The sequence below is a fragment of the Pseudomonas sp. S04 genome, assembly GCF_009834545.1.
Classification (GTDB): domain Bacteria; phylum Pseudomonadota; class Gammaproteobacteria; order Pseudomonadales; family Pseudomonadaceae; genus Aquipseudomonas.
The window spans coordinates 4,735,301-4,963,871 of sequence record NZ_CP019427.1; the positions used below are offsets into that span (position 1 = coordinate 4,735,301).

Below are 228,571 nucleotides of genomic sequence, written 5' to 3' on the forward strand. Positions count from 1 at the left end.
TCCACGGCTTTGCGCACCGATGGCCTCTTTCATGCCCCACACCCAGTACACACAGCTAGATGACGCGCTGTGGCCCTTGATGAACAAGTTCTACCGCCGTCATCAGTCATCGATGAAAGCGGTACGGGATGCACAATTGTGGGTCGGTAAACGTGATGAGATAGTCGCCGGCCTGTGTCTGCGACCCATGGCCGAAGGGTTATGGCTGACGGGCCTGCTGGTTGCTCCGGCCTGTCGCGGCCAGGGCGTGGCAGCGGCATTGATGGCCGAGGCGCTGGCAACGGTCACCCAGCCGGTGTGGCTGTTGTGCCACCCGGACCTGCGTGAGTTCTATCAGGGCAACGGCTTCAGCGCCGGCCCGCAACTGCCCTATGCGTTGGCCGAGCGCCTGCTGCGCTACAGCCGCAGCAAGCCGATGATTGCCATGGGGCGTAACTGATCGGGATCAGTCGTCCGCCGCTGGGTCGAGTTCGGGGAACATCACCTCGGTAAAGCCGAACTTGGCAAAGTCGCTGATCCGCGACGGGTACAGACGGCCGATCAGGTGATCACATTCGTGTTGCACCACGCGGGCATGAAACCCCGAGGCCATACGCACGATCGGCTCGCCCTTGGGATCGACGCCCTCATAACGAATGTGCTGGTAGCGCTGCACCGCACCCCGTAACCCGGGCACTGACAGGCAACCTTCGAAGCCCTCCTCCAGGGTGGGCTCCAGCGGGGTGATCAGCGGGTTGATCAGGATGGTCTGCGGCACGGCTTCCGCGTCGGGGTATCGCTCGCTGTGTTCAAAGCCGAAGATCACCAGTTGCAGGTCGACGCCAATCTGCGGCGCGGCCAGGCCGACCCCACCGACGCTTTCCATGGTCTGGAACATGTCGTCGATCAACTGCCACAACTCAGGGCTGTCGAACATCTGCGCCGGAACCGGCGGGGCAATACGCAGCAGGCGCGGATCGCCCATTTTGAGAATTTCACGGATCATGGTCAGGCTTCGTCAGTGGTCGGTTTGAGCGAGTGGTCCCGTCCCAGTCCCGAAACGTGGTGTTTATGTGCGTGGTCGTGCTCGCCCGGAACCTTTTCGCCAGGGTCCTTGCCTTCGCTCGACATGTGTTCGATCACCGCATTCATCTCCGCCCCCAGTAACAGCACCGCAGCGGAGATATAGAAGTACAGCAACAGCACGATGATCGCGCCGATACTGCCATACATGGCGTTGTAGTTGGCGAAGGTTTTCACGTAGAAACCAAAGCCCAGGGAAGCGATGATCCACACCACCACCGCCAGCACCGAACCTGGGGTGATGAAGCGAAACTCCTGCTTTACGTCGGGCATCACGTAGTAGATCAAGGCCACCGCGATCATCAGCAGAATCACGATCACCGGCCAGCGCAGAATGGTCCAGACCGTGACGATGAATTCCTGCATGCCAATCTGCGATGCGATCCATTCCATCACCTGCGGGCCAAGCACCATCAAGGCTGCGGCCACCAGCAGCATGCCGGCGATACCGACGGTGTAGAAAATCGACAGCGGGAAGCGCTTCCAGATCGGCCGTCCTTCGACCACGTCGTAGGCGGCATTCATCGCGCTCATCATCAGCCGCACACCGGCCGAGGCGGTCCACAGGGCGATGACGATACCCACCGAGAGCAACCCGCCTTTGGATTGCTGCAACTGGTCAATCACCGGGTTCACTTGTTCCAGGGCCTGGGGCGGCAACACCAATTCCGATTGCAGGCGCAGCCAGGAGAAGAAGTCCGGCAAGTGCAGGAACCCGATCAGGGCGATCAGGAACAGGATGAAAGGAAACAGCGAGAACAGCATCTGATAGGCCAGCGCCGAGGCATAGGTCGACATCTCGTCGTCGACGAACTCGGTGACCGTGCGCATCATCACGCGATGCAGGGGCAAGCCTTTCAAATCCGGGAAAATCATAGCGTCTCCTTTCGCCGCAATCAGGTTGTAGTCGGGGGCGACTCAGGGGCCGTTTTCTACAACAAGGTAACCTGTTTGGCGACCTTGAAACAATTTCCACGCGTTGCTTAACCTTAGTCGACAAAAAAACGGCCACCCGCGGATGGCCGTTGCCCTGCCTTGCGGCTATCAGGCCTTGTCGACTGTTTTCTTGACTGCGTCCTTGGCGTCGCCGAGCGCTTGCTGGGCCTCACCTTTCTTTTCCTGGATCTTGCCTTCGGTCTGCAGCTTGGGATTATCGGTGGCTTTACCGACACCCTGCTTGATGTTGCCGATCGCTTCGTTGGCCAAACCTTTCGCTTTATCGCCAGTGCTGCTCATGGTCTTGCTCCTGTGAACATTCAAAGGTCAGTGTCGTTACGTAGAGGTTGACCGGCGGGCGTCAGGCGGAGTTTCATTTATTTTCACTGCGTCATTTCATCGCCAGATGCAGGTTGGGCTTTATGTTTTTGGGCTTTGCCGGGAGAATGCGCAACGTATTCAGGCCTTGGCGCTGAACGTCCAATCCCGTAGGAACGTTATGAAACTCGATAAAAAGCAGGCCATTGCCCGCAGAAACCAGGAACTGGGTGGTGCCGTGCTTGGCGTCAACAACTGCCACTTCACTGAACTGAACCGCAACCGCAACATCTGGTGGTTCGATATCCCGGTGGCTCGCCTGGCCGTGGGTCAGTACGAGTGGATTCACCTGCTGATGCACACCCCGGACACCGACCAGTTGCTGCACTTGAAAGTGCCAACCGTGTTCCTGCGGGAAAAACTCGAAGGCCTGGTAGTGCGCAACGAAGGCAAGCGCAAGGCTGCCCTGAGCCTGGAACTGAGTGCCGACAAGGACTCGTACCTGCAGGACATGCGTCCGGCCGGCACCAATGTGAATTTCGCGCAGTTCCAGCAGTAACGTTCCACCCACAAAAAACCCCGCATCGGCGGGGTTTTTTATGGGTCAGGCGCTGACCTTCTTCAAACCGAGCTTCTTCAGCTCTTCGTCCCGCAGTTCGCGACGCAGGATCTTGCCGACGTTGGTGGTCGGCAGCGCATCGCGGAACTCGACAGCCTTGGGCACCTTGTAACCCGTGACGTTGGCACGCATGTGCGTCATCACCTGTTCCTTGGTCAGGGTCACGCCAGGTTTGGCAACGATGAAAATCTTGATCGCCTCGCCCGACTTGTCGTCCGGCACGCCGATGGCTGCGCACTGCAGGACGCCTGGCAGAGTCGCCAGCACGTCTTCCAGTTCATTCGGATAGACGTTGAAACCGGAGACCAGAATCATGTCTTTCTTGCGATCGACAATGCGCATGTAGCCATCCGGCTGGATCAGCGCGATGTCACCGGTCTTCAACCAGCCTTCGCTGTCGAGCATTTCATCGGTGGCGTCCTGGCGCTGCCAGTAGCCCTTCATCACCTGCGGCCCCTTCACGCAAAGTTCGCCGATTTCGCCCAGCGGCTGCTCGACGCCCTCGTCGTTGATGACCTTGCACAACGTCGAAGGAACCGGAATCCCGATGGTACCGATCTGGATGTTCTGGATCGGGTTGACCGTGGCCACCGGGCTGGTCTCGGTCATGCCGTAGCCTTCGCAGATCGGGCAGCCGGTGACTTCTTTCCAGCGTTCGGCGGCGGCCAGTTGCAAGGCCATGCCACCGGACAGGGTGACCTTGAGCGCCGAGAAGTCCAGCTTGCGGAAGGCTTCGTTGTTGCACAGCGCGACAAACAAAGTGTTCAAGCCGACAAACCCGCTGAACTTCCACTTCGACAGTTCCTTGACCATCGCCGGCAGGTCGCGCGGGTTGCTGATCAGGATGTTGTGATTGCCGATCAGCATCATTGCCATGCAATGAAAGGTGAAGGCATAGATGTGGTACAGCGGCAGCGGGGTAATCAGGATCTCGCAGCCTTCGTGCAGGTTCGAGCCCATCAACGCCTTGCACTGCAACATGTTCGCCACCAGGTTGCGGTGGGTCAGCATTGCGCCCTTGGCCACGCCGGTGGTGCCGCCGGTGTATTGCAGTACGGCGACGTCGCTGCTGGCCGGGTTGGCCTCGGTCACGGGTTGCCCCTGGCCTTTGCTCAGCACGTCATTGAACTTGATGGCCTTGGGCAGGTTGAACGCCGGCACCATCTTCTTCACGTACTTGATCACGCTGTTGATCAACAGGCGCTTGAGTGGCGGCAGCAGGTCCGCCACTTCGGTGACGATCACATGCTTGACGCCGGTCTTGGGTACCACGGCCTCGGCCAGGTGCGCCATGTTCGCCAGGCAGACCAGGGCCTTGGCCCCGGAATCGTTGAACTGGTGTTCCATTTCCCGCGCGGTGTACAGCGGGTTGGTGTTGACCACGATCAAGCCGGCGCGGATGGCACCAAACACGGCGATCGGGTATTGCAACAGGTTAGGCAACTGTACGGCGATTCGATCACCGGGCTGCAAATCGGTATGCTGTTGCAGATAAGCGGCAAATGCCCCGGACAGTTCGTACAGCTCACCGTAGGTGAGTGTCTTGCCGAGGTTGCTAAAAGCCGGTTTGTTGGCGAAGCGTTGGCAGGATTGCTTCAACACTGCCTGAATATTCGGATACTCGTCTGGATTGATGTCGGCAGCAATCCCAGCTGGGTACTTATCCTTCCAAAAGTCTTCGATCATGGAAGCCCACTCCTCAGCAACGCGAATTCTTCACCGCATTTGATGCGATTATTATTGGTGTGTGTTTTTTGGTGAATCTGGCTTTTACTCAAGGCCGAGAAGTCACAAAGCGCGCCGAGAGTAGCAGCTTTGCCAAGGGCCTACTAGAGCCAAACGAAGGCTCTACGGTCACGATAATGACTCAAGACCAATCAATGGTCATTTTTAGAGTAAAAATTCTATATGCCGTGAAAGCCCCGTTCTACAGGGCTCCGCGCGATTTTACTGGGACAAAAAAAGGGGCGCTCCAACTCGAGCGCCCCTTCTTGCTGCTGCATCGCTAACAATTCATTACGCGATATCGCGCAACTCCCGCCGCAGGATCTTGCCCACGGGGGTCATCGGCAACGAATCTCGCAGCACGATGTGCTTGGGCACCTTGTAGGCGGTGAAGTTCTCTTTGCAGTAGGCCTTGAGCTCTTCCAGGCTGACCCCGGCTTCACGCGCCACCACGAACAGCTTCACCGCTTCCCCGGAACGCTCGTCCGGCACACCGATTACCGCGCAATTGGCAACGTTGGGGTGGGCCATGACCACGTCTTCGATCTCGTTGGGGTACACGTTGAAACCCGAGACGATGATCATGTCTTTCTTGCGATCGACGATGCGCACAAAACCATCCGGATCGATCACCGCAATGTCACCCGACTTGAACCAACCCTCGGCATCCAGCACCTCCTCGGTGGCCTCGGGTTTCTGCCAGTAGCCCTTCATGATCTGCGGGCCCTTGATGCACAACTCGCCGCGCTCGCCCATGGCTTGCTCGACGCCATCGTCGTTGATCACCTTCAGCGTGGTGCCTGGTACCGGCATGCCCACGGTGCCGATGCGCGACAGGTCGCCATAGGGGTTGGTGCAGGCCACCGGCGACGTCTCGGTCAGGCCGTAGCCTTCGGTAATCCGGCAACCGGTGAGCTTTTCCCAGCGCTCGGCGGTGGCCTTGACCAGTGCCGTGCCGCCGGAGTTGGTCAGCTTCAGGCTGGAGAAATCCAGGGTCTTGAAGTCCGGGTGATCCATCAACGCGACGAACAGGGTGTTGAGCCCAAGCAAGGCCGAGAAGCGCCAGTTCTTCAGTTCCTTGATAAAGCCGGCGATGTCCCGTGGATTGGTGATCAGCACGTTATGGTTGCCAGTCACCATCATGCACATGCAGTTCGCCGTGAAGGCATAGATGTGGTACAGCGGCAGCGGCGCGATCATCACTTCCTGGCCTTCGCGCAACAGCGGTTGTCCGTCGCGACCGAACTGGCCCAGGCAGGCACGGGCCTGCTGCATGTTGGCGACCAGGTTGCCGTGGGTCAGCATCGCGCCCTTGGCCAGACCCGTGGTGCCGCCGGTGTATTGCAGCACGGCGACGTCATCGAGACCGACCTGAAGTGGCTTGATGCTCTGCCCACGGCCCATGCGCAAGGCACTTTTGAAGGAGATCGCCTGGGGCAGATTGTAAGCCGGGACCATCTTCTTGACCTTGTCCACCAGGGTATTGACCAGCCAGCCCTTGGCGGTAGGCATCAGGTCACCCATCTTCGCTTCGATCAGGTACTGGATCTCGGTGTCGGGCAGCACTTCCTGGACTTTCTGCCCGAACATGTTCAGGTACACCAGCGCCCGGGCACCGGAGTCCTTGAACTGGTGGCGCATCTCGCGCGCGGTGTACAGCGGGTTGGTGTTGACCACGATCAGGCCGGCGCGCATGGCACCAAACACGGCAATCGGGTAATGCAGGACGTTGGGCATCTGCACCGCGATGCGATCGCCGGGCACCAAGTCAGTCTGGCTTTGCAGGAAGCCGGCGAACGCCGCGCTGTAGCGTTCGAGGTCAGCGTAGGTCAGGGTCACGCCCATGTTGCTGAACGCGGGACGATCAGCGAATTTCTTGCAGGAACGTTCGAACACCTCGATCACCGACTTGTAGGCACCCAGGTCGATATCGATGGGTACGCCGGCCGGGCGTTTATCATTCCAGAAATCAGCTTGCATTATTATTGTCCTCTATACCTGAGCCAATCCGGGCCGCCTGAGCGGAGCTTCTGGGACACTAGCAGTTATGGTGAATCAGGCAAATATCAGCACCGGCGTCATTGATCGCGTGAATCTTGCTGCCGCGGGCTTTGCGCATTACCCGTCCCCGGGTTGTTGCGCTATACAATGCTGCGACCCCGCGCAAAGGAATCGCCATGATCCACGATACGTTCTGGTTGACCGCGAACGACCACAGCCAACTGTTCGTCAACCAATGGTTGCCGGAGGGTACGCTCAAGGCCGTGATCCTGGTGTCCCATGGAATGGCGGAACATAGCGCACGCTACGCACGCCTGGCCGAACAATTGTGTAACCAGGGGTACGGCGTGTATGCCCTGGACCAGCGCGGACACGGCCAGACCGCCACCAACGGGGTCCTGGGGCACTACGCCGACGCCGACGGCTGGTGCAAAGTGGTGGGTGACCTGGCCAGCCTCAACCAGCACATCGGCCAACAGCATCCGGGCGTGCCCATAGTGCTGCTGGGCCACAGCATGGGTAGCTACATCGCCCAGGCGTACCTGCTGCACCACAGCGCCAGCCTGCATGGCGCGGTCCTCAGCGGTTCGAATTTCCAGCCGGTGGCGCTGTACCGCGCAGCGCGCCTGATCGCCCGTTTCGAACGCTGGCGCCAGGGCCCTACCGGGCGCAGTGCGTTGCTGGAGTGGTTATCGTTCGGTTCATTCAACAAGGCGTTCAAGCCCAATCGCACCGCATTCGACTGGCTCAGCCGCGATCCCGACGAAGTCGACAAGTACGTCCGCGACCCGCTCTGCGGCTTTCGCTGCAGCAATCAGCTGTGGATCGACATGCTGGGCGGCTTGCAGCAGATCAGCAAAGCGTCCAATCTCGCCCAGATCGATCCGGGCCTGCCGTTGCTGGTGATCGGCGGTGAATGTGATCCGGTGAGTGAGGGCAAGCGTCTCACCTCTTTGGCCGAGGCGCTACGCCGCGCCGGCAGCCAGGGTCTGGAACTGAAGATCTACCCCCAGGCCCGGCACGAACTGTTCAATGAGAGCAACCGCGATGAAGTGACTGCGGACCTGCTCACCTGGCTGGCCGGGGCCTTGAGCCATCGTCGTCCTGCCAGGACCGAATGACCTTCGGTTTTTTTCACTTAACTCGTCACAGGATCCAAGACACATGACCCAGGTTACCAACACGCCGTACGAAGCCCTCGAAGTCGGCCAGACCGCCAGCTACAGCAAGACCGTGGAAGAGCGCGATATCCAGCTGTTCGCGGCGATGTCCGGCGACCACAACCCGGTGCACCTGGACCCTGAATTCGCGGCCGCCAGCATGTTCAAGGAACGTATCGCCCACGGCATGTTCAGCGGTGCGCTGATCAGCGCGGCAGTCGCCTGCGAACTACCTGGGCCGGGCACCATCTACCTCGGTCAACAAATGAGTTTCCAGAAGCCGGTGAAGATCGGCGACACCCTGACCGTGCGCCTGGAAATCCTCGAAAAACTGCCAAAGTTCCGCGTACGCATCGCCACTCGAGTGTTCAACCAGCGTGATGAACTGGTGGTCGATGGCGAAGCCGAGATCCTCGCCCCGCGCAAGCAGCAGACCGTGACCCTGCCAACCCTGCCCGCGATCAGCATCGGCTGATTCGCCCTCGCACCAGGCCCTGACACCCACAAAGGTGTCCGCCTGAGCGCAATGCGGTCCGCGTTGATAGATCCGCGCAGCCAAGAAAAATCCGCAGCCCGATAAGGCCTGCGGATTTTTTATGTGCATGAGATTAATTCAGGCCAACCGCTAGCTCGCGCCTACCTGTACATCGCCACTTCTTAAAACAACCTTACATCCATGACAGCCCCGTCCGACTGCCCATGACACTGGCTCGACTACGCCACTGCGATGCCACGGATTGAAGGTGAAAAAGTCGTCTGGCTGTGGACCGGATTTAATCCAATCTGATTGCAGTGGCTGGGCCAAAAAAAACGCCGCCGTCCATGGCTGGACAAGCGGCGTTTTTACACAGGTACAAGCTTACGAGCGAGCACGCGCCTGGTTGCGCAGGGCTTTGACCTGATCGTGATTGCGTTGCACGCCGTGGTACTGACGTTCAACCAGGTCACGAATGTTCACCAGGTTGTGTTTGTTGATTTTCTCCAGCGCTTCTTTGTAAGCCTTCAGGGCATGATCTTCGCCGCGCTCGGCTTCGTTAAGTACCGCCTCTTCGTCCTTGCCGGTCACCAGCGACTTGAGGTCGACCCAGCGACGGTGCAGGTCACCGCTAACGCTGGTGGAGGTTTCCGGATCGCCACCCATCGAACGCACGGTGCTCTGCAGTTCCGCGGCGGCGGTGGCGCAGTCGGTAGAACGTTTGACAAACAGCGCCTTGAGTTCAGGATGCTTGATGTCTTCGGCGCAGGTCTTGAACCCTTCCTGGCCGTCCTTGCTGGTCTCGATCAAGTCGTTGAGGACTGAAATCGCTTCTTTATTAATGTCGGTCATTTTTCAAATTCCTTGCGGGTTGAGAGAGTTGCATAAGGAGTTGCAGCTCGTGTGCCAGCTTTTGAATTGATAAATTTCCGTTATTTTTCAATGAGTTAGAATTTTAGATGGAATCTGTATCCACGCTATTTGCATGATCTGTCAATTGGCCTGCATGCAGAATGCCTGTATTTTCCAAAGTGTCTGAACCAGGACCGCTGACCGATGAACCCTGAAAAGCTCGAATTACTGATCACCCGCGAAATGCCCTTTGGCAAATACAAGGGACGCATCATCGCCGACCTGCCTGGCCCCTACCTCAACTGGTTCGCCCGCGAGGGTTTCCCCCACGGTGAACTGGGCGGCCTGCTGGCATTGATGCAGGAAATCGACCACAACGGGTTGTCCGATCTGCTGGACCCATTGCGGGCCAAACACGGCAAACCCAAACCTCGTCACTGAGCCACTGAACCCGCACCGAGTCGCCCCATGCCCGATAACACGCTACGCGCCCGTGATGAAGCTTTCTGGCAAACCTTCGCTGATCGCTACGATGTCCAGCCAGGTCCGATCAACTTGGAAAACGGCTATTTCGGCCGTATGTCGCGTACGGTGATCGACGAGTACCAGCGCAATATCGAACTGATCAACCGCAGTAACTCGGTGCATGTGCGCCAGCGCTTCGAACAGTTCGAGAGCGTGACCGTGCGCGAGCATCTGGCCGACTTGCTGCGGGTACCCGCCGAGGCGGTCGCCTTCACCCGCTGCGCGTCCGATGGGTTGCAAGCGCTGATTCGCAATTACAACGGCCTGCAACCGGGCGACCAGGTACTGCTCTGCGACCTGGAATACGACACGGTAAAAAGTGCGATGCACTGGCTGGCCCGCCATCGTGGCGTGGAAGTGATTGAAATCCAGCATGACCACCCGGCGAGTTTCGAGACCCTGCTGGCGAGCTATCGCGCGGCATTCGAGCAGTACCCACGTCTCAAGCTAATGGCCCTGACCCACGTCACCCACCGCACCGGCCTGGTGCTGCCGGTCCAGGCCATTGCCAGCGCTGCCCGAGAACACGGGATCGACGTAATCCTCGACGGCGCCCACGCTCTCGGCCAGATCGAGTTCGACCTGGATGAACTGGGCATCGAGTTTGCCGGCTACAACCTGCACAAATGGATCGGCGGCCCGTTGACCCTGGGGTTCATCTACATCGCGCCGCAGCGCCTGGGCGCGATCGATCCGGACATGGGCGAGTTCCATTTCCCCACGAGCGACATCCGCTGCCGCACGCCCTACAGCACCCCGAACATTCCAGCCCTGCTGACCCTGCCCCTGGTGTTCGAAGAGCATCGAGCCATGGGCGGCGCCGCAGCCAAAGGCGCGCGCCTCAACTACCTGCGCAACCTGTGGGTCAGCGCCGTGCGCAAGGTACCGGGGATTGAAGTCATGACCCCGGATGACCCGCGCCTGTACTGCGCGATCAGCTCCGTACGGTTTACCCACCAGGCGGATCAGCAACCGATGGTCGAGCGCCTGCTCAAGGACTACAACCTATTCACCGTGGCCCGCAGCGGCTCGGCCTGCGGCCTGTGCATCCGCATCACCCCGGGCCTGACCAGCACCGCACGGGACATGCGGCTGCTGACACAGGCGTTGATCGAATTGAGCTGAGACGCCAACGAGAACAAAAAAAAGGCGCACCGACCAAGTGCGCCAAATAGCCGTAAAACACAGAACAACTACAACGATCCTGCAAAAACCATCAATCCAACAGAGCCAGCGCCTCAGCCGTACACTCCTGAATACGCGCCCAGTCACCGTTCTTGATCCACTCCGGATCCAGCATCCAGCTCCCGCCCACACACATCACGTTCTTCAACGCCATGTAGCTCTTGATGTTCCCCGGACCCACCCCACCCGTCGGGCAGAACTTCACTTCACCGAACGGACCGCCCAGGGCCTTGATGGCCGCGACACCGCCGCTGACCTCGGCCGGGAACAACTTGAAGCGCCGATAACCCAAGGCATAACCCTCCATGATCCCCGAGGCATTGCTGATCCCCGGCAACAACGGAATCGAGCTGGCCACGCTGGCTTCCAGCAGCTCACGGGTAATCCCCGGAGTGACGATAAACTGCGAACCCGCAGCTTCAGCGGCAGCCAGCGTGGTGCGATCCAGCACCGTGCCGGCACCGGTGACCAGCTCCGGACGCTGCTCACGCAGGATCTGGATCGCCTTGAGGCCGAACTGCGAGCGCAAGGTCACTTCCAGGGCGGTCAGACCACCAGCCGCCAGGGCGTCAGCCAGAGGCAGGACATCCTGCTCGCGGGCAATGGTAATCACCGGCAGGATCCGCGCCTTGGCGCAGAGGCTGTCGATCAGGGCAACTTTGTCCGCCATGGAAACGGTCGGGGATGGGTTTTTCATAGCGGCTGATCCTTGGCTCATGGGCACCAGTAAATCTCTAACGTAGGTTGCAGAAAGGCACGAATCGGCATTGCGGCGACATCGTCACCGGCCAGTGCGTCACTCAGGGTGGCCAGCTTGGACTGACCGGAAATCGAAAGAACCGTGACCTGCGCCGACGCCAGCAACGCACGACTCATGGTCAGGCGCTGATGAGGTACGGTCGGCGCCAGCATCGGCCAGCACCGGCGCGTGCCGTCGACCTGCAGGGCCTCGGCCAGGTGCGGACTGTTGGGGAACAACGAAGCGGTATGCCCGTCGTCACCCATGCCCAGCACCAGTACATCAATCTTCGGCAGCTCGGCGAGCAGGCGGTCGGCCTGTTCGGCGGCTTGCTCAAGGTTCGCGCTGGCGCTGTACAGGCTGAGGAACTGCGCCTTGGCGGCCGGCCCCTGCAGCAGATAACGCTTGAGCAGGCCGGCATTGCTGTCGGCGTGTTCGACCGGCACCCAGCGTTCGTCAGCCAGGCTGACCACGACGTTGGCCCAGTCGAGTTTCTGCTTGGCCAGATGCTGGAAAAACGCCACCGGACTGCGCCCACCGGAGACCACCAGGGTCGCCGTGCCCCGGGCTTCGATGGCGTCGCCCAGTTGCCGGGCCACTGCCAGCGCCAGGCTCTCGGCCAGCAGCACCGGGCTTTTGAATGCATGGGCGCTGACGCCCTCGGGCAGTTTTAATTCAGATATCGCCATACCACGACCTCCCGTCCCGCGTGATCAGTGCAATGGAGCTCATCGGCCCCCAGGACCCCGCCGCGTACGGCTTGGGGGCATCTCCGGATTTTTTCCATCCGGCGATCAACTGGTCGCACCACTTCCACGCGGCTTCGATTTCATCTTTACGGACAAACAGGTTCTGATTGCCGCGCATCACTTCCAGCAACAACCGCTCGTAGGCATCGGGAATCCGCGCACTGCGATAGGTATCGGAAAAATTCAGCTGCAGCGGTCCGCTGCGTAGCTGCATGCCCTTGTCCAGGCCTTGTTCCTTGGTCATCACGCGCAAGGAAATACCTTCGTCTGGCTGCAGGCGGATGATCAGCTTGTTGCTGATCTGCAAGCGCTGCTCGGGGGCGAAGATGTAGTGCGACGGTTCCTTGAAGTGAATGACGATCTGCGACAGTTTGTCCGGCATACGCTTGCCGGTACGCAGGTAGAACGGCACGCCGGCCCAACGCCAGTTACGAATATCGGCCCGCAGCGCAACGAAGGTTTCGGTATCGCTCTGGGTGTTGGAGTTCTCTTCTTCCAGGTAACCCGGCACCGGCTTGCCCGCGCTGTAGCCCGCGATGTACTGGCCGCGCACCACCTGGGTAGTCAGGCCTTCCGGGCTGATCGGCGCCAGCGCCTTGAGCACCTTGACCTTCTCGTCACGGATGCTGTCGGCGGACAGGTCGGCCGGCGGGTCCATGGCGATCAGGCAGAGCAGCTGCAACAGATGATTCTGGATCATGTCGCGCAGTTGGCCGGCCTTGTCGAAGTAGCCCCAGCGACCTTCGATCCCGACTTTCTCGGCGACCGTGATTTCCACGTGGGAAATGTAGTTCTGGTTCCACTGGGTTTCGAACAGGCTGTTGGCGAAACGCAGGGCGATCAGGTTCTGTACCGTCTCTTTGCCCAGGTAGTGGTCGATGCGATAGGTACGGTTTTCCGGGAAGTACCGCGCCACGGCATCGTTGACCTTGCGCGAGGACTCCAGGTCCGAACCGATGGGCTTTTCCAGCACCACCCGGGTGTTTTCCGTCAGGCCCACTTGCGCCAGGTTCTCGCAGATAGCGCCGTACACCGCCGCCGGGGTAGCGAAGTAGGCAATCATCCGCTGCGCGGTGCCCGCCAGTTCGGCCAGGGCGACATAGTCGTCCGCCTTGAGGAAGTCGACGTGCAGGTACGTCAGGCGTGCCAGGAAGCGCTCGACCACGGCTTCGTCAAGCTCCTTGGCCTCTACATAGCGCCGCAGTTCCCGGGCGATGAAAGCCAGGTGCTCCTGCTCCGTGCCCGCTTCACGGGCCAGTGCGATAATGCGCGTGTCCTCATGCAGCAGGCCCGCGCCATCAAGTTGATACAAGGCAGGAAACAGCTTGCGCAGGGCCAGATCGCCGAGGGCGCCGAACAAGGCAAAGGTGCACGGTTCAACCGTAATCGAAGGCATGATGTTTGTTCTTTTATCAAGTTAAGCTACAAATACCTTTTTTCAAGGCATCGCTCAAGGAAAAATGTAGTAATAACCACAACATTTTTCCAAAATACAGATTCCGAGTGGTGGTCAGTCGGGGCCATCAGTAGGATAGGCCACCGTTATGGGCACGATCAAAGTCTCAATTGGCATAGCCAAGCCCCCTCTTTGCAGAGCTGAACCAAGGAATTTCATATGGACCGCGTGCGGAACTTACTGGAACAGATCCAGAATCGCCTTGCCGACCTGAACAAGGCCGAGCGCAAGGTCGCCGAAGTGATCCTGCTCAACCCACAGCAGGCCACTCGCTTCAGCATCGCCGCCCTCGCCCAGGCCGCCTCGGTCAGTGAGCCGACGGTCAACCGTTTCTGCCGTTCATTCGGGGTCAGCGGCTACCCGGAGCTCAAGCTGCAACTGGCGCAGAGCCTGGCCAGCGGCGCGGCCTACGTCAGCCGCGCGGTGGAGGCCGATGACAATCCCGAAGCCTACACCCAGAAAATCTTCGGCAGCGCCATCGCCTCCCTCGACAGCGCCTGCCAGGCACTGGACCCGAACCTGATCAGCCGCGCCGTCGACCTGTTGATCCAGGCCCGGCAGATCCACTTCTTCGGCCTCGGTGCTTCCGCCCCTGTGGCCCTGGACGCCCAGCACAAGTTCTTCCGCTTCAACCTGGCGGTCACCGCCCACGCCGACGTACTGATGCAGCGGATGATTGCCTCAGTGGCCCACACCGGCGAGTTGTTCGTGATCATTTCCTACACCGGACGCACCCGTGAACTGGTGGAAGTGGCGCGCATCGCTCGGGAAAATGGCGCTTCGGTCCTCGGCCTGACCGCCGAGGGCTCGCCACTGGCCAAGGCCAGCACCCTGAGCCTGAACATCCCGTTGCCGGAAGACACCGACATCTACATGCCGATGACCTCGCGGATCATTCAACTGACCGTGCTCGACGTCCTCGCCACCGGCATGACCCTGCGCCGCGGCGTCGACTTCCAGCCACATTTGCGCAAGATCAAAGAAAGCTTGAACGCCAGCCGCTATCCGGTGGGGGATGAGTTCAACTGATCCAACAGCTTCATTGCCCGCTCAGACCTCATCGCGGGCAAGCCCGCTCCCACAGGTTCAATGGCAGCCGCACGTTTTGTGCTCGACGTGGACACTGTGGGAGCGGGCTTGCCCGCGAAGGGGCCAGTCCAGACACCGCAATTTCTTAAACTAAGCCGCCGCCCACGCCTGCAGGCTCAAATGCGCCCGCTCCCCCGGCGCCAGGCACAAGCTGTCGGTGCCGCCACTGGCGGCTTCGACACAGACAAACTCGGAAATCTCGTTCCAGCTCACCCCCAGCAACGGCCGTGAGCCGGGATGCCAGACCACCGTGTCAGCGCTGGCACCGGTGTCGATGCACAACTGGCGCTGCCAGGCGTGGTCCTTGAGCTGCAGTTCCCCCTCGTGCTGGAACACCCGCTGACAGCCGCCCTCGACCCGCAACTCGCCCTGCTGCTGGCAATTTTCCCGCTTGAGCTGGTCATAACCCTGGGCGCCATCGAGCCCAGACAGCGCTACCTCACCGACGTCACCAATACGCCAGTAAGCGTGCAAAGCATGGCTCAACTGGCACGGCAGGCTGTCCTGGTGCTCAGTGCTCAGGCGCAATTCCATGCGCTCGCCCAGGTGCGCGTGCAGGTCCACTTGCCAGTCACACAGCTGCAACTGCCAGTGCAGGCGTACGCCGTCGGCATCGCTGCTGCTGTCGATCAGCTTCCAGTCGATCAGCCGCGCCCAACCATGGGACGGCCAGGCGTTTTCGCTCGGGTGGCGGCCATACCACGGCCAGCACACCGGCACGCCGCCACGGATGGCGCCGACCTGTGGCCACTTCGCCGCACACCACAACCAGGGCTTGTGCCCCGAGGGCTGGAAATGCAGCAACTGCGCGCCCTGGCGACTGAACACCGCCTGGCACAGCGGATGATCGATCACCAACACATCGCGCTTCTGATAGCGCTCCCACGCAAACACCGGACGTTCGCGCAAGGATTTGAAGAAACGTTGTAGCGGATGCTCTTGCATGTGCCACGGTCCTGAAAATCAGCGGTAACCAGAGGGCGCGCGACCCCAAAAAAAAGCGGACAGCCTGGGCTGTCCGCAAAAATGCGCACATGGAGAAGAGCTTATCGCAACCGCGTTAGAACACCGACTGAATTTTCAGGCCGGCCACCAGCGCGTTGTCGACTTCATCGACACCGCCCGGGTGGGTGACGTATTGCAGGTTAGGACGCACCGTCAGCCAGTTGGTGACGTGGAAACCGTAGTTGATCTCGTAGTTGTACTCGGTGGTCCGCAGTGGCGAGAACAGCGGATCGGCATAGTCGCTGACGCCATTGGCCGCGTTGACCAGCTCGGCGTTTTTCTTCACGTCTTCGTTGACGTGGATACGGGCGAAGCCGATGCCGACGTCATCTTTTGGCCGTGCATCGAACGGGCCCTTGTACACGAACATCAGCGACTGATAGTTGTCGACGACGTTGGTGTCCTTGTCGTGGAAGGTCGCGTTGGCCGCGATGTTCAAGCCGCGGGAAGCGTCGCCGTTGTGGCTGGTCAGTTGCTGCTGGGCGACGAACCAGTAACCGTGCTTGCTGCTGTGCTCGCGGTAGCTGTCACCGCTGGTTGCGGCATCCTGGCCGTTGTCGTCCTCGCGCACGTCATTGGCTGCGGCCGTGCTCTTGTAGTAGCCCACACGGTATTCACCCGGCAGGTTGTTGACCTTCGGCGACCAGACCAACTCTACCGGCAACACGGTGCCCTGGGTGCCGCTGCCGCTGAGCTTGAAGCCGTTGCCGTGCTCCAGTTGCGACGGGTTCTGGTTGTAGGCACCGATCTGCGCGAAGAACTCTGGCGTGATGTTGTACTTCACGCGGATCGCCGCCTGGCTGACCGGCCAGTTGTACCAGATGTTGGTGGCCCAGTTACCCACCTGGGAACCACAGAACGCCAGGTTCTGGAACTCGCACGGGAAGGTATTGAAGTCCTCGCCCTCGCCGAAGTAACCGGCCTTGACGTCGAGCTTGTTGTCGAGGAACTGATGCTGGATCCACAACTGGGTCAGACGCACCATATGGCCGCGACCGTAGACTTCCTGGGAGGAACTCAAGGTGCCCGCGCGCGGGTCGCCGATACGGTCGTTGGAGATGTTTTCGCCATTGCGGTTGGTCAGCTGGATCTTGGCCTGGGTGTTGTCCCAGCCCCAGAGTTTCTGCAGGTCCAGCGCCACGCCGAGGCCAAACTGGTCGGCATAGCGCGCGGTCTTGTCGTCGTTGTAGCCACCGTTGAGGTTGCCACCGACTTCACCCACGTAGTCGGCCTTGATGTCGATGCCTTGCTCGATCAGCCGGGTACGCTCGCCGCCCCAATCGCCGGTCATCCACTTGGAGTCAGCGCTGAACGCGTCAGCGGCAAGCGCGTTGGCTGCCAGGCACATTGCTGCGACCGCCGACAGCTGGCAGATGAGTTGAGCGTTGTTCTTGATCTTCATCCCTACTTCCTCGTTTTATTGTTATTAACTGGCATCCCCTGTGGGAGCGAGCGCCCGCTTGCGGCTTGATCGCGATGGTCTCAACTGCACCGCGTTCATTCAGACGGGTGCAGGCCATCGTTCACGTCCATCGCGAGCAAGCTCGCTCCTACAATCCCCTGTGGGAGCGAGCTTGCTCGCGATGGTCTCAACTACACCGCGGTCATTCAGGCTGTGCAGGCCATCGTTCACGCCCATCGCGAGCAAGCCGCAAGCGGGCGCTCGCTCCTACAGTCTTGTGTTTCAGCGGCCTTTGAATTGGGTCACGTTGGCGCTGTGTGCCTCAATCCTTGGCAAACCCGCCGTCCCCAGGCGTTCACCGGTCTTGGCATCGAACAGCAGCACCTTGGCCGGATCGAATTGCAGGGTCAGGGTCTCACCCACGGCGGGAGCCACATCCGGCGCCAGGCGGCAGCAGACCTTGGTTTGATTCAGGTTGACGAACACCAGCGTGTCCGGCCCGGTCGGCTCGGTGACCTGGACCTCGGCCCGGATCGTCGGCAAACCGTTGGTTTCGCCAGACGCCAGCACAATCTGCTCAGGACGCATGCCGAGGATCACTTCGCGATCCTCGAGGCCAGCGTCCTGCATGCTCAATGGCAGCTCGACGCGCGCCTGACCACTGTCGAGCAGGGCCAGCAGGCGGCCGTCCTTGCGCTGCAGGCGCAGGGGGATGAAGTTCATCGGCGGCGAACCAATGAAGCTCGCGACGAACAGGTTGGCCGGGTCGTTGTAGATCTGCTTCGGCGTGCCGAACTGCTGGATGATCCCGTCCTTCATCACCGCCACCTTGTCCCCCAGGGTCATGGCTTCGATCTGGTCGTGGGTGACGTAGACCGTGGTGGTTTTCAGGCGCTGGTGCATCAGCTTCATTTCGGTACGCATCTCGACCCGCAGCTTGGCGTCGAGGTTGGACAGCGGTTCGTCGAACAGATAGATCTTCGGCCGCCGCGCCAACGCCCGGCCCATCGCCACGCGCTGTTGCTGGCCGCCGGAAAGCTGGCCCGGCTTGCGCCCGAGCAGGTGTTCGATCTGCAGCAGCTTGGACACCCGCGCCACTTCCTCATCGATTTCGGCGGTCGGCATTTTGCGAATCTTCAGGCCGAAGGCGATGTTGTCGCGCACGCTCATGGTCGGGTACAGCGCGTAGGACTGGAACACCATGGCGATGTCTCGGTCCTTGGGGCTCATGCCGCTGATGTCGGCGTCGTCCACCAGGATCGCCCCGCCGCTGATGTTCTCAAGGCCGGCGATGCAGTTCATCAGGGTCGACTTGCCGCACCCGGACGGGCCGACCAGGATCAGGAACTCACCGTCGTCGATCTTCAGCTCGATGTTTTTCAAGGTGTCCGGCAAGCCGGCGCCATAGGTCTTGTTGACGTTGCGTAATTCGAGAGTTGCCATGTTCTACCCCTTGACCGCGCCGGACGTCAGCCCACGCAGGAAATACTTGCCAGCGAATATGTAGACCAGCAGTGTCGGCAACCCGGCGATCATCGCCGCCGCCATATCAACGTTGTATTCCTTGGCCCCGGTGCTGGTGTTGACCAGGTTGTTCAAGGCCACGGTGATCGGTTGCGCGTCGCCACTGGCGAAGACCACGCCAAACAGGAAGTCATTCCAGATCTGGGTGAACTGCCAGATCAGGCAGACCATCACGATCGGGATCGACATCGGCAGCAGGATCTTCCAGAAAATCGTGAAGAAGCCCGCGCCGTCCAGGCGTGCCGCCTTGACCAGGGCATCGGGAATGCTCACGTAGTAGTTACGGAAGAACAGCGTGGTGAACGCCAGCCCGTAGACGATGTGCACCAGCACCAGCCCGGTGGTGGTGTTGGCCAGGCCGAGCTTGCCGATGGTGAACGAAGCTGGCAGCAGCACGGTCTGGAACGGCAGGAAGCAGCCGAACAGCAGCAGGCCGAAGAACAGCTGCGAGCCACGGAAGCGCCACATCGACAGTACGTAGCCGTTCATCGCGCCAATAAAGGTCGAGATCAGTACCGCCGGCACGGTGATTTTCACCGAGTTCCAGAAGTACCCTCCTACGCTGTCCCAGGCCTTGAGCCAGCCGATGCCGTCGATCACTTGCGGCCAGCTCAGCAGGTTGCCGGTACGGATGTCTTCCGGCGACTTGAAGCTGGTCAACAACATCACCACCAACGGGATCAGGTACACCGCTGCGGCCAGCAGCAGGGTCGCGTAGATGGCGATCCGGCTGACGCTCAGGCGCGGGGTGGCAAGCGAGTTATTCATGGCGTTTGCCCCGCAGTTCGGAGTACAGGTACGGCACCAGGATCGCCAGGATCGCGCCGAGCATCATCATTGCGCTGGCGGAACCGATGCCCATCTGGCCACGGCTGAAAGTGAAGGAATACATGAACATCGCCGGCAGGTCGGAGGAGTACCCCGGGCCGCCCGCGGTCATGGCCGCGACCAGGTCGAAGCTCTTGATCGCGATGTGCGCGAGGATCATGAAGGCGCTGAAAAACACCGGGCGCAGGCTCGGCAGGACGATCTTCAGGTAGATGGTCGGCAGGCTTGCACCATCGACCTGAGCGGCGCGGATGATCGACTGGTCGACCCCGCGCAGACCGGCGAGGAACATCGCCATGACAAAACCCGAGGCTTGCCACACGGCGGCGATCACCAGGCAGTACACCACGCGATCCTGATCCACCAGCCAGTCCAGGCGAAAGCCTTCCCAGCCCCAGTCACGCAGCATCTTGTCCAGGCCCAGGCCCGGGTTTAGCAGCCACTTCCAAGCGGTACCGGTGACGATCATCGACAGCGCCATCGGGTACAGGTAGATGGTGCGGATGAAGCCTTCCTTGCGAATGCGCTGGTCCAGCAGCACCGCGAGGAACACCCCCAGCACCAGGCTGATGCCGATGAACAGGCCGCCGAACAGCGCGAGGTTCTTGCTCGCCACCCACCAGCGATCGTTGTCCAGCAGGCGGGTGTATTGCTGCAGGCCGACCCACTTGTAGCTCGGCATGAAACTGGAATTGGTGAAGGACAGAACGAATGTCCAGATGATGTAACCGTAGAAGCCGACCAGAACGATCAGCATGCTGGGCGCCAAAACCAGTTTGGGCAGCCAGCGCTGCAGTGCATCGAACGGTGAGGCTTTGCTGAAAACCGCCACAGAGCTCATCGGGATTATCCAAGTGAAAGGAGTAAGAGTCGGAGTCGAGGAGAACCCTTGTGGGAGCGGGCTTGCCCGCGATAGCGATGCAACAGTCGACACTGCTGTTGAATGTCAGTCAGCTATCGCGGGCAAGCCCGCTCCCACAGGGTTACTCAGGGTCCAGGATTACTGCGCGGCTTTGACCGCCGAGGCCAACTGGGCGCTGGCCTTGGCCGGGTCGGCGTCCTTGTCGTTCATGAAGTTGGTGACGACGTCGAAGATCGCCCCCTGCACCGCCAGCGAAGTGGCCATGTTGTGGGCCATGCTCGGTTGCAGGCCGCCGGACTTGTCGTCCGCCAGGAAGTCCTTGGCCGAGGCCTGGGCACAGGAATCGAAGCCCAGCGCGCTCATGTCGTTGAGCATGTCGGTGCGCACCGGGATCGAGCCCTTGTTGATGCTGAAGACCTTCTGGAAGTCCTTGCCCAGCGCGACCTTGGCCAGGTCCTGCTGTGCGGCGATGTCACCCTTGCGATCGGCTTTCAACTTGAACACCGCCAGGGAGTCGATGTTGTAGGTGAAGGCGTTTTCAGTGCCTGGGAACGGCACGCACTGGTAATCCTTGCCGGCGACTTTGTTCGCCGCGGTCCACTCGCTCTTGGCCCAGTCACCCATCATCTGCATGCCAGCCTTGCCGTTGATCACGTCGGCGGCAGCGATGTTCCAGTCACGGCCCGCGCGGTTGGGGTCCATGTAGCCGATGAGTTTTTTCAGCACGGTGAAGGACTTGACCATCTCGGGGCCGGAGAGGGTTTTCTGGTCCAGGTCGACCAGGGCTTTCTTGTAGCCTTCAGCGCCCATGACCGAGAGCACCACGTCCTCGAACACGGTGCTGTCCTGCCAAGGTTGGCCGCCGTGGGCCAGGGCAATGAAGCCGGCCGCCTTGAGCTTGTCGGCAGCGACGTAGAATTCTTCGAGGGTGGTCGGGGCCTTGTCGATCCCGGCTTTCTTGAACACTTCCGGGTTGATCCACAGCCAGTTGACGCGGTGGATGTTCACCGGTACTGCGACGTAGTCACCTTCGTATTTGACGGTGTCAGAGACTTTTTTCGACAGCAGGCCGTCCCAGTTTTCCGCCTTGGCTACCTCGGTCAGCGCGTCGGTGCTGAGCAGGCCGGTGCTGCCCCACTCCTGGATATCCGGGCCCTTGATCTGGGCCACGCCCGGTGGGTTGCCGGCCACGGCGCGGCTCTTGAGTACGGTCATGGCCGTTGCGCCACCGCCGCCTGCCACCGCACCGTCCTTCCAGGTAAAGCCGTCTTTTTCAACCTGGGCCTTGAGTACGTCGACCGCTGCTTTTTCACCACCCGAGGTCCACCAGTGCACAACCTCCACGGAACCTTTGGGGTCGGCGGCCAGGGCGCTGAGGGGGAACATGGAGGCGAGGGAAATGACTGTGGCGAGGCGAGAAATCGCATTCATCTGAAGTACCTTTCTTGTTGTTATGCATGCAAGTCTGGTGCTTGCGCTGCAAACGAGTTTAAACAGGCTGGGATCCGCCGCAGGTAACGAAGCGACGGCGAAATGTCACCGCATGGTTACATAACCCGTGACCCAGAGCCCTGCGCCAACGCCGTGGCCATGCTCGGGGCCAACGGCAGCCGCGGAATCAGCACCGCCTGCCAGGCGTGATAGAGGTCCGGCTTGCCACCCCAGATCTGCGCACTCGGGCGATTGTCGGCGTCCAGTTCATGGTGCCAACTGCCATGGACGAGGTCGATCAGGTACTGCTCGCTGTACTCCCAAAGCCGCCGATACCAGGTTTCGTATTGGCCCTCGCCGGTGCGCTGGAGCAAGGCACTGGCCGCCGCGCTCGCTTCGCAGTGCACCCAATGCAAACGCTGACGCACCACTGGGCGACGGTCCCAGTCGAGGGTGTAGACCATGCCCGGCGCACCATCGACCTGCCAGGCGTGCTGGCAGTTGTTGGCGAACAGCTGCTGCGCATCGCGCAGCAGCCAGCCGGGGGTGAGCATGCCGGCCTGGACCCGCGCCGCCTCCAGGTGCAACAGCAGCCGCGCCCATTCAAACCCGTGGCCCGGGGTGGTGCCAAAGGGGCGGAAACCATCGGCCGGATTGGCCTGATTGTAGGCGTGCAGCGGCTGCCACTGACGGTCGAAATGCTCGACCACCAGGTACTGATTGGCGGCGCCGTGGCCGTGGATCAGTCGCTCGGCAATGCGCAAGGCGCGGTTCAGCCAGCGGCTGTCCTGGGTGACGTCAGCCAGGGCGAGAAAGGCTTCGGTGGCGTGCATGTTGCTGTTCGCGCCGCGATAGGCTTCCTCGACGCTCCAGTCGCGATTGAACGACTCGCGTATCGCGCCCTCCTCCTCGCACCAGAAATGCCGGTCGATGATCTCGATCGCATCGTCAAGCAACGCCTGGGCACCAGGGCGCCGAGCGACCCGCGCGGAACTCGCGGCCAATGCCACGAACGCATGCAGGTAAGCGGCTTTACCGGTATTGCCGTCGCGGTGCTCGGGCGAGGCGAACCAGCCGCCGTGTTCGGCGTCACGCAGCGGCCCAGTGAGGGCCTGGATACCGTGATCCACCAGCTCGGCAAACCCTGGCAAGCCCTGGATATGGGCCAGGGCGAAGCTGTGGGTCATGCGCGCGGTGTTCATGGTTTCAGCTTGCGCGTCCGGCGGTAGGTGGCCGCGCTGGTCGAGATTGCCGAAACCTGTGGGCAGCCTGGAAGCCTTGGCGAACGCCAACAGGCGCAAGCCCTCGGCAGCCAGCCATTGTTGGTGGGCAGGTGAGTGCATGGTGGACCTTTTTTTGTTGTTATGACTGCCAGCAGTCTAAACAACAGGTCGTGGCGGCCAGGTAACGAAGGCGCCGAGTTATGTCACCAGGCTGTGACATTGGCTTCGGGTGCCATCGCAGGCAAGCCCGCTCCCACAGGAAATCCACCATCCGTCCCTGTGGGAGCGGGCTTGCCCGCGATCAACGATTACGCGGTCCCTGATTAATCCACACTGCGCGGCAACTGCAACGTCACCCGCAACCCACCCTCGCGCAAATTCTGCAAACTCACTTCGCCGCCATGGCTATGGGCGATGTTGCGCGCAATCCCCAATCCCAGGCCATACCCCTGCTGCTTCCCGGCCAGGCGAAAGTGTGGCTCGAACACTTGCTCCAGGCGCTGCTCCGGCACACCCGGGCCCTCGTCGTCGACATGCAGGATAAACGCGCTGTCATCGTCATCGATGTGCAGGTGGGCGGTCTGTCCGTACTTCAGCGCATTGTCGATCAGGTTGCCGATGCAGCGCTTGAGCGCCAGCGGTTTGCCCGGATACGCCGTGAGCGCCCGCCCCTGCTGGGTCACGCGGCCGTTGCCGTTGGGCGCCAGGTAAGGTTCGACCAGGCATTCGAGCACGTGATTGAGGTCCACCGGCTCGATGTTCTCGTGAATGTCGGTGTCCTTGACGCATTGCAGCGCGCCCTTGACCAGCAGCTCCAGCTCGTCCAGGTCGCGGCCGAACTTGGCCTGCAACTGCTCGTCGTCCAGCAGTTCGACCCGCAGCCGCAAGCGCGTGATCGGCGTACGCAGGTCATGGGAAATCGCGCTGAACAACTGGCTGCGCTCGGTCAGGTAGCGGCTGATGCGTTCGCGCATCGCATTGAATGCACGGCCCACTTCGACCACTTCGCTGCCGCCGCCCTCGGCCACCGGCAGCACGTCGGCGCCCAGGGACATGTCCCGCGCTGCCCGCGCCAGGCGCTTGAGCGGCCGGCTTTGCCAGTGCACCAGCAGCCCGATGAACAGCAGCAGGAAGCCGCTGGTGAGGACGATGAACCACACCTGCTGCGACGGCAGGCCCTGTTCTTCAAGGCTGGTGTAGGGCTCGGGCAACAGGGAGGCGATGTACAGCCACTCGCCCTTGGCCAGTTTGATCTGGGTCACCAGCACCGGCGGGTTGACCGGCTCCAGCGTCAGCGCGTAGTGCGCCCAGGAGCGCGGCAATTCATCGAGCTTCAAGCCGCCATTGAAGATCCGCAGATCATCCGGGCTGACAAACTGCACGGAAATATCGGTGTCGGCCCCCAGCGAAGTGCGCAGCACCTCGTCCACCGCGGCCAGCACCGCCTGCTTGCGCGGGGTAGCGGGCAGCAGTTGCATGTCCAGGGGTTTGTCGTTGAGGGTCACTACAAATCGGGTGCCGCCCATGCTGCGTAATTGGTCCAGCACCAGCGGCCGATAGGCCACCGGCAACGAGCGGAAGTAACTGACGCTGGCGTTCATTGAATGGGCCAGGCTGCGGGCGGCGGTCACCAACCCTTCGAGCTGGGTGGCGCGCAACTGCGAGACCCAGATCACGCTCGACAGGGCTTGGGCGAACAGTACCGCCAGCAACGTCAGCAGCAGCATCCGCCCCAGCAGCGAGCGCGGCACCGGGACCTTGCGCAGCAGCCGGGCGAAGAACTCAGTGACCATTGCTGGCGACCACGCTGGCCGCCAGTTGGTAACCGCTGCCGCGCACGGTGCGGATCAGCCGTGGCGGCTTTTCGGTGTCGCGCAGGCGCTGGCGCAAGCGGCTGACCGCCATGTCGACAATCCGGTCCAGGGGCATCAGGTCGCGGCCCCGGGTGGCGTTGCCGATGGTGTCGCGGTCGAGGATGGCCTGGGGGTTATCGAGGAACAGTTTCAGCAAGGCAAAATCGGCGCCGGAGAGAATCACCTCCTCGCCGTCGGTGTGAAACAGCCGGTGGCTGACCATGTCCAGCCGCCACTCGTCGAAAGCCAGCACTTCGCCGCCCGAACGCTCCTGGCCGAACTGGGCCCGGCGCAGCAGGGCCTTGATCCGAGCCTGCAATTCACGGGGACTGAAGGGTTTGCCCAGGTAGTCGTCGGCGCCCAGTTCCAGGCCAATGACCCGGTCGGCCTCGTCGGAACTGGCGGTGAGCATGATGATCGGCACATGGGCCTGGCGTGGGTGCTGGCGCACCCAGCGACACAGGCTGAAGCCGTCTTCGTCGGGCAGCATCACGTCGAGGATCACCAGGTCGCAAGGCGCGTCGTTCAGCGCCTGGCGAAACCCCGCGCCATCAGGCGTGGTACGCACCTGAAAGCCGGCACGACTGAGGTACGTGTCCAGCAACTCGCGTATTTCCTGATCGTCATCGACCAACAAAATCGACTTGTTGACTGAGCTCACGGGCGGTTTCCTTATTGTTATGAAGGGGGCGGATTATGCTTGCTCGAGCGCCACACCCGCGCCCACCAGGCCGGAATACGGGGCTGTCACCAGCCACACCGGTATGCCCTTGAAGTAATCGCTCATGCAGCCCTTGTCGGCAAAACAACGGGCGAAGCCACTTTCCAGGAAAAAATCGGCAAACCGCGGGATCACCCCACCGACAATGTAGACCCCGCCACGGGCACCGGTGGTCAGCACGTTGTTGCCCGCCACCCGACCCAGCCAGCAGCTGAACTGCTCAAGTACTTCGCGGGCAATCGGGTCGCCGGCCAGGCCAGCGGCGGTGATGGCTTGCGGGGTGTCGAGTGTTGGCGCGTGCCCGTCCACCGCGCAGATCGCCCGGTACAGCCGTGGCAAACCACCGCCGCTGAGCACGCTTTCTGCGCTGACATGGCCAATTTCGTTATGCAGGTGCTGCCACAACTGGGTTTCCCGCACGCTGCTCAACGGCAGGTCGACATGCCCGCCCTCACCCGGCAGGGCCGCCCAACGCCCCTGCCCCTGATCGAGCAAGGTGCCGACACCCAGGCCCGTGCCCGGGCCGATCACCACCGCCGGGCGCAGCGGCTCGGGGGTGCCGGCGCAGACCAGGCGAAACTCCCCCGGCTGCAGGCGCGTCATGCCCAGGGCCATGGCCGAGAAATCATTCACCAGCAACAGTTGCTCCAGTTGCAAGGCCTGGCAGAACGCCTTGCGACTCAGGCGCCAGTGGTTGTTGGTGAAACGAAACTCATCGCCACTGACCGGGCCGGCCACCGACAGGCAGACCGCACCGATCGCTCCGGGCGCCAGGCCCAGACCCTGGAGATAGGCACCAATGGCATCTTGCGGACAGGCAAAGTCGGCTGTCGCCAGCACCTGGACCGACTCCAGTTGCTGGTCTTTCCACAAGGCAAAACGTGCATTGGTACCGCCAATGTCACCGACCAGCGCTAGTTTCACTTAAGGGTCTCCAGGGCAGAGGTAAAGGCGCTGGCGCCCTGCTCTGCCGAGCTGAAGGCCATGCGCATGAAACCGAACAGTTCGCGCCCGCAACCAATGCCGTTATCCAGCAGACCAGTGGCCGGGGTACGCGCGTCAAATTCAGCGGCGTCCACCAGCACTTGCAAAGTGCCTTTGACGCCATCGACGCGGATGATATCGCCCTCTTGCACGCGGGCCAAAGCGCCACCGACAAAAGCTTCAGGGCTGACGTGAATGGCCGCCGGGATTTTCCCCGACGCGCCGGACATCCGCCCGTCCGTGACCAGTGCCACTTTGAAGCCGCGATCCTGCAGCACGCCAAGGAACGGGGTCATCTTGTGCAGTTCCGGCATGCCATTGGAACGCGGGCCCTGGAAGCGCATCACGGCAACAAAATCCTTCTCCAACAGGCCAGCCTTGAACGCATCGGCCAGGTCCTGCTGATCCTGGAACACCATGGCCGGAGCCTCGACCACCTGATGTTCCGGGGCTACCGCCGAGACTTTCATCACACCGCGCCCCAGGTTGCCTTCCATCACCCGCAGGCCGCCTTCGGCCGAGAACGCCCGGGCCACCGGCCGCAGGATGTTTTCATCGAGGCTTTCGCTCGGGCCTTCGCGCCATACCAACTGACCGTCCTCGAGGAACGGCTCCTGGGTGTAGCGGCTCAGGCCGTGGCCGGCCACGGTGTTGACGTTTTCATGCAGCAGGCCGGCCGCCAGCAGTTCACGAATCAGGAACGACATGCCGCCAGCCGCCTGGAAGTGGTTGATGTCGGCCTTGCCGTTCGGGTAGACGTGGCTCAGGGTCGGCACCACCTCGGAGAGGTCGGCCATGTCCTGCCAGGTCAGTTGGATGCCTGCCGCCATGGCAATCGCCGGCATGTGCAGGGTGTGGTTGGTCGAGCCGCCGGTGGCGTGCAGGGCCACGATCGAGTTGACCAGCGAGCGTTCGTCGACGATTTCGCCGATCGGCATGAAGTTGCCGCTCTGCTTGGTCAGGCGCGTGATCTGGAACGCCGCCTCGCGGGTCAGGGCATCACGCAACGGGGTGTTCGGGTTGACGAACGAAGCACCCGGCAGGTGCAGGCCCATGACTTCCATCAGCAACTGGTTGGTATTGGCAGTGCCGTAGAAGGTGCACGTGCCAGGGCTGTGGTAGGACTTCATTTCCGACTCCAGCAGCTCTTCGCGGCTGGCCTTGCCTTCGGCGTAACGCTGGCGAACGTCGGCTTTTTCCTTGTTGGAAATCCCCGAGACCATCGGGCCGCCCGGGACGAAGATGGTCGGCAGATGACCAAAACGCAGCGAGCCCATCATCAGGCCCGGGACGATCTTGTCGCAGATGCCCAGCATCATCGCCGCGTCGAACATGTTGTGCGACAGCGCCACGGCGGTCGACAGGGCGATCACTTCACGGCTGGCAATCCCCAGCTCCATGCCCGGCTCGCCCTGGGTCACGCCGTCACACATTGCCGGGACACCGCCGGCGAACTGGCCGACCGAGCCGATCTCGCGCAGCGCCTGCTTGATCTGTTCCGGGTAGGTCTCGTAGGGCTGGTGCGCCGAGAGCATGTCGTTATATGACGAAACAATTGCCACGTTGGCCGCGTTCATCATCCGCAGGCTTTGCTTGTCTTCGGTGCCACATCCGGCCACACCGTGGGCGAAGTTGGCACATTGCAGCTTGCCGCGCATCGGGCCATCACTGGCGGCGCCGCGAATCAATGCAAGGTAAGCCTCACGGGTAGCGCGGCTACGGGTGATAAGCCGTTCGGTGACCTCAAGTACGCGGGGATGCATGTGTAGAACTCCAGGCTAACGGATATGGCGACCTGTTCGTGTCTATGCTGATCAAGAGGCGTCCACGCGGGCAGCGTTTGACGGTTTTCTTGACCAATCGGACCAGTTGATTCAGGTCACTCGTTGTAGATAGAACAAAATATTGCCACTAAAAAGGCTTGTTTTCTATTTTTATGCGAATAATCTTGTAATTCCAACAACAAAACGACGGCGGCGCTGTTCAAATGACTCTTCGAATCGCAATCAATGGTTTTGGCCGTATCGGCCGCAACGTCCTGCGGGCACTGTATACCCAAGGCTACCGTCAGGATTTGCAGATCGTCGCCATCAACGATCTGGGCGACAGTTCGATGAACGCTCACCTGCTCAAGTACGACACCGTGCACGGCACGTTTGATGCCCAGGTGGAACACGACCAGGAGAGCCTGACGGTCAACGGCGACCGCATTGCGGTCAGCGCCATTCGCAACCCGGCCGAACTGCCATGGGCTGCAGAAAAGATCGACGTAGTGTTCGAATGCACCGGTCTGTTCACCGACCGGGCCAAAGCCGCCGCGCATATTAGCGCCGGCGCGCGCAAAGTGATCATCTCGGCACCGGCCAAGGGCGCGGATGCCACCGTGGTCTACGGGGTCAACCACGACATCCTGCGCCAGTCACACCAGATCATCTCCAACGCCTCGTGCACCACCAACTGCCTGGCCCCGGTGGCCCAGGTGCTGCACCGCGAACTGGGCATCGAGAGTGGCCTGATGACCACCATCCATGCCTACACCAACGACCAGAACCTGACGGACGTCTACCACAGCGACCCGTACCGCGCCCGCTCCGCCACCCAGAACATGATCCCGAGCAAGACCGGCGCCGCGGAAGCGGTGGGCCTGGTGCTGCCAGAGCTGGCCGGCAAGCTGACCGGCATGGCCGTGCGTGTGCCGGTGATCAACGTCTCCCTGGTGGACCTGACCGTGCAGCTCAAGCGCGACGCCACGGCCGATGAGGTCAACGCGCTGCTGCGCGAAGCCAGCCAGCACTCGAAAATCCTCGGCTACAACACCCTGCCCCTGGTTTCCAGCGACTTCAACCACAACCCGCTGTCGTCGATTTTCGACGCCAACCACACCAAAGTCAGCGGCAAGCTGCTCAAGGTGCTGGCCTGGTACGACAACGAATGGGGGTTCTCCAACCGCATGCTGGATAACTGCCTGGCGCTGTGCAACGCCGAATAAGCAATGCGGGAGCTGCCACCGGCAGCTCCCCTCTGGTTTTGTTGGAGCCCCCCGATGATCGGCATCACCTTCACCGAAAAAACCATGGCGGCGCGCAAGCGCATCGCCCTGGTCGCCCATGACCACTGCAAGGTGTTCCTGCTCGACTGGGCCGAGCGCCAGAAGCACAAGCTCGCCCAACACCAACTGGTCGCCACCGGCACCACCGGCCTGTTGCTCAGCCAACGCCTGGACCTGCCAGTGGAAAGCATGATCAGCGGCCCACTGGGTGGCGATCAGCAGCTCGGGGCGCAAATCGCCGAGCAACGCGTAGACCTGCTGGTGTTCTTCTGGGATCCCTTCGAACCACAACCCCACGACCCGGACATCAAGGCACTGCTGCGAGTAGCGGCCGTCTGGAACATTCCAGTGGCCTGCAACGAATGCAGCGCCGACTACCTGCTCAGCAGCCCGCTGCTGGATCAGCCACACGCCCATCGGATCCCTGATTACCCGGCCTACCTACAAGGTCGCCGATAATTCCTACAGAAAGAAGCGCTTGACCTTTGACATAGATGATAAGCATTATCATTCGCTTGAAATCGATCAGGTCCTACTGTGAGTCAAGCGCACTTCAACCACGTCTTCCTCGCTCAGCGCGTCTCGCTGCTGCGCACATTGGAGCGGATGGTCAATAACCACAGCACCGCCGAGGACCTGTTGCAGGAAACCTACCTGCGCGTGACCCGGGCGTTGAGTGAGCGGGCCATCGACCACCTGGAACCCTTCGTCTTTCAAACTGCCCGCAACCTGGCGCTGGACCACCTGCGCGCCCGCCGTATCCAGTCACGCACGATGCTCGAGGACGTACCGCTGGAGGTAGTGCAGAACGTTGCCGCGCCGCTGAGCAGTGCCGAGGACGCCGCCCATGCCGAACAGATGCTCGAACGCTTGAACATCAGCCTCAACCAACTGACCCCACGCCAACAACAGATTTTCATCCTCAGCCGTCTGCACGGCCACAGCTACCTGGAGATCGCCGAGAAGCTCAGCGTGTCCCTGAGCACCGTGCAAAAGGACCTGAAGCTGATCATGGCGATCTGTGTCGGTGTCGCCGATCGTCTCAACGGCCGTTGAGTCGCTCGGTCCATTGTTTTGCACACCTGCGTCAGGGCGTCGGCTTTGTTACCCTTAGCCGAGGTTTGTAGCACTCTTATCCAAAACCAGCCGCGCGCAGACGTGGCCGAGGAACACCCGTGACGGACAGCCACCACTCCCACCCGCCAACCCCGGCGCGGGATTCAGCCAGCACCTCGGCGATGGATCAAGCCCTGGACTGGCTGATCGTGCTGGACAGTCCGAGCGAGGAGCAAAGCCGTGAATTTCACGCCTGGCTCGCCGCCGACCCGCGCAACGCCGAAGCCTTCGCCATGGCCCAGGCCGTCTGGGACGGCCCGCAAGTGGCACAGTGCGCGCAGACCCTGGACAGCGCCAAGCGCAAGGTCAGCGTGCTCGGGCGCTTGCGCCCACACTGGAAACCCCTGGCCAGCGCGGCAGTGCTGCTGCTCGGCCTGTTCAGTTTCAGCAACCTGCCCATGCGCCTGCAGGCCGATCACCTGACCGTGGTCGGCGAGCGCCAGCGCCTGCAACTGGAGGACGGCTCGAAAGTCCTGCTCAACACCAACTCGGCCTTCTCCAGCACCATCAATGATCAACAACGCGTGGCTCGCCTGTTCCAGGGCGAAGCCTATTTCGAGGTAGCCGCCAATCGTGGCCTGCCCCTGGAAATCGATGCCGGGCCGGTCACCGCCAGCGTGCGCGATACCTCCTTCGCCGTGCGTTACCTGGACGGCGTCGCCCAGGTGCGGGTGCAGCGCGGCGATGTCGACCTGCGCAGCGCCCACAGCGATGCACGGGTGCGCTTGAGCGCAGGCGAAAGTATCCGTATCGGGCCCAATGGTTTCGATCAACCGGCCCGTCTCGATCCGGCGACAGACCTGGCGTGGGTCCAGGGCCGCCTGGTGTTCGAAAACTGCCCGCTGAGCCAGGTCCTGGCCGAGTTGCGCCGCTACTACCCGGGCTGGATCATCAACAACAACGAACAGTTGGCCAACGTTTCGGTCACCGGTAACTACCGCCTCGACCAGCCGCTGGACGTGGTCCGGTCGCTGGCTCACATCACCTCCGCCAAGCTCCAGGAGTTCCCGGCGCTGGTGATTTTGAACTGAATGAGAATTATTTTTACTCGATAGTCATTCGCCGTACGTCTCGTTATAGCCAATGCAATTGATTCGCATCCTTGATGCCAATCTGCACCTATAAGATTCGTGCGACACGGAGCGCTATCGATGTCCTCTCGCCTTACCCGCCAGTCCTCTTCACCATCCGCCCGCGTGCACAACTGCACGCTGTCCTTGCTGACCGCCGCCATGCTGCTGGCCGGCACCCAGGCTGCGCCTGTGATGGCCGCCACCCCGGCCCAGCAGCCAAGCCGCCAGATGGGCGACTACAGCTTCGCCATTGCCCAGCAGCCACTGGTCTCGGCGCTCAACGAGTTCACCGCCGTCACCGGATGGCAGGTCGGCTTGCCGGCAGAACTGGCAGAAGGCGTGGCCTCGCCAGGCGTGCACGGCGCACTGAGCCCGGAAAAAGCCCTGGATCGCCTGTTGGTGGGGACCAACCTGAGCTATCGCAAGCTGGGCAGCAACAACATTGCGCTGGAAAAACGCACCGCCGGCGGCACCCTCGCACTGCAGCAGATGACCATCAGCGCCACGCGCCAGGAGCAGAGCGTCGACAGCGTGCCCAGCACCGTGACCGTGCACACCCGCGAAGAGCTGGATCGCAACAACGTCAACACCATCAAGGACCTGGTGCGCTATGAGCCAGGCGTATCGGTCGGCGGTACCGGCACCCGGGGCGGCATCAGCGGCTACAACATTCGCGGCATCGACGGCGACCGGATCCTGACCCAGGTCGATGGCGTCGAGATTCCCAACGGCTTCTTCAACGGCCCGTATGCCAAGACCCAACGCAACTACGTTGACCCGGAAATCGTCAAGCGCGTGGAAATCCTCCGCGGCCCGGCCTCGGTGCTGTACGGCAGCAACGCTATCGGCGGCGCGGTGAGCTACTTCACCCTTGACCCGGAAGACATCATCAAGCCCGGCCAGGATGTCGGCGCCCGCCTGAAAACCGGTTACAGCTCCGCCGATGACAGCTGGCTGAAATCCGCCACCGTCGCCGGACGCGCCGATCAGTTCGATGGCTTGCTGCACTTCAGCCAGCGCGACGGTCACGAAACCGAATCCTACGGCCAAAACAACGGCACCGGCCTGGATCGCACCGCGGCCAACCCGGAAGACGTGCGCACCACTAACGTGCTGGCCAAGGCTGGCTGGAACTACGCCGAAGACGCCCGCCTGGGCCTGACCTACGAGAAGTACAAGGACCACCGCGACGCCGACCTGCAAAGCGCCGTCGGCGGCCCGTTCAACAATGGCCAGCCCCTGGGCATGTACCGCTCGCGCACCGGTGAAGAGACCGTCAGCCGCGAACGTTTTGGCCTGGAAAACAGCTTCGCCGTCGATGCCCTGCTGGTGGACAACCTGAAGTGGAGCCTGAACTACCAGATCGCCAAGACTGGCCAATCCACCCTGGAAAACTACTTCCCGTTCAGCCGCAACGTGATGCGCTCGCGCGAAACCCTCTACGAGGAAAAGCAGTGGGTGTTCGACGCACAACTGGACAAGGCATTCGCCATCGGCGAGACCGGCCATGTGCTGACCTACGGCACCACCATCAAACACCAGAAAGTCACCGGCTCGCGCACCGGCAGCGGCACCTGCCTGGCGGTAGGTCGTGGTTGCAGCGCCGTGGGTGCCATCAGCCCCAGCGATGTGCTGAAAAAATCCAGCGACTTCCCGGACCCGACCATCGACACCTACAGCCTGTTCGCCCAGGACCAGATCACCTGGAACGACTGGACCTTCATCCCGGGCCTGCGCTACGACTACACCAAGCTCAAGCCCCATGTCACCCAGGAGTTCCTCAACACCGTAGCGCCTGATGGCCTGGGTACGGTCAGCGACGAGAACAAGACCTGGCATCGGCTCTCGCCCAAGTTCGGCCTGACCTACGCCCTGGACGACAACTACACCTGGTTCGGCCAGTACGGCGAAGGTTTCCGGACGCCGACCGCCAAGGCCTTGTACGGTCGTTTCGAAAACGTCAACCCGGGCTACAGCGTGGCGCCGAACCCGGACCTGGAACCGGAAAAAAGCAAAACCTACGAGACTGGCCTGCGCGGCAACTTCGAGGCGGGCAACTTCGACATGGTGGTGTTCTATAACAAGTACCGCGACTTCATCAACGAAGACGCCGTGACCCCCGGCTACAACGAGCTGACATTCCAGAGCAACAACATCAAGCACGCCACCATCAAAGGCGTGGAGCTCAAGGGTCGCCTGAACCTCGATACCTTCGGCGCACCACAGGGCCTCTACACCAGGGGCTCGATCGCCTACGCCCACGGTCGCAACAATGACACTGGCGAGCCACTCAACTCGATCAACCCGCTGACCGGCGTGTTCGGCCTGGGCTATGACCAGGACAGCTACGGCGCCTTGCTCAGCTGGACCCTGGTGCAAAAGAAAAACCTGGTGGACGACAGCAGCTTCAAGTCGCCGGACGGCGTCAGCAGCCAGTTCAAGACCCCAGGCTATGGCGTGCTCGACCTGGCCGGTTTCTACAAGGTCAGCGACGACGTGACCCTCAGCGCCGGCGTGTACAACCTGGCGGACAAGAAATACTGGCAGTGGGACAACGTGCGCGGTTACGACAGCGTCGGCGAGGCCGCCGTGCTCAGCCCGGCCAACCTCGATCGCCTGACCGAGCCAGGCCGCAACTTCGCGATCAACCTGATCTGGGATATCTGATCGTTACCCGCTAATGGAAATCTCGTTGCGCCTTTTTCCCAGGCGCAGCGAGGATTTTTTACTGTGCTGCGCCTGCTGGTTCGTCTAGTTACCAAGCGCATCTCATTCTCAAGGACTTCTTCATGACCGCTGCCGATCCTACTCAACGCCCGAGCCTGCGTTCCCAACGCCTGAACCAGATCACCCACGAGCCCCATGCCAAGCTCGACGCCCTGGTCAAGGCCCATGCGCCGTTTGAAACCCAGGCCAACTTCGCCCGTTTTGTGGTGGCCCAGTACCTGTTCCAGTCGGAACTGGTGTCGCTGTACAACGATCCCAAGCTGATCGCCATCGTCCCCGACCTGGCAGAGCGCTGCCGCGCCGAAGCCGCCAAGGCCGACCTGGCTGACCTCGACACCCAGGTCCCGGCCCCGGTGGCAGGTGCCGTGCAACAGCCGAGCAAGGCCGAAGCCCTGGGCTGGCTGTTCGTTTCCGAAGGCTCGAAACTCGGTGCCGCGTTCCTGATCAAGCGCGCCGTAGGCCTGGGCCTGAGCGAAACCTTCGGTGCCCGCCACCTGGGCGAGCCGGCCGGTGGTCGCGCCGAAGGCTGGAAAAACTTCGTCAGGACCCTCGACGGCCTGGCATTCAGCGCCGAAGAAGAAGCCGCGGTCGATAAAGGCGCCATCGACGCCTTCAACCGCTTCACCGTATTGCTGGAGCAGGCTTACGCCACCGAACCTGAACTGGCCTGATTGAACCCCTGCCCTCCTGTAGGAGCCGAGCTTGCTCGCGATGACGGACTGACATTCACCATAGATGTCGCCTGATACACCGTTATCGCGAGCAAGCTCGGCTCCTACAGTTGGGCAGGGCAAACCTGTAGCCTTGCGATCCAACCTCGCGGTCAACCTCTGAATAATCCATGTCTCGCCTCGCTTCCTCCAAACTCGCGCGCATCCTCTTCGGCCTGCTGGCCTACGTCAGCCTGGGCATTGGCCTGATCGCCATTGTCGTGCCGGGGTTGCCGACCACCGAATTCATCCTGTTGGCCGCCTGGGCGGCGACCAAGAGTTCGCCGCGCCTGAGTGCCTGGCTGGAAAACCATCGGCTGTTCGGGCCGATCCTGAAAAACTGGCGCAACGGCAAGATTGTCGCGCGAAGAGCCAAGATCAGCGCCACCGCGAGCATGCTGCTGTGTGCCGGCCTGATGCTGGTGATGCTCGACCACGGCTGGCCGATCTACCTCGCCATCGCCGGCATGAGCCTGGGCAACCTGTGGATCTGGTCGCGCCCGGAGTCCCTGCCTCAAGCCTCCTGATATCTCCAGTCCCTGCCGCGCCAGCGACCGTTCGTCGGCTGTCGCTCATGCCCAGCTCTTGTAAGCCGATGTGTCACACATGGCGCTGAATGGATTTGGCGAGCGGGTCGCTCATGACCCTCAGCCCACCAGTCATCCCTTCGCGAGATCGCCCCATGTTCGACTCTCTTTCCATCCGCCTGAAAATCGTGCTGTTGTCCGGACTGTGCCTGTTGGGCGTGGTGGGCCTGATCGTCGGCATGAACATCTACCAGACCAATCAGAACGATCAACTGGTCAGCGCCTCCAGCACCCGGATGCTCACGGCCAGCGTCGAGAACCTGCTGCAGGCCAAGGCTGCCGAGCAGGCGGTGCGGGTGCAGAAGACCTTCGGCGAAAGCCTGCTGGTAGTGACCGCCCTGGCCGACCAGATCGCTGATCTGCGTCGTCTGGCCGGCAAGCGCGCCCTGGATCCCGGCGCGCTGCGCGAGGAGTTGAACCAGAGCCTGAAAAGCGCTTTCGAGCGCAACACCGGGGTCCTGGGAATCTGGCTGGCATTCGAACCCAATGGCCTGGACGGCCAGGACCAGGGCTTCGTCGACGACGCCGCTCGCCTGTCCAACGAAGCCGGGCGATTCGCCAGTTACTGGAGCCGAGCCGGGGGGACCGGGGAAAACACCATCATGACCGAAGAGGACATGACCAAGACCACCCTCAATCTCAGTGGCACCCCGTACAACAGCTGGTACACCTGCCCCCGCGACAGCAAGCGTACCTGCCTGCTCGACCCCTATGCCGACACCGTCGCCGGCAAGGAAATGCTGATGACCAGTATTTCCGTGCCGTTGCTGGTCAATGGCAAGGCCATCGGCGTGGTCGGTATCGACATTTCCCTCGACGCCCTGCAAGCGGCCGCCCTCAGCTCCCAGCGGGACTTGTTCAACGGTGCCGGGCACATGCTGATCGTGTCTGGCAGCGGTGCGCTGGCCGGCTACAGCGTCGACGCCAGCAAACTGGGGAAAAACCTGGTCGAGGCCCTGGGCAACGATGGCAAGGAAGTGCTGCAACTGATCAACGCCAACACGGCGAAAATTCTCCAGCACGGCGACCTGATCCGCGCGGTGCTGCCGGTCAGCCCGATTGCCGACACCAAGCCTTGGGGGGTAGTGATCGACCTGCCCCGGCAAGTGCTGCTGGCCGACTCGCTGAAACTGCAAACGGTGCTCGATGAGGCGCAGGACCTTGGCACCTACAAGACTCTGGCCGTGGCCATCGGCGCCGGCCTGCTGGGCCTGCTGCTGATGTGGTTGACTGCCTCCGGCGTGACCCGGCCAATCAACAGCGTGGCGACCATGCTCAAGGCGATTGCCAGCGGCGACGGCGACCTGACCCAGCGCCTGAACTACAGCAAGCAAGACGAGTTGGGCGAGCTGGTGAGCTGGTTCAACCGCTTCCTCGACAAACTGCAGCCGACCATCGCACAGATCAAGCAAAGCATCACCGACGCCCGTGGCACCGCCGACCAATCCTCGGCAATCGCCCGCCAGACCAGCGAAGGCATGCAGGTGCAGTTCCGCGAAATCGACCAGGTCGCCACCGCCTCCAACGAAATGAGCGCCACCGCCCATGACGTCGCCAACAGCGCCTCGAATGCCGCCAGCGCCGCCAGGGGCGCGGACCAATCGGCGCGGGACGGGATGTCGATCATCGAACGCAGCACCCGCGACATCAATCAACTGGCCGAAGAAGTCAGCAAGGCAGTGACCGAAGTCGAAGCGCTGGCCGTCAACAGCGAGCAGATCGGCTCGGTGCTGGAAGTGATCCGTAGCATCGCCGAACAGACCAACCTGCTGGCCCTCAACGCCGCGATCGAGGCGGCTCGCGCCGGCGAAAGCGGACGCGGCTTTGCGGTGGTCGCCGATGAAGTGCGCAACCTGGCCAAGCGTACCCAGGATTCGGTCGAGGAGATCCGCCTGGTGATCGAGCGGATCCAGACCGGCACCCGCGGCGTGGTCGCCACCATGCATTCGAGCCAGACCCAGGCGCACAACAACGCCGGGCAGATCCAGCAAGCAGTGCAGGCCCTGGGCAAGATCAGCGAGGCAGTCACGGTGATCAGCGACATGAACCTGCAGATCGCCAGTGCCGCCGAGCAGCAGAGCGCCGTGGCCGAAGAGGTCAACCGCAACGTTTCGGCGATCCGCACGGTCACCGAGACCCTGACCGAGCAAGCCACCGAGTCGGCGCAGATCAGTAGCCAGCTCAACTCCCTGGCCACCCACCAGATGAAACTGATGGACCAGTTCCGGGTTTAGGCCCTCCACCACAGCGCTTTTGTTCTATGCTCGAGCCCTCTTTCGGAGGGCTCTCGATGACCACTTTGCTGACTGCCCTGCAAGCCGCATTGGGCTTGCAGAAAACTGCCATCCGGTTCACTGCCGAGGGCGCCCTGCCCTCGGCGTTTGCCGTCACCGAGCTGGCCAGCGCCAGTATTGCGGTGGCCGGCCAGGCCCTCAGCGAACTGCTGCAGCAACAGACCGGCCGTTTACCGACCCTCGAAGTTGATCGCCGACTTGCCTCCTTCTGGTTCGCCACCTCCTTGCGCCCGCTGGGCTGGAAGGTGCCGCCGATGTGGGATCCGCTCGCCGGTGACTATGCCACGGGCGATGGCTGGATCCGCCTGCATACCAATGCTGCCCATCATCGGCGCGCCGCCGAAAAAGTACTGGGTGCCAGCAGCGACCGCAGCGCGATGGCCGCCAAGGTTGCGCCGTGGGCCAAGGAGGATCTGGAACAGGCGGTGGTCGACGCCGGGGGCTGCGCGGCGGTCATGCGCTCCTGGCAGCAATGGCAGGTCCATCCCCAGGGGCTGGCGGTCAATGCCGAGCCGCTGGTGCACTTGGCGCCCCTTGAGGATCAACGCCGGCAGGCCTGGTCGGGATCAGTCGCGAGGCCGCTGGCGGGGCTCAGGGTGCTGGACCTGACCCGGGTCCTTGCCGGCCCCGCAGCCAGTCGTTTTCTCGCCGGCCTGGGCGCCGATGTGCTGCGCATCGACCCACCCCACTGGCACGAGCCGGGCGTGGTCGCGGAAATGACCCTGGGCAAACGCTGCGCCCACCTTGACCTGCACCAACGCAGCGACCGCCAGGTGTTTGAAGCCCTGCTCAAGGACGCCGACATCCTGCTCCACGGCTACCGCGCCGACGCCCTGGAAAACCTCGGCTACGGCACCCGTGCACGCCAGGCGCTGGCGCCGGGGCTGATCGACGTCAGCCTCAATGCCTATGGCTGGAGCGGTCCCTGGCAGAATCGCCGGGGCTTCGACAGCCTGGTGCAGATGAGCACCGGCATCGCCGAAGCCGGCATGGCCTGGCAGCACAGCGACCAACCGACGCCCCTGCCGGTGCAGGCCCTGGACCACGCCACCGGGTACCTGATGGCGGCCAGCTGTCTCAAGCTGTTGACCGAGCGCCTGGGCAGCGGCTGCGGCGGATCCGCCCGCCTGTCATTGGCGCGCACGGCGAAGCTGCTGCTGCAACAGCCCGCCACACCACAACCGGCGCTGCGTGCCGAAGAGGCCAGCGATCAGGGACTCGTGCTGGAACAAACAACCTGGGGACCGGCCAATCGACTGCAGGTGCCACTAACCATCAGCGGCACGCCCCTGCAGTGGTCACTGCCGGCCGGGGAACTGGGCGCCCATCGGGCACGGTGGTGAACAGGCAGCGATGGTGCCCGCAAAATCTGCTGGCAGCCAAAAATCCTGTGGGAGCGGGCTTGCCCGCTCCCACACAATCCTGCGAAGCCGGTCTTTGCTACACCTCAATCCCCCCGACTCAAGGACGTCCACAACACTTGCGCCGCATAACCCCGGTATGGTCGCCAGCTTTCTGCCCGGGCCAACAGGTGCTGGGCGCTGACTGGCTGGCCTTCGAGGGCGGCCAGCGCCTTGAGCAGCCCCACATCCCCCGGCGGGAACGCGTCCGCCTCGCGCATCTGGCGCAAGGCAATGTACTGGGCCGTCCAGTCACCCACGCCCCATAACGCCAGCAACGGCGCCACGGACGCCGGCAGGTGCTCGCGCGCCTCGAACAGCCCAGGGTTCTCCAGCAACGCCTGGGCCACACCCGACAAAGTGCGCCCACGGCTGCGGGGCATGCCCAGCGTGGCCAGATCCGCCGAAGCCAACACCTGCGCCTCGGGAAACACCTGCCTCAGGCCCGGCAACCACGGCTCGGACCCCACCAGCGGCGCGCCGTATTGCGCCACCAGCTTACCCGCCAGCCTGATCGCCGCCGCCACACTGATCTGCTGCCCCAGCACCGCCCGCATCGCCAACTCCAGGCCGTCCCAGGTGCCCGGCACACGCAAGCCCGGGCTCCGGGCAATCAACGGCGCCAGCAGCGGGTCTGTGGCCAGGTGCCGGTGGATGGCCGGCAAGTCTGCATCCAGGTCGAACATCCGCCGCAAGCGCGCCACGATCTGCGGCAACGCCGCCGAATCGGCATAGGCCAGCTCTACCGCCAGGCCGTGACCCGGCGCCTGGCTGATGACAAACGTGCCCTGCAAACCGTGCAGGCAGAAGCTGCGGGCGTACGACCCGGAGCGAACCACCTCGAGCCCATCGATGGCCCGCGCCGCCAGGAAGTCGAGCATCGCCGGCCAATCGTAGGCCCCCTGATAGTCGAGCGTCAGCCTCACAAACTCAGCACGCCGCTGTACAAGCCATAGGCCGCCACCAACGCACCGACAACCACGCAGGCGAAAATGCCTTTTTCGATGTGGGTGAACAACGGCTGGCCCTGCTCATGCTTGGCCTTGGCGAACAGAATCACCCCCGGTGCATACAGCAGCGCCGACAGCAGCAGGTACTTGACCCCACCGGCATACAGCAGCCAGACCGCATAAACCAGGGCGATCGCGCCAATCAGCAAATCCTTGGTGCGCTCGCCCGAGGCGTTTTCATAGGTTTCACCGCGCCCGCTCAACAGCACCGCGTAAGCCGCCGACCACAAGTAAGGCACCAGGATCATCGACGAGGCGAGGTAGATCAGGCTGGTGTAGGTACCAGCAGAAAACAGGGTGATCAGCAGAAACAGCTGGATCATCGCGTTGGTCAGCCACAGCGCGTTGACCGGTACATGGTTGGCGTTTTCCTTTTTCAGGAACGCCGGCATGGTCTTGTCTCGGGCCGTGGCAAACAGGATTTCGGCGCACAGCAGCGCCCACGACAGCAATGCCCCAAGCAACGAAATGGCCAGGCCGACGCTGATCAGCAAAGCGCCCCACGGCCCGACAATGTGCTCCAGCACCGCCGCCAGTGAAGGGTTCTGCAGGTTGGCCAGCTCCGGCTGACTCATGATCCCCAGTGACAGCACGTTCACCAGCACCAACAGCGCCAGCACCCCGATAAAGCCGATGACGGTGGCCCGGCCCACGTCGGAGCGTTTTTCCGCGCGGGCCGAATACACACTTGCACCTTCGATGCCGATAAACACGAATACCGTGACCAGCATCATGTTGCGCACCTGGTCCATCACGCTGCCGAAGTTCGGGTTGCTGCGACCCCAGATATCCCGGGTAAAGATGTCAGCCTTGAACGCCACGGCGGCAATCACGATGAACATCACCAGCGGCACGATCTTGGCCACCGTGGTCACCTGGTTGATGAACGCCGCCTCCTTGATCCCGCGCATCACCAGGAAATGCACCGCCCACAGCAGCACCGAGGCGCAGCCGATGGCAATCGGCGTATTGCCCTGGCCAAACACCGGAAAGAAGTAACCCAGGGTGCTGAACAGCAGCACGAAATAGCCAACGTTGCCCAGCCAGGCACTGATCCAGTAGCCCCAGGCCGAGGAGAACCCCATGTAGTCGCCAAACCCGGCCTTGGCATAGGCGTACACCCCCGAGTCCAGTTCAGGCTTGCGGTTGGCCAGGGTCTGGAACACAAAGGCCAGGGTCAACATGCCCACGGCGGTGATGGCCCAGCCGATCAACACGGCCCCGGCATCGGCCCGGGCGGCCATGTTCTGCGGCAAGGAAAAGATCCCGCCGCCAATCATCGAGCCGACCACCAAGGCGATCAAGGCACTGAGTCGGAGCTTTTGCGCCGGTTGCGACATCGTTACCTCTCAAATCGACGTTTTGTCATGTTTGCGAACCATAACAAGTGTTCACTCAATTAAATATCCAGCGCAGCCACACGTTTATCAGTAAAGGATAAAAATCAGACTTCGCTTAGAACTGTCTCATCTATGCCGCCGGGGGATTTTGCCAGTTTTGTGAAGCATTTCCGATAAATCCATTCTGTACTGAGAACCGCCGGTAAAAATTTGCACATTCTGAAAAACCAACTAGCTTCATACCTTGCTGCAATACGATACATTCCCTTTAGTTTCACCTGGAAGCCTCTAGGAGAGGCCTCTCAGCGCGTTAACAAACCGACGAAAGTCATTCATCAACAATGGAATGTGGCAATGAACTGATCTAAGTCAGCTGTTTGAAACGTCAGCGGATTTACTCTGCGAACTCACTTCTCCTGCATTGGAGTCATGCAATGTCAGAATCTCCCGGAAAACTACGACTAGGTGCCCTGGTCGCGCTTGTGGTCGGCTCCATGATTGGCGGCGGGATCTTTTCCTTGCCCCAGAACATGGCCGCCAGTGCCGATGTCGGCGCTGTTTTGATCGGCTGGGCCATCACCGCTGTCGGTATGTTGACCCTGGCCTTTGTCTTCCAGACCCTGGCCAATCGCAAGCCGAATCTGGATGGCGGGGTCTACGCCTATGCCAAGGCTGGTTTCGGCGACTACATGGGTTTCTCTTCGGCCTGGGGCTACTGGATCAGTGCCTGGTTGGGGAACGTCGGTTACTTCGTATTGCTGTTCAGCACCCTGGGTTACTTCTTCCCGATTTTCGGCGAAGGCAACACCGTCGCCGCCGTCATCGGTGCGTCTGTGCTGTTGTGGGCGGTGCACTTCCTGGTCCTGCGCGGGATCAAGGAAGCAGCGTTCATCAACCTGGTGACCACGGTGGCCAAGGTTGTACCGCTGCTGCTGTTTGTCCTGATCGCCATTTTCGCCTTCAAACTGGACATCTTCACTGCCGATATCTGGGGGATCAAGAACCCGGACCTGGGCAGCGTGATGGACCAGGTGCGCAACATGATGCTGGTCACCGTCTGGGTATTCATCGGTATCGAGGGCGCGAGCATCTTCTCCTCCCGTGCGGAAAAACGCTCGGACGTGGGTAAAGCCACGGTGATCGGCTTCATTACCGTGCTGCTGTTCCTGGTGCTGGTGAACGTCCTGTCGCTGGGGATCATGACTCAACCGGAACTGGCCAAGCTGCAGAACCCGTCGATGGCCGCCGTGCTTGAGCACGTGGTGGGTCACTGGGGTGCGGTGCTGATCAGTGTTGGCTTGATCATCTCCCTGCTGGGCGCCCTGCTGTCGTGGGTCCTGCTGTGTGCGGAGATCATGTTCGCCGCCGCCAAAGACCACACCATGCCGGAGTTCCTGCGCAAGGAAAACGAGAACCACGTACCGGTCAACGCCCTGTGGCTGACCAACGCCATGGTGCAGATCTTCCTGATCATCACCCTGTTCTCGGCCAGTACCTACCTGTCGCTGATCTACCTCGCGACCTCGATGATCCTGGTGCCTTACCTCTGGTCGGCGGCCTACGCCCTGCTGTTGGCAGTGCGCGGCGAGACTTACGAGAACGCCCTGGCCGAACGCAAGAAAGACCTGTTCATCGGCGCCGTAGCCCTGATCTATGCGGTCTGGCTGATTTACGCCGGCGGCCTGAAGTACCTGCTGCTCTCTGCCCTGCTCTATGCCCCAGGCGTGATCCTGTTCGCCAAGGCCAAGCGCGAGTTGGGCAAACCGATTTTCACCAACGTCGAGAAGCTGATTTTCGCCGCGGTAGTCATAGGTGCGCTGGTAGCGGCCTATGGGCTCTACGACGGCTTCCTGACCCTGTAACACTCAAGTTTGTATTGTCATCTGGAGGATCACTGTAATGACCACGGAAAAAGTTAAGTACGGCGTACATTCCGAAGCCGGCAAACTGCGCAAAGTCATGGTTTGCTCCCCCGGCCTGGCCCACCAGCGGCTGACCCCGAACAACTGTGACGAACTGCTTTTCGATGATGTGCTGTGGGTTGCCCAAGCCAAGCGTGACCATTTCGACTTCGTTACCAAGATGCGCGAACGCGGGATCGACGTGCTGGAAATGCACAACCTGCTGACCGACATCGTTGCCATCCCCGAAGCGCTGGACTGGATCCTGGAACGCAAGGTCACCGCCGACTCGGTGGGCCTGGGCCTGATCAACGAAGTGAAATCCTGGCTGCGCAGCCTGGAGCCACGGCACATCGCCGAGTACCTGATCGGTGGCGTGTCCGCCGATGATCTGCCGGACAGCTTCGGTGGCAAGACCATCCAGATGTTCCGCGACTTCCTCGGCCACACCAGCTTCATCCTGCCACCGCTGCCCAACACCCAGTTCACCCGCGACACCACCTGCTGGATCTACGGTGGCGTGACGCTGAACCCGATGTACTGGCCGGCCCGTCGCCAGGAAACCCTGCTGACCACCGCCATCTATAAGTTCCACCCTCAGTTCACCAACGCCGACTTCGAGATCTGGTACGGCGACCCGGACCTGGATCACGGCAGCTCCACCCTTGAAGGCGGCGACGTCATGCCGATCGGCAACGGTGTGGTCCTGATCGGCATGGGCGAGCGCTCGTCCCGCCAGGCCATCGGCCAACTGGCACTGAACCTGTTCAAGAACAAAGCCGTCGAGAAAGTGATCGTTGCCGGCCTGCCGAAGTCCCGCGCAGCCATGCACCTGGACACCGTGTTCAGCTTCTGCGACCGCGACCTGGTCACGGTCTTCCCGGAAGTGGTGAATCAGATCGTTGCCTTCACCCTGCGACCTGACGAAAGCAAACAGGGCGGCATCGACATCCGCCGCGAGGAAACCAGCTTCCTCGACACCGTGGCCAAGGCCCTCAACCTCAAGGCGTTGCGCGTGGTGGAAACCGGCGGCAACAGCTTCGCCGCCGAACGCGAGCAGTGGGACGACGGCAACAACGTGGTCGCCGTGGAGCCAGGCGTGGTCATCGGCTACGACCGCAACACCTACACCAACACCCTGCTGCGCAAGGCCGGGATCGAGGTCATCACCATCAGCGCCGGCGAGCTCGGTCGCGGCCGTGGCGGCGGCCACTGCATGACCTGCCCGATCATCCGCGACCCAATCGACTACTAACCTATAAACCCTGGCCGACACTTATCGAGTGCGGCCAGGGGGATAACCGAAACCCAAGGAGATCCAAAATGGCTTTTAACATTCATAACCGCAATCTGCTGAGCCTGGAACACCACACCCCTCGCGAATTGCGTTATCTGCTCGACCTGTCCCGCGACCTCAAGCGCGCCAAGTACACCGGTACCGAGCAGCAGCACCTCAAAGGCAACAACATCGCGCTGATCTTCGAAAAAACCTCGACCCGCACCCGCTGCGCGTTCGAAGTGGCCGCTTATGATCAGGGCGCCAACGTCACCTATATCGACCCGAACTCCTCGCAGATCGGCCACAAAGAAAGCATGAAGGACACCGCCCGCGTACTGGGGCGCATGTACGACGCCATCGAATACCGTGGCTTCAAACAGGAAATCGTCGAAGAACTGGCGAAGTTCGCCGGCGTACCGGTGTTCAACGGCCTGACCGATGAATACCACCCGACCCAAATGATCGCCGACGTGCTGACCATGCGTGAACACGCCGACAAGCCGATCCACGAGATCAGCTACGCCTACCTGGGCGACGCGCGCAACAACATGGGCAACTCGCTGCTGCTGGTCGGCGCCAAGCTGGGCATGGACGTACGCATCTGCGCACCCAAAGCCCTGTGGCCTCTCGACGACCTGGTGGCTCGCTGCAAAAAATACGCGGAAGAAAGTGGCGCCCGCATCACCCTGACCGAAGACCCGAAAGCCGCGGTCAAGGGCGTGGACTTCATCCACACCGACGTCTGGGTATCGATGGGCGAGCCTGTCGAAGCCTGGGCCGAACGGATCCAGCAACTGCTGCCGTACCAGGTCAACGCCGAGCTGATGAAAGCCACCGGCAACCCACGCACCAAGTTCATGCACTGCCTGCCAGCCTTCCACAACAGCGATACCAAGATCGGCAAGCAGATTGCCGAGCAGTATCCGCACCTGGCCAATGGCATCGAAGTGACCGATGACGTGTTCGAGTCGCCAGCCTGCATCGCCTTCGAGCAAGCGGAAAACCGCATGCACACGATCAAGGCGATCCTGGTATCGACCCTGGCTGATCTGTAACAGCTCACTCGGCTCCCACTGACTGGACACAGTCAATGTGGGAGCTGGCTTGCCTGCGATGGCAGCACCCCGGTGCTTCTGACAGACCTTGGTGATGCTATCGCGAGCAAGCTCGCTCCTGCAGGGGACCGCGTACCGGCTTATATCTCTTCGAAGAAGGACTGCATTATGCGTATCGTCGTTGCTCTGGGCGGTAACGCCCTCCTACGTCGTGGTGAACCCATGACAGCAGACAATCAACGCGCCAACATCCGGATCGCCACCGAACAGATCGCCAAGATCCACCCCGGCAATCAACTGGTGATCGCTCACGGTAATGGCCCGCAAGTCGGCCTGCTGTCGCTGCAGGCAGCCGCCTACACCTCCGTTTCCCCCTACCCGCTGGACGTGCTCGGTGCCGAAACCGAAGGCATGATCGGCTACATCATCGAACAGGAACTGGGCAATCTGCTGGACTTCGAGGTGCCGTTCGCAACCCTGTTGACCCAGGTTGAAGTCGACGCCAACGACCCGGCGTTCAAGAACCCGACCAAGCCGATCGGCCCGGTCTACAGCAAGGCTGAAGCCCAAGCGCTGGCGGCGGAAAAAGGCTGGGCAATCGCCCCCGATGGCGACAAGTTCCGCCGCGTGGTGGCCAGCCCGAAACCCAAGCGTATTTTCGAAATCCGCCCGATCAAGTGGTTGCTGGAAAAGGGCAGCATCGTGATCTGCGCCGGGGGTGGCGGGATCCCGACCATGTACGACGAGAACCACAAGCTCAAGGGCATCGAAGCGGTGATCGACAAGGACCTGTGCTCGGCGCTGCTGGCCGAACAGCTGGAAGGTGACTTGCTGGTGATTGCCACCGACGTCAGCGCGGCGTTCATCGACTTCGGCAAGCCCACCCAGAAAGCCATCGCCCAGGCGCACCCCGACGAAATGGAAAAACTCGGCTTCGCCGCTGGCTCCATGGGGCCGAAAGTCCAGGCCGCCTGCGACTTCGCGCGCAACACTGGAAAAGTCGCGGTGATCGGTTCACTCTCGGACATCGAAGCGATCGTCCAGGGCAAGGCCGGCACCCGAATCAGCACGTCCAAACCTGGCATTACTTACCTGTAAGGAGAGACGTCTATGGCAAAGTTTGAGCCAGGTCATTTGCACATCGAGCGTCATGCACTGACCCCGGATGATGTCAGCTACAACGTGCACCTCGACTACCAAGTCAGCAAGAGCCCCAAGGGCGACAAGGGCATCCAGTTCACCATGCATGGCAACATTCAGGGCAAGGACATGAGCGAGACGTTCTTCCTGCCCAAGGAGGAGGCCTACAACTTTGCCAACAACGTGACGAAGATCGCCGAGAAGTACGGCATTCCAAAGACCCACAGCCAGATCGGCTCGGTGCACAAGCATTACGACCTGATGTTTGAAGACATCCGGGTGCAACTGAACATGAAATCCGGCGACCCGGTGAATATCGAACACTTCGAGTAATCCCATCCCGCTCGCGATGGCGCGCTGTCGACTGACACAGCGCTATCGCGAGCAGGCTTTCACCATTCGCCCGCCCCAAGGCATACTTGCCCCCCTCCGCACCTCAGAACCAACAAACGCCCCATGCGTATCCACGTCAGTTTCATCGACCGCGTCGGCATCACCCAGGAAGTCCTGGCCTTGCTCGGTGGGCGCAACCTCAACCTGGATGCGGTGGAAATGGTCCCGCCGAACGTCTACATCGACGCCCCGACCTTGAGCCCGCAAGTGCTCGAAGAACTGCGCGATGCCTTGTTCAGCGTACGTGGTGTGCAAGCGGTGACCGTGGTCGACATCCTTCCCGGACAACGCCGCCACCTGCAATTGGATGCCCTGCTGGCCGCCATGACCGACCCGGTGCTGGCCCTCGACAGTGCCGGCACCATTCTGTTGGCCAACCCGGCGTTGATCGCCCTGTACGGCCGCGAACCGGCCGGGGAAAACGTCGCCGAACTGTTTGCCGACCCAGCCCTGCTGGAAACCTTGCTGGAGCACGGGTTTCGCTTGCCGCTGCGGGAAATCACGGTCAACGGCCAGACCTTGTTGCTGGGCGCCACGCCGATCACCGACGCTGGCGCCCTGCTGACCCTGTATCCACCCAACCGGATCGGCGAACAGCTCTCGGCACTGCATCACGATCACGCCGAAGGTTTTGATGCCTTGCTCGGCGAGTCGCCGGCGATCCGCACACTCAAGGCCCGTGCGCAGCGGGTAGCCGCCCTCGACGCGCCACTGTTGATCCAGGGTGAAACCGGCACCGGCAAGGAACTGGTGGCCCGCGCCTGCCATGCCATCAGCGCCCGCCACAGCGCGCCGTTCCTGGCGTTGAACTGTGCGGCCTTGCCGGAAAACCTCGCCGAAAGCGAACTGTTCGGCTACGCCCCCGGTGCCTTTACCGGCGCCCAGCGCGGTGGTAAGCCGGGGCTGATGGAACTGGCCAACCAGGGCACGGTGTTTCTCGACGAGATTGGCGAGATGTCGCCGTATCTGCAGGCCAAGCTCCTGCGGTTTCTCAACGATGGCAGCTTTCGCCGGGTGGGCGGGGACCGTGAGGTCAAGGTCAACGTGCGGATCCTCAGCGCGACCCACCGCGACCTGGAGAAGATGGTCAGCGAGGGGACCTTTCGCGAAGACCTGTTCTACCGCCTCAATGTGCTCAACGTCGAAGTCCCGCCATTGCGCGAGCGCGGCCAGGACATTCTGCTGCTGGCTCGCTACTTCATGCAGCAGGCCTGTGCGCAGATCCAGCGTCCGGTCTGCCGCCTGGCGCCAGGCACCTACCCGGCCCTGCTCGGCAATCGTTGGCCAGGGAATGTGCGCCAGTTGCAGAACGTGATCTTCCGCGCCGCGGCCATTTGCGAAAGCAGCCTGGTGGACATCGGCGACCTGGACATCGCCGGCACCTCGGTGGCGCGCCAGAGCGACAGCGAGGTCGACAGCCTGGAGCAGGCCATGGAAAGCTTCGAGAAATGCCTGCTGGAAAAGCTCTACGTCAACTATCCCTCGACCCGCCAACTGGCCAGCCGCCTGCAGACCTCCCACACCGCCATCGCCCATCGGCTGCGCAAGTACGGGATTCCCGGCAAGGCCTGAATACAACTCCTTATCTGAACTGCCGCAAATGTTGGACTGCCTCATCGCGGCATAGGTATCTACACCACTGTGGTGCGACGTTGCACCTGTGGGCCGTCAGGGATGTTGGATTAGACCGCGTGCATATCCATTTTTGCGGTAACGGCCTCCTATGGTTCCGCCTGACGGCGGCTCACTTTTGAACAGCGCAAAAGTAAGCAAAACGCTCATACCCCACCACTCGGTGCCTCGCTTAGGCTCGGCATGCCCGTACTCCGATATTGATTTGGGGGGCCGCCGCAATGGGCCCTCCCTGGCCCAGTGCGGCTAAACCGGCGTCCTGCCGGTTTACCCCCCAAATCAACATCGAAGTACGGCCAGCGTGGTTAACGGGGCGCCCAGGATCAAAAACAAAGCGAGGCGGCCTAAAAGCCGACCTGATCGCTAGGGCATGCGCGGTGTAGCTTCTACTTCCTAAGACGCTGACGAAGTCAGCCATCTTTTGATCTGGCTTTTGCTTTTGCTTTCGCTTTGGCTTTGGCTTTGGCTTTGGCTTTTGATCCTGGGCGCCCCGTTAACCACGCTGGCCGAACGCAGGCTTGAAGCCGTGGGTAACCCGGCAGGACGCCGGGTTAGCCGCCCCGCGCCATGGATGGCGCGTGGCGGCGGCCCACGGATTCAAGCCGGAGTGAGGGAACACCGAGCCTAAGCGAGGTGCCGAGTGGTGGGGAATGTACGGGACAACCACATGGGTTACAAAAAAGTACCTTTACATAGGTAACACTTTTATCGACACGTACCCGTTCTTTGCCTCTCTAGCATAGACCCGGCCTAGGATTACCGGACCGAATATCACCTCCCACACATCATCACTGATCATCTCCATTCCAATGGTCTGATGCTTAAGCACATTGGCGATATAAATCCGCAGACCTGCTCGATTAATGATTCCATTACTATCAGCCAGGTAACACTCCACGTGGCTCGCATACCCCATTTCAGGCAACTTTTCCGGGTAAGTCCGAGTCGAGGGTGAATAGCAGGAAGCAGGCGTTTTCTGGTCAAGCGCCTCGTGCCCCCGCTCATAATTGTAGTGCTGCATAAAGCGGTCAAACTGTCTCTGCTGAGCCTCCCAAGGAATGGCGGGCGGTTGAGGCAAGGTACTTTTCAGCGTTCGGTGCATGCGTTCGTGACGCCCATTCTGGTCCGGACGGCCAGGCTCAATTCGCTCAGGAATAATCCCTAGTCGCAGCCACCATATCGACAGCTGCGACAGCCCGGCACGGCCGGTACTGGCAAATGGCACACCATTGTCAGTCCGAATACGCTCCGGCAACCCGTACTCGCGGAAAACTCGCTCAAAGGTCTGTTGGGTCTCCTTCAGATTGGTACTGGACATACTCTGGCAGGCCAGTAGAAAACGGCTGGCGTGATCCATGATCGTCAGTGGATAGCACCAAACTCCGGCGCCCGTCAGAAACTGGCCCTTGTAGTCCGCGCTAAAGAGCTGATTAGGTATTTCTGCCTTGCTCAAAGGTTTGGGATAGACCGCGACACGCCGTCGTACACGCTGCGGCGTAATTAAGTCGGCTGCTTTAAGGATGTTGTAGATGGTCGTTTTTGACGGCGGATCCTGATCGGGAAAGCGCTTGAGCACCCCCGGTGTCAGGGTAGTTGTCGTGTCCTCCGCTTTTTAAAAGTATTCCGGGGGCGGCAAGAGTAAGGTCATGCCTTTCTATTCAGAAGAACGCAAAGCTGCGTTGTTGAAAATGATGCTTCCGCCCCTGAGCCTTTCAGCGTCGGAGGTCGCGCGCCGTGAAGGTTGTAGCGACATGTCTCTTCATTATTGGCGTAAGCAAGCTGCTGCCAGAGGTTCCCAGTTGTCCGAAAACAAGCAGTCGCCTGAAAATTGGTCTGCCGAATCCAAGCTCATGGCAGTCATCGAATCATCAGCTTTGTCGGAGCTGGAGCTGAGTGAGTATTGCCGTCGCAACGGTATTTTCCCTGAGCAAATTGATGGCTGGCGCAAAGCTTTCATTGCCAACAGTACTAATCATTCAGCGCTGAAAAAAGGAATCGCTGGGGAGACCAAGGAGGATAAAAAGCGGATTCGGGAACTGGAGCGCGAGCTGCGCCGAAAGGATGCAGCACTGGCTGAAACAGTCGCATTGCTGGTGCTGCGAAAAAAGCTCAATGCCTACTGGGGGAGCGACGACGAGGTCAATTGACCTTGTTGCCAGAACGGCATCTTCTCGTCGACTGGCTCAACGAAGCCATCACGGCGGGCGCCCGCAGGGCGCCTGCGTGTCTAGAAGTCGGTATTTCGCTACGCACGCTACAGCGCTGGAGCCTGCCCGAAGCAATGTTGGCAGATGGGCGCACCACGACGGTGAGGCCAGTGCCGAGTAACGCCCTGAGTGATCTTGAGCGCCAAGCTATCCTGGTCTTGTGCAACAGCAAGGCCTACGCACATCTGCCACCGAGCCAGATCGTGCCACGGCTCGCTGACGAGGGACGTTACATGGCATCGGAGGCAACCTTTTACCGAGTGCTGCATGCGGCAGATCAGCAGCATCATCGTTCCCGCGCCAAACGCCCGCATCGCCATGAAGCACCCACCACTTACGCGGCGACAGCCGCCAATCAGGTGTGGTCTTGGGATATTACGTACCTGCCGTCGCCGGTTCGTGGGAAGTTTTACTACCTCTATTTGATCGAGGATATCTACAGCCGAAAGGCCGTGGGCTGGGAAGTTTACGAGGCAGAAAGCGGTGAAAAAGCAGCCGTCCTACTGCAACGAAGTGTCACTCGAGAGAAGTGCTGGCGTCAGCCGCTGGTGCTTCACTCGGACAATGGCGCACCGATGAAATCGGTGACGTTACTGACCAAGATGTACGACCTGGGTATCACGCCATCGAGAGGAAGACCTCGGGTAAGCAACGACAATCCTTACTCGGAGTCGCTGTTTAGAACGCTGAAGTACTGCCCGCAGTGGCCGCAGGATGGATTTAGCAGCCTGGATGACGCGCGTATCTGGGTGAGGAATTTTATGGCCTGGTACAACACCGAGCATCGTCATAGCCGAATCCGCTTCGTGACACCCGCCCAGCGCCACGAGGGAAATGACCGGGAAATCTTGGCCCGGAGGGCGGCAATCTATGGGCAAGCGAGAGAAAAAAGGCCTGAAAGATGGTCAGGTGAGACACGCAACTGGAACCCAATCGGGACGGTGTATCTCAACCCCGAAAGGGAGCTGACAGTTGTCGTGAAGGTCGCCTAGCAAGACGGGCGACACGACAACTACCTTGAAAAACGCCGGAGCAAGTCATTTTGGATCTTCTTAGGCCCTGGAGTTGTTTCTCCGATAGACCGAAGCTCGATGATTGCCTGCCTAACAGCGACAGGCACCACGTAGCTCTGGTTGTGCCGACAACGGCTGCGTTCCTCAAGCCCACTAGGCCCTTCAGCTTTGTATCGCTCGACCCATTTATAGCCAGTCTTTCGACTGATCTCGTAGTCACTGCACAGCTTGCTGAAGGTGTGTTTGTCCGCCAGATAGGCAGCGATGAACATCACTTTTCGATCCATAGGTTTCAGCTCTCTCCAGGGCATGGTCAGATCCTCGCGAAATCGACCCTGCCAGTTAATAACTGTTACCTATGTGCTTGAACTGATTTGTAACCCATGTGGGTGAGTCATACCGGAAAGAGCGTTTTGCTTACTTTTGCGCTGTTCAAAAGTGAGCCGCCGTCAGGCGGAACCATAGGAGGCCGTTACCGCAAGAATGGATATGTACTCGGTCTTATACCTATGCTCATCGCGGGCAAGCCCACCCCCACAGTGATTGAACCCCTGCATACACCCACCAGGGTGGGAGCGGGCTTGCCCGCGATGGACGCAAGGACACCGCGTTGAATCAAGCTTGGCGTGTCATCGATGGCAACCATTGCCCCCATAGATCACCTACCGCAAAAGCGACCTCCACCTGTACTGAAAGCGCTACAGCGGAACGATATCGCTACACAGGCTTTCCGCCAGCATTGTGCAAGGCTTTGATCCTCATGGGCTTTTTTCCTCGTGTCAGACTGTAGCGATATCGCTACAGCTGCGCTTGTTCCCCTTCTCGCAATAATCCGTAACCTATTGATTAGTAACAAATAAAAAATACTGGCCGCGATTTTGCTAGGTAACCCTCCATAAAGCAGGGCTATGCCCGAGCATTCCATCGCGTCCACCAGACCTGTCTGGCCCCTGAGGAGTTTCCATGAGCGAGTTGCGTTTTACTGAAGATCACGAATGGCTGCGTACCGAAGCTGACGGCAGCGTTACAGTCGGCATCACCGCCTTCGCCCAGAATGCTCTTGGCGACGTGGTTTTCGTACAACTGCCTGAGCTGCAGTCCTACGACAAAGGCGCTGAAGCCGCCACCGTGGAATCGGTAAAAGCCGCGAGCGGCGTGTACATGCCGCTGGACGGTGAAGTGCTGGAAGTGAACCCGGCGCTGGACAGCAGCCCTGAACTGGTCAATGAAGATCCGCTGGGCGAAGGCTGGTTCTTCCGCTTCCAGCCAACCGATGCATCGGCTGTCGCCAAACTGCTGGATCAAGACGCCTACGACCGTCTGATCAAAGCCAACGCGCAAGCCTGAGGAGCGCTGACATGACTCAAGTAAGCCTGACCACTGCCAACGAATTCATCGCCCGCCACATCGGCCCGCGCGCCGGCGACGAGCAAGCCATGCTCAACAGCCTGGGCTTCGACTCCCTGGAAGCCCTGAGCGCCAGCGTCATTCCCGACAGCATCAAGGGCACCAGCGTGCTTGGCCTGGAAGACGGCCTGAGTGAAGCCGATGCCCTGGCCTTGATCAAGTCCATCGCCAGCAAGAACCAACTGTTCAAGACCTACATCGGCCAGGGCTACTACAACTGCCACACGCCATCGCCGATCCTGCGCAACCTCCTGGAAAACCCGGCCTGGTACACCGCCTACACCCCGTACCAGCCAGAAATCTCCCAGGGTCGCCTGGAAGCCCTGCTGAACTTCCAGACCCTGATCAGCGACCTCTCCGGCCTGCCGATCGCCAACGCCTCGCTGCTCGACGAAGCCACCGCCGCTGCCGAGGCCATGACCTTCTGCAAGCGCCTGAGCAAGAACAAAGGCAGCCACGCCTTCTTCGCCTCCGTGCATTGCCACCCGCAAACCCTCGACGTGCTGCGCACCCGTGCCGAGCCGCTGGGGATCGAGGTAGTGGTGGGCGACGAGCGTGAACTGAGCGATGTGACGCCCTTCTTCGGCGCGCTGCTGCAATACCCGGCCAGCAACGGCGACCTGTTCGACTACCGCGAGCTGACCGAGCGCTTCCACGCCGCCAATGCCCTGGTCGCCGTAGCGGCCGACCTGCTGGCCCTGACTCTGCTGACTCCGCCAGGCGAGTTTGGTGCCGACGTGGCCATCGGCAGCGCGCAGCGTTTTGGTGTACCGCTGGGCTTCGGTGGCCCACACGCGGCGTACTTCTCCACTAAAGATGCGTTCAAGCGCGACATGCCGGGCCGTCTGGTCGGTGTCTCGGTCGACCGCTTCGGCAAGCCGGCCCTGCGCCTGGCGATGCAGACCCGCGAGCAACATATCCGCCGCGAGAAAGCCACCAGCAACATCTGCACCGCCCAAGTACTGCTGGCCAACATCGCCAGCATGTACGCCGTGTACCACGGCCCGCAGGGCCTGACCCAGATCGCCCAGCGTATTCATCACCTGAGCGCGATCCTGGCCAAGGGCCTGAGCGCCCTGGGCCTGGTTGTCGAACAAGCGCATTTCTTCGACACCCTGACCCTCAACACCGGCGCCAACACCGCCCAACTGCACGACAAGGCGCGGGCGCAGCAGATCAACCTGCGGGTGATCGACGCCGAGCGCCTGGGCCTGTCCCTCGACGAAACCACCTCGCAAGCCGACGTGGAAAACCTCTGGGCATTGCTGGCCGACGGCAAGACCCTACCGGACTTCGCTGCCCTCGCCGCCGCCGTGCAAAGCACCATCCCGGCCGCCCTGGTTCGTCAATCGCCAATCCTCAGCCACCCGGTGTTCAACCGTTACCACTCGGAAACCGAGCTGATGCGCTACCTGCGCAAGCTGGCCGACAAGGACCTGGCACTCGACCGCACCATGATCCCGCTGGGTTCGTGCACCATGAAACTCAACGCCGCCAGCGAAATGATCCCGGTGACCTGGGCCGAGTTCGGCGCACTGCACCCGTTCGCCCCGGCCGAGCAAAGTGCCGGCTACCAGCAACTGACCGATGAGCTGGAGGCGATGCTCTGCGCCGCCACCGGTTACGATGCGATCTCCCTGCAACCGAACGCCGGTTCCCAGGGCGAGTACGCCGGCCTGCTGGCGATCCGCGCCTACCACCAGAGCCGTGGCGATGATCGCCGCGATATCTGCCTGATCCCCTCCTCCGCCCACGGCACCAACCCGGCCACCGCCAACATGGCCGGCATGCGTGTGGTCGTGACCGCCTGTGATGCCCGCGGCAACGTCGACATCGAAGACCTGCGCGCCAAGGCCATCGAACACCGCGAGCACTTGGCGGCCTTGATGATCACCTACCCGTCCACCCACGGCGTGTTCGAGGAAGGCATCCGCGAAATCTGCGGGATCATTCATGACAACGGCGGCCAGGTGTACATCGACGGCGCCAACATGAACGCCATGGTCGGCCTCTGCGCCCCGGGCAAGTTCGGTGGCGACGTGTCCCACCTGAACCTGCACAAGACCTTCTGCATCCCCCACGGCGGTGGCGGTCCGGGCGTCGGCCCGATCGGCGTCAAGTCGCACCTGACCCCGTTCCTGCCCGGCCACGCCGCCATGGAACGCAAGGAAGGCGCGGTCTGCGCCGCACCGTTCGGCAGCGCCAGCATTCTGCCGATCACCTGGATGTACATTCGCATGATGGGCGGCGCCGGCCTCAAGCGTGCTTCGCAGTTGGCGATCCTCAATGCCAACTACATCTCCCGCCGCCTGGAAGAGCACTACCCAGTGCTGTACACCGGCAGCAACGGCCTGGTGGCCCACGAATGCATCCTCGACCTGCGCCCGCTGAAAGACAGCAGCGGCATCAGCGTCGATGACGTCGCCAAGCGCCTGATCGACTTCGGTTTCCACGCCCCAACCATGTCGTTCCCGGTGGCCGGCACGCTGATGATCGAGCCGACCGAAAGTGAATCCAAGGAAGAACTGGACCGCTTCTGCGACGCCATGATCCGCATCCGCGAAGAAATTCGCGCGGTGGAAAACGGCACCCTGGACAAGGACGACAACCCGCTGAAAAACGCCCCGCACACCGCAGCGGAAATCGTCGGCGAGTGGACTCACCCCTACAGCCGTGAACAGGCGGTGTACCCAGTGGCGTCGTTGATCGAAGGCAAGTACTGGCCGCCGGTTGGCCGGGTCGACAACGTGTTTGGCGACCGCAACCTGATCTGCGCCTGCCCGTCGATCGAAAGCTACGCTTAACCCAATGAGGGGGCGGGTTTACTCGCCCCACTTCTAAAGGACATCACAAAACCCTGTGGGAGAGAGCTTGCTCGCGATGACGGACTGACATTCGCCGGATGTCGACTGAACGACCGCTATCGCGAGCAAGCTCGCTCCCACAAGGATCAGTGCCAGTTCTCAGAATCTGTGCCGCCCCTCATAACAAGAAACCGGAGAACAACCATGTCGTTAAGTGTGTTCGACCTGTTCAAGATTGGTATCGGCCCTTCCAGCTCCCACACCGTCGGCCCGATGCGTGCCGCTGCGCGGTTTGTCGAAGGTCTGCGGCGGGACAACCTGCTGGCGGTCACCACCTGCGTCAAGGTCGAGCTGTATGGCTCACTCGGCGCCACCGGCAAGGGCCACGGTAGTGACAAGGCGGTGCTGCTCGGCCTGGAAGGCGAACACCCGGACACCGTAAACACCGAGAACATCGCTGCGCGCCTGCACGACATTCGCAGCAGCGGGCGCTTGAACCTGCTCGGCGAGCACCCGATCGACTTCAATGAAAAGCTGCACCTGGCGATGATTCGCAAGCCACTGGCCTATCACCCCAACGGCATGATCTTTCGCGCCTTCGATACCGCCGGCCTGCAAATCCGCAGCCGCGAGTACTACTCGGTCGGTGGCGGTTTTGTGGTCGACGAAGACGCCGCCGGCGCTGACCGGATCGTCGAGGACGCCACGCCGCTGACCTTCCCGTTCAAAAGCGCCAAGGACTTGCTCGGGCATTGCACCACCTACGGTTTGTCGATCAGCCAGGTCATGCTCACCAACGAAAGCGCCTGGCGCCCCGAGGCTGAAACCCGCGCCGGGCTGCTGAAGATCTGGCAAGTGATGCAGGACTGCGTCGATGCCGGTTGTCGCAACGAAGGCATCCTGCCGGGCGGGCTCAAGGTCAAGCGCCGTGCGGCGGCCTGGCACCGGCAACTGTGCAAGAACCCGGAGTCGTCACTGCGCGACCCGCTGTCGGTGCTGGACTGGGTCAACCTGTATGCCCTGGCGGTCAACGAAGAAAACGCCAACGGCGGGCGCGTGGTAACGGCCCCCACCAACGGCGCGGCCGGTATCGTCCCGGCCGTCCTGCATTACTACATGCGCTTCATTCCAGGTGCCAGCGAAGACGGTGTGGTGCGCTTTCTGCTCACCGCCGCGGCCATCGGCATCCTGTACAAGGAAAACGCCTCGATCTCCGGGGCCGAAGTCGGCTGCCAGGGTGAAGTCGGCGTGGCCTGCTCGATGGCTGCTGGGGCTCTGTGCGAAGTGCTGGGCGGCAGTGTCCAGCAAGTCGAAAACGCCGCCGAGATCGGCATGGAACACAACCTTGGCCTGACCTGTGACCCCATCGGTGGCCTGGTCCAGGTGCCGTGCATCGAGCGTAACGCCATGGGCTCGGTCAAGGCCATCAACGCGGTGCGCATGGCCTTGCGTGGCGACGGTCAGCACTTCGTCTCCCTCGACAAGGTGATCCGCACTATGCGCCAGACCGGCGCCGACATGAAAAGCAAATACAAGGAAACCGCCCGTGGCGGTTTGGCCGTCAACATTATCGAATGCTGATGCGTGCTCCCCCGCATCCGCTGACTTTTTCAGGAGCTGAATATGTCCACCGAAACCCTGTCGAAAACCCCGCTGCACGCACTGCACATCGAATTGGGCGCGCGCATGGTGCCGTTCGCCGGCTACGACATGCCGGTGCAGTACCCATTGGGCGTGATGAAAGAACACCTGCACTGCCGTGAGCAGGCCGGGCTGTTCGATGTCTCGCACATGGGGCAGATCCGCCTGACCGGCGCCAATGCGGCCAAGGCCCTGGAAACCCTGGTGCCGGTGGACATCATCGACCTGCCGGTGGGCATGCAGCGCTACGCCATGTTCACCAACGAGCAAGGCGGCATCCTCGACGACCTGATGGTCGCCAACCTGGGCAACGACGAACTGTTCCTGGTGGTCAATGCGGCCTGCAAGGACCAGGACCTGGCTCATCTGCGCCAGCATCTGGGCGATCAGTGCCAGATCGAGCCGCTGTTCGAGGAACGCGCCCTGCTCGCCCTGCAAGGCCCGGCAGCGGTGACCGTGCTCGCCCGCCTGGCGCCGCAGGTGGCGCAGATGACCTTCATGCAGTTCACCCGCGTATCCCTGCTGGGGGTCGAGTGCTTTGTCAGTCGCTCGGGCTACACCGGCGAAGACGGTTACGAGATCTCCGTGCCCGCCGCCAATGCCCAGACCCTGGCCCGCGCCCTGCTGGCCGAGCCGGAAGTGGCCGCCATCGGCCTCGGCGCGCGTGACTCGCTGCGCCTGGAAGCCGGCTTGTGCCTGTATGGCCATGACATGAACAACGCCACCACCCCGATCGAAGCCAGCCTGCTGTGGGCCATCTCCAAGCCACGCCGTGCCGATGGCGCGCGTGCCGGTGGATTCCCCGGAGCCGAAACGATCTTCGCCCAGCAACAAAACGGTGTCAGCCGCAAACGTGTCGGCCTGCTACCCCAGGAACGCACTCCGGTGCGTGAGGGCGCAGAAATCGTCAACGCCGCCGGCGAAATCATCGGCAGCGTCTGCAGCGGTGGTTTCGGCCCTTCCCTCGGCGGTCCATTGGCGATGGGCTACCTGGACAGCGCCTACCTGGCACTCGATACCCAGGTCTGGGCGATCGTACGCGGCAAACAGGTGCCATTGCTTGTAAGCAAAATGCCATTCGTTCCACAACGCTACTATCGTGGTTGATAGACTGTTCCGATAAGTAACGCAGTTGCGTAACAGTGCACTAATCTGTAACGCAACTGCCATAAAATAGTGCAGTTTTTTGACTATAAGCTTCGATTTTGAACTTACCTTATAACAATCGAAAACAATTGAACGAGCCTATCGAATAAGCCCCATGGGCAAGCCCAAAAACCGCCACAGGCCTAGCTATACAAGGCCTGCAGGGGGGCTTGTTTTTTCTGCCATAGTTGGCGTAGAGTTTGTCCACTGTGTTTGCATGGGTCGCTTGGAATCGTGACCTGGGCAGTAGCCAACAAGTTTGCTACACCCGTTCTACGTCTTCTTCTTTCCTGCAACCAGCCCCAGTACTCTTTCATGAGAAAGAGGCTGTCATCAATTTTTTGCGTCAAAGGAAATAAGAAATGTCCCAACGTCAGAGCGGCACCGTCAAGTGGTTTAACGACGAAAAAGGTTTTGGTTTTATCACTCCAGAAAGCGGCCCGGATCTGTTCGTGCATTTCCGTGCCATCCAGGGCAACGGTTTCAAGAGCCTGAAAGAAGGCCAGAAAGTGACCTTCGTTGCGGTGCAGGGCCAAAAAGGCATGCAGGCTGACGAAGTTCAAGCAGAAGCCTAATCTTCTGTAACGAAAAAGCCCCTGATGCTGACATCAGGGGCTTTTTTGTGCGCGCAAACCCGTAAAATGGCTTCTTTTTTCAATCGAGAGCCACTCCATGTCGAAACGCCTGCTAAGCCCCCAGGGTGAATTCCCCGTCGCCGGCCTGGGGCGTCGCCTGGCAGCGATGTTCTACGATTTCCTGTTGTGCACTGCCCTGATGATCGTCACCGGCGGCCTCTACAAGATGGTGCAGATGGCAATCATCGGCGAGGAGCGGATGCGTGCGTTGACCGATGCCGGCGCACTGGATGGCGACCCCTTGCTCTCCACCGTATTGCTGTTTGTGCTATTTGGTTTTTTTGCCAAGTTCTGGACCTACTCCGGCCAAACCCTGGGCATGCAGGTGTGGTGCATCCGCGTGCAGAACGCCGACGGTTCGGCCATTAGCCTGTGGCAGGCCTTACTGCGCTTCGTGGTATCGATTGCGTCACTGCTGTGCGCCGGCCTGGGCTTCTTCTGGACACTGTTCGACAAACAGCAGCGCAGCTGGCACGACATGTACTCCAATAGCCAGTTGGTTCGAGTCCCGAAGAAAACCAAGTAATTCAGCCGTACGAAAACCATTGTGGGAGCGAGCTTGCTCGCGATGGCGGCACTTCAGTCAACATACATGTGACTGACAGACCGCTATCGCGAGCAAGCTCGCTCCCACAGGTTGTGTGTGCCTAGCTGACAGACCTCAGGCGTTGCCGGCGAGCTTCATCCGCGCAGCCGCCGTGAAGTCGAGCATGCGCTTCAACGGGCGAATCGCCTGTGGGATCAGCGCCGGCTCGACGAAGATCTCCCCCGAACCCTCACGCAGGCACTGTAGCGTGCGCTCCAGGGTGTTCATCGCCATCCAGGGGCAATGCGCGCAACTGCGGCAGGCCGCGCCGTTGCCGGCCGTAGGGGCTTCGATAAACACCTTGTCCGGGCACAGCTGCTGCATCTTGTAGAAAATCCCGCGATCGGTGGCCACGATCAGCGTCTTGTGCGGCAGGCTCTGTGCTGCTGCGATCAACTGGCTGGTGGAACCCACCGCGTCGGCCAACTCGATCACCGCCGTCGGCGATTCCGGGTGCACCAGGATCGCAGCGTCCGGGTACAGCGCCTTCATGTCTTCGAGCTGCTTGGCCTTGAACTCTTCATGGACGATGCAGGCACCGTCCCAGAGCAGCATGTCGGCGCCGGTCTTGCGCTGGATGTAGGTACCCAAGTGCTTGTCCGGGCCCCAGATGATCGTCTCGCCGTTGTCCATCAGGCTTTCGACGATCTCCAGTGCACAACTGGAGGTCACCACCCAGTCCGCCCGCGCCTTGACCGCCGCCGAGGTGTTGGCATACACCACCACGGTGCGCTCCGGGTGCTGGTCGCAGAACGCCGAAAACTCGTCGACCGGGCAACCCAGGTCCAGCGAGCAGGTCGCTTCCAGGGTCGGCATCAGCACGCGTTTTTCCGGGTTGAGGATCTTCGCGGTCTCCCCCATGAACTTCACGCCGGCTACCACCACGGTCTTGGCCGGGTGCGCATTGCCGAACCGGGCCATTTCCAGGGAATCGGAAACACAGCCGCCGGTTTCTTCGGCCAGGGCCTGAATGATCGGGTCGCAATAGAAGTGAGCAACCAGCACCGCGTCCTGAGCCTTGAGCTCGGCGGCGATGGCGGCGCGGTAATGGGCCTCCTCTGCGGCGGTCAGCGGCTTGGGCTGCTTGGCGTCGAGGTGGGCTTGAACCAGAAGGCGTTCGGAAATTTGCGTCATGATCGCAAGACCTGCGGGCGCTTTCGCGCGAAAGTCGAGTATACACCCGGCTCCGGACCGATCAGGGTACCGCCGGGAGAGTGAGTATTCATCAGGCACGGACAGCGTTGAAGCTGCGCAAGGCTACAGAATATCCCCGAGATGCAAAAGATCATTCTGCAGCCAGGCGCGCGGTGCAAGCATTGCGATTGCCCGAGACAGGAATCGCAGGCAAAAAAAAACCCGGAAATCCTCACTTGCGTGGGCCTTCCGGATTTTCTAAACCGCCAAATATGGTGGGTCGTGTGGGATTCGAACCTACGACCAATTGGTTAAAAGCCAACTGCTCTACCAACTGAGCTAACGACCCGCTTCGTTGTGGTGCGTATAATACTGATTTTTAAGGACTATTCAACACCTAAGTGAAAATAAATCAAAAATAGTTGGTTGGGTCGCTGATTCCGGCTGCTGCGAAGCCTTCCGCACGCAGGCGGCAGCTGTCGCACTTGGCGCAGGCACGGCCTTGATCGTCCGCCTGATAGCAGGAAACGGTCAGCGCATAGTCGACCCCCAGCTTGACGCCAGCCTCGACGATTTGCGCCTTGCTGAGGTTTTGCAGCGGAGCCTGGATGCGGAAGCCATTGCCCTCGACCCCGGCCTTGGTCGCCAGGTTGGCCATGCGCTCGAAAGCCTCGACGAACTCCGGACGGCAATCCGGGTAACCCGAATAGTCCACGGCGTTGACCCCAATGAAGATGTCCCGCGCGCCCAGCACTTCGGCCCAGCCCAGGGCCAGGGACAGGAACACCGTGTTGCGAGCCGGCACATACGTCACGGGGATGCCTTCACCCGGGGTCTCTGGCACATCGATGCTGCTGTCGGTCAGGGCCGAGCCGCCGATGCCGTTCAGGTTCAGGCCGATCACTTTGTGCTCGACCACCCCCAGGTCCCGGGCCACCCGCGCAGCGGCGTGCAATTCGGCCTGGGAGCGCTGGCCGTAGTCAAAACTCATGGTGTAGCAGCTGTAGCCTTCGGCACGGGCCATGGCCACCACGGTCGCCGAGTCCAGGCCTCCGGACAGCAGGATGACCGCACGCTTTTCTACAGTATTCAGTTGTTCAGTCATGTCAGCGCCCCGGCTCGTCATTCCAAAGATATTTGTGCAGTTGCAATTGCAAGCGCACTGGCAGGTTGTCGGCAACTACCCAGTCCGCCAGGTCACGTGCATTGAGATCGTGATGGCTCGGTGAGAACAGGACTTCACCAGCCCGCCGGTCAAGACCGTACTGGATCAGCTTGGAGACAGCCCAGTCGTAGTCCTCGCGGGAACAGATCACGAACTTGACCTGGTCGTTGGACGTCAGCAGCTCGATATTCTCGTAGCGGTTACGGTGTACTTCCTTCGAGCCCGGGGTCTTCAGGTCGACCACGCGGCTGACCCGCGAATCTACCGCCGAGATGTCGATGGAACCACTGGTTTCCAGCGACACTTCGTAACCGGCATCACACAACTGCTTGAGTAGAGGGATGGCGTTAGGTTGGGCCAGCGGCTCGCCGCCGGTCACACAGACATAACGCGGGCGGAAACCGGCCACCTGCTCGAGGATCTCGTCGAGTGGTCGCACTGTTCCGCCGGTAAAGGCGTAGGCACTGTCGCAGTACTGGCAACGCAACGGGCAACCGGTCAGGCGCACAAAAACAGTGGGCAGCCCGGCAGTGCGCGTTTCACCCTGCAACGAGTAAAAAACTTCGGTAATTCTCAATGTATCTTGCATAGTCGCCACGGGCGTAACAGCTAAACAGGCTGTCCGCCTCCGTCAGGCACTTGATGGAACCCCGCCAACGCGCAGATCCCAAAAAGCGGTGTTGCTAAAAAGGGCGTGAATTCTAACGAAAAAACCCGCGACAAGCGCGGGTTTCTTGAAACACGGGTCAAACTGCCTTACATGCGCTGCAGATCACGCTGGGCCAGCTGCGCGGCGGAGGTGCCAGGATACTGGCTGACCACCTGCTGCAAAATGCCCTTGACCTTGTCGGCGTGCCCCAGGCGACGCTCGACATCGGCCAGCTTGTACAGCGAGTCCGGCACCTTGTTGTGCTTGGGATACAGCTGCGAAACCCTGGCGAAAGCCTGGCCGGCGCCTTGCAGATCACCTTTGGCCAGGTTCACTTCACCCAGCCAGTATTGGGCATTGCCCGCGTACTGGCTGTTCGGGTATTTGCGCAGGAACGCGGCGAAAGCCAGGCTGGCCTTGTCGAAGTCCTTGGCTTTGATCAGGTCGAAGGCAGCATCGTAGTAGAGCTTTTCCTTCGCCGGATCACCCGGTTCGCTGCTGGCGGCAGGGGCTTGCGCCGCAGCGCCCGCACCTGCAGCAGCACCGGCGGCGCTATTGCCACCGGCTGGAGAATTTTCAGGAGCCGCAGCGGGTGCACCGCCCGATCCTATGCGCCGGTCAAGATCCTGGTATCGCTCCAGGGATTCTTGCTTCATGCGCGAAACATCATTTTGCAAAACTTCAATCACGCCTTGTTGGCGCGCGATCTGTTCCTGCATCTGTTGCAGTTGGTTGAACAGCTCGCCCTGTGCCGAGACAGGGGCCGAAACCCCTCCCCCGGCATAGGCGCCGTTCGTACCGTAACCCGCAGGCGGATAACTGCTCCCGCTATTGTTATAACCGGAATCGTTATCGACCACAGGAACCGCAGCCCACGCCAGCAATGGCGCGAGGCTGAGAGCCAGGACAGTTACAGCACGACGGCACGTTCGCATGACGAATTACTTACGCAGTTCGACGCGACGGTTTTGAGCCCAGGACTGCTCGTCGTTGCCGGTAGCAACTGGACGCTCTTCGCCGTAGGAAACCAGTTCCAGCTGAGCTGGGGAAACACCTTGCAGTACCAGGTAGCGTTGAACGGCTTTCGCACGACGCTCGCCCAGTGCCATGTTGTACTCACGAGTACCACGTTCGTCGGTGTTGCCTTCCAGAACAACGCGAGCGCCGTTTGCTTTCAGGTCTTTGGCGTGAACGTCCAGAGCGCGCATGGCTTCTGGCTTCAGGTCCGAGCTGTCGTATTCGAAGTAGAAGGTGGTGATTGCGCGCAGAGCAGCTTCTTCGCTCAGGGAGCCGTCAACAGCACCAGTGTTAGCGCCGTAACCAGCGTTTGGATCAACAGCGCCTTCACCGGCGTTGTCGCCGCCTTTGGACGAGCAACCTACAGCTACAGCCATGGCCAGGGCCAGCGCAGCAAACTTACCAAACTTCAGCATTTCCATCGTGAAACTCCTAATGAACCCCAATGTGTTAAGTACAACGTATAGCGCCGCGTCAGTTCAGGTAAGGGGACCAGGAAGGTTCTCTGACTTCGCCTTGTGCGGTAGGAAGCGGGAGCCTTACGCGTCCATTGATGGACACGAGCATCAAGACTCCCCGGCCCTGCTGGCGGGTGGCGTAGATTACCATGGTGCCGTTGGGCGCAACAGTAGGCGACTCGTCCAGAGTGCTATCAGTTAGGATTTTTACACTACCGCGCTGCAAATCCTGGGCCGCCACCTTGAAATTGGTGAAACCTTGCTGGCGATGGATCATCACCAGAGTCTTTTCGTCGGCCGACAATTTCGGGTTGGCGTTGTAGTTGCCGATAAAGGTTACGCGCTCGGCACCGCCGCCACTGGCGCTGGTCTTGTAGATCTGCGGCTTGCCGCCACGGTCGGAGGTGAAGTAGATGGTCGAGCCATCCTTGCCCCAGAACGGTTCGGTGTTGATGCCAGGCCCTGCAGTCACGCGGGTGATCTGGCGCGACCCCAGGTTCATCACGTAGATGTCCGGGTTACCGTCCTTGGACAGTACGAACGCCAGGCGCGAACCATCCGGCGACCAGGCTGGAGCACCGTTGAGGCCTTCGAAGTTGGTGATCTGCTCACGACGACCAGTGTCGATGTTCTGCATGAAGATCCGCGGACGCTTCTGCTCGAAGGAGACATAGGCGATACGCTTGCCATCGGGGGCAAAACGCGGCGACAGGATCGGCTCGCGGGACTGTAGCAGGGTCACTGCACGCGCACCGTCATAGTCCGAGCGTTGCAGGGTGTAGCGAGTGTTCTTCTCGGAGAAACGCTCGGCCGTCACGTACAGCAGACGGGTCGAGAACGCGCCCTTGATGCCCACCAGCTTCTCAAACGACTGGTCCGAAATGTAGTGCGCCATGTCGCGCAACTGGTCAACGCCGCCGGAAACGCTGCCGGTCAGCACTTGCTGCTCGGTGTTGACGTTGAACAGGGCGTACTGCACCTGCAGGCGACCGCCGGCCGGAACAATGCTGCCGACCATGATGTACTGGGCGCCCAGGGCCTTCCAGTCGCGGTAGATGACTTCGCTGGCCTGGGTCGGCTGGCTGATCATGTTCTGCTTGGGAATCGGCGAGTAGTAACCCGAGTTGCGCAAATCGTTACCAATGATTTCCGCCATGTCGTCCGGCAGCACGCTGCCGCCCTGCCAGCCGAACGGCACTACCGCGATCGGGGTCGCCCGATCACTGCCGCTGGTGACCAGAATGTTCTTTTCATCCGCCGCCGCTATCCCTGCCATGCAGCAAATAACGACAAGCATTCCTCGAAGAAGGTTTCTCACAAGGCTAGATCCTCAGGTGTGAATGTCATCTTGAATGAACGATAGGGAGCGAAATCGCTCGGCTTCATTCCCTGCATTTCTGTCAAACGTCCAATGTTCTTGACCGCTGCTACAGCCGAGCTGTCGAACGGACCATCGCCACTGGACTTGGCTACCGTGACCGAAGTCACCGTACCATCGGGCAACATGCCAATTTGCAGCACGACCGTCATGTTCTTGCGTGCCGAAGGAGGACGCGCCCAGCCTTCCGCTGCACGTGCACGAATCAGGTCGTCGAAACTGCCCGCGACTTCATCGCCTCGTTCATCGGCCAAGGCCTGCTGACGCTGCGGCGTGTCGGAAAGCAAATCTGCCAGGGCCTGGGCCTTTTTCTCTTCGGCGGATTTACGTGCCGCTTCCTGCGATTTTTTCTTCGCAGCATCGGCAGCAGCTTTCTTCTTCGCATCATCGGCGACTTTCTTCTTCGCCTCGTCCGCTTCAGCTTTCTTCTTGGCGTCGTCCGCGGCTTTTTTCTTCGCGTCTTCGACTACTTTCTTCTTCGCTTCTTCAGCGGCCGCTTTCTTGGCCTCTTCTTCAGCTTTCTTCTTGGCTTCTTCTTCGGCTTTCTTCTTGGCTATATCAGCCAATTGTTTCTCTTCTGCCTTCTTGGCTTCGGCGGTCTTCTTTGCTTCATCGGCTTTCTTGGCTTCATCAGCCTTTTTCGCTTCTTCGGCTTTCTTCGACTCGTCGGCCTTCTTGGCTTCCTCGGCCTTTTGAGCCGCCTCTTCTTTCTTTTGTTCCGCAGCCTTCACCGCTTCCTGCTCGACCTTCTTCTGCTCCATCTGTTCGACTTCGGTCTGGCGCGCAGCGGATTTCTTCGCTTCACCCGCAATCTTCTGATTGGTCTGGGTGGTCGCCTGACTTTTCGATTTCAACTGGTACAGGGTCGCCTGGACAATCGGCTTGGCCGGCGGCAGCTCCGGGGTAAAGGCAAAGCTGACGAACAGCATGCCGAACACCAGCACGTGCAAGCCAATTGCCCAGACACTAGGCCAGAAGTAGCTTTCCGAGGCTGTTGGCTCTCGCTGTTGCTGCATCAGGGCGCCTCGGTAATCAAGCCAACGTTACCGACTCCGGCTTTCTGCAACCCACCCATCGCGCCCATGACGGCGCCGTAGTCGACGGTCTTGTCGCCACGAATGAACACTTGGGTGTGCTTGCCACCTTCGTTGCCGGCGCGAATGATCTTGGTCACCGCATCAGTCATCTGCGGCAGGGTCATTGCCCGGTCCTGCTGCTTCTCGGTGTCGACTTCGCTGCCAAGGTTCCAGTAGTAGGTCTTGTCAGCCTTGATCGAAATGGTCAGGACCTGGGTGTTGTTGTCTTGCGGCAAGGCTTCGCTGGAAACCTTGGGCAAATCAACTTTCACGCCCTGATTGAGCATCGGCGCGGTCACCATGAAGATGACCAGCAGTACCAGCATCACGTCGATGTAAGGTACTACGTTCATCTCGGCGACCGGCTTGCGCTTTTTGCGAGCTCGAGCGATTAAAGCCATTGGGAAATACCTGCTTATTCTTCGCTGGTGTGCACTTTACGGTGCAGGATCGCCTGGAATTCATCGGCGAAGGTGTAGTAGCGGCTGATCAGGGTTTCGCTGCGCGCGGCAAAGCGGTTGTACGCAATTACGGCCGGAATGGCGGCGAACAGGCCGATGGCGGTGGCGATCAGTGCCTCGGCGATACCCGGGGCCACGGTGGCCAAGGTCGCTTGCTGGGCAGTGGCCAGGCCGCGGAAAGAGTTCATGATGCCCCAGACGGTACCGAACAGGCCGATGTACGGGCTGACCGAACCAACGGTAGCGAGGAATGGCAGGCTCTGCTCGAGCTTCTCTTCTTCGCGGGAAATAGCCACGCGCATGGCACGGGCAACGCCCTCCATGACCGCTTCCGGATCAACACCCGGTTGCTGGCGCAGACGGGAGAACTCCTTGAAGCCGGCACGGAAGATCTGCTCGACGCCCGAATCCGGATCAGGGTTGCTGCCCGCCTGACGGTACAGCTTGGACAGGTCGATACCCGACCAGAAGCGCTCCTCGAAGCTCTCCAGGGCACGTCGACCGGCACGCAGCAGGTTGCTGCGCTGAAAGATCATGATCCATGAGGTCACCGATGCGGCTACCAGGGTCAGCATTACCAGTTGCACCACGATACTGGCATTGCTAACCAGGCTCCACATGGAGGAATGGTCGACGACGTTAGCTTCCACGCTTTATCTCCTGCTTTGAGTGTGTACCCGCGCCGCTCACGTCGGCAAAGGCCGCACGTAGAGCTTCGGGAATGGCCCGGGGTTTCAAACTATGGGTGCGCACACAGGCCACCAAAAACTGCCCTTCGCAGAGCAGTGCATTATCCGCGGCTCGCCTGACCTGCTGCTTGAAGCGCAGGCTGACACGGTTCAATTCGATTACTTCAGCACTTACCACAAGCTCGTCGTCCAGTCGCGCCGGCGCGTGGTAGCGCGCTTCGCTGGAATGCACGACAAACAACAGGTCCTCGCCTGCCAGCTGTGACTGGGCAAAGCCCAACTCACGTAGCCGCTCGGTCCGAGCCCGTTCCATAAACTTGAGGTAATTAACGTAATACACGATGCCGCCAGCATCGGTGTCCTCGTAATAAACGCGACAACGATGTGCGAACGACTCTAGCCCGTTTTGCGCGCGCATACTCTAGTGCTTACTCCTCAGGTTGCCAATCCAGCCAGGCAACTGTTTTTCATTCTTCTGCGCCTTTGCTGCCAAACAAGGGTTCGCCAGCCACCTAGGACCACACAAAACCCGAATAAATCGGCGCAGACCGTCATTAATCGTCCACCGCATCCAGAAATGCGTCTACTGCGGGCATTTCACCCATGCGCGTCGGAATGTTCAGGCCAAAGTGCAAATAAGCATGCCGGGTCACTACCCGCCCACGGGGAGTGCGCATGATGTAGCCCTGCTGGATCAGGTACGGCTCCAGCACGTCTTCAATGGTGTGCCGCTCTTCACTGATGGCCGCCGCCAGACTGTCGACCCCCACCGGGCCGCCATCGAATTTCTCGATCATGGTCAGCAGCAAACGCCGGTCCTGGTGATCGAAACCACGCTCATCGACGTCCAGCAGGTTGAGCGCCAGGTCGGCGATCGGCTTGGTGATGTGGCCCTTGGCCCGGACTTCGGCGAAATCCCGCACCCGCCGCAGCAGGCGGTTGGCGATACGTGGCGTACCGCGGGCCCGGCGGGCGATTTCGAACGCCCCTTCAGGGTCCAGCGGCAGCCCGAGGATACCGGCCGAACGACTGACGATCGTCGCCAGGTCGGCGGTGCTGTAGAACTCCAGGCGCTGGACGATGCCGAAGCGGTCGCGCAGCGGGTTGGTCAGCATGCCGGCGCGGGTGGTCGCCCCCACCAGGGTGAACGGCGGCAGGTCGAGCTTGATGGAACGTGCCGCCGGGCCTTCGCCGATCATGATATCGAGCTGGAAGTCCTCCATGGCCGGGTACAGCACTTCCTCGACAATCGGCGACAGGCGATGGATTTCATCGATGAACAGCACGTCATGGGGTTCGAGGTTGGTCAGCAGTGCCGCCAGGTCGCCGGGGCGCTCCAGGACCGGGCCCGAGGTGCTTTTGATCGACACGCCCATTTCCTGGGCGATGATGTTGGCCAGCGTGGTTTTACCGAGGCCCGGCGGACCGAAGATCAGCGTGTGGTCCAGGGATTCGTTGCGCCCGCGCGCCGCCTGGATGAACAGCTCCATCTGCTCGCGAACGGTCGGCTGGCCAATGTATTCGGCCAGGCTGACCGGACGAATGGCCCGATCCTGGACTTCTTCGCGGTCACGCGGGCCACCGGTGGCGGTAATCAGACGATCAGCTTCAATCACTTAGATCATTCCCTTCAGGGCACGACGAATCAGGTCTTCACTGCTCAAGCCTTTCTCCTTGATCGCGGAAATCGCCTTGCTGGCTTCCTGCGGCTTGTAGCCCAGGGAGATTAGCGCGCTGACCGCGTCATTCTCCGCCGAAGCCACCGGTTGCGCCGGGCCATCAGGCTGGTTCGGCACCAGGGCAAACATGCTCGGCACGGCTTCCCAGGCCTTGAAGCGGTCCTTGAGTTCCACCAGCAAGCGCTCGGCGGTCTTTTTGCCGACACCCGGCACCTTGGTCAGCGCCGAAGTGTCCTGGGCCTGCACGCAACGCACCAGCTCATCGACTTCAAGGCTCGACATCAACGCCAGCGCCAGTTTCGGACCGACCCCATTGAGGCGGATCAACTCGCGGAAAAAGTCCCGATCACGCTTGCCGATGAAACCATAAAGCAACTGGGCATCTTCGCGCACCACCAAATGGGTGTGCAGGGTTATCGGCTCTCCGATCGACGGCAGTCGATAGAGGGTGGTCATCGGCACTTCCAGCTCATAGCCCAGGCCGTTGACATCCAGTATCAGGTGCGGCGGCTGTTTCTCAGCCAAGGTGCCGCGCAAACGTCCAATCACGTTTCAAATCCTTAAGCGTAGCCAGATCAGGCGTTCGAAGAGCAAAGTGAGCGAGGTCGCCGACAGTCCAGGCGCAAATCGCTCAACCAATAAAATCTCGTGGGTGGATGCTATCAGATCACAGGCGCAGGCGACCGCCACGACTGCGCGCCGTCCCCAGCCCATGGGGCAACAGGCTGGAGCGGGTATGGGCATGGCAAATGGCAATGGCCAGGGCGTCCGAGGCATCGATTTGCGGTTTGCTGGTGAGCTTGAGCATATGCATGACCATCATCTGCACCTGCTCCTTGTTGGCTGCACCGGTACCGGTGACCGCCTGTTTGACCTGGGTAGCGGTGTATTCGGCGATCTCCAGGCTCTCTTCGGCCCCCGCGACAATCGCCGCGCCACGGGCCTGGCCGAGCTTCAGCGCGGAGTCGGCGTTGCGGGCCATGAAGACCTTCTCGATGCCCATGGTCACAGGACCGTAGGTCTGGATCACCTCGCGCACGCCGCGAAAAACAATTTGCAACCGTTCATGTAACTCACCGCTGCCGGTGCGAATACAACCCGACGCCACATACACGCAGCCACGACCGGTATCGCGTACCACGCCATAACCGGTAATGCGTGAACCGGGGTCGATACCAAGAATTAATGTCATAACGCCTGCGGGTTAAGAGAGTGAGGCCAGCATAGAGCAGGTTGTGCCGGATGCACATTTTGTAGCCCTACCGAGAACCCTGTGGGAGCCGGGCTTGCCCGCGATAGCGGTAGAACATTCAACATCAATGTCGAGCCTGCCGACGTCATCGCGGGCAAGCCCGACTCCCACACTAGATCTGCGTCGCCCTTCAGCCGAGCTGTTGGGCCACCGACTCGGGGATGTCCGCATTGGAATAGACGTTCTGCACGTCATCCAGGTCTTCGAGCATGTCGATCAGCTTGAGCACCTTCTCGGCGCCTTCCAGGTCCAGTTCGGCACTGGTGGTTGGCAGCATCACGATTTCCGCATCATCGGCCTTGAAGCCCGCCGCTTCCAGGGCGTTGCGCACGGCATAAAAACCGGCGAACGAGGTGAATACGTCGATTGAACCGTCTTCGTTGGTCACCACGTCGTCGGCATCAGCCTCCATCGCGGCTTCCATCAAGGCGTCTTCGTCGATACCCGGGGCAAAGGAGATCTGCCCCTTGCGTTCGAACAGGTAAGCCACCGAGCCATCCGTGCCCAGGTTGCCGCCACACTTGCTGAAGGCGTGTCGAACCGCCGCCGCCGTGCGGTTGCGGTTATCGGTCATGCACTCGACCATCACCGCCACGCCACCGGGGCCATAACCTTCGTAGCTCAGTTCGACCATGTCATCGGTGTCGGCAGCGCCAGCCCCACGGGCCACGGCGCGATCGATGATGTCACGGCTCATGTTCGCGCCCAGGGCCTTGTCCAGGGCCAGTCGCAGCCGTGGGTTGGAGCCAGGATCGCCGCCGCCCTGACGGGCCGCGACTGTCAGCTCACGAATCCACTTGGTGAAAATCTTGCCTTTCTTGGCATCCTGACGTTCTTTGCGGTGCTTGATGTTCGCCCACTTGGAATGACCCGCCATAACTCGCTCCGAATTCTCTTAAAAACAATGCCCGCACACCCTGGAAGGCGAGCGGGCAATACACGCTGGATCTGACCCCTGGCGTATCCACGGATACGCCAGGGTGGCCAGCCTTACTCAGCCTTTGGCTGCTCGCGCAAACGGATGTGCAGCTCGCGCAGAGCCTTGGCATCCACCAGGCCCGGGGCCTGGGTCATCACGCATGCCGCGCTCTGGGTTTTCGGGAACGCGATCACTTCACGGATAGACTGGGCGCCGGTCATCAGCATCACCAGACGGTCAAGGCCAAAGGCCAGGCCGCCGTGGGGCGGTGCGCCGTACTTCAGGGCGTCCAGTAGGAAGCCGAATTTCTCTTCCTGTTCCTCTTCGCTGATACCCAGCAGGCGGAACACCGATTGCTGCATTTCCTTGCGGTGGATACGGATCGAACCGCCACCCAGCTCGGTACCGTTTAGCACCATGTCGTAGGCACGCGACAGCGCGGTCGCCGGGTTGGCTTCCAGCTCTTGCGGCGTGCACTTCGGTGCGGTGAACGGGTGGTGCAAGGCGGTGAAGCTGCCGTCGTCGTTCTCTTCGAACATCGGGAAGTCGACAACCCACATCGGTGCCCACTTGCAGGTCAGCAGGTCCAGGTCATTACCGACCTTGATCCGCAATGCGCCCAGGGCTTCGCTGACGATCTTGGCTTTGTCGGCACCGAAGAACACGATGTCGCCGTCAACTGCGCCAACGCGATCGAGGATCACATTGAGGTTAGCTTCAGGAATGTTCTTGACGATAGGCGACTGCAGGCCTTCGACGCCCTTGGCGCGCTCGTTGACCTTGATGTACGCCAGGCCCTTGGCACCGTAGATGCCGACGAACTTGGTGTAGTCGTCGATCTGCTTGCGCGGCATGCTCGCTGCACCAGGAACGCGCAGTGCGGCAATCCGGCATTTCGGATCGTTGGCCGGGCCGCTGAAGACTTTGAAATCGACTTCTTTAAGCTGGTCGGCAACGTCTACCAGTTCCAGCGGGTTACGCAGGTCCGGCTTGTCGGAACCGTAACGGCGCATGGCTTCTTCGAAGGTCATGTGCGGGAATTCACCGAATTCCAGATCCAGCACTTCCTTGAACAGGTTGCGGATCATTTTTTCGGTGATGCCCATGATCTCGTTTTCATCGAGGAAACTGGTTTCGATGTCGATCTGGGTGAATTCCGGCTGGCGGTCAGCGCGCAGGTCTTCGTCACGGAAGCACTTGGCGATCTGGTAGTAGCGGTCGAAGCCAGCGACCATCAGCAGTTGCTTGAACAGCTGTGGCGATTGCGGCAACGCAAAGAACGAACCGGCGTGGGTACGGCTCGGGACCAGATAGTCACGAGCGCCCTCTGGCGTGGCGCGGGTCAGGATCGGCGTCTCGACGTCGAGGAAGCCGTTCTCGTCGAGGAAACGACGAATGCTGGTGGTCATGCGCGAACGCAGGCGCAGCTTCTCGAGCATTTCCGGGCGACGCAGGTCGAGGAAGCGATAACGCAGGCGGGTTTCTTCGCCGACGTCGGAGAACTCGTTGAGTGGGAACGGCGGGGTTTCCGCTTCGTTCAGCACTTCAAGCTCGTAACCCAGGACTTCGATCATGCCCGAGGCCATGTTGGCGTTGGTGGCACCGGCCGGACGCAGGCGTACCTTGCCGGTGATCTTGACCACGTATTCGCTGCGCACGCGATCGGCGGCGGCGAAGCTCTCGGCGCGATCCGGATCGAATACCACTTGGGCCAGACCATCACGATCACGGATATCGAGGAAAATCACCCCGCCGTGGTCACGACGACGATGGACCCATCCGCAAAGGGTAATTTCCTGACCTTCCAGGCTTTCGTTCAGTTGGCCGCAATAATGGCTGCGCATCATGGTAGTGGTTTCACTTCTCGTAATTCGAAATTCGATGGGAGGTCTTGCTGCACCGCCGCACTTGAATGAAGTGCCAGATAATGCAAGAGCTCGGTGTGTCGTTCAACTTAGTCAGCTTTGTCGCCACCGGCCAGATTCTTCTTCGACCCGGTCTTGAAGTCGGTTTCGTACCAACCGGTACCGCTCAGGCGGAAGCCCGGCATCGACAACATTTTTTTCAGTTCGGGTGCCTGGCAGGCAGGGCAGTCGACCAACGGTGCTGCGCTGATCTTCTGAATGGCTTCCAACTGATGACCACAGGAAGCACATTGATAGTCGTACATCGGCATGGGGTTGTCTCGGCGATCAGGTTCATCCCGCGCAAACAATGGGTTTGGCGGCAAAGAGCGGGATTATATCGATTAAATCGAGCCTGTGCAGCCGTAACGCTGCACAGGGACCGCATCCGGGGCAGATGGACGGCCGGCACTTGGGCGTGCCGGCCGTCCTGCCCCGACACCCCTGCGTCATTCAACGCCCACAGCACCCTGGTTCAAGCTGTGCACTACACACATCACCCGGACCAGGCCACTGAAGTTCTTCACCCCGCCATGACGCAGATGTACTTCGCGATCAACCCGGGACAGCAAGGCGTTGACCGAACAGCAATTATTCCTCGCAATACTGCCCAGGATATTCCAGTAGACCTGCTCCAGCCGCAGGCAGGTGGCGAACCCATTCAAGCGCACCGACCTGGCCTGCGGCTGTGCCAGGCCCATGTCAAACTCACGAACGAAGGGATCAATCTTTATATCCTGAGGCCTAGCAACTTCATCGGCTTCTGACGCTAAGATTCCAATCATATAACTGACACTCCTTTGCCATTCCATTTATAACAACGCTCCGTGTCGCTATAAAAACGTAAGCAAAAACATATTTCCATATGCCTTTATAACCACTGATGTAGGACAAGCCGACAGCAGCAACAAGACTATTAACACTCCCCTACGTGCAACAACGAAACGGAAAGATGGCGCAGGAAGAGTCCCGCAAGAGCCTGGGAAACGCGCCATCAACACCCGGGAGCTTTCATAGGTCCGGGCACGACACCCCACGCTGATGGTGCCGAAAAGCCGACACCATCAGCCAGGCCGGGACTACTGGCCGTCCAACAGCGAGCGCAGCATCCAGGCAGTTTTCTCATGAACTTGCATGCGTTGCGTGAGCAGATCTGCGGTGGGTTCGTCGCTGACTTTTTCCAGCAGCGGGAATATCCCGCGTGCTGTACGGGTGACCGCTTCCTGCCCCTGGACAAGTTGCTGGATCATCTCTTCGGCGCTGGGCACCCCCTCCTCTTCTTTAATGGAAGAAAGTCGCGCGTAGATTGAATAGGCGCCAGGGGCCGGAAAACCCAATGCACGAATACGCTCGGCAATCAGGTCCACGGCCAGGGCCAACTCGTTGTATTGTTCTTCGAACATCAAATGCAGGGTACGAAACATCGGCCCTGTGACATTCCAGTGGAAGTTATGGGTTTTCAGATAGAGCACATACGTGTCCGACAGCAAGCGCGAAAGCCCATCGACGATGGACTTGCGATCCGTCTCGCTGATACCAATATCAATTGCCATGCTGTTCCCCTTGTCGGTGATGAAGTCCGTTGCACAGGTGCGCCCTCACTGTAGCAAGAGTCCCGGCCCTGTGCCGGTCGCGCCGGTGATGACCGATCGGCGCCCGTAAATACGGCTTGAAGCGTCTAAAACAAGCCTTCGGCCACCACCGCCCAACGCCCTCGCGCAAATCGCCGGCCACCCCGGAGCACGCGCCCTCCGCGCTGATTTGAGAAGGTACGGTCTTTGCTGTTAAATAGACGCCGTGTCACTGCCGCTATTTCCCCGCGTGCTGTGCATAGGCTGATACCGGGTGCGTGTCCACCGCCTCCCATTGTTCAGAAGCGAACCGTACTCAATCAGCTCTTCCTTGCGATCCGTCTTAACGTGAGTCAATTAAAATGTTGAAAATCGTCCACCTGCTAACGGGCGCAGCAGCTTTGCTGTTGTCCTTCATTCCTAGCTTGCGAACCGAAGCCGTACCTTACCTGCAACAACCTGACGCGCTGTACCTGGCGTTCTTCGGTCTGCTCAACCTGACCCTCGCTCCGGTGATCCCGTACTGGAACAAAGGTCCTCGCCATCAACTGCAAAACCTGGTCAGCGCCTTGCTGGTGCTTGCCGTTGTCCTGCAAACCCTGACCCTGCTGGCACCGATGCCGGAAATCGGCGGTCACCCCGCGGTGCTGTTCAGCCTCATCGTTGCATTGGTCGCAGTCCTGCTGCATCTGGCCACCAGCTTCTACAAGTCTTCACCCGCTGCCGCGACTCATCAGAACTACGACATGACCAACCGGGATACCGGCACCGTGAAGTGGTTCAACACCTCCAAGGGTTTCGGTTTCATTTCCCGCGACTCCGGGGATGATATTTTTGTGCACTTTCGCGCCATTCGTGGCGAGGGTCACCGCGTCCTGGTCGAAGGCCAGCGCGTGGAGTTCTCGGTGATGAACCGGGATAAAGGCCTGCAAGCGGAAGACGTGATCGCGGCCCTGCCGCGTCGCTGATCCCGACCTCGTTACCCGCTCGAAAAAAAACCGCGATGCAGCCAGGCTGCTCGCGGTTTTTTATTGCCTGCCAATCGGTATTGGCCACTGACACTCAATAGTGCGGCGGCGGCGCGTCCTCTTCGAACGTCTCGAACTGGCCGGCCATTTCTTCCTGACGCTTGAGCAGCGCGTTCATCTGCAACTGCAGTCGCTCGACAACCCGCTGCTGGGTCACCAACACATCATTCATCGCCTCGATGGCGTCATCCTGAAACGCCAGGCGACTTTCCAGGTCCATAACGCGCTCTTCCAGGCTCATGACTCAACCCTCCAGAAACGTGAAACCATCGCTCAACACCAGACGCAGCCGCTCACGAATCGCCGCCACTTGCTCGGCGGTATAGGGGCGTGCCGGGTGCTTGCCCCAGACCGGAGCCGGCCAGGCAGCGTCCTCACGTTTACGCACGATGACATGCATGTGCAACTGACTGACCACATTACCCAAGGTCGCCACATTCAACTTGTCGGCGTCGAACGAATCCTTGAGTGTTTCGGCCAACAGTGTTGTTTCCCGCCACAACTGCTGTTGATCGGCCGCCTCTAACTGAAACAACTCACTGATATCCGCACGGCGCGGAACCAGGATGAACCAGGGATAATTCGAGTCATTGGACAACAGCAAGCGGCTGAGCGGGAAATCCCCAATGGTCAGGGTGTCTTGTTCAAGTCGTGAATCCAAAGCAAACACCGCGGGCACTCCTGCATAGTCGATGATTGGGGCCTGGCGCCAGCCCTCGAGGCTGCTGCGCCGGCCATACATGCGCAGCATACCCGCGAACCCGATACGGTTCACGGCGAAAAATCAGCGCCACACGCGTAAAACCAGACGCCGTGGGGCTCCCTACCCGGTAAACGCCCCAGCACAGGACATTTGCCATCTGCACGCACCATGAAGGAACTACCGCCGTGCAGCCCCAACAGCGCCCCCCCTCCTGGACCCGGGCCAACCTCGGCAAAAGTGTGAAGCCCATGCAAATGCCGAAAAAAAACCGGCAAAAATTCCATCCACGTCTAAGCTGATTTCTCCGAGCATCCGCCGTTTACACACCCCAAAGGGTGAACCGGTAACATTTTGTGTTCTCACCCATGCACAGTCATGGTGCAACACCAGAAGAGCTACGGAGTCAAGCGCAAACAAAACGGTCTCGAAGACCCCGTGTTTATTCGGTTTTGTGAGTTAAAACGGGCGTTTCAGAAAAAAACGCAGGCAAAAAGCCGATTTGTGCACGCTTGTTGCATTCATTCCCACATCGTCTATAAGGCGTCCGCTGGAAGTGGAACCCTTTAGACCCATAACAATAGCGGCACGGAAGCCCACGGAGATTCAAGTGCAAGACAAGGACACTTTTTCTGACGTACAAGCCTTGTAAAACAACGCTGAAGTTGTCAGTCCGAATGCACAGATTTTGCAAAAATACGACCTCCAACGCGCATATTGCGACAGGGCCGTAAAGAAGCTGAAAGGTTGAAAGCGCAAGTATCGCCAACATTGTCGGCGTGATATAAGTTTGCGCCGACACAAAAAGAAAGAGCCGCCCAGATAAAAAAACAGGTGGGACGGCAGAACTCTTCAAAAAAACCAAAGGAGCAAATCACGATGCGCGTGATGAAGTGGAGCATGATCGCACTGGCTGTTTCAGCAGGCACCTCGCAGTTCGCAATCGCGTCCTCCCAGGACGAAGCCAAAGGCTTTATTGAAGACCAAAGTCTGAAAGCCAAGACTCGTATCGAGTACATGAACCGCGACTTCCGTAACGGTGCTGGCAACATTGCCAAGCCAGGTGGCGGCTACAAGAGCGGCTATCGTCAGGACACCGGTATCAGCGAACTGATTACCTACGAGTCCGGCTTCACTCAAGGCACCATCGGCGTAGGTCTGGACGCCATGGTAATGGGTACTGCCAAGCTTGATGGCGGTGCAGGTCGTGCTGGTAACGGTCTGTTTGCCCGCGACAGCGATGGCAACCCGGAAGATACCCAATCGAAAAGCGGCGCGGCAATCAAGTTCCGTCTCTCCGACACCACTCTGAAATACGGCCGTCAATTCGTTGCCAGCCCGGTTTTCTCGACTGACGACAGCCGCCTGCTGCCAGAAGTTGCTGAAGGCACCATCATCACCAGTAAAGAAATCAAGGGCCTGGAAGTCAACCTGGGTCGCTTGACTGCGCTGAGCTCGCAGACTGGCATGGGCAAGGACAGCATCAACGGTGCACACACACCTGGCCTGACCAGCGCCAACATCGGTGGTGCTACCTACCAGTTCACCGATAACTTCGTAGCCGGCTTTGCTGCTTCCGACGTAGACGACTACTTCAAGAAGCAATACATCAACGCCAACTACACCCTGCCGATCAATGACGATCAGTCGCTGAACTTCGACCTGAACGCCTACAAGACCAAAGACCAGGGTGCAGCGCTGTACGGCCCTCTGGACAACAAACTGTGGAGCTTGGCAGCTGCCTACAGCCTGGGCGCGCACAAATTCACCCTGGGCTACCAGCAGTCTTCCGGTGACACCAACTACCTGTACGGCGTTGATGGTAACGGCACGATCTTCGTAGCCAACTCCATCCAGATCTCCGACTTCATCGGCAAGGACGAGAAGTCGTACCAGGCTCGTTATGACCTGAACATGGCCACCTACGGCGTGCCTGGCCTGAGCTTCATGTCCCGTTATGTCTACGGTAACAACATCGATACCGCCAGCGGTTCCGAAGGTAAGGAACACGAATTCAACTTCGAAACGAAGTATGTGTTCCAGGAAGGTCCGGCCAAGGATCTGTCCCTGCGTCTGCGTAGCGCAATCTACCGTGCAAACAACGCTTACAACGCTGAATACACCGCCGACAACAACGACGTGCGTATCATCGCTGAATACCCTCTGAACATTTTGTAATCAGTGGTTATTGCCTAGCGTCTTGAGCCTGGCTCAAATAAAAGCCCCTCACCTGAAAAGGTGGGGGGCTTTTTTATTGCAACTTGATGACAAGTACAAACATTCATCAAGAGCAATTGAGTAGCAAGCTAATAGTAAGCAGCCACTCTATTTGCAAACTACCGATATAAAAAAACCCAAGGGGTTTATCGCCCCTTGGGTTCCAACTCACTGCCTGGCCAGCAAGCCAAGCTGTAGAGCTTTTACTTTACGCAGTTTCTTGAACTACTCGAATCACGCGCTGCGGAAACGGAATATCAATACCCGCCGCTTTCAAGCGATCACGGGAGTGTTCATTAAAGTGGAACATCACATCCCAGTAGTCTGCGGTCTTCACCCAGACTCGCAGCGATAGTGTGATCGAGCTGTCACCCAGGACCGAAACCACGGCCACCGGCTCAGGATCGGCCAGTACCCGCGCATCCTTGGCCAGTTCCAGCAGTACGGCACGCGCCTTCTGCAGGTCCGCTTCGTAGTCCACGCCCACATCGAACACGACTTTGCGAGTCAACTGACGGTTGGTGTTGGTGATGATGCCGTTGGACAGCACGCCGTTAGGCACGATGACTGTCTTGTTGTCGCCAGTACGGATGATCGTGTGGAAGATCTGGATGCTGTCGACAGTACCCGCCGTGCCCTGGGCTTCAATGAAGTCGCCGATACGGAACGGGCGGAACAGCAGAATCAGCACCCCACCGGCGAAGTTCGCCAGGCTGCCTTGCAACGCCAGGCCAATGGCCAGGCCTGCGGCACCGATGGCAGCGACAAAGGAGGTGGTCTCGACACCGATCATCGACGCGACACTGACGACCAGCAGTACCTTGAGGACGATGTTCGCCAGGCTGCTGATAAACCCCTGCAAAGCCAGGTCGGCATTGCGCAGCGCCAGCAGTTTGCCGACCTTGTGGGTCAGCTTGTTGATCAACCACCAGCCAATGGCCAGGGTAAGGACCGCCAGCAGCACCCGGCTGCCGTATTCCATGATCATCGGGATCCAGGCCTGGGAAGCCTTGACCAGGTTGTCCACTTCAGCATTCAAATCCATCTTTCTCTCCTGATTCCCGGCTACCCGGCACTTAAAAACCAAGCAGCAGAAAGATCGAACCGTTCAGGGCTCAATCATTTCTGCTGTTGCTTGGGCCTCGGACGTCAATTACGCCGAGAGGTTCCCCGATGACTGATCAGTCGCGGAAGTTGTTGAACTGCAGCGGCATGCCGAATTCCTTGGCGCGCAATGCGGCGATCGCATCTTGCAGGTCATCGCGCTTCTTGCCGGTGATGCGTACCTGCTCGCCCTGGATGGCAGCCTGGACCTTGAGCTTGGCGTCCTTGACGTGAGCCACGATCTTCTTCGCCAGCTCTTTGTCGATGCCTTCCTTGAGGACGGCTTCCTGCTTCACCAGCTTGCCAGAGGCGTAGGCGTCCTTGACCTCAAGGCACTGTACGTCGATCTTGCGCTTGACCAGTGCCAGCTTGAGGATCTCGATCATCGCCTCGAGCTGGAAGTCGGCCTCGGCGGTCAGGTTGACGGTCAGGTCCTTTTCCTTGAACTCGAAGCTGCCTTTGCCTTTCAGGTCATAACGACGGTCGAGTTCCTTGACGGCGTTTTCGACCGCGTTGGTGACTTCGTGTTTGTCCAGTTCGGATACCACGTCGAACGACGGCATGTAATCTCTCCAATAAAAAATGGCCGCGCACAATAACTCAGGTGCACGCCTGGCTTGCGGTTAAAATCCGCGCTGATTATAACGGGTCTTGCCCATTCGAATCTGCGAGCCGCACATGCACCTGCCAATCAGAGCACAAAACTGATGTCGACCACCTGGCATATCCTCGGCGCAGGCAGCCTCGGCACCCTGTGGGCCACTCGCCTGGCGCGCGCCGGCCTGCCGGTGCGGTTGATCGTGCGCGATAGGGCACGCTTGCAGGCATATCAGGCGGCCGGCGGCCTGACCCTGGTGGAACAGGGCCAGGCCCAGCGTTATCCGGTGCCGGCCGAAACCCTCGACAACGACGCGCCGATCGAGCGCCTGCTGGTGGCTTGCAAGGCCTACGACGCCGAGGCCGCCGTCGCGCAACTGGCCCATCGCCTGACCCCTGACGCCGAGTTGATCCTGCTGCAGAACGGCCTCGGCAGCCAGGACGCCGTCGCCGCACGGGTGCCCCAGGCGCGCTGTATTTTTGCCTCAAGTACCGAAGGCGCGTTTCGTGATGGCGATTGGCGGGTGGTGTTCGCCGGCCATGGCTACACCTGGCTCGGCGATAGCCGCCACCCAGTGGCACCGATCTGGCTCGACGACCTTGATGCCGCCGGCATCCCCCATGCCTGGAGCGTGGACATCCTGACCCGGCTGTGGCGCAAACTGGCGCTCAACTGTGCGATCAATCCGTTGACGGTGCTCCACGATTGCCGCAATGGCGGCCTGCAGCAGCACCAGTGCGAAGTCGCCACCCTGTGCAGCGAACTTGCCCAATTGCTCGAACGCTGTGGCCAGCCCGCGGCGGCGCAAGACCTGCAGCAGGAAGTCGAGCGGGTGATCCTGGCCACCGCAGCCAACTACTCGTCCATGTACCAGGACGTGGCCAACCAGCGCCGCACCGAAATCAGCTACCTGCTGGGCCACGCCTGCGAGGTCGCCACACGCCACCAACTGGTGCTGCCACACCTCAACCAGCTGCAGCAGCGCCTGATGACCCACCTGCGCACACGCGGATTGCCCAGCGACTGAGCAGCGGCTACGCTGGCCTCCTGTTCTACTTCAGCGACGACCCCGATGCCCTTGCGCCAGCGCCTTGAAAACCTACCGGTCGGCCAGAAACTGCTGGCTGCCCTGTTGGTGCTGTTGATCACCGTCCTGCTGGTGGCCAACCTGACCTTTATCAGCGCCGCCTATTGGATCTCCCAGGAAAGCATGGCGCCACAAGCCCTGCAGACCATCGGCCGATTGGTCGCCAACCCGTCGATCGCCAGCCAGGCCCTGAACTCGCCCGCGGATGGGGAAAAACTGCTCAACGAACTCAACAGCTATACGCCGTTGCGCGCCGCCGCGCTGTACGACGCCCAGGGTCGACTGTTGGCCCAGGTGCAACGGGGCGACCCCCTTGAGCTGCCCAAGCGCTATCGCCATATCGAAGGCTGGCAAGCCACCGAGTTTCGCAGTAATCAAGTGATCACCCTGCTGCGCCCGGGCCAGGAGCCCGGTCATTTGCTGCTGGTGGCCAGTAGCGAATTGCCGGTGGCGTTCTACACGGGCACGTTCACCGCCAGCCTGGGGATCCTGATTTTCAGCGTGCTGCTGTGGCTGCTGATCGCCCAGCAGATCAAACGACTGATCACCCAGCCCATCCATCAACTCGAAGAGCTGTCGCGCCAGGTCACCCGCGAGGAGAACTACGCGCTACGTGCCTCCCGGGGCAACCTCGATGAAATCGGCAGCCTCGCCGAAGCCTTCAACACCATGCTTTCGCGCATCGAAGCCCGTGAACAACAACTCAAGCGCGCCCGCGACGACTCCCAGGCCGCCTACGACCAGGCCCAGGGCCTCGCCGAGGAAACCCGGCACACCAACCGCAAGCTGGAGCTGGAAGTCCAGGTACGCAGCAAGATCGAGAAGAAGCTCACCGGGTTCCAGAACTACCTCAACAGCATCATCGATTCCATGCCCTCGGCGTTGATCGCCCTCGATGAGCAACTTTACGTGACCCAGTGGAACCAGGAGGCCAGCGCGCTTTCCGGGACCCGCCTGGACGAAGCGCTGAACCAGCCGATCTTCCTCGCCTTTGAGCCGCTCAAGCCGTTCCTGCCGCAGCTCAAGGAAACCGTCGAGCAGCACAGCGTGGTCAAGATCGAACGGGTCACCTGGGTCAAGGACGATGAAGCCAAGCACTACGCCCTGACCTTCTATCCGCTGATGGGTGGGGCTGGGCGCGGCGTGGTGATTCGGATCGACGACATCACCCAGCGCCTGTCCCTGGAAGAAATGATGGTGCAGTCGGAGAAGATGCTTTCGGTCGGCGGCCTGGCGGCGGGTATGGCCCACGAAATCAACAACCCCCTGGGCGCCATCCTGCACAACGTGCAAAACATCCGCCGCCGCCTGTCGAACGAGTTGCCAAGAAACCTCGAGACCGCCGAGCAGGTTGGTGTCGAACTGGATAACGTCAATCAGTACCTGCAAAGCCGGGAAGTCCCACAACTGCTGGATGGCATCCAGCAGGCCGGAGCCCGCGCCGCGAAGATCGTCACCCATATGCTCAGCTTCAGCCGCCGCAGCAACCGGCAGATGGCCCCTTGCGACCTGCCGGCCCTGATCGACCAGGCCGTGGAGATTGCCGGCAACGACTTCGACCTGGCCATTGGCTTCGACTTCAAGGGCCAGGCCATCATTCGCCAGTTCGACCCGCAACTGGGGCCGGTGCCCGGCACTGCCAACGAGCTGGAACAAGTGCTGCTCAACCTGCTGAAAAACGCAGCCCAGGCGATTCACCTGCGCGAAGACGACAGCGAACCCGGGCGCATCATCCTGCGCACCCGCCTGAACCCGCCCTGGGCCGAGATCCAGGTCGAAGACAACGGTATCGGCATGAGCGAAAACGTGCGCAAACGCACCTTCGAACCCTTCTTCACCACCAAGGAAATCGGCCAGGGCACAGGCCTGGGGCTTTCGGTGTCGTACTTCATCATCACCAACAACCACAAAGGCCAGATGGAAGTGCAGTCGACCCTGGGCCAAGGCACCTGCTTCACTTTGCGCCTACCCCTGGCCGGCTCCCCCCTCGCCTCTCACGAACTCAAACAACTGGAGCGCTAAGCATGGGCTTTCGCCTGTCGAAGATTTACACCCGCACCGGCGACGCCGGCGAAACCGGGCTGGGCGACGGTCGCCGCGTACCCAAGGACCATCCGCGCGTCGAAGCCATCGGCGAAGTCGACACCCTCAACAGCCAGCTCGGCCTGCTGCTGGCGGCACTGGCTGAGCAGAGCGAGGTCTATCCTGGCCTGAGGCAAGTCAGCGAAGTCCTGGAGCCGTGCCAGCATCGCCTGTTCGACCTCGGTGGCGAACTGGCGATGCCGGTGTACCAGGCACTGAATGGGGCGGAAGTCGAACGCCTGGAGTCGGCCATCGATAGCTGGAACGAGGAACTGGGGCCACTGGAGAATTTCATTTTGCCAGGTGGCTCGGCGCTGATCGCCCAGGCCCACGTCTGCCGCAGCCTGGCCCGCAGTGCCGAACGCCGTTGCCAACAGTTGAATGCAATCGAGCCTTTGGCCGGGGTGGGCCTGGCCTACATCAATCGTTTGTCGGATCTGCTATTCGTGGCGGCACGCCTGATTGCCAAGCGCCAGGGGGTCAGCGAGATTCTGTGGCAGGCGGCGGCTAAACCAGAGGCTTAACCCCGTAGACTAGCCGCGTATTCAAGGCCGTCATCGCGGGCAAGCCCGCTCCCACAATAGGAGCGGCTTGCCGGCGAAGAGGCCCGCAACACCCCATCAGGCCCCAGGCCAGAACGCCCGAATCCCTGCGACACCCTGGGCCCCTGCGTCCCAGGCCTTCTGCCGCTCTTCAGGACCGACCCCGCCCAGCAGGAACACCGGCTTGCTGAAACCGGCGATCAACTGCGAAGCCTGCTCCCAGCCCAATGGCACAGCGTCAGGATGAGTCTGGGTCGGTTGTACCGGCGACAGGGTGACAAAGTCCACGCCCATCTGCTCGGCCAGGCTCAACTCCTCGGCGTTATGACAGGACGCCGCCAACCAGCGCGAAGCCGGCAGCGGACGCCCGGCACTGGCGTACTTGCGCAGTTGTGCCGCCGTGATGTGCCAACCGGCCGAGGGGAAATCCCCCAACCACTCGAACGGCCCCTTGAGCATCAATTGTGCCTTGCCAGCGCACAAGCCGACCGCATCCACCGCCAGATCGCGGTACTTGGGGTCGTAACCGTTGGGGGCCCGCAGCTGGATCAGCTTGATGCCGCCGGCGATGGCTTTCTGGATTCCGCGCAGCAGGGCCGGGGTTTCCAGGTCCTCTGGGGTAATCAGATATTCAGCGGGCAAGCGCGCCGCCGCAACGATCGGCTGGTTGGCCGCGGGAAATTCGTAGTCGCCCAGCTCCCGTGCAGTGACCCAGGCCAATGGCTGGCCTTCGGCACCGTGGGGTTCGCCGTTGAAGGCCGACACCTCCCAGACGTCCAGCAGCACCTGCTTATCCGGATAATCATGCTGGACCTTGATCAACGGCCGTGCGGCCGTGACGCCGATACCCAGCTCCTCCTGCAATTCGCGGGCGAGCGCGGCCTGAACCGACTCGCCCTCCTCGACCTTGCCCCCGGGAAACTCCCAAAGACCGCCCTGGTGCTGGCTATCGGCGCGACGCGCGATCAGGATCTTGCCGCTGGCATCGCGGATCACCGCTGCGGCTACATGGACTCGTTTCACCGCGCTACTTCCTCCAGGCCGGCTTGCTGCCAGGCCTTGAAGGCTGGCCATTGGTAAATCGTCTCGACATAGGCCGCGTCGGCCGCCGGCAGTTCGACCCGATAGGTGCGCAAACGCACGGCAATCGGGGCAAAAAACGCATCGGCCAGGCTGACCGTGCCGAACAGGAACGGCCCGGCTTCAGTGGCGGCGGCGCGGCACTCGGCCCACAGCGCCAGCATCCGCTGGATCTCTGCCTGTACCTCGGCCGGCATCGGCGTCAGTGGCGCGTCACGGCTCAGGTCAAACGGCATGTTGCCGCGCATGGCAAAAAAGCCGCTGTGCATCTGTGCACACGCCGAACGCGCCTGGGCGCGAGCAGCGATGTCCTTGGGCCAGAGCCCAGCATCCGGGAAACGCTCGACCAGGTACTCGGCAATCGCCAGCGAGTCGGCAATGGTCCCGTGCTCGGTCTTGAGCAGAGGCACCTTGGCCGTCGGCGAATGCTTGAGCAACCGCTCGCGGGTATCAGGCTGGTTGAGTTTGATCAGTTCTTCGGTGTAGGTCGCGCCAGCGAGATCCAGTGCCAGGGCACCGCGCAGGGACCAGGAGGAATGCAGTTTGTCGCCGATGATCAGGTGGTAGCTCATGTTCGGGGACCTTTGGCTGAGGGGACAAGTGGCAGGCCTTGCTCCTATAGGAGGAGCAAGGCCTGCCCGGAGTGCGTCAGGTGCGGTATTCGGCGTTGATCTTCACGTACTCGTGGGACAGGTCGGTGGTCCAGATGGTTTCGCTGCAGTCACCACGGCCCAGTTCGATGCGAATGGTGATTTCCTCACGCTGCATCACCGCCGAGCCCTGGGCTTCGGTGTAGCTGGCTGCGCGTGCGCCACGGCTGGCGATGCACACCTCGCCAAGGAACACGTCGATCTTGCTCACGTCCAGGTCCGGCACGCCGGCACGGCCGACGGCGGCGAGGATCCGGCCCCAGTTCGGGTCGGAGGCGAACAGCGCGGTCTTGATCAGCGGCGAGTGCGCCACGGTGTAGCCGACGTCCAGGCATTCCTGGTGATTGCCACCGCCGTTGACTTCTACGGTGACGAACTTGGTCGCCCCTTCGCCGTCACGCACGATGGCCTGCGCCACGTCCATGCACACCTCGAACACCGCTTGCTTGAGCGCCGCGAACAACGGACCGCTGGCCTCGGTGATTTCCGGCAGGGCCGCCTGGCCGGTAGCGATCAGCATGCAGCAGTCGTTGGTCGAGGTATCGCCATCGATGGTGATGCGGTTGAACGACTTGTTCGCGCCGTCCAGCAGCAGGTTCTGCAGCACTTCGCGGGACACCTTGGCGTCGGTGGCGATGTAGCCCAGCATGGTCGCCATGTTCGGACGAATCATCCCGGCGCCTTTGCTGATGCCGGTTACGGTGATGGTCACGCCGTCGTGCTGGAACTGCCGGCTGGCGCCCTTGGGCAGGGTGTCAGTGGTCATGATCCCGGTGGCCGCGGCTTCCCAGTTGTTTTGCGACAGGTCATCGAGGGCCGCCTGCAACGCGCCTTCGATTTTCTCCACCGGCAGCGGTTCGCCGATCACCCCAGTGGAGTACGGCAGCACTTGGCTCGCGTCGACGCCGGTCAGTTGGGCCAGTTTGGCGCAGGTCCGCTCGGCGGCCGCCAGGCCCGGCTCACCGGTGCCAGCGTTGGCGTTGCCGGTGTTGGTCAGCAGGTAACGCACCGCGCCCTGGACCCGTTGCTTGGCCAGGATCACCGGCGCGGCGCAGAAGGCGTTCAAGGTGAACACCCCGGCGACGGTCGAGCCTTCGACACAGCGCATGACCACGACATCCTTGCGCCCAGGGCGCTTGATGCCAGCCGAAGCGATACCGAGTTCAAAACCGGCAACCGGGTGCAACGTAGGCAAAGGACCAAGACCAACAGCCATGAATGCGCTCCTCACTAGATAATGTCTGCACCCGGATCGCCACGCTTTTCGGCGCGCGGCGTTGGTGCTTCGAATGGTAAAACGCCGCGACGGCTGATGCCGGTCGCGGCGCGGGTATTTCAGCGTTGACGACGGGTTTTACTGGATCTGCCCGTGGCAATGCTTGAACTTCTTGCCCGAACCGCAGTAGCACAGCTCGTTGCGGCCCAGCTTCTGCTCGTTGCGTACCGGCGCGGTGGCGAGGGCCACATCGACTTCTTCACCCAACAGCTCCGGTTGCTCCAGGCCAGGCGCTTCGTCGTGCAGGAACTGCATGCGGGCGGCCAGCGCCTCGGCTTCCTGACGCAGGCGTTGCTCTTCTTCGATCGGATCTTCGCGGCGTACCTGAACGTGGGACAAGACCCGGATCGAGTCGCGCTTGATCGAATCCAGCAGCTCGGAGAACAGCGTGAACGACTCGCGCTTGTATTCCTGCTTCGGGTTCTTCTGGGCGTAGCCACGCAGGTGGATACCGTGACGCAGGTGGTCCATGGTCGACAGGTGGTCTTTCCACAGGTCGTCCAGCACGCGCAACACGATTTGCTTCTCGAAGGTGCGCAGGGCTTCGGCGCCCGCCTGGTCTTCTTTTTCGTTGTAGGCGGCGATCAGCTCTTGCATCAGCTTCTCGCGCAGGGTCTCTTCGTACAGGTGATCGTCTTCGTCGAGCCATTGCTGGATCGGCAGCTTCACCCCGAAACCGCTTTCCAATTCTGCTTCCAGACCGGCAACGTCCCACTGCTCAGGCAGCGACTGCGGAGGAATGTGCGCCGAAACGGTGGCGTTGAGTACGTCCTGGCGGAAGTCGGCGATGGTCTCACCGATGTTGTCGGCGGCCAGCAACGTGTTACGCATGTGATAGATCACTTTACGCTGTTCGTTGTTGACGTCGTCGAACTCCAGCAATTGCTTGCGGATGTCGAAGTTACGACCTTCAACCTTGCGCTGGGCCTTTTCGATGGCGTTGGTCACCATGCGGTGCTCGATCGCTTCGCCAGGCTGCATGCCCAGGGCCTTCATGAAGTTTTTCACCCGGTCAGAGGCAAAAATACGCATCAGGCTGTCTTCCAGCGACAGGTAGAAGCGGCTGGAGCCGGCATCACCCTGACGACCGGCACGACCACGCAACTGGTTGTCGATACGGCGCGATTCGTGACGTTCCGAGGCAATCACCTGCAGGCCGCCCGACTCGAGCACTTGCTGGTGACGCTTCTGCCAGTCGGCCTTGATCTGGGCGATCTGTTCCGGCGTCGGGTTTTCCAGGGAAGCCACTTCCACTTCCCAGTTACCGCCCAACAGGATGTCGGTACCACGACCGGCCATGTTGGTGGCAATGGTCAGCGCGCCTGGGCGACCGGCCTGGGCAATGATCTCGGCTTCCTTTTCGTGGAACTTGGCGTTCAGAACCTTGTGCTCGATGCCTTCCTTATCGAGCAGGCGCGACATGTGCTCGGAAGTTTCGATGGTCGCGGTGCCCACCAGAACCGGGCGCCCCGCGGCCATGCTTTCCTTGATGTCGGTGACGATGGCGGCGTACTTCTCGTCCGCGGTGAGGAACACCAGGTCGTTGTAGTCTTTACGCGCCAGCGGCTTGTTCGGCGGGATGACCATGACCTGCAGGCCATAGATCTGATGGAATTCGAACGCTTCGGTGTCGGCTGTACCGGTCATGCCGGACAGTTTGTTGTACAGACGGAAGTAGTTCTGGAAGGTGGTCGATGCCAGGGTCTGGCTCTCGGCCTGGATGTTCAGGTTTTCCTTGGCCTCGATGGCCTGGTGCAGGCCTTCGGACAAACGACGGCCCGGCATGGTACGGCCGGTGTGTTCGTCGACCAGGACTACCTGGCCATCCTGCACGATGTATTCGATGTTGCGGTGGAACAGCTTGTGCGCGCGCAGGCCGGCATACACGTGGGTCAACAGACCCAGGTTGTGCGCCGAGTACAGGCTCTCGCCTTCAGCCAGCAGGCCGATGCGGGTCAGCACTTCTTCGATGTATTGGTGACCGGCTTCGTTGAGTTCGACCTGGCGGGTCTTCTCGTCGACGCTGTAGTGACCGGCCTTGGTGACGACGCCTTCCACTTCCTCGACATGCAGCTCCAGTTGCGGGATCAGCTTGTTGATCTCGATGTAGAGCTTGGAGCTGTCTTCGGCCTGACCGGAAATGATCAGTGGGGTACGGGCTTCGTCGATGAGGATCGAGTCGACTTCGTCGATCACGGCAAAATTGAGTTCGCGCTGGAATTTTTCTTCCATGCTGAACGCCATGTTGTCGCGCAGGTAGTCGAAACCGAATTCGTTGTTGGTGCCGTAGGTGATGTCGCAGGCGTAGGCCGCGCGCTTTTCTTCCGGCGGCTGGAACGGCGTGACCACGCCGACCGTCAGGCCGAGGAATTCATAGAGCGGACGCATCCAGTTGGCATCGCGGCGGGCCAGGTAGTCGTTCACCGTGACCACGTGCACGCCTTTGCCGGACAGTGCGTTGAGGTAAACGCCCAGTGTCGCCACCAGGGTCTTGCCTTCACCGGTACGCATTTCGGCAATCATGCCTTCGTGCAAGGTCATGCCGCCGATCAACTGGACGTCGAAGTGGCGCATGCCCATGACGCGCTTGCCGGCTTCGCGGGCTACCGCAAAGGCCTCTGGCAGCAGCTTGTCGAGGGTCTCCCCTTTGGCGAAGCGGGCCTTGAACTCGTCTGTCTTGGCACGCAATTGATCGTCCGAAAGGGCCACCATTCGCTCTTCGAAGGCATTGACGAGTTGCACCGTCTTGAGCATGCGTTTGACTTCACGCTCATTCTTGCTTCCAAAAAGTTTCTTTAACAAAGGCGCAAACATATCGGCAGGATCTTCCACACTAAAGGGATGGAGGGCGGCCCCGTGAGTCGCCCGAGCAGCCCTCATGGCCGCATGCGAACGAGCATTCTACCCGGAAACGATGGTGAGGAAAGTGGCGTTATTCCACGATGCTGGCACAGCGTTGTGACGGGGCTCACTTAAAATAAGGGCTTTTTACTGAACTTCAAGCCATTTGCAGCAGAAGTTACTCATTGATTTAATGAGTAAAGCGGTAACAAAGCAATGGCTCGGGCGGATCCGGCGCTTTCTGCTACCATGGCGGCTCTGTTACTTCAGGTGTCTGATCATGGCATTTCGCCCTCTTACGGCCAGAGCACCCGCCGTTCTGCTACGCGAAGCCAAACCGTTAAAAGCCATATTTGGCCACGCACAACGCCTCGGTCATCTGCAGCGCTTGCTCGAAAGCCAATTACAGCCGGCAGCCCGCGAACATTGCCACGTCGCCTCCTGGCGCGAAGGCAGCCTGCTGTTGATCGTCACCGACGGACACTGGGCCACCCGCTTGCGCTACCAGCAAAAACGCCTGCAACGTCAATTGCAGGCCTTCGACGAGTTCGCCAGCCTGACGCGGATTCTGTTCAAGGTTCAACCGCCCACCGTGCAGCAAGGAGCGGCCGGCCACACCATGGACCTGTCCAGCGACGCGGCGGCCACCATCCAGGCCACGGCCGACGGGATTACCGACCCCAATCTGCGAGCAGCCCTGGAGCGCCTGGCGGCACACGCCAAGCCCAAGGCCTGAGCACAATTCATTTATGAAGGTGGGAGCAGGCTAGCGACAGCGCTAGACCGCCACCTTTGCGGTGACACGGCGAAAGCCATCACGAGCAAGCGGAGCGCCGCCCGGCGCTCCGACAAACACCGTCAGCGACGCTTGCTGCCCCCCAGTAACGATCCCATCAACCCGCGCACCAACTGCCGGCCCAACTGGTTAGCCGCCTGGCGCATCGCCGACTTCAGCGCTTGCCCGGCGGCGGTGCCGAGAAACTCGCCGGCCTGCTCAGTGAAGCTCGGCTCCTCTGCCGCCGGCTTGTCCGGCACGGCCTCGGCCTCCGGCGCCAGGCCCTTGCGCCCCACCAGCACTTCATAGGCCGACTCGCGGTCGATCGGCTTGTCGTAACGCCCGACCAACGGTGAGCTGGCAATCAGCGCGGCACGTTCAGCTTCGCTCAATGGCCCGATACGCGATTGCGGCGGCGCCACCAGCACCCGCTGGACCATCTCCGGCGTGCCCTTCTCTTGCAGGGTCCCGACCAATGCCTCGCCAATCCCCAGGTCGGTCAGCACTTGCAGGGCGCTGAACGCCGGGTTGGGGCGGAAACCGTCCGCCACCGCCTTCAGGGATTTCTGCTCCTTGGCGGTAAATGCCCGCAACCCGTGCTGGATGCGCAAACCCAGCTGGGCCAGCACGTCATCCGGCAAGTCGCCCGGCGACTGGGTGACGAAATACACCCCCACGCCCTTGGAACGGATCAACCGCACCACCTGCTCCAAACGTTCCTGCAAGGCCTTGGGCGTGCCGGCAAAGAGCAAGTGCGCCTCATCGAAAAACAACGCCAGCAGCGGTTTCTCGGCGTCGCCGCGCTCCGGCAGTTGCTCGAACAGTTCGGCCAGCAACCACAGCAGGAAGGTCGCGTAGACCTTCGGCGCCTCATGCACCAGGCGGCTGGCGTCCAGCAGATGGATGCGCCCGCGACCATCGCTGGCCGGGGCGAGGATGTCCTGCAGTTGCAACGCCGGCTCGCCGAACAGCGCCTCGGCACCCTGCTGCTCCAAGGTGGCCAGGCGCCGCAACAGCGCCTGACTGGAACCGGTGGTCATCAGGGCGGCGTCATCGCCAAGCAGTTCGGGGTTGTCCTTGAGGTGGTTGAGCAGGGCCTTGAGATCCTTGAGGTCGAGCAGCAACAAGCCCTCGCGATCGGCCACCTTGAAGGCGGCATACAGCGCCGACTGCTGGCTGTCCGTCAACTCCAGCAGGCTGCCGAGCAACAACGGGCCCATTTCACTCAAGGTTGTACGCAACGGATGACCAGACTGCCCGTGGATATCCCACAACGTCACTGGATAGGCCGCCGGCTGGTAGTTGAGCCATGGCATGCCGGCAATCCGCTCGGCCACCTTGCCCTGGGGATTACCCACCGCCCCCAGCCCGCAGAGGTCGCCCTTGATGTCAGCGGCAAACACCGCGACCCCGGCATCACTGAACGCCTCGGCCAGGCGTTGCAGGGTGACGGTCTTCCCGGTCCCGGTGGCACCCGCCACCAATCCGTGGCGGTTGGCCAGGCGCATGGCCTGGGCAATCGGCTGGCCCTGAAGGTCGGCACCAATAACGAGTTTTAATGAATCAGGCATTTTGTCACCCATGATTAAGCTTTGGTCCTACACAGCCGATAGAGATAAGCGAGAGACCAGACTGAATATCAGGTCAGATAATTCCCTAAGGATCCACGGAAATATCAGCTTATGTGCCACAGCGCCTATCGTGCGCGCTTTTTTGTCGCAACACGCCCCACACAATAAGACATTAGCGGACACCACAAGCCATGAACAACAATCTGCGCTTCAGCCACAAAATCCTGCTTGCCGCCGCCCTTATCGTCATTGCCGCGTTCGCCACATTTACGCTGTACAACGATTATCTGCAGCGCAATGCAATTCGCCAGGACCTCGACAGCTACCTCAATGAAATGGGGGATGTCACCGCGAGCAACATTCAGACCTGGCTGTCCGGGCGCATTCTTCTGATCGATAACCTGGCGCAGAACATCGCCATCAATGCCGATGATGCGCACGTCGCCGAGTTGCTGGAACAAAAAGCCCTGACTTCGACCTTCATGGCCTCCTACCTGGGCAATGCCGGTGGCAGCTTCACCATCCGTCCCGATGTGAAAATGCCCGACGGTTTCGACCCGCGCGGTCGGCCCTGGTACACCGGCGCGCAGAACAGCGCCAGCGCCACGCTGACCGAACCCTATGTCGATGCGGCCACCGGCCAGACCATTATTTCCATAGCCAGCGCCTCGAAAAAAGCCGGCAGCAATGTCGGGGTGGTGGGCGGCGACCTGAGCCTGCAGACCCTGATCGACAACCTCAAGGCCGTGGACTTCGACGGCATGGGTTATGCCTTCCTGGTCAACGCCGACGGCAAGATCCTGGTGCACCCGGACAAATCCCTGGTGATGAAGTCCCTCAGCGAGGCTTATCCGCACAGCACCCCGCGCATCGGCAGCGACTTCAGCGAAGTCGAGGTGGACGGCAAGACGCGCATTTTCACCTTCAGCCAGATCAAGGGCCTGCCATCGGTCAACTGGTACATCGGCCTGTCCGTGGACAAGGACACCGCCTTCGCGATGCTCAGCGAGTTCCGCACTTCGGCAATCGTCGCCACGGTGATTGCCGTGACCGTGATCATCGCCCTGCTCGGCATGCTGATCCGCTTGTTGATCCAGCCATTGCACGTCATGACCCGCGCCATGCAGGACATCGCCGACGGTGAGGGCGACCTGACCCGCCGCCTGACCATCCAGAACCATGATGAATTCGGCACCCTGGGCGTTGCGTTCAACCGCTTCGTCGAGCGCATCCACGGCTCGATCCGCGAAGTCTCGTCAGCCACCGAGCAGGTCAACGAAGTGGCCTTGCGGGTGGTCAGCGCCTCGAACTCGTCGATGCTCAACAGCGATGAACAATCGAGCCGCACCAACAGCGTCGCGGCCGCCATCAACCAGTTGGGCGCCGCCACCCAGGAAATCGCGCGCAACGCCGCGCAAGCATCGCACCAGGCCAGCGATGCCCGCAGCCTGGCCGAGGATGGCCAGCAAGTGGTCGATCGCAGCATCGCCGCGATGAATCAACTGTCGAGCATGCTCAGCGCTTCCAGCAGCAACATCGAGTCGCTCAACAGCAAGACCGTGAACATCGGGCAGATTCTCGAAGTGATCACCAGCATCTCCCAGCAAACCAACCTGCTGGCGCTCAACGCGGCGATCGAGGCCGCACGGGCCGGTGAGGCCGGACGCGGTTTTGCAGTGGTGGCCGATGAGGTGCGCAACCTGGCGCACCGCACCCAGGAGTCGGCGCAACAGGTGCAGACCATGATCGAGGAGCTGCAGGTCGGCGCCCGCGAGTCGGTCAGCACCATGGGCGACAGCCAGCGCCATAGCCAGGACAGCGTGGAGATCGCCAACCTCGCCGGGGAGCGCCTGAATAGCGTGACCCTGCGCATTGGCGAGATTGACGGCATGAACCAGTCGGTGGCCACGGCCACCGAGGAACAGACTGCCGTGGTGGAGTCGATCAACGTGGACATCACCGAGATCAACACCCTCAATCAGGAAGGTGTGGAAAACCTGCAGTCGACCTTGCGGGCCTGCTCCGACCTGGAACAACAGGCGGCGCGCCTCAAGCAACTGGTGGGCAGTTTCCGTATCTGAATGCGCTGGCAGGATCTGTCAGGACTTGCCTTCAGGTTCCGGCTGGTCCTGTAACTGCTGCCACAACTCGGCCGCACCGGGAAACTCGGTGCCGTCCTCGCTACTCAAGTCATCGGGGTCGTAACGGCTCAGGCAGCCTTCACCCAGGGTGGCGGGGGCTGTGGAGGTGGCCTTGTCCAGTGGATCGCTCATGGTCCGCACCTTCAATAAAAAAGGGCCTCAAGCGTACAACGCTTGAGGCCCTCGTGCCTGTCGGCGGCGAATCAGAACACCACGGTCTTGTTGCCATGCACCAGCACGCGGTCTTCCAGGTGATAGCGCAGGCCGCGGGCCAACACCATCTTCTCGACGTCACGGCCGAAACGCACCATGTCTTCGATGCTATCGCTGTGGCTGACGCGCACCACGTCCTGCTCGATGATCGGACCGGCGTCCAGCTCTTCGGTGACGTAGTGGCAAGTGGCGCCAATCAGCTTCACACCACGCATCGACGCCTGGTGGTAAGGCTTGGCCCCCACGAACGACGGCAGGAAGCTGTGGTGGATGTTGATCACCTTGTGCGCGTACTCGCTGCACAGCTCAGGCGGCAGGATTTGCATGTAGCGCGCCAGCACCACCACTTCAGCATCGTGCTGTTTGACCAGGCGCGACACTTCGGCAAACGCCGGCTCTTTGTTCTGCGGATCCACCGGCACATGGTAGTAAGGAATGCCGTGCCACTCGACCATGCTGCGCAGGTCGTTGTGGTTGGAGATCACACAGGAAATTTCGCAGTCCAGCTCGTCGCTGTGCCAGCGGTGCAGCAGGTCGGCCAGGCAGTGGGATTCACGGCTGGCCATCAACACCACGCGTTTTTTCTGCGCGGTGTCGGTGATACGCCAGTTCATCGAGAACTCTTCGGCGATCGGGGCAAACGCCTCACGAAAGGCCTCCAGACCAAACGGCAAGGAGTCGGCCCGAATTTCGTGACGCATGAAGAACCAGCCACTGAGATTGTCCGAGTGATGGCTCGCTTCAGTGATCCAGCCATTGTGTGACGCCAGAAAGTTACTGACCTTAGCAACGATGCCGACGCCGTCCGGGCAAGCGATCACTAGCCGAAAAGTGCGCATAGGGGGAAAACTCCAGAACTTCGCAAAGGCCGCCATTCTAGCGATTGCGCAGAAAAACTGCAGTATTGATCAGCAATTGCCCCATCTGCCGCCTGCGCAAGCAGGCCGTCGTCGACCGATTAGCAGCACTGCATGCTGGCGCAGGACGCCTTGTGAGAATACGCAAGAAGGCCTTTGTGAATAACTGTGATCATTACCGCTGATGTTTTAACTGTCAGTGTATTTGTCTGCCATTGACTCTAATCAAATCAAATAAAAGTTCGCTTATATGTTTACTTGATGAAACACCCTGACTATTATTGCGCCACTGTCCCCTGCATCCTGTGCCTAACATAAGGTAGTCCTCATGTCCCTGATCAACGAATACCGCGCCACCGAAGAAGCTATCAAAGAGCTGCAAGCCCGTTTGAAGAACCTGTCCCAAGACGACAAACTGCAAACCGAGCTGGAATTCGAAGGCAAACTGCGCACCCTGATGGGCGAATACTCCAAATCCCTGCGCGATATCATCGCCCTGCTGGATCCGGAATCTAAAGTTAAAGCCCCACGCGGCGCAGTGAAAACTACCGGCACCAAGCGTGCACGCAAGGTTAAACAATACAAGAACCCGCACAACGGCGAAGTCATCGAAACCAAAGGTGGCAACCACAAGACTCTGAAAGAGTGGAAAGCCAAGTGGGGCGGCGACGTGGTTGAAGGCTGGGCAACCCTGCTGGGCTAAGCCGCGACCCGTCTCGCAGGTTCACTTGCGAACAAAAAAACGCCAGCTTTCGCTGGCGTTTTTTTATCCATGTTATTCAACACATTTCATCAGGGCATTTCAAATATCCAAACGTTTGCGCAATAACGCCACGTACTCGCGCCATTCCTGCAGAACCTCAAGCGTTCCGCCCGCGGCATTCTGCGACCATTGCTCGCAGGCTTGATCAAATGCCTGCACGGTATTGGGCGCTCCCCATCGAGCATCGCTCAAACGCTGCTGGCAAAATAATTTCCAGCGTTCTTGCTCCTGTTCATTCAAGGTCTCGGGGAAGTTGCGCGCGCGATATCGAAATAATAATTCCGGTAAACGTTCATCATCGAACGGCCATTGTTCTTGCGCTAATTGCTGTGGGTCGGCCGCTCTCACTTGCTCGCATAAACGTCGGTCACGGTCACCAATGAAACCATCGTACAACTGTTGCTCAGGGTCATCGCTGGGGGTGAAGTCGTCCAGGGCATAAATGGCTGGAACTTTATCTCGCCAAAGTTCCTGTGCGTCACTTAGCCGCAGCGCCCGCGCCTGATACAGCGCCATGTCCAATTGCAGTCGTTGCTGATCCTCGGCCCGCAATACCGACAACGGCGCCACTACCGGGCAGCGGTTGATGTGAATCAGTTTGAGCGGCACCGCAAGCGCCCCCTCGGGCAAATCCGCATGGCGGGTGTACAGGCGCTGACGCAGGGTTTCGACGTCATCTGCCAGCAGGCCCTCGGGGTCCAGGTGCAGGTCGCAGACAATCAGTGCATTACGATTGCGCGGATGCCAGGCCAGCGGCAGGACGACGCCCACATAACTGCGCTCGGCAGAAAAGCGCCCGGAGATATGCACCATCGGTTGCAGCAGGCGAATCTGGTCCATGACTTTTTGTTTGCTGCGCAACTTGAACAGCCAGTCATAGAGCTTGGGCTGCCGGTCACGAATCAGCCGCGCCAGGGCAATGGTGGCGCGCACATCGGACAAGGCTTCGTGGGCCTGGCCATGGTCCAGGCCGTTGGCGGCCGTCAGGCGTTCGAGCTTGAGCGTGACACGCCCTTCTTCCTGCGGCCAGACGATGCCGTCCGGGCGTAATGCATAGGCCGCACGCACCACGTCGATCAGGTCCCAGCGGCTGTTACCGCCCTGCCATTCGCGAGCATAGGGGTCGAAAAAATTGCGGTACAAGCTGTAGCGCGTCATTTCATCGTCGAAACGCAAGGTGTTGTAACCGGCGCCGCAGGTCCCCGGGGCTGCCAGTTGGGCATGCACCCGGGTCATGAAATCCGCCTCGCTCAAACCTTGCTCGGCCAGGCGACTCGGGGTGATCCCGGTGATCGCGCAGGCGGCCGGATGCGGCAGGATGTCGTCGCTGGGCTGACAGTAGAGATTGACCGGTGCATCGATCTCGTTGAGTTCGAAGTCGGTGCGGATCCCGGCCACTTGCAGCGGGCGGTCGCAGCGCGGGGTGATCCCGGTGGTTTCGTAGTCGTACCAGAAGATAGAGGTCACGGGCTGTTCCTGAACTTGAGACCGACGAAGTCTAGGCGCTCAAGCGCTGCGCCGGCCAGCTATCTTGCTTTAGAACGTTACGTGGCAAAGTCAGGATCGCCCAGACACAGGTCGTTTGCGCTGGCGAAGGCTGCTAGCATCGAGCCCAGGTAACGTCCCGAACTGGCTCCATCACCAGGCTGCCCATGATCCCTACCTCAGCACTGCCAAGGAAAGCACCGCTGCCCCCGCCTCTGGATACGCGGTACCAGGTCGAAACGCCCGAAGGCATCGACTTGCCACTGCGCCCGGCCGGGTTGCCGCCCCGCGCCCTGGCATTTGCCATCGACCTTGGGCTGCGCGCCCTGGTACTGGGCCTGCTGTTCCTCGGCCTGGGGTTTCTCGGCAAGCTGGGTATGGGGCTGGGCTCGCTGCTGCTGTTTGTCGTCAGTTGGTGGTACATGGTGCTGTTCGAAGTCCTCAACCAAGGCCGTTCGCCCGGAAAACAACTGCTGGGATTGCGCGTGGTGCAGGACGACGGTACCCCGGTCGGCTGGTCGGCCTCGCTGATCCGCAACTTACTGCGGTTCGTCGATATGCTGCCCCTGGGCTACGCCCTGGGCGCCATTAGTTGCCTGCAGCATCCGACCTTCAAGCGCCTGGGCGACATGGCCGCCGGCACCCTGGTGATCTATCGCGAACAGCCGGTACAGCGCCCGCAGTTGCCAGCCGCCCAGCCCCTGCGCGCGCCTTTTACCTTGAGCCTGAATGAGCAACGCGCAGTGCTGGGTTTTGCCGAACGCCAGGCGCAGCTTTCCAGCGCACGGGTCACTGAACTGGCGACGCTGCTCGCCGAGCCGCTGCAGGTCGCGCCGACGCAGGCAGTCGCCGAGCTCAATGGCATCGCCCGTGGCTTGTTGGGGCCGACATGAAGCAAAGCCAGTTCGAAATCCGCCATCAAGCCCACTGGCAGCAGTTCGCCCACCGGCTCGATCTACTGGAGCGCGGCAAGGCCAGCGCCGAGGAGGCCCGCGCATTCCCCAGGGACTATCGGCGCCTGTGCCAACACCTGGCGCTGGCGCAGGAGCGCGGCTACAGCAGTTACCTGGTCGACCCCTTGCAGCACCTCGTGCTGCGCGGACACCAGCAGTTGTACCGCCATCGCAGCCACCTCGGCGCCCAGTTGCTAGCCTTTGTCCTGGCCGGCTTTCCGCGCCTGGTGCGTGAGCAATGGCCGTTCGTGCTGGCGGCCGGCTTGTTGTTTTTCGGCTCGCTGCTGGGCACCGCCTTGTTGGTGTACCTGTTTCCCGACCTGGTCTACAGCATCATGCCGGGCGATCAGGTCGCGCAGATGCAAGGTATGTACGACCCGGCCGCCGGACACCTGGGCCGCGACACCGAGCGCGCCGCCAGCGATAACTGGGTGATGTTCGGCTACTACATCATGCACAACATCGGCATAGCCTTTCAGACCTTCGCCAGCGGCCTGCTGTTTGGCCTGGGCAGTGTGTTTTTCCTGATGTTCAACGGGCTGCTGATCGGGGCCATCGCCGGCCACCTGACGCGCATCGGCTACGGCGAAAGCTTCTGGTCGTTCGTCGTCGGCCACGGTGCCTTTGAACTCAGCGCCATCGCCCTGGCCGGTGCGGCGGGCTTGCAACTGGGCTGGGCGCTGATCGCCCCCGGGCGGCTACCCCGTGGTGAAGCCCTGCGCCTGGCCGCGCGCAAGAGCGTGCTGATGATTTGCGGGGTGATGCTGTTCCTGCTGATTGCTGCGTTCATCGAGGCCTATTGGTCGGCACGCACTGGGCCGGCGCCGCTGAGAAAATACCTGGTAGGGGCGGCCCTGTGGTTACTGGTGGGGCTCTACCTGTTCGGTGCGGGACGGGGTCGCCATGCGCCTGAATGACGCCAGCGTCGTGATTCGCCCACGCACCACCTGGGAAGCCATGGACCTGGGGATCCTGCTGAGCCAGCGTCATCGCCGGGTGCTGATGGGCAGTTGGGCGCTGGTCACCGTGCCAGTGTTTGTCCTGCTCAGCGTGCTGCTGTGGGAATCCCCCGCACTCGCCCTGGGGCTGTTCTGGTGGCTGAAGCCGGCGTTCGAGCGCCTGCCGTTGTACATCCTTTCCAGCGCGTTGTTCGGCCAGGCGCCCAGCGTGCAGCAGGCCTTGCGCCAATGGCCACGCCTGCTCAAGCCACAGTTGCTCGCCAGCCTGACCTGGCGACGCCTGAGCCTGAGCCGCAGCTTCACCTTGCCGGTGCTGCAGCTAGAGGAACTGGGCGGCGTGGCGCGCCAGCAGCGCCTGGCGGTGTTGCAGCAACGCGACGCCGGGGCAGCGCGCTGGCTGACACTCATTGGGATGCTGCTGGAAAGCGTGCTGTGGATCGGCACCATCAGCCTGCTCTACCTGTTCCTGCCTGGGCAGATCGAACTGGATTGGGATTGGCAAACCATGATCGCCAGCAGCGCTCAGGACTGGCTGTGGCTTGAGCACCTGAGTAACGCGCTGTACGTGCTGATCCTGATCGTCTGGGAACCGGTGTATGTGGCCTGTGGTTTCAGCCTGTACCTGAACCGGCGCACCACGCTGGAAGCCTGGGACATCGAGCTGGTATTCCGGCGCCTGCGCCAACGCCTGAGCGCGGTGGTCGCCAGCGTGCTGATGCTCGGCCTGCTGCTGGTAGGGCCTGCCGGGCAACCGCTGCTGGCCGCCGAATCGAGCGCCGCGCCCGCCAGCCCGCGCCTGCTCCAGCAACCCCTCAACAGCCAGGCTGCCAGCAGCGCCATCAATGACATACTCGACGCCCCGCCGTTCAAGAACACCGAGACCCTGACCCGCTATCGCCTGGGTGACGCCGAGCCCGAACGACCCCAGGCGGGCCAGGCACCCGGCTGGCTCAAGGCGTTGCTCGAGTTGTTCGACACCCCGCGCTTGGCCAGCCTGGCGTCCATCATCGAGGCCCTGTTGTGGGCAACGGTCATCGGCCTGCTGGTGTTACTGGCCTGGCGCTACCGCGAGTGGCTGCAAACCTTCGTCAGCCGCCGCCCGGCACCCCAACTCAGCCCCCAGCGCCCGATGCCGGCGCAACTGTTCGGCCTCGACCTAGGCCGTGACTCCCTGCCGGACGACGTCGCCGCCGAGGTCGAGCGGCTCTGGGCGAGCCAGCCCCGTGAGGCCCTCGGCTTGCTGTATCGGGCGCTGCTGGTGCGCTTGCTGCACGACTACGCGTTGCCGTTGACCAGTGCCGACACCGAAGGCCAGGTGCTGGACCATGTCCAGCGTCTGCAGCAGCCGCAACTGCATGCCTTCAGCAGCACCCTCACCGTGCATTGGCAAAATATCGCCTACGGTCACCGCGTCCCGCCACTCGCCCTGCAAACAAAACTCTGCGCAGGTTGGCGCGCGCTGTTCGGCCACGGAGTGGGTCAATGAACCGGCTGCAGATGGTTCTCGGCACACTGCTGGCCGGGCTGCTCGCGGCGGTCGCGGTCTACCTGTTCCTACAGGCCACGCCCTATGCAGAAACCATCGACCACGGCCCCTCCCCCGAAGCCCAGGCCAACCCGTACCTGGCCGCCGAGCACTTTTTGCGCCAGCAAGGGCTGCGCGTCAGCCACGCCAACAGCCTCGAGACCCTGCCCCCGCTGCCCTCCCGGCAACACAGCCTGTTGCTCCTGGGGGAGCGTGTCGACATGACCCCGGCGCAGGTCGAGAAAGTGCTGGCCTGGGCCCACGCCGGCGGCCGCCTGCTGCTGGTTGCCGAGGCCCTGTGGGACGCCAAGGCCGGCAAAAGCGCCGACCTGCTGCTGGACCGGGTCCAGGTGCAGCAATCCATGAGCAAGGACCTCAAGGAACCACCGCCCGAGGCTACGACAGACCCCTATCCCACGCTGACCAAGCTTTACCTGGAAGACGAACAAGCGCCGGCCTATGCCAGCTTCGATCCGCAGTTCCACCTCGAAGACCCGCACAACCTGGCCCAGGCCTGGGCCAACAGCGCCCTGGCCACGCACATGATGCAACTGCCCTACGGCGAAGGCCTGATCACGGTGATCACCGATGCCGACCTGTGGAAAAACCCCAACATCGGCCACTATGACAACGCCTGGCTGCTCTGGTACCTGAACGCCGACACCGAAGTCACCCTGCTGTTCGACATTGACCACGACCATTTGCTGACCCTGCTGCTGCGGTATTTCCCCCAGGCGCTGGTGGCCCTCGCTGCATTGCTTGGCCTGTGGTGCTGGCACGTCGGCTGGCGCCAGGGCCCATTAATCGCCCCAGCGACCAAGGCTCGCCGGCAGTTGCAGGAGCACGTGGGCGCCAGTGCTGACTTCCTGCTGCGCAACGCCGGGCAACACAGCCTTCTGCAAGGCCTGCAACACGATGTGCAACGCCGCGCCCGGCAGCGGCACCCGGGCCTGGAACAGCTGGAAACTGCCGAACAATGGCAGGTCATCGCACGCTTGACCGGCCACCCGGCCGACACCATTGGCCAGTTGCTCGCTCCCTTGGCGAAACGACGACTGTCCAGCAGCGAATTCAGCCGCCAGGTCGCCCACCTGCAAACCCTCAGGAATGCCTTATGAGTGAAGCCTTCGAACCGCCTAGCCAACCCCGCGCAGCGCAACAACGGCAACGCGCCAGCCAACTGGCGCAAGCCCTGCGTGTCGAATTGAGAAAGGCCGTGATCGGCCAGGAAAGCGTGATCGACGATGTGTTGAGCGCCTTGATTGCCGGGGGCCATGTGCTGCTCGAGGGTGTGCCTGGCCTGGGCAAGACCTTGCTGGTGCGCGCCCTGGCCCGCTGCTTTGGCGGCGACTTCGCGCGGATTCAATTCACCCCCGACCTGATGCCCAGCGACGTCACCGGGCATGCCGTCTACGACCTGCAGACCGAGCAGTTCAAGTTGCGCAAGGGCCCACTGTTCACCAACCTGTTGCTGGCCGACGAGATCAACCGCGCCCCGGCCAAGACCCAGGCCGCCTTGCTCGAAGCCATGCAGGAACGCCAGGTGACACTGGAAGGTCGCGCCTTGCCGATCGCCCAGCCGTTCATGGTCCTGGCCACGCAAAACCCCATCGAACAGGAAGGCACCTACCCGCTACCGGAAGCCGAGCTCGATCGGTTCATGCTCAAGGTGCGCATGGACTACCCCGATGCCGAGCAGGAGTTGGACATGGTACGCCAGGTCAGTCGCTCGACCCGCGCCGACATGCTCGACGTGCAACCGCTGCGCACTTTGCTGCAAGCCAAGGACATCCTCGCCCTGCAACGGATAGCCAGCGACCTGCCGCTGGACGAGCAGGTACTGGACTATGCCGTACGCCTGGCCCGCACCACCCGCAGTTGGCCGGGGCTGATTCTGGGCGCCGGTCCGCGGGCCTCCATCGCGCTGGTGCGGGTGGCCCGGGCGCGGGCACTGCTGCGCGGCGGTGAGTTCGTCATCCCGGATGACATCAAGGGCTGCGCGCTGGCGGTGCTGCGCCACCGCGTGCGGATTGCACCGGAGTTGGACATCGAAGGGCTGGACGTCGACCAGGTGCTCAAGCTAATGCTTGACCAGGTTCCGGCACCCAGATTGTGAATAGCACCATGACAATGATCGTCCCTGGGAAGCCTTGACCATGAAGCCGACCCGTCTGCTGCTGGTCTGGCTCGCCAGCCTGTTGGGGCTGAGCATCGTGCTCGGCGCCTGCCGGGCCCTGGGCGTCGACGTGGCACCTAGCTTGCTGGCGATTAACTGGGGATTGTTGCTGGCTTTGTTGCTGCTGGCCCTGCTCGACGCTGCGCGCCTGATTCGCCGGCCCTCCCCCAGGGCGCAACGGCAACTGCCCGGCAGCCTGGCACTGGGGCGCTGGAGCGAAGTGCAGATCAGCCTGCAACATGATTACATACAGCCCCTGAGCGTGCAGCTGTTCGATCATGTCCCCGATGGCCTGGACTTCGAGGGATTACCCCAGACGGTCGAACTGCATCCCGGCCAGACTCACCTACTCAGCTACCGACTGCGCCCCTTGCGCCGTGGGCACTTCAGTTTCGAGCGTTGCGAAATCAACCTGCCGGGGCCCTTGGGGCTTTGGTCGGCCCGCAGGTACCTGACGTTGCAGGACAGCACCCGGGTCTATCCGGATTTCGCCCACCTGTATGGCGCACAACTGCTGGCGGTCGACAACTGGCTCAGCCAACTGGGCGTACGCCAGCGCCAGCGGCGCGGGCTGGGACTGGAGTTTCATCAACTGCGCGAGTTTCGCGAAGGCGATAGCCTGCGCCAGATCGACTGGAAAGCCACGGCCCGACAACGCACACCGATTGCCCGGGAGTACCAGGACGAACGGGACCAGCAGATCATCTTCATGCTCGACTGCGGTCGCTCGATGCGCAGTCAGGACGGCGAGTTGTCGCACTTCGATCACGCCCTCAATGCGTGCCTGCTGCTCAGCTACATCGCCCTGCGCCAGGGCGACGCGGTCGGCCTGATGACGTTCGCCACCGAGCAGGCGCGATACCTCCCCCCGAGTAAGGGCAACGGTCAATTGAACGTGCTGCTCAATAACCTCTATGACCTGGACAGCAGCCAGCGCCCTGCTGACTACCAGGCCGCCGCCAGCCAACTGCTCGCCCGCCAGCAGCGCCGGGCACTGGTGGTGCTGGTCACTAACCTGCGCGATGAAGCCGACGAAACCCTGCTCGGCGCGGTCCAGCGCCTGGGCCGACAGCACCGGGTGCTGGTGGCGAGCCTGCGCGAGGAAGTCCTCGACCGGCTACGCCAGGTCCCGGTGCAAACCCTGCCCGAAGCCCTGGCCTACTGCGGCACGGTGGACTACCTGAACGCCCGGGCCGATCAGCATGAACGCTTGAGCGCCCATGGCGTGCCGGTGCTGGACACCCGCCCCGGTGAGCTGGGCACCGAACTGGTCACCCGTTACCTGAGTTGGAAGAAAGCTGGCGTGCTTTAGCGCTGCCCCTGCCTGGGGCCGGGGCTAGGCCGATGCCGAGACCGGATAAAAACTGAAATAGCGCTGCAACGCGCTGACCATCTGGCCGTATTCAGGCGGGGGATTCTGCAGGGCGAACCCGGCGTCGTAATGATGGGGCGTGGCGTCCTCATGGCACCACAGGCAACAGGCCCGCAGGTCGATGACCTGACAGGCTCCATCGCCGTCGGGGATCTTCAGGCGCAAGTCAAAGACCGCCCCCAGCATCAGCGGCAACTGACTGATCAGCATCAGCCCGTCTTCCGAGACATTACCGATGTAGCCAATGGGTTTGTCGGTGATACGGTTGAAGACTTTGAGAAAATACGGCAACTGGTGCCGCTCGATCCGGCGTTCTGTGAACATACTGAGTATCGCTTTGCCAAGGCCCTTGAGCAGGGTCGCACTACTGCTTCGCAACGAGCCGGCAGAGCGAGCTCGCTGTCCCCGATTACGGTGCGAACGTCCCCGCGTTGCGCTCGCGCTACTTCTGCCGTTCTCAGGTATCAACGACGTCCAGGGTCGACCCGCTGAAACGTCTCACTAGAGACTAGCTCAAGGCTGAAACACAGCCAGTGGTTAAATGAGACCCGACATTACAATGCCGCGGGAATGCTTCTGGCGCTGCGCGGCGGGTACCAGCCCAGCGACTGCAAGGTTTCCAGGCGCGCGCGGGCACGGTAGGCGTACTCATTGTTCGGGTACTGCGCCATGATGAACTGGTAGGTCTGGGCGGCATCGACATAGAGCTTCTGCCGCTCCAGGCACTGGCCACGCAACATCGACACTTCAGGCTGGATGTAGCGCCGCGCCCGGCTCTTGCGATCGACCTGGGACAGTTCGAGCATCACCCGCTCGCAGTTGCCGGCGTCGTAGGCACGGTAGGCGGTGTTCAGGTGATGGTCCATCGACCAACGGGTACAGCCCACGACACTCAGGGCCAGGGCAGCTAAAAGCACGAATCGCATGAGAGTTCTCCTGTCTTGGGCTTTGTATCGACCCGGCGGCAAAAATCTTCAGTGCGGCGTGTTCAATAAAGAATCCAATAAGTAGTGCAAACGAACAATGACTACAACTTCCCAGCATAGTAGCCTCACTCAGCGCTTGAACTCAGGAGTCTTTGCATGTCCGTCCGTCGTACCAAAATCGTCGCTACCCTTGGCCCGGCCAGTAACTCGCCGGAAGTTCTCGAACAGCTGATTCTCGCTGGCCTGGACGTTGCCCGCCTGAACTTCTCCCACGGCACCCCCGACGAGCACAAGGCTCGCGCCAAGCTGGTCCGTGACCTCGCGGCCAAGCACGGGCGCTTCGTCGCCCTGCTGGGCGACCTGCAAGGCCCGAAAATCCGTATCGCCAAATTCGCCAATAAGAAGATCGAGCTGAAGATCGGTGATCAATTCACCTTCTCCACCAGCCATCCTCTGACCGAAGGCAACCAGCAAGTGGTCGGCATCGACTACCCGGACCTGGTCAAGGACTGCGGCGTTGGCGACGAGTTGCTGCTCGACGACGGCCGCGTGGTCATGCGTGTTGATACCGCCAGCGCCACCGAACTGCATTGCACCGTGACCATCGGCGGCCCGCTGTCGGACCACAAGGGCATCAACCGTCGTGGTGGCGGCCTGACCGCTCCAGCCCTGACTGAAAAAGACAAGGCTGACATCAAGCTCGCCGCCGAAATGCAGGTCGACTACCTCGCCGTGTCCTTCCCGCGTGACGCCGCCGACATGGAATACGCCCGTCAATTGCGCGACGAAGCCGGCGGCACCGCCTGGCTGGTGGCCAAGATCGAACGTGCCGAAGCCGTGGCCGACGACGAAACCCTCGATGGCCTGATCAAGGCTTCCGACGCAGTGATGGTTGCCCGTGGCGACCTCGGCGTGGAAATCGGCGACGCCGAGCTGGTGGGTATCCAGAAGAAGATCATCCTGCACGCACGCCGCCACAACAAAGCGGTGATCGTTGCGACCCAGATGATGGAGTCGATGATCCAGAACCCGATGCCGACCCGCGCCGAAGTGTCCGACGTGGCCAACGCCGTGCTCGACTACACCGACGCCGTGATGCTCTCGGCGGAAAGTGCTGCCGGCCTGTACCCACTGGAAGCTGTGCAGGCGATGGCGCGTATCTGCGTCGGCGCAGAAAAGCACCCGACCAGCAAGACCTCCAGCCACCGCATCGGCAAGGTCTTCGAAAGCTGCGACCAGAGCATCGCCCTGGCCGCCATGTACACCGCCAACCACTTCCCGGGCGTCAAGGCGATCATCGCCCTCACCGAAAGTGGCTACACGCCGTTGATCATGTCGCGCATTCGCTCCTCGGTGCCGATCTACGCGTTCTCCCCGCATCGTGAAACCCAGGCCCGCGCGGCGATGTTCCGTGGCGTCTACACCGTCCCGTTCGACCCGGCATCCCTGCCACCTGAGCAAGTCAGCCAGGCGGCCATCGACGAGCTGCTGGCTCGCGGCGTGGTCGAGAAAGGCGACTGGGTCATCCTGACCAAGGGCGACAGCTACCACACCATCGGCGGCACCAACGGCATGAAAATCCTGCACGTTGGCGACAAGATGGTCTGATTGACCAAGCGCTGAAAAACCAAAGCCCCGCCATGTGAATGGCGGGGCTTTTTGCTTTGCGATCCAGTGATTCCAGGTCAACACAGAACCCTGTGGGAGTGGGCTTGCCCACGATGGGCATAGGTATCTACACAACTGTGGTGCGACGTTGCACCAGGGTTTTGGATTAGACCGAGTACATATCCATTTTTGCGGTAACGGCCTCCTATGGTTCCGCCTGACGGCGGCTCACTTTTGGTGGAGCGCAAAAGTAAGCAAAACGCTCTTTCCCCACCACTCGGCACCTCGCTTGGGCTCGGTGTGCCCTCACTCCGGCTTGAATCCGTGGGCCGCCGCCACGCGCCATCCATGGCGCGGGGCGGCTAACCCGGCGTCCTGCCGGGTTACCCACGGCTTCAAGCCTGCGTTCGGCCAGCGTGGTTAACGGGGCGCCCAGGATCAAGAGCCAAAGCCAGAGCCAGAGCCAGAGCCAGAGCCAGAGCCAGAGCCAGAGCCAGAGCCAGAGCCAGAGCCAGAGCCAGAGCCAGAGCCAGAGCCAGAGCCAGATCAAAAGATTGCTGACTTCGTCAGCGTCTTAGGAAGTAGAAGCCACACCGCGCATGCCGCAGTGATCAGGTCGGCTTTTAGGCCGCCTCGCTTTGTTTTTGATCCTGGGCGCCCGTTAACCACGCTGGCCGGAGTCCGATATTGATTTGGGGGGTAAACCGGCAGGACGCCGGTTTAGCCGCACTGGGCCAGGGAAGGCCCATTGCGGCGGCCCCCCAAATCAATGTCGGAGTACGGGCATGCCGAGCCTAAGCGAGGCACCGAGTGGTGGGGCAAGAGCGTTTTGCTTACTTTTGCGCTCTCAAAAGTGAGCCGCCGTCTGAACTGCCCCCCGAATGTTGGACACCTGACCCCTCGGGAGGGTGTTCCATGACGAAATACAACCTAGCACTCAAGCAATCACTGATTGAAGAGTGTTTGTCTGCCAGTAGCGTTCATGAGGTGGCCCTCAAGCATGGCTTGAGTCCATCGCTGCTGCGGCGCTGGATCAAGGGTTTTGAAAAACACGGTGCCTCTGGCTTGATTGCCAAGTACAGCCATTACGATGCCCAGTTTAAATTGAAGGTTTTGCAGTGCATCGAACAAGATGGACTGTCGGACCAACAGGCCTGTATACGGTTTGATATCCGTGGTCCAAGTAGTATCAGGCAGTGGCGAAAGCTGTACGATGAAGGCGGTGTAGAAGCACTACAACCGCATCGTCTTAAAGAGTCCAGCATGCCCCGCAAACCTTCTAGGCAACCCAAAGCAAGTCCTGTTCTTCCTGCGGACGCAGAGCTGACCTCTGAACAAATGCTCGCAGAACTGGCCTATCTGCGCGCGGAGAATGCCTATCTAAAAAAGCTCGATGCCTTAATCCAAGCGGATCCCCGTACTGCGCAGCCAAAAAAACGCAGTCCGTCCAAGGATTGAGGCATGAGTATCCACTTGCTCTGTTGCTACGTGCTGCGGGACTTGCACGCAGTACCTTCTATTATCAAAGCAAAACACTGCTAACCGACAAGCATGCCGACCTTAAAGATCGCATCCGCAGCGTCTATCACGGGCATAAGGGGCGTTACGGCTACCGCCGTATCACCGCAACCCTTGGAAACAGTGGTGAGTTGATCAATCACAAGAAGGTGCATCGGCTGATGCAGATGATGGGCCTCAAGTCGTTGGTCAAAGTGAAGAAATATCGCTCTTACCGAGGTGCTGAAGGGCTTGTTGCGCCTGATCTACTAAAGCGCGAATTTAAGGCAGAAGCCCCTAACCAGAAATGGGCAACCGACGTGACGGAGTTCAAGGTGAAGGGGCAGAAACTGTTTCTTTCGCCTCTCATGGATTTGTACAACGGCGAGATCCTGGCTTACCAGATCAACCGACGTCCCGAGTTCAGGATGGTTTCGACGATGCTGGAAAAGGCCTTCGGGCGACTGAATCAAGGGGACAAACCGATACTGCACTCTGACCAGGGTTGGCAGTACAGGCAGCCTACCTACCGACACATGCTGGCCGAAAAGAGCATCGAGCAGAGCATGTCGCGCAAGGGTAATTGCTTGGACAATGCCGCCATGGAAAGCTTTTTCGGCACGCTCAAGAGCGAGTTTTTCTATCTGGAATCATTTGAGAGTGTGGAGCAGCTGGCATCAGGCATAGAGGATTACATCGCCTACTACAACCAAGACCGCATAAGCCTCAGACTGAATGGCTTGAGCCCGGTACAATTTCGGACCCAGGCATTAAATCAATAGCGTCCCCTGTCCAACTTTCGGGGGGCAGTTCACGTCAGGCGGAACCATAAGTGGCCGTTACCGAAGAAATGGATGTGTACTCGGTCTAATCCAACACCCCAGAGGCCCACAGGTGCAACGTCGCACCACAGTTGTGTAGATACCTATGCCACGATGGGGCCCGCGCGACCACCCAACATTCACGACCGCTTGAGAAACCCCGACAACGCCGCCAACGCTTCCGGCGAGCGCAGTCGTTGGACGAACAGCTTGCCCTCCTCCTCGACCACCCTGCGCAGCAGTTCGCGGTCCGGGGCCTTCATCAGTTGCTTGCTGATGCGCACAGCTTGCGGCGGTAGTTGATCGAAGCGCAGCGCCATCTCCCGCGCCTTGGCGAAGGTCGCTTCCGCGCTCGGCAATGCCTGGCTGGCAATGCCCCAGGCGGCGGCCTGCTCGCCGGTAAACGCTTCGCCCAGCAGCAACAATTCGGCCGCTTTGGCTTGGCCGAGCAGTCGCGGCAGGATCAGGCTGGAGCCGAACTCCGGACACAGACCCAGGTTGACGAATGGCATGCGCAACTTGGCATCGGCGCTGACGTATACCAGATCGCAATGCAGCAGCAGCGTGGTGCCGATGCCTACCGCGGCTCCGGCAACGGCGGCAACCACCGGCTTGCGGCACTCCAGCAGGCTGCGCATGAACTGGAACACCGGGCTGTCGAGATCACTCGGCGGCTCCTGGAGAAAGTCGGCGATATCATTGCCGGCGGTAAAGCACTGCAGGCTGCCAGTGATCAGCACCGCATTGATCTCAGGGTCGGTATCCGCCTGTTGCAGGGCTGCGCCCAATTGGCTGTACATGGCGCGGGTCAGGGCGTTTTTCTTGTCCGGGCGATTCAGGCGCAACGTCAGCAGCCCGCCTTCGCGTTCCAGCAAAATGGCATCGGTCATGGTCAATCTCATGCAAAGAAAGTCAGCTCAACCACGCGGCAGGAACACATCGGCCAGCAGTTGATTACGTGGCAGCCCTGCCAGGTACAAGCGCCGGGCAAAGGCGTCGACACTCTCAGGGCTCCCGCAGAGTAAGGCCAGGGTTTGCCGGGAAACAAGGCGCAATTGCGCCAAAGCCGCTGACAGCTCGGCCGCTGTCCACAGCTCGACACTCAGGTTGGCGCGGTTGGCTGCCAGTGCCGCCAGGGGTTTGGCCAGGTAATGCTCTGCCCCATCATGGGCCAGGTGAATCACCCGGATAGGCCCTTGATGATCCTGGCGCAGCGCTTCACGTAACACCCCGAACAGCGGCGCCAGCCCCGTACCTGCGGCCAGCAGCCACAGCGGACGGGTTTGCCAGTCAGGGTCGTAGTGCAAGGCCCCGCCGCGCAGTTCACCGAGGCGGATCGAATCACCGATCTTCAGCGCCCGGGCGGCATCGCTGAAGGCACCGGGCAGTCGGCAGTCGAGGTGAAACTCGAGGAATCGGTCTTCCTGCGGCAGGCTGGCCAGGGAGTACGGACGCGCCACGTGGCCGGCCCACAGCACCAAGTGTTGACCGGCCTGATAGCGCAGCGGGCGCTCGGCCAACAAACGCAGGCGCAACACACAGGGACTCAACCAGTCCAGCGCCTCGACCACGGCGGGGGCGCCGTCACGCAGCGGATCGAACACCGCCACCTGCAGGTCATCCAGCACCTCGCACTGACAGGCCAGGCGCCAGCCCTGCTGGCGCTGCCCGGCACTCAGAGCGTCCGGGCGACGGTCGCCGACCTCACCGCGCAGGCACTGCACCAGGCACGCGTGGCAACTGCCCGCCCGGCAACTGTAAGGCACCTGCAAACCCTGCTGATTCAAGGCATCAAGCAGGTTGCTGCCCGCCGCTACCGTCCATTGACGCTCACCGACAGTCACTTCAGGCATCGATGTTTTCCCAGGCCGCCGCACAGCGATTACGGCCATCGCGCTTGGCCCGGTAAAGCGCCTGGTCGGCACGTTGCAAGGCGTCGTCGAGGTCATCGCCGACGGCCAGCAGGGTCATCCCCGCAGACAGGCTAAGATCCGGCACAGACAGGCCGATCAACTGCACTTCGGTGAACGCCAGGCGCAACCGTTCACAACAGGAGGTCAAGCGCTCGGGATTGCAATCAGGTAACAACAACACAAACTCCTCACCGCCATACCGGGCCAGTACATCGCCCTCGCGCAAACAGGCCGTGGCGACGCCGGCAAATGCCTGCAGGACCTGGTCGCCGGCGGCATGGCCATGCAGGTCGTTGATACGTTTGAAGTGGTCCAGGTCGATCAGCGCCAGGCCATGCTCCACCGAGGCTTCCATGTTTTGCAATTCACGGGTGGCCAAGCGCAGGAAATGCCGACGATTGAACAAACCGGTCAACTCATCGGTGGCCACCAGATCCTCGAGCTGACGCATCATCCCGCGCAGCGTGTCCTGATGCGCCTGCAGGGCAAACCGGCGCTGGCGCATACGCAGGCGCGAAGCTTGCACATAGCTGGCATACAACGCCAGCCAGACCAACACAATAAACAGCACACAGACCTGCAAGGCCGCCAGAGTCGGGTCGGCCAGTTCGAAATGGTAGCCTTCCCACAGGTTGAGGCAGGCAAAGCTGAAGAACACCAGGGCCGCACAGCGCACAAACGCCCGGCGCGGCAGGTGAAACAGGCCGAACATCAGAATCAGTACGTAAAAGATCAGGAAGGCGCCACGAGCAGCGTCCAGATGGGCGATCAGCCAGGTTTGCCAACCAATGCCCAGCAGCACCTGGACTTCGGTCAGGCTGGGATCGGGGAACCGCAGGTTGCGCCCGCTGAAGAAGATCGCGAACAGCAACGACTGACTGAGCATCACCAACGCGGTGGCTACCAGCGCACTGCGCACCGAGCCCTGGAAGTGCCCACTGAGGATCGCCAGCCATAGCAGCAATAACGCCAGCACATAGGTGCCCGTCGCCAGAATAAAGCGCTTGAGCAATAGATTCTGGATCGCGTTATGGGTCAATCGTTGACTCACCGTGCAAAGGGGGGCTGATAAGAGTGTCCTACCCTAAAGGCCTTGGATCACTTTAGTGTTGCTACTCGAAAATGACCATCCAATTTTTGTCGGGCTGCCTCGGGTCGCGTCATCATTGTTATGCGACCTTGGTTTGACTGCCGGCGGGTGTGCCCGGCGGCGAGGCGCGCTATACTGCCGCGCCTTTTTAGCGTCGCGCCAGCAACCCCGGCGTGCCCTGAAAGGTGTTTGCAGCCGACCGATGCACCCCACTGCAAGCACCTTTATTAAATGTTCCCGTCTTTTAGAGGAGCGCGACTCATGACCGTGATCAAGCAAGACGACCTGATTCAGAGCGTTGCTGACGCCCTGCAGTTCATTTCTTATTACCACCCCGTGGACTTCATCCAGGCGATGCACGAGGCCTACCTGCGCGAAGAATCGCCAGCGGCCCGCGATTCGATCGCACAGATCCTGATCAACTCGCGCATGTGCGCCACCGGCCACCGCCCGATCTGCCAGGACACCGGTATCGTCACCGTGTTTGTCCGCGTGGGCATGGACGTGCGCTGGGATGGCGCCACCATGGGCCTGGACGACATGATCAACGAGGGCGTGCGTCGCGCCTACAACCTGCCGGAAAACGTCCTGCGTGCGTCCATCCTCGCCGACCCGGCAGGTGCTCGCAAAAACACCAAGGACAACACCCCGGCCGTGATCCACTACTCGATCGTCCCGGGTAACACCGTGGAAGTCGACGTGGCAGCCAAGGGCGGCGGTTCCGAGAACAAGTCGAAAATGGCCATGCTCAACCCGTCCGACTCGATCGTCGACTGGGTGCTCAAGACCGTTCCGACCATGGGCGCCGGCTGGTGCCCACCAGGCATGCTCGGCATCGGCATCGGCGGCACCGCTGAGAAAGCCGCGGTAATGGCCAAGGAAGTGTTGATGGAATCCATCGACATCCACGAGCTCAAGGCTCGCGGCCCGCAGAACCGTATCGAAGAAATGCGCCTGGAGCTGTTCGAGAAGGTCAACCAACTGGGCATCGGCGCCCAGGGCCTCGGTGGCCTGACCACCGTGCTCGACGTGAAGATTATGGATTACCCGACCCACGCCGCGTCCCTGCCGGTGTGCATGATCCCGAACTGCGCCGCCACCCGTCACGCGCACTTCGTGCTCGACGGTTCCGGTCCGGCTTCGCTGGAAGCGCCATCGCTGGACGCCTACCCGGAAATCGTCTGGGAAGCCGGTCCGTCGGCCCGTCGCGTCAACCTCGACACCCTGACCCCGGAAGACGTGCAAAGCTGGAAGCCGGGCGAAACCGTGCTGCTCAACGGCAAGATGCTCACCGGTCGCGACGCCGCGCACAAGCGCATGGTCGAGATGCTGAACAAGGGCGAAACCCTGCCGGTGGACCTCAAGGGTCGCTTCATCTACTACGTCGGCCCGGTTGATCCGGTGCGCGAAGAAGTGGTTGGCCCGGCAGGCCCGACCACTGCGACGCGGATGGACAAGTTCACCCGCCAGATCCTCGAGCAGACCGGCCTGTTGGGCATGATCGGTAAATCCGAGCGCGGTCCGACCGCCATCGAAGCGATCAAGGACCACAAGGCCGTCTACCTGATGGCAGTCGGCGGTGCGGCTTACCTGGTGGCGCAAGCCATCAAGAAATCCCGCGTAGTCGCTTTCGCCGAACTGGGCATGGAAGCGATCTACGAGTTCGACGTCAAGGACATGCCAGTGACTGTTGCTGTCGACAGCAACGGCGAGTCGGTACACATCACCGGTCCTGCCATCTGGCAGAAGAAGATCAGTGACAGCCTGGCGGTAGAAGTGCAGTAAGCACCCACACCCCAGTCAGGAAAAGCCGCGCTGTTTGTCAGAACAGCGCGGCTTTTTTATGGTCCCTGCGCACTGCGCGGACTCTGCGCCGTCGCCGCGCTGCATGCTATCGTGCGCCCCCGACCCCGTAGTCTGTGCCCATCGCATGCCACCTATTTATCGTTCCCTGCGCCTGATGCTCTATGTACTGCTGATCGTGGCCGGCACAGTCCTGGTCAGCGCCGCCGCCGTGCGCCACGCCGAGCGCCAGGCCCTGGAGGACGACGCTCAACGCGCCAACCAGCAATTAGCCTTGTACGCCACGTCCCTGCATACGCTGATTGAACGTTACCGCGCCCTGCCCGCCGTGCTGGCACTGGACCCGCAATTGCGCTCGGCGCTGGCAGGCCCGGTAAGCCCGCAACAGCAGGACTCGCTGAACCACAAGCTGGAGAAAATCAACGGCGCGGCCCAGTCGTCCACCCTCGAACTGCTGGACCGTAACGGCCTGGCCGTCGCGGCCAGCAATTGGCGCCTGCCCAGCAGTTATGTCGGCCACAACTACGGCTTCCGCCCCTACTTCAGCCAGACCCGCAGCCAGGGCACCGGACGCTTTTATGCGGTAGGCGTGACCAGCGGCATTCCCGGCTACTTCCTGTCCAGTGCCGTGTTGGGCGACAACCAAGAGTTTCTTGGCGCCATGGTAGTCAAGCTGGAGTTTCCGGAACTGGAGCGCGAATGGCGCCAGGGCACTGACACCCTGCTGGTCAGCGACGCCCGCGGCATTGTGTTCATTGCCAACCAGCCGGGCTGGCGCTATCGCCTCCTTGAAACCCTGTCGCCGACCGACCTCGCCGAGCTCGAAGCTACTCGTCAGTACGACAAGCAAACGCTGGTGCCCCTACCCCACGAACAGCTTCGACGCTTCGACGACAACAGTTACCTGGCGCGGGTCGAGGGTCCCGACGGATCGGCCGAGTACCTCTGGGAGTCACTGCCCCTGAGTGCCGAAGGCTGGACACTGCACCTGTTGCGGCGCCCGCAGGTGGCCTTCGAGGATTTGCGCAACGCCGCACTGGCCGCAGCCGGCGTGTGGCTGACGCTGGTGTTTGTGCTGCTGTTCCTCAGCCAGCGCTGGCGTATCGCCAAGCTGCGCCAGCGCAGTCGCGAGGAACTGGAACGCCTGGTGGAGGAACGCACCCGAGAGTTGCGCACGGCTCAGGACGGCCTGGTGCAGTCAGCCAAACTCGCCGCCCTGGGGCAGATGTCGGCGGCCCTGGCCCACGAGATCAACCAGCCGCTCACCACCCAGCGCATGCAGCTTGCCACGCTGAGACTGCTGCTGGACCACGGCCGCGTCGATGATGCCTACAAGGCACTCAAACCGCTGGATGACATGCTCACCCGAATGGCGGCCCTCACTGGCCACCTGAAGACCTTCGCCCGCAAGAGCCCCAGCGGCTTGCGCGAGCCACTGGACCTGGCGGCAGTGGTCGACCAGGCCCTGCACCTGCTGGAAGTCCGCCTGCGCGATGAACAGATCAACTTCACTGTGGACCTGGTCCGCCCGGCGCGGGTTCGTGGGGACGCCATTCGCCTGGAACAGGTACTGATCAACTTGCTGCGCAATGCCCTGGATGCCATGCGCGACAAGTCACTCAAGCGGCTGCGCATCAGTCTTGAAGCCGACCAACAGCTGTGGCGCCTGAGCGTCACCGACAGCGGTGGCGGGATTCTTGCGCAGGACCTGCCCAATGTTTTCGACCCGTTTTTCACCACCAAGCCTGTGGGCGATGGCCTGGGACTCGGGCTGGCCGTATCCTTTGCGATCATTCATGAGCTCGGCGGTCGCCTGACGGCCGAGAACCACGGCGACGGTGCGCGCTTCACCGTGACCCTGCCCGTCGACCTGGAGGCACAGATCTGATGTTGAACTCGGTAATAGTGGTCGATGACGAACGCAGCATTCGCGACGCCGTCGAGCAATGGCTGAGTCTCTCGGGATTCCAGGTCCAGCTGTTCAGCCGTGCCGAGGACTGCCTGGCGCAGTTGCCGGTGAATTTCCCCGGGGTGATTCTCAGCGATGTGCGCATGCCGGGGATCAGCGGCCTGGAATTGCTGGCCTCCTTGCAACAACGGGATGCCGAACTGCCGGTGATCCTGTTGACCGGCCACGGCGATGTACCGATGGCGGTCGATGCCATGCGCGATGGCGCCTACGATTTCCTGGAAAAACCCTTCAGCCCCGAGACCTTGCTCAACAGCCTGCGCCGGGCACTCGACAAGCGCCGGCTGGTCCTGGAAAACCGTGCCCTGCACGAACAGGCCGACCACCGCAGCAAACTGGAGGCCAGCCTGCTGGGCGTGTCCCCGGGCCTGCAGACCCTGCGCCGGCAAGTCCTGGACTTGGCAGGCCTGCCGGTCAACGTAGTGATTCGCGGCGAAACCGGCAGCGGCAAGGAGCTGGTTGCTCGCTGCCTGCATGATTTCGGCCCGCGCGCCGCCAAGCCCTTCGTCGCCCTGAACTGCGCGGCGATCCCCGAGCAACTGTTCGAGGCCGAACTGTTCGGGCACGAACACGGCGCTTTCACCGGCGCCCAGGGCAAGCGTATCGGCAAGCTGGAATATGCCGACGGCGGCACCCTGTTTCTCGATGAAATCGAAAGCATGCCGCTGGCCCAGCAGGTCAAGTTATTGCGCGTGCTGCAGGAACAGAAGCTCGAGCGCCTGGGGGCCAACCAGAGCATCGATGTCGACTTGCGGATTATCGCCGCGACCAAACCCGACCTGCTGGATGAAGCCCGGGCCGGGCGTTTTCGCGAAGACCTGGCCTATCGGCTCAACGTGGCCCAGTTGCGTTTGCCGGCGCTGCGTGAGCGGCGCGAAGACATTCCCTTGCTCTACGCCCACTTCAGCCGCGCGGCGGCGCAACGCCTGGGCCGCAGCGTCGCGCCCCTGAGCGGTCCGCAGTTGAGTCGCCTGCTCAGCCATGACTGGCCGGGTAACGTGCGCGAACTGGCCAACGTTGCCGAGCGCCAGGTGCTGGGCCTCGATGATCCCGAACCGGACGCCATCGAACCCGGCCAGTCGCTGGCAGCCCAACAGGAAGCGTTTGAAGCGCAGTGCCTGCGCGCCGCCCTGACTCGGCACAAGGGCGATATCAAGGCAGTGCTCGAAGAGTTGCAACTGCCACGCCGCACCTTCAATGAAAAACTCCAGCGCCACGGCCTGACCCGCGAAATGTTCCTGGGCTGAATCCTCGGCGGATTTCCGCTCAGCGAATCTGGCGCATGAGCGGATTTCCGCTCACTTACCCGACAAAACCCCTCTAGAACGGCCCTGCACAACCTGGCACGGCTCCTGCTATAGCCCCTGCAGGCTGCGTTTTTGCGCGCTCCACAAAAACAATTAATTGAAGGATCCGTCATGGATAACTCACAACCCCTGCCTCTCGGGTCGGCGGCTTCGCCTGCCAAAGAAAGAACCTCGGCCAGTCGCATCAAATCAATTTTCAGCGGCTCTGTCGGCAACATGGTCGAGTGGTATGACTGGTACGTCTACGCCGCATTCTCGCTGTACTTCGCCAAAACCTTCTTCCCCCATGGCGACACCACCGCCCAACTGCTCAATACCGCCGCAATCTTCGCCGTAGGCTTCCTGATGCGTCCGATCGGTGGCTGGCTGATGGGGCTGTATGCCGACAAAGTCGGACGCAAAAAGGCCCTGATGGCTTCGGTATACCTGATGTGCTTCGGCTCACTGCTGATCGCCCTGAGTCCAAGTTACGAAGTCATCGGCATCGGTGCGCCGATCCTGCTGGTGTTCGCGCGCTTGCTGCAAGGCCTGTCGGTGGGTGGCGAATACGGCACTTCCGCCACCTACCTTAGCGAGATGGCCACCAAGGAACGTCGCGGCTTCTACTCCAGCTTCCAGTATGTGACGCTGATTTCCGGCCAGCTCATCGCCCTGGCGGTGTTGATCGTGCTGCAACAAGTGCTGACCACCGAAGAGCTGTACGCCTGGGGCTGGCGTATCCCGTTCGCCATCGGTGCGCTGTGTGCCGTGGTCGCGCTGTACCTGCGTCGTGGCATGGAAGAAACCGAGTCGTTCACCAAGAAAAAGAAGTCCAAGGAAAGCGCGATGCGCACCTTGATGCGCCACCCCAAGGAACTGCTGACTGTAGTCGGCCTGACCATGGGCGGCACCCTGGCGTTCTACACCTACACCACCTACATGCAGAAGTACCTGGTGAACACGGTTGGCATGAGCATCAGCGACTCCACCACCATTTCGGCGGCGACCCTGTTCCTGTTCATGTGCTTGCAACCGCTCGTCGGCGGCCTGTCGGATAAAATCGGCCGGCGCCCGATCCTGATCGCCTTCGGCGTATTGGGCACCCTGTTCACCGTGCCGATCCTGACGACCCTGCACACCATCCAGACCTGGTGGGGCGCGTTCTTCCTGATCATGGCGGCGCTGATCATCGTCAGCGGCTACACCTCCATCAACGCGGTGGTCAAGGCTGAACTGTTCCCGACCGAAATCCGTGCCCTGGGCGTGGGCCTGCCGTATGCCCTGACCGTCTCGATCTTCGGCGGCACCGCTGAATACATCGCCCTGTGGTTCAAGAGCATCGGCATGGAAACCGGTTACTACTGGTACGTCACCGCGTGTATTGCTGTGTCCCTGTTGGTATACGTGACCATGAAAGACACCCGCAAACACTCGCGGATCGAAACTGACTGATCCACACCCCGTAGGAACTGCCGCAGCCCGCGGCGGTTCCTACAGACCTATCCTCGTACCTCCCCTCCCGATTAATGATCCGTTAATTCCCCTACGACACTCTGCTGTCATCTGAATCCTGAACGACGTCTCGTCCGTCCATGGCATTCGGCCCCCTTGGGGGAAGCCGCACTGCAATCTGTCAGTGACGGCAAACACATCGAATTAACCGATCACTAAAGGCTAATTTTTGCGCTTTTAGATCAGTTTTGAGCGAGTAGTATGAACTCCATACCGCACGCCCAAAACGTCAACGAACCTGGAGCACAGACCATGAAAACCCAACTGATCCTCGCCTTGACCCTCTCCGTACTGGCTGCCAACACCTTCGCCGCCGATGGCTTTGACCGTACCGGCTCGGCAGTCGCCGCTGATGGATACGACCGCACCGGCGCTGCTACCTTGGCTGCAGATGGCTACGAGCGCACCCCGCAAGGCCAGACCGTTGCCGAAGATGGCTACGATCGCACCGGTTCTGCCTCCATCAGCTAAGCCGTGAATGCCCCCCACAAAGCCCGGCTCACGTCGGGCTTTGTGCTTTTTGCTCGCCCCGACACACTGGCAATACTGGCGATCGCCCTGCACTATTGCGCCTCACCTTGACGGAATCCGCCCATGCCCGACGATATCCACTTCTACGAACCTGCCCAGGGCCACGGCCTGCCCCACGACCCGTTCAACGCCATCGTCGGCCCACGGCCTATTGGCTGGATTTCCTCGCAGGACGGCCAAGGCCGCCTGAATCTGGCGCCCTACAGTTTTTTCAATGCGTTCAACTACATCCCGCCGATCATCGGGTTCGCCAGCGTCGGACGCAAAGACAGCCTGAACAATATCGAACAGACCGGCGAGTTCGCCTGGAACCTGGCCACCCGCCCGCTGGCCGAGCAGATGAACCAGAGCTGCGCAATGGTCCCCGCCGACGTCAACGAATTTGAACTGGCGGGGCTCACCCCCGTCGCCTCAAAAATCATCCAGGTGCCGCGCGTCGCGCAAAGCCCGGTGTCCTTCGAGTGCAAGGTGACCCAGATCATTCAGTTGCAGCGTGCAGACCAGCAATTGGTGCCGAGCTGGCTGATCCTCGGCGAAGTGGTCGCCGTGCATATCGCCAAATGGCTGCTCAAGGATGGGGTGTACGACACCGCCGCGGCAGAACCGATTCTGCGCGGCGGCGGTCCGGCGGATTACTTCCAGCTAGGGCCTGAGGCCCTGTTCAAGATGCACCGCCCGGGGGCGACCAAGGCTTGAGGTATTGCTTTACCAGATGAGTTCACCGTCCTCACCGACGTCGGCCAATCGAGCCAGTTGCTGCTCGGCAGCCAGGTCGGCCTCCAGGGCGGTGTTGAACGTCTGGTCGATCAGTACCTTGTTGAAACGCGGGGCGCCCGCCCCACCGAGGGCCTTGACGGCGATGGCCGCGGTGTAACCTTCGTCACCGCGCACGGCGGCAGAAACGGCTTCGAACTGTGCAAACTCTTTACGTGCCATGTTGCGGATCCTGGCCAATGGAAAGTCGGCCATTCTAAACCTTCAGCCGGCCAACTGCTGCATGGCCAGCGCATCGCAGGACGGATGCCCGGCGCGAGCCTGGTCGGCGCCGACATCGCTGAAGGTGTGGAAGTCCAGGCTATGAACTACTAACTCCTGGACCAACTCGCCGAAAACGGCCATGGCCGGGCTGCTGAAATAGGCGGTCATGGCCGGCTGGTCAACCCAGGAGCCGGACACCAGCCACAGCTGGGGGTCGCACAATGAGTGCTGCAGGGCAAAGTGCAGGTTGCCACTGGCCTGGCGCGTAGGCTCGATCAGGCAACTCAAACGCGCGCCCAACTCCATCGAGCGGCCTGCCTGGGCCCGGACCAACGCCATATGGCTGACGGGGATTTGCATGGACATGTTCATCGCTCCCTGGATGTAGACAATCGGCAGCCTGAGAGAAGCTGCGACAGGACCAGAGAATAAGCGCCAGGCTCAAGACTGGTTAGTCGATTCCTGCCGGCTTGTTGCACAATCCTGCGCCGACCGCCGGCGCATCGCTGTGTCCAGCGCATCTACCCGATGAAGATGACAAGAGTGTTTCAAGCAACGATCGCAGCCCTTTGCTGCGGTTCTGCAGGCGGTATCTACCACCACCGCAGGATCAGGCAAGTTTTGCGCAGGATCGGCCTAGCCCCAAGACTTGCACAAACTTAAGCTATGCCCATCCCATCAGCCTTACCGAGGATGTTCGCCATGTCACCTGTGGATTCCAACCACACGCCACTTGACGCCAGCCTGGAGCACCAGCGCGCGGAACTGGCGGCCATCATCCGGCGTAACACCCAGGAGGACGGCAGCTACACCACTGCCATCAACGCGCTGGTGTTGTCACGCCACAGCCAGTCCCACGACTTTGCCCCGGTGCTCGCGCAGCCGGCGCTGTGCATCATGGCCCAAGGGCGCAAAGAGGTCAGGCTGGCCGACGAACTGTTCAACTACGACCCGCTCAACTACCTGGTGGTCTCGGTCTCGATGCCCCTTAGCGGACGGGTGGTGGATGTCTCGCCCCAAGTGCCGATCCTGGCCTTGCGCCTGGACATCGACCCGACGGAAATCACCGCGTTGATTGCCGATGCCGGCCCCCTTGGCGTACCTGCCCGCCCTACCGGGCGGGGCCTGTATGTCGAACAGCTGGATCAACCGATGCTCGACGCGGTGCTGCGCCTGGCGCGTTTGCTGGACACCCCCAAAGACATCGCCATGCTCGCGCCACTGATCCGCCGGGAGATTCTCTACCGTCTGCTGCGCAGCCCCCAAGGCCACCGGCTGTACGAAATCGCCATCGCCAACAGCCAGAGCCATCGCATCAGCCAGGCGATCAAATGGCTCAACGGCAACTTCGAGCAACCATTGCGTATCGATGACCTGGCCCGCGAGGTGAACCTGAGCGTCTCGACCCTGCACCACCGGTTCAAGGCAATGACCGCCATGAGTCCGTTGCAGTACCAGAAGCAACTGCGCCTGCAGGAGGCGCGGCGCCTGATGTTGGCCGAAGGCCTCGACGCCTCGGCGGCGGGATATCGCGTGGGCTATGAAAGCCCCTCGCAGTTCAGCCGCGAATACAGCCGGCTGTTTGGCGCACCGCCGCTGCGGGACCTGGCGCGGTTGCGACTGTCTGTCTGATCAGACCTGATGGCCCCATCGCGAGCAGGCTCGCTCCCACATTAGAGGAGCGAGCGGCCAGTCAGGCACCCAATACGCGGCAAGCCTCGGACGGAATGGTCACCGACACCGGGTTGCCGATGCTCAGCCCAATGCCCTGGCACGGTGTGCTCAAGGCGGTCAGCGAGACTCCGGAGCACTCCACCGTGGTTTCGATGGTTGCGCCGATATCTCGCACGAACGTCACCTTGCCCAGCAGGCGATTACCCGCAGTTGCCTGGGGATGGGACAGTTGCAGGTCTTCGGGGCGCACCAGCATCTTGAGCTTCTCGCCGACCACGATACTGCTGCAGATCGGCACCGCCAGCGCGTCACCGCCCGGCAAGCTGACCCTGCCGTTGCCCAGCGCGGTCGCCGGGAAGATGTTGCCGGAGCCGATGAAGTCCGCCACGAACGCGTTGGCCGGGTGCCGGTAGATCTCGATCGGCGTGCCGACCTGCTGGATCCGGTGCTCACCCAGGACCACCACGATGTCAGCCATGGTCATGGCTTCGCGCTGGTCATGGGTGACCATGATGGTGGTGATGTTCAGGCGCTGTTGCAGTTGGCGGATTTCCACCTGCATCGACTCCCGCAGCTTGGCGTCCAGGGCAGACAGCGGCTCATCGAGCAGGAGAATTTTCGGGTGCGCGGCAATTGCCCGGGCAATCGCCACCCGTTGGCGCTGGCCCCCAGAGAGCTTGGCGACCGGGCGATCGATCATCGCTTGCAGCTGGATCAGTTCCAGCAACTCCACCACCCGCGCCTGCTGCTCGGCCTTGCCCACGCCGCGCAGCTTCAGGGGGTAGGCGATGTTCTCGCCCACGGTCATGTGCGGGAACAGTGCCAGCGACTGGAACACCATGCCGAAGTTGCGCAGGTGCGCCGGGGTGTTGCCGATGTCCTCGCCGTCCAGGCGAATTTCGCCGCCACTGAGGGTTTCCAGGCCGGCGATCATCCGCAGCAAGGTGGTTTTGCCACAGCCCGAGGGGCCGAGAAAACACACCAGCTTGCCCTCGGGCAAATGCAGGTTGACGTCCCTTACCGCGCAGGCCGAGCCGTAGTGTTTCTCGACGTTTTCCAGAATCAGACCAGTCATGTGAATCACCTCAAGCAATCAGAAGGAAACGCCGCCTTCGCCCACCAGCTTCTCCAACGCCCAGATCAGGACGAAGTCGATCAGCACGATCAGCACGGCAAACGAAAAAACGGTGGGATCCAGCGATGACACCGTGCGGCTGTACATCCAGATCGGCACGGTCATGACATCGATGGTGTAGAGGAAGTAGGTCACCGTGAACTCGTTGAACGAGACGATGAACGCCAGCAGCATCCCGGCCAGGATCCCCGACTTCATCATGGGCACCACCACATCGACAATCGCCCGGGTCGGCGAGGCGCCGAGCATCTGCGCCGCCTCTTCGACTTCACTGCCGATCGACAGCATTGCCGCCGTGCAGTTCTTCACCACGAAGGGCAAGGCCAGGATCACGTGGGCAATCACCAACCGCGAGGTGGCCATCTGGAACGGCAGGCTATCGAATACCAGCAGCAAGGCCAAGCCCAGCACCACCATCGGGAACACCAGCGGCAACGACATCAGTTGCAGGGCCACCGCCTTGCCGCGGAACTCGCAACGGGTCAGGGCATAGGCCGCGGGCACTGCGATCAAGGTAGCGAACATCATGGTCAGGCACGCCACCATCAAGCTGGTGGTCATGGCCTTGCCCAGGCTCAGCACATCGCTGGCATCCGGCGAGACAAAGGTGTGCCAGGCGGCCTTGTACCATTGCAGGCTGTAGCTGCTGGGCGGGAAGTCGAGGTTCGACGCGCCACTGAACGACATGACGATCATGGTCAGGATTGGCAACACCGCCAGCAGCAGGATGCAACCGGACAACACTCCTGCCAGCTTGCCGGTGTCGCCCGGCAACAGCGCCTGGCGTGGCTTGAACAAACGACTCATAACGAAGCCTCCAGCATGCGCCGGCGACGGCCGGTGATGTATTCAGAAAGAGCCATGATCGCCAGCGTGGTGACAATCAACACCACGCCGGCGGCAGACGCTGCGGGCCAGTTCATCAGCGGGGCGATCTGGTCGTGCACCATCACCGCCAGCATCGGTACGCGGCGGCCACCGAGCAGCAAGGGCACCACGAAGCTGCTGGCGTTGTAGGCAAACACCAGGGTCGCACCTGTAATGATGCCGGGCAGGCTCATGGGCAGCACCACCTGGCGAAACACCTGCAGGCGACTGGCACCAAGGGTCGCCGCGGCTTCTTCATAGGTCCGGGCAACCCCACGCATGGCGCTGGCGATCGGCAACACGGCCAGGGGGAACGCGGTTTGCACCAGGCCCATCAACACGCCGTTCTGGTTGTACAGCAGCATGATCGGCCGCTTGATCAGGCCCAGGCCCATCAAGGCCTGGTTGAGCATCCCGCCTGGGCCGAGAATCACCAGCCAGCCATAGCTTTGCAGCAGCAGGTTGACCAGCAACGGCAACAGCACCGCCGCCAGGAACACCCGCCGTAGCAAAGGCGAAGTCAGGCGCGACATGGTGTAGGCCACCGGGATCGCCAGCACCACGGCGATCACCGCGCTGATCAGCGCCAGGCGCAGGGTCAGCAGCAAGGACTTGAGGTAATAGGGTTCCAGCAACTGGGCGTAACTGGCCAGGCTGAAACCGCTCCACTCCGCACCTTTGGTGCCCACGCTCATGCGCAGCACCAGCAGGCTGGCGATGATCAGCACGCCGAGGAACAGCATCGAGGGCGAGAGAAAAAACCAGGCACGCGCCGTCGGCGATACACCCCGGTTGCGACGCACGACAGCTGCGCCGACCGGATGGGTCAGGGGTTGGTGTTCCATAGCAATGATCTCGTCAATGGAAGATCGGGGCATGGCGAGTACTGCGCACTCGATCGCTGGCAAGCCAGCTCCCACAGGTCGTGCATGATTCTTGTAGGAGCTGGCTTGCCAGCGATGAGGTTCGAAGAACCTCCCCGCGATTCAGATCAGGAAGAAAAGATTTCCGTGTAACGACGAATCCATTGGTCATGCACGCTCGCCAGGAAGGCGTTGTCGTGCATGATCGCCTTCTCGGCAATCTGCTCCGGCGTCAGGATGAATGGGCTCTTGCGGGCCTCGGCAGAGATGATGGCCTTGGCATTGACCGGGCCGTTGAAGATGTCTTCGGCCATCTTGCCCTGGACCAGCGGGTCCAAAGAGTGGTCGATGAAGGCGTAGGCCAGGTCGGTGTCGCCGGGACGGTTCTTCGGCATCACCGACAGCATCAGGTCGGTATAGAAACCTTCCTTCATGCCAAAAGTGGCGCCCAGGCCGTAGGCCGGATCGCGGATCTGCTTGGGGAAAAACGCCGGGGCGTACAGCCCACCCATGTCCAGGGAACCGGTGCGGAACAGCTCGGCGATCTGGTTGGGGTTCTCCCCCAGGGTCACTACCCGGTCCTTGAGCTCGGCGAGCTTCTTGAAGCCCGGCTCGATGTTGTGCTCGTCACCGCCGGCCAGTTTCGCGGCGATGATGATCAGGTCCATGGCCTCGGTCCAGTTCGGCGGCGGCAGGAAGATATTCGGCGCCAGCTCCGCATCCCACAACGCGGCGTAGCTGGTTGGCGCTTCGCTCAGGGTGCGGGTGCTGTAGACCAGGCTGTTGCACCACAGCAGGTAACCAATGCCGTGGCCGTTGGCGCCAGTACGGTATTTCTCCGGCACATCGAGCAGGTTGGGAATCCGATTGAGATCGGGTTTTTCCAGCAGGCCGGCGGCGGCCAGGCCTTCGGCACCGACTCCGGCCAGGGTGATGATGTCGTACTGCGGGCGATCACCACCGGCCTTGAGCTTGGCGACCATTTCCGAAGTGCTGCCGGTGCGGTCGGCGATGACCTTGGCGCCGGTCTTGGCCTCGAAGGTCGCGGCGATGTTGCGCAGTGCCGCAAGGCCGGTGTCATCGGACCAGGTCAATAGACGCAAGGTCTTGCCTTGAAAGCGCGTATCACTGGCGTTGGCGCGGATGAACGGCATGCTCATGGCGGCGGCCGCCACCGAGGCGACCCCAACGGTCTTGATGAATTGTCTTCTGTTCAGATCATGCTCGCCCATGAAGGACTCCCTCTATTGTTGTTGATTTGAGGTGGCTGCATCCCTTGCGACCGCGCTGTTCGATCGCTGCAAACCCCTGTGCTACAAGGGCTTTGGCGATGTCGGCGGGTTCATCCTGAGGTCACGCCCTGAGCGCAACAATCGAAAAAAAATCATTGGTGCCATGTCCCGCACGCATGCCTCGTGACGAGGCATGCAGGGCCCGTTTTCGGGCAGTCAGACGGCGCGAATCACGTGTTTTATTTCCTGGAATGCCTGCAAACCCCACGGCCCCAACTCGCGACCGAGACTGCTCTGCTTGTAGCCACCCCAGGCGGCCTGCGGGAAGATCACTTGCGGCGCGTTGATCCACACCAGCCCCGCCTGCAGCGCGTCGGCGACCCGCTGCGCAGCGCTCGCATCGCCGCTGACGACACTGGCCACCAGGCCGAACTGACTGTCGTTGGCCAGCGCGATGGCTTCCTGCTCACTGGCAAAACGGCGCACGCAAAGCACCGGCCCAAAGATCTCCTCGCACCACAGCGCACTGTCCAGGGGCACGTCGGTGAACACCGTCGGCTGCAAAAAATACCCGCGCGGCAGGTCCGCCGGACGCCCGCCACCACACACCAGCCGCGCACCGGCGCTCAGGCCGCGATCGATATGGCCCAGCACTCGCTGGTATTGCGCCTGGTTGACCAGCGCGCCCATCTCCACCTCGGGGTCGAACGGCTCAGCCACGCGGATCGACTCGGCACGACTCTTCAGGCGTTGCAGGAACTCGTCCGCCAGTGCATCGGCCACCAGCACCCGGCTGGTGGCGGAGCACATCTGCCCGGCGTTGAAGAATCCGCCGCCACTGGCCAGCTCCACCGCCAGGTCGAGGTCGGCGTCGGCCATCACCAGCAACGACGATTTACCGCCCAGTTCCAGGCTCACCCCCTTGATGGTTTCAGCCGCCCGTTGCATGACCTGGACGCCCACCGCGTTGCTGCCGGTGAAGGAAATCTTCGCCACCCGCGGATCGCCCGACAGCGGTGCCCCCACCGCCAGGCCTGTGCCGCAGACCAGATTGAACACGCCGTTGGGCAAGCCGCTCTGGGCGATGATCGCCGCCAGTTCCAGCTCTGGCAGCGGAGTGACCTCGGAGGGCTTGAGCACCACGCAGCAACCGGCGGCCAGGGCCGGTGCGAGTTTCCAGGCGGTGGTGACCATGGGGAAATTCCACGGCACGATCAGCCCGACCACGCCGCAGGGCTCCCGGCGCACGCGGGCGGCAAACGCCTCGCTCGGCAGCTCCAGCGGGCGGTCCTGACTGGCGTCCAGCGCCTCTGCCAGGCCGGCGTAGTACTCGAAGGTGGCGATCACGTCATCGACGTCGATCCCGGCTTCAAACAGCGGTTTGCCGTTGTTGCTCGACTGCAGGTACATCAGCCGTTCACGGCCTGCCTGCACGCCCGAGGCAATGCGGCGCAGGATCGCCCCGCGCGCGGCGCCCGAGGTGTTCGACCATTGGGCAAAGGCCGCGGTGGCGGCACTCAGTGCGCGATCCACCGCCGTTTCGTCGCCGCCGTTGACAGTGGTCAACAGGGCTTCGGTCGCCGGGTTGATGACCCGCAGGTGTTCGCTGCCCGCCGACCATTGGCCATCGATGTACAAACCGTCCTGGGTAATCGGGAAGCTCATGCCAACACCGCCTTCTGCCATTGATCCTGGTCGATTTCAATCAGGCTCGGGCCCTGGCGATCCACCGCGGCCCGCAGCGCCGCTCGTAGTTCATCCAGCCCATTGATGGTCTGGGCCGCACAGCCCAGGCCCTTGGCCACGGTGATGAAATCCGGGGTATAGATGTCGACGCCCACCGGTTCAATGGCGCGGTTGACCATGTACTTCTTGATCTCTTCGTAGCCCTGGTTATTCCACAGCAGGACGATCACCGGTGTGCGCGCTTCCACGGCACTGGCCAGTTCCGGCAAGGTGAACTGCAGGCCGCCGTCACCGATCAGGCACACCACCGGGGGCCGGGTGTCGCGCGCCTGGCCACCGCCGAGCCAGGCGCCGATGGCCGCCGGCAAAGCGTAACCGAGGGTGCCGTAACCGGTGGATGAGTTGAACCAGCGACGCGGGCGCTGCGGATTGAATGTCAGGTTGCCGCTGTACACCGGTTGGGTTGAATCGCCGACGAACACCGCCTCTGGCAAGACCTCCTGCACGGTTTGCAGGAACAGCGTCTGGGCCAGGGTCGGTGCGTCCCAGGTACTTGCCAGTTCAGCCCGCAGGCTGGCCGCGCGGGCCTGGCCCCAATCGCTACGGCGCTCGGCCAGGGCATGTTTGGCCACGCCATCGAGCAGGGCTTGGGCGGCATATTGCGCATCCGCCACCAGCGCGACTTTCGGCGGGTAGTTGCGCACGGTCTGGTCCGGGTCGATGTCGACCCGCAGCAGCGTCCCGGGAATTTTGAAGCCGCCGGCAAAGGTCACGTCGTAATCGGTTTCCGCCAGTTCGGTGCCGATCGCCAGCACCACATCGGCGTCCGCTACCAGGGCGCGGGTCGCCACCAGGGATTGGGTCGAGCCGATCAGCAAGGGGTGCTCTGCGGGCAGCATGCCTTTGGCATTGATGGTCAGGGCCACCGGCGCGTCCAGCAGCTCGGCCAGGCGGGTCAGTTCGACGGCGGCTTCGATCGAACCGCCACCGGCGAGAATCAGCGGACGCTGGGCGTTTGCCAGCAGTTCACTCATCTGTGCCACGGCCGACGGCGCGGCGCCAGCGCGGGTAATGTTTACCGGCTGGCTGCCTTGCAGGGCGTCGGCGTCTTCCACCAGCACATCGAGGGGAATCTCGATGTGCACCGGACGCGGACGCCCGGCCTGGAACAGGGCGAAGGCCCGGGCCAGCACGCCCGGCAGCTCGGCGGCCGACATCAGTGTATGGGAAAACGCCGCCACACCTGCCACCAGGGCACCCTGGTTCGGCAGTTCGTGCAGCTTGCCGCGACCGCCGCCCAACTGGCTGCGCGACTGCACGCTGGAGATCACCAGCATCGGGATCGAGTCGGCATAGGCCTGGCCCATGGCGGTGGTGATATTGGTCATGCCGGGACCGGTGATGATGAAGCACACCCCAGGTTTTCCGCTGGTGCGGGCATAGCCGTCGGCCATGAACCCGGCGCCCTGTTCGTGGCGCGGCGTGACGTGGTTGATGCTCGAACGGGCCAGCCCGCGATACAGCTCAACGGTGTGGACCCCGGGAATGCCGAATACCTGCTCGACCCCGTAGCCTTCGAGTAACTTGACCAATACTTCGCCGCACGTCGCCATGTCTTTGCCCTTCTTGTTCGTTGAGACGCTGACCCCGCGCGACATTGGTTGCTGCACGACGGGGCTCAGTCATGGCGTTATTGGAACGGTCTGCGGGTAGCCGCAACAATCGATAAAAAGTCATACTCGCCATGTCCTCACCTCATGCCTTGGCGTCCCATGAAACGACTTCCTCCCCTCCCCGCCCTGCACACGTTTCTGATCACGGCCCAGTGCTGCAACTTCACCCGGGCGGCGGAGCAGTTGCACATCACCCAGGGCGCGGTGAGCCGGCAGATCGCCGGGCTGGAGGAACACCTGGGGTACGCGCTGTTCCACCGCCAGGCACGCGGCTTGAGCCTGACGGTCGAAGGCCAGGAATGGTTGCCGCGCATCCAGCAGGTGTTCGGTTTGATCGACGAGGCGGTGGAACAGGTCGGCGCGCACCGCGAAACCCTGCAGCTCAAGGCCCCGACCTGCGTGATGCGCTGGTTACTGCCACGTTTGCTGCAATGGCAGAAGGAGCGTCCGGACGTGCCGGTGGAGCTGACCACCACGGTGCATCACGGGGTGGACTTTCACCGCGAACAGTTCGACGCCGCCGTAATGTACGGCGCACCACCGGACAGCACGCTGGCGTCGCTGCGCCTGTTCGATGAACAACTGACGCCCGTCTGCTCCCAGCCGCTGCTCGATGGCCCGGTGCCGCTGCACAGCCCGGCAGACCTCGACCGGCACTTGCTGTTGCACCCCACGCGGGATCAACGGGACTGGAAAGCCTGGCTGAAAGCGGCGGACGTCAACCTCAGCACCGTGGGCAAGGGCCAGCACTTCGAGACCCTCGACCTGGCGATGTCGGTGGCCTCTCAAGGCACCGGGGTGGCGATTGGTGACTGGTCGCTGATTGGCGATGACCTGAGTGCCGGACGGCTGGTCATGCCTTTCGCGCTGAAGGTGCGCACGGGGCTGGCGTACTACCTGGTGTTCCCGCAAAAGCCGGGACCGTCGCCGCAGCTGCGCGAGTTGATGGAGTGGCTGATACTGCAGGCACAACAACGTGATGAGCGCTCGACGGTGTAGCTCCACTGCCTGCAAAACAAACAAGGTCATGCACTTGGCATGACCTTCGATTCATTTGATGAATCAGCTTTTCTTGATGGCTTTCAAATAGCGCTGAAATGCCTCATAACGTTCGGCAGTCGCCTCGAACGCCGCCACATCCGTTATCGACCCAGGCATGTTGTCCTGGAGAAAATTTGTGTAGGCCAAAGCGACCTTGGCGACTTCTTCCCGCCAACTACGAATCACTGCCCCCAGTGCGTCCAGCTCATCCAATGCTCGGAGCTTGCGTCGCAACTCACGGGCTTGCAACTCGTCGGACTTGAGGCTGGCACCCAGCATCGTCGTCCGTTCGCGCACGGCATCCCTGGCTTGCGCCAAATTGGTGAACTGACGCCCCTGGTCGACACCCTCAAGGTTTCCCTGGAGCTTGTTCAGCACCATTTGCAGGAACTCCTTTTCCGGCTTTTGAGTCGCGACCAGCTTCATCGCGGCCTGAATTTCCTCTACGCTCGGTAGCAGGCTTTTGACGATAGCCAGCCAGCCCGGCACCTTGAACCGCTGAATGGCGTCATCGATAAATAGCTTCTCCGCAGCGAGCTTCTCAAGGTCCCTCTTGTCGGTCTCAATGCGCCGTTCAATAGTCGCCACCTCAGAACTGAAGGTACTAGGCAAATTACCGGCTGACTCAGCGAAACTGACCGAGTCAAGCTCCCGGACCACGCTCGCCAGATTGCAATTGGCAGTAGCCACCATCACCTGCGAACCGCTGACCCGCTCAACCCCTTGATTGAGGAGCTTGCCTGTTTGTTGATCTTTCACTACGGAGGACAAATCAGTGAGGCTTCGAACCTCCCGGATACTGGTCAACGTTGCGACGAATCCAGTGTTGGCCAATGCCGCATGAACCTTCTTGATATCGTCGAACAGTTGTTGATGTGCGTCATTGAGCTCGCCCCCGACAAACGCAAGTTTTTCTTTCAATGAGGGTAGAAAATCAAAATCCTGACCTGCCGCACTCATGTTCAGCCGGTCCTTGGCGACCCTCATCGCAGCTGTATCGGGCACCGCATAATGACCAGCCGCAAACAATCTATAGTTATTCATGGTTATATTCATCCCTGAACAAAAAAACAACTTAATTAGTCTTCAACAATCTGATTAAAAACAGCTGACAGCGCTTTAGCATGCCCCTTAATGGTTTTCCACGGCTCGAAAATAGCCTGAAGATTAAGCACCAGCAAAATCAGATCCAACTCAGTCGCATTATCTTCAAATGCCTCCAGAGACACACCCAGGCTACTCCAGACAATACCCAATACATCCTCGATACACTTGATGCCTTGCTCGGCATCCTTCATCAATGCACGCAGCTCGGTAAAGTTGGTCGCCAGGGTGATCAGGCTTCGCGACAACCGAGCCTTCGACAACTTACCAAGCAAGTCCTCCTTACGTTCTAACAACAGATTTTTTTGCGCTCTTGTTTCTTCTGCCTGGGCACCAAATATACCACCGGTCACTAGCAGTCCAATCGGACCAAACACCAGCCCGGTAAAAGCATATCCCACTTGGCTATCATACTCTGACTGCTTTTCGGCAATCGCCTCATCAAGCGACTTTAATTGCTTACGAAGCTCATCAACCTCTTCGCTACTGTCAATACGCGCCTCATCAACAATTTTTTGTTTGTGTGCCACCTTAATCAATAACTCATCCGATATCTTGCGTGAAAATTCAATAGCCAACCCATTGACGCTGGTGACGTCCAGATAGAACTCCGCGATATCCTTTCGCGCCCACATCAATGCCTTGCCGAGGTTTTCAACACGCTTTGAATCGGTACTGCCAAGCGGAATAGCAGCCAAACTTTCTTTCTCATCCTCGCTCAATGAATCAACATTGCCCTGAAAATTTTTATAAGCTTCGCTGCCCTTCAAAAACCCGACAATGGTCGTACCCGACTCGATAAACGTGCTGGCAAACAAATCCAACTGATTGCCAACATCCTTTGTTCTACGCTCCAGCGTTGCCCATGACATTGCATGCTGATGAATATCCTTATGAAGGCGTTGCATGCTCGCTGGGTCAAGCGCTTCGTAACCCGACTCACGATAGCCCAGGAAAGCTTCAACCTCACTGATATTTACCGGCAAGGCAAGCCCCGCACTAACATATCGCTTAATTGACAGCACATGACTCTTCTTTACGATGAACGTCTCTTCATCAATATTTTCCACCCGCTTCCCAAAATACTGAACCGGCACGAATTTGGCGGCCTCCACCACATTAGTAACGCCCTCCAACTTTGGAACAACTTGCTCCGCTATGCTTTGCAACTGATCAGCTGCCAACTCTAACTCCTGCTCCATACATCCTCCGGCGCATCACTAAAAATACGGCTACGATTTAAATGCTTATTCATGCACTGCCTGAAGCAACGAATAACACATTGACTGTCAAGTAACCGTATCGCGCCAACACCCTTGCCCACAACTTCCCAGCAGAAGCAGATAACGTAAGACGTTGAACCTGAATACCGTAAGACCTCTAAAAACGCCCCCTAAAAACAACTTATACATAGACCAAATACTCTTTTGCTATTCAACGCTGCGCCCAACCTGTACTAAAGCACTCGATGCGACAACAGCACACACCGGCTCCGATAAGCGCGCAAAAAAAAGGCCACTCAGTGGCCTTTTTTTAATATTCAATCAGTAACCTACCGTAAATCTCTGCCGGGAATAAGCGTGTTTCTCTACTTCATCGAGCATTGCAATCGCATAGTCGGCGAAAGTAATCCAGCTCTTGCCTTCAGCACTCACCAGCAAGTCATCCCGGCCGATACGAAAAGTCCCGGTGCGCTGACCTTCAACGAACAGCGCGGACGGTGAGAGGAAGGTCCAGTCGAGCTCTTGCTCCTGGCGCAAGGTGTCGAGGAACACCGCGCCGGCACTGGCCTCGGCCTTGTACTCGGCCGGGAAGTCCGGGGCGTCGATGACCCGGCTGCCATCTGGCAACAACAACGAACCGGCACCGCCCACCACCAGCAGGCGCTTGACCCCGGCCGCCTGCACCGGGCCGATCACGGCGCTGGCCGGGATGGTCGCAAAATGTGCGGCGCTGATCACCAGGTCGTGGCCGGCCACTGCCGCTTGCAAGGCGGCTGCATCGAGAACGTCCACGTTCTTGCTCACCACACCCGGACGCGGGCTGAGTTTCGAGGTGTCGCGGGCGATGGCGGTGACGCTGTGGCCACGACGCAGGGCTTCTTCCAGCAGTTGGCTACCGGCACGGCCGGTGGCGCCAATGAGTGCGATCTTGCTCATGAACAGTGCTCCAGTGATTGCGGTTGGCTAATGACAGGGTGACGAGTTACCACTGCATCTCGCCCTTGGCGACTTTGGCGCTCAGCTCCAGGGAGCTTTCCTCGCCCAGGTTCGGGTAGCGCTTGAGCATCGCAGCGATCAGCGCGGTGGAGTCCTTGGCCTTGGCGGTTTCTTGATCAAAGGCCTTGATGTACTCGGCGGTGAAATGCACGGCGGCCAGCGAGCGGCTGCTGTCACCCAGGTAGTGACCGGGAACCAGCGTCTGCGGCTGCAGTTTGACGATGCCGTCCAGGGTGCTCAACCAGTCGGCATGGGACTGCGCGGTCTGGGTATCCGCCATCCAGACGTGGATGTTTTCCGCGACCACCACCCCGCCGACTACCGCCTTGATCGACGGGATCCACACGAAGCTGCGATCCGGCTGCTTGCCGTCCAGGCCCACGATGTCCAGGGTCTGGCCTTCCAGGCTCAGGCTATGGCCCTTGAGCACGCCGGGGATGATGGTTTTAGCCGGCACGTCAGCGCCCATCTGGGGGCCCCAGAACTTCAGTTTGCCTTCAACCGTGGCCTTGATGTGATCCACCGTCGGTTGCGAGGCCAGCACTTTGGCGTTGGGGAATGCCGTCGTCAGGGTGTCCAGGCCGAAGTAGTAATCCGGGTCGCCGTGGCTGATGTAGATGGTAGTCAGCTGTTTGCCGCTGGCGCGAATCTTCTCCACCACCTGCTGGGCCTGGGACTTGCCGAACTGGGCATCCACCAGAATCGCCTGTTTTTCGCCGCTGACCAGCACCGAGCTCACCGGGAAGGTGGCAGCAGTGCCCGGGTTATACACATCCAGGGTCAATGCCGGGCTGGCGGCCGCCGCATGCGCCGCAAAACCGAGGGTGGCGGTGGCCAGTAAAAGGCGTTTGAAGGTGCTGAAACCGATCATGGTGCTGCTCCGTGTTCCGTGGGCCGGGTTTGGCGATGGGACAGAGCTTAGTTGCCTTACTCGCTACAAAAAATGCGATGCTTGAACATAGTTTGTTTCTGAAAGCGGGCAAATCATGGATCGTCTTCAAGCAATGCGCGTGTTCGTCAGCGTGGTCGACCTCGGCAGCCAGTCGGCCGCCGCCGATCATCTGGACCTCTCCCGCCCGGTGGTGTCGCGTTACCTGGCGGAACTGGAAGACTGGGTCGGCGCCCGGCTGATGCACCGCACCACTCGCAAGCTGAGCCTGACCGCCGCCGGCAACGAGATCCTGCCCCGCTGCCGGCAGATGCTCGACCTGTCGAGCGACATGCAGGCCGCCGTCAGCGAGCCGGATGACGCCCCACGCGGCCTGCTGCGCATCAGCGTCAGTACTTCGTTCGGCCAGGCGCAACTGGCCGATGCCATGGCCGTCTACGTCAAGCGCTTCCCCGGGGTCAGCATCGACCTGCAAATGCTCGACCGCACGGTGAACCTAGTGGATGAACGCATCGACCTGGCGATTCGCACCAGCAACGACCTGGACCCGAACCTGATCGCCCGGCGCCTGACTGTCTGCCGCTCGCTGATCTGCGCCTCCCCGGCGTACCTGCTCGAACACCCGACGCCGCAGCGGGTCGAAGACCTGAGCCTGCACAATTGCCTGACTCACTCCTACTTCGGCAAGAGCCTGTGGCACTTCGAGCAGGCGGGTGAACAGGTCTCGGTGCCGGTGCAGGGCAATATCAGCGCCAACGAGGCCAGCACCCTGCTGCGCGCCGCCATGGCCGGCGCCGGGATAGCCATGCTGCCCAGCTACCAGGCCCATGTGCACATTCACCGCGGCGAACTGGTGCGCCTGCTGCCTCACGCCGAGCCACGGCAGCTCAACATGTACGCGGTGTATGCATCACGCAAGCACATGCCGGCGGCATTGCGCAGCATGCTGGACTTCCTGGTGGCGAGATTTGCACAAGAGCCGGAATGGGATAAGGGGCTTTAAAGACTTTGCACCATCAATCGCCTGAATGTCCGCCTACAAACGCAGGCAGCATTCATGGCGTCCAGGCACAACTGACCTATGCTGATAGTAGTACCCCCGGGTATTCGTTCAGAGGTCGATGCCATGAACATTAAAACCAGACGGTATTTCGCGATCTTCATTACCTGCACCGCCACATTGGCGCTATATGGCACCGCCGCCTACCGTGTCGAACAGGCCAGGCAGCAACCCAGGGTCGCGGCCAGTTGTGGCGTTGACCAGTGCATTCCACACAACGCGACCCTGAACGCACTCAGGTAGACCGCGCGCCCTCTTGATCGCTCTTCAAGCGATCACGAAAGGCCTTGGGCGAGATGCCGACACGGCGGCGGAACAGCCGGGTGAAATTGGTCGGGTCGGAAAAGCCCAGCAGATCGGACATCTCGTAAATCGTCATGCTGGTGTAGGTCAGCATGCGCTTGGCCTCGAGCAACTGGCGTTCGTGCATGATCTGCAATGCCGGCTGCCCCGCCAGCTCACGGCACGTGCCGTTGAGGTGGGACACGGAAATTCCCAGGCGGTGGGCCAATTCCTCGACCTTGACGTGCTGGCGATAATTCTCTTCCACCAGTTGAATGAAGCCGTTGAGGTATTCCCGGGCGCGCTGCGGGCGCTGGTGGGTGCTATGGCGCTGGATCACCTGGCGACTGACCCAGACCAGAATCACGCTGACCAAAGCATGCATGAGCATCTCGCGCGCCGGTTGATGGCCGTTGTACTCCGCCTGCAAGGCGCCGAACAGGCTATTGAGGTACTCGGCCTGAGCGCCCGCCAGGTAACTTTCAGCTTGGGCCAGGGCGTTGATCGAATGACCCAGTTGAGCTTGCAGATGAACCACCAGCGGGGCCGCCAGGGTCAGGATGAAACCCTCGACATCCTCACTGAAGCGAAAACCGTGGATCGACAGCGCCGGCAGGATCTGGATGCCAGACTCGTCAAGCCGGGTCAGTTGGCCTTCGATTTCGAGTTCTGCCTGGCCTTTGAATACAAACAGCAACTGACATAAATCGGCATGGTGGTGGGGTTTGATTTTCCATTGGTGTTCGCGGCTGCGCTGGGAGATCGTTTCGCAATGCAGCAAGTCCGGTGTCGGCCAGTCCAGACTTTCACCATAGAGTTTGAATAGCGGAATCGCAGGAAGGGCAGGCTTGTTCATAACGTCAGTCCAGGCCTCAGCGTAACGGGCGATAATCGCCCCGATTGGCGAAATGTACAGGTTTTGGCTCAGCGTTCTCCCTTAATTGACCGACTCACCAAGGAAAAATGCAAGCGCTGGATCGATAAAAACCACCCGCCGGCCGGTCCGAGTGACGCTTTTGAGCCATAACGACCTGCAAACCACGCGCAACGGCTTGGTGGAGAACGTCCAGCAGCTTTCTTACGAGGCTATCGAATAGCCTGCTACCGACTTACACTGCGGCATCCCCCGCAGGGTTTGCCCGTGACCACCATGAATCAGCCTGAATCCCCCAAGCCGGCCATTCGCAGCGTACTGATCGCCCTGATGCTGGCGATCTTCCTCGGCGCGCTGGACCAGACCATCGTTGCCGTGTCGATGCCGGCCATTTCCGCCCAGTTCAAGGACGTCAGCCTGCTGGCCTGGGTAATTTCCGGCTACATGGTGGCGATGACGGTGGCGGTGCCGATCTACGGCAAGCTCGGCGACCTCTACGGTCGGCGCAAGCTGATGCTGTTCGGCATGGGCCTGTTCACCCTGGCCTCGTTGCTGTGCGGCCTGGCACAGAGCATGGAGCAACTGGTCCTGGCGCGGATCATCCAGGGCATCGGTGCCGGCGGGATGATTTCGGTCAGCCAGGCGATCATCGGCGACATCGTGCCACCGCGCGAACGCGGCCGGTACCAGGGCTACTTCAGCAGCATGTACGCGGTGGCCAGCGTCGCCGGGCCGGTGCTCGGCGGCTACATGACCGAGTACCTGTCCTGGCGCTGGGTATTCCTGATCAACCTGCCCCTGGGCCTGGGCGCCTGGCTGGTGGCCAACCGCACGCTGGTGGGCTTGCCGGTGCCGCAACGCAAACCGCTGATCGACTACCTCGGCACGCTACTGATGATCATCGGCCTGACCGCCCTGCTGCTCGGCATCACCCAGGTTGGCCAGGGTCACGCCTGGCGCAGTGCCGAGGTGCTGGGGCTGCTGGCTGGCGCGGTACTGACCCTGGCGCTGTTCGTCTGGCACGAGCGCCGTGCCCGCGAACCGCTGCTGCCGATGCACCTGTTTGCCAACCGCAATGCACTGCTGTGCTGGTGCACGATTTTCTTCACCAGTTTCCAGGCGATCTCCCTGATCGTGCTGATGCCGCTGCGCTTTCAGAGCGTCACCGGCGCCGGTGCCGACAGCGCCGCGCTGCACCTGTTGCCGCTGGCCATGGGCTTGCCGATGGGGGCCTACTACGCCGGGCGCCGGACCTCGGTGACCGGACGCTACAAACCGATGATCCTCACGGGCGCACTGCTGACCCCGATCGCGATCCTCGGCATGGCCTACAGCCCGCCGCAAGCCATGCTCCTCAGCAGCCTGTTCATGATGCTCAGCGGGATCGCTGCCGGCATGCAGTTTCCGACCTCGCTGGTGGGCACGCAAAATTCGGTGGAGCAACGGGACATCGGCGTCGCCACCAGCACCACCAACCTGTTCCGCTCGCTCGGCGGCGCGGTGGGGGTGGCATTGATGTCGGCCCTGTTGCTGGCGCTATTGCAGGATTCCAGCTTCGCCCACCTGGCAGGCACATCGCTGGTGAGCGAAGGCAGTTCCGGCAACGTCCTGCTCGACGGCTTGAACGCCGCCCCGGGCGACGCGCAGCACGCCCTGCGCGCCGAATTGCTGCTGACCTTCCGGCATTTGCTGATGGTCAGTGCGGCGGTGTCGCTGCTAGGACTGGCGGCCGCCATCGCGATGCCCAACCAACTGCTGCGCGGCCGCGAACACAACGCCAAGTAGGGTCAAGGACTGTAATACCCCACCGCCACCAGCCGGTTGCCGACTTTTTTCAGGTAGGCGTGCTTGTTCTCCACCTTGCCAGTAACCGGGTTTTTCCAGCGGTATTGGTACTCGCCCTGATCCTGCGTAGCCATCAGCGCCAGGATCGGCTCGCCCACCGGTTTGCCTTCCGGGTCCTTGATCTTGCCGAAGTCGGTGTTGATCAGGCGCAAGTTGGTGCCGTGGGCCAGGTATCGTTGATTGTCGAGATTGACCACGAACACATACAGGTCGTCCTGCAGGAAACCACCCTGCAGGGAATTGATCGATTTGAGCGTGGCCTGTTCATCCTTGGCCAGGTCGGCCGCCGCTTTATCGAGCAGGGCCTTGGCCTGCTCGGCGGACGCCCGTGGCAGGTAGTAACCGACCGCAAGAATCCGCTGGCCGATGCGCTGGTAGTACACACGCTTGCGCTCGACCTTGCCGTCAGCCCAGTTCTGCCAGCGATACTCGGCGGTCTGGATGCCGTTGCCCTCAGGCACCAGCAAGGCGTTCTTGAAGGCTTTCTGCAGATCAGGGCCGAGCACTTCGGACACATCGCGCCCGATCAATGCCGAGGACGGCCCGCCACTGGCGAGCATCGTGCCCTTGGTGTCGAGCACAAAGACGTATTTGTCCTTGTCGACAAACTCGCCCTGGCGACTGAAGGCGGCAAACGCCTTGTCCCCCTGGTCGTGGTAATAGGCCAGGGCCTTTTCCAGCAAGGCCAGCGCGGCCTTGTCCTCATCGGCGGCCTTGGCCGCCGCCTGCACCTGCCCCAGGCACAACAGCAGTAACCCGCCGAGCAGCACGGCTTTTTGCAGAAACCTCATTGCGCGTCCCTCGTTCTTGTTGATGTTTCAAGAGCGTAGACGGCTTGAGGCTATGTACGAATATTCAGCAAAACCCAGCTGGCCCGATCAAGGGCGAGTGCTGATCTGCTGCTGCAAATTGCGGATCTGGGTCTGCAAGGTGGTGATGTTGCGTGTGACCTGGCCACGGAAAGCATCGAACTCGGCCACTGTAGCGCCGCCTTGCGGGGTCGCCGGGCGATTGTCCTGCTCGCTCTTGATCACCAGCAGCTCCTGCTCCAGACGGTCGATGGCCGCGCTCGGATTACCCTGCTTCTTCAATGCGGCGATCTCGACACTGAGGCTTTTAAGCTCAGCCTCGACCTTGCTGGTATCGGCCGGCGTGCTCTTGAGGCTGGTCACCTCGGCACCCAGGGTCTTGAGTTCGCTTTGCAACTGGCTATTGAGGGTACGCTGCTCGGCGCTTTGCGCCGCGATCTGTGCCAGGCGTTTGTCCAGGTCAGTCGCCTGCCCCACCACGCCCTGCTGTTGCTGGCCCTGCTCCAGCAACTGGCTCTCAAGCTGTTTGATTTGCAACTTGAGCGCTTCACTGTCGCTGCTGACGTTGGTCTGGCTGGCGACGACCTTGCCGGAAATGTCCTGCAAGCGCCCGGCCGCTTCCTCACTGATGCGCGCGAAGCTTTCCTGGGTAGCGACCAACTGCTGCTCCATCAGCGAGATCTGCTGGAAGCTCCACCAGGCCAGGCCAATGAACGCAAAGAACAGCGCGCCCACCAACGCCCACAACGGGCCGGTGCTGGGTCCCTTGACCTGGACCGCAGGGACGCTGCGCGCCTGCACGCTGCTGCGTTCGCGGGTGGGGCCGGTGGTGTGGAAGTCATCGTGATCGAAGCTGTCGGCACGCAGGCTCGGCACATTATCGAAGTCGTCGTTGGCATCGTTACGCATGGACATGAGTCAACCTTTTGGAACCACAGAAATGGCTAAATGCGCCGAGTATAAACCTTGAACTCGGCGCATTGATCGACCCCGAACCCGTCACTCGGTTCAGTGCCGGGGGTGTCCGCCGATGTCCTGGGCCTTCCACCAGCCACAGAATTCATCCAGCGCCGCCCACAGGCTGACTTTCGGGTCGTAGTCCAGATAATGCCGGGCGCGGCTGATGTCCAGGGTGAAATTTTTGTTCATCACCTGCATTCCCAGGCGCGACAGGGTCGGCTCGGGGCGCCCCGGCCAGAGTTTGCAAAAACCCTCGTTCAGCGCTGCAACGCTGTAGGCCAGGCCGTAGGAACGGTACCGCGTGACCTGCGGTACCTCCATCTGACGCATCACATAGTTGACCACGTCCCACACCGGCACGGGGGCACCGTTGCTGATGTTATACACCTTGCCCAGCGCCGAACCGCTGGCCAGCAGACAGCTGAGCATGGCCTCATTGAGGTTCTGCACGCTGGTGAAGTCGACCTTGTTCAGGCCATTGCCGACAATCGCCAAGCGCCCCTTGCGCTGCATTTTCAGCAGTCGCGGGAAGATGCTCATGTCACCGGCGCCGGTGACAAAGCGCGGGCGCAGGGCCAGCACTTCGAGCCCGAACTCCTGGGCGCCGAAGACCTTCTGCTCGGCCAGGTACTTGGTCGCCGCGTAGGGATGCTTGAACCGCTTGGGCACTTGCTCTTCGGTCAGGCCCAGGTGGTCGCGGCCATCGAAGTAGACCGACGGCGAGGACAGGTGCACCAGGCGGCGGACGTTTTGCTTGAGGCAGGCCTCGACCACGTTTTCGGTGACCAGCACGTTGCCCTGATGGAAATCCTGATAGCGCCCCCACACCCCTACCGCACCGGCGCAATGCACCACGGCATCGACGTCCACGCACAGGTCGCGCACCAGTTGCCCATCGGTCAGGTCGCCCTGGACGAACTGGGCACCGCGGCGCACCAGATGCTCGACGCTCTCGGCCCGGCGACCGTTGACCCGCACGTCCAGGCCCTGCTCCAGGGCGAACCGCGCAAAGCGCCCGCCAATGAAGCCGCTTGCGCCGGTGACCAGAATTTTCATGTATTGCTCCTACAGATGCAGTTCCAAGCTTCAAGCCACAAGCTGCAAGTTAAAAACGGTACGCAAGCTCTTCACTTATCGCTTGCTGCTTGACGCTTACCGCTGCTCCAACGGCACCAACCATTGGCTGGATAAGCGCACCAGATGCTCGGTGAGTAAGCCGAGCAGTTGGCCACCATTGCGCCAATGATGCCAGTACAGCGGCACATCGATCGGTTTATCTGCCAACAACTCCACCAGCACACCGCGCTCAAGTTGCTCGCGCACCTGCAATTCCGGCACCAGGCCCCACCCCAGGCCCGCTTCGGTCAGGCGAATGAAACCTTCGGAAGACGGGCACAAATGATGCTCAAAACCGCCCTCGACGCCCAGGGACGCCAGGTAGCGATGCTGCAGGAAATCGTCAGGACCAAACACCAGTGCCGGGGTGCGAGCCAGTTGTTCGGCTTGCACCCCATGCGGGAAATGCCGGCTTATAAAGGCCGGACTGGCCAGGGCCCGATAACGCATGGCGCCCAGCAAGACACTACGCGCACCGGCCACCGGGCGCTCACTGGCACACAGGCAGGCCGCCACTTCTCCGGCACGCATGCGCTTGAGGCCGACGGTCTGGTCCTCTACTACCAGATCCAACAGCAAATGCTGTTCTGCACAAAAATCCCCCACCGCCCCCGCCCACCAAGTCGCCAGGCTGTCGGCATTGAGGGCGATGCGCAGGCGCTCGGGCAGGCCGGCTTCATCCAGCGCCGGCACCAGGCTTTGCAGGTCGCGCTCAAGCAGGCGCACCTGCTGGACATGGTTGAGCAGACGCCGGCCGATCTCGGTCGGTGCCGGTGGCGTGGCCCGCACCAACACTGGCTGGCCGACCCGCGCTTCGAGCAGCTTGATCCGCTGGGAAATCGCCGACTGCGAGAGTCCCAGCACCTGCGCCGCACGCTCGAAGCCGGCTTGCTCAACCACGGCAGCCAGGGCGGATAACAATTTATAGTCGAACATCAGTTTTCCTAATGAGCGATCAGCAATATTGGTTTTTCTTATACAGCTTGGAACAGGAGAATAGCCAGCATCCACTCTTGCCCAAGGATCAGCGACATGGCTGGCGAAACCTCACTCAACACCTTGCTGCGCAGCATGAGCCCGCACCTGAACGACGGCGAATACGTGTTCTGCACGATTGCCGACGGGCAACTGCCAGTTGGTTGCGAAATCATCGGCAGCTTTCGTGAACAGGAAGGCCTGACGGTGATCCTCGAACGCTCCAGCGCCCTGAAATGTGGGCTGGCCTTCGACTACGTGGCGGCCTGGATCACCCTCAACGTGCACTCGGCCCTGGAAGCTGTCGGCCTCACCGCCGCCTTCGCCACGGCCCTGGGCCAGGCCGGTATCAGTTGCAACGTGATTGCCGGCTACTACCACGACCATCTGTTTGTCGGCCAGGGCGAAGCAGAACGCGCCATGACCGTACTCACGCAACTGGCGGCGAACGCGGAGTAAGGCTCATGTGGCAAAGCTATGTAAACGGTCTGTTGGTGGCGTTCGGCCTGATCATGGCGATCGGCACGCAAAACGCCTTTGTCCTGGCGCAAAGCCTGCGCCGTGAACATCATCTGCCGGTGGCCGCACTGTGTGTGGTCTGCGACGCGCTACTGGTGGCGGCCGGGGTGTTTGGCCTGGCCACCGTGCTCGCGCAGAACCCGACCCTGCTGGCCATCGCGCGCTGGGGCGGCGCGGCGTTCCTGATCTGGTACGGCAGCCTGGCGCTGCGTCGGGCCTGTTCGAAACAGAGCCTGCAACAAGGTGAGGACCAGACTGTGCGCTCGTTGCGCGCAGTGCTGCTCAGCGCACTGGCGGTGACCCTGCTCAACCCCCACGTCTACCTCGATACGGTGTTGCTGATCGGCTCGCTCGGCGCCCAACAGACCGAGCCCGGGGCCTATGTGGTCGGCGCGGCCAGTGCTTCGTTGCTGTGGTTCTTCACCCTGGCCCTCGGCGCGGCCTGGCTCGCTCCCTGGCTGGCTCGCCCCAGCACCTGGCGGATTCTCGACTTGCTGGTGGCGGTGATGATGTTCGCGGTGGCCTTTCAATTAATTGTCGCCAGTTGAATATCGCAAAAGGCTCTGGAACCTCTATCCCACACAGTTGTTGCGTGGTTATGCCGCACCCCCGGTGCTATGATCCGACACCTGCGCCGCAAAGAGTACAAACTCCCCGGCGCTAGTCTGGCCGCCCGTGATCGGCCTTGCGCTCACCGCAACTGACCTGATTAGGAGAATCACCATGGCTTTCGAATTGCCGCCACTGCCTTACGCACACGATGCACTGCAGCCGCACATTTCCAAGGAAACGCTGGAGTTTCACCACGACAAGCACCACAACACCTACGTCGTGAACCTGAACAACCTGGTGCCAGGCACCGAGTTCGAAGGCAAGACTCTGGAAGAAATCGTCAAGTCTTCTTCGGGTGGCATCTTCAACAACGCCGCTCAAGTGTGGAACCACACTTTCTACTGGAACTGCCTGGCGCCAAACGCCGGCGGTCAACCAACCGGCGCGCTGGCTGAAGCCATCAACGCTGCTTTCGGTTCGTTCGACAAGTTCAAGGAAGAGTTCAGCAAAACCTCCATCGGTACCTTCGGTTCCGGCTGGGGCTGGCTGGTGAAAAAGGCTGACGGTTCCCTGGCCCTGGCCAGCACCATCGGCGCCGGCAACCCGCTGACTAACGGCGACACCCCGCTGTTGACCTGCGACGTCTGGGAACACGCCTACTACATCGACTACCGCAACGTGCGTCCAAAGTATGTGGAAGCGTTCTGGAACCTGGTCAACTGGAAGTTCGTGGCTGAGCAGTTCGAAGGCAAAACCTTCACCGCTTGAGTCCGCTTGCTGTGAAAAAACCCGGCATTGCCGGGTTTTTTTATGCCTGTGGCTGGCCCATGCCCCCCAGAAAACACCCCTGCCCTTGCTCCAGCGCCGCAGGCGGCTACCATCTAGCAAATACAAATATTCTCCCCTGCCCCTCAAGTTGCAGGAGGTGCGTACCGACACAATACAAATGGGCTTCAATAACCGCTTACCCAAGGTTATGCGGCCAGGCCGGCGGACAACATCCACCTGGCTCGATTGTCCCTTTGACTGCCATCACGGGATTGCCAATACTCATGGCATCTTGACGTTACCCGCACGGAACAAGGAATTACCCTTTGAAGCTGGAACTCAAAAACAGCTTGTCGGTGAAGTTGCTCCGGGTTGTGCTGTTGTCGGCATTGATCGTGGGTGTGGTCTTGAGCTGCGCACAGATCGTCTTTGATGCCTACAAGACGCGCCAGGCAGTGGCCAACGACGCCGAACGCATCCTCGACATGTTTCGCGACCCATCGACCCAGGCCGTCTACAGCCTGGATCGGGAAATGGGCATGCAGGTGATCGAAGGGCTGTTCCAGGATGACGCCGTGCGCATGGCCTCCATCGGCCATCCCAATGAAACCATGCTGGCGGAAAAAAGCCGTGAACTGCAGCATTCCGATAGTCGCTGGCTGACCGACCTGATCCTGGGCAAGGAGCGCACCTTCACCACCCAGTTGGTGGGTCGCGGTCCCTACAGTGAGTACTACGGCGACCTGAGCATTACCCTCGACACCGCCACCTATGGCCAGGGATTTATTGTCAGCTCGGTGATCATCTTCATTTCCGGCGTATTGCGGGCATTGGCCATGGGGCTGGTGCTGTACCTGGTCTATCACTGGCTGCTGACCAAGCCGCTGTCGCGGATCATCGAGCACCTGACCACCATCAACCCCGACCGCCCCAGCGAACACAAGATCCCCCAGCTCAAAGGCCACGAGAAAAACGAACTGGGGCTGTGGATCAACACTGCCAACCAGTTGCTCGAATCCATCGAGCGCAATACCCATCTGCGCCATGAAGCGGAGAACAGCCTGCTGCGCATGGCCCAGTACGACTTTCTCACCGGCCTGCCCAACCGCCAGCAGTTGCAGCAGCAACTGGACAAGATTCTGGTGGATGCCGGGCGCTTGCAACGCCGGGTCGCGGTGATCTGCGTTGGCCTGGACGATTTCAAGGGGATCAACGAGCAATTCAGCTACCAGACCGGTGACCAACTGTTGCTGGCCCTGGCCGACCGCCTGCGCGCCCACAGCGGTCGCCTCGGCGCGCTGGCACGCCTGGGTGGCGACCAGTTCGCCTTGGTGCAGGCTGATATCGAGCAACCCTATGAAGCCGCCGAACTGGCGCAAAGCATTCTTGATGACCTGGAAGAGCCGTTTGCCCTTGATCATCAGGAGATCCGCCTGCGCGCCACCATCGGCATCACCCTGTTCCCGGAGGACGGCGACAGCACCGAAAAGCTGTTGCAGAAAGCCGAGCAGACCATGACCCTGGCCAAGACCCGCTCGCGCAACCGCTACCAGTTCTACATTGCCAGCGTCGACAGCGAAATGCGCCGGCGCCGCGAACTGGAAAAGGACCTGCGCGAGGCCCTGCGTCGCGAACAGCTGTTCCTGGTCTATCAACCGCAGATCAGCTATCGCGATCACCGGGTGGTAGGAGTCGAGGCGCTGATTCGCTGGCAGCATCCGGAGCACGGACTGGTACCGCCGGACCTGTTCATCCCGCTGGCGGAACAGAACGGCAGCATCATCGCCATCGGCGAGTGGGTCCTGGACCAGGCCTGTCGGCAGTTGCGCGACTGGCACGACCAGGGCTTCAGCGACCTGCGCATGGCGGTCAACCTCTCCACCGTGCAACTGCACCACGCCGAGCTGCCACGGGTGGTCAACAACCTGCTGCAGATGTACCGCCTGCCGCCGCGCAGCCTGGAGCTGGAAGTGACCGAGACCGGCCTGATGGAAGACATCAGCACCGCCGCCCAGCACCTGCTCAGCCTGCGCCGCTCCGGCGCCTTGATCGCCATCGACGACTTTGGCACCGGCTACTCCTCCCTCAGCTACCTGAAAAGCCTGCCGCTGGACAAGATCAAGATCGACAAGAGCTTCGTCCAGGACCTGCTGGACGACGATGACGATGCCACCATCGTGCGCGCGATCATCCAGTTGGGTAAAAGCCTGGGCATGCAGGTGATTGCCGAGGGGGTGGAGACCGCTGAGCAAGAGGCCTACATCATCTCTGAGGGCTGCCACGAAGGTCAGGGTTACTTCTACAGCAAGCCGCTGCCGGCCCGGGAATTGAGTGCGTACCTGAAACAGGCGCAACGCAGCAACGTCTTGAGCCCGCTGTAGCAGCGTGTAGCAGCGGTCGAGCCCGCGAGGCCGCTGCTACACAAGTGCGTGGCGCGCTTGATCCCGCGTCGATGAATAAGAAATATTTCCAGGTACAACCCTTTACACATAATGCGAAAGATTTGCATTATGTCGCAGTTTTGCGCGTCCACCGCGCTTGTCCCTCATCTACCGAAGCAGGATGTTCGCCATGATTCGTATGCCTCTGGCTACCGCCAGTTTGCTGGCCATCGCTATTTCCCTCGCCGGTTGCGGCGAAGGTAAAGACAAGGCTGCTGCTCCTCAAGCGCCTACTCCAGCCGCCAGCACCGCAGCACCTGCTGCTCCGGCTGCCACAGGCAAAGTCGACGAAGCCGCTGCCAAGGCCGTAGTCGCGCATTACGCCGATATCGTCTTCGCCGTCTACAGCGATGCCGAATCCACCGCGAAAACCCTGCAAACCGCGATCGACGCCTTCCTCGCCAAGCCGAACGACGAAACACTGAAAGCCGCCAAGGCTGCCTGGGTTGCCGCTCGTGTGCCTTACCTGCAGAGCGAAGTGTTCCGCTTCGGCAACACCATCATCGACGACTGGGAAGGTCAGGTTAACGCCTGGCCTCTGGACGAAGGCCTGATCGACTACGTCGACAAGAGCTACGAGCACGCCCTGGGCAACCCGGGTGCCAGCGCCAACATCATCGCCAACACCGAAGTCCAGGTGGGTGAAGACAAAGTTGACGTGAAAGACATCACCGCGGAAAAACTCGCCAGCCTGAACGAGCTGGGCGGTTCCGAGGCGAACGTCGCCACCGGCTACCACGCCATCGAATTCCTGCTCTGGGGCCAGGACCTGAACGGCACCGGCCCAGGCGCTGGCAACCGTCCAGCCTCGGACTACCTGGAAGGCACCGGCGCTACCGGCGGCCACAACGATCGCCGTCGCGCCTACCTCAAGGCCGTGACCCAACTGCTGGTCAGCGACCTGGAAGAAATGGTCGGTAACTGGAAGCCGAACGTGGCCGACAACTACCGCGCCACCCTGGAAGCCGAGCCAGGCGAGACCGGCCTGCGCAAAATGCTGTTCGGCATGGGCAGCCTCTCGCTGGGCGAACTGGCCGGCGAGCGGATGAAAGTGTCCCTGGAAGCCAACTCGCCTGAAGACGAGCAGGACTGCTTCAGCGACAACACCCACAACTCGCACTTCTACGACGCCAAGGGCGTGCGTAACGTGTACCTGGGCGAATACACCCGTACCGACGGCACCAAGATGACCGGCGCCAGCCTGTCGTCGCTGGTGGCCAAGGCCGACCCGGCTGCCGATACCGCCCTCAAGGCGGACCTGGCTGCGACCGAAGCCAAGCTGCAGGTCATGGTCGATCACGCCAACAAGGGTGAGCACTACGACCAGTTGATCGCCGCTGGCAACACCGCAGGCAACCAGATCGTGCGCGACGCTATCGCCGCCCTGGTCAAGCAGACCGGTTCGATCGAGCAGGCTGCTGGCAAACTGGGTATCAGCGACCTGAACCCGGATAACGCTGATCACGAGTTCTGATCAACCCCGGCAAAATAGAAAGGCGACCTTAGGGTCGCCTTTTTTATGGGCGCCACCCTGTCGACCCGCCGTGACGAATCAACCAAACGATAATTCCTCTTATTCAAATTCCCCTGCCCTGTTAGACTTTGCGCCCTGTTTTGCTCGACTTTCTGGATACCCGATGCCCTCGCTGCCTCTTCGCTTGTCTGCACTGCTACTGGCCCTGGGCCTGAGTGCCTGCGATGACGCCCCGCGGTTTACCGAGGCAGAACCCGGTGAAGCCCGCTCCGGGGGCGCGGCAACCGTGCGCAAGAGCGACCAGAACGCGTTTTCCCTGCCGTCGGCCAATCTCTCGCCGACAAGGCGGCTGGATTTCAGTGTCGGCAACAGCTTTTTCCGCAGCCCGTGGGTCACCGCCCCCTCGACGACCACCGCCCGTGACGGCCTGGGCCCGCTGTTCAATACCAACGGCTGCCAGAATTGCCACATCAAGGACGGTCGTGGCCACCCTCCGGCGCCGGATGCCGAGAACTCGGTCTCGATGCTGGTGCGCCTGTCGATTCCCGATGCGCCGGCCTACGCCAAGCTGATCGAGCAGGTCGGAGTAGTCCCCGAGCCGGTCTACGGTGGGCAGTTCCAGGACATGGCGGTCCCCGGTGTCACACCGGAAGGCAAGGTCCGGGTCGAATACACCCCGGTGGTTGTGCAATTCAAGGACGGCAGCACCGTCGAACTGCGCAAACCCAGCCTGCAGATCAGCCAACTGGGCTACGGCCCGATGCACCCGGACACACGGTTTTCCGCGCGAGTGGCCCCGCCGATGATCGGCCTTGGCCTGCTGGAAGCCATCCCCGATGCGGCGATCCTGGCCAACGCCGACCCGCAGGACAACAACCGTGACGGCATCAAGGGCCGGCCGAACCTGGTCTGGGACGACGCGCAGCAAAAAACCGTGCTGGGGCGTTTTGGCTGGAAAGCCGGGCAACCGAACCTCAATCAACAAAATGTTCACGCGTTTTCTGGTGATATGGGCCTGACCACCAGCCTCAGGCCTTTCGATGACTGCACCGCAACCCAGACCGACTGCTTGCACGCGCCCAACGGCAATGGCCCCGATGGCGAGCCGGAAGTCAGCGACAACATCCTGCGCCTGGTGCTGTTCTACAGCCGCAACCTCGGCGTACCGGCCCGCCGCGACGTCAACGATGCCCAGGTGCTGGCCGGCAAGAACCTGTTTTTCCAGGCCGGCTGCCAGTCGTGCCACACACCCAAATTCACCACCGCCGCCACTGCCGCCGAACCCGAGTTGGCCAATCAAGTGATTCGCCCCTACAGCGATCTGCTGCTGCATGACATGGGTGAAGGCCTGGCGGATAACCGTACCGAGTTCCAGGCCTCCGGTCGCGACTGGCGCACCCCGCCACTGTGGGGCATTGGCCTGACGCAGACGGTCAGCGGCCACACCCAGTTCCTGCATGACGGCCGCGCCCGCAACCTGCTCGAAGCCGTACTCTGGCACGGTGGAGAGGCTTCAGCGGCGCAGCAACAGGTTTTAGCTTTCAGTGCCGAGCAGCGCGCGTCGCTGCTGGCCTTTTTGAATTCGCTTTGAACGCCTATCCCATTTGCTTTGCCCCATACACATAGGGAGCCCGACATGTTTCGTCCCAAGTTGTTGTTCACCAGCCTTGCCGCCCTCGCCCTCGGCGCCTGCGCGCCCCAGGACCCACAAGCGGTTACTTCGGCAGCCATCGCCAAGCAAGTGATCCTGCCGACCTACAGCCGTTGGGTCGACGCCGATCGCCAACTGGCGGTCAGCGCCCTGTCCTACTGCGAAGGCAAGTCTGACCTGGCCACCGCCCGCGCCGACTTCCTCCACGCCCAAAAAGCCTGGGCCGAACTGCAGCCGTTGCTGGTCGGTCCGCTGGCCGAGGGCAACCGCTCCTGGCAGATCCAGTTCTGGCCGGACAAGAAGAACCTGGTCGGACGCCAGGTCGAGCAATTGCTTAGCGCCCAGCCGCAGATCGATGCCGCGGCACTGGCTAAATCCAGCGTGGTGGTCCAGGGCCTGTCGGCCTATGAGTACATTCTGTTCGACGCCAAGAGCAACGTTGCCGACGCTGCGCAGAAAGCCCGCTACTGCCCGCTGCTGACCGCCATTGGCGAACGGCAGAAACTGCTGGCCGAAGAAATTCTCGCCAGCTGGAACAGCACCGACGGCATGCTGGCGCAGATGACCAAGTTCCCCAACCAGCGGTACGCGGACTCCCACGAAGCCATCGCCGACCTGCTGCGCGCCCAAGTGACTGCGCTGGATACCCTGAAGAAAAAACTCGGCACGCCAATGGGCCGCCAGACCAAGGGCATTCCCCAACCGTTCCAGGCTGATGCCTGGCGTAGCCAGTCGTCGCTGCCTAGCCTGCGGGCCAGCCTCAGCGCCGCGCAAACCGTCTGGGTTGGTGTCGACAACAAAGGCCTGCGTGGCCTGTTGCCCGCCGAGCAAAAGCCGTTGGCAGACAAGATCGACGCCGCCTATGCCGCGTCGCTGAAGCTGTTCGACAGCAACCTGAGTTCGCTGACCGAAATGCTCGGTGACGATGCCGGCCGCCAGCAACTCAACGATCTCTACGACAGCCTCAACGTCGTCCATCGCCTGCACGAAGGCGAACTGGCCAAGGCGCTGGGCATCCAACTGGGCTTCAACGCCAACGACGGTGACTGATGAGGGTTAGCTCCATGCTGCGACGCCAGGCTCTGACTTTCGGCAGTTTGTTGCTGGGCGCGGTGACGCTGGGCGGCTGGAAGCTGTTCAAGCAAACGGACCACGGCCCTTTGCTGCTTTCAGCCCGCGATGACAGCGACGGCAAGCACTACGCCGTCGGCTATCGGCTGGACGGCACTCGAGTGTTCGCCACCGAAGTCGGCCAGCGCTGCCACGACATCATCAATCACCCCGAGCTGCCGATCGCCCTGTTCGTCGCCCGGCGACCGGGGACCGAAAGCTACCTGGTGGACCTGCGCGACGGCAGGTTGCTGCAAACCGTGGTTTCGCAAGCGAACCGGCACTTCTACGGCCACGCGGTCATCCACAAGGATGGCGAGTGGCTGTACGCCACCGAAAACGACACCACCGACCCGGGCCGCGGCCTGCTCGGGGTGTACCGTTTCGAGGGCGAGCGCCTGGTGCACAGCGGCGAGATTTCCACTCACGGCATCGGCCCGCACCAGGTCTCCTGGATGCCCGACGGTGAAACCCTGGTGGTGGCCAACGGCGGGATTCGCACCGAGGCCGAAAGCCGGGTCGAAATGAACCTCGACGCCATGGCACCCAGCCTGGTGCTGATGCAGCGCGACGGCACCCTGCTGAGCAAGGAAACCCTGGCCCAGCAGATGAACAGCGTGCGGCATATGGGCATCGCCAGCGATGGCACCATCGTCACTGGCCAGCAATTCATGGGCGCCGCCCACGAGTCGTCCGAGCTGCTGGCCATCAAGCGTCCCGGCCAGCCCTTCGTCGCCTTCCCGGTCGATGAGCACCAGTTGCAAGCCATGGGGCACTACACCGCCAGTGTCGCGGTCCACAGTGAACTGCGCCTGGTGGCGTTGACCGCGCCACGGGGCAACCGCTTTTTCATCTGGGACCTGGACAGCGGCGAAGTGCAGCTTGATGCCCCGCTGCCCGATTGCGCCGGGGTCGGCGCGGTGGCCGATGGTTTTGTCGTGACCTCGGGCCAGGGTCGTTGCCGTTTTTATGATTGCCGCAAGGCACCGCTGATGGCCCAGCCCCTGGAATTGCCGGCAGGGCTCTGGGACAACCATTTGCATTTGGTCTGATGCCTACAGCGGTCAGGGCTGACCCGACACATATGGAATCACAGGCACACAGGGAGTAATGTGCCGCCTGTCTCGCCTGATTTTTTTCCAAGGAAGTGGAATATGCTGCGTCGCCGCATGCTGATCATGTTGGGGGTTGTGCTGTTGATCGTGCTGATGCTGGGGGGCTACAAGGCCTTCTCCATCTATCAGATGATCCAGACCTTCGCTGCGCCAAAGCCGCCGGAGAGCGTCGCCGTGGCCAGCGCCAGCGAACGTCCCTGGCAGGTTCGCCTGCCCACCGTGGGCACCCTCAAGGCGCTGCAGGGGGTCGACCTGAGCCTGGAGGTCGCCGGTACCGTTACCGACGTGCAGTTCCAGTCCGGGCAACAGGTCAAGGTCGGGCAGCCGCTCATCCAGCTCGACAGCGCCGTCGAAAGCGCCCTGCTGGAGACCGCCAAGGCCGACCTCGGCCTGGCGCAACTGGACTACGGCCGCGGCAGCCAACTGGTGGGCAGCAGCGCCATTTCCAAGGGCGAGTTCGACCGCCTCAGCGCACAACTGGCCAAGAACAAGGCCACGGTCAATCAACTCAAGGCCTCGCTGGCGAAAAAGCACATTGTCGCGCCCTTCAGCGGCACCATCGGCATTCGCCAGGTCGACGTCGGCGACTATCTCGCCAGCGGCACGGTGATCGCCACCCTGCAAGACCTCAGCAGCCTGTATGTGGACTTCTACGTACCGGAACAGGTGCTGCCGAAGATCGCCAAGGGCCAGCCGGTCAACGTTGGCGTCTCCGCCTACACCGGACAGACCTTCCCCGGCACCATCAGCGCCATCAACCCCAAGGTCGAGAACAGCACCCGTAACGTATTGGTGCGCGCCACCCTGGCCAACCCCGACGGCAAGTTGCTACCGGGCATGTTCGCCAGCCTGCAGGTGCTGATGCCGGACCCAGAGGCAAAAATCGTGGTCCCGGAAAGTGCAGTGACCTACACCCTGTATGGCAACTCGCTGTACGTCGTCGCGCAGAAAAAGGACGCCGAGGGCAATCTCGAAAAAGACCACGAGGACCAGCCAGTGCTGGTCGCCGAACGGCGGTTCATCGAAACCGGCGAACGCCGGGATGGCCTGGTTCTGATCAACAAAGGCGTGAAGGACGGCGAGCAGGTCATCAGCGCCGGGCAGATCAAACTCGAAAACGGCATGCACATCGTCATCAGCCCGGACAAAAACCTGCCGGCCGAACAGAACAGCCAGCCACGCGCTGACTGATCAAGGAATCCCCATGGCTTTTACCGACCCGTTCATCCGTCGCCCGGTGCTCGCTACCGTGGTCAGCCTGTTGATCGTGCTGCTGGGCTTCCAGGCCTGGAGCAAGCTGCCGCTGCGCCAGTATCCCCAGATGGAGAACGCGCTGATCACGGTCACCACGGCGTACCCCGGGGCCAACGCCGAGACCATCCAGGGCTACATCACCCAGCCCCTGCAACAGAGCCTGGCCAGTGCCGAAGGCATCGACTACATGACCTCGGTCAGCCGCCAGAACTTCTCGGTGATCTCGATCTACGCGCGCATCGGTTCCAACAGCGACCGGTTGTTCACCGAGTTGCTGGCCAAGGCCAACGAGGTCAAGAACAAGCTGCCTCAAGACGCCGAAGACCCGGTGCTGAGCAAGGAGGCGGCGGACGCCTCGGTGCTGATGTACATCAGCTTCTTCAGCAAGGAGTTGAATAACCCGCAGATCACCGACTACCTGTCGCGCGTGATCCAGCCCAAGCTCGCGACCCTGCCCGGCATGGCTGAAGCCGAGATCCTCGGCAACCAGGTCTTTGCCATGCGCCTGTGGCTGGACCCGGTCAAGCTTGCCGGTTTTGGCCTGAGCGCCAGCGACGTGACCAGCGCGGTGCGCCAGTACAACTTTCTGTCGGCCGCCGGTGAGGTCAAGGGCGAGTACGTGGTCACCAGCGTCAACGCCAACACCGAACTGAAAACCGCCGAAGCCTTCGGCCAGATCCCGCTGAAAGTCGATGGCGACAGCCGGGTGCTGCTCAGCGACGTGGCCCGCGTGGAAATGGGCGCGGAGAACTACGACACCATCAGTTCGTTCGGCGGTACGCCCTCGGTGTACATCGGGATCAAGCCAACACCCGGGGCCAACCCGCTGGACGTGATCAAGGAAGTGCGCAAGCTGATGCCGGAGCTGGAGTCCCAGCTACCGCCCAACCTCAAGGCGGAAATCGCCTACGACGCCACGCTGTTTATCCAGGCTTCGATCGACGAGGTGGTGAAAACCCTGTTCGAAGCCGTGCTGATCGTGATTGTCGTGGTGTTCCTGTTCCTCGGCGCCTTGCGTTCGGTGGTGATCCCGGTGGTGACCATTCCGCTGTCGATGATCGGCGTGATGTTCTTCATGCAACTGATGGGCTACTCGATCAACCTGCTGACCCTGCTGGCCATGGTGCTGGCCATCGGCCTGGTGGTGGATGACGCCATCGTCGTGGTGGAGAACATCCACCGCCATATCGAGGAAGGCAAGACTCCGCTGGACGCTGCGCTCGAAGGCGCGCGGGAAATCGCCATGCCGGTGGTCTCGATGACCATCACCCTGGCCGCCGTGTATGCGCCGATCGGTTTCCTGACGGGTCTGACCGGGGCGCTGTTCAAGGAGTTCGCCCTGACCCTGGCGGGCGCCGTGGTGATCTCCGGCATCGTCGCCCTGACCCTGTCGCCCATGATGTGCGCCCTGCTCCTGCGCCACGACCCGAACCCGTCCGGCCTGGCCCACCGCCTCGACCAGTTGTTCGACAGGCTCAAGCGGCGTTACCAGAGCATGTTGCACGGCACCCTCAACACCCGGCCGGTGGTGCTGGTGTTCGCGGTGATCGTGCTGTGCCTGATTCCGGTGTTGCTCAAGTTCAGCAAGTCGGAACTGGCGCCGGACGAAGACCAGGGCATCATTTTCATGATGGCCAATGCCCCGCAGCCAACCAACCTCGAGTATCTGAATTCCTATACCGACGAATTCATCACCATTTTCAAAGAGTTCCCCGAGTACTACTCCTCCTTCCAGATCAACGGCTTCAACGGCGTGCAATCGGGGATCGGCGGCTTCCTGCTCAAGCCATGGAACGAGCGCAGTCGGACCCAGATGGAGATCCTGCCGGAGGTCCAGAGCAAGCTGTCACGCATCCCCGGGCTGCAGATCTTCGGTTTTAACCTGCCCTCGCTGCCTGGCACCGGGGAAGGCTTGCCCTTCCAGTTCGTGATCAACACCGCCAATGACTACGAGTCGCTGCTGGCGGTGGTCGACCGGGTGAAAAAACGCGCGCTGGAGTCCGGCAAGTTCGCCTTCGTCGATATCGACCTGGCCTTCGACAAGCCGGAAGTGGTGGTCGACATCGACCGCGCCAAGGCCGCCCAGATGGGCGTGTCCATGCTCGACCTGGGCACGACCTTGGCGACCTTGCTGGCCGAGGCTGAAATCAACCGGTTCACCATCGAAGGTCGCAGCTACAAGGTGATCGCCCAAGTGGAGCGAGCCTATCGCGACAACCCGGACTGGCTGAACAACTATTACGTGAAGAATGCCCAGGGCGAACTGCTTGCCCTGTCGACCCTGATCACGGTCAAGGACCGGGCCCGTCCGCGGCAACTGAACCAGTTCCAGCAACTGAACTCGGCGATCCTCTCGGGCTTCCCGGTGGTCAGCATGGGCGAGGCGATTGAAACCGTGCACCAGATCGCCCTGGAAGAAGCGCCGCCGGGCTATGCCTTCGATTACGCCGGCGCCTCCCGCCAGTTCGTGCAGGAAGGCAGCGCATTGTGGGTAACCTTTGCCCTGGCGCTGGCGATCATTTTCCTGGTGCTGGCTGCACAGTTCGAGAGCTTCCGCGATCCGCTGGTGATCCTGGTGACCGTGCCGCTGTCGATTTGCGGCGCGTTGATCCCGCTGTTCCTGGGCTGGTCGAGCATGAACATCTATACCCAGGTGGGGCTGGTGACCCTGATCGGACTGATCAGCAAGCACGGGATCCTGATCGTCGAATTTGCCAACCAATTGCGCAAGGACAAGGGCCTGTCACCACGCGAGGCGGTCGAGGAAGCCGCCGCCATCCGCCTGCGTCCGGTACTGATGACCACCGCGGCCATGGTGTTCGGCATGCTGCCGTTGATCATTGCCACAGGTGCAGGGGCCGTCAGCCGGTTTGATATCGGCATGGTGATTGCCACCGGGATGTCCATCGGCACCCTGTTCACCCTGTTCGTGCTGCCCTGCGTCTACACCCTGCTGGCCAAACCGGACAAGGCACCCGAACCCACGTGATCGGGAATCAGACACGCATAAAAAAGGCCTCGCAATTGCGAGGCCTTTTATTTGGGCTTCATCGTTTTCAACTTTGCGGTCTCATTCCCTGGGCCATGCCGAACATGAACAACAGCAGATCATTATCGGGATGGACTGCCGCGGTGGCTTTCGCCACCCGTGGCAATGGGCAATGCGCGTCACCATGCGCAGCACTGAGGACCTGCGTGCGGGGCTGCTCCCAAGCCGCCACCGCCAATGAAGCAACTGCCAAGGCTCCTATTAGAAACAAACCTCGAGCAATTTCTAGTTTCATCGCTATAAACCTTTGATAGCGCTGCCAAACGCCGTCTTATAAAAATAGACGAGTTTGTCCCAATCTGCCGCGTTCCACGACGAGTGGCGACGCAACTGCTTCATGTCGTGAGCCGCCGCCTGGGTGCTCAACAGACGCTGTCGGCACTTCTCCAGATCCAGCAGTGCGATCTCGGCCTTGGCCGTTGGCCCCTCACCGGTCACCCGGACAAAAATGTGCTTGATGTACAAGCAGCTGTGTTGCCAACGCCCCTTGTGCATGCGCGCCAGGTTCTGCGCGAGGTCCTGCAGAACCTGCTCATGGAAGGCCTCGCCGTGACGTTCGCGACCGCCACTGGCGTACCAGTCTTCGATCTCGACAAAGCCGTCCAGTGACTGAGTCACCAGCAGCGCTCGCCACTGATGCACCGGATCGCGCTGCGCACCACAGAAGACGATCTGCGGTACCCGCACGTTGAGTTTGTGCAGCCCCGTCAGCGCATCCAACTCGCGCAGCACAGTTGGGCGCCCGAAAGGGTGCAACCAGCTACGGTAGATATGCCCGGTCTGGCGCTTGGCATACAGCAGTTGGCCATTAGGTGCATGGATACGTTGGACGCCACTTTCCCCGCCACGCCGGACGTTGGGTTCTTCTACCCATTCGCCACGCTGGCTCCAGAAGTAATCAAAGCGATCTTCAGGCGCGTCCTGCGCATCCGAAACCTGTTGAACTGCCATGCTGTTACCTCTTTCGCAAAATATAAACGCGCCACATGGCGTAGAGCGGAATGAAGTCCAAATGTTCCTGAACACGGAAACCGGCTTGCTCAAATTCGGCTTCTACCGTAGAGGCCGGTAACACAAAGCGGTTCTGGTAACCCTCCTGCGCACGTTCTTTTTCAGCACGCTTACGTTTCCAGGCCTTGAAATTGCCGTCGACCCACAACGACAGGATGACGCTGTCACGGGTGACCCGCTGGAATTCGCGCAAGATAGCCAGGCGATGCTCGGCCTCGCCGATGTGGTGAAGCAAACGCATGCAGAAAATGCTGTCTACGGAATTGTCGGGCAGTGCGATGTCGAATGCAGAGGTCTGCAAAGGTCGTACCCGTTCCACCACATTGGCCGGTTGGGCTTGGGTGGCGATCTTGACCATCGAGGCAGAGTTGTCGGCACCAATGATCACCCGATTGGATTTTTCCGCCAGCATCGGCCAGAAACGACCAGCACCGCAGGGCAGGTCAAGGACCAGGCCCGGCTCACCGACACGCTTGAGTGCGGTGCGCGCCAGTTGCAAATCACGCTTGTGCGACAGTTGACGGCCGAGACCGTCCTTGTGCTTGCGCAGATAACGCTGGGCGTGTTCGTCGTCGTACTTCTCGGAAAATTCGAGTTTGATCGGGTCGTCCATCATCATGTCTCCAGAACTGATGACAGCCACCTTAGGGATCAGGGTGTGAGTTTCAGGTCATCCAGTTGTGAAAATTTCGTTAGGAAAAGCCCTTAAGTATTACAGAATTTTACACCTTCAATTTCAGTATGCACCCACACCAACGTAAGAAAAAGCCTACAGACCCCGCCGCCGCAGGGCCTCAGTCGCTCATCCGGCACAGTTCGACCTGGAACCGGCAACCGCTCGGCTCACGGGTAGTGAGGCTGACGCTCCAGCCCTGGTTTTCACAAATTCGCTGTACCAGCGACAGGCCCAGCCCCAGGCCTTCGCCACGATTTTCCGTGCCACGGACAAAGGGCTCGAACATCGCCTCGCGCTTTTCCTCGGGAATGCCCACCCCGCTGTCCTCCACCAGGAACCCGTTGGGCAGCAGGGTCAGGCGGATGAACCCGCTGTCGGTGTAGTGCACGGCGTTACGTAACAGGTTGCCCATGACCGCGTGCAACAAGGTCGCGTTGTAGCGCATCGGCAGCGGCTGGCCGGGCTCATGGATCAATTGCAGGCCCTTGGCCTCAATCGGCTCGCGCCACAGGCCGAGCAGATCCTCGGCCACCTGCTGCAAGGTCACCTGCGGCGACATGCCTGCTGCTTCATGCTGGGCCCGGGCGAGCATCAGGAAGGTCTGGACCAGCTCGCGCATCTCCTCGCAGGCACGTGCAATGCGCTCGACCTGGGCGCGACCGCGCTGGTCGATACCGGGGTTTTCCAGCAGCAGTTCGCAGGAACTGGCGAGGACCATCAAAGGTGTGCGCAGCTCATGGCTGACGTCGCTGGTAAACAATCGCTCGCGGTTCAATGCCTTACGCAGCCGGCCCAAGGTGGCATCGAAGGCCACTGCCAACTCGCCGACTTCGTCGGCGGCATAGTCCGGGGCCAGGGGTGGGGCCAGGCCAAGCAGTTGATCGCGGTGCCGGACCTGACGGGCCAGGCGCACCACCGGCGCCATCACCTTGCGCGCCAGGACCCAGCCGAGGAACACCGCCAGCGCCAGGCTCAATACGAAGCCGACCAGCACCACGGCAAACAGTACGCGCTCGCGTTCCTCGAAATCGCTCTGGTCCTGCAGCAGCACGTAATGCCGGCCGTCGACGATTTCCACCATCGCGTGGTACGACAACTGCTCGCGAAACACTTCGTGGAAACCCGCGTCCAAGTGCCGCAAGTCCTTGGGTAGTTCGAAGTCACCCGGGCCGCCACTGAAATAGAACAACTGGTCGGGCTCCGGCCGGTGGCTCCACTCGGACATGTTGTCCATCAGCAGCAAACGCTGGAGGTCGCCTCCGAGGCCGGCGGAAATCAGTTTTTCTTCGACCAGGTGCACGGTGGCCACGATGCCCATGGCAAATGCCCCCGCCACCAGCGCACTCATCAGCGCAAAGGCGATGATGATCCGCTGGGCAAGGCTCTGTCTAAACTCCATCACGTCCCTCGGCCAAGCGATAACCGACACCATGCACGGTCTGCAGCAACGGCTTGGCAAACGGTTTGTCGATCACCTGGCGCAACTGGTGGACATGACTGCGCAGGCTGTCGCTGTCCGGGCAATCATCGCCCCACAAGGCTTCTTCGAGAATTTCGCGGCGCAGCACATGGGGGCTCTTCTGCATCAGCACCGCCAGCAGCTTGAGGCCGACCGGGTTGAGTTTCAGCAGGCGCCCTTCGCGGGTAACTTCGAGCGTGTCCAGGTCATAACTGAGGTCGCCGACCTGCAAGGCACGCCGCCCCCCGCCCTGGGTGCGGCGCATCACTGCTTCGATGCGTGCGGCCAGTTCAGACAGGGCAAAGGGTTTGATCAGGTAGTCGTCGGCGCCGGACTTGAAGCCCTGCAGCCGGTCATCCAATTGGTCACGGGCGGTGAGCATGATCACCGGAGTATCACGTCGGGCATCTTCGCGCAGGCGCTTGCACAGGGTGTAGCCGTCGATGCCGGGCAGCATGATGTCGAGCACGATCAGGTCGTAATGCTCGGTGGCCGCCAGGTGCAGACCCGACAAGCCGTCCTGCGCACAATCCACGGTATAGCCTTTGAGCCCCAGGTAATCCGCCAGGTTGGCAAGGATATCGCGGTTGTCTTCAACCAATAGAATTCGCATGGGCATTTGCTCCGTACACAGTAACGGCCGTCTTGGCTCGCGCAGCTTAAGGCCAAGCGGGGTTCAGGGCCAGAGTTGTCTGCCGGGGCAAACTCGGGCAAAAACCACTCACGAATTTTTCACCCGCTATTCACACCAGGCCTACGCGAGCGGGCCCAGACTGCTGCGCTGCTTGCCGCTGGACCAATCCACACCCTCAGGATCGCCCGATGTCACTGACCCTTTCGCGCCCCGCCTCCCGCCCCTTGAATGCCTGGCTCTGCCTGGGGATCCCCGCCGTCGTGGCGACCGCTCTGCTGCTGCTTGAGCTGACGTCCCTGGACATGAGCCTGGCCCAGTTGTTCTACGACCCCGATGGCGGAGGGTTTATCGGTCGCCACAGCTACTTCCTGGAAAACATCCTGCATGACCGGGCCAAGCAAGTGGTCATCGCTTTCTCGGTGCTGGCGGTGATCGGGTTTGCCGGTTCGTTCTTCGTCGCCCGGCTCAAGCCGTTCAAGCGCGAACTGGGCTGCCTGGTGCTGTCGCTGGGCCTGGCCACGGCGTTTGTCACGCCGGTCAAGGCCGTGACCGCCGTACAGTGCCCGTGGAGCCTGAAGGAGTTCGGTGGCAAGGAAACCTACAGCGAACTGCTCAGCCCACGCCCAGCCACTGACAAACCGGGACGTTGCTGGCCCGGCGGTCATGCAGCCACCGGGTTTGCCTTGTTTGCGCTGTTTTTCGTGTTGCGCGACCGGCGCCCGAAACTGGCCCGCGCGGCCTTTCTCTTTGCGTTTGGCCTGGGCACGGTATTTTCCGTCAGCCGCATGATGCAGGGCGCACACTTTTTCTCGCACAACGTGTGGACGGCGGTGTTTTGCTGGCTGATTTGCCTGGGCGCGTATTACTACGTGCTGTATCGACCGGCGAGCAAGGTCGATCCGGCCGGCAAGGCCCAGGCCGTCAACGCCTGATAAGAGGGGCAATAAAAAACCCCGCCGGCTTGCGCAGGCGGGGTTTTTTACAGGTGTAGCTCGTACGGGGTAAGGCTGGCTTACATCATGCCGCCCATGCCGCCCATACCGCCCATGTCTGGCATGCCGCCGCCAGCTGGTGCGTCTTCCTTGATCTCAGCGATCATGGCTTCGGTGGTGATCATCAGGCTGGCAATCGACGAAGCCGCTTGCAGAGCCGAACGAGTCACTTTGGCCGGGTCCAGGATACCCATTTCGATCATGTCGCCGTATTCGCCGGTCGCTGCGTTGTAACCGAAGTTACCCGAGCCTTGCTTGACCTTGTCGACTACTACGCTTGGCTCGTCGCCGGAGTTGGCAACGATCTGGCGCAGTGGTGCTTCAACAGCGCGACGCAGCAGAGCGATACCGACGTCCTGATCGGCGTTGTCGCCTTTCAGTTCGCTGATGGCTTGCAGGGCGCGAACCAGTGCCACGCCACCGCCAGGTACCACGCCTTCTTCAACGGCTGCACGGGTAGCGTGCAGGGCGTCTTCAACGCGGGCTTTCTTCTCTTTCATTTCAACTTCGGAGCCAGCGCCAACCTTGATCACTGCAACGCCGCCGGACAGCTTGGCCAGGCGCTCTTGCAGTTTTTCACGGTCGTAGTCGGACGAAGTGTCAGCCACTTGCTGGCGGATCTGCAGAACGCGAGCCTGGATGTCAGCCTCAACGCCAGCGCCGTCGATCACGGTGGTGTTTTCTTTGGACAGGATCACGCGCTTGGCATTACCCAGGTGTTCCAGGGTAGTGCTTTCCAGGCTCAGACCGATCTCTTCGGAGATAACGGTACCGCCGGTCAGGACGGCGATGTCCTGCAGCATGGCCTTGCGACGGTCGCCGAAGCCTGGAGCCTTGACGGCTGCGACTTTAACGATGCCACGCATGTTGTTCACAACCAGAGTCGCCAGGGCTTCGCCTTCAACGTCTTCGGCCACGATCAGCAGTGGACGGCCGGCTTTGGCAACGGCTTCCAGGACTGGCAGCATTTCGCGGATGTTCGAGATCTTTTTGTCGACCAGCAGGATCAGCGGACCGTCCAGCTCGGCAGTCATGGTCTCTGGCTTGTTGACGAAGTACGGGGACAGGTAGCCACGGTCGAACTGCATGCCTTCAACAACCGACAGTTCGTTTTCCAGGCCCGAGCCTTCTTCAACGGTGATCACGCCTTCTTTACCGACTTTTTCCATGGCTTCGGCAATGATGTCGCCGATGGAGCTGTCGGAGTTGGCCGAGATGGTGCCGACCTGAGCGATGGCCTTGGTGTCAGCGCAAGGCTTGGACAGGGACTTCAGCTCTTTGACGATCGCGATGGTCGCTTTGTCGATACCGCGCTTGAGGTCCATCGGGTTCATGCCGGCAGCGACGGCTTTCAGGCCTTCGTTGACGATCGATTGAGCCAGAACGGTAGCGGTGGTGGTGCCGTCGCCTGCGTCATCGTTGGCACGGGAGGCAACGTCTTTGACCAGCTGCGCGCCCATGTTTTCGAAGCGATCTTTCAGCTCGATTTCTTTGGCAACGGAAACGCCGTCCTTGGTGATGGTCGGAGCGCCGAAGCTCTTCTCGATGATCACGTTACGGCCTTTAGGGCCCAGGGTCGCTTTTACTGCGTCAGCCAGGACGTTAACACCGGCGAGCATTTTCTTACGGGCGGAATCGCCGAATTTAACTTCTTTAGCAGCCATGATCGATATTCCTTAAATACTTGAGTAGTCGCGGGAAAATGAACGAGGGGTCTTAGCCTTCGATAACAGCGAGAATCTCGTTCTCAGCCATTACCAACAGGTCTTCGCCGTCGACTTTCACGGTGTTGCTGCCCGAGTACGGGCCGAACACAACCTTGTCACCCACTTTCACGGCCAGCGCACGCACTTCACCGTTGTCCAGCACGCGGCCGGTACCCACAGCGAGGATCTCGCCGCTGTTGGCTTTTTCAGCAGCCGAACCTGGCAGAACGATACCGCCAGCGGTTTTCTTTTCTTCTTCGCTGCGACGGATGACGACGCGGTCATGCAGAGGACGAAGCTTCATTGTCGATCTCTCCTAATTGTAGTTTCAGCGGCCGGTGTAGTCCCGGCGGGGTTAATTTCCGGCGGTGCCGGTTGCGACTCGTCGAGCGAGTCGCGGAAGTCTGTCTGGTGAGCATCACCAGAAACCTTGCGGTGACCGTTACATAAGGGCGCGCAAGCTTATTACAAGGGCAGCACAGCGAAATTTTTTACTTCAGTGGCCACCGAAACGCACACGGCACCCGCAGGTGCCGTGTCGATGTTGCAGTTACTTGGAGTCGCGGTGTTCGAACTCGCCTTCGATCACGTTCGGCTCGCGGCCCAGAGGCTCACGCGGAACCGGGCCGCCACGCGGTTGCAGGTCGTCGGCGAAAGCACGCTGGCGAATCGCCTGCTCTTCGGCGCGCTGGCGCATTTTATTGGCCAGCAGGCGACGGGTCAGCGGCAGCATCATGATCAGGCCCAGCACGCTGCTGACAAAACCCGGCACGATCAACAGACCGCCACCCAGGGCCAGCATCAGGCCTTCGATCATGGTCTGCGCGGGCAACTCGCCCCGGTTCAGGCTTTCACGGGCCCGCAATGCGGTCGCCAGGCCGGCGATACGCAGCACGAACACGCCGAGCATCGAGCCGAGAATAATCAACAACAGTGCCGGGAAAAACCCGATAGCAGCGCTGACCTTGACGAATACGAACAGCTCCAGCACCGGAAACAGCAGAAAGAGCAATAAGAAAGGGCGCATCAAATGGTTCCTCAACGCAAGAATGCCTTGCAAGTAAGCCTTAGATGACGTCGCCGTTTCGTGATTTCAAGCCTCGCTGACTGCATTTGTTGGCCAATGCTCGGCGTGAGCCAGTAAAACCAAGGCTTCGCGTACTTGTGTCGGCGTATTGCAGACCTGCGGGAACGGCAGCCAGTACAGCGCCTGGCCAATGCGCAGGTGCATGCCTTCGGTATCGATGCCCGCCAGTTCTGCCGGTGCGGTCTTCGGCAAGCCGGCCAGTTCCACGTAATGGGCGATGGCCTTGGCGTGATCGGCGTTCATGTGCTCGACCATGCTCACTTCGGCCTTGCCGGCGAAGGGGTTGGCCAGGGTCAACTGGTCGACCCAGTGAATCGCGCCAAAACCGCCGATGTAGCGATGACGCACCGGGTTGAGCACCCAGAAGTCGAAGTCATGGGCCTGGTGGTAATTGGCCGAGTCCGGAAAATAACGATAGTAGCGTCCCGCCGCTGCTTCGATCGCTGCCGGGTCTTCGAGCTTTTGCGCCTCGGCGAGGTAGGTCAAGCGACCAACGGCCTGGACGTCCTCGGCCTCACGCTCCCCCACCAGCAGCGAGCATTTCGGATCTTTTTGCAGGTTGTGGGTGTGCTGGGCGATCCGGCTGATCAGGATCAGCGGCCGGCCCTGCTCGTCCAGGCAGTAAGGAACCACTGAGCCGAACGGGAAACCGGGCATCGCCTTGGAGAGGGTCGAGAGCACTCCACGGTATTCCTTGAGCAGCAATTCTCGGGCATGCTTGGCAGCTTCAACGCTCAATTTATGACTCCTTATATAGAATCCGTCGAAAAAACGGACAGGCTCCTGGAGAAAGTTCCAGCGATGCCATCGGGGGCAATTCTCATGTGCAGCCTAGCCACGTCAGGCGCAGATCGGGAGGCCCTCTACGAGGAAACCACTTCGACCTGCAACTGGGGCATGCGAATGCAACTCACTGACAAAGTAATCATTATCACTGGCGGTTGCCAGGGTTTAGGCCGCTCCATGGCCGAGTATTTCGCCGCCAAGGGCGCGAAACTGGCCCTGGTCGACCTCAACCAGGACAAGCTCGAGCAGGCAGTCGCCGCGTGCCAGGCGGCCGGTGTCCAAGCCCGCGCCTACCTGTGCAACGTCGCCAATGAAGAGCAGGTGTGCCACATGGTGAGCCAGGTGGCCGAAGACTTCGGCGCGATCCATGGCTTGATCAACAATGCCGGGATCCTGCGTGACGGCCTGCTGGTCAAGGTCAAGGACGGCGAGATGAGCAAAATGAGCCTGGCCCAGTGGCAGGCAGTGATCGACGTCAACCTGACGGGCGTGTTCCTGTGCACCCGCGAGGTGGCAGCGAAGATGATCGAGCTCAAATCATCCGGCGCGATCATCAACATTTCGTCGATTTCCCGCGCCGGCAACGTTGGCCAAACCAACTACTCCGCCGCCAAGGCCGGTGTCGCCGCGGCCACCGTGACCTGGGCGCGGGAGTTGGCGCGCTACGGCATCCGTGTCGCGGGCATCGCCCCGGGGTTCATCGAAACCGAAATGACCCTGGGCATGAAGCCCGAAGCCCTGGAAAAAATGACCGCAGGGATTCCGCTCAAGCGCATGGGCAAGCCCGAAGAGATCGCCCATTCGGCGGCCTACATTTTCGAGAACGACTACTACACCGGGCGGATTCTGGAGATGGATGGCGGGTTGCGGATCTAAGACGCGACAAAGAACAACTGTAGGAGCGAGCCTGCTCGCGAAGGTGTGTCAGGCACCGCGGTGTCGACTGATACACCATCGCGAGCAGGCTCGCTCCTACAGGGATTCGTATTTCAGCTTATTAGTCGTCGCTGACGCTGATATTCGGCATCGCCGGCGTCAAAGCTTCCTGCAATACAATCCGTGCGCCAACGTGACGTGCCAACTCCTGGTAGACCATGGCGATCTGGCTGTCCGGCTCGGCGATCACGGTTGGTTTGCCACCGTCAGCCTGCTCGCGAATCACCATCGACAATGGCAACGACGCCAACAGTTCGACGCCGTACTGGCTGGCGAGCTTCTCGCCACCGCCCTCACCGAACAGATGCTCGGCATGACCGCAGTTGGAGCAGATGTGCACGGCCATGTTTTCCACCACGCCCAGCACCGGGATGTTGACCTTGCGGAACATCTCGACACCTTTGCGCGCATCCAGCAGTGCCAGGTCCTGGGGGGTGGTGACAATCACCGCGCCCGCCACCGGGACTTTCTGCGCCAGGGTCAGTTGAATGTCACCGGTACCTGGCGGCATGTCGATCACTAGGTAGTCCAGGTCACCCCAGGCGGTCTGGGTGACCAATTGCAACAGGGCACCGGAGACCATCGGTCCGCGCCAGACCATCGGCGTGTTGTCATCGGTGAGGAACGCCATGGACATCACCTCGACCCCATGGGACTCGATCGGCACGAACCATTTCTGGTCCTTGACCTTGGGCCGCGTGCCCTCGGCGATACCGAACATGATGCCTTGGCTCGGGCCGTAGATATCGGCATCGAGAATGCCCACCCGGGCGCCTTCACGGGCCAGGGCCAGGGCCAGGTTCGCGGCCGTGGTGGACTTGCCCACCCCGCCCTTGCCGGACGCCACCGCCACCACGTTCTTGACGTTGGCCAGGCCCGGAATCTGTGCCTGGGCCTTGTGCGCGGCAATCCGCGTGGTGATCTCGACCTTGGCCGACGTCACGCCGTCCAGGCCTTCGATCGCCATCTGCAGCATCTGTGCCCAGCCGTTCTTGAACAGGCCGGCGGCGTAACCCAGTTCCAGCTGGACGCTGACGCGATCACCCTGGATATCGATGCCGCGCAGGCAACCGGCGCTGATCGGATCCTGGTTCAGGTAAGGGTCGGTGTACTGGCGAAGGACGGCTTCCACCGCTGCGCGATTGACGGCGCTCATGGGCAACTCCGATAACAAGTCTGGAAAAACAGGCGACTATCCTACCTGTTCTGATCTTTTCGCGGCCCCCCTTATTCAATCATCGGAGGAAACAACCACACGGGGTGAAAATTCTGCGCCAGCGCTTTATAGTGGCCGACCTCCGTTTCATCAAGTAGCCGAGCCCCATGTCCGAGCCACGCAAGATCCTCGTCACCAGCGCCCTGCCCTATGCCAATGGTTCAATCCACCTTGGCCATATGCTTGAGTACATCCAGACCGATATGTGGGTGCGCTTCCAGAAGCATCGCGGCAATCAATGCACTTACGTCTGCGCGGACGACGCCCACGGTTCGGCCATCATGCTGCGGGCAGAAAAAGAGGGGATCACCCCGGAACAACTGATCGCCAACGTCCAGGCCGAACACAGCGCCGACTTTGCCGAGTTCCTGGTGGACTTCGACAATTTCCACTCCACTCACGCCGAAGAAAACCGTGAGCTGTCGAGCCAGATCTACCTCAAGCTGCGTGACGCCGGGCACATTGCCACGCGTTCGATCACCCAGTATTTCGACCCGCAAAAGCAAATGTTCCTGGCCGATCGCTTCATCAAGGGCACCTGCCCGAAATGCGGCACCGAAGACCAGTACGGCGACAACTGCGAAAAATGCGGCGCCACCTATGCGCCCACCGACCTGAAGAATCCGAAGTCGGCGATCTCTGGCGCCACCCCGGTGCTCAAGGATTCCCAGCACTTCTTCTTCAAGCTGCCGGACTTCCAGCAGATGCTCCAGACCTGGACCCGCAGCGGCACCCTGCAGGACGCTGTAGCGAACAAGATCGCCGAATGGCTGGATGTCGGCCTGCAACAGTGGGACATCTCCCGCGATGCGCCGTACTTCGGCTTCGAGATCCCAGACGAGCCAGGCAAGTACTTCTACGTCTGGCTGGATGCCCCCATCGGCTACATGGCGAGCTTCAAGAACCTGTGTGCCCGTCGTCCCGAGCTGGACTTCGACGCGTACTGGGCCAAGGACTCCACCGCCGAGCTGTACCATTTCATCGGCAAGGACATTGTCAATTTCCACGCCCTGTTCTGGCCAGCCATGCTCGAGGGCGCGGGCTACCGCAAGCCGACCGGGATCAACGTGCACGGCTACCTGACCGTCAACGGCCAGAAAATGTCGAAATCGCGCGGCACCTTCATCAAGGCCCGCACCTACCTGGACCACCTGTCGCCGGAATACCTGCGTTACTACTACGCCTCCAAGCTGGGCCGTGGTGTCGACGACCTGGACCTGAACCTGGAAGACTTCGTGCAGAAGGTCAATTCGGACCTGGTGGGCAAGGTCGTCAACATTGCCAGTCGCTGCGCCGGTTTCATCCACAAAGGCAATGCCGGCGTGCTGGTCGACAGCAACGCCGCGCCGGAGCTGACCGAGGCCTTCCTGGCCGCTGCACCGAGCATCGCCGACGCCTATGAAGCCCGCGACTTCGCTCGCGCCATGCGCGAAATCATGGGCTTGGCCGACCGCGCCAACGCCTGGATCGCCGACAAGGCGCCGTGGTCGCTGAACAAACAGGAAGGCAAGCAGGAAGAAGTCCAGGCGATCTGCGCCACCGGCGTCAACCTGTTCCGCCAACTGGTGATCTTCCTCAAGCCGGTGCTGCCGTTGCTGGCCGCCGACGCCGAGGCGTTCCTCAACGTCGCGCCGCTGACCTGGAACGACCACGCGACCTTGCTCGCCAACCATCAGTTGAACGAGTTCAAGCCGCTGATGACCCGGATCGACCCGGTCAAGGTCCAGGCCATGACCGACGCTTCGAAAGAAGACCTCGCGGCCAGCCAGACCGACACCGGCACCGCGGCCCCACAAGGCAACGGTGAGCTGGCCAAGGACCCACTGTCGGCCGAAATCGAGTTCGACGCCTTTGCCGCCGTCGACCTGCGTGTCGCCCTGATCCTCAAGGCCGAAGCTGTGGAAGGTGCGGACAAATTGTTGCGCCTGACCCTGGACATCGGTGATGAGCAACGCAACGTGTTCTCGGGCATCAAGAGTGCCTACCCGGACCCGGCCAAGCTCGAAGGTCGCCTGACCATGATGATCGCCAACCTCAAGCCACGTAAAATGCGCTTCGGTATCTCCGAAGGCATGGTCATGGCAGCCGGTCCTGGCGGCGCAGAGATCTACCTGTTGAGCCCGGACAGCGGCGCCAAGCCGGGGCAGCGCATCAAGTAATCCGCCTGGCTGGACCGATCCCACCGTCACGCAACGCCGCGACGGTGGGATTTTCATATCTGCCCCGCCGGATACTGCCTAATCTTCATGTACAGGCCTTTCCCTCGACCCGGCACGCCATGACCGACCTTCTGCTTACACTCATCAGCACTGCCCTGATCAACAACTTTCTGTTGCAGTGGCCGCTGGGCGTCGATCCCTTGCTGCAAGCCGCTCGCGCCCCCCAGGCAGAACGGCGCCAGGTCCACGCCCTGGGCATCAGCACCACCTGCCTGATGTTGCTCAACGGCGTCCTGGGTTATGCCGCTTATCATTGGCTGCTGGTGCCGCTGGGCCTGACAGCCCTGTACCTGTTGCTGTTGTTGCCCTTGAGTGTGCTGCCCATTTCACTGCTGCTGCGGGGGCTGACGCGGGCCTTGCCGCAATTGCCATTTGCCGGACTCTGGCCGTTGCTGCTCGGCAATGCCGGCGTGCTGGGCTTGAGCCTGATGAGCATGCATAGCGACCAGGGCCTGACCTGGCACCTGGCCCTGAGCCTGGGCGCCGGATTGGGCTTCTGGCTGGTCTTGGGCCTGTTCAGCGACCTGCGCCAGCGCACCCTCAATAACGATGTGCCGATGGCCTTTCGTGGCTTGCCGATCGACCTGATCAGCGCCGGATTGATCGCCGTGGCATTTCTCGGATTCAGTGGACTGATCAAAACATGAGTCTGATTCAACGCATCGACGCCCTCCTGCCCCAGACCCAATGCGGCAAGTGTGGTCACCCCGGGTGCAAGCCTTATGCCCAAGGCATTGCCAGCGGCGAGGCGATCAACAAGTGCCCGCCAGGCGGTGACGAGACCATCGCCGCACTCGCCGAACTGCTGAAGCTGCCGGTCATGCAACTGGACCACAGCCGGGGCTCGGCGCCGCCACAGGTTGCCTATATCCGGGAAGCCGAATGCATCGGCTGCACCAAGTGCATCCAGGCCTGCCCGATCGACGCGATTGTCGGCGCAGCCAAGCTGATGCACACCGTGATCATCGACGAATGCACCGGCTGTGACTTGTGCGTAGCCCCCTGTCCGGTGGACTGCATCGAAATGCACCCCCTGCCCTCGGCCCAGGTACTGCCGATCGTTGGCGGCCTGGCGTTCACTCCCGAGCAATTTCAAGCGCGCAGCGTCAAACGCGAGCATGCCCGCCGGCGCTTCGAACAACGCAACGCCCGGCTGGAGCGCGAAGAACAGCAGCGGCTGGCCGAGCGCGCAGCACGCGCAGCCAAAGCCGCACAGCCGGCAGCCACTGGTGCCAATCCGGTGCAAGACGCCATCGCCCGCGTGCAAGCGCAAAAAGCCGCAGCGGCCGATGCTGCCCTGAAAAAAGCCAAGATCGATGTGGCGATGAGCCGCGCGCAACTGCACAAATCCCTGAAAGCCTTCGGCCATCCGCCGACCAGCGAGCAACAAGCTCAACTGGTGGTGCTGCAACAGCAGTTCGAAGCCGCCGAACACGCCTTGGCGCAGCTCGAAAGCAGCGCCCCGGCCAATCCTCCGCAACCGCCCGCACCAGCCAATGACGCTGAACTCAAGCGGGCGAAAATCCACTTGGCGATGCGCCGCGCCGAACTGAGGAAAGCCCAGGACAACGCTGCGCCTGCCGAGCAACTGGCGGCCCTGAGCGCCGCGCTGGAACAGGCCGAACAAGCCTTGCACGCCGCCGAGGACGCCAGCGGCAAACCACCACCGCAATTACTGCGCCGGGAAAAACGCCCGATCGACAGTCAACTGCGACAACTCAAGACTGAACTGGCCTATGCCCGCGCCGAGGTGAGCAAACTGCAGCGACAGGCCCAGACACCGGCAGAGCTCTTGAGCCAGGCACGCGCCAGGCTCGAGGAGGCCGAGCGCCAGGTGAGCGACTATGTCGCCCCTTGAACCCGTCGACGATCGCCTGCAACAGGCGATGCAGCGTGTGCTGTTGGCCACCGTGCCGGGCATCCTGCTGTTGCTGTGGTTTAGCGGCTGGGGCGTGCTGTTCAATCTGCTGCTGGCGTGTACCAGTGCACTGGCAGTGGAAGCCGCGGTGCTGCGTCTGCGCGGTTACCCGCTCAAGCCGGCCCTGAGTGATAGCAGCGCCCTGGTCAGCGCCACCTTGCTGGCTCTGGCACTGCCCGCCTACTGCCCCTGGTGGTTGACGGTGAGCGCGGCGGCCGGGGCGATGCTGTTCGGCAAACACCTGTATGGCGGCGTGGGTAGAAACCCGTTCAACCCGGCCATGCTCGGCTTTGCCCTGGTGCTGGTGTGTTTCCCGCAACAGATGACCCACTGGCCCAGCCACGGACTGAGCCTGCAGGGAGGCCTGCAGCAGATTTTCGGCTTCAGCGCAGCTGCGCAACCGGACGCCTGGGCCCAGGCCACCGCGCTGGACAGCCTGCGAATCAATAAAAGCCTGACCATCGACGAACTGTTCGCCGCCAACCCGGCATTTGGGCAGTTGGGTGGCAAGGGGATTGAATGGGTGAGCCTGGCATTTCTCGCCGGCGGCGCCTTTCTCTTGCAGCAACGAGTGTTCAGTTGGCACGCCCCGGTGGGGATGCTCGGCAGCCTGTTCGTCATCAGCCTGTTGTGCTGGAACGGCTCGGGGTCCGACTCCCACGGTTCGCCACTGTTTCACCTGTTGAGCGGTGCCACCATGCTCGGCGCGTTTTTTGTCGTCACCGAACCGGTGTCCGGGGCCAAGAGTCCCAAGGCACGCCTGCTGTTCGGTGTCGGCGTGGGCCTGTTGACCTACCTTATCCGAACCTGGGGCGGATACCCCGACGGAGTGGCGTTTGCAGTGCTGTTGATGAACCTCTGCGTGCCAGCCCTAGAGCGCCTCTGTGCAGCGCAACCGGAGCCGGCATCATGAAACGCAGCCTCAGCGTCCTGAGCCTGGTGATCATTGCCGTCCTGTGTACTGGCGCCACTTACCTGGTGCAACAGCTCTTGGCGCCGCGGATTGGCGCGCAACAGCGGTTGATCGAGAGCCGCAACCTGCTGGACATGCTGCCGGCGGGCAGCTACGACAATCAGCCGCTGGACCAGCCACTGGCGATCAAGGGCGTGGTCCTGGCCAACAGCACACTGTTGGGTGGCTACCGGGCGAACCTCAATGGCAAGCCTGCGGCGATCATTTTGCTGAGTCGGGTCACCGGCTATGAAGGCCCCATCGACCTGCTGCTGGTGATCGATAGCCAGGGCAGGCTGCTGGGCGTCAAAACCCTCAAGCAAGGGGAAACCCCGGGGCTGGGAGCCAGGATCGCCACACACCCCAACCCTTGGCTGGAGGGTTTTATCGGCAAGTCGCGGAGTGACCCGGGCGACAGCGGCTGGGCGCTGAAAAAGGACCAGGGCCAGTTCGATCAACTGGCCGGTGCGACCATCACCTCCCGTGCGGTGATCAGTGCGACCCACGATGCCTTGCGCTATTTCGATGAACACCAACCACAACTGCTCGGCAGCGCGCCATGAACAAGACCTCGACCCTCCAGAACTCCTTGATGCTGGCGCCTCTGATCGGCGCCAGTGACACGTTGCTGACGGCCTTGAGCCTGGCGCTGCTGTGCGTGCTGGTGATCGCTGTCTATGGGCTGAAAATGCGTCTGTTGCGAGCCTGGCTCAGCGAGCCCTTGCATCTGCCTGCCGGGATGCTGCTCGCCGCCACCTTGACCAGCCTGGCTGCGCTGGCGACTCAGGCCTGGGTGCTTGAGCTGCATCAGCACCTGGGCCTCTACATCGGCTTGATCGCCCTGCAATGCGTGGTGCTGGAGTGCAACGGCTTTTTCACCGAGACCCGCCTGCTTGACCGATTGCGTTTGTGTGCCCTGTTCGTCAGCCTGATGATTGGCCTGGGCTTGCTGCGCGAAGTGCTGGGGCATGGCTCGATCAGTTGGCATTTGCCATGGCTGGCTGCCGACGGCAGCGTACGACTGGCCATCCTCGCCCCCGGTGGGTTTATCCTGTTGGGATTGCTGCTGGCAGCCAGGCAAGCCTGGCTCGGCCGCTCCCCGACACCCTGAACGCCTGCAAGGAATTGCTCTGCCCATGAATGCCGCAAAACGCCTGGAAATTTTCCGCAGGTTCCACGAAGACAATCCAGAACCGAAAACCGAGCTGGCCTATTCATCGCCCTTCGAACTGTTGATCGCAGTGATCCTCTCTGCGCAATCTACCGATGTCGGCGTCAATAAAGCCACGGCCAAGCTGTTCCCGGTAGCCAACACCCCGGCAGCGATTCATGCGCTCGGCGTCGAGGGCTTGTCCGAGTACATCAAGACTATCGGGCTGTACAACAGCAAGGCGAAGAATGTCATCGAGACCTGCCGCATGCTGGTGGAGCTGCATGGCGGTGAGGTGCCGCAAACCCGGGAAGAGCTTGAGGCACTGCCAGGAGTCGGCAGAAAGACTGCAAATGTGGTGCTGAACACGGCGTTCCGACAGTTGACCATGGCCGTCGACACCCATATTTTCCGGGTCAGTAACCGAACCGGTATTGCCCCCGGGAAGAATGTCGTCGAAGTCGAACACAAGCTGATGAAGTTTGTGCCCAAGCAATTTCTCCTCGACTCCCACCACTGGCTGATCTTGCATGGCCGCTATGTGTGCCTGGCGCGTAAGCCCCGGTGTGGCAGTTGCAGGATCGAAGACCTGTGCGAATTCAAGCAAAAAACCTCCGACGATTGAGGCGCTATTGGTTTTATTGATTTATCGATTGAAAAAATCTTTTTTACCCGCCAGGAGATTGTCGATATAAGGGGCGCCAATGGCTCTCTTAGCCTGGAGTTAACCTGATGAGTACTGGCAAAGAACAACTGGACGTAGAAGACGACTTCGCCCCTGTTGAGAGCGATGATGCAGAACCTATGGTGGAGGTCGCCAAGACCAACCTGAACAAGCGCCGCACCATCGATAATCTCCTGGAGGAGCGACGTCTGCAAAAGCAGTTGGCCGATTACGACTTTGACCTCTGACCGCTGAAAGCCTCCCTCCGTGGAGGCTTTTGTCATTTAGCGATCCGTGCCCCAAAAAGTACTTCGGTGACGAAGTGCCGGGCTAGCCGTCTTGTACCCTCGCACCTCAGACCAGCCCATTTCGCTGGGCCAGTTCAATCAGATCGACAAGCGAGCGAGCGTTCAGCTTGAGCAGAAGCCGAGTCTTGTAAGTACTGACGGTTTTATTACTGAGAAACATGCCATCGGCTATTTCCTTGTTGGTCTTGCCCCGGGCCAACTGTTGCAACACCATCATCTCTCTTCCGGACAAGCGCTCTACCATATCCGACTCACTGGTATTACCCAGCGACGAGCGGACCGAGTGCAATGCCTGGTTCGGAAAATAGCTGTACCCAGACAATACCGCCTTGATAGCGCTGAGTAGCTCGGTGAGCTCCTGCTGTTTGCAGACATATCCAATTGCCCCCGCCTGCATGCAGCGCATCGAAAAATGCCCGGGCGTCTGTGAAGTCAGGACCAGTACTTTCACGGAAAAGCTCATCGAATTCAAACGCGCAATGACTTCCAGACCATCCAGCTTGGGAATGCCTATATCCAGTATGACGATATCCGGCATGTGTTCACGGGCAAGTTGCAATGCATCCACGCCATTGTCCGTTTCAGCAATAACTTCGTAGCCATGACGCTCCATTAGCATGCGTACAGCAAGTCGAATGACGGGGTGATCATCCACGATCAGCACTTTATTCATGGGCAAGTCCAATTTTCGCTGTTCGAATTTTTAGAGTCAGCACAATAGCCTAGTCGTTTCGACCTGGGGATCCCGCCCAAGGCAAGCACCCCCTGCGAGAGACAATCCCTACAAACATCAAGGATTATTCCCACAGGAAATCACAAAAAACAATGTCGCTTAAAGTTTAAGACCCCCATCCCCCCTGCACCAATAACGAATTTTCGCCCATGACAAGGTGTGAAGATCAAACTAAAATTTAGGATGCAACTGCGTCTTCCTTCGCTAAACTTCACCCCAACAACAATGAGTCGAGCCTAGCGAACAGCACTTGAAGAACCTTTAATCTTGAACGGAACTCCGCCACTCCATATAAAATCCAGCTAACACTCAAACTAACCAACACCCAAAAAAATATCTAGAAACAATCCTGACAACCGAGAAACCAATTAAGTTTTATCGTAACAAGTTCCCCCTCATAGAGATTATGGCACCACGCAGGCTGGTTGCCCCTTAACATTGCCATCAAAGGTCATTCAAATATCAAGCGAGTAGCCAAAATGAACGTACTTCAGAAAAAAATCGCCAACCCCATGACAATCATTGCGATCTTCGCAGCACTGTCCGAAACTTCCGCCGCGGTGTCATTGCCCTTCCTCGATGATGAGAACCGGGAAGTATATATATGGTTTTTAATCAGTTTCCCCTTCTACCTGCTATTCCTATTTTTCATCACCCTCAACTTCAACTACAAATCCCTGTATGCACCTTCGGACTTCCAGAAGAGCAAGCAGTTTTTGAAGGTGATCGATGACGCCACCCGAGGCGAGAAAAAATCCGCTTCTGCCACGGCCCAAGCAAGCAAGGTCAACCCCGCACGCCCAGACCCGCGCAAGAGCCCTGGGGCGGTCAAAACCAAGCCCGACTACTTGCTTCCCAGCACGCAGGACCCGCCACCTGGCATCACCTTCTACACCCACCTGCGCCCTCAACAGCAGTTATCCATGCCCGCTTCGGTGCAATACATACGTATCGTCGATGCCCGGTGGATCCGCAAGAAAAAGGACACCTGTCAGTTGATGGAGAAACTCGACCAACCCCGGCCAAGCCAACCGAGACTGACAATGCTGCTGACTTGTCAGGAGTCGGAGCCAGTGATCAATGAAAAGTTGAAGAAGTCTGATGTAAAAGCACTCAATGCTCAGGATTCCGTGTGCCTGTTCTATAACGTGAGCACGCAGGCAATGACTGTCGTTCGCAAGACTGATTCCCGTCTTGATGCAGTGACAGACCGGCAAGATGGTTTTTCATCGAGGCAGGAACAAAGGGAGGGGGAAGCTGGCGGTATTGCGGATAACGGCGCTACTGCCCGGATGACAGATTAACGCTTGGCCATCGAGGCCCACAGAATAGATCGCGACCGTTGTGCCCCCGCTTCAAGCAGGCGCACAACGGTTGATCAGCGCAACAGCATCAGAACAACTTGCGGCCCTTGTTGGCAGCAATACGCATACGCAGGGCGTTGAGCTTGATGAAGCCAGCAGCATCCGCCTGGTTGTAAGCGCCGCCATCTTCTTCGAAGGTGGCGATGTTGGCGTCGAACAACGACTCGTCGGACTTGCGACCGGTAACGATCACGTTGCCCTTGTACAGTTTCAGGCGAACCACGCCGTTCACGTGCACCTGGGAAGCGTCGATCATCTGTTGCAGCATCAGACGCTCAGGGCTCCACCAGTAGCCGGTGTAGATCAGGCTGGCATACTTGGGCATCAGCTCGTCTTTGAGGTGAGCCACTTCACGGTCCAGGGTGATCGATTCGATCGCCCGGTGGGCGCGTAGCATGATGGTGCCGCCTGGGGTTTCGTAGCAGCCACGGGACTTCATGCCCACGTAACGGTTCTCGACGATGTCGAGACGACCGATACCGTGTTCGCCACCAATACGGTTGAGGGTCGCCAGCACGGTGGCCGGGGTCATTTCGACGCCGTCCAATGCAACGATGTCGCCGTTGCGGTAGGTCAGTTCCAGGTACTGCGGTTTATCTGGAGCGTTCTCCGGGGAGACGGTCCATTTCCACATGTCTTCTTCGTGCTCGGTCCAGGTATCTTCCAGCACGCCGCCTTCATAGGAGATGTGCAGCAGGTTGGCATCCATCGAGTACGGGGATTTCTTCTTGCCATGGCGCTCGATCGGGATCGCGTGCTTCTCGGCGTAGTCCATCAGCTTCTCGCGGGACAGCAGGTCCCACTCACGCCATGGAGCAATGACTTTTACCCCTGGCTTGAGGGCATAGGCACCCAGCTCAAAACGAACCTGGTCGTTGCCTTTGCCGGTGGCACCGTGGGAAATGGCGTCAGCACCGGTTTCATTGGCGATTTCGATGAGGCGTTTGGCGATCAACGGACGTGCGATGGAAGTACCCAGCAGGTACTCGCCTTCGTATACGGTGTTGGCACGGAACATCGGGAACACGAAATCACGCACGAATTCTTCGCGCAGATCGTCGATGTAGATTTCTTTGACGCCCATGGCTTGTGCCTTGGCGCGAGCCGGTTCGACCTCTTCGCCTTGACCCAGGTCAGCGGTGAATGTCACCACTTCACAGTTATAAGTATCCTGCAGCCACTTGAGGATCACCGAAGTGTCCAGGCCGCCGGAATACGCCAGAACGACCTTGTTTACGTCCGCCATGCCATCACTCCACGGGGTTCTACGGAAAGCCGATAAGTCTAACGCTGCGAGCGGATAAATTACAGAGGCGCGACAGCTTATGACGACGAAGCGACAGATTATGTCGAGCGGGCGACGATTTCGACGGGTTCAGGAGGTCGCTGCCGCGCCACCCGCAGAGCTGACTTGAGGGGCAGGATCGGCCGCAGGTTCGAGTCGTTCGAGCTGCACGCTGACCCGACGGTTTTTCGCCCGGTTGGCGGCACTGCTGTTGGGTGCCACTGGATACCGTTCGCCGTGAAAGCGCAGGGTCACCTGTGATTCCTGGATGCCGTTGGCCTTGAGGTAATCCATCACGGCCAGCGCCCTGCGTCGCGACAGGTCACGGTTGGTCAGGCGATTGCCGCTGTTATCGGAATGGCCGTCAATTTGAATATGATTGACCGTCGGATCGGCCTTCATGAAGCTCAGCATGGCCTGCAAGCGGCTTTTCGCCTGTGCATCCAGTTCGATTCCGCCCCCTGGAAAACCTACCGCCGCCTGCTTCACCTGCTCGTAGTTCATCGGTAGCAATTTGGCTACGCAGCCCTGGTAATCGGCATAGGCCTTGCTGAAACTGACCGGCAGCAGGCGCACTTCCGACACTCGCCCGTCAGGCGCGGAATGCCGGATCAACGGACTGCGGCCCTCCATCAAACCACCGATCAGGCGACCGGCCTGCGCCTGCGAACTGTTGAACAGCACCTCGCCACTGCCCAGCCTGACCGAACCCAGGTTAATGTCCGCACGCCCTGGCTGCCAGGGTGCCGCCGCCGCCAGCAAGGTCGCCGAGCCACCACTGAGCATCGGGTTATAGGCTTTCAATCGAAAGGTGGCCTGCTCGCCCGCCCGCCGCACGAACTCGCCCGCACCAAAATCGGTGATCGGTTGGCTCAGGCGGCATTCGAACTTGTCGCCCTCGACCTTCCACTCAGTGCTCTCCAGGCGCGTCTGGAAAGTGAGTGCCATGGCAGGAAGGCTGGCGAACACACTGAGCAAGGCTAGATAACGCTGGCGCACGGGAGGCTCCACTGACTTCTGCAACAAAAAGACCGACACACATGTTTACGGCATACCTTGGTGATATCGGTTACGTCCGACAAAACTTGATAGCGAGTGCCTGCAAGAGTCTTTTCCGGTAGCATTCCCATGAGTTTGACCCGCCTGGAATCCCCAATGTCCGACCGCCTGACCCTGCTGCGTCCCGACGACTGGCATATTCATCTTCGCGATGGTGCTGCGTTGCCCAATACTGTCGCGGATGTCGCGCGCACCTTTGGTCGCGCCATCATCATGCCCAACCTGGTACCACCGGTGCGCAATGCCGCTGAAGCCGACGCCTACCGCCAGCGCATTCTCGCTGCGCGCCCGGCCGGCAGCCGCTTTGAGCCGCTGATGGTGCTCTACCTGACCGACCGCACCACCGCGGACGAAATCCGCACCGCCAAGGCCAGCGGTTTCGTGCACGCCGCCAAGCTGTATCCGGCCGGTGCAACGACCAACTCGGACTCCGGTGTCACCAGCATCGACAAGATCTTCCCAGCGATCGAGGCCATGGCCGAAGTCGGGATGCCCTTGCTGATCCACGGTGAAATCACCCGCGGCGACGTCGACGTCTTCGATCGCGAGAAAATCTTCATCGACGAGCACATGCGTCGGCTCGTCGAGCGTTTTCCAACGCTCAAGGTGGTGTTCGAACACATCACCACCGGCGATGCCGTGCAGTTCGTCAACGAGGCCTCGGCCAATGTCGGCGCCACCATCACCGCGCACCACTTGCTGTACAACCGCAATCACATGCTGGTTGGCGGGATTCGCCCGCACTTCTACTGCCTGCCGATCCTCAAGCGCAACACCCACCAGGTCGCCCTGCTGGATGCCGCTACCAGTGGCAGTGAAAAGTTCTTCCTCGGTACCGACTCGGCTCCCCATGCCCAGCACGCCAAGGAAGCCGCCTGTGGCTGTGCCGGCTGCTACACCGCCTATGCCGCGATCGAGCTGTACGCCGAGGCGTTTGAACAGCGTAACGCGCTGGACAAGCTCGAAGCCTTCGCCAGCCTCAACGGCCCGCGTTTCTACGGCCTGCCAGCGAACACCGATCGCATTACCCTGGTCCGCGAAGAATGGACCGCCCCAACCAGCCTGCCCTTCGGCGAGCTGACTGTCATCCCGCTGCGCGCCGGTGAAAAACTGCGCTGGCGCCTGCTGGAGGAACACGCGTGAGTGAAGACCATTACGACGACGAACAGGAAGGTCAAGGTGGTGGCGGCTCACGTCACCCGATGGCAGCCAGGTTTCGGGGATATCTGCCAGTCGTCGTTGACGTTGAAACCGGTGGTTTCAACTGTGCCACTGACGCCCTGCTGGAAATCGCCGCGACAACCATCGCCATGGACGAAAAGGGTTTTGTGTTCCCGGACCACACCTACTTCTTCCGTGTAGAGCCGTTCGAAGGCGCCAACATCGAAGCTGCGGCGCTGGAGTTCACCGGCATCAAGCTCGATCATCCGCTGCGCATGGCCGTGAGTGAAGAGACGGCCCTGACCGATATCTTCCGCGGCGTGCGCAAGGCGTTGAAAGCCAATGGCTGCAAACGGGCAATCCTGGTCGGTCACAACAGCAGTTTCGACCTGGGCTTCCTCAATGCCGCCGTGGCGCGCCTGGACATGAAGCGCAACCCGTTCCACCCGTTCTCCAGCTTCGACACCGCGACACTGGCGGGCCTGGCCTACGGCCAAACCGTGCTGGCCAAGGCCTGCCAGGCAGCAGACATCGACTTCGACGGTCGCGAGGCCCACTCGGCTCGCTACGACACCGAGAAGACCGCTGATCTGTTCTGCGGCATCGTCAACCGCTGGAAACAAATGGGCGGCTGGGAAGACTTCAACGACTGATCGGTCGCAGGTTTTTCTCAACCCACAAAAAAACCGGCCACTTGGGCCGGTTTTTTTGTGCCTGAGGCGCGTGGCTTACAGCTTGCCAGCGTTCTCGGACAGGTAAGCAGCAACGCCTTCTGGCGAAGCAGTCATACCTTTGTCGCCTTTTTTCCAGTTAGCCGGGCAAACTTCGCCGTGCTCTTCGTGGAATTGCAGCGCGTCGACCAGACGGATCAGCTCTTCCATGTTACGGCCCAGTGGCAGGTCGTTGACGATCTGCGAGCGGACAACACCTTTGTCGTCGATCAGGAACGCGCCACGGAAAGCTACGCCGCCTTCGGATTCAACGTCGTACGCCTTGGCGATGTCGTGCTTCATGTCAGCAGCCATGATGTACTGGACCTGACCGATGCCGCCGGCATTGATCGGGGTGTTGCGCCAGGCGTTGTGGGTGAAGTGCGAGTCGATCGACACCGCGATCACTTCCACGTTACGCGCCTTGAAGTCAGCCATGCGGTGGTCCAGAGCGATCAGCTCGGACGGGCAAACGAAGGTGAAGTCCAACGGGTAGAAGAACACCAGGCCGTATTTGCCTTTGATGGCCGAGGACAGGGTGAAGCTGTCGACGATTTCGCCATTGCCGAGTACGGCCGGTACGGTGAAGTCAGGGGCTTGTTTGCCTACGAGTACGCTCATTGGATATCTCCTGGTGTAGTGCGTGAAGAAAGGTAGCGATCCAGTCTGCCGCCGGTAAACGACAGCTTCGTGAAACGGCTACCGTTCGCAAAGACCGACCATCATACACTGCGTTTTTGACCTGTCGCCATGTAGCCGTTCGTCAGGCAAGTGACGATCGATCACAACAGGTACGGAAACCACTTTGACAATCATTCTCGTTAACATTAAGATCCATCGCAATTGAGCCATAACCAGCGATGGGTTCTCACTCTATGTATGTCTGCCTCTGCACTGGCGTCACCGACGGCAAGATCCGCGATGCAATCTACGAAGGTTGCTGTAGCTACCGTGAGGTGCGTGAAGCCACCGGCGTTGCTAGCCAATGCGGCAAATGCGCCTGCCTTGCCAAGCAGGTGGTTCGCGAAACCCTTGCCGACCTGCAGATGAGCCAGGCGGCGATTCCCTTTCCCGTAGAATTTTCCGCCGCATAAGTAACCAATTTCAGAGAACCGGACTTAGTGTCCGGTTTTTTTATGTCTGTAATTCAATCGCTTAGCGTCAGGATGCGGAACACAAACATTCTTATTCCGATTAATTTTCATATATTATTCAATAACTTAGGTTTGACACTAAGAAGTTGCAGGCTCAAACTCGGCCTTATATACCGCACTTAAGGACAGGACCCCCATCATGAAAGGCGACGTAACAGTCATCCAGCATCTCAACAAGATCCTTGCCAATGAGCTGGTCGCAATCAATCAGTACTTCCTGCATGCCCGCATGTATGAAGATTGGGGCCTGAACAAGCTGGGCAAGCACGAGTACAAAGAATCCATCGACGAGATGAAACACGCGGACAAGCTGATCAAGCGCATCCTGTTTCTCGAAGGCCTGCCGAACGTCCAGGACCTGGGCAAGCTGCACATCGGCGAGCACACCAAGGAAATGCTCGAGTGCGACCTGCGCATCGAGCGTACCGGTCACGCCGACCTGAAAACCGCCATCGCCCACTGCGAGACCGTTGGCGACTTCGGCAGCCGTGAACTGCTCGAAGACATTCTCGAGTCCGAGGAAGAACATATCGACTGGCTGGAAACCCAACTGGGCCTGATCGATAAAGTTGGAATCGAGAACTATCTGCAATCGCAGATGGGTGAATAACGCAAAGTTACCACCCATTAAAAAGCCCCGCCCTCTTATTTATAGAGAGGCGGGGCTTTTTTTGATCTGCTGCGAGGGTTCGCTGGCAAGCCAGCGCCTACACCACTTAGGCTTCGGTCTTGCCAGCAGCAGCCTTTTCCACAGCAGCCTTGATGGTCGACTGCAGCGAACCGTCAGCGGCCATTTCGGTCATGATGTCGCTACCGCCAACCAATTCACCACCGACCCACAGCTGTGGGAAGGTTGGCCAGTTGGCGTACTTTGGCAGGTTGGCGCGGATTTCCGGGTTCTGCAGGATGTCCACGTAAGCGAACTTCTCACCACAGCCCATGACGGCCTGCGCGGCTTTCGCGGAGAAGCCACATTGTGGGGCATTCGGCGAGCCTTTCATGTAAAGCAGAATGGTGTTGTTGGCAATCTGCTCTTTAATAGTTTCGATGATATCCATGGAGCACCTCGGCTGAACTTTTCCGACTCAGTTGTCGGCACGGTGGCGCATTGTAACGGAAAGACCGGCGCGATGCTCGGTCTCCCCGACAGACATACCTAGGCCGCTGCCACCGTCACCGGCACACCATTGAGCGCTGCGTTTCCCGACAACTCATCAAGCTGACGCTCATCTGTCAGGTCGTTGGCGCTGGACCCCGGTTGCGCCGTGGCGATGCCCATCTGCACTCCAGGCCGGGCATGGCCCCAGCCGTGGGGCAGGCTGACCACGCCCCGCATCATCTCGGGACTGCCGAGCACCTCGACTTCGATCTCGCCGACCCGCGAACTGACCCGCACCCGCTGGCCGTCGCTGAGCCCGCGCTGAGCGAGGTCGTCCGGGTGCATCAACAACTGATGACGCGGCTTGCCTTTCACCAGGCGGTGGTAGTTGTGCATCCACGAATTGTTGCTGCGCACATGGCGTCGGCCAATCATCAACAACTCATCCGCCGCCGGCGCTTGCAGGGCGGCAAAGCGCTGCAGGTCCGCGAGTATCGCCGCTGGCGCCGCTTGCACGTGCTGGTTGGGCGTTTTCAGGCGCGGCCCCAGGTTGGCCTTCAGCGCCCCCAGGTCGACGCCATGGGGATGATCGAACAGGCTGGTCACCGACAGCTTGTGCTCGGAGGCGTCACCGTAGCGACCGGCACGCAAGGCAAAGTCGATCATCTGTGCCGGTGGCAGCGTAGGCTTGAGTTCCTTGCCGGTCCTGGCCGCAAAGGCCTTGGCCAGGCCGACGAAGATTTCCCAATCATGCAGCGCGCCCTCGGGCTTGGGCAGGATCGCCCGGTTGAAGCGGCTGACATTGCGCACCGCGAACATATTGAACGTGGTGTCGTAGTGATCGTTTTCCAACGCCGAGGTCGAAGGCAGGATCAGGTCGGCGTAACGCGTGGTTTCGTTGATGTACAGGTCGACGCTGACCATGAACTCCAGGCCGTCCAGCGCCTGCTCCAGTTGCCGGCCATTGGGCGTCGACAACACCGGATTGCCTGCAACCGTGATCAGTGCGCGAATCTGCCCCTCGCCGCCCGTGAGCATTTCTTCGGCCAGGGCCGATACCGGCAACTCACCCGCGTATTCCGGCCGCCCGGAGACCCGGCTTTGCCACAGATTGAAATGCCCGCCCGAGGTCGACGCCACCAGGTCAACCGCCGGTTCAGTGCACAGTGCCCCGCCGACCCGGTCCAGGTTGCCGGTGACCAGGTTGATCAACTGCACCAGCCAATGACACAAGGTGCCAAAGGCCTGGGTCGAAACCCCCATGCGCCCATAACAGACCGCCGTCGGCGCGGCGGCAAAATCGCGCGCCAGTTGGCGGATCTGCTCGGCCGGCACGGCACACAACGGGCTCATGGCCTCGGCATCGAATGGCGCAATCGCCTGGCGCACCTGATCCAGCCCATCCACCGGCAAATGACTGTCGCGACTCAGGCCTTCGCTGAACAAGGTATTGAGCACGCCAAACAGCAACGCCGCATCGCCCCCAGGCCGAACAAACACATGCTGGTCGGCCATCGCTGCGGTCTCGCTGCGCCGCGGGTCGACCACCACCACTTTGCCGCCACGCGCCTGGATCGCCTTCAAGCGTTTCTCCACATCCGGCACGGTCATGATGCTGCCGTTGGACGCCAGTGGATTAGCGCCCAGGATCAGCATGAAATCGGTGTGATCGATGTCTGGAATCGGCAGCAGCAACCCATGGCCATACATCAAGTGGCTGGTCAGGTGATGGGGCAACTGATCGACGGACGTCGCGGAGAAGCGATTGCGGCTCTTCAGTAACCCAAGAAAATAATTGCTGTGGGTCATCAGCCCGTAGTTATGCACGCTGGGGTTGCCCTGATACACCGCCACCGCGTTCTGCCCATGACGCTCCTGGATCGTCGCCAGGCGCTCGGCGACCAGCACAAAGGCCTCGTCCCAACCAATCGCCTGCCACTCGTTGCCGACGCGCTGCATGGGCTGGCGCAGGCGATCGGGATCGTTCTGGATATCTTGCAACGCCACCGCCTTGGGGCAGATGTGACCGCGACTGAAGCTATCCAGCGGGTCCCCCTTGATCGAAGTGATCTGCAGGTCCGCGTTGTCGCTGGCGGTGGTTTCGATGGTCAAGCCGCAGATGGCTTCACACAGGTGGCACGCACGGTGGTTAAGAGTCTTGGTCATGGCCAGTCTCTGTTTTATTCGGGGCAACCAGGGCGCGGTTGCGGGAGTAAAACTATGGGCCGAGTCCGACCACTGCACCAGCGACGTTCGTCTTGTGAATCGGCGGCCATCAGGCCTGCCGATAGCTCCCCGCCAGTTGGCGACCGGCAGGGCAAAAACCGACTGGTACGCCCGCTTGTGCGCTGCGCTCGATTGCCAAGGCGCGCGGGGGCAGTGTACAAAGGGCTTGCTGCTGTCAGGAAACAGGCTTCAAAAGCGCTACTGCGGTCACCCCGTAGCCCCTCTGAAATCCCCTAAACACCGTAGCCTATTGGTAAGGCGCGACATTTAATGTCAATATTGCGCCTTCCCCTATTTCGTCGCCCCGTGCGGCTTACGCCGCAGGTCTCGCCCGTTTTTTTAATTAAACAAGGCCTTGAGTATCTGCGGTCCGTTGCAAAAGGTAGTCAATGATGAGCGCAAGGCACTTTCTCTCCCTGATGGATTGCACGCCCGAAGAGCTGGTCAGCGTGATCCGTCGAGGCATTGAGCTCAAAGACCTGCGTAACCGCGGCGTACTGTTCGAGCCGTTGAAAAACCGCGTCCTGGGGATGATCTTCGAGAAGTCCTCGACCCGCACTCGCCTGTCGTTCGAAGCCGGCATGATCCAGCTCGGCGGCCAGGCCATCTTCCTCTCGCCGCGCGACACCCAACTGGGCCGTGGCGAACCGATTGGCGACTGCGCCATCGTCATGTCGCGCATGCTCGACGCCGTGATGATCCGCACCTTTGCCCACAGCACCCTGACCGAATTCGCCGCCAACTCCCGCGTGCCAGTGATCAACGGCCTGTCCGATGACCTGCACCCGTGCCAGTTGCTGGCCGACATGCAAACCTTCCTTGAGCATCGCGGTTTGATCCAGGGCAAGACCGTGGCCTGGATCGGCGACGGCAACAACATGTGCAACAGCTATATAGAAGCGGCCATCCAGTTCGACTTCCAGTTGCGCATCGCCTGCCCCGAGGGCTACGAGCCGAACCCGCAATTCGTGGCGGCAGCCGGCGATCGCGTGACCATCGTCCGCGACCCCAAGGATGCCGTGCGTGGCGCACACCTGGTGAGCACCGATGTCTGGACCTCCATGGGCCAGGAAGAAGAAACCGCCAAGCGCCTCAAACTGTTTGCGCCCTACCAGGTCAACCGCGCCCTGCTCGACCTGGCGGCCGAGGATGTCCTGTTCATGCACTGCCTGCCGGCCCACCGCGGCGAAGAAATCAGCCTCGACCTGCTCGACGACGGCCGCTCGGTGGCCTGGGACCAGGCAGAAAACCGCCTGCACGCGCAAAAGGCCTTGCTCGAATTCCTCGTTCCCCCGGCGTACCACCACGCATGAGTCATACATTACTGCTGAACCTGCGCAACCTGGCCTGCGGCTACCAGGACCAGCGCGTTGTCCAGAACCTCAACCTGCATCTCAATGCTGGCGATATCGGCTGCCTGCTTGGCTCCTCCGGTTGTGGCAAGACCACCACCCTGCGGGCCATCGCCGGTTTTGAACCGGTCCACGAAGGGGAAATCCAACTGGCGGGAGAAACCATCTCCAGTGCCGGTTTCACCCTCGCCCCGGAGAAACGCCGGATCGGCATGGTGTTCCAGGACTACGCACTGTTCCCGCACCTGAGCGTGGCTGACAACATCGCCTTCGGCATTCGCAAGCACCCGCACAAAGACCGGGTCACCGCCGAGATGCTCGAACTGGTGAACCTGAAGAACCTCGGCAAGCGCTTCCCCCACGAGCTTTCCGGCGGCCAGCAACAACGGGTGGCCCTGGCTCGCGCACTGGCCCCGGAGCCGCAACTGCTGCTGCTCGATGAACCCTTCTCCAACCTCGATGGCGAATTGCGCCGCAAGCTCAGCCACGAAGTCCGCGACATCCTCAAGAGCCGTGGCACCAGTGCGATTCTGGTGACCCACGACCAGGAAGAAGCCTTCGCGGTCAGCGATCAGGTCGGGGTGTTCAAGGAAGGTCGGCTGGAGCAGTGGGACACGCCCTACAACCTGTACCACGAGCCGCTGACACCTTTCGTCGCGAGCTTCATCGGCCAGGGTTACTTCATTCGTGGCCAGTTGCAGACCCCCGAGTCGGTGCAGACCGAACTTGGCGAGCTGCGTGGCAACCGCGCCTATACCTGGCCGACCGGCGGCGCCGTGGACGTGCTGCTGCGTCCCGACGATATCGTCTACGCCCCGGATAGCCCGCTGAAAGCGCGGATCATCGGCAAAACCTTCCTTGGCGCCTCGACGTTGTACCGCCTGCAACTGCCCACCGGCAGCCAGCTGGAATCGATCTTCCCGAGCCACGCCGACCACCTGGTGGGTGCCGATGTCGGCATTCGCGTGGCCGCCGAACACCTGGTGCTGTTCCAGGCATCCGGCAGCACCGCGGCACAGATACCGGCCGTCGAATCCGGAGTCCGCCGGTACAGCACCGCCAGTTGATCCACGCTCCTACACAGCCAGTCAGGCAGCGACGTCAGTGTCAGCCCAGCAGCAACGTCCCGCTGGCCACCAACGTCGCAGTCCCGCCAATCTTCACTCGATCGCCTTCCAGGCGACAGAACAACTCCCCGCCCCGCGCCGAACACTGATAGGCCGTCAGACTGGTTTTATCCAGTTGCTGCGCCCAGTAAGGAATCAGCAGGCAATGGGTCGAACCGGTGACCGGGTCTTCGTTGATGCCGATGGCCGGGGCAAAATAGCGCGAGACAAAATCATGCTGCGTGCCACGCGCGGTGACGATTGCCCCCAGCCAGGGCAACTTCGCCAGGGCCGCCATGTCGGGTTGGCAATCGCGCACGGCCTGCTCCGATTCGAGCACCACAAACAACTCATTGGAACCCAGCACCTCGATGGGCTGCACCCCCAGCGCTGCGGCTATCAGCGGATTGGCCGCCACCGCACGCGGTGCGATCCTCGGGAAATCCAGCCATAGCTGCCCGCCTTCGCGGGTCACGCGCAACGGCCCGGATTTACTGATGAAGTCCAGGCTTTGCGACGGTTCCTCATACTGGTCGAACAACACATGGGCGCTGGCCAGGGTCGCGTGGCCGCACAACGGCACTTCCGTGGTCGGGGTGAACCAACGGATATGCCAACCCTGGGCCTCACGCACCACAAACGCGGTCTCGGCGAGGTTGTGCTCGGCGGCGATGTTTTGCATCAGTTCATCACTGAGCCAAGCCTCGAGCCGGTAGACCATCGCCGGGTTGCCACTGAACGGACGGTCGCTGAAGGCATCGACCTGATGAAACGCTAACTCCATGAGTACTCTCCTTTTGTGTAGGCGAGCGCGAGCATGCAGCAGCGGTGGCTGGCTCACCAGTGACAGAGCCAGTGGATTTTCACCATACAGCGAACGGGTCAAGCCCGGCCGATGTCAGCGAACCTGGCCTGGGTATGTTCGGCCAGCACTGCAGCGGCCAATTCGACTTCCAGGCCGCGTCGACCGGCACTGACATAAATAGTCGCAAAAGCTTGGGCACTGCTATCGATAAAGGTACGCAGCCGCTTCTTCTGCCCCAACGGGCTAATTCCCCCCAATAAGTACCCGGTTGCCCGCTGTGCGGCAGCGGGGTCGGCCATCTCGACTTTCTTGACCCCTGCCGCATGGGCCAGCGCCTTCAAGTCCAGACTTCCGACGACCGGCACCACAGCGACCAGCAACTCGGCTTTCTCACTAGCCGCAAGCAAGGTCTTGAACACCTGGGCCGGCTGCAACCCAAGCTTTTCCGCCGCCTCCAACCCGTATGAAGCGGCCTTGGGATCATGTTCATAACTGTGTACACGATGTTCGGCACGAACTTTTTTCAGCAGATCCAATGCGGGGGTCATGGCAGCTCCAAGCCAACGAAAGAACAACAAATGCTGCGCCGGATTCTAGGTCATCACGCAGCAAAAGGCTCTAAGACCGCCCCGCTATCCAGTCGTCGGCGCTGCCGGCCAGGTAAATCTGCAACGTTGCCACCCCCCTCAAGACGCGATCATTCAGCCGAACAATAGTTGATTTGTGACTGACGGTTCACTTTCGACCTTTGACATCAGCGTTTCTTGTCTATATTTTTTCGTTTCCGAATACCATGCGAATAATCCTACGCAGCACCCAGCAGTAAGCCGAGACCAGGATGGGGATCCTGCCTTGGTGAAAATCGCGCCCGATCTCCTGTGGGACGAGCGCCCGACAACAACAAAAAACGAGGTTTTCATGACCACTGCTTTACAACAACCACCGCTCTCGAGCCAATGCATGGCCGAGTTCCTGGGGACTGCACTGCTGATCTTTTTTGGCACTGGCTGCGTCGCCGCCCTCAAAGTCGCGGGTGCCAGCTTTGGCCTGTGGGAAATCAGCATCATCTGGGGCGTCGGCGTCAGTATGGCGATCTACCTGACCGCAGGCGTTTCCGGTGCCCACCTGAACCCGGCCGTCAGCATCGCCCTAAGCATTTTCACCGACTTTGAAAAGCGCAAACTGCCCTTCTACATCTTGTCCCAGGTGGCGGGCGCCTTCTGTGGCGCGTTGTTGGTTTACACGCTTTACAGCAACCTGTTCTTCGATTTCGAACAAACCCAGCAGATGGTTCGCGGCAGCCAGGCCAGCCTGGAGTTGGCGTCGGTATTCTCCACCTTCCCCAACCCGGCCCTGTCTACCGGCCAGGCGTTCCTGGTCGAGATGATCATCACCGCGATCCTGATGGGCGTGATCATGTCCCTGACCGACGATAACAACGGCCTGCCCAAGGGCCCGCTGGCACCGCTGCTGATTGGCCTGCTGATCGCCGTGATCGGCAGCTCGATGGGGCCGCTGACCGGCTTCGCGATGAACCCGGCACGGGATTTCGGTCCTAAACTGATGACTTTCTTCGCTGGCTGGGGTGAAATTTCCTTCACTGGCGGCCGGGATATTCCCTATTTCCTGATTCCGATTTTTGCTCCGATTGTCGGTGCCTGCCTCGGTGCTGCGGCCTATCGCGGGCTGATTGCCCGTCACCTGCCCGGCGCCGTACCTGCTACAACAAAGGCAGAACCGGCGATGGATGGCAAAACCCGAATTTCCTGATAGCGGCGGCGCGTGATCCTGCCCACCATTGATCACGCGCCCCGATCCACTCCCTTATTTCGTCCAAGGCAATCGACATGACCGACACACAGAATAAGAACTACATCATTGCCCTTGATCAGGGTACGACCAGCTCGCGCGCGATCATTTTCGACCGCGACGCCAACGTGGTCTGCACCGCTCAACGCGAATTCGCCCAGCATTACCCACAAGCCGGTTGGGTCGAACATGACCCGATGGAGATCTTCGCCACCCAGAGCGCGGTGATGGTCGAGGCCCTGGCACAAGCCGGCCTGCATCACGACCAGGTGGCCGCCATCGGCATCACCAACCAGCGCGAAACCACCGTGGTCTGGGACAAGACCAGCGGCCGGCCGATCTATAACGCCATTGTCTGGCAGTGCCGGCGCAGCACCGAGATCTGCCAGCAGCTCAAGCGCGACGGCCACGAGCAATACATCAGCGACACCACCGGCCTGGTCACCGACCCGTACTTTTCCGGCACCAAGCTGAAGTGGATCCTCGACAACGTCGAAGGCAGCCGGGAGCGTGCACGCAACGGCGAGTTGCTGTTCGGCACAGTCGACAGCTGGTTGATCTGGAAATTTACCGGCGGCAAGACCCACGTCACCGACTACACCAACGCCTCGCGCACCATGCTCTTCAACATCCACACCCTGGAGTGGGACGCGAAGATGCTCGAGCTGCTGGACATCCCACGCGAGATGCTGCCGCAGGTGAAGTCCTCGTCAGAAATTTATGGCCACACCAAGAGCGGCATTGCCATCGGCGGTATCGCCGGCGACCAGCAAGCGGCCTTGTTCGGCCAGATGTGCGTGGAGCCCGGCCAGGCGAAAAACACCTACGGCACTGGCTGCTTCCTGCTGATGAATACCGGCAGCAAGGCAGTCAAATCCAGCCACGGCATGCTCACCACCATCGCCTGCGGTCCGCGCGGTGAGGTGGCCTATGCCCTCGAGGGCGCAGTGTTCAACGGCGGCTCCACCGTGCAGTGGCTGCGCGACGAACTGAAGATCATCAACGACGCCCACGACACTGAGTACTTCGCCAACAAGGTCAAGGACAGCAACGGTGTGTACCTGGTGCCCGCCTTCACCGGCCTCGGCGCGCCGTACTGGGACCCCTATGCCCGCGGCGCCCTGTTCGGCCTGACTCGCGGCGTACGGGTCGACCACATCATTCGCGCAGCCCTGGAGTCGATTGCCTACCAGACCCGCGACGTGCTCGACGCCATGCAACAGGACTCCGGCGAACGCCTCAAGGCCTTGCGCGTGGACGGCGGTGCGGTGGCGAACAACTTCCTCATGCAGTTCCAGGCCGACATCCTCGGCACCCAGGTCGAGCGCCCGCAAATGCGCGAGACCACGGCACTCGGCGCTGCCTATCTGGCAGGCCTGGCCTGCGGCTTCTGGGCCAGTCTGGACGAACTGCGCGGCAAGGCAGTGATCGAGCGCGAATTCGACCCGCAACTGGAAGAAAGCGCCAAGGAAAAACTCTACGCTGGCTGGAAAAAAGCCGTCAGCCGTACTCGTGACTGGGAGCCGCACGAAGGCGAGGAGTAAGCCAAGGGCCGAACAGTGTTCGGCATCTAACTGGTCGGGAGGGGATTGATGCGGCATCATGGGCAAATTTTGCACGGCAGCCCAAAGGACGCCCCATGAATCTGCCTCCCCGTCAGCAGCAAATCCTCGAACTGGTCCGCGAACGCGGCTACGTCAGCATCGAGGAAATGGCCCAGTTGTTCGTTGTTACTCCGCAGACCATTCGCCGCGATATCAATCAGCTGGCCGAAGACAACCTGTTGCGCCGCTACCATGGCGGCGCAGCCTATGATTCCAGCGTGGAAAACACTGCGTACGCCATGCGTGCCGACCAGATGCGCGACGAGAAGCAGCGCATCGGCGAAGCTATTGCCCGGCAAATTCCCGACCACGCCTCGTTGTTCATCAATATCGGTACCACCACCGAGTCCATCGCCCGGGCGCTGCTCAACCACAACCACCTGAAAATCATCACCAACAACCTGCACGTGGCCTCGATGCTCAGTGCCAAGGATGATTTCGACGTGCTGCTCACCGGTGGCACCGTGCGCCGCGACGGCGGGGTTGTCGGCCAGGCCAGTGTCGATTTCATCAACCAGTTCAAGGTCGACTATGCCCTCGTGGGCATCAGTGGCATCGACGAAGATGGCAGCCTGCTGGACTTTGATTACCAGGAAGTGCGGGTATCCCAGGCGATCATCGCCAATGCCCGGCAAGTGATCCTGGCGGCCGACTCCAGCAAGTTCGGACGCAACGCCATGATTCGCCTCGGACCGATCACCCTGATCGATTGCCTGGTGACTGATCAGGAGCCCGTGCCCGCCCTCGCCCAGCTGCTGAGCCAGAACAAGATTCGCCTGGAAGTCGTTTAGTCGCCTCACCTCTTCATCGTCCCTCCAGACGCCATCGCGAGCAGCGCAACCCTTGCTCGCGATAGCGCCTGCTCATGCCCCACCCGCATAAATGTTCGAAATTTTTCCTTTTCTGCCCCTTCGATGAGTTTTTTCAATCGAAGCGGACTGGCTGTGGGCGACTTTATGGGCTACCATTTTCGAAAATGAACATTAATGTTCGTATTCCAATACATAAAGCCAAAAATGCCCGAGGCCTGCCGATGCCCACTTCCACCTTGCCGACACCCCCACTTGCCGAGATCTATGACGTCGCCGTGATTGGTGGCGGGATCAATGGCGTCGGGATTGCGGCGGATGCTGCCGGCCGTGGGCTTTCGGTGTTCCTTTGCGAAAAGGACGACCTGGCCAGCCACACCTCGTCCGCCAGCAGCAAGCTGATCCACGGCGGCCTGCGCTACCTGGAACACTATGAATTCCGCCTGGTGCGCGAAGCCCTGGCCGAACGCGAAGTGCTGCTGGCCAAGGCCCCGCATATCGTCAAGCAGATGCGCTTTGTCCTGCCGCACCGCCCGCACCTGCGCCCGGCCTGGATGATTCGCGCCGGCCTGTTCCTCTACGACAACCTGGGCAAGCGGGAAAAGCTCGCCGGTTCCAGAAGCCTGAAGTTCGGTGCCGACAGCGCCTTGAAAAGCGAAATCAGCAAGGGCTTCGAGTACTCCGACTGCTGGGTCGACGACGCCCGCCTGGTGGTACTCAATGCCATGGCCGCCCGTGAGAACGGCGCCCACGTGCACACCCAGACCCGCTGCGTCAGCGCCCGACGCAGCAAGGGTCTGTGGCACCTGCACCTGGAGCGCGCCGATGGCAGCCTGTTCTCGATCCGCGCCAAAGCGCTGGTGAACGCTGCCGGCCCCTGGGTTGCCAAGTTCATTCGCGATGACCTGAAGATGGAATCGCCCTACGGTATTCGCCTGATCCAGGGCAGCCACCTGATCGTGCCCAAGCTGTACGAAGGCGAGCACGCGCACATCCTGCAAAACGAAGATCAGCGCATCGTGTTCACCATTCCGTACCTCAATCACTTCACCCTGATTGGCACCACGGACCGCGAGTACACCGGTGACCCGGCCAAAGTGGCGATCACCGAGGGCGAAACCGATTACCTGATCCAGGTAGTCAATGCGCACTTCAAGCAACAGGTCAGCCGTGACGACATCCTGCACACCTATTCCGGCGTGCGCCCGTTGTGCAACGACGAATCCGACAACCCATCGGCCGTGACCCGCGACTACACCCTGGCCCTGTCCGGCAACGGTGAAGAGGCGCCCCTGCTGTCGGTGTTCGGCGGCAAGCTGACCACCTACCGCAAGCTCGCCGAGTCGGCCATGGCCCAGTTGGCGCCCTACTTCAAGCAGATGAAACCGAGCTGGACTGCCCAGGCAACCCTGCCTGGCGGCGAAGACATGAGCACCCCGCAGGCCCTGAGCGCCTTGATTCGCGACAAGTTCGACTGGGTCCCCACGGAAATTGCCCGCCGCTGGGCCACCACTTACGGCAGCCGCACCTGGCGCATGCTCGAAGGCGTACAGGGCTTGAACGACATGGGCGAGCACCTGGGTGGCGGGCTCTACAGCCGTGAAGTCGATTACCTGTGCCAGCAGGAATGGGCCACCACCGCCCACGATATTCTCTGGCGGCGCACCAAGCTGGGCCTGTTCACCACGGCCGACGAACAGGCAAACGTGCAGCAGTACCTGCACAAGCTCGAAGTCAACCGCAGCAAGATCGAAGCGGCCTGATCGACAGCCAATACATAAAAAGCCCCTGGATTCCGCGATTCAGGGGCTTTTTATTTTCTACATTGCGTTGAAGCCGCGAAAAATTCATTCGGTTTTCCGAACGCGACCCGGCAGTCAATTCGGTTAACCGGATCAGGAGTAGGGACAAGTTCCGCCACAAATATTTAATATCCTTATAAATCAATACTTTAATCAATTTACTCTGGCCTGGCACGACTCATGCTCTACACTCTTGGACGAACGCCTGAGGTGCCAACACTTCAGGAGCCCTCCAGGCGTTCAGCAGTACTAGAGAGCCGAAGAACTGGCTCCATAAAAAAAACAATGTCGAGGAAAATTTGATGCGTATCGTTCCCCATATCCTGAGCGCAGCCATCGCTGCCGCTCTGATCAGCACGCCAGTTTTCGCCGCCGAGCTCACCGGCACCCTGAAGAAGATCAAAGAGTCCGGCACCATCACCCTGGGCCATCGCGACGCTTCCATTCCGTTTTCCTACATTGCAGACGCTTCTGGCAAACCAGTCGGCTACTCCCACGACATCCAGATGCAAGTCGTCGAAGCCCTGAAAAAAGACCTGGACCTGCCGAACCTGCAAGTCAAATACAACCTGGTCACCTCGCAAACCCGTATTCCGCTGGTGCAGAACGGCACCGTTGACCTCGAGTGCGGTTCCACCACCAATAACGTCGAGCGTCAGCAACAAGTTGACTTCTCGGTCGGCATCTTCGAAATCGGTACTCGCCTGCTGTCCAAGAAGGACTCCAAGTACAAGGATTTCGACGATCTTAAAGGCAAGAACGTCGTGACCACCGCTGGCACCACGTCCGAGCGCATCCTCAAGTCGATGAACGCCGACAAGCAAATGGGCATGAACGTGATCTCCGCCAAGGACCACGGCGAATCCTTCCAGATGCTGGAATCGGGCCGCGCCGTTGCCTTCATGATGGACGACGCCCTGCTGGCCGGTGAAGCGGCCAAGGCCAAGAAAGCTTCCGACTGGGAAGTGACTGGCACGCCACAGTCCTATGAAATCTATGGCTGCATGGTGCGCAAAGGCGACGAGCCGTTCAAGAAAGCGGTCGATGATGCCATCAAGGCCACCTACGCTTCGGGCAAGATCAACAAGATCTACGACACCTGGTTCCAGGCGCCAATCCCGCCTAAAGGCCTGAACCTGAACTTCCCGATGAGCGACGAGCTCAAGGCGCTGATCGCCAATCCGACCGACAAAGCGGCTGACGACAAGAAATCCTGATTTCTGACTAGTCTTACCTCCTGAGAGGGCCAATGCCCTTTCGGGAGGTTGTCACTACCTGCTGGCATTTTTGGAAACACTCGAACCGGTGGTTGTCGAGCCGACCGCGTGTGCCCGACCGTCAACGTCGGGTGGGAACGGAGTTCCCCCAGGCAGGTGCTTGAACATCGATTGAATCCGAGGGGAGACCCTAATGAATTACAACTGGGATTGGGGCGTGTTCTTCAAGTCCACCGGCGTGGGCAGCGAGACCTATCTCGACTGGTTCATTTCCGGGCTGGGCTGGACCATCGCTATCGCCATCGTGGCCTGGATCATTGCATTGCTGCTGGGCTCGGTACTGGGCGTAATGCGCACCGTACCGAACCGCATCGTGTCAGGCATCGCGACCTGCTACGTAGAACTGTTCCGTAACGTGCCGCTGCTGGTTCAGCTGTTCATCTGGTACTTCCTGGTGCCCGACCTGCTGCCACAAGACCTGCAGGACTGGTACAAACAGGACCTCAACCCGACCACCTCGGCCTACCTGAGTGTTGTCGTGTGCCTGGGCCTGTTCACCGCCGCCCGGGTCTGCGAACAAGTGCGCACCGGTATCCAGGCGCTGCCCCGCGGCCAGGAATCGGCTGCTCGCGCCATGGGCTTCAAGCTGCCGCAGATCTACTGGAACGTGCTGCTGCCCCAGGCCTATCGCATCATCATTCCACCGCTCACCTCGGAATTCCTCAACGTCTTCAAGAACTCGTCCGTGGCCTCGCTGATCGGCCTGATGGAGCTGCTCGCGCAGACCAAGCAGACCGCCGAGTTCTCCGCCAACCTGTTCGAAGCCTTCACCCTGGCGACCCTGATCTACTTCACCCTGAACATGAGCCTGATGTTGCTGATGCGCGTGGTCGAGAAGAAAGTTGCAGTGCCGGGCCTGATTTCCGTAGGGGGTAAATGATGGAATTCGACTTCTCGGGCATCATCCCGTCCCTGCCGGGCCTGTGGAACGGCATGGTGATGACCCTGCAATTGATGGCGCTGGGCGTCGTCGGCGGGATCATCCTCGGTACCATCCTGGCGTTGATGCGCTTGTCCCACAACAAGTTGCTGTCGAACCTTGCCGGTGCCTACGTCAACTACTTCCGTTCGATCCCGCTGCTGCTGGTGATCACCTGGTTCTACCTGGCGGTGCCGTTCGTGCTGCGCTGGATCACCGGCGAAGACACCCCGATCGGCGCGTTTGCCTCCTGCATCGTGGCCTTCATGATGTTCGAAGCAGCGTACTTCTGCGAAATCGTCCGTGCCGGTGTGCAATCGATTCCCAAGGGCCAGATGGGCGCCGCCCAGGCCCTGGGCATGACCTATGGCCAGATGATGCGTTTAATCATCCTGCCCCAGGCATTCCGCAAGATGACACCGCTGTTGCTGCAACAGAGCATCATCCTGTTCCAGGACACCTCGCTGGTCTACGCCGTCGGCCTGGTGGACTTCCTCAACGCTTCGCGGGCCAGTGGCGACATCATTGGCCGTTCCAATGAGTTCCTGGTATTCGCCGGTCTCGTGTACTTCATCATCAGCTTTGCCGCCTCGCAGCTGGTCAAGCGTCTGCAAAAAAGGTTCGCCGTATGATCTCTATCAAGAATATCAACAAGTGGTATGGGGACTTCCAGGTGCTGACTGATTGCAGCACCGACGTCAAGAAAGGTGAGGTGATCGTGGTGTGCGGGCCGTCCGGCTCCGGCAAGTCGACCCTGATCAAGTGCGTCAATGCCCTGGAACCGTTCCAGAAAGGCGACATCGTGGTCGACGGCACTTCGATTGCCGACCCCAAGACCAACCTGCCAAAACTGCGCTCGCGCGTTGGCATGGTGTTCCAGCACTTCGAACTGTTCCCGCACCTGACCATCACCGAAAACCTGACCATCGCGCAGATCAAGGTGTTGGGCCGCAGCAAGGAAGAAGCCACCAAGAAAGGCCTGCAACTGCTCGAGCGCGTCGGCCTCTCGGCCCACGCCCACAAGCATCCGGGCCAGCTCTCCGGTGGTCAGCAGCAGCGTGTGGCGATCGCCCGCGCACTGGCCATGGACCCGATCGTCATGCTGTTCGACGAACCGACCTCGGCGCTGGACCCGGAAATGGTTAACGAAGTGCTGGACGTCATGGTGCAACTGGCCCACGAAGGCATGACCATGATGTGCGTGACCCACGAAATGGGCTTCGCCCGCAAAGTGGCGGACCGGGTGATCTTCATGGACGCCGGCAAGATCATCGAAGACTGCCCTAAGGAAGAGTTCTTCGGCGACATCAACGCTCGCGCCGAACGTACACAGCACTTCCTGAACAAGATCCTGCAGCACTAAGCAGCACACCGCTCCTCGCCCCCGTGTAGGAGCGAGCTTGCTCGCGATGGTGGGTCAGCTACATCACTGTTGACTGACACTCCATCGCGAGCAAGCTCGCTCCTACACAGGGACTGCGCGGATTTGTAGATTTGTGTTGTGGTTGACCCAAGGCATCTGTGATGAAATGCGACCCCACTCTTTATCGCGCCGCACCGCCATCACTCGCCGTGAAACCTCGTCTGATCCGCCACCTGTTCCTGCCGCCGCTGATCATCCTGCTGATGCTCGCACTGGGGCTGCTCGGCTTCTGGATCAGTGAGCACTACGGCATTCGCAGCCTCGGCGAAAACGGTCAACGCCAGCTGGAACTGCACGCCCGTGCGGTGGAAAGCGAGATCAGCAAATACACCTACCTGCCTAGCCTGCTGGAACTCGAATCGAGTGTTTCGCAGTTGCTGGCCGAGCCGTCGCCGGAACACCGGCAAGCGGTCAATAATTACCTTGAAGGCCTGAACCGGCGCAGCCGCAGTCGGGCCATCTACGTGATGGACACCACCGGCCGAGTCCTGGCCACCAGCAACTGGCGCGACGTCGACAGCTACCTGGGCGAAGACCTGTCCTTCCGTGCCTATTTCCAGAACGCAGTACGCGGCCAGCCCGGGCGCTTCTACGGGATCGGCAGCACCAACGGCGAACCCGGCTACTACCTGGCCCACGGCCTCGAGGAGCAAGGCAAGATCATCGGCGTCGCGGTGGTCAAGGTGCGCCTGGAAGCCCTGGAAGAACGCTGGCAGCGCGCCCGCCTGGAAGCCTTCGTCAGCGATGAGAACGGCATCATCATTCTCTCCAGCGACCCGGCGCGACGGCTCAAGGCCGTGCGTCCACTGAGCGACGACACCAAGGAGCGCCTGGCCCGCAGCCTGCAATACTACTGGTTCCCGCTCAATGAGCTGGAGCCGCTGGCCCGCGAACGCCTGGCCGAAGGCGTGGAGAAACTGACCTTCCCGGCCAACGCCGAAGTGGTCTCCGACGACGAGGCCATCAGCTACCTGTCGCAGACCCGCCCCCTGAGCGACACGCCGTGGAATTTCACCCTGCTGACACCGCTCCAGGACCTGCGGCGCGAGGCGATCAACCAGGGCATTCTGGTGGCAGTGGCCTTCGCCCTGGTGGCGTTCCTGCTGATCGCCTGGAACGAGCGCCGCAAGGTCATCGCCACCCGCCTCGCGGCCCGGGAAGCCCTGCAGGAAGCCAACAATCAACTGGAGCGACGGATTACCGAACGCACCACTGACCTGCGAGCTAGCAACGAACGCCTCAAGGGCCAGATTCGCGAACGGCGCCTGGCCGAGGAAACCCTGCGCCATGCCCAGGATGAATTGGTACAGGCCGGTAAACTGGCGGCCATCGGCCAAATGTCCACCAGCATTGCCCATGAACTGAACCAGCCCCTGGCGGCGTTGCGCACCCTGTCCGGCAACACCGTACGGTTTCTCGAACGTGGCCAACTGGACACCGCCAGTGCCAACCTGAAAACCATCAATGAACTGATCGATCGCATGGGCCGCATCACGGCCAGCCTGCGCTCCTTTGCCCGGCGCGGCGACGACAAGGGCCAGGCCAGCCTGGGCAAAGCGGTCGATGCGGCCCTGCAACTGCTGGGCGCGCGCCTGGAACACAGCGGCCTGCAGTTGCACCGCGCGTTCACTGACGAACAAGTGTCGATCGACCAGACCCGTCTGGAGCAGATCCTGGTCAACCTGATCGGCAATGCCCTGGATGCCATGCAGGCGCAAGCTGCGCCCCAATTGTGGCTCGAGGGTGAGGCAGTGGACGGCAAGTACCGGCTGCACGTACGCGACAACGGCCACGGCATTGACGCCGAGGCGCGCAAGCATCTGTTCGAACCCTTCTTTACCACCAAGCCTGGCGAACAGGGCCTGGGCCTCGGCCTGACCCTGTCGGCAAGCCTGGCCGCCGCGACCGGCGGCAGCCTGGGTGTCGAACACCCGGCCAGCGGTGGTACCGCATTTGTCCTCAGCTTACCCTTGGTAAGCCCCCTGCCCGTCGAGCCGATATGAACAACGATCTTAGTGTGCTGATCGTCGAAGACGATCCCCATGTCCTGCTCGGTTGCCAGCAGGCCCTGGCCCTGGAAGACATCCCCTGCACTGGCGTTGGCAGCGCTGAAGAAGCCCTGGCGCAGGTGGGCGACAACTTTGCCGGGATCGTCATCAGCGACATCCGCCTGCCGGGCATCGATGGCATGGAGCTGCTGGGTCGGCTCAAGGCTCGCGATCGCAGTTTGCCGGTGGTGCTGATCACCGGGCACGGCGACATTTCGATGGCTGTCGACGCCATGCAAAAAGGCGCCTACGACTTCATGGAGAAACCCTTCTCCCCCGAGCGCCTGGTGGACGTTGCCCGACGTGCCCTGGAGCAACGCAGCCTGGCCCGCGAAGTCAGCTCCTTGCGCCGGCAACTGGCTGAACGCGACTCACTGGAAGGCCGCATCATTGGGCGCTCGCCCGCCATGCAGCACCTGCGCGAACTGATCGCCAACGTCGCCGACACGTCGGCCAACGTGCTGATCGAAGGCGAGACCGGCACCGGCAAGGAGTTGGTTGCCCGTTGCCTGCACGACTTCAGTCGCCGCCAGGCCCAGCCTTTTGTCGCACTGAACTGCGGTGGCCTGCCGGAAAACCTGTTTGAAAGCGAAATCTTCGGGCATGAGGCGAACGCCTTTACCGGCGCCGGCAAACGGCGGATCGGCAAGATCGAACATGCCAACGGCGGCACCTTGTTCCTCGACGAAGTGGAAAGCATGCCGTTGCCCCTGCAGATCAAACTGCTGCGGGTATTGCAGGAACGCACCCTGGAGCGCCTGGGTTCGAACCAGAGCGTGGCGGTCGATTGCCGGGTGATTGCCGCCACCAAGTCCGACCTCGACGAACTGGGCCGCGCCGGCCAGTTCCGCAGCGACCTGTATTACCGCCTCAACGTGGTGACCCTGGAACTGCCGCCGCTGCGCGAACGCCGCGAGGACATCCTGCAACTGTTCGAGCACTTCCTGCAGCAATCATCGCTGCGCTTCGACCGCGCTGTCCCGGACCTGGACAACCAGACCCTGTCGCACCTGATGAGCCACGACTGGCCGGGCAACGTGCGCGAACTGCGCAACGTCGCCGAACGCTTTGCCCTCGGCCTGCCGGCGTTCAAGAAATCCGGCGCCACTGGCGCAGCCCAGGGCCTGGGGTTTTCCGAGGCGGTGGAAGCCTTCGAGCGCAACCTGCTGAGCGATGCCTTGCAACGCAGCGGCGGCAACCTGACCCAGGCCAGCCTGGAATTGGGCATGGCCAAGACCACGCTGTTCGACAAGGTCAAGAAGTACGGCCTCAGCCACTAACCCAGCGAGAACAGTCGTGGATCTATTGTTGAAAGCGGCCCTTGGCGCGGCGGTGGTGGTGATAATCGCCGCCCTGGCCAAGACCAAAAACTACTACATCGCCGGCCTGGTGCCGCTGTTTCCGACCTTCGCCCTGATTGCCCACTACATCGTCGGCAAGGGCCGCTCGCTGGACGACCTGAAGACCACCATCGTATTTGGCATGTGGTCGATCATTCCGTACTTCGTGTATCTGGCGACCCTGTACCTGATGGTCGACCGGCTGCGCCTGGAAGCCTCGCTGGCGGTGGCCGCCGTGGCCTGGCTGATGGCCGCCACCGTGCTGGTCAGCGTCTGGGTCCGCCTGCACGCCTGAGTCGGCGCAGCGTTCAAAGCAGATTCATCCCCCGCACTGGCTCGATTTGCGCCCAATGCGAGGTGTCTTCGCGGTGCTGCTGCAGGTAGGGCAATACCGCCGCCAGCAACGGCGCCTTGAATGCCTCCTGGAATCGATGGGCCAGCCCTGGAATCAGCTTGAGCTGGCTGCCCTGGATGTGCGCCGCCAGGTGAATGCCATGCATCACTGGCAGCAACGGATCGGCCGTGCCGTGCACCACCAGGGTCGGTACCCGCAACTGGTTGAGCAACGCCACCCGGCTTGGCTCGGCGAGGATCGCCATGATCTGGCGCTTGACCCCTTCTGGATTGAACGCCCGGTCATAGGACTGCGCTGCCTGCTGCAGCAGCGCCTGGCGATCATCGGTGACCTGCGGACTGCCCAGGGCGGCCAGTAGATCGGCCTGTTGCTCCAGGGCCACTTCGCGGTTCGGCGCACTGCGCCGGGCGAGCAATTGCACCAGCGCCGCGTTGGGCGCCGGCAGGCCCGCCGCGCCGGAACTGCTCATGATCAGCGTCAGGCTCTCGACCCGCTGCGGCGCCATGGCCGCCATGTGCTGGGCGATCATCCCGCCCATGCTCGCCCCCAGCACATGGAATTGCTTCACGTGCAGGGCGTCCATCAAGCCCAGGCCATCGTCCGCCATATCGCTCAGGGTGTAGGGCGCCGACACCGGCAGGCCGAGCTTATAGCGCAAGGCCTCGAAGGTCAGGTTGGCGCTGGCAGGAGCCTGGCGCCAGGTCGACAGGCCGACGTCGCGATTGTCGTAGCGAATCACCCGAAAACCTTGCTCACAGAGGGCCACCACCACCTCGTCCGGCCAGTGGATCAACTGCCCACCCAAGCCCATCACCAGCAGCAGCGCCGGATCCGAGGCGCGGCCGATGCTCTGGTAGGCCAGGCTCACTTGCGCCAGGTCGGCATGTTGGGTCACCACGTTGACATCGCAGCGCGGCGCCGCCCAGGACGCCGGGCCAAAACACAGCGCGGCCAGGAAGATGGCCGCGGATAAACACAAGACACGCATGAAAAACACCGAAACGCAGAACCCCAGTAGAGCGCGAGTCTGATGAACTTTGTTGAAGCGCGCTGCCACAGTTGCGTGACAGTTTGATGAATCTCGCCGAGCGGTCGGCGGAGCCATTCAAGACGTTGGATGTCAAGGCAGTCCTCAAAACGCCGGCTACAGAACTGAAGATTGCCGGCCAGCGCATCTACACCGAACAACTGAGCCTCAGGCGCAGTGATCCCACGATCAGTTAAGCGCTGACAGCAACCTGTAGCAGCTGCCGAGCTGGCTAGGCTACGCTCGACTGCTGCAAGGACTGGGCAAATTGCTTGACTACGCCCGCTCTCATCCGGCGATGCGTCAAGCCAACTGACTGCGCAACTGGCGAGCCGCCGCCACCATGTTGACCAACGCGGCTTCAGTCTCCGGCCAGGCCCGGGTCTTGAGGCCGCAGTCCGGGTTGACCCACAGGCGCTCGGCCGGGATGCGTTGCACCGCCTTGCTCAGCAACTTGACCATCTCCTGGGTGTCGGGCACTCGCGGCGAGTGGATGTCGTACACGCCCGGGCCGATATCGTTCGGGTAGTCGAAGGCCTTGAAGGCTTCGAGCAACTGCATGTCCGAACGCGAGGTTTCGATGGTGATCACGTCGGCGTCCATCGCCGCAATCGACTTGATCACATCGTTGAACTCGCTGTAGCACATGTGGGTGTGGATCTGGGTTTCATCGCGCACTCCAGACGCACTCAAGCGAAACGCCTGCACTGCCCAATCCAGGTACTCCTGCCACTGCGCCTGGCGCAAGGGCAGGCCTTCGCGGAACGCCGCTTCATCGATCTGGATAATCTTGATCCCGGCCCGTTCGAGGTCCAGCACTTCATCGCGCAGGGCCAGCGCCAACTGCTGTGCCTGGACTTTGCGTGACACATCTTCCCGGGGGAAGGACCACATCAGCATGGTCACGGGACCGGTGAGCATGCCTTTCATGACCTTGTCGGTCAGGCTCTGGGCGTAGGTGATCCAGTCCACGGTCATGGCTTTCGGACGACTGAGGTCGCCGTAGATGATCGCCGGTTTCACACAGCGCGAACCGTAGCTCTGCACCCAGCCAAAACGGCTGAACAGATAACCGTCCAATTGCTCGGCAAAGTACTCGACCATGTCGTTGCGCTCAGCCTCACCGTGCACCAGCACATCGAGCCCCAGGCGTTCCTGAATCTGCACGGCGTGGCGGATTTCACTGTGCATGGCATCGGTGTAGTCGTTGGCCGACAACTTGCCCTGCTTGAACGCCTGGCGGGCCAGGCGGATCGCCCCGGTCTGGGGGAACGAGCCGATGGTGGTGGTCGGGAAGACCGGCAACTGCAAGCGTGCGCGTTGCTGCTCGATGCGCTGGGCAAACCCCGACTGGCGCTGGCTGTCACTGTCGCGAATGGCCTCGACACGGGCCTGCACCTGGGCCTTGTGAATCCGTGGCGACTGGGCGCGACTGGCCTGGATCGCGCGACTTTGCGCCAGTGCGGCTTGCACCTTGGGCGACTGCGGATCGTTCAGGGCGTCACGCAGCACGGCAATCTCGCCACACTTCTGCACGGCAAAAGCCAGCCAGCTTTTCAGTTCAGGATCGAGCTGGTCCTCGCGTTCCAGGTCCACCGGGCTGTGCAGCAACGAACATGAACTGCTGACCCACAGGTTGTCGCCAAAGCGCTCCTGGGCTACTTGCAGTTGCGCCAGGACCGGCTCCAGTTCACAACGCCAGACGTTGCGACCGTTGACCAGGCCCACCGAGAGAACCTTGTAGGTCGGCAGCCGATCGAGCACGTGCAGCAGTTGGTCGGGCGCACGTACCGCATCGATGTGCAGGCCCTGGACCGGCAGGCCGACCGCCAGCCCGAGGTTGTCTTGCAGGCCGCTGAAGTAGGTCGCCACCAGCTTTTTCAGCGGCGAGTACTGGAGGATGTGATAGGCCCGTTCGAAGGCGCTCTTCCATGCCTGTGGCAGGTCGAGGGTCAGGATCGGCTCATCGATTTGCACCCACTCCACGCCTTGGGCAGCCAGGCGGCCGAGGATTTCGTTGTACACCGGCAGCAGGCGTTCCAGCAGGTCGAGCTTGTCGAAGTCGTTGCCTTTGGCCTTGCCCAGCCACAGGTAGGTCAGCGGGCCGATGATCACCGGCTTGACGTTGTGACCGAGGGCGCGAGCTTCGTCGACTTCATCGAACAGTTGTTCCCAGCTCAGCTTGAACTGCTGGTCGACGCTGAACTCCGGGACCAGATAGTGGTAGTTGGTGTCGAACCACTTGGTCAATTCCTGGGCATATTGCGCCTGGGCATGCTCACCGCCGCAGCAGGTCGCGGTGGCACCACGGGCCATGGCGAACAGGCTGTCGAGGGTCGGTTGGCCCCGGTCATCACGGGTGCTGTCGAAGCGTTGGGGAATCACCCCGAAGGTCAGCGAATGGCTCAGGACCTGGTCGTACCAGGCAAAGTCACCCACCGGCAGCAGGTCGATCCCGGCCTCTTTCTGCAACTGCCAGTGCCTGGCGCGCAGATCGCGGCCGACCGCTTGCAGGGCCGCTTGATCGAGGTCGCCCTTCCAATAGGCTTCGAGGGCTTTTTTCAGTTCGCGATCAGCGCCGATGCGGGGAAAACCGAGGGTGTGGGCCAAGGCCATGGCGTTTAACTCCTGAATAAATAATGGGCCTATTGTCGACAGCCAGGCCATCATGAGACAAACTCAACCTTTTCGTGTTCATCACAAAATTTATTCATGGAGGCCACGGTGCTCGAAATCCGTCACCTGAAGACCCTGCACGCCCTGCGTGAAGCCGACAGCCTGGTCGACGCCGCCGAACGCCTGCACCTGACCCAGTCGGCCCTGTCCCACCAGTTCAAGGAACTGGAAGAGCGCATGGGCATGCCGTTGTTCGTGCGCAAGACCAAGCCGGTGCGTTTCACCAGTGCCGGCCTGCGCCTGCTGCAACTGGCCGACGCCACCCTGCCGCTGTTGCGCGGAGCCGAGCGCGACATCGCCCGGCTGGCCGGCGGCACGGCCGGACGCCTGCACATGGCGATCGAATGCCACAGCTGCTTTCAATGGTTGATGCCGACCATCGACCAGTTCCGCGATGCCTGGCCGGAAGTCGAACTGGACCTGGCCTCGGGTTTTTCCTTCGCTCCGCTGCCGGCCCTGGCCCGTGGCGACCTCGACCTGGTGGTGACCTCCGACCCGCTGGAGCTGGCCGGGATCACCTACGTGCCGCTGTTTACCTATGAAGCGATGCTTGCCGTAGCCAATCAGCATCGCCTGGCCAGCAAGCCCTACATCGTGCCCGAGGACCTGCTCAGCGAAACCCTGATCACCTACCCGGTGGAACGGGATCGGCTGGACATCTTCACCCGCTTCCTCGAGCCGGCCGACATCGAGCCGGCCCAGGTGCGGACCTCGGAGCTGACGGTGATGATGATGCAATTGGTCGCCAGCGGTCGCGGTGTCTGCGGCATGCCCCACTGGGCCCTGCATGAGTACAGCTCACGGGGTTATGTGAAGGCCAAGCGGCTGGGGGAGAAAGGCCTGTTCGCCACGCTGTACGCCGGCATCCGCGCCGACATGCTGGATGCGCCGTACATGCGTGACTTCCTGCTGACCGCCAAGGACACCTCGTTCTCCACCCTGGACGGGGTCAGCGTGGTCCGGTGAGAGGCCGCTGCCCCTATACCATCCTTTTCGGTTCAGACAGCAGGCGTACGGCCAGGGCCGCCAGGACGAAGCCCATGAAATAGCGCTGCACCGCCAGCCAGCTCGGGTTGTTGACGAACCAACTGGCGATGCCTGCGGCGAACAGGGCGATCAGCAGATTGACGGTAAAGCTGACGGTGATCTGGGTCAGGCCCAGGGCGATACTCTGGAAGAAGATCGAGCCGTGCTCAGGGTTGATGAACTGCGGAAACACCGAGAGATAGAACACCGCGATCTTCGGGTTCAGCGCGCTGGTGAGAAAACCCATCATCATCAGTTTGCGCGAAGAGTCCGGTGCCAGTTGCTGCGCCTCGAACGGCGAGCGAGCGCCGGGCTTGACCGCCTGCCAGGCCATCCACAACAAGTACAAGGCCCCTGCCCACTTCAGCGCCTCATAGGCCATCGGCACCGCCAGGAACACCGCCGTCAAGCCAGCCGCCGCCGCGAACAGGTGCACAAAAAAACCCGCCACCACGCCCACCAGCGAAATTACTCCGGCCTTACGCCCCTGGCAGATCGAGCGAGAGATCAGGTAGATCATGTTCGGCCCCGGGGTCAGTACCAGGAGCAGGGACGCCGCGGCAAAAATCAGCAGGTCGTGGGCAGTAATCATCAGGCAGTCCTTGTCAGTGATCGGTCAGGCCGGAGCCTTCAGTGAACGACGATAAAACGGCAGGATCAGGTCCCGTGTCAATGGCGCCAGCAGCACATCCGGTTCAACCTGCGGATCGACCCACACCACCTCCTCGATCTCGGCGGCCGGGCACACGGTTTGGTAGATCTGCAGCAGGAAGATTTCGGCCTCGACCACAAACCCTGGCTCATTCGCCGCCGGTGCGCAGAACGGGCCCAGGTAACGGGCCTGGGCAGTATCGATGCGCAACCCCAACTCTTCTTCCAGCTCGCGGGCCAGGGCCTGCACCGGTTGTTCGTGGGCTTCGATCTTGCCGCCCGGCTGCATGAACGCAGTGGTGCCACGCTTGCGGACCAGCAGGGTGCGGCCGTCGGGACCGATCAACAGCGCGGCAGCAATGCGGATAATACGGGGCTCAACACAAACGGAATCGGTCATGGACAATCAGCGGCCTTGGTTCAAAGAAACCAAGGATCCCACGGCCGCCGGGGCTGCGTCACCCTCCATGGATTGCCCCTGCCGCCTGTCTGGGCCAGTATGTTCGGCAACTTCAGGCCGTGAGCCGACCGGGAACGCTGAATGAATCACTCGCGGCAGGATATCGCCTGGCACCGCTCCATCGGGCAGTTGATCGATGCCCTCGACAAACCCAACTTCTGGACCCAACTGGTGCGCCTGCTGGACCAGTACCTGAGCTTCGACAGTTGGGTGGTGGTGCTCTTCGACGGGGATCAGCGGCCCCTGGTGTTCGGCGAATGCCCGAGTGCAGACGGTAGCCCCGACCCATTGTTCCAGGATTACCTGATGGGCCTGTTCCTGCTGGACCCGTTCTACATCGCCAGCCGCGAGCAGGCGCGCACTGGGCTCTATCGCCTGTCCGAGGTAGCGCCCGAGCACTTCGAGCTGACCGAGTACTACCAGCGCTACTTTCGCCTGAACGTGGTGGCCGATGAAATCCAGTTCAATTGCCAGCTCGAGGGCGAGCGCACCCTGTGCCTGTCGCTGGGCAGCCAGCAACGGTTCAGCAGCGAACAGATCGCCCTGCTGTCGCTGATCCAGCCGTGGGTCCTGAGCCTGCTGCGCCAACGCCTGCCCTATGAAAACGAGGTACCAGCCACACCTGAGCCGCCGGCCCAGCACACTGACTGGCGCAGCCGCCTGGAAGCTTCATTGCAACAGATCAAGGGCGCGCAACTGACTGCCCGCGAACTGGATGTCGGGCGCTGGATGCTCAGCGGTTGCTCCAGCAAGGAAATCGCCCGTAAGCTGGAAATCTCTGCCGAAACCGTGAAAGTCCATAAGAAACACATCTACAGCAAGCTGGGGATCAAATCCCAGTCCGAGCTGTTTTCGATATTTTTGCAGGCACAAGCAAATCCCGACCTGTAGAAAATCGTGCCGAATTTGATGAGTCCGAACCCAAGGAACCCGTATGAGCCTGTCACTCCTGAGCCGCTACGCCTTCTTTGCCGCCTGTGTGATCTTTACCCTCGCCAGCCTGCCGTTTCTGCACCATGAGTGGGTCTGGCCGCTGACCATCATCACCGGCCTGCTGAGCCTGCTGGGTATCTTCGACCTGCTGCAAAGCCCCCATGCGGTGCGCCGCAACTACCCGATCCTGGGCAATATCCGTTACCTGGTGGAAGGCATCCGCCCGGAGATCCGCCAGTACCTGCTGGAATCCGACAGCGACGCCCTGCCCTTTTCCCGGGCCCAACGCTCACTGGTCTATTCGCGCGCCAAGAATGAAAGTGCCGACAAACCCTTCGGCACTCTGATCGATGTCTACCAGTCAGGGTTCGAATTCATCGGCCACTCGATGCGCCCGGCCCCGGTGACCGATCCCAGCAGCTTCCGGGTGATCGTCGGCGGCCCGCAGTGCAGCCAGCCGTACTCGGCCTCGGTGTTCAACATCTCGGCCATGAGCTTTGGCTCCCTCAGCGCCAACGCCATCCGGGCGTTGAACCAGGGCGCGAAACTCGGCAACTTCGCCCACGACACCGGCGAGGGCAGCATCAGCCCCTATCACCGTGAACACGGCGGCGACCTGACCTGGGAACTGGGCAGCGGTTACTTCGGCTGCCGCACGACCGATGGCCGCTTCGACCCGGAACGCTTCGCCACCCAGGCCCAGAACCCGCAAGTGCGGATGATCGAAATCAAGATGAGCCAGGGCGCCAAGCCGGGCCACGGCGGGATCCTGCCCAAGCACAAGGTGACCCGGGAAATCGCCGACACCCGCGGCGTACCCATGGGCGAAGACTGCGTCTCGCCGTCGCGCCACAGTGCGTTTTCCACGCCGATTGAAATGATGCACTTCATCCAGCAATTGCGTGAGTTGTCCGGCGGCAAACCGGTGGGCTTCAAGTTCTGCCTGGGTCACCCCTGGGAATTCATGGGCATCGCCAAGGCCATGCTGGAAACCGGAATCCTCCCGGACTTCATCGTGGTCGACGGCAAGGAAGGTGGCACCGGTGCCGCGCCCGTGGAGTTCACCGACCACATTGGCGTGCCAATGCGCGAGGGCCTTCTGTTCGTACACAACACCCTGGTGGGCCTGAACCTGCGGGACAAGATCAAGCTGGGCGCCAGCGGCAAGATCGTCAGCGCGTTCGATATCGCCAGCGTACTGGCCATCGGTGCCGACTGGGCCAACTCGGCGCGCGGCTTCATGTTCGCCATCGGCTGTATCCAGTCGCAGTCGTGCCACACCAATAAATGCCCGACCGGCGTCGCCACCCAGGACACCTTGCGCCAGCGCGCCCTGGTGGTACCGGACAAGGCCCAGCGGGTGTTCAACTTCCACCGCAGCACCCTCAAGGCCCTGGCGGAAATGCTCGCCGCCGCCGGCCTCGAACACCCCTCGCAGTTGTCAGCCAAACACCTGGTGCGGCGCATGTCAGCCACCGAGATCAAACTGTTCTCCCAACTGCATGTGTTCCTCAAGCCCGGTGAACTGCTGACCGGTGAAGTCAGCGGCGAGTTCTATTCGCGGATGTGGCAAATGGCTCGGGCCGACAGCTTCGAAGCCAATGACGTGGCGGCCTGATACCGCGCACCCCAAGGAAGAACCCATGCTCAAAGTGATTGCCCAGGACTTCATCCAGCCCGAACACATCGACACCGTGCGCCCGTGGTACGCCGAACTGGTGGAGAAAACCCGCCTGGAACCCGACTGCATTGCCTACGACCTGTTCGTCGACCAGCACGATCCGGGACATTTTGTCTTCGTCGAACAATGGCCGAACCAGGCCGCGCTGGACGCCCATTGCCAATCCGAGCACTTCCGCCGGTTGGTGCCGCAGATCAACCAGTACCAGGCCCGAGAGTGCGAGGTATTGCTGATGGACGCGTTCTTGCCGAAGTCGGGATAAACAAACAGCGCACAAATAAAAAGCCCCGGTCAATCAACCGGGGCTTTTTGGTACAGCGCATCAGGCCATCAAGACGCCTGGCTGACCGCACCTTGTGTGGCATTGGTCGGTTGCAGCTTGAACGCATAGAACAGCACGGTCAGCAGCACCAGGAACGCCGGGCCGACATACAGGGCGATGCGGGTTTCCGGGAAGTAGGCCATCAGGCCGACCACCAGCACCAGGAACGCCAGCGCCAGGTAGGAGCTGATCGGGTACAGCCACATGCGGTACTTCAGGGCCGCACGCTCGGAAACGCTCAGGCCGCGGCGGAACTTGAGTTGCGCCAGCAGGATCATCACCCAGGTCCAGATGGCGCCGAAGGTGGCGATCGCGGTCACCCAGACGAAGACTTTTTCCGGAACCATGTAGTTCAGCAACACGCCCAGCAACAGCACGAAGATCGACAGCAGCAAAGCGCGACGCGGTACGCCGTTGCTCGAGGTGGTGGCGAAACCGGCAGGTGCCTGGCCGTTCTGCGCCAGGCTGTAGAGCATGCGCCCGGTGCTGAAGATGCCACCGTTGCAGGACGACAGCGCTGCGGTGATCACCACGAAGTTGATGATGCCAGCGGCGGTCTTGATGCCCAGACGCTCGAAGGTCATCACGAACGGGCTACCCTGGGTACCGATTTCGTTCCATGGGTAGATCGACAGGATCACGAACAAGGCACCCACGTAGAACAGCAGAATGCGCCAGAACACCGAGCCGATGGCATTGGGGATGGTCTTCTGCGGGTTCTTCGCTTCACCAGCGGTCAGGCCGATCATCTCAACGCCCAGGTAGGCGAACATCACCATCTGCAGGGACATCAGCACGCCCTGCACGCCGTTGGGCATGAAGCCGCCATGGGTCCACAGGTTGGAAATACCCAGGGCCACGCCATCGTTGCCGAAGCCGAAGGCAATCACACCGATGCCGCCGACTACCATCGCGATGATGGTGACGATCTTGATCAGGGCGAACCAGAACTCGAACTCACCGAATGCCTTGACCGCGATCAGGTTGATCGAGCCCATGCTGATCAGTGCGGCCAGCGCCCAGATCCAGCGTGGCACGTCCGGGAACCAGACGCCCATGTACACCGCCACCGCGGTAATTTCCGCAACACAGGTCACCAGCCACAGGAACCAGTAGTTCCAGCCGGTGAGAAAACCTGCCAACGGGCCCAGGTAGTCTTGCGCGTAGCGGCTGAACGAGCCCGCCACCGGGTTGTGCACGGCCATCTCTCCGAGGGCGCGCATGATCACCAGGATCGCCAGACCGCCGATGATGTAGGACAGCATGATTGCCGGGCCGGCCATTTCGATGGCCTTGGCTGAACCCAGGAACAGACCGACACCGATACAGGCGCCGAGCGCCATCAAGCGAATATGCCGTTCGCCGAGTTCGCGTTTGAGCGGGCCGCCTTGAGCGGTCTCGCCGTGGTGCTGGTGATTGCCGACTGGCATAGGGGTACAACCTCGTCTTGTTATTGGATATGACCACCGAGTGTCGAAGCACCGACCGATAGGCCGACACTTCCTGAAACCGGATCCACTTCGTGGGTGAATCCGTCCTGTAGGACAAAACCTGCAGGATCAGCGGGACGCGCAGTATAAAAAGCTTATCGCAGTTACTTTCACTCTATAAACGACAAAATTCAGAAGGAACTCTCGACAAAAGCCCCATCTGCAGAGGTGTATCACCTGCATTTCGCACATTTACTGAGCTGCGAAGCGGCGCGGAGTATTGCACAGCAATGGTGCAACGTCATGCCCCTACCTAGGCCGTATTTACCGGTTTGAAGGCTCTAGAGCGCCTCTTCTAGAGGTTCGCCGACGACCGGTAGGCGCACCGCACCACGCGCTGCGATTGTGCTCATACAAATTTTTCACCCCGCGCCACCAGCGTCTAAGCTTCAGACAAGTCCGATCAATCTGCGTGAATGGATCAGTCGACTATGGGCGCTTTGTGGCAAACCGATTCGAGTAAACCTGTGGTGCCAACTGACAGCGTGGAAGAAGCGCCTTTACCGAAAAAAAGCCGTCGCCGCTATGCTTGGCGCTCGTTCTGGCTATTGCTGGTGATCATCCTGATCGTGCTTGGCTTTGCCATTGAAAAAGAGGTCCGGACCTCACGTTTCCAGGCACGGGAGTTCAGCCGGTTCGCGGCGTCCTTGAGCTACTCGATGCACCCAGGGCCCAGCGATTCGATTTTCTACCCGGGCGCCGGGCCTTTCGATAAACGCCTGGGCTATAGCGCGCTGGGGGACTTTTTGCCACGCCTGCTCAAGCGCGATTATGTGATCGCCGCGCAAACCCGCTTTTCACCCAAGCTGCTCGAGTACAGCAAGAACGGCTTTTTTGTGCCCTACGCCGAGAAAATCCAGGCCGGCCTGTCGATCACCGATTGCACCACCGCCGCGCTCTATCAATTCAAATACCCACAGCAGCTGTATTCGAGCTTCGCCTCGATTCCGCCACTGGTCACCCATAGCCTGCTGTTCATCGAAAACCGTGACCTGCTGGACCCCAAGCAACCCAAGGCCAACCCTGCCGTCGATTGGCCGCGTTTCGCCAAGGCCGCCTGGTCACAAGTGGCCAAGATGCTCCACCTGCCCGGCCAGACTGCCGGCGGCAGCACCCTCGCCACCCAACTGGAGAAGTACCGCCACTCGCCGGACGGCCTGACCGTTTCAGGTGGCGAGAAGATTCGCCAGATGATTTCCGCCAGCGTGCGTGCCTATCAGGACGGCCCGCAGACCCTCGAGGCCCGGCAGAATATCGTGCGTGACTACCTCAACAGCGTGCCGCTGTCGGCAGTCCCCGGCCATGGCGAAGTGCATGGCATGGCCGAGGGGTTGCGCGTGTGGTACGGCGCCGACTTCAACCAGGTCAACCAGGCCCTGGCCAGCGAGGCCAGCGATCCGCAAAGCCTGGCGCAACGCGGCCTGGCCTTGCGCCAGGTGCTCTCGTTGATGATTGCCCAGCGCCGGCCCTCGTATTACCTGACCAAGGGCCAGGCAGACCTGGCGAACCTCACCGACAGCCATATCCGCCTGCTGGCGCAGAACGCCGTGCTCGACCCGGCATTGACCAGCGCGGCACTCGCCAGCAAGGTCACCTACCGTGACTGGGTGCAACAACCGACCATCCAGCCGATTGAAACCAACAAAGGCATCAGCGTCGCGCGCAGTCGCCTGGCCTCCATGCTCAACCGCCCGCTGTATGACCTGGACCGTCTTGACCTGTCCGCCACCAGCACCTTGCAGGGCGACCTGCAGACCCAAGCCAGCGACTACCTCAAGCGCCTCGCCGACCCGGTGTTTGCCGCCGAAATCGGCCTGCTTGGCGAGCGCCTGCTGACAGCCACCAGCACCGCGCAAGTGCGCTACAGCTTCACCTTGCTCGAGCTGACCCCCGACGGCTCGCGCGTGCGGGTGCAAACCGACAGCACCGACCAACCGTTCGACATCAACGAAGGCAGCAAACTGGAGCTGGGCTCCACCGCCAAGTTGCGGGTGCTGACCACCTACCTGCAAATCATCGCGCAGCTGCACGACCGTTACGTCGCCCAGACCCCGGCCGAACTGAAAAAAGTCGAAGTCGCCGACCAGGACCGACTGACCCGCTGGGCCGTCGACTACCTGATCCAGAACAGCGACCGCAGCCTGGCGAAAATGCTCGGCGCCGCCCTGGACCGCAAATACTCGGCGAGCCCCGGCGAAGCCTTTTTCACCGGCGGCGGCCTGCACACCTTCCACAACTTTCGCAAAGAGGACAACGGCCGCCTGCCGACCTTGCGCGATTCCCTGCGCGAGTCGATCAACCTGCCGTTCATTCGCCTGATGCGCGACCTCGTGCGCTACACCACCTATTCCGGGCCGGACAACAGTGGCCAGTTGCTCAAGGATGACGTCAACCCGCGACGCCAGGAATACCTGGCCCAGTTCGCCGACCGCGAAGGCACTTCGTTCCTGCTGAAGTTCTGGAAGAAGTACCAGAAAAAGGACACCCAGGCGCGTCTCGACACCTTCCTTGACAGCATGCACCCCACGGCGATTCGCCTGGCCGCGGTGCACCGCTATCTGCTGCCCGAAGCTTCCCAGGAGAGCTTCAACAGCTTTGTGCGCTCGCACCTGAAAACCCTCAAGACCAAGGAAAAACTCACCGACGAGCGCCTGGAGCGCCTCTACGCCAGCTACGGCCCCGGTGCCTATGACCTTCCCGACCAGGGCTTCATTGCCAAGGTCCACCCGCTGGACCTGTGGCTGATCGGCTACCTGCTCAATAACCCGGACGCCAAGTTCAGCCAGATCGTCAAGGCCAGCCAGTTCGAGCGTCAGGAGGTCTACAGCTGGCTGTTCAAGAGCAAGCACAAGAGCGCCCGCGACAGCCGCATCCGCACCATGCTGGAGATCGAAGCCTTCCTCGACATTCACCAGCGCTGGCAAAAAGTCGGTTACCCCTTCGACCACCTGGTGCCGTCGCTGGCCACCGCCATCGGCAGTTCCGGCGACCGCCCTGCCGCCCTGGCGGAGCTGGTCGGCACCATCCTCAACGACGGTGTGCGCATGCCGACCCTGCGCATCGACAGCCTGCATTTCGCCGCCGACACTCCCTACGAGACTCGCCTGACCAACGACCCCGACGCCGGCAAGCGGGTCATGCCGGTGGAAGTGGCCACGGCCCTGCGTGAAGCACTGTCACAGGTGGTCGACGCCGGTACCGCAAAACGTGTGGCTGGCAGCTTCAAACTGGCCGATGGCACGCCACTGGCGATGGGCGGCAAGACCGGCACCGGCGACAACCGCATCGAAGCCGTCGGTTCGGGCGGGCGCATTCTCAGCTCCAAGGCGATCAACCGCACCGCGACTTTCGTGTTCTACATTGGCGATCATCACTTCGGCACCCTGACTGCCTTCGTGCCGGGAGCCTCCGCCCAAGGCTTCAAGTTCACCTCGGCCTTGCCGGTGCAAGTGCTCAAGGGCATGGCGCCGATCCTCACGCCTTACCTGCAACCGGGCACCCATACGATGTGCCAGCCAACTGTGGCAACGGCCAAACGTTAAGCGTGGGGGCGCTTTGAAGGGGCGGTCGTTACCCTATTTCCGAATCCCAGATCACGGTGACATCCCCTCTATAGGTTTTGCCAACACCCAACTCCAACATCTGTTCGACGTATTCCCTGGTGATTTCAAAGTGCAGGGTTCCAGGCTTGCGTTCGACATAAAAGCCCGGCTGAAACAACTCGGTGCCACTGCCGTCGAGTCGCAGGGGCCGATGCTGCACCGGCAGTCCCGAGGCATCTGTCAGGCCGCTGGGCAAGGTCACGCTCGTGTTCAGGGGCACAAGATCGGCCGATGCCGTATCACGTAGTGCGCAGGTATTGCCAATGGCGTACTGGCACTCCAGCTGCATCTTGAAACGCGACGAGGCCGAGACGTTGAAGGTCTGATCGCGAAACAAGCGTGTTGGCTTGCGCCCTTGATTCAACCAGGCTTGCCAACCGCCCTGGGGCATCAGCTCGATCCGGTTGCCGCCCGGCGGGATGTCTACCTTCAGCGAATGCATGACATCCAGGGTGAAATCGAGGGTGATTGCCGTGTCGTTTGGCAGCATGACATCACCCATGTCGAAGTCACCACCAGGACCTGTAGTGTAGGTCAATGAACCTCGATACTGCCCCGACGACATACTCAGAGGGTTGGGGGTCTTGAGTTCATAGACGTATTCGACTGAGCTGTGCTGGAACCAGGGAATATCGATATAGGGCAATATGCTGCAGGCCCCCGCTCCCTCGGGAAAGAGCCAAAAGAAAAAAGCAAAATTGACGCCGGCGAGGTTTATGTCGAGACCGGTACAGGGGGCGGCTGGGCGTGTCCATGGCGCGCGCCAACGGCCTCCCGGCGTCGTCGCCCAGGCACTAACTCCCGGTGGCCTCGCGATATTCCAGGTTCCACCAATTCCGGCGACACGCATCTCAACAGTTTCTCGCTCACCTGTGCGACTGTGCACGACCTCTAGTGGGCGCCAGCTCGACGGCACACTGAAGGTCGCCCCCTGCCGAGGGTCGGTATGCCCGGCAGGAATGGGCTGTGTAGAGCGAAAATTCAAGCCAGGCACCCGCAGACTGAAAATACCTAATCGCGCGCAAGTGCCAGCAACATAGTTTGGGCAAACACCACTTTGCGGCGTAGTGTTTACAAATTTGTTGACCAAGGGATTTGCCGGATCAGGCACAAACTTCGCGGTTATTTCCTGTACCACTGCGCCGACAGATGGGACATGCGACCCCGCCAGCAAGCCTACCGCAAGCGGGATCGCAGCTATTGTTCTTGACGAAAAAAACAATCTCATTATGAATTGACCTGAAACTCCAACGTAATGGAACCACCCGCCACTTATTGCCCCTAACAAATCAAGGAGCAAGGGCCTCGAAAATCATGTGCACACTGCCGTAGTACTCACCGGGCTTGTAACCGTCATCCGGTTTGATTGCTGCGATCAGTAACTCCACACGCTTGCCGGTTTTGCCATCCATCTCCGAAATCACGGGCGCATCCTCTACCGTGAGTTTTACTCGGTTGAACTGAACGTCCAGAGCGATGTTGTCGACCTCTCGGCCATTGCTCAAATAAGGTACTTCACTTAATCGTGCGGTGATCTGACCATTGCTGTTTTTTACATCGAATTGTTTGCGCAGCGGGCTTAGTTCCTGCGCAGTCAAATTCCAAGCCAGTTTCTGCTCCCGTCCAATCCAGTTCGGATCAGCCGGCAACACATAAAAATCCGCCGTCGGAATGGTCACCGAAACTTCAAAAGTTTCTCGCTCCATCACGGCATACGCACAAACGCTGCCCAGCGTCAGCGCCACCATCGAAATGAGGGTCATTAATTTTTTAAACATGTGTCATCACCTGTTTGCACTGCACGCAATTAAAAAGGCTGAAAGCCGTAACACAACTTCCGCCCAATGCTCAGCGTTATCCCTTTACGTCCAGCTTCGTGGCTTTGGATCCTTCAACCATGGTGAAACGGTATTCACGGCCTGCCTGCTTATCGAACTTGAATGTTCGACCGGCCAGAATGTGGTGCTTGGTAGCGGGCTGGCATTCCTGTTCGTTCTTGACTGAACAGTCCTTGAACTCATCGATCACCACCACGGTGTTGCCGTTATTACGGATTCGGTACTGGCTGACGTCGTTCTCGATCACACTGTCGTAACGAGTATCTTTTGGACGTACGAAAAATACAGTGCCGTACCCGGCCAGTACGTTGACCCCTGCCGACAGGCTCTTTTTGTAGTCTTCACGCTCTTCGACGGACACAGCAAACTCATCTTCCTTCTCCGGCACCACAGGCACGTAGCGCACGCGGAAGTAACGTTCTTTTTCACGCTCCCCCATGTACAACAACCGCGAACCCTGCATGCCGTTGGCCGGCACGATCAAGCGCGCGGGGCTGGCCATCAAGCCATTGCGGGAAGTGCCATCTGCCTGGTTCTCCAGTGGAATTTCCCGGGCCTTGCCATCGACGTCATAGATAATCTCGAGGATGTTGATCTTGACGAAAGCGGTGCTGTCACCACCGTTGAAAACACGTTTCAAGTAAGTACTTTTATCGCCATCCAGATAGTCGTAAACAACTCCGACATTGATTTGCGGCCCAGCCAGGGCTGCATGGGAAAACACAGAAAAACCAAAGAGTACCAACAGACGTTTCATGACATACCACCTCAATAAATTAACCCCCCGAATCGGATCCACCGACATGGGTTTAAACTTCCGAATCCCAGATCACCGTGACATCACCCGAGTATGTTTTTCTAACGCCCTCACTCAGCATCGACTCGACGTGTTCACGGGCAATTTCAAAGTGCAGGGTTCCCGGCTTACGATCGAGATAAAAACCGGGTTGAAAAAGCTCCGAGCCACTGCCATCGAGTCGAAGGGGAAGACGATTGACTGATTGCCCTGAGGCATCTGTCAGGCCGTTGGGCAGGCTTACGCCCATTTGCAATGGCACAAGATCAGCAGATTTCGCCTCACGTAACGCGCAGGTGTTGCCGACGATGTATTGGCATTCAAGCCGCATCTTGAAGCGGCTGGATGTCGAGATAGTGAAGGTCTGATCACGGAACAAACGGACAGGTTTACGTCCCTGGTTCAACCAGCCTTGCCAACCTCCCTGGGGGACCAACTCGATTTGATTGCCTCCGGGTGGAACATCAACCTTCAGGGCGTGTTCCACGGTCAGGGTAAAATCGAGTTGGATAATTGAATCCGTGGGAGCGACTATGTCGCCAAGGTCAAAATCGCCCCCAGGCATGATCGTGTATACCTGCGTACCTTCATAGATCCCCGTCGACATTTTCAGCGGGTCCGGCGTACGCAGTTGATAGGTGAAGTCCAGGTAGCGGTGGCCAAAACCTGGAATGGGGAATTTGGCCTGTTTGCTACAAACCTGTTCTTCAGGCGTCAGCCAAAAAAAAGCGAAGCCGGTATAACCATAATAGGCATTGGGGCCGATACTTACACAGGGACTCGGTGCAGTTGCCCAATTGCTGCCCCATAACACCCTATGCGCTACCCTGTAATCAGTGGTACCTGTGAGTTCCAACACGCTATGGCTCAGGTCGTAAACACCGCCCATCCCGGCAATACGGACTTCTAACATGACCTCTTCGCCAGTTTCGCGGTGCCTCACTGACAAGTTGCGCCAGGCTGCAGGGGTCTTGATCATTGCCCCCGCGCGTATGTCAGCGTGATTGGCCTCGATAGGACCATTAAGTGGCACACCCCCCACGTGAGAGCGCAGGCTGAATATATTGTGAGCCCTGCAGATGTCCGGATAGTGCCTGCAGAACCCTTGATTGGGAGTTGTGTTCTTGAATTCGTTTTTCAGCGGGTTGCCCGGCTCAGGATTGAAGGTGGCCGTAATCGGCAGGACGATTGCTCCAGCCTTCATTGCCGAAACAGATAACCAGCAGCCGATCAAAATCGTCCTTGTCCTGAGCAATTGAAAGGCTGTCCAAAGATTTATCATTTTGCGATTCCAGATAGTCAGCAGTGTTTATTAACCGGCGTTTTGCACGGCTTCGGTGATATCCGCCAAGGTATCCGGCGTACAGTGCAAATCACCGATCATCAGCACATCGTTTTCACGTCGGGCGTTGTTCGGGTCGAGACGGAATTGGCAAAGCAACTGATTACCGGAACGCACTTCCAGCGTGGGTGAACCTGCATTCATTTCCATGGAGAAAAAGCCATCGACTTCGCTGACGCCACGACTGGCGTGGTTGATGATGTGATGGCCCTTGAGCGGCTTGCCCTGAGGGTCGACCAAGCGGCCGAGCACGGTGACGGTTTTGCTGACAGTGATCTTGCGGTACTCCACGCCGCCCTTGTTCAGGTGATAGCTGGAACGGGCCGGCTGGATACTCGCCGCGGGCACATGATTGCCCTCGAAATCGAAGCTCACGGAACTGCTTTTGTAGGCGGTGATCGGCACAAAGTTGCGCCCCGGCTTGAGTAACGCACTGCCGCCGCTCAAATCATCGGCGCGTAGCGCGATATCTTCGATGTCCGACTCCACATCGATGATCATGCCAGCACCGTCGCGGTGATACTGGCTGGTAATGACCATCTTGCTCGCGCCGACGGCCACGGTGCTGTCCAGGTTCAAGCCACCGGTGAGGTCGTTGTTGAAAGAGGAGCGCTGTATGAATCCGTCTCCATTGACCAGGTCCGATTGCATGTTCGCCATGGCATTCAAACCGACGCCGTAGGTATCGGTAATGGCCGTGGCCGAGACACTTTGCAACAGGTGATCCTGAAGGTCTTTGCGATAGGTAATCGACGCGTTGTTATCCCGGCCACCTTCGCGGGCAGTGCGGGTACCGATACTGCCGGAGATCTGCTCACCCGGGCCGCCAAGGGCGATGTTGACGCTCAGGTCGATGCCGCGATTCCTGTCATCACCCGAACTGAAACTTCCCGGCCTGTCGAACAACGACAACCGCCAGTTGGCATCGCTGCCAAACAGACGGGTACGCTGGGTCCATCCGAGATCCACCCCTGTGCCTTCGGTGTTGCCTTCACTGTGGGAGACTCGGGCATTGATCGAGCTTTTGCTGGTCAGACGATGATTCACCGACAGCGATGAGTTACTTGTCTGACCAACAAAGACATTGCGCTGCCGCACTCGCGTACCGTCCGGTAACGTGTCGTAGAGCCGGGTCGTGTCGAGCCAACTGCGGTTGTGGCTGGCGACGATGCTGCCGCTGCCATAGGAATAGAGCCCCTGAACATCAAGTCCGGTGCCGTAATCCTCGGTTTGGTAGACGCTGGCATAAAGACTGGCACTGTTGACGATCGCCCAATCGAGCGAGGTTCCATACTGCAATGTGTCCCGCACTTGTCGCCCGCTCAAACCAAGAATGACTCGTGGATGCAGCAGAAAATTGAATGCAGCACCGGCAGTCATGTCGCCGTCGTCCTGCTCATCCCAGTTGCTCAGCACTTTGGATTCACGGCCGGCGAACAGGTTGTAGCGCCAGCGCTCGTCGTGATTGCGCCAATTGCTGGGCTTGTAGACCAGTTCCTGGGTGCTGGAGGTAATCTGACCGTCTTCGATCAGGCGTACTTCCACTTCATAGATCCCTCCCGGCAACGGCCGGGTATCGAGGGTCTGCAACCCGGCGGGCACTGCCTGGGTGTTGATTAACAAACCATCACGGTAGATTTCCACCGAGCCTTGGCGATTGGCGGTGACGTAAATCGGATAGACCGCCGGTTTCAGATTATTGATGGCCAGACTGTCGGAGCTGCCGTACATGACGCCTAGCGCAGTGTCCGGACTGGTGCCAAAGGTACGCGGCTGTCGGGTCAACCCCTCGGACGAGGGTGTGAAAAGGCCAAGGCGCAGGAAGCTGCCCTCCAGTTCGCGCTGAGTGTAAAGCTCATTCACCGAGTGATAGAGCGTGTTGTCCATGCCGCCCAGTCGGGACAATTGCATATTGATCGCCTGAGTCCAGTTGCCCAGGCTGCTACTGGCCTCAAGACCATAACGCCCACCCAGATCCTGATTCTGGCCACCGTTGAGGTTCAGTTGATTGCGCACGATCAACCCGGTGCTGCCGCCTTCAGGCAGTGTGTAGTAACGCTGCGCCTGGTCGTCTCGCTCGGCATTTTCCGTGAGGATCGACACCAGCGAGTTTTCAAGGCTGTAGTGCACCGCCAACAGTTGCTCCGGGCACTTGGCCTGGCAGCCGCCCAGCGCTACCCCTTGTTTCAGATAGTTCGACCAGGTGTCGCGTTCACTGGCCTTGATCGTGCTGTCGCCGACATCGGCGAAGTCAACGAGGGTGATACGATCGTCGCGGGTTAGCACCACCATCGCCTCACCGAGAAATTGCTGGTCAAGTTCCACGCGCACCGCCAACGGCACATCAAAGAAGTGCTCTTCGAACTCGGTCGGCAGCCCCTTGGCCTGTGCCAGCAAACTTCGAGGGGTATGGCGGTTTTCCGCTGGCGCGGCCAGTGCATTTGCGCAAAAAAGCAAGGCAAGCGCCGTCGCGATGGGAGTCATCGGGAACATGAACGAAATACTCTGAAGATCAGTGCGTTAAATCCCGATCGACAGGTAGTGATTACCCATCGACCGGGAAGAATTACCAAATAAGGAAAGACCTTATTTCATAACCGTACTTACGGAGTGACGCGAGGAATTGCATCGAAAATCACAACCGGATTGGCCGTATAAAGACCTGTCTGAGTGGCTGTTGGCTTGGCTGCGGCAATCACCAGATCAGCCCGCATGCCCCCGTTGGACTCGGCATCGCCTACCACTTCTTCAGACGCGCCGGTCAAGGTTACGCCATTGAAGGTGTAGGTCAGCGCGATGTTGTTGGCACCGTTGAACAGAGGTTGCGGACCACCTTCTACATAAGCGTTAACCGAACCGTTGGTGTGCCGAACGTCGTAAGTTGCACGCAACGGGCTCAAGGTGCCGTCGACCAGATTGTAGGCCATCGTTTCATCTTTACCGAAGTCAGGATTCACTGGTTGAGCGTGAAAAACCTTGCTTGGAATGGTGGCACTGATGTTGATTGAGCTACGAATTTCGTCTGCAGCAAACGCCATCGAAGAACTCAGAGCCAGAACAGCCAGGGGAGCAGCGAACGCGATTTTCTTGAACATCTTCAGTACCTGTCTTTTAAAAGGGTCGATGCAGTAAAAGCGACAACTGGCTGGTGACCAGCCAAACGCCGAGATGGCGTTTTGTCTCAACTTTCAAAGCCAGCAAATCATCGAACATTTATTTTTAAAAGTAAGCAGGCAAGTTCCGTCTTTGGCGTAGCTGGAGTGCTACCCAAGCGGAAAGAAAAAACAATAAAAATCAAACACTCAGCTCAACAGCCGTCAGACTGAAACCACATACAGATTCTCTGGAAATCCCATACAGGGAGAATCCTCAGTACAACTTCCGTAAGACTAATAGCACTGCCTTAATAAATAAAGGGGGAAACTAGTTAATTAGAGAGTTAGCACTAAAAACACCCGCTAGTGCAATAAGGAAATTGCCGCCTGCGCAGGATCGAGTCGTCACCAGGCGAGCACACGGCGAGCCCGGCAGATTCGCAGGGGGGGTCGATCAGGGGGGTTGTATACAACCGGCACCGCTGGTCCGGGGTGCTTGCTTTTTCTCAAAGATATATCTTAAGTTATGTCTAAACACGACGAGAGAAAGCAAAAATGAGAGACCATCATTCCCACCGCGAACACTCCGACGGCCGCGACGGCTTCGAAAAACGCCCGGGGCCGGGCCGCGAACGCGGTGGCCGCGGGCCTCGGGTATTTGCCCCTGGCGACCTGAAGCTGCTGTTGCTGGCGTTGATCGCCGAACAGCCCTGCCACGGCTATGACCTGATCCGCCAGATCGAAAGCATGTTCGATGGCGCCTATAGCCCCAGCCCCGGGGTGATCTACCCGACCCTGACCTTCCTGGAAGAAAGCGAACTGATCCTGGGCGACGCCGACGGCGGCAAAAAACGCTACGCCATCACCGACGCCGGCCGCCAGTCACTGGGCGAACAAGCGATTGCCCTGGACGGCGTGCGGATGCGCATTGAAGTCAGCAAGCGCTCGCTGCGCGGCCACGACCGCCCCGCCGAGATCCACGAGGCAGTGCACAACCTGCGCCATGCCCTGCAGATGCACCACGGTCGCTGGAGCCCGGAAGAAATCCTGCGGGTCCGCGACCTGCTCAACAATACCGCCAAGGCCATAGTCGATGGCCCGCAAGCACAATCGGTTCAGGAGAACGCGTAATGACTGAAGTGATCACCCAGACCATCCACCGCGTCATGCACCAAATCAAACGCCGCCGCCTGCAGGTACTGCGGGTAATCGACCTGACGCCGCGCATGCGCCGGATCACTGTTGGCGGGCCGGAACTGGCCGGGTTCATCAGCCTGGGCACGGATGACCACGTGAAACTGCTGTTCCCGCAAAATGCCGAGGAACAGGCGGCCCTGGAAACGCTCGAACTGGGGGCCAATAACGATCAGGGGCCAAAGCCGGCGATGCGCGACTACACCCCGCGCCGCTATGACCTGGACACCCTGGAGCTGGACATTGATTTCGTCCTGCACGGCGACGGCCCTGCATCGACCTGGGCGGCACAGGCGCAACCCGGCCAATTCCTGCACATTGCCGGGCCGCGCGGCTCGATGGTGGTGCCGGATATCTTCGACAGTTACCTGCTGATCGGCGACGAAACCGCCCTGCCCGCCATTGCTCGCCGCCTGGAAGGATTGGCCGCCAATCGCCGGGCACTGGTGGTGGTGGAAATCGAGAATGGCGCCGAGCAGCAAGAGCTCGACAGCCCGGCCGAGGTCGAGGTGATCTGGGTCTTGCGTGAAGGTGGCAAGGATCACCTGCTGGCCACCGTGCAGCAGCTGTCCCTGCCCGAGGGCCAGCTCTACGCCTGGATCGCCACCGAAGCCAAGGCGTCACGCCAGATCCGCCGGGTGCTACTGGATGACAAGGGCCTGGATCAGCAATTCGTCAAAGCCGTGGGCTACTGGCAACTCGACGACAACGAACAGTAACGTCGCGAGCAAGCCCGCATCACACTAATGAAATGGTTACCCCCGCCGCCCCCAGTGATAGCCCACTAAGCTTTCACTGGGGGCTCACCGGAGACCATTCTCATGAACAAAGTAGCTATCGCCGCCATCGACCTGGGTAAAAACTCCTTTCATCTTCACGCCCAAGATGAACGAGGTCATGAGCTTTACCGCAAAAAATTCACTCGCGTAGCACTTGTCCAACATTTGGCCAATCTCGAGCCCTGCACAGTTGTGATGGAAGCCTGTGGCGGCGCTCACTTCATGGCGCAGCAGGCTGCAAAGTTTGGACACACGGCAAAGCTGATTGCGCCGCACCTTGTGCGCCCTTATGTCAAAAGCAACAAAAACGACTTCGCCGATGCCGAGGCGATTTGCGAGGCGGCAACCCGTCCAACGATGCGTTTTGTTCCTGCCAAAACACAGGCTCAACAGGCGCTGGCCATGCTCAATTCAACGCGTGATTCGTTCATCAAAGACCGTACCGCGACCGTCAATCGGATTCACGCAGCACTCCTGGAAGTCGGGATCAGCTTGGCTCCGGGGTTCAAGTCGATCAACGAGCTCACGGCGCTGCTTGAGGCGAGTTCACTTCCCGATCCGATCAAAAAGCTGCTGATACGGATGCATGACCACTTTGATTACTTGCACGAACAGATCAAATCCTTGGACAAAGAACTGGAATGCCAAGCCGCTGAAGATGATCTGGCTGCTCGTTTGATGACAATCCCGTGCGTCGGCCCGATCACCTCCAGCGCCTTGGCTGCCGAGTTGGGTGATGGCAAGCAGTTCAAATGTGGCCGAGGCTATTCAGCCTCGATCGGCCTGGTCCCCAAACAGCATTCAACGGGCGGGAAAACTGTACTTTTAGGTATCAGCAAACGTGGAGACAGAAACCAGAGACGGCTGCTGATCCAGTGCGCCCGAGTTTACTTGATGCATCTGGATCGACAGAAAGGCGTGCTGGCGGAGTGGGTCCGCCATTTGATAGCGACCCACCATCACTCCAACCACGTGGTCTGCGCGCTAGCCAACAAGTTGGCGAGGATCGCTTGGGCAATTGCGGCACACCACACTGTATTCGATGCGGGGCCAAGCGCGATGAACGCCTGACCCCGCTGTCACCCGAGCACCAACCCACCTGGTTTTGCGATGCTGGATAACTGATGACGTGAACGGCCAACCGGCCTGACGACAACCCTGGGCTCCCACACGGCTGAAAGGCCGTTTCACTAATCAGGATCGTTGGGCATCGATTCTCATCGAGGCGCGGGGTAGCACCCCCACTCAGACGCCGGATAGATGAAAGCAAGCCAAACACGACATCAAAAACAGTATTGCAGAAAAGGGGGTAACCATAGATGTGGGAGCGAGCTTGCTCGCGATGGGCGTCAACGATAACGCGCGCTCCCTGATTCCCCACGGCGGGCTCAGTTTTTTCGCGAGCAGGCTCGCGCCTACACACGTGATCCCCGTCGTGCGCGCCAGCGATCCAGCCCCAGCACCACCAACGCCACCACGACAAACCCGAGCAGGATCCCCGAGGCGTTGAGAAACACCTGGGGATAACCGAGCTTTTCCACATCGACAAAGGGATAAGGGTAAATCCCCAGCGAGCGCCCCCGCAGCAGGACATAGGCAAAGTACAGCAGCGGGTAGATCACCCACAGGCCGATATGCCCCAGGCGCAAGTGGCCCTTGGGCACACAGCGCCACCAATAGAGCACAAACAGCAGCGGCATCACGTCGTGCAGCAACTCATCAGCGATCAATTGCCAACCCTGCGGGTGCCACAGGTGGCGCAGCAACAGGCTGTAGGCCAGGCCGACTACGCTGATGCTGACCGCGATGCCGCTGCTGACCCACGACTGCAACAGAAACGTCCGTCCGCGAGACTGCTGGCTCGTGGCTGCACTGGTCAGCACTGCGGCCACCAGGGTATTGGTCAGTACCGTGAAATAACTGAAGTAGCTCACCAGGCCGCCGAGCAAACTGGCCTCGACACTCCAGCGTCCATAAAACACCAGGTACAGCTGGATGCTCAGGCCCAGCCAACCGAGTACGGCAGCCAGGCGAATGCACTGGCGTTCGACGGGCGAACCTCGCGTCAGCTCGACAGCCATGGACATTCCTTAGAGCGGGCGTTTGGTGCGCATCAGC

At 60.8% G+C, this 228,571-nt stretch carries 206 protein-coding genes, 1 tRNA gene and 5 pseudogenes (1 of these 212 only partly in view); 104 read left to right on the forward strand and 108 right to left on the reverse strand.

Annotated elements, in window-relative coordinates:
* The first annotated feature begins 31 nt into the window (after positions 1-31).
* Positions 32-439, forward strand: coding sequence for a GNAT family N-acetyltransferase (locus tag PspS04_RS21015; RefSeq protein WP_159997585.1), 408 nt, complete (start codon positions 32-34; stop codon positions 437-439).
* A gap of 6 nt (positions 440-445) precedes the next feature.
* Here PspS04_RS21015 and def read toward each other — a convergent pair whose 3' ends face one another.
* From def to PspS04_RS21030, 3 genes are all read right to left on the reverse strand, one after another.
* Positions 446-985 carry a peptide deformylase gene (gene def, locus PspS04_RS21020; protein ID WP_095169804.1) on the reverse strand — a complete coding sequence of 180 codons (540 nt, stop codon included), beginning with the start codon at positions 983-985 and terminating at the stop codon, positions 446-448.
* Between the two features lie 2 nt (positions 986-987).
* Entirely contained in the window at positions 988-1,938 is a 951-nt protein-coding gene (locus PspS04_RS21025; protein WP_159997587.1) for a YihY/virulence factor BrkB family protein, read from the reverse strand.
* Between the two features lie 168 nt (positions 1,939-2,106).
* Complete coding sequence (locus PspS04_RS21030; protein WP_095169806.1) at positions 2,107-2,298, reverse strand: CsbD family protein; 192 nt, start codon at positions 2,296-2,298, stop codon at positions 2,107-2,109.
* A 199-nt stretch (positions 2,299-2,497) separates the two neighbouring features.
* Here PspS04_RS21030 and PspS04_RS21035 point away from each other — a divergent pair, with 199 nt between their 5' ends.
* The gene (locus tag PspS04_RS21035; RefSeq protein ID WP_095169807.1) at positions 2,498-2,875 is read left to right on the forward strand and encodes a hypothetical protein; all 378 of its coding nucleotides are present in this window, start codon (positions 2,498-2,500) and stop codon (positions 2,873-2,875) included.
* Positions 2,876-2,920: 45 nt separating this feature from the next.
* On the opposite strand, the gene fadD1 is transcribed toward PspS04_RS21035, so the two are convergent.
* Complete coding sequence (gene fadD1, locus PspS04_RS21040) at positions 2,921-4,621, reverse strand: long-chain-fatty-acid--CoA ligase FadD1 (RefSeq protein ID WP_095169808.1); 1,701 nt, start codon at positions 4,619-4,621, stop codon at positions 2,921-2,923.
* Positions 4,622-4,951: 330 nt separating this feature from the next.
* A complete protein-coding gene (gene fadD2, locus PspS04_RS21045; protein WP_095169809.1) occupies positions 4,952-6,640 on the reverse strand; it encodes a long-chain-fatty-acid--CoA ligase FadD2 in 1,689 nt (562 codons plus the stop codon).
* A 197-nt stretch (positions 6,641-6,837) separates the two neighbouring features.
* Here fadD2 and PspS04_RS21050 point away from each other — a divergent pair, with 197 nt between their 5' ends.
* Complete coding sequence (locus PspS04_RS21050; protein WP_159997589.1) at positions 6,838-7,782, forward strand: alpha/beta hydrolase; 945 nt, start codon at positions 6,838-6,840, stop codon at positions 7,780-7,782.
* A 43-nt stretch (positions 7,783-7,825) separates the two neighbouring features.
* Entirely contained in the window at positions 7,826-8,296 is a 471-nt protein-coding gene (locus PspS04_RS21055; protein ID WP_093425453.1) for a MaoC family dehydratase, read from the forward strand.
* 384 nt (positions 8,297-8,680) lie between these two features.
* On the opposite strand, the gene PspS04_RS21060 is transcribed toward PspS04_RS21055, so the two are convergent.
* Positions 8,681-9,148, reverse strand: a complete 468-nt coding sequence (locus PspS04_RS21060) for a ferritin-like domain-containing protein (protein WP_095169811.1) — start codon at positions 9,146-9,148, stop codon at positions 8,681-8,683.
* A 204-nt stretch (positions 9,149-9,352) separates the two neighbouring features.
* On the opposite strand from PspS04_RS21060, the gene PspS04_RS21065 reads away from it, so the two are divergent.
* Both PspS04_RS21065 and PspS04_RS21070 read left to right on the forward strand, forming a co-directional pair.
* Positions 9,353-9,589 carry a DUF3820 family protein gene (locus PspS04_RS21065; RefSeq protein ID WP_095169812.1) on the forward strand — a complete coding sequence of 79 codons (237 nt, stop codon included), beginning with the start codon at positions 9,353-9,355 and terminating at the stop codon, positions 9,587-9,589.
* A 27-nt stretch (positions 9,590-9,616) separates the two neighbouring features.
* The gene (locus PspS04_RS21070; RefSeq protein WP_159997591.1) at positions 9,617-10,798 is read left to right on the forward strand and encodes an aminotransferase class V-fold PLP-dependent enzyme; all 1,182 of its coding nucleotides are present in this window, start codon (positions 9,617-9,619) and stop codon (positions 10,796-10,798) included.
* A 91-nt stretch (positions 10,799-10,889) separates the two neighbouring features.
* On the opposite strand, the gene PspS04_RS21075 is transcribed toward PspS04_RS21070, so the two are convergent.
* The 3 genes from PspS04_RS21075 to zwf are packed head-to-tail and all read right to left on the reverse strand — an operon-like array spanning position 10,890 to position 13,742.
* Positions 10,890-11,555, reverse strand: coding sequence for a bifunctional 4-hydroxy-2-oxoglutarate aldolase/2-dehydro-3-deoxy-phosphogluconate aldolase (locus PspS04_RS21075; RefSeq protein WP_095169814.1), 666 nt, complete (start codon positions 11,553-11,555; stop codon positions 10,890-10,892).
* Positions 11,556-11,572: 17 nt separating this feature from the next.
* On the reverse strand, positions 11,573-12,286 hold the full coding sequence (pgl, locus tag PspS04_RS21080; RefSeq protein WP_095169815.1) for a 6-phosphogluconolactonase: 714 nt from the start codon (positions 12,284-12,286) through the stop codon (positions 11,573-11,575).
* Positions 12,273-13,742 carry a glucose-6-phosphate dehydrogenase gene (gene zwf, locus PspS04_RS21085; protein ID WP_095169816.1) on the reverse strand — a complete coding sequence of 490 codons (1,470 nt, stop codon included), beginning with the start codon at positions 13,740-13,742 and terminating at the stop codon, positions 12,273-12,275. The genes pgl and zwf overlap by 14 nt, the downstream gene beginning before the upstream one ends.
* A gap of 228 nt (positions 13,743-13,970) precedes the next feature.
* On the opposite strand from zwf, the gene PspS04_RS21090 reads away from it, so the two are divergent.
* Entirely contained in the window at positions 13,971-14,831 is an 861-nt protein-coding gene (locus PspS04_RS21090; RefSeq protein WP_174244630.1) for a MurR/RpiR family transcriptional regulator, read from the forward strand.
* 150 nt (positions 14,832-14,981) lie between these two features.
* Here the strand turns inward: PspS04_RS21090 and PspS04_RS21095 are convergent, their stop codons facing one another.
* From PspS04_RS21095 to edd, 11 genes are all read right to left on the reverse strand, one after another.
* Positions 14,982-15,836, reverse strand: coding sequence for a D-hexose-6-phosphate mutarotase (locus tag PspS04_RS21095; RefSeq protein WP_095169818.1), 855 nt, complete (start codon positions 15,834-15,836; stop codon positions 14,982-14,984).
* Positions 15,837-15,951: 115 nt separating this feature from the next.
* A complete protein-coding gene (locus PspS04_RS21100; RefSeq protein ID WP_159997593.1) occupies positions 15,952-17,298 on the reverse strand; it encodes a carbohydrate porin in 1,347 nt (448 codons plus the stop codon).
* Between the two features lie 282 nt (positions 17,299-17,580).
* Positions 17,581-18,741 (reverse strand): ABC transporter ATP-binding protein, encoded by a 1,161-nt coding sequence (locus PspS04_RS21105; RefSeq protein WP_159997595.1) that lies wholly within the window; start codon positions 18,739-18,741, stop codon positions 17,581-17,583.
* A 3-nt stretch (positions 18,742-18,744) separates the two neighbouring features.
* Positions 18,745-19,590, reverse strand: coding sequence for a carbohydrate ABC transporter permease (locus PspS04_RS21110; RefSeq protein ID WP_095169821.1), 846 nt, complete (start codon positions 19,588-19,590; stop codon positions 18,745-18,747).
* The gene (locus PspS04_RS21115) at positions 19,583-20,491 is read right to left on the reverse strand and encodes a carbohydrate ABC transporter permease (protein ID WP_095169822.1); all 909 of its coding nucleotides are present in this window, start codon (positions 20,489-20,491) and stop codon (positions 19,583-19,585) included. The genes PspS04_RS21110 and PspS04_RS21115 overlap by 8 nt, the downstream gene beginning before the upstream one ends.
* A gap of 159 nt (positions 20,492-20,650) precedes the next feature.
* Positions 20,651-21,943: an ABC transporter substrate-binding protein gene (locus tag PspS04_RS21120; protein WP_159997597.1), complete on the reverse strand. Its 1,293-nt coding sequence runs from the start codon at positions 21,941-21,943 to the stop codon at positions 20,651-20,653.
* A 116-nt stretch (positions 21,944-22,059) separates the two neighbouring features.
* Complete coding sequence (locus PspS04_RS21125) at positions 22,060-23,286, reverse strand: D-mannose isomerase (protein WP_159997599.1); 1,227 nt, start codon at positions 23,284-23,286, stop codon at positions 22,060-22,062.
* A gap of 203 nt (positions 23,287-23,489) precedes the next feature.
* On the reverse strand, positions 23,490-24,959 hold the full coding sequence (locus PspS04_RS21130) for an ATP-binding protein (protein ID WP_095169825.1): 1,470 nt from the start codon (positions 24,957-24,959) through the stop codon (positions 23,490-23,492).
* A complete protein-coding gene (locus PspS04_RS21135; RefSeq protein WP_095169826.1) occupies positions 24,949-25,680 on the reverse strand; it encodes a response regulator in 732 nt (243 codons plus the stop codon). Before PspS04_RS21135 ends, PspS04_RS21130 begins: the two co-directional genes overlap by 11 nt.
* A 33-nt stretch (positions 25,681-25,713) precedes the next feature.
* Positions 25,714-26,664, reverse strand: coding sequence for a glucokinase (locus tag PspS04_RS21140; RefSeq protein WP_095169827.1), 951 nt, complete (start codon positions 26,662-26,664; stop codon positions 25,714-25,716).
* Positions 26,661-28,487 (reverse strand): phosphogluconate dehydratase, encoded by a 1,827-nt coding sequence (edd, locus tag PspS04_RS21145; RefSeq protein ID WP_095169828.1) that lies wholly within the window; start codon positions 28,485-28,487, stop codon positions 26,661-26,663. Before edd ends, PspS04_RS21140 begins: the two co-directional genes overlap by 4 nt.
* 224 nt (positions 28,488-28,711) lie before the next feature.
* Between edd and gap the strand changes: the two genes are divergently transcribed.
* From gap to PspS04_RS21190, 10 genes and pseudogenes are all read left to right on the forward strand, one after another.
* A complete protein-coding gene (gene gap / locus PspS04_RS21150) occupies positions 28,712-29,713 on the forward strand; it encodes a type I glyceraldehyde-3-phosphate dehydrogenase (RefSeq protein WP_159997601.1) in 1,002 nt (333 codons plus the stop codon).
* Positions 29,714-29,767: 54 nt separating this feature from the next.
* Complete coding sequence (locus PspS04_RS21155; RefSeq protein ID WP_159997603.1) at positions 29,768-30,232, forward strand: methylglyoxal synthase; 465 nt, start codon at positions 29,768-29,770, stop codon at positions 30,230-30,232.
* Positions 30,233-30,310: 78 nt separating this feature from the next.
* A complete protein-coding gene (locus PspS04_RS21160; RefSeq protein WP_159997605.1) occupies positions 30,311-30,829 on the forward strand; it encodes an RNA polymerase sigma factor in 519 nt (172 codons plus the stop codon).
* Between the two features lie 119 nt (positions 30,830-30,948).
* A complete protein-coding gene (locus tag PspS04_RS21165) occupies positions 30,949-31,920 on the forward strand; it encodes a FecR family protein (RefSeq protein ID WP_159997607.1) in 972 nt (323 codons plus the stop codon).
* Positions 31,921-32,040: 120 nt separating this feature from the next.
* The gene (locus tag PspS04_RS21170; protein ID WP_159997609.1) at positions 32,041-34,629 is read left to right on the forward strand and encodes a TonB-dependent receptor; all 2,589 of its coding nucleotides are present in this window, start codon (positions 32,041-32,043) and stop codon (positions 34,627-34,629) included.
* Positions 34,630-34,751: 122 nt separating this feature from the next.
* Positions 34,752-35,360: a biliverdin-producing heme oxygenase gene (locus tag PspS04_RS21175; RefSeq protein ID WP_159997611.1), complete on the forward strand. Its 609-nt coding sequence runs from the start codon at positions 34,752-34,754 to the stop codon at positions 35,358-35,360.
* A gap of 170 nt (positions 35,361-35,530) precedes the next feature.
* Entirely contained in the window at positions 35,531-35,926 is a 396-nt protein-coding gene (locus PspS04_RS21180; RefSeq protein WP_095169835.1) for a YbaN family protein, read from the forward strand.
* Between the two features lie 296 nt (positions 35,927-36,222).
* Positions 36,223-37,362: pseudogene (locus PspS04_RS28170) on the forward strand (PDC sensor domain-containing protein); the annotation flags it as partial.
* A 327-nt stretch (positions 37,363-37,689) separates the two neighbouring features.
* A pseudogene (locus PspS04_RS28175) lies at positions 37,690-38,220 on the forward strand (methyl-accepting chemotaxis protein); the annotation flags it as partial.
* 56 nt (positions 38,221-38,276) lie between these two features.
* A complete protein-coding gene (locus tag PspS04_RS21190) occupies positions 38,277-39,623 on the forward strand; it encodes a CoA transferase (RefSeq protein ID WP_159997613.1) in 1,347 nt (448 codons plus the stop codon).
* Between the two features lie 104 nt (positions 39,624-39,727).
* Here the strand turns inward: PspS04_RS21190 and PspS04_RS21195 are convergent, their stop codons facing one another.
* Together PspS04_RS21195 and arcD (PspS04_RS21200) are read right to left on the reverse strand one after the other, a co-directional pair.
* Positions 39,728-40,606 carry a DNA-3-methyladenine glycosylase family protein gene (locus PspS04_RS21195; RefSeq protein WP_159997615.1) on the reverse strand — a complete coding sequence of 293 codons (879 nt, stop codon included), beginning with the start codon at positions 40,604-40,606 and terminating at the stop codon, positions 39,728-39,730.
* A complete protein-coding gene (gene arcD / locus PspS04_RS21200; RefSeq protein ID WP_159997617.1) occupies positions 40,603-42,030 on the reverse strand; it encodes an arginine-ornithine antiporter in 1,428 nt (475 codons plus the stop codon). The genes PspS04_RS21195 and arcD (PspS04_RS21200) overlap by 4 nt, the downstream gene beginning before the upstream one ends.
* Positions 42,031-42,464: 434 nt before the next feature.
* Between arcD (PspS04_RS21200) and arcD (PspS04_RS21205) the strand changes: the two genes are divergently transcribed.
* The 6 genes from arcD (PspS04_RS21205) (at position 42,465) to PspS04_RS21230 (ending at position 49,370) form a co-directional block, all read left to right on the forward strand.
* Complete coding sequence (arcD, locus tag PspS04_RS21205) at positions 42,465-43,892, forward strand: arginine-ornithine antiporter (protein WP_095169840.1); 1,428 nt, start codon at positions 42,465-42,467, stop codon at positions 43,890-43,892.
* Between the two features lie 37 nt (positions 43,893-43,929).
* Positions 43,930-45,186 carry an arginine deiminase gene (arcA, locus tag PspS04_RS21210; RefSeq protein ID WP_095169841.1) on the forward strand — a complete coding sequence of 419 codons (1,257 nt, stop codon included), beginning with the start codon at positions 43,930-43,932 and terminating at the stop codon, positions 45,184-45,186.
* Positions 45,187-45,254: 68 nt separating this feature from the next.
* Positions 45,255-46,265, forward strand: a complete 1,011-nt coding sequence (locus PspS04_RS21215) for an ornithine carbamoyltransferase (protein ID WP_095169842.1) — start codon at positions 45,255-45,257, stop codon at positions 46,263-46,265.
* A gap of 168 nt (positions 46,266-46,433) precedes the next feature.
* The gene (arcC, locus tag PspS04_RS21220) at positions 46,434-47,363 is read left to right on the forward strand and encodes a carbamate kinase (RefSeq protein WP_095169843.1); all 930 of its coding nucleotides are present in this window, start codon (positions 46,434-46,436) and stop codon (positions 47,361-47,363) included.
* Positions 47,364-47,375: 12 nt separating this feature from the next.
* Positions 47,376-47,738, forward strand: a complete 363-nt coding sequence (locus PspS04_RS21225) for a DUF5064 family protein (RefSeq protein ID WP_159997619.1) — start codon at positions 47,376-47,378, stop codon at positions 47,736-47,738.
* A 123-nt stretch (positions 47,739-47,861) separates the two neighbouring features.
* Positions 47,862-49,370 (forward strand): sigma-54-dependent transcriptional regulator, encoded by a 1,509-nt coding sequence (locus PspS04_RS21230; RefSeq protein ID WP_095169845.1) that lies wholly within the window; start codon positions 47,862-47,864, stop codon positions 49,368-49,370.
* A 748-nt stretch (positions 49,371-50,118) separates the two neighbouring features.
* On the opposite strand, the pseudogene PspS04_RS21235 reads toward PspS04_RS21230, so the two are convergent.
* Positions 50,119-51,000: pseudogene (locus PspS04_RS21235) on the reverse strand (integrase core domain-containing protein); the annotation flags it as partial.
* A 76-nt stretch (positions 51,001-51,076) separates the two neighbouring features.
* Here PspS04_RS21235 and PspS04_RS21240 point away from each other — a divergent pair.
* A protein-coding gene (locus PspS04_RS21240; protein ID WP_194240661.1) for an IS3 family transposase occupies positions 51,077-52,629 on the forward strand; the annotation gives its coding sequence in 2 pieces (ribosomal slippage) (positions 51,077-51,539 and positions 51,539-52,629; 1,554 coding nt in all).
* 29 nt (positions 52,630-52,658) lie between these two features.
* On the opposite strand, the pseudogene PspS04_RS21245 reads toward PspS04_RS21240, so the two are convergent.
* Positions 52,659-52,961 (reverse strand): annotated as a pseudogene (locus PspS04_RS21245) (helix-turn-helix domain-containing protein); the annotation flags it as partial.
* Between the two features lie 652 nt (positions 52,962-53,613).
* On the opposite strand from PspS04_RS21245, the gene gcvH reads away from it, so the two are divergent.
* From gcvH to PspS04_RS21275, 6 genes are all read left to right on the forward strand, one after another.
* A complete protein-coding gene (gene gcvH, locus PspS04_RS21250) occupies positions 53,614-53,997 on the forward strand; it encodes a glycine cleavage system protein GcvH (RefSeq protein ID WP_095165658.1) in 384 nt (127 codons plus the stop codon).
* Between the two features lie 11 nt (positions 53,998-54,008).
* Positions 54,009-56,861 (forward strand): aminomethyl-transferring glycine dehydrogenase, encoded by a 2,853-nt coding sequence (gcvP, locus tag PspS04_RS21255; protein ID WP_159997621.1) that lies wholly within the window; start codon positions 54,009-54,011, stop codon positions 56,859-56,861.
* A 204-nt stretch (positions 56,862-57,065) separates the two neighbouring features.
* Entirely contained in the window at positions 57,066-58,442 is a 1,377-nt protein-coding gene (locus tag PspS04_RS21260; protein ID WP_095165661.1) for an L-serine ammonia-lyase, read from the forward strand.
* A gap of 42 nt (positions 58,443-58,484) precedes the next feature.
* The gene (gcvT, locus tag PspS04_RS21265) at positions 58,485-59,609 is read left to right on the forward strand and encodes a glycine cleavage system aminomethyltransferase GcvT (RefSeq protein ID WP_159997623.1); all 1,125 of its coding nucleotides are present in this window, start codon (positions 58,485-58,487) and stop codon (positions 59,607-59,609) included.
* 401 nt (positions 59,610-60,010) lie between these two features.
* Positions 60,011-60,223, forward strand: a complete 213-nt coding sequence (locus PspS04_RS21270) for a cold-shock protein (RefSeq protein ID WP_003175786.1) — start codon at positions 60,011-60,013, stop codon at positions 60,221-60,223.
* 97 nt (positions 60,224-60,320) lie between these two features.
* Positions 60,321-60,809, forward strand: a complete 489-nt coding sequence (locus PspS04_RS21275; protein WP_095165665.1) for an RDD family protein — start codon at positions 60,321-60,323, stop codon at positions 60,807-60,809.
* A 135-nt stretch (positions 60,810-60,944) separates the two neighbouring features.
* On the opposite strand, the gene nadA is transcribed toward PspS04_RS21275, so the two are convergent.
* The 19 genes from nadA to PspS04_RS21370 all read right to left on the reverse strand — a co-directional run bounded on the left by nadA (position 60,945) and on the right by PspS04_RS21370 (position 76,203).
* Positions 60,945-62,003: a quinolinate synthase NadA gene (gene nadA / locus PspS04_RS21280; RefSeq protein ID WP_095165666.1), complete on the reverse strand. Its 1,059-nt coding sequence runs from the start codon at positions 62,001-62,003 to the stop codon at positions 60,945-60,947.
* A 273-nt stretch (positions 62,004-62,276) separates the two neighbouring features.
* Positions 62,277-62,352: transfer RNA gene (locus PspS04_RS21285), tRNA-Lys, on the reverse strand.
* A 63-nt stretch (positions 62,353-62,415) separates the two neighbouring features.
* Entirely contained in the window at positions 62,416-63,108 is a 693-nt protein-coding gene (gene queC / locus PspS04_RS21290; RefSeq protein WP_159997625.1) for a 7-cyano-7-deazaguanine synthase QueC, read from the reverse strand.
* A gap of 1 nt (position 63,109) precedes the next feature.
* Positions 63,110-63,757, reverse strand: coding sequence for a 7-carboxy-7-deazaguanine synthase QueE (gene queE, locus PspS04_RS21295; protein WP_159997627.1), 648 nt, complete (start codon positions 63,755-63,757; stop codon positions 63,110-63,112).
* Between the two features lie 167 nt (positions 63,758-63,924).
* On the reverse strand, positions 63,925-64,752 hold the full coding sequence (gene ybgF / locus PspS04_RS21300) for a tol-pal system protein YbgF (protein WP_159997629.1): 828 nt from the start codon (positions 64,750-64,752) through the stop codon (positions 63,925-63,927).
* Between the two features lie 6 nt (positions 64,753-64,758).
* A complete protein-coding gene (gene pal, locus PspS04_RS21305; RefSeq protein WP_003178634.1) occupies positions 64,759-65,256 on the reverse strand; it encodes a peptidoglycan-associated lipoprotein Pal in 498 nt (165 codons plus the stop codon).
* Between the two features lie 52 nt (positions 65,257-65,308).
* Positions 65,309-66,589: a Tol-Pal system beta propeller repeat protein TolB gene (gene tolB, locus PspS04_RS21310; RefSeq protein WP_174244593.1), complete on the reverse strand. Its 1,281-nt coding sequence runs from the start codon at positions 66,587-66,589 to the stop codon at positions 65,309-65,311.
* A gap of 17 nt (positions 66,590-66,606) precedes the next feature.
* Complete coding sequence (gene tolA, locus PspS04_RS21315) at positions 66,607-67,686, reverse strand: cell envelope integrity protein TolA (RefSeq protein WP_095165674.1); 1,080 nt, start codon at positions 67,684-67,686, stop codon at positions 66,607-66,609.
* The gene (gene tolR / locus PspS04_RS21320) at positions 67,686-68,138 is read right to left on the reverse strand and encodes a protein TolR (RefSeq protein WP_162530237.1); all 453 of its coding nucleotides are present in this window, start codon (positions 68,136-68,138) and stop codon (positions 67,686-67,688) included. Before tolR ends, tolA begins: the two co-directional genes overlap by 1 nt.
* Positions 68,139-68,161: 23 nt before the next feature.
* Positions 68,162-68,857, reverse strand: a complete 696-nt coding sequence (tolQ, locus tag PspS04_RS21325) for a protein TolQ (RefSeq protein WP_034149144.1) — start codon at positions 68,855-68,857, stop codon at positions 68,162-68,164.
* Complete coding sequence (gene ybgC / locus PspS04_RS21330) at positions 68,847-69,314, reverse strand: tol-pal system-associated acyl-CoA thioesterase (RefSeq protein ID WP_095165676.1); 468 nt, start codon at positions 69,312-69,314, stop codon at positions 68,847-68,849. The genes tolQ and ybgC overlap by 11 nt, the downstream gene beginning before the upstream one ends.
* A 136-nt stretch (positions 69,315-69,450) precedes the next feature.
* The gene (gene ruvB / locus PspS04_RS21335) at positions 69,451-70,512 is read right to left on the reverse strand and encodes a Holliday junction branch migration DNA helicase RuvB (RefSeq protein ID WP_095165677.1); all 1,062 of its coding nucleotides are present in this window, start codon (positions 70,510-70,512) and stop codon (positions 69,451-69,453) included.
* On the reverse strand, positions 70,513-71,124 hold the full coding sequence (ruvA, locus tag PspS04_RS21340; RefSeq protein ID WP_095165679.1) for a Holliday junction branch migration protein RuvA: 612 nt from the start codon (positions 71,122-71,124) through the stop codon (positions 70,513-70,515).
* Positions 71,125-71,242: 118 nt separating this feature from the next.
* Positions 71,243-71,767 (reverse strand): crossover junction endodeoxyribonuclease RuvC, encoded by a 525-nt coding sequence (gene ruvC, locus PspS04_RS21345; RefSeq protein WP_159997631.1) that lies wholly within the window; start codon positions 71,765-71,767, stop codon positions 71,243-71,245.
* Between the two features lie 190 nt (positions 71,768-71,957).
* Entirely contained in the window at positions 71,958-72,704 is a 747-nt protein-coding gene (locus PspS04_RS21350) for a YebC/PmpR family DNA-binding transcriptional regulator (protein ID WP_095165683.1), read from the reverse strand.
* Positions 72,705-72,817: 113 nt separating this feature from the next.
* Positions 72,818-74,593, reverse strand: coding sequence for an aspartate--tRNA ligase (gene aspS, locus PspS04_RS21355; RefSeq protein ID WP_095165685.1), 1,776 nt, complete (start codon positions 74,591-74,593; stop codon positions 72,818-72,820).
* 107 nt (positions 74,594-74,700) lie between these two features.
* Positions 74,701-74,922, reverse strand: coding sequence for an FmdB family zinc ribbon protein (locus PspS04_RS21360; protein WP_010457489.1), 222 nt, complete (start codon positions 74,920-74,922; stop codon positions 74,701-74,703).
* Positions 74,923-75,099: 177 nt separating this feature from the next.
* Positions 75,100-75,435: a ribbon-helix-helix domain-containing protein gene (locus PspS04_RS21365; RefSeq protein WP_095165686.1), complete on the reverse strand. Its 336-nt coding sequence runs from the start codon at positions 75,433-75,435 to the stop codon at positions 75,100-75,102.
* Positions 75,436-75,729: 294 nt separating this feature from the next.
* Positions 75,730-76,203 (reverse strand): Dps family protein, encoded by a 474-nt coding sequence (locus PspS04_RS21370; protein ID WP_095165688.1) that lies wholly within the window; start codon positions 76,201-76,203, stop codon positions 75,730-75,732.
* Between the two features lie 380 nt (positions 76,204-76,583).
* Here PspS04_RS21370 and PspS04_RS27965 point away from each other — a divergent pair, with 380 nt between their 5' ends.
* Positions 76,584-77,189, forward strand: a complete 606-nt coding sequence (locus PspS04_RS27965; protein WP_095165690.1) for a cold-shock protein — start codon at positions 76,584-76,586, stop codon at positions 77,187-77,189.
* 94 nt (positions 77,190-77,283) lie between these two features.
* On the opposite strand, the gene PspS04_RS21380 is transcribed toward PspS04_RS27965, so the two are convergent.
* A complete protein-coding gene (locus PspS04_RS21380; protein WP_159997633.1) occupies positions 77,284-77,490 on the reverse strand; it encodes a SlyX family protein in 207 nt (68 codons plus the stop codon).
* Positions 77,491-77,493: 3 nt separating this feature from the next.
* A complete protein-coding gene (locus PspS04_RS21385; RefSeq protein ID WP_095166122.1) occupies positions 77,494-77,919 on the reverse strand; it encodes an HIT family protein in 426 nt (141 codons plus the stop codon).
* Between the two features lie 909 nt (positions 77,920-78,828).
* Between PspS04_RS21385 and PspS04_RS21390 the strand changes: the two genes are divergently transcribed.
* A complete protein-coding gene (locus tag PspS04_RS21390) occupies positions 78,829-80,127 on the forward strand; it encodes an OprD family porin (RefSeq protein WP_159997635.1) in 1,299 nt (432 codons plus the stop codon).
* Between the two features lie 247 nt (positions 80,128-80,374).
* Here the strand turns inward: PspS04_RS21390 and PspS04_RS21395 are convergent, their stop codons facing one another.
* The gene (locus PspS04_RS21395) at positions 80,375-81,211 is read right to left on the reverse strand and encodes a mechanosensitive ion channel family protein (protein ID WP_095165695.1); all 837 of its coding nucleotides are present in this window, start codon (positions 81,209-81,211) and stop codon (positions 80,375-80,377) included.
* A gap of 136 nt (positions 81,212-81,347) precedes the next feature.
* Positions 81,348-81,833 carry a YajQ family cyclic di-GMP-binding protein gene (locus PspS04_RS21400; RefSeq protein WP_095165697.1) on the reverse strand — a complete coding sequence of 162 codons (486 nt, stop codon included), beginning with the start codon at positions 81,831-81,833 and terminating at the stop codon, positions 81,348-81,350.
* Positions 81,834-81,977: 144 nt separating this feature from the next.
* Here PspS04_RS21400 and PspS04_RS21405 point away from each other — a divergent pair, with 144 nt between their 5' ends.
* Genes PspS04_RS21405 through PspS04_RS21415 form a run of 3 tightly spaced genes read left to right on the forward strand, consistent with a single transcriptional unit; the run spans position 81,978 to position 85,561 of the window.
* Complete coding sequence (locus PspS04_RS21405) at positions 81,978-82,895, forward strand: putative 2-dehydropantoate 2-reductase (RefSeq protein ID WP_159997637.1); 918 nt, start codon at positions 81,978-81,980, stop codon at positions 82,893-82,895.
* Positions 82,896-82,940: 45 nt separating this feature from the next.
* Positions 82,941-84,977, forward strand: a complete 2,037-nt coding sequence (locus PspS04_RS21410) for an ATP-binding protein (RefSeq protein WP_095165700.1) — start codon at positions 82,941-82,943, stop codon at positions 84,975-84,977.
* A 2-nt stretch (positions 84,978-84,979) separates the two neighbouring features.
* The gene (locus tag PspS04_RS21415; protein WP_095165702.1) at positions 84,980-85,561 is read left to right on the forward strand and encodes a cob(I)yrinic acid a,c-diamide adenosyltransferase; all 582 of its coding nucleotides are present in this window, start codon (positions 84,980-84,982) and stop codon (positions 85,559-85,561) included.
* A gap of 96 nt (positions 85,562-85,657) precedes the next feature.
* Here PspS04_RS21415 and PspS04_RS21420 read toward each other — a convergent pair whose 3' ends face one another.
* The 4 genes from PspS04_RS21420 to secA all read right to left on the reverse strand — a co-directional run bounded on the left by PspS04_RS21420 (position 85,658) and on the right by secA (position 91,399).
* The gene (locus PspS04_RS21420) at positions 85,658-86,602 is read right to left on the reverse strand and encodes a Nudix family hydrolase (protein WP_159997639.1); all 945 of its coding nucleotides are present in this window, start codon (positions 86,600-86,602) and stop codon (positions 85,658-85,660) included.
* Positions 86,599-87,231, reverse strand: coding sequence for a glutathione S-transferase family protein (locus tag PspS04_RS21425; protein WP_159997641.1), 633 nt, complete (start codon positions 87,229-87,231; stop codon positions 86,599-86,601). Before PspS04_RS21425 ends, PspS04_RS21420 begins: the two co-directional genes overlap by 4 nt.
* 76 nt (positions 87,232-87,307) lie before the next feature.
* The gene (gene argJ / locus PspS04_RS21430) at positions 87,308-88,525 is read right to left on the reverse strand and encodes a bifunctional glutamate N-acetyltransferase/amino-acid acetyltransferase ArgJ (RefSeq protein WP_159997643.1); all 1,218 of its coding nucleotides are present in this window, start codon (positions 88,523-88,525) and stop codon (positions 87,308-87,310) included.
* Positions 88,526-88,663: 138 nt separating this feature from the next.
* On the reverse strand, positions 88,664-91,399 hold the full coding sequence (gene secA, locus PspS04_RS21435; RefSeq protein ID WP_095165709.1) for a preprotein translocase subunit SecA: 2,736 nt from the start codon (positions 91,397-91,399) through the stop codon (positions 88,664-88,666).
* Between the two features lie 307 nt (positions 91,400-91,706).
* On the opposite strand from secA, the gene PspS04_RS21440 reads away from it, so the two are divergent.
* Positions 91,707-92,162 (forward strand): DUF721 domain-containing protein, encoded by a 456-nt coding sequence (locus tag PspS04_RS21440; protein ID WP_095165711.1) that lies wholly within the window; start codon positions 91,707-91,709, stop codon positions 92,160-92,162.
* A 122-nt stretch (positions 92,163-92,284) separates the two neighbouring features.
* Here PspS04_RS21440 and PspS04_RS21445 read toward each other — a convergent pair whose 3' ends face one another.
* On the reverse strand, positions 92,285-93,772 hold the full coding sequence (locus PspS04_RS21445) for a helicase HerA-like domain-containing protein (protein ID WP_159997645.1): 1,488 nt from the start codon (positions 93,770-93,772) through the stop codon (positions 92,285-92,287).
* 191 nt (positions 93,773-93,963) lie between these two features.
* Here PspS04_RS21445 and PspS04_RS28180 point away from each other — a divergent pair.
* Both PspS04_RS28180 and PspS04_RS28185 read left to right on the forward strand, forming a co-directional pair.
* Positions 93,964-94,995 (forward strand): annotated as a pseudogene (locus tag PspS04_RS28180) (HAMP domain-containing protein); the annotation flags it as partial.
* Positions 94,996-95,088: 93 nt separating this feature from the next.
* On the forward strand, positions 95,089-95,853 hold the full coding sequence (locus PspS04_RS28185) for a methyl-accepting chemotaxis protein (RefSeq protein WP_442966651.1): 765 nt from the start codon (positions 95,089-95,091) through the stop codon (positions 95,851-95,853).
* A gap of 18 nt (positions 95,854-95,871) precedes the next feature.
* Here PspS04_RS28185 and PspS04_RS27540 read toward each other — a convergent pair whose 3' ends face one another.
* The gene (locus PspS04_RS27540; RefSeq protein ID WP_174244594.1) at positions 95,872-96,045 is read right to left on the reverse strand and encodes a hypothetical protein; all 174 of its coding nucleotides are present in this window, start codon (positions 96,043-96,045) and stop codon (positions 95,872-95,874) included.
* Positions 96,046-96,116: 71 nt separating this feature from the next.
* Entirely contained in the window at positions 96,117-96,965 is an 849-nt protein-coding gene (gene purU, locus PspS04_RS21455) for a formyltetrahydrofolate deformylase (RefSeq protein ID WP_095165714.1), read from the reverse strand.
* A 346-nt stretch (positions 96,966-97,311) separates the two neighbouring features.
* Between purU and mvaT the strand changes: the two genes are divergently transcribed.
* Positions 97,312-97,686 (forward strand): histone-like nucleoid-structuring protein MvaT, encoded by a 375-nt coding sequence (gene mvaT / locus PspS04_RS21460; protein WP_005790963.1) that lies wholly within the window; start codon positions 97,312-97,314, stop codon positions 97,684-97,686.
* A gap of 99 nt (positions 97,687-97,785) precedes the next feature.
* Here mvaT and sbcB read toward each other — a convergent pair whose 3' ends face one another.
* Entirely contained in the window at positions 97,786-99,213 is a 1,428-nt protein-coding gene (gene sbcB, locus PspS04_RS21465) for an exodeoxyribonuclease I (protein WP_159997647.1), read from the reverse strand.
* Positions 99,214-99,398: 185 nt separating this feature from the next.
* Here sbcB and PspS04_RS21470 point away from each other — a divergent pair, with 185 nt between their 5' ends.
* From PspS04_RS21470 to PspS04_RS21495, 6 genes are read left to right on the forward strand one after another with little or no spacing between them, the layout of a single operon-like run.
* A complete protein-coding gene (locus tag PspS04_RS21470; protein ID WP_159997649.1) occupies positions 99,399-100,124 on the forward strand; it encodes an RDD family protein in 726 nt (241 codons plus the stop codon).
* Entirely contained in the window at positions 100,121-101,101 is a 981-nt protein-coding gene (locus PspS04_RS21475; protein WP_159997651.1) for a stage II sporulation protein M, read from the forward strand. The genes PspS04_RS21470 and PspS04_RS21475 overlap by 4 nt, the downstream gene beginning before the upstream one ends.
* Positions 101,088-102,629: a DUF4129 domain-containing protein gene (locus PspS04_RS21480; RefSeq protein ID WP_159997653.1), complete on the forward strand. Its 1,542-nt coding sequence runs from the start codon at positions 101,088-101,090 to the stop codon at positions 102,627-102,629. The genes PspS04_RS21475 and PspS04_RS21480 overlap by 14 nt, the downstream gene beginning before the upstream one ends.
* On the forward strand, positions 102,626-103,786 hold the full coding sequence (locus PspS04_RS21485; protein WP_159997655.1) for a DUF4350 domain-containing protein: 1,161 nt from the start codon (positions 102,626-102,628) through the stop codon (positions 103,784-103,786). The genes PspS04_RS21480 and PspS04_RS21485 overlap by 4 nt, the downstream gene beginning before the upstream one ends.
* Positions 103,783-104,784: an AAA family ATPase gene (locus tag PspS04_RS21490; RefSeq protein WP_095165800.1), complete on the forward strand. Its 1,002-nt coding sequence runs from the start codon at positions 103,783-103,785 to the stop codon at positions 104,782-104,784. The genes PspS04_RS21485 and PspS04_RS21490 overlap by 4 nt, the downstream gene beginning before the upstream one ends.
* 40 nt (positions 104,785-104,824) lie before the next feature.
* The gene (locus PspS04_RS21495) at positions 104,825-106,156 is read left to right on the forward strand and encodes a DUF58 domain-containing protein (RefSeq protein ID WP_159997657.1); all 1,332 of its coding nucleotides are present in this window, start codon (positions 104,825-104,827) and stop codon (positions 106,154-106,156) included.
* Positions 106,157-106,180: 24 nt separating this feature from the next.
* Here the strand turns inward: PspS04_RS21495 and PspS04_RS21500 are convergent, their stop codons facing one another.
* Positions 106,181-106,540 (reverse strand): PilZ domain-containing protein, encoded by a 360-nt coding sequence (locus PspS04_RS21500; protein ID WP_095165803.1) that lies wholly within the window; start codon positions 106,538-106,540, stop codon positions 106,181-106,183.
* A gap of 230 nt (positions 106,541-106,770) precedes the next feature.
* Entirely contained in the window at positions 106,771-107,142 is a 372-nt protein-coding gene (locus PspS04_RS21505) for a hypothetical protein (protein WP_095165805.1), read from the reverse strand.
* A 156-nt stretch (positions 107,143-107,298) separates the two neighbouring features.
* Here PspS04_RS21505 and pyk point away from each other — a divergent pair, with 156 nt between their 5' ends.
* Positions 107,299-108,750 (forward strand): pyruvate kinase, encoded by a 1,452-nt coding sequence (gene pyk / locus PspS04_RS21510; RefSeq protein WP_095165807.1) that lies wholly within the window; start codon positions 107,299-107,301, stop codon positions 108,748-108,750.
* Positions 108,751-109,665: 915 nt separating this feature from the next.
* Positions 109,666-111,029 (forward strand): IS3 family transposase gene (locus PspS04_RS21520; RefSeq protein ID WP_159993877.1). Its coding sequence is split into 2 segments (ribosomal slippage): positions 109,666-110,131 and positions 110,131-111,029, totalling 1,365 coding nucleotides; the frame shifts between segments, so codons are not numbered across the junction.
* A 179-nt stretch (positions 111,030-111,208) separates the two neighbouring features.
* On the opposite strand, the gene PspS04_RS21525 is transcribed toward PspS04_RS21520, so the two are convergent.
* Genes PspS04_RS21525 through PspS04_RS21535 form a run of 3 tightly spaced genes read right to left on the reverse strand, consistent with a single transcriptional unit; the run spans position 111,209 to position 114,020 of the window.
* On the reverse strand, positions 111,209-111,958 hold the full coding sequence (locus PspS04_RS21525) for an enoyl-CoA hydratase-related protein (RefSeq protein WP_159997659.1): 750 nt from the start codon (positions 111,956-111,958) through the stop codon (positions 111,209-111,211).
* A gap of 27 nt (positions 111,959-111,985) precedes the next feature.
* Positions 111,986-112,921 (reverse strand): iron-sulfur-binding ferredoxin reductase, encoded by a 936-nt coding sequence (locus tag PspS04_RS21530; protein ID WP_095165811.1) that lies wholly within the window; start codon positions 112,919-112,921, stop codon positions 111,986-111,988.
* The gene (locus PspS04_RS21535; protein WP_095165812.1) at positions 112,914-114,020 is read right to left on the reverse strand and encodes a GGDEF domain-containing protein; all 1,107 of its coding nucleotides are present in this window, start codon (positions 114,018-114,020) and stop codon (positions 112,914-112,916) included. The genes PspS04_RS21530 and PspS04_RS21535 overlap by 8 nt, the downstream gene beginning before the upstream one ends.
* Before the next feature lie 312 nt (positions 114,021-114,332).
* Between PspS04_RS21535 and PspS04_RS21540 the strand changes: the two genes are divergently transcribed.
* The 6 genes from PspS04_RS21540 (at position 114,333) to PspS04_RS21565 (ending at position 121,868) form a co-directional block, all read left to right on the forward strand.
* Positions 114,333-115,856, forward strand: coding sequence for a fumarate hydratase (locus PspS04_RS21540; protein WP_159997661.1), 1,524 nt, complete (start codon positions 114,333-114,335; stop codon positions 115,854-115,856).
* Between the two features lie 145 nt (positions 115,857-116,001).
* A complete protein-coding gene (locus PspS04_RS21545; RefSeq protein ID WP_095165816.1) occupies positions 116,002-117,762 on the forward strand; it encodes an ATP-binding protein in 1,761 nt (586 codons plus the stop codon).
* The gene (locus tag PspS04_RS21550; RefSeq protein ID WP_159997663.1) at positions 117,762-119,090 is read left to right on the forward strand and encodes a sigma-54-dependent transcriptional regulator; all 1,329 of its coding nucleotides are present in this window, start codon (positions 117,762-117,764) and stop codon (positions 119,088-119,090) included. The genes PspS04_RS21545 and PspS04_RS21550 overlap by 1 nt, the downstream gene beginning before the upstream one ends.
* Positions 119,091-119,261: 171 nt before the next feature.
* Positions 119,262-120,581, forward strand: coding sequence for an MFS transporter (locus PspS04_RS21555; RefSeq protein WP_095165819.1), 1,320 nt, complete (start codon positions 119,262-119,264; stop codon positions 120,579-120,581).
* Between the two features lie 312 nt (positions 120,582-120,893).
* Positions 120,894-121,112, forward strand: coding sequence for a hypothetical protein (locus PspS04_RS21560; protein ID WP_159997665.1), 219 nt, complete (start codon positions 120,894-120,896; stop codon positions 121,110-121,112).
* A gap of 123 nt (positions 121,113-121,235) precedes the next feature.
* Positions 121,236-121,868: a flavin reductase family protein gene (locus PspS04_RS21565; protein WP_095165822.1), complete on the forward strand. Its 633-nt coding sequence runs from the start codon at positions 121,236-121,238 to the stop codon at positions 121,866-121,868.
* A gap of 9 nt (positions 121,869-121,877) precedes the next feature.
* Here the strand turns inward: PspS04_RS21565 and PspS04_RS21570 are convergent, their stop codons facing one another.
* A complete protein-coding gene (locus PspS04_RS21570) occupies positions 121,878-122,141 on the reverse strand; it encodes a hypothetical protein (RefSeq protein ID WP_174244595.1) in 264 nt (87 codons plus the stop codon).
* A 9-nt stretch (positions 122,142-122,150) separates the two neighbouring features.
* Positions 122,151-122,516 carry a putative quinol monooxygenase gene (locus PspS04_RS21575; RefSeq protein WP_159997667.1) on the reverse strand — a complete coding sequence of 122 codons (366 nt, stop codon included), beginning with the start codon at positions 122,514-122,516 and terminating at the stop codon, positions 122,151-122,153.
* Between the two features lie 336 nt (positions 122,517-122,852).
* Between PspS04_RS21575 and PspS04_RS21580 the strand changes: the two genes are divergently transcribed.
* Positions 122,853-123,782 (forward strand): AraC family transcriptional regulator, encoded by a 930-nt coding sequence (locus PspS04_RS21580; protein ID WP_095165827.1) that lies wholly within the window; start codon positions 122,853-122,855, stop codon positions 123,780-123,782.
* Positions 123,783-123,843: 61 nt separating this feature from the next.
* On the opposite strand, the gene PspS04_RS21585 is transcribed toward PspS04_RS21580, so the two are convergent.
* The 6 genes from PspS04_RS21585 to PspS04_RS21610 form a co-directional block, all read right to left on the reverse strand.
* Entirely contained in the window at positions 123,844-124,899 is a 1,056-nt protein-coding gene (locus tag PspS04_RS21585) for an ABC transporter ATP-binding protein (RefSeq protein WP_159997669.1), read from the reverse strand.
* 18 nt (positions 124,900-124,917) lie between these two features.
* Positions 124,918-125,766: an ABC transporter permease gene (locus PspS04_RS21590; protein ID WP_159997671.1), complete on the reverse strand. Its 849-nt coding sequence runs from the start codon at positions 125,764-125,766 to the stop codon at positions 124,918-124,920.
* Positions 125,763-126,671 carry an ABC transporter permease gene (locus tag PspS04_RS21595; RefSeq protein ID WP_159997673.1) on the reverse strand — a complete coding sequence of 303 codons (909 nt, stop codon included), beginning with the start codon at positions 126,669-126,671 and terminating at the stop codon, positions 125,763-125,765. The genes PspS04_RS21590 and PspS04_RS21595 overlap by 4 nt, the downstream gene beginning before the upstream one ends.
* Before the next feature lie 146 nt (positions 126,672-126,817).
* Complete coding sequence (locus PspS04_RS21600; protein ID WP_095165834.1) at positions 126,818-127,921, reverse strand: ABC transporter substrate-binding protein; 1,104 nt, start codon at positions 127,919-127,921, stop codon at positions 126,818-126,820.
* A 216-nt stretch (positions 127,922-128,137) separates the two neighbouring features.
* Positions 128,138-129,586, reverse strand: coding sequence for an aldehyde dehydrogenase family protein (locus tag PspS04_RS21605; protein ID WP_159997675.1), 1,449 nt, complete (start codon positions 129,584-129,586; stop codon positions 128,138-128,140).
* Complete coding sequence (locus PspS04_RS21610; protein ID WP_159998902.1) at positions 129,583-131,220, reverse strand: 5-guanidino-2-oxopentanoate decarboxylase; 1,638 nt, start codon at positions 131,218-131,220, stop codon at positions 129,583-129,585. Before PspS04_RS21610 ends, PspS04_RS21605 begins: the two co-directional genes overlap by 4 nt.
* Positions 131,221-131,379: 159 nt before the next feature.
* On the opposite strand from PspS04_RS21610, the gene PspS04_RS21615 reads away from it, so the two are divergent.
* Entirely contained in the window at positions 131,380-132,279 is a 900-nt protein-coding gene (locus tag PspS04_RS21615) for a LysR substrate-binding domain-containing protein (protein ID WP_159997677.1), read from the forward strand.
* A gap of 63 nt (positions 132,280-132,342) precedes the next feature.
* Here PspS04_RS21615 and PspS04_RS21620 read toward each other — a convergent pair whose 3' ends face one another.
* From PspS04_RS21620 to PspS04_RS21635, 4 genes are all read right to left on the reverse strand, one after another.
* Positions 132,343-133,365, reverse strand: a complete 1,023-nt coding sequence (locus PspS04_RS21620; RefSeq protein ID WP_159997679.1) for an alpha-xenorhabdolysin family binary toxin subunit B — start codon at positions 133,363-133,365, stop codon at positions 132,343-132,345.
* 35 nt (positions 133,366-133,400) lie between these two features.
* On the reverse strand, positions 133,401-134,627 hold the full coding sequence (locus PspS04_RS21625) for an alpha-xenorhabdolysin family binary toxin subunit A (protein ID WP_159997681.1): 1,227 nt from the start codon (positions 134,625-134,627) through the stop codon (positions 133,401-133,403).
* Positions 134,628-134,969: 342 nt separating this feature from the next.
* A complete protein-coding gene (locus PspS04_RS21630; RefSeq protein ID WP_159997683.1) occupies positions 134,970-135,584 on the reverse strand; it encodes an NAD(P)-dependent oxidoreductase in 615 nt (204 codons plus the stop codon).
* Positions 135,585-135,630: 46 nt separating this feature from the next.
* A complete protein-coding gene (locus tag PspS04_RS21635; RefSeq protein ID WP_159997685.1) occupies positions 135,631-136,515 on the reverse strand; it encodes an MBL fold metallo-hydrolase in 885 nt (294 codons plus the stop codon).
* Between the two features lie 115 nt (positions 136,516-136,630).
* Between PspS04_RS21635 and PspS04_RS21640 the strand changes: the two genes are divergently transcribed.
* Entirely contained in the window at positions 136,631-137,536 is a 906-nt protein-coding gene (locus PspS04_RS21640) for a LysR family transcriptional regulator (protein WP_159997687.1), read from the forward strand.
* Positions 137,537-137,828: 292 nt separating this feature from the next.
* Here PspS04_RS21640 and PspS04_RS21645 read toward each other — a convergent pair whose 3' ends face one another.
* Positions 137,829-138,731: a helix-turn-helix domain-containing protein gene (locus PspS04_RS21645; protein WP_159997689.1), complete on the reverse strand. Its 903-nt coding sequence runs from the start codon at positions 138,729-138,731 to the stop codon at positions 137,829-137,831.
* A 285-nt stretch (positions 138,732-139,016) separates the two neighbouring features.
* Between PspS04_RS21645 and PspS04_RS21650 the strand changes: the two genes are divergently transcribed.
* Entirely contained in the window at positions 139,017-140,534 is a 1,518-nt protein-coding gene (locus tag PspS04_RS21650; RefSeq protein ID WP_095165855.1) for an MDR family MFS transporter, read from the forward strand.
* Positions 140,535-140,536: 2 nt separating this feature from the next.
* Here the strand turns inward: PspS04_RS21650 and PspS04_RS21655 are convergent, their stop codons facing one another.
* From PspS04_RS21655 to PspS04_RS21670, 4 genes are all read right to left on the reverse strand, one after another.
* A complete protein-coding gene (locus PspS04_RS21655) occupies positions 140,537-141,385 on the reverse strand; it encodes a cache domain-containing protein (RefSeq protein ID WP_159997691.1) in 849 nt (282 codons plus the stop codon).
* Positions 141,386-141,472: 87 nt separating this feature from the next.
* A complete protein-coding gene (locus tag PspS04_RS21660) occupies positions 141,473-142,318 on the reverse strand; it encodes an ATPase (RefSeq protein WP_174244596.1) in 846 nt (281 codons plus the stop codon).
* Between the two features lie 93 nt (positions 142,319-142,411).
* Entirely contained in the window at positions 142,412-143,419 is a 1,008-nt protein-coding gene (locus tag PspS04_RS21665; RefSeq protein ID WP_095165858.1) for an NAD-dependent epimerase/dehydratase family protein, read from the reverse strand.
* 96 nt (positions 143,420-143,515) lie between these two features.
* Positions 143,516-144,415: a LysR family transcriptional regulator ArgP gene (locus PspS04_RS21670; protein ID WP_095165860.1), complete on the reverse strand. Its 900-nt coding sequence runs from the start codon at positions 144,413-144,415 to the stop codon at positions 143,516-143,518.
* A gap of 96 nt (positions 144,416-144,511) precedes the next feature.
* Here PspS04_RS21670 and PspS04_RS21675 point away from each other — a divergent pair, with 96 nt between their 5' ends.
* The 10 genes from PspS04_RS21675 to PspS04_RS21720 all read left to right on the forward strand — a co-directional run bounded on the left by PspS04_RS21675 (position 144,512) and on the right by PspS04_RS21720 (position 158,327).
* Positions 144,512-144,913 (forward strand): ACT domain-containing protein, encoded by a 402-nt coding sequence (locus PspS04_RS21675; RefSeq protein WP_159997693.1) that lies wholly within the window; start codon positions 144,512-144,514, stop codon positions 144,911-144,913.
* Between the two features lie 5 nt (positions 144,914-144,918).
* Positions 144,919-145,521 carry a LysE/ArgO family amino acid transporter gene (locus PspS04_RS21680; protein ID WP_159997695.1) on the forward strand — a complete coding sequence of 201 codons (603 nt, stop codon included), beginning with the start codon at positions 144,919-144,921 and terminating at the stop codon, positions 145,519-145,521.
* Between the two features lie 175 nt (positions 145,522-145,696).
* Positions 145,697-146,293 carry a superoxide dismutase gene (locus PspS04_RS21685; protein ID WP_095165865.1) on the forward strand — a complete coding sequence of 199 codons (597 nt, stop codon included), beginning with the start codon at positions 145,697-145,699 and terminating at the stop codon, positions 146,291-146,293.
* Positions 146,294-146,619: 326 nt separating this feature from the next.
* Positions 146,620-148,674 (forward strand): putative bifunctional diguanylate cyclase/phosphodiesterase, encoded by a 2,055-nt coding sequence (locus tag PspS04_RS21690; RefSeq protein ID WP_095165867.1) that lies wholly within the window; start codon positions 146,620-146,622, stop codon positions 148,672-148,674.
* A 190-nt stretch (positions 148,675-148,864) separates the two neighbouring features.
* Positions 148,865-150,208 (forward strand): imelysin family protein, encoded by a 1,344-nt coding sequence (locus PspS04_RS21695; RefSeq protein WP_095165869.1) that lies wholly within the window; start codon positions 148,865-148,867, stop codon positions 150,206-150,208.
* A gap of 163 nt (positions 150,209-150,371) precedes the next feature.
* Positions 150,372-151,799 (forward strand): di-heme oxidoreductase family protein, encoded by a 1,428-nt coding sequence (locus tag PspS04_RS21700; protein ID WP_159997697.1) that lies wholly within the window; start codon positions 150,372-150,374, stop codon positions 151,797-151,799.
* 45 nt (positions 151,800-151,844) lie between these two features.
* Positions 151,845-152,909, forward strand: coding sequence for an imelysin family protein (locus PspS04_RS21705; protein WP_159997699.1), 1,065 nt, complete (start codon positions 151,845-151,847; stop codon positions 152,907-152,909).
* A 14-nt stretch (positions 152,910-152,923) separates the two neighbouring features.
* Positions 152,924-154,021, forward strand: a complete 1,098-nt coding sequence (locus PspS04_RS21710; RefSeq protein ID WP_159997701.1) for a DUF1513 domain-containing protein — start codon at positions 152,924-152,926, stop codon at positions 154,019-154,021.
* Positions 154,022-154,123: 102 nt separating this feature from the next.
* Positions 154,124-155,275 carry an efflux RND transporter periplasmic adaptor subunit gene (locus tag PspS04_RS21715; RefSeq protein WP_159997703.1) on the forward strand — a complete coding sequence of 384 codons (1,152 nt, stop codon included), beginning with the start codon at positions 154,124-154,126 and terminating at the stop codon, positions 155,273-155,275.
* 13 nt (positions 155,276-155,288) lie between these two features.
* Positions 155,289-158,327: a multidrug efflux RND transporter permease subunit gene (locus PspS04_RS21720; RefSeq protein WP_095165878.1), complete on the forward strand. Its 3,039-nt coding sequence runs from the start codon at positions 155,289-155,291 to the stop codon at positions 158,325-158,327.
* A gap of 67 nt (positions 158,328-158,394) precedes the next feature.
* Here PspS04_RS21720 and PspS04_RS21725 read toward each other — a convergent pair whose 3' ends face one another.
* The 5 genes from PspS04_RS21725 to colR form a co-directional block, all read right to left on the reverse strand.
* On the reverse strand, positions 158,395-158,622 hold the full coding sequence (locus PspS04_RS21725) for a hypothetical protein (RefSeq protein WP_095165880.1): 228 nt from the start codon (positions 158,620-158,622) through the stop codon (positions 158,395-158,397).
* A 2-nt stretch (positions 158,623-158,624) separates the two neighbouring features.
* Positions 158,625-159,338: a lipopolysaccharide kinase InaA family protein gene (locus PspS04_RS21730; RefSeq protein ID WP_159997705.1), complete on the reverse strand. Its 714-nt coding sequence runs from the start codon at positions 159,336-159,338 to the stop codon at positions 158,625-158,627.
* 4 nt (positions 159,339-159,342) lie between these two features.
* On the reverse strand, positions 159,343-160,011 hold the full coding sequence (locus PspS04_RS21735) for a class I SAM-dependent methyltransferase (protein ID WP_159997707.1): 669 nt from the start codon (positions 160,009-160,011) through the stop codon (positions 159,343-159,345).
* Between the two features lie 181 nt (positions 160,012-160,192).
* Positions 160,193-161,473 (reverse strand): sensor histidine kinase, encoded by a 1,281-nt coding sequence (locus PspS04_RS21740; protein ID WP_159997709.1) that lies wholly within the window; start codon positions 161,471-161,473, stop codon positions 160,193-160,195.
* On the reverse strand, positions 161,463-162,146 hold the full coding sequence (colR, locus tag PspS04_RS21745; RefSeq protein ID WP_027619748.1) for a two-component system response regulator ColR: 684 nt from the start codon (positions 162,144-162,146) through the stop codon (positions 161,463-161,465). The genes PspS04_RS21740 and colR overlap by 11 nt, the downstream gene beginning before the upstream one ends.
* A 209-nt stretch (positions 162,147-162,355) precedes the next feature.
* Between colR and PspS04_RS21750 the strand changes: the two genes are divergently transcribed.
* Positions 162,356-163,099: a phosphatase PAP2 family protein gene (locus tag PspS04_RS21750; protein ID WP_159997711.1), complete on the forward strand. Its 744-nt coding sequence runs from the start codon at positions 162,356-162,358 to the stop codon at positions 163,097-163,099.
* A gap of 80 nt (positions 163,100-163,179) precedes the next feature.
* On the opposite strand, the gene groL is transcribed toward PspS04_RS21750, so the two are convergent.
* The 4 genes from groL to PspS04_RS21770 form a co-directional block, all read right to left on the reverse strand.
* Positions 163,180-164,823 carry a chaperonin GroEL gene (gene groL, locus PspS04_RS21755; RefSeq protein ID WP_095165887.1) on the reverse strand — a complete coding sequence of 548 codons (1,644 nt, stop codon included), beginning with the start codon at positions 164,821-164,823 and terminating at the stop codon, positions 163,180-163,182.
* Between the two features lie 52 nt (positions 164,824-164,875).
* The gene (locus PspS04_RS21760; protein ID WP_019827816.1) at positions 164,876-165,169 is read right to left on the reverse strand and encodes a co-chaperone GroES; all 294 of its coding nucleotides are present in this window, start codon (positions 165,167-165,169) and stop codon (positions 164,876-164,878) included.
* Positions 165,170-165,415: 246 nt separating this feature from the next.
* Positions 165,416-165,892 (reverse strand): FxsA family protein, encoded by a 477-nt coding sequence (locus tag PspS04_RS21765; RefSeq protein ID WP_095165889.1) that lies wholly within the window; start codon positions 165,890-165,892, stop codon positions 165,416-165,418.
* A gap of 66 nt (positions 165,893-165,958) precedes the next feature.
* Positions 165,959-166,690: a HugZ family pyridoxamine 5'-phosphate oxidase gene (locus PspS04_RS21770; RefSeq protein WP_095165891.1), complete on the reverse strand. Its 732-nt coding sequence runs from the start codon at positions 166,688-166,690 to the stop codon at positions 165,959-165,961.
* A 165-nt stretch (positions 166,691-166,855) separates the two neighbouring features.
* Here PspS04_RS21770 and PspS04_RS21775 point away from each other — a divergent pair, with 165 nt between their 5' ends.
* Positions 166,856-167,614 carry an SDR family oxidoreductase gene (locus PspS04_RS21775; RefSeq protein ID WP_159997713.1) on the forward strand — a complete coding sequence of 253 codons (759 nt, stop codon included), beginning with the start codon at positions 166,856-166,858 and terminating at the stop codon, positions 167,612-167,614.
* 121 nt (positions 167,615-167,735) lie between these two features.
* Here PspS04_RS21775 and apbC read toward each other — a convergent pair whose 3' ends face one another.
* On the reverse strand, positions 167,736-168,830 hold the full coding sequence (apbC, locus tag PspS04_RS21780) for an iron-sulfur cluster carrier protein ApbC (RefSeq protein ID WP_095165895.1): 1,095 nt from the start codon (positions 168,828-168,830) through the stop codon (positions 167,736-167,738).
* A gap of 167 nt (positions 168,831-168,997) precedes the next feature.
* On the opposite strand from apbC, the gene metG reads away from it, so the two are divergent.
* The 8 genes from metG to PspS04_RS21820 all read left to right on the forward strand — a co-directional run bounded on the left by metG (position 168,998) and on the right by PspS04_RS21820 (position 176,041).
* Positions 168,998-171,049, forward strand: coding sequence for a methionine--tRNA ligase (gene metG, locus PspS04_RS21785; protein WP_159997715.1), 2,052 nt, complete (start codon positions 168,998-169,000; stop codon positions 171,047-171,049).
* A 119-nt stretch (positions 171,050-171,168) separates the two neighbouring features.
* Entirely contained in the window at positions 171,169-171,756 is a 588-nt protein-coding gene (locus PspS04_RS21790) for an Rnf-Nqr domain containing protein (RefSeq protein ID WP_159997717.1), read from the forward strand.
* Entirely contained in the window at positions 171,753-172,967 is a 1,215-nt protein-coding gene (rsxB, locus tag PspS04_RS21795; protein WP_159997719.1) for an electron transport complex subunit RsxB, read from the forward strand. The genes PspS04_RS21790 and rsxB overlap by 4 nt, the downstream gene beginning before the upstream one ends.
* Positions 172,954-173,940 (forward strand): RnfABCDGE type electron transport complex subunit D, encoded by a 987-nt coding sequence (locus tag PspS04_RS21800; protein WP_159997721.1) that lies wholly within the window; start codon positions 172,954-172,956, stop codon positions 173,938-173,940. Before rsxB ends, PspS04_RS21800 begins: the two co-directional genes overlap by 14 nt.
* Positions 173,937-174,542 carry an RnfABCDGE type electron transport complex subunit G gene (locus tag PspS04_RS21805; protein WP_159997723.1) on the forward strand — a complete coding sequence of 202 codons (606 nt, stop codon included), beginning with the start codon at positions 173,937-173,939 and terminating at the stop codon, positions 174,540-174,542. Before PspS04_RS21800 ends, PspS04_RS21805 begins: the two co-directional genes overlap by 4 nt.
* On the forward strand, positions 174,539-175,090 hold the full coding sequence (locus PspS04_RS21810) for an Rnf-Nqr domain containing protein (protein WP_159997725.1): 552 nt from the start codon (positions 174,539-174,541) through the stop codon (positions 175,088-175,090). The genes PspS04_RS21805 and PspS04_RS21810 overlap by 4 nt, the downstream gene beginning before the upstream one ends.
* Before the next feature lie 25 nt (positions 175,091-175,115).
* On the forward strand, positions 175,116-175,754 hold the full coding sequence (gene nth, locus PspS04_RS21815; protein WP_095165908.1) for an endonuclease III: 639 nt from the start codon (positions 175,116-175,118) through the stop codon (positions 175,752-175,754).
* A gap of 107 nt (positions 175,755-175,861) precedes the next feature.
* Positions 175,862-176,041 carry a PA3496 family putative envelope integrity protein gene (locus PspS04_RS21820; protein WP_095165910.1) on the forward strand — a complete coding sequence of 60 codons (180 nt, stop codon included), beginning with the start codon at positions 175,862-175,864 and terminating at the stop codon, positions 176,039-176,041.
* Between the two features lie 106 nt (positions 176,042-176,147).
* Here PspS04_RS21820 and PspS04_RS21825 read toward each other — a convergent pair whose 3' ends face one another.
* The gene (locus tag PspS04_RS21825; RefSeq protein ID WP_095165911.1) at positions 176,148-176,774 is read right to left on the reverse strand and encodes a response regulator transcription factor; all 627 of its coding nucleotides are present in this window, start codon (positions 176,772-176,774) and stop codon (positions 176,148-176,150) included.
* A 539-nt stretch (positions 176,775-177,313) separates the two neighbouring features.
* Between PspS04_RS21825 and PspS04_RS27885 the strand changes: the two genes are divergently transcribed.
* On the forward strand, positions 177,314-178,138 hold the full coding sequence (locus PspS04_RS27885) for a hypothetical protein (protein ID WP_237234938.1): 825 nt from the start codon (positions 177,314-177,316) through the stop codon (positions 178,136-178,138).
* A gap of 88 nt (positions 178,139-178,226) precedes the next feature.
* Here the strand turns inward: PspS04_RS27885 and PspS04_RS21835 are convergent, their stop codons facing one another.
* Positions 178,227-179,444: an argininosuccinate synthase gene (locus tag PspS04_RS21835; RefSeq protein WP_029295244.1), complete on the reverse strand. Its 1,218-nt coding sequence runs from the start codon at positions 179,442-179,444 to the stop codon at positions 178,227-178,229.
* Between the two features lie 129 nt (positions 179,445-179,573).
* The gene (locus PspS04_RS21840) at positions 179,574-180,482 is read right to left on the reverse strand and encodes a flagellar protein MotY (RefSeq protein WP_159997727.1); all 909 of its coding nucleotides are present in this window, start codon (positions 180,480-180,482) and stop codon (positions 179,574-179,576) included.
* A gap of 156 nt (positions 180,483-180,638) precedes the next feature.
* Between PspS04_RS21840 and pyrC the strand changes: the two genes are divergently transcribed.
* Positions 180,639-181,685: a dihydroorotase gene (gene pyrC / locus PspS04_RS21845; protein WP_095165915.1), complete on the forward strand. Its 1,047-nt coding sequence runs from the start codon at positions 180,639-180,641 to the stop codon at positions 181,683-181,685.
* On the forward strand, positions 181,682-182,356 hold the full coding sequence (gene rnt / locus PspS04_RS21850; protein ID WP_095165917.1) for a ribonuclease T: 675 nt from the start codon (positions 181,682-181,684) through the stop codon (positions 182,354-182,356). Before pyrC ends, rnt begins: the two co-directional genes overlap by 4 nt.
* A gap of 75 nt (positions 182,357-182,431) precedes the next feature.
* On the opposite strand, the gene PspS04_RS21855 is transcribed toward rnt, so the two are convergent.
* Complete coding sequence (locus tag PspS04_RS21855) at positions 182,432-183,034, reverse strand: peroxiredoxin (protein ID WP_007922432.1); 603 nt, start codon at positions 183,032-183,034, stop codon at positions 182,432-182,434.
* Between the two features lie 254 nt (positions 183,035-183,288).
* Between PspS04_RS21855 and PspS04_RS21860 the strand changes: the two genes are divergently transcribed.
* A complete protein-coding gene (locus PspS04_RS21860) occupies positions 183,289-183,507 on the forward strand; it encodes a bacterioferritin-associated ferredoxin (protein ID WP_095165919.1) in 219 nt (72 codons plus the stop codon).
* 199 nt (positions 183,508-183,706) lie between these two features.
* Positions 183,707-184,177: a bacterioferritin gene (gene bfr / locus PspS04_RS21865; RefSeq protein WP_095165921.1), complete on the forward strand. Its 471-nt coding sequence runs from the start codon at positions 183,707-183,709 to the stop codon at positions 184,175-184,177.
* Positions 184,178-184,283: 106 nt separating this feature from the next.
* Here the strand turns inward: bfr and grxD are convergent, their stop codons facing one another.
* Positions 184,284-184,625, reverse strand: a complete 342-nt coding sequence (grxD, locus tag PspS04_RS21870) for a Grx4 family monothiol glutaredoxin (protein WP_095165923.1) — start codon at positions 184,623-184,625, stop codon at positions 184,284-184,286.
* A gap of 98 nt (positions 184,626-184,723) precedes the next feature.
* Positions 184,724-186,832, reverse strand: coding sequence for a molybdopterin oxidoreductase family protein (locus PspS04_RS21875; RefSeq protein WP_159997729.1), 2,109 nt, complete (start codon positions 186,830-186,832; stop codon positions 184,724-184,726).
* A 452-nt stretch (positions 186,833-187,284) separates the two neighbouring features.
* On the opposite strand from PspS04_RS21875, the gene argF reads away from it, so the two are divergent.
* Complete coding sequence (gene argF, locus PspS04_RS21880; RefSeq protein ID WP_159997731.1) at positions 187,285-188,205, forward strand: ornithine carbamoyltransferase; 921 nt, start codon at positions 187,285-187,287, stop codon at positions 188,203-188,205.
* Positions 188,202-189,311 (forward strand): ABC transporter ATP-binding protein, encoded by a 1,110-nt coding sequence (locus PspS04_RS21885; protein WP_095165928.1) that lies wholly within the window; start codon positions 188,202-188,204, stop codon positions 189,309-189,311. Before argF ends, PspS04_RS21885 begins: the two co-directional genes overlap by 4 nt.
* Positions 189,312-189,351: 40 nt before the next feature.
* Here PspS04_RS21885 and PspS04_RS21890 read toward each other — a convergent pair whose 3' ends face one another.
* The gene (locus PspS04_RS21890) at positions 189,352-190,134 is read right to left on the reverse strand and encodes a PhzF family phenazine biosynthesis protein (protein WP_095165930.1); all 783 of its coding nucleotides are present in this window, start codon (positions 190,132-190,134) and stop codon (positions 189,352-189,354) included.
* 98 nt (positions 190,135-190,232) lie between these two features.
* The gene (gene ybaK, locus PspS04_RS21895; RefSeq protein WP_095165932.1) at positions 190,233-190,703 is read right to left on the reverse strand and encodes a Cys-tRNA(Pro) deacylase; all 471 of its coding nucleotides are present in this window, start codon (positions 190,701-190,703) and stop codon (positions 190,233-190,235) included.
* Between the two features lie 370 nt (positions 190,704-191,073).
* Here ybaK and PspS04_RS21900 point away from each other — a divergent pair, with 370 nt between their 5' ends.
* The 11 genes from PspS04_RS21900 to PspS04_RS21950 all read left to right on the forward strand — a co-directional run bounded on the left by PspS04_RS21900 (position 191,074) and on the right by PspS04_RS21950 (position 203,481).
* Positions 191,074-191,925, forward strand: coding sequence for an MIP/aquaporin family protein (locus PspS04_RS21900; protein ID WP_095165933.1), 852 nt, complete (start codon positions 191,074-191,076; stop codon positions 191,923-191,925).
* A 77-nt stretch (positions 191,926-192,002) separates the two neighbouring features.
* Positions 192,003-193,508: a glycerol kinase GlpK gene (gene glpK, locus PspS04_RS21905; RefSeq protein WP_095165935.1), complete on the forward strand. Its 1,506-nt coding sequence runs from the start codon at positions 192,003-192,005 to the stop codon at positions 193,506-193,508.
* A 95-nt stretch (positions 193,509-193,603) separates the two neighbouring features.
* On the forward strand, positions 193,604-194,359 hold the full coding sequence (locus PspS04_RS21910) for a DeoR family transcriptional regulator (protein WP_095165936.1): 756 nt from the start codon (positions 193,604-193,606) through the stop codon (positions 194,357-194,359).
* A gap of 242 nt (positions 194,360-194,601) precedes the next feature.
* The gene (gene glpD / locus PspS04_RS21915; protein ID WP_159997733.1) at positions 194,602-196,140 is read left to right on the forward strand and encodes a glycerol-3-phosphate dehydrogenase; all 1,539 of its coding nucleotides are present in this window, start codon (positions 194,602-194,604) and stop codon (positions 196,138-196,140) included.
* A gap of 341 nt (positions 196,141-196,481) precedes the next feature.
* Positions 196,482-197,396 carry a glutamate/aspartate ABC transporter substrate-binding protein gene (locus PspS04_RS21920; RefSeq protein WP_159997735.1) on the forward strand — a complete coding sequence of 305 codons (915 nt, stop codon included), beginning with the start codon at positions 196,482-196,484 and terminating at the stop codon, positions 197,394-197,396.
* 193 nt (positions 197,397-197,589) lie between these two features.
* Positions 197,590-198,336, forward strand: coding sequence for an amino acid ABC transporter permease (locus PspS04_RS21925; RefSeq protein WP_095165942.1), 747 nt, complete (start codon positions 197,590-197,592; stop codon positions 198,334-198,336).
* Positions 198,336-199,007 carry an amino acid ABC transporter permease gene (locus tag PspS04_RS21930; RefSeq protein ID WP_159997737.1) on the forward strand — a complete coding sequence of 224 codons (672 nt, stop codon included), beginning with the start codon at positions 198,336-198,338 and terminating at the stop codon, positions 199,005-199,007. Before PspS04_RS21925 ends, PspS04_RS21930 begins: the two co-directional genes overlap by 1 nt.
* Entirely contained in the window at positions 199,004-199,738 is a 735-nt protein-coding gene (locus tag PspS04_RS21935; RefSeq protein WP_095165946.1) for an amino acid ABC transporter ATP-binding protein, read from the forward strand. The genes PspS04_RS21930 and PspS04_RS21935 overlap by 4 nt, the downstream gene beginning before the upstream one ends.
* 161 nt (positions 199,739-199,899) lie before the next feature.
* Positions 199,900-201,801 carry a sensor histidine kinase gene (locus PspS04_RS21940; protein WP_159997739.1) on the forward strand — a complete coding sequence of 634 codons (1,902 nt, stop codon included), beginning with the start codon at positions 199,900-199,902 and terminating at the stop codon, positions 201,799-201,801.
* The gene (locus PspS04_RS21945) at positions 201,798-203,126 is read left to right on the forward strand and encodes a sigma-54-dependent transcriptional regulator (protein WP_159997741.1); all 1,329 of its coding nucleotides are present in this window, start codon (positions 201,798-201,800) and stop codon (positions 203,124-203,126) included. Before PspS04_RS21940 ends, PspS04_RS21945 begins: the two co-directional genes overlap by 4 nt.
* A 25-nt stretch (positions 203,127-203,151) precedes the next feature.
* Positions 203,152-203,481: a GlpM family protein gene (locus PspS04_RS21950; RefSeq protein WP_174244632.1), complete on the forward strand. Its 330-nt coding sequence runs from the start codon at positions 203,152-203,154 to the stop codon at positions 203,479-203,481.
* A gap of 13 nt (positions 203,482-203,494) precedes the next feature.
* On the opposite strand, the gene PspS04_RS21955 is transcribed toward PspS04_RS21950, so the two are convergent.
* On the reverse strand, positions 203,495-204,529 hold the full coding sequence (locus PspS04_RS21955) for an alpha/beta fold hydrolase (RefSeq protein ID WP_159997745.1): 1,035 nt from the start codon (positions 204,527-204,529) through the stop codon (positions 203,495-203,497).
* Positions 204,530-204,615: 86 nt separating this feature from the next.
* Between PspS04_RS21955 and PspS04_RS21960 the strand changes: the two genes are divergently transcribed.
* Positions 204,616-204,765, forward strand: coding sequence for a hypothetical protein (locus PspS04_RS21960; protein WP_159997747.1), 150 nt, complete (start codon positions 204,616-204,618; stop codon positions 204,763-204,765).
* Between the two features lie 106 nt (positions 204,766-204,871).
* Here PspS04_RS21960 and metE read toward each other — a convergent pair whose 3' ends face one another.
* Entirely contained in the window at positions 204,872-207,184 is a 2,313-nt protein-coding gene (gene metE / locus PspS04_RS21965) for a 5-methyltetrahydropteroyltriglutamate--homocysteine S-methyltransferase (protein ID WP_159997749.1), read from the reverse strand.
* Between the two features lie 108 nt (positions 207,185-207,292).
* Here metE and metR point away from each other — a divergent pair, with 108 nt between their 5' ends.
* Positions 207,293-208,210, forward strand: coding sequence for a transcriptional regulator MetR (gene metR, locus PspS04_RS21970; protein ID WP_095165972.1), 918 nt, complete (start codon positions 207,293-207,295; stop codon positions 208,208-208,210).
* A 13-nt stretch (positions 208,211-208,223) separates the two neighbouring features.
* Here metR and PspS04_RS21975 read toward each other — a convergent pair whose 3' ends face one another.
* Together PspS04_RS21975 and PspS04_RS21980 are read right to left on the reverse strand one after the other, a co-directional pair.
* Positions 208,224-208,862, reverse strand: coding sequence for a LysE family translocator (locus tag PspS04_RS21975; RefSeq protein ID WP_095165974.1), 639 nt, complete (start codon positions 208,860-208,862; stop codon positions 208,224-208,226).
* A 24-nt stretch (positions 208,863-208,886) separates the two neighbouring features.
* A complete protein-coding gene (locus PspS04_RS21980; protein ID WP_159997751.1) occupies positions 208,887-209,321 on the reverse strand; it encodes an NUDIX hydrolase in 435 nt (144 codons plus the stop codon).
* Positions 209,322-209,462: 141 nt separating this feature from the next.
* On the opposite strand from PspS04_RS21980, the gene PspS04_RS21985 reads away from it, so the two are divergent.
* Genes PspS04_RS21985 through PspS04_RS21995 form a run of 3 tightly spaced genes read left to right on the forward strand, consistent with a single transcriptional unit; the run spans position 209,463 to position 212,257 of the window.
* On the forward strand, positions 209,463-210,272 hold the full coding sequence (locus tag PspS04_RS21985; protein WP_159997753.1) for a helix-turn-helix transcriptional regulator: 810 nt from the start codon (positions 209,463-209,465) through the stop codon (positions 210,270-210,272).
* A 43-nt stretch (positions 210,273-210,315) separates the two neighbouring features.
* Positions 210,316-211,932, forward strand: a complete 1,617-nt coding sequence (locus PspS04_RS21990; RefSeq protein WP_159997755.1) for an FMN-binding glutamate synthase family protein — start codon at positions 210,316-210,318, stop codon at positions 211,930-211,932.
* Positions 211,933-211,957: 25 nt separating this feature from the next.
* Positions 211,958-212,257 (forward strand): putative quinol monooxygenase, encoded by a 300-nt coding sequence (locus PspS04_RS21995; RefSeq protein ID WP_159997757.1) that lies wholly within the window; start codon positions 211,958-211,960, stop codon positions 212,255-212,257.
* A 68-nt stretch (positions 212,258-212,325) separates the two neighbouring features.
* Here the strand turns inward: PspS04_RS21995 and PspS04_RS22000 are convergent, their stop codons facing one another.
* Positions 212,326-213,747, reverse strand: a complete 1,422-nt coding sequence (locus tag PspS04_RS22000) for an amino acid permease (protein ID WP_159997759.1) — start codon at positions 213,745-213,747, stop codon at positions 212,326-212,328.
* A gap of 491 nt (positions 213,748-214,238) precedes the next feature.
* On the opposite strand from PspS04_RS22000, the gene PspS04_RS22005 reads away from it, so the two are divergent.
* On the forward strand, positions 214,239-217,349 hold the full coding sequence (locus PspS04_RS22005) for a transglycosylase domain-containing protein (RefSeq protein WP_159997761.1): 3,111 nt from the start codon (positions 214,239-214,241) through the stop codon (positions 217,347-217,349).
* A gap of 28 nt (positions 217,350-217,377) precedes the next feature.
* Here PspS04_RS22005 and PspS04_RS22010 read toward each other — a convergent pair whose 3' ends face one another.
* From PspS04_RS22010 to PspS04_RS22035, 6 genes are all read right to left on the reverse strand, one after another.
* Positions 217,378-218,259: a hypothetical protein gene (locus PspS04_RS22010; protein ID WP_335929812.1), complete on the reverse strand. Its 882-nt coding sequence runs from the start codon at positions 218,257-218,259 to the stop codon at positions 217,378-217,380.
* A 439-nt stretch (positions 218,260-218,698) separates the two neighbouring features.
* Complete coding sequence (locus PspS04_RS22015) at positions 218,699-219,187, reverse strand: CS1 type fimbrial major subunit (protein WP_159997765.1); 489 nt, start codon at positions 219,185-219,187, stop codon at positions 218,699-218,701.
* 76 nt (positions 219,188-219,263) lie between these two features.
* The gene (locus PspS04_RS22020) at positions 219,264-220,004 is read right to left on the reverse strand and encodes a molecular chaperone (protein WP_159997767.1); all 741 of its coding nucleotides are present in this window, start codon (positions 220,002-220,004) and stop codon (positions 219,264-219,266) included.
* A gap of 52 nt (positions 220,005-220,056) precedes the next feature.
* Positions 220,057-221,325, reverse strand: a complete 1,269-nt coding sequence (locus tag PspS04_RS22025; RefSeq protein ID WP_159997769.1) for a hypothetical protein — start codon at positions 221,323-221,325, stop codon at positions 220,057-220,059.
* Between the two features lie 30 nt (positions 221,326-221,355).
* Positions 221,356-223,878: a TcfC E-set like domain-containing protein gene (locus tag PspS04_RS22030; protein WP_159997771.1), complete on the reverse strand. Its 2,523-nt coding sequence runs from the start codon at positions 223,876-223,878 to the stop codon at positions 221,356-221,358.
* Between the two features lie 110 nt (positions 223,879-223,988).
* The gene (locus PspS04_RS22035; protein ID WP_159997773.1) at positions 223,989-224,480 is read right to left on the reverse strand and encodes a CS1 type fimbrial major subunit; all 492 of its coding nucleotides are present in this window, start codon (positions 224,478-224,480) and stop codon (positions 223,989-223,991) included.
* 555 nt (positions 224,481-225,035) lie between these two features.
* Between PspS04_RS22035 and PspS04_RS22040 the strand changes: the two genes are divergently transcribed.
* From PspS04_RS22040 to PspS04_RS22050, 3 genes are all read left to right on the forward strand, one after another.
* Positions 225,036-225,611: a PadR family transcriptional regulator gene (locus PspS04_RS22040; RefSeq protein WP_095165995.1), complete on the forward strand. Its 576-nt coding sequence runs from the start codon at positions 225,036-225,038 to the stop codon at positions 225,609-225,611.
* Complete coding sequence (locus PspS04_RS22045) at positions 225,611-226,393, forward strand: siderophore-interacting protein (protein WP_159997775.1); 783 nt, start codon at positions 225,611-225,613, stop codon at positions 226,391-226,393. Before PspS04_RS22040 ends, PspS04_RS22045 begins: the two co-directional genes overlap by 1 nt.
* 102 nt (positions 226,394-226,495) lie before the next feature.
* Complete coding sequence (locus PspS04_RS22050; protein ID WP_159997777.1) at positions 226,496-227,524, forward strand: IS110 family transposase; 1,029 nt, start codon at positions 226,496-226,498, stop codon at positions 227,522-227,524.
* 344 nt (positions 227,525-227,868) lie between these two features.
* Here PspS04_RS22050 and PspS04_RS22055 read toward each other — a convergent pair whose 3' ends face one another.
* Together PspS04_RS22055 and PspS04_RS22060 are read right to left on the reverse strand one after the other, a co-directional pair.
* Positions 227,869-228,534, reverse strand: coding sequence for a Pr6Pr family membrane protein (locus PspS04_RS22055; RefSeq protein WP_159997779.1), 666 nt, complete (start codon positions 228,532-228,534; stop codon positions 227,869-227,871).
* Between the two features lie 9 nt (positions 228,535-228,543).
* Positions 228,544-228,571, reverse strand: partial view of a VF530 family DNA-binding protein gene (locus PspS04_RS22060; RefSeq protein WP_095166001.1) — the 3' end only. Its footprint extends 203 nt past the window's final position; 28 of the gene's 231 nt are visible here — the last part of the coding sequence; its start codon lies beyond the right edge, outside the window — the gene reads right to left on this strand; it ends in the stop codon at positions 228,544-228,546.

What these genes read in the sequence shown, in the direction of transcription:
- PspS04_RS21015 (WP_159997585.1), top strand. Translation starts at nt 32, where the DNA reads ATGCCCCACACCCAGTACACACAGCTAGATGACGCGCTGTGGCCCTTG.
- def (WP_095169804.1), bottom strand. Translation starts at nt 985, where the DNA reads ATGATCCGTGAAATTCTCAAAATGGGCGATCCGCGCCTGCTGCGTATT.
- PspS04_RS21025 (WP_159997587.1), bottom strand. Translation starts at nt 1,938, where the DNA reads ATGATTTTCCCGGATTTGAAAGGCTTGCCCCTGCATCGCGTGATGATG.
- PspS04_RS21030 (WP_095169806.1), bottom strand. Translation starts at nt 2,298, where the DNA reads ATGAGCAGCACTGGCGATAAAGCGAAAGGTTTGGCCAACGAAGCGATC.
- PspS04_RS21035 (WP_095169807.1), top strand. Translation starts at nt 2,498, where the DNA reads ATGAAACTCGATAAAAAGCAGGCCATTGCCCGCAGAAACCAGGAACTG.
- fadD1 (WP_095169808.1), bottom strand. Translation starts at nt 4,621, where the DNA reads ATGATCGAAGACTTTTGGAAGGATAAGTACCCAGCTGGGATTGCTGCC.
- fadD2 (WP_095169809.1), bottom strand. Translation starts at nt 6,640, where the DNA reads ATGCAAGCTGATTTCTGGAATGATAAACGCCCGGCCGGCGTACCCATC.
- PspS04_RS21050 (WP_159997589.1), top strand. Translation starts at nt 6,838, where the DNA reads ATGATCCACGATACGTTCTGGTTGACCGCGAACGACCACAGCCAACTG.
- PspS04_RS21055 (WP_093425453.1), top strand. Translation starts at nt 7,826, where the DNA reads ATGACCCAGGTTACCAACACGCCGTACGAAGCCCTCGAAGTCGGCCAG.
- PspS04_RS21060 (WP_095169811.1), bottom strand. Translation starts at nt 9,148, where the DNA reads ATGACCGACATTAATAAAGAAGCGATTTCAGTCCTCAACGACTTGATC.
- PspS04_RS21065 (WP_095169812.1), top strand. Translation starts at nt 9,353, where the DNA reads ATGAACCCTGAAAAGCTCGAATTACTGATCACCCGCGAAATGCCCTTT.
- PspS04_RS21070 (WP_159997591.1), top strand. Translation starts at nt 9,617, where the DNA reads ATGCCCGATAACACGCTACGCGCCCGTGATGAAGCTTTCTGGCAAACC.
- PspS04_RS21075 (WP_095169814.1), bottom strand. Translation starts at nt 11,555, where the DNA reads ATGAAAAACCCATCCCCGACCGTTTCCATGGCGGACAAAGTTGCCCTG.
- pgl (WP_095169815.1), bottom strand. Translation starts at nt 12,286, where the DNA reads ATGGCGATATCTGAATTAAAACTGCCCGAGGGCGTCAGCGCCCATGCA.
- zwf (WP_095169816.1), bottom strand. Translation starts at nt 13,742, where the DNA reads ATGCCTTCGATTACGGTTGAACCGTGCACCTTTGCCTTGTTCGGCGCC.
- PspS04_RS21095 (WP_095169818.1), bottom strand. Translation starts at nt 15,836, where the DNA reads ATGCAAGAGCATCCGCTACAACGTTTCTTCAAATCCTTGCGCGAACGT.
- PspS04_RS21100 (WP_159997593.1), bottom strand. Translation starts at nt 17,298, where the DNA reads ATGAAGATCAAGAACAACGCTCAACTCATCTGCCAGCTGTCGGCGGTC.
- PspS04_RS21105 (WP_159997595.1), bottom strand. Translation starts at nt 18,741, where the DNA reads ATGGCAACTCTCGAATTACGCAACGTCAACAAGACCTATGGCGCCGGC.
- PspS04_RS21110 (WP_095169821.1), bottom strand. Translation starts at nt 19,590, where the DNA reads ATGAATAACTCGCTTGCCACCCCGCGCCTGAGCGTCAGCCGGATCGCC.
- PspS04_RS21115 (WP_095169822.1), bottom strand. Translation starts at nt 20,491, where the DNA reads ATGAGCTCTGTGGCGGTTTTCAGCAAAGCCTCACCGTTCGATGCACTG.
- PspS04_RS21120 (WP_159997597.1), bottom strand. Translation starts at nt 21,943, where the DNA reads ATGAATGCGATTTCTCGCCTCGCCACAGTCATTTCCCTCGCCTCCATG.
- PspS04_RS21125 (WP_159997599.1), bottom strand. Translation starts at nt 23,286, where the DNA reads ATGCACTCACCTGCCCACCAACAATGGCTGGCTGCCGAGGGCTTGCGC.
- PspS04_RS21130 (WP_095169825.1), bottom strand. Translation starts at nt 24,959, where the DNA reads ATGGTCACTGAGTTCTTCGCCCGGCTGCTGCGCAAGGTCCCGGTGCCG.
- edd (WP_095169828.1), bottom strand. Translation starts at nt 28,487, where the DNA reads ATGCATCCCCGCGTACTTGAGGTCACCGAACGGCTTATCACCCGTAGC.
- gap (WP_159997601.1), top strand. Translation starts at nt 28,712, where the DNA reads ATGACTCTTCGAATCGCAATCAATGGTTTTGGCCGTATCGGCCGCAAC.
- PspS04_RS21155 (WP_159997603.1), top strand. Translation starts at nt 29,768, where the DNA reads ATGATCGGCATCACCTTCACCGAAAAAACCATGGCGGCGCGCAAGCGC.
- PspS04_RS21170 (WP_159997609.1), top strand. Translation starts at nt 32,041, where the DNA reads ATGTCCTCTCGCCTTACCCGCCAGTCCTCTTCACCATCCGCCCGCGTG.
- PspS04_RS21175 (WP_159997611.1), top strand. Translation starts at nt 34,752, where the DNA reads ATGACCGCTGCCGATCCTACTCAACGCCCGAGCCTGCGTTCCCAACGC.
- PspS04_RS21180 (WP_095169835.1), top strand. Translation starts at nt 35,531, where the DNA reads ATGTCTCGCCTCGCTTCCTCCAAACTCGCGCGCATCCTCTTCGGCCTG.
- PspS04_RS21190 (WP_159997613.1), top strand. Translation starts at nt 38,277, where the DNA reads ATGACCACTTTGCTGACTGCCCTGCAAGCCGCATTGGGCTTGCAGAAA.
- arcD (WP_159997617.1), bottom strand. Translation starts at nt 42,030, where the DNA reads ATGTCGCAACCGGCGCAAAAGCTCCGACTCAGTGCCTTGATCGCCTTG.
- arcD (WP_095169840.1), top strand. Translation starts at nt 42,465, where the DNA reads ATGTCAGAATCTCCCGGAAAACTACGACTAGGTGCCCTGGTCGCGCTT.
- arcA (WP_095169841.1), top strand. Translation starts at nt 43,930, where the DNA reads ATGACCACGGAAAAAGTTAAGTACGGCGTACATTCCGAAGCCGGCAAA.
- PspS04_RS21215 (WP_095169842.1), top strand. Translation starts at nt 45,255, where the DNA reads ATGGCTTTTAACATTCATAACCGCAATCTGCTGAGCCTGGAACACCAC.
- arcC (WP_095169843.1), top strand. Translation starts at nt 46,434, where the DNA reads ATGCGTATCGTCGTTGCTCTGGGCGGTAACGCCCTCCTACGTCGTGGT.
- PspS04_RS21225 (WP_159997619.1), top strand. Translation starts at nt 47,376, where the DNA reads ATGGCAAAGTTTGAGCCAGGTCATTTGCACATCGAGCGTCATGCACTG.
- PspS04_RS21230 (WP_095169845.1), top strand. Translation starts at nt 47,862, where the DNA reads ATGCGTATCCACGTCAGTTTCATCGACCGCGTCGGCATCACCCAGGAA.
- gcvH (WP_095165658.1), top strand. Translation starts at nt 53,614, where the DNA reads ATGAGCGAGTTGCGTTTTACTGAAGATCACGAATGGCTGCGTACCGAA.
- gcvP (WP_159997621.1), top strand. Translation starts at nt 54,009, where the DNA reads ATGACTCAAGTAAGCCTGACCACTGCCAACGAATTCATCGCCCGCCAC.
- PspS04_RS21260 (WP_095165661.1), top strand. Translation starts at nt 57,066, where the DNA reads ATGTCGTTAAGTGTGTTCGACCTGTTCAAGATTGGTATCGGCCCTTCC.
- gcvT (WP_159997623.1), top strand. Translation starts at nt 58,485, where the DNA reads ATGTCCACCGAAACCCTGTCGAAAACCCCGCTGCACGCACTGCACATC.
- PspS04_RS21270 (WP_003175786.1), top strand. Translation starts at nt 60,011, where the DNA reads ATGTCCCAACGTCAGAGCGGCACCGTCAAGTGGTTTAACGACGAAAAA.
- PspS04_RS21275 (WP_095165665.1), top strand. Translation starts at nt 60,321, where the DNA reads ATGTCGAAACGCCTGCTAAGCCCCCAGGGTGAATTCCCCGTCGCCGGC.
- nadA (WP_095165666.1), bottom strand. Translation starts at nt 62,003, where the DNA reads ATGACGCAAATTTCCGAACGCCTTCTGGTTCAAGCCCACCTCGACGCC.
- queC (WP_159997625.1), bottom strand. Translation starts at nt 63,108, where the DNA reads ATGACTGAACAACTGAATACTGTAGAAAAGCGTGCGGTCATCCTGCTG.
- queE (WP_159997627.1), bottom strand. Translation starts at nt 63,757, where the DNA reads ATGCAAGATACATTGAGAATTACCGAAGTTTTTTACTCGTTGCAGGGT.
- ybgF (WP_159997629.1), bottom strand. Translation starts at nt 64,752, where the DNA reads ATGCGAACGTGCCGTCGTGCTGTAACTGTCCTGGCTCTCAGCCTCGCG.
- pal (WP_003178634.1), bottom strand. Translation starts at nt 65,256, where the DNA reads ATGGAAATGCTGAAGTTTGGTAAGTTTGCTGCGCTGGCCCTGGCCATG.
- tolB (WP_174244593.1), bottom strand. Translation starts at nt 66,589, where the DNA reads ATGCTTGTCGTTATTTGCTGCATGGCAGGGATAGCGGCGGCGGATGAA.
- tolA (WP_095165674.1), bottom strand. Translation starts at nt 67,686, where the DNA reads ATGCAGCAACAGCGAGAGCCAACAGCCTCGGAAAGCTACTTCTGGCCT.
- ybgC (WP_095165676.1), bottom strand. Translation starts at nt 69,314, where the DNA reads ATGCGCGCGCAAAACGGGCTAGAGTCGTTCGCACATCGTTGTCGCGTT.
- ruvC (WP_159997631.1), bottom strand. Translation starts at nt 71,767, where the DNA reads ATGACATTAATTCTTGGTATCGACCCCGGTTCACGCATTACCGGTTAT.
- PspS04_RS21350 (WP_095165683.1), bottom strand. Translation starts at nt 72,704, where the DNA reads ATGGCGGGTCATTCCAAGTGGGCGAACATCAAGCACCGCAAAGAACGT.
- aspS (WP_095165685.1), bottom strand. Translation starts at nt 74,593, where the DNA reads ATGATGCGCAGCCATTATTGCGGCCAACTGAACGAAAGCCTGGAAGGT.
- PspS04_RS21360 (WP_010457489.1), bottom strand. Translation starts at nt 74,922, where the DNA reads ATGCCGATGTACGACTATCAATGTGCTTCCTGTGGTCATCAGTTGGAA.
- PspS04_RS21365 (WP_095165686.1), bottom strand. Translation starts at nt 75,435, where the DNA reads ATGATTGGAATCTTAGCGTCAGAAGCCGATGAAGTTGCTAGGCCTCAG.
- PspS04_RS21370 (WP_095165688.1), bottom strand. Translation starts at nt 76,203, where the DNA reads ATGGCAATTGATATTGGTATCAGCGAGACGGATCGCAAGTCCATCGTC.
- PspS04_RS27965 (WP_095165690.1), top strand. Translation starts at nt 76,584, where the DNA reads ATGTTGAAAATCGTCCACCTGCTAACGGGCGCAGCAGCTTTGCTGTTG.
- PspS04_RS21380 (WP_159997633.1), bottom strand. Translation starts at nt 77,490, where the DNA reads ATGAGCCTGGAAGAGCGCGTTATGGACCTGGAAAGTCGCCTGGCGTTT.
- PspS04_RS21390 (WP_159997635.1), top strand. Translation starts at nt 78,829, where the DNA reads ATGCGCGTGATGAAGTGGAGCATGATCGCACTGGCTGTTTCAGCAGGC.
- PspS04_RS21395 (WP_095165695.1), bottom strand. Translation starts at nt 81,211, where the DNA reads ATGGATTTGAATGCTGAAGTGGACAACCTGGTCAAGGCTTCCCAGGCC.
- PspS04_RS21400 (WP_095165697.1), bottom strand. Translation starts at nt 81,833, where the DNA reads ATGCCGTCGTTCGACGTGGTATCCGAACTGGACAAACACGAAGTCACC.
- PspS04_RS21405 (WP_159997637.1), top strand. Translation starts at nt 81,978, where the DNA reads ATGTCGACCACCTGGCATATCCTCGGCGCAGGCAGCCTCGGCACCCTG.
- PspS04_RS21410 (WP_095165700.1), top strand. Translation starts at nt 82,941, where the DNA reads ATGCCCTTGCGCCAGCGCCTTGAAAACCTACCGGTCGGCCAGAAACTG.
- PspS04_RS21415 (WP_095165702.1), top strand. Translation starts at nt 84,980, where the DNA reads ATGGGCTTTCGCCTGTCGAAGATTTACACCCGCACCGGCGACGCCGGC.
- PspS04_RS21425 (WP_159997641.1), bottom strand. Translation starts at nt 87,231, where the DNA reads ATGAGCTACCACCTGATCATCGGCGACAAACTGCATTCCTCCTGGTCC.
- argJ (WP_159997643.1), bottom strand. Translation starts at nt 88,525, where the DNA reads ATGGCTGTTGGTCTTGGTCCTTTGCCTACGTTGCACCCGGTTGCCGGT.
- secA (WP_095165709.1), bottom strand. Translation starts at nt 91,399, where the DNA reads ATGTTTGCGCCTTTGTTAAAGAAACTTTTTGGAAGCAAGAATGAGCGT.
- PspS04_RS21440 (WP_095165711.1), top strand. Translation starts at nt 91,707, where the DNA reads ATGGCATTTCGCCCTCTTACGGCCAGAGCACCCGCCGTTCTGCTACGC.
- PspS04_RS21445 (WP_159997645.1), bottom strand. Translation starts at nt 93,772, where the DNA reads ATGCCTGATTCATTAAAACTCGTTATTGGTGCCGACCTTCAGGGCCAG.
- PspS04_RS28185 (WP_442966651.1), top strand. Translation starts at nt 95,089, where the DNA reads ATGCTCAACAGCGATGAACAATCGAGCCGCACCAACAGCGTCGCGGCC.
- PspS04_RS27540 (WP_174244594.1), bottom strand. Translation starts at nt 96,045, where the DNA reads ATGAGCGATCCACTGGACAAGGCCACCTCCACAGCCCCCGCCACCCTG.
- purU (WP_095165714.1), bottom strand. Translation starts at nt 96,965, where the DNA reads ATGCGCACTTTTCGGCTAGTGATCGCTTGCCCGGACGGCGTCGGCATC.
- mvaT (WP_005790963.1), top strand. Translation starts at nt 97,312, where the DNA reads ATGTCCCTGATCAACGAATACCGCGCCACCGAAGAAGCTATCAAAGAG.
- PspS04_RS21470 (WP_159997649.1), top strand. Translation starts at nt 99,399, where the DNA reads ATGATCCCTACCTCAGCACTGCCAAGGAAAGCACCGCTGCCCCCGCCT.
- PspS04_RS21475 (WP_159997651.1), top strand. Translation starts at nt 100,121, where the DNA reads ATGAAGCAAAGCCAGTTCGAAATCCGCCATCAAGCCCACTGGCAGCAG.
- PspS04_RS21480 (WP_159997653.1), top strand. Translation starts at nt 101,088, where the DNA reads ATGCGCCTGAATGACGCCAGCGTCGTGATTCGCCCACGCACCACCTGG.
- PspS04_RS21485 (WP_159997655.1), top strand. Translation starts at nt 102,626, where the DNA reads ATGAACCGGCTGCAGATGGTTCTCGGCACACTGCTGGCCGGGCTGCTC.
- PspS04_RS21490 (WP_095165800.1), top strand. Translation starts at nt 103,783, where the DNA reads ATGAGTGAAGCCTTCGAACCGCCTAGCCAACCCCGCGCAGCGCAACAA.
- PspS04_RS21495 (WP_159997657.1), top strand. Translation starts at nt 104,825, where the DNA reads ATGAAGCCGACCCGTCTGCTGCTGGTCTGGCTCGCCAGCCTGTTGGGG.
- PspS04_RS21500 (WP_095165803.1), bottom strand. Translation starts at nt 106,540, where the DNA reads ATGTTCACAGAACGCCGGATCGAGCGGCACCAGTTGCCGTATTTTCTC.
- PspS04_RS21505 (WP_095165805.1), bottom strand. Translation starts at nt 107,142, where the DNA reads ATGCGATTCGTGCTTTTAGCTGCCCTGGCCCTGAGTGTCGTGGGCTGT.
- pyk (WP_095165807.1), top strand. Translation starts at nt 107,299, where the DNA reads ATGTCCGTCCGTCGTACCAAAATCGTCGCTACCCTTGGCCCGGCCAGT.
- PspS04_RS21525 (WP_159997659.1), bottom strand. Translation starts at nt 111,958, where the DNA reads ATGACCGATGCCATTTTGCTGGAACGCGAAGGCGGGCTGCTGACGTTG.
- PspS04_RS21530 (WP_095165811.1), bottom strand. Translation starts at nt 112,921, where the DNA reads ATGCCTGAAGTGACTGTCGGTGAGCGTCAATGGACGGTAGCGGCGGGC.
- PspS04_RS21540 (WP_159997661.1), top strand. Translation starts at nt 114,333, where the DNA reads ATGACCGTGATCAAGCAAGACGACCTGATTCAGAGCGTTGCTGACGCC.
- PspS04_RS21545 (WP_095165816.1), top strand. Translation starts at nt 116,002, where the DNA reads ATGCCACCTATTTATCGTTCCCTGCGCCTGATGCTCTATGTACTGCTG.
- PspS04_RS21550 (WP_159997663.1), top strand. Translation starts at nt 117,762, where the DNA reads ATGTTGAACTCGGTAATAGTGGTCGATGACGAACGCAGCATTCGCGAC.
- PspS04_RS21555 (WP_095165819.1), top strand. Translation starts at nt 119,262, where the DNA reads ATGGATAACTCACAACCCCTGCCTCTCGGGTCGGCGGCTTCGCCTGCC.
- PspS04_RS21560 (WP_159997665.1), top strand. Translation starts at nt 120,894, where the DNA reads ATGAAAACCCAACTGATCCTCGCCTTGACCCTCTCCGTACTGGCTGCC.
- PspS04_RS21565 (WP_095165822.1), top strand. Translation starts at nt 121,236, where the DNA reads ATGCCCGACGATATCCACTTCTACGAACCTGCCCAGGGCCACGGCCTG.
- PspS04_RS21570 (WP_174244595.1), bottom strand. Translation starts at nt 122,141, where the DNA reads ATGGCCGACTTTCCATTGGCCAGGATCCGCAACATGGCACGTAAAGAG.
- PspS04_RS21575 (WP_159997667.1), bottom strand. Translation starts at nt 122,516, where the DNA reads ATGTCCATGCAAATCCCCGTCAGCCATATGGCGTTGGTCCGGGCCCAG.
- PspS04_RS21580 (WP_095165827.1), top strand. Translation starts at nt 122,853, where the DNA reads ATGTCACCTGTGGATTCCAACCACACGCCACTTGACGCCAGCCTGGAG.
- PspS04_RS21585 (WP_159997669.1), bottom strand. Translation starts at nt 124,899, where the DNA reads ATGACTGGTCTGATTCTGGAAAACGTCGAGAAACACTACGGCTCGGCC.
- PspS04_RS21590 (WP_159997671.1), bottom strand. Translation starts at nt 125,766, where the DNA reads ATGAGTCGTTTGTTCAAGCCACGCCAGGCGCTGTTGCCGGGCGACACC.
- PspS04_RS21595 (WP_159997673.1), bottom strand. Translation starts at nt 126,671, where the DNA reads ATGGAACACCAACCCCTGACCCATCCGGTCGGCGCAGCTGTCGTGCGT.
- PspS04_RS21600 (WP_095165834.1), bottom strand. Translation starts at nt 127,921, where the DNA reads ATGGGCGAGCATGATCTGAACAGAAGACAATTCATCAAGACCGTTGGG.
- PspS04_RS21605 (WP_159997675.1), bottom strand. Translation starts at nt 129,586, where the DNA reads ATGAGCTTCCCGATTACCCAGGACGGTTTGTACATCGATGGCCAATGG.
- PspS04_RS21610 (WP_159998902.1), bottom strand. Translation starts at nt 131,220, where the DNA reads ATGGCGACGTGCGGCGAAGTATTGGTCAAGTTACTCGAAGGCTACGGG.
- PspS04_RS21615 (WP_159997677.1), top strand. Translation starts at nt 131,380, where the DNA reads ATGAAACGACTTCCTCCCCTCCCCGCCCTGCACACGTTTCTGATCACG.
- PspS04_RS21620 (WP_159997679.1), bottom strand. Translation starts at nt 133,365, where the DNA reads ATGAATAACTATAGATTGTTTGCGGCTGGTCATTATGCGGTGCCCGAT.
- PspS04_RS21625 (WP_159997681.1), bottom strand. Translation starts at nt 134,627, where the DNA reads ATGGAGCAGGAGTTAGAGTTGGCAGCTGATCAGTTGCAAAGCATAGCG.
- PspS04_RS21630 (WP_159997683.1), bottom strand. Translation starts at nt 135,584, where the DNA reads ATGAGCAAGATCGCACTCATTGGCGCCACCGGCCGTGCCGGTAGCCAA.
- PspS04_RS21635 (WP_159997685.1), bottom strand. Translation starts at nt 136,515, where the DNA reads ATGATCGGTTTCAGCACCTTCAAACGCCTTTTACTGGCCACCGCCACC.
- PspS04_RS21640 (WP_159997687.1), top strand. Translation starts at nt 136,631, where the DNA reads ATGGATCGTCTTCAAGCAATGCGCGTGTTCGTCAGCGTGGTCGACCTC.
- PspS04_RS21645 (WP_159997689.1), bottom strand. Translation starts at nt 138,731, where the DNA reads ATGAACAAGCCTGCCCTTCCTGCGATTCCGCTATTCAAACTCTATGGT.
- PspS04_RS21655 (WP_159997691.1), bottom strand. Translation starts at nt 141,385, where the DNA reads ATGAGGTTTCTGCAAAAAGCCGTGCTGCTCGGCGGGTTACTGCTGTTG.
- PspS04_RS21660 (WP_174244596.1), bottom strand. Translation starts at nt 142,318, where the DNA reads ATGTCCATGCGTAACGATGCCAACGACGACTTCGATAATGTGCCGAGC.
- PspS04_RS21665 (WP_095165858.1), bottom strand. Translation starts at nt 143,419, where the DNA reads ATGAAAATTCTGGTCACCGGCGCAAGCGGCTTCATTGGCGGGCGCTTT.
- PspS04_RS21670 (WP_095165860.1), bottom strand. Translation starts at nt 144,415, where the DNA reads ATGTTCGACTATAAATTGTTATCCGCCCTGGCTGCCGTGGTTGAGCAA.
- PspS04_RS21675 (WP_159997693.1), top strand. Translation starts at nt 144,512, where the DNA reads ATGGCTGGCGAAACCTCACTCAACACCTTGCTGCGCAGCATGAGCCCG.
- PspS04_RS21680 (WP_159997695.1), top strand. Translation starts at nt 144,919, where the DNA reads ATGTGGCAAAGCTATGTAAACGGTCTGTTGGTGGCGTTCGGCCTGATC.
- PspS04_RS21685 (WP_095165865.1), top strand. Translation starts at nt 145,697, where the DNA reads ATGGCTTTCGAATTGCCGCCACTGCCTTACGCACACGATGCACTGCAG.
- PspS04_RS21695 (WP_095165869.1), top strand. Translation starts at nt 148,865, where the DNA reads ATGATTCGTATGCCTCTGGCTACCGCCAGTTTGCTGGCCATCGCTATT.
- PspS04_RS21700 (WP_159997697.1), top strand. Translation starts at nt 150,372, where the DNA reads ATGCCCTCGCTGCCTCTTCGCTTGTCTGCACTGCTACTGGCCCTGGGC.
- PspS04_RS21705 (WP_159997699.1), top strand. Translation starts at nt 151,845, where the DNA reads ATGTTTCGTCCCAAGTTGTTGTTCACCAGCCTTGCCGCCCTCGCCCTC.
- PspS04_RS21710 (WP_159997701.1), top strand. Translation starts at nt 152,924, where the DNA reads ATGCTGCGACGCCAGGCTCTGACTTTCGGCAGTTTGTTGCTGGGCGCG.
- PspS04_RS21715 (WP_159997703.1), top strand. Translation starts at nt 154,124, where the DNA reads ATGCTGCGTCGCCGCATGCTGATCATGTTGGGGGTTGTGCTGTTGATC.
- PspS04_RS21720 (WP_095165878.1), top strand. Translation starts at nt 155,289, where the DNA reads ATGGCTTTTACCGACCCGTTCATCCGTCGCCCGGTGCTCGCTACCGTG.
- PspS04_RS21725 (WP_095165880.1), bottom strand. Translation starts at nt 158,622, where the DNA reads ATGAAACTAGAAATTGCTCGAGGTTTGTTTCTAATAGGAGCCTTGGCA.
- PspS04_RS21730 (WP_159997705.1), bottom strand. Translation starts at nt 159,338, where the DNA reads ATGGCAGTTCAACAGGTTTCGGATGCGCAGGACGCGCCTGAAGATCGC.
- PspS04_RS21735 (WP_159997707.1), bottom strand. Translation starts at nt 160,011, where the DNA reads ATGGACGACCCGATCAAACTCGAATTTTCCGAGAAGTACGACGACGAA.
- PspS04_RS21740 (WP_159997709.1), bottom strand. Translation starts at nt 161,473, where the DNA reads ATGGAGTTTAGACAGAGCCTTGCCCAGCGGATCATCATCGCCTTTGCG.
- colR (WP_027619748.1), bottom strand. Translation starts at nt 162,146, where the DNA reads ATGCGAATTCTATTGGTTGAAGACAACCGCGATATCCTTGCCAACCTG.
- PspS04_RS21750 (WP_159997711.1), top strand. Translation starts at nt 162,356, where the DNA reads ATGTCACTGACCCTTTCGCGCCCCGCCTCCCGCCCCTTGAATGCCTGG.
- groL (WP_095165887.1), bottom strand. Translation starts at nt 164,823, where the DNA reads ATGGCTGCTAAAGAAGTTAAATTCGGCGATTCCGCCCGTAAGAAAATG.
- PspS04_RS21760 (WP_019827816.1), bottom strand. Translation starts at nt 165,169, where the DNA reads ATGAAGCTTCGTCCTCTGCATGACCGCGTCGTCATCCGTCGCAGCGAA.
- PspS04_RS21765 (WP_095165889.1), bottom strand. Translation starts at nt 165,892, where the DNA reads ATGCGCCCTTTCTTATTGCTCTTTCTGCTGTTTCCGGTGCTGGAGCTG.
- PspS04_RS21775 (WP_159997713.1), top strand. Translation starts at nt 166,856, where the DNA reads ATGCAACTCACTGACAAAGTAATCATTATCACTGGCGGTTGCCAGGGT.
- apbC (WP_095165895.1), bottom strand. Translation starts at nt 168,830, where the DNA reads ATGAGCGCCGTCAATCGCGCAGCGGTGGAAGCCGTCCTTCGCCAGTAC.
- metG (WP_159997715.1), top strand. Translation starts at nt 168,998, where the DNA reads ATGTCCGAGCCACGCAAGATCCTCGTCACCAGCGCCCTGCCCTATGCC.
- PspS04_RS21790 (WP_159997717.1), top strand. Translation starts at nt 171,169, where the DNA reads ATGACCGACCTTCTGCTTACACTCATCAGCACTGCCCTGATCAACAAC.
- rsxB (WP_159997719.1), top strand. Translation starts at nt 171,753, where the DNA reads ATGAGTCTGATTCAACGCATCGACGCCCTCCTGCCCCAGACCCAATGC.
- PspS04_RS21800 (WP_159997721.1), top strand. Translation starts at nt 172,954, where the DNA reads ATGTCGCCCCTTGAACCCGTCGACGATCGCCTGCAACAGGCGATGCAG.
- PspS04_RS21805 (WP_159997723.1), top strand. Translation starts at nt 173,937, where the DNA reads ATGAAACGCAGCCTCAGCGTCCTGAGCCTGGTGATCATTGCCGTCCTG.
- PspS04_RS21810 (WP_159997725.1), top strand. Translation starts at nt 174,539, where the DNA reads ATGAACAAGACCTCGACCCTCCAGAACTCCTTGATGCTGGCGCCTCTG.
- nth (WP_095165908.1), top strand. Translation starts at nt 175,116, where the DNA reads ATGAATGCCGCAAAACGCCTGGAAATTTTCCGCAGGTTCCACGAAGAC.
- PspS04_RS21820 (WP_095165910.1), top strand. Translation starts at nt 175,862, where the DNA reads ATGAGTACTGGCAAAGAACAACTGGACGTAGAAGACGACTTCGCCCCT.
- PspS04_RS21825 (WP_095165911.1), bottom strand. Translation starts at nt 176,774, where the DNA reads ATGAATAAAGTGCTGATCGTGGATGATCACCCCGTCATTCGACTTGCT.
- PspS04_RS27885 (WP_237234938.1), top strand. Translation starts at nt 177,314, where the DNA reads ATGAACGTACTTCAGAAAAAAATCGCCAACCCCATGACAATCATTGCG.
- PspS04_RS21835 (WP_029295244.1), bottom strand. Translation starts at nt 179,444, where the DNA reads ATGGCGGACGTAAACAAGGTCGTTCTGGCGTATTCCGGCGGCCTGGAC.
- pyrC (WP_095165915.1), top strand. Translation starts at nt 180,639, where the DNA reads ATGTCCGACCGCCTGACCCTGCTGCGTCCCGACGACTGGCATATTCAT.
- PspS04_RS21855 (WP_007922432.1), bottom strand. Translation starts at nt 183,034, where the DNA reads ATGAGCGTACTCGTAGGCAAACAAGCCCCTGACTTCACCGTACCGGCC.
- PspS04_RS21860 (WP_095165919.1), top strand. Translation starts at nt 183,289, where the DNA reads ATGTATGTCTGCCTCTGCACTGGCGTCACCGACGGCAAGATCCGCGAT.
- bfr (WP_095165921.1), top strand. Translation starts at nt 183,707, where the DNA reads ATGAAAGGCGACGTAACAGTCATCCAGCATCTCAACAAGATCCTTGCC.
- grxD (WP_095165923.1), bottom strand. Translation starts at nt 184,625, where the DNA reads ATGGATATCATCGAAACTATTAAAGAGCAGATTGCCAACAACACCATT.
- PspS04_RS21875 (WP_159997729.1), bottom strand. Translation starts at nt 186,832, where the DNA reads ATGACCAAGACTCTTAACCACCGTGCGTGCCACCTGTGTGAAGCCATC.
- argF (WP_159997731.1), top strand. Translation starts at nt 187,285, where the DNA reads ATGAGCGCAAGGCACTTTCTCTCCCTGATGGATTGCACGCCCGAAGAG.
- PspS04_RS21885 (WP_095165928.1), top strand. Translation starts at nt 188,202, where the DNA reads ATGAGTCATACATTACTGCTGAACCTGCGCAACCTGGCCTGCGGCTAC.
- PspS04_RS21890 (WP_095165930.1), bottom strand. Translation starts at nt 190,134, where the DNA reads ATGGAGTTAGCGTTTCATCAGGTCGATGCCTTCAGCGACCGTCCGTTC.
- ybaK (WP_095165932.1), bottom strand. Translation starts at nt 190,703, where the DNA reads ATGACCCCCGCATTGGATCTGCTGAAAAAAGTTCGTGCCGAACATCGT.
- PspS04_RS21900 (WP_095165933.1), top strand. Translation starts at nt 191,074, where the DNA reads ATGACCACTGCTTTACAACAACCACCGCTCTCGAGCCAATGCATGGCC.
- glpK (WP_095165935.1), top strand. Translation starts at nt 192,003, where the DNA reads ATGACCGACACACAGAATAAGAACTACATCATTGCCCTTGATCAGGGT.
- PspS04_RS21910 (WP_095165936.1), top strand. Translation starts at nt 193,604, where the DNA reads ATGAATCTGCCTCCCCGTCAGCAGCAAATCCTCGAACTGGTCCGCGAA.
- glpD (WP_159997733.1), top strand. Translation starts at nt 194,602, where the DNA reads ATGCCCACTTCCACCTTGCCGACACCCCCACTTGCCGAGATCTATGAC.
- PspS04_RS21920 (WP_159997735.1), top strand. Translation starts at nt 196,482, where the DNA reads ATGCGTATCGTTCCCCATATCCTGAGCGCAGCCATCGCTGCCGCTCTG.
- PspS04_RS21925 (WP_095165942.1), top strand. Translation starts at nt 197,590, where the DNA reads ATGAATTACAACTGGGATTGGGGCGTGTTCTTCAAGTCCACCGGCGTG.
- PspS04_RS21930 (WP_159997737.1), top strand. Translation starts at nt 198,336, where the DNA reads ATGGAATTCGACTTCTCGGGCATCATCCCGTCCCTGCCGGGCCTGTGG.
- PspS04_RS21935 (WP_095165946.1), top strand. Translation starts at nt 199,004, where the DNA reads ATGATCTCTATCAAGAATATCAACAAGTGGTATGGGGACTTCCAGGTG.
- PspS04_RS21940 (WP_159997739.1), top strand. Translation starts at nt 199,900, where the DNA reads ATGAAATGCGACCCCACTCTTTATCGCGCCGCACCGCCATCACTCGCC.
- PspS04_RS21945 (WP_159997741.1), top strand. Translation starts at nt 201,798, where the DNA reads ATGAACAACGATCTTAGTGTGCTGATCGTCGAAGACGATCCCCATGTC.
- PspS04_RS21955 (WP_159997745.1), bottom strand. Translation starts at nt 204,529, where the DNA reads ATGCGTGTCTTGTGTTTATCCGCGGCCATCTTCCTGGCCGCGCTGTGT.
- PspS04_RS21960 (WP_159997747.1), top strand. Translation starts at nt 204,616, where the DNA reads ATGAATCTCGCCGAGCGGTCGGCGGAGCCATTCAAGACGTTGGATGTC.
- metE (WP_159997749.1), bottom strand. Translation starts at nt 207,184, where the DNA reads ATGGCCTTGGCCCACACCCTCGGTTTTCCCCGCATCGGCGCTGATCGC.
- PspS04_RS21975 (WP_095165974.1), bottom strand. Translation starts at nt 208,862, where the DNA reads ATGATTACTGCCCACGACCTGCTGATTTTTGCCGCGGCGTCCCTGCTC.
- PspS04_RS21980 (WP_159997751.1), bottom strand. Translation starts at nt 209,321, where the DNA reads ATGACCGATTCCGTTTGTGTTGAGCCCCGTATTATCCGCATTGCTGCC.
- PspS04_RS21985 (WP_159997753.1), top strand. Translation starts at nt 209,463, where the DNA reads ATGAATCACTCGCGGCAGGATATCGCCTGGCACCGCTCCATCGGGCAG.
- PspS04_RS21990 (WP_159997755.1), top strand. Translation starts at nt 210,316, where the DNA reads ATGAGCCTGTCACTCCTGAGCCGCTACGCCTTCTTTGCCGCCTGTGTG.
- PspS04_RS21995 (WP_159997757.1), top strand. Translation starts at nt 211,958, where the DNA reads ATGCTCAAAGTGATTGCCCAGGACTTCATCCAGCCCGAACACATCGAC.
- PspS04_RS22000 (WP_159997759.1), bottom strand. Translation starts at nt 213,747, where the DNA reads ATGCCAGTCGGCAATCACCAGCACCACGGCGAGACCGCTCAAGGCGGC.
- PspS04_RS22005 (WP_159997761.1), top strand. Translation starts at nt 214,239, where the DNA reads ATGGGCGCTTTGTGGCAAACCGATTCGAGTAAACCTGTGGTGCCAACT.
- PspS04_RS22010 (WP_335929812.1), bottom strand. Translation starts at nt 218,259, where the DNA reads ATGCGTGTCGCCGGAATTGGTGGAACCTGGAATATCGCGAGGCCACCG.
- PspS04_RS22015 (WP_159997765.1), bottom strand. Translation starts at nt 219,187, where the DNA reads ATGTTTAAAAAATTAATGACCCTCATTTCGATGGTGGCGCTGACGCTG.
- PspS04_RS22020 (WP_159997767.1), bottom strand. Translation starts at nt 220,004, where the DNA reads ATGAAACGTCTGTTGGTACTCTTTGGTTTTTCTGTGTTTTCCCATGCA.
- PspS04_RS22025 (WP_159997769.1), bottom strand. Translation starts at nt 221,325, where the DNA reads ATGATAAATCTTTGGACAGCCTTTCAATTGCTCAGGACAAGGACGATT.
- PspS04_RS22030 (WP_159997771.1), bottom strand. Translation starts at nt 223,878, where the DNA reads ATGTTCCCGATGACTCCCATCGCGACGGCGCTTGCCTTGCTTTTTTGC.
- PspS04_RS22035 (WP_159997773.1), bottom strand. Translation starts at nt 224,480, where the DNA reads ATGTTCAAGAAAATCGCGTTCGCTGCTCCCCTGGCTGTTCTGGCTCTG.
- PspS04_RS22040 (WP_095165995.1), top strand. Translation starts at nt 225,036, where the DNA reads ATGAGAGACCATCATTCCCACCGCGAACACTCCGACGGCCGCGACGGC.
- PspS04_RS22045 (WP_159997775.1), top strand. Translation starts at nt 225,611, where the DNA reads ATGACTGAAGTGATCACCCAGACCATCCACCGCGTCATGCACCAAATC.
- PspS04_RS22050 (WP_159997777.1), top strand. Translation starts at nt 226,496, where the DNA reads ATGAACAAAGTAGCTATCGCCGCCATCGACCTGGGTAAAAACTCCTTT.
- PspS04_RS22055 (WP_159997779.1), bottom strand. Translation starts at nt 228,534, where the DNA reads ATGGCTGTCGAGCTGACGCGAGGTTCGCCCGTCGAACGCCAGTGCATT.